Consider the following 161,858-nt stretch of genomic DNA (forward strand, 5'->3'; position numbering starts at 1 on the left):
CGAGGTAAAAATCGACGGACTTTCGGTAAGTCTGGAATACGAGAACGGCGCGTTCGTGCGTGGATCGACCCGTGGTGACGGCGTGGTGGGTGAGGACGTGACTAAGAATCTGGCCACCATCAAGGACATCCCCAAAAAACTGCTGAACGCACCGGAATTTCTGGAGGTGCGTGGTGAAGTCTACATGCCTCATGCTGCCTTTGAACAGCTGGTGGAAGAGCAGGAGCTGAACGACAAACAGCCCTTCAAGAATCCCCGAAATGCAGCGGCCGGTTCCCTGCGCCAGAAGGACAGCAAGATCACCGCAAGCCGGGGACTTTCCATCTTTGTGTTTAACATCCAGCAGATTCGAGGTAAGGAGCTGCACAGTCACCAGGAAAGTCTGGATTACGTGAAACAGCTGGGCTTCGTAGTGTCGCCCCGATATCGCAGCTTTGATAACATCGAAGATGCGATTACCGAGATCGAGGCCATCGGCCAGATGCGGGGCACACTTCCGTTTGACATCGACGGCGCGGTGATCAAGGTGGATGACTTCGCACAGCGGGCCATGCTGGGCAGCACCAACAAATTTCCCCGCTGGGCTATCGCGTTCAAATATCCTCCAGAGGAGAAAGAGACCGAGCTGCAGCAGATCGATATTACTGTGGGCCGCACCGGTGTGCTCACGCCCACCGCGGTGTTCGCGCCGGTCCAGCTGGCCGGTACCACGGTTTCCCGAGCAATTTTGCACAACGAGGATTTCATCCGGCAGCTGGATGTACGCATTGGTGACCGTATCCTGGTGCGTAAGGCAGGCGACATCATCCCGGAAGTGGTGGCGGTCACCCAGCATAAGGAAGGCTCCGAGCCCTATCAGATGCCTCAGGTGTGCCCCTCCTGCGGAGCACCCGCCGTGCATCTGGAAGGGGAGGCGGCTCTGCGCTGTGTGAATCCGGAATGCCCGGCTCAGGCGCTGCGCAACATCATCCACTTCGCCAGCCGGAATGCCATGGATATCGACGGTCTGGGCAAGGTAGTAGCTGCCCAGCTGGTCAGCAAGGGCTATGTACACTCGGCAGCGGATCTTTATGATCTGACCGAGGATCAGCTGATGACGCTGGAGAAATTCAAGGAGAAGAGCGCCCGCAATCTGCTGAACGCCATTGAGGCCTCCAAGGGCAACAACCTGGACAAGCTGCTGTTTGGTCTGGGCATCCGAAACATCGGTGAAAAGGCTGCAGCCCTGATTGCAGAACACTTCCGCTCCATGCAGGCAGTGCGGGAGGCCGGGGAAGAGCAGCTCAGTGAGATTGACGGCTTCGGCGCGGTTATGGCCCAGAGTGTGGTTGCCTTCTTTGCCAAGGAGGGTACTGATGACCTGATCCACCGCCTGGCTGACGCTGGCGTGAATATGGAGTGGCACGGCGAGGAAAAAACCGATAAGCTGGCCGGTAAGACCATCGTGGTCACCGGTACGCTCCCCACCCTTTCCCGGTCAGAGGCAGAAGCTCTGATTACGAAGAACGGCGGAAAAGCAAGTGGCTCGGTCTCGAAAAAAACTGCATATGTACTGGCTGGCGAAGCCGCCGGTTCCAAGCTCACCAAAGCCCAGCAGCTGGGCGTACCGGTGATTGATGAAGAAACCTTCCTTCAGATGATCCAATAACTTCTTATCCCCCTGGCAAAATGCCAGGGGGATTTTTTGTTCTAGCGCGGCCGATGCGCTCATATGCTTGTAGCACAAAGGAGCGTGAAACAAAAATGGACGAGTATTACAGCGCCATCCAAAGGCTGCCTGCCCTGGTACGGGATGCCCTTGCACAGCTGCCTCCGGTTTTTGCTGCCCAGGTACACGAAATTCGGCTGCGCAGTGAGCGCCCCATCGTTTTCTCCACCTCGAACGGGCCGGTGCTTGCACCGAATCTTTTGCCCAAATGTGCCGATGCTCTGCAGCTGAGTGCCCGGGGGCTCCAGGAATGCTTCTATTCATTGTGTGAAAAATCGGTGCACAGCTATGAAAACCAGCTTTCCCAGGGCTTTTTTACCATTCCCGGCGGGCACCGGGTTGGTGTGGCCGGAGTCTGCCATACTGCGGAAAACGGCCGGAACAGCTTTCAAATCATTACCTCTTTGAACCTTCGTGTAGCGCGGATGCTGTTCGTTCCGCTGCCTCCGCTGTTGCAGAACAGCCTTGTGGATTCCTATCGCGGAATCATTCTGGCGGGCGCTCCCGGCAGCGGAAAGACCACACTGCTGCGCAGCATCATCAAAACTGCCAGCGATCAGGGCAAAAAGGTCACCGTAGTGGACGAGCGTCAGGAGCTCTGGCCCTGCGATTCCCGGGGAAACACGCACCAGATCCCACTGAATTGCGACGTTTTGTCCAACTGCTCTAAGGCAATCGGGATCGAAATGGCTGTGCGCTGCCTGGGGCCGCAAATTATTGCCTGTGATGAACTGGGGTCCCACGAAGAATTTCGCCAAGCAGAGCGGGGTATACAGTCCGGTGTCGGTTTTATCTGTTCGGTCCACGCTGTCAGCATGGATGAGCTGGAGGCCCGTCTGGAACGAAGCCGTGCCAAGTTGCGTGCCGTCTTTTCTCTCTGCGCCTTTCTGGAAGGGCCACAAAAGCCTGGCTGCATTCGTGAAGTGGTGCCGCTATGATCTGGATCATCAAGCTCATCGGAGCCGTACTGGTAGGAGCCGCAGGCTTTTTATTCGGCGCGGAGCAGGCCGCTGTCCTGCGCAGACGTACCACCTTCTGGTCGGAGCTTGCCTGCATGCTGACGCAGATTCAGGATGCCGTACACTACCGGGCACCGACGACATCCTGTTTGCTGGAAGAACTGCAGGCAGGGAACTATCCCCATCTGATGCTGAGTGAATGTTCCTCTTTGGAGGCGTACCAGTTCCCGGCATATATTTCTTCGGGGGATGCAACGCCGTTTCGCCCGTTGTTCGAGCAAATCGGTCAGGTAAGCGCACAGGAGTTGTGCGGCCAGATGCCCTATTACATCGAGCTGGCCCGGCAAAACAGCGCCCGCCAGGAAAAGGAATACCGAGCAGCTGCGCGGCTTTATCCACAGGCCGGAGTTTGTGCCGGACTGATGGCCGCGCTGCTGCTCTTATGAAGGAAGGGTAGAAAGATGGACATTGACCTGGTATTCAAAATTGCCGCCATCGGCATTATTGTTGCGGTTCTGAACCAGCTTCTGATCCGTTCCGGCCGGGAGGATCAGGCTATGATGACCACCCTGGCGGGGTTGATCGTCGTGCTGTCCATGCTGGTGCAGCAGATAAGCGATCTGTTCGTGAACATAAAATCACTGTTCAATCTATGATGATGGAATATGGAAATTTTTCGAATTGCTGCCTTTGTGCTGGTAGCTGCTGTACTGATCGGCCTCATACGCGAGCATCTGCCCTCCTATGGCATCCTTTGCCTTTTGGGCTGTTCCGTAGTGCTGTTGCTGTATCTGCTTCAGCTGGCTGCTCCGTTAATCGAGCAGCTGAGCGCCTATGCCGATTATGGGGAGCAGACCGGCTTTTCCACGGTAATAAAAGCCGCCGGAATCGCGCTGGCCTCCCAGACAACACAGGATCTTTGTCGGGATGCCGGGCTCAGCAGCCTTGCGGGCAAGGTGGAGTTTGCAGGCCGTTGCCTGATTCTGACGTGCGCACTGCCTCTGTTTCAAATCGCGGCCGAGTCTCTGGCTGCTTTTTTGCAGTGAAACAGCTGCTGGCCATTTTATTGCTGCTGGCTGTTCTGCCCGGAGCAGTATTGGCTCAGGAGTTGCCGGAATCCGCGCAGGAGATTCTGGACTCCCCGCCAATCACTGCTGAAGAATTCCAAGCGGCCTCCGCACCACAGCTTCTGGGGCAGCTGCTAGATACTGTAAAAGAGCAGTTTGAGCAGCCATTTCGTCTTTTGGCATCCGTGTCTGTCACCGTGCTGATCGCTGCCGCTGCGCTTAGCCTTCTGCCTGGCAGCGACTGGCGTGCGCCACTGGAGACCGTCTGTCTTCTGGGCATCAGCACCGCGGCGCTGCAGCCAATGATGCCGCTGCTGGAACAGCTGACCGGGCGGATACAGGAATGTCAGACTTATCTGCTTAGCTTTGTCCCTGTTTTTTCCGGCGTTATGATCAGCTGCGGACAGCCCACCCAAGCTGCTGTTTACAGCGGGATGTTCTTGACCATGGCCGCTTTTTGCGCTCAGATGATCAGTACGGTAGCACTTCCGCTGGTACGTGCCTTTCTGGCTCTGACCGTCGCGGGCGGGCTGTGTGATCTGGGCGGCCTTTCCGACGGCTGCGCTATCCTGCACCGAATCGTAAAATGGATTCTGGGCTTTTTGTCCATTCTATTTGGTGGTGTTCTGGGACTGCAGAGCGTGCTGGCCCAGAACACCGATACCCTTGCCATGAAAACCGGTCAGTTTTTACTCAGCAGCGGTATTCCCGTGATTGGCAGCCTTGCTTCTGATGCAATGGGCAGTGTTCTCAGCGGGCTTCGGGTTTTGAAAGGCACCTTGGGATTTGCTGCCATCGCAGTTCTGACCGTTACCTTTTTGCCCCTGCTGATCCGCTGCTTTTGTTTTTACCTGGCCTATCTTTTGAGCGCTGCACTGGCAAAGTCATTTGGCCTCAACCGTGCAGGCCGTGTGCTGGAGGGAATGGGGCAGGCAACCGGCTTATGCATCTCGTTTCTGGTGTTCTTTTTCATGCTCACGGTTCTTTCCACTGCGCTGATGATCCTGCTGGGAGGAGGTGGCTGATGTGAATGAATGGGCGTACACTCTTTGCATGGCATGTGTTCTGGCCGGCGGGCTCGAACTCCTGATGCCCCGCAAAGAATACGAAAAGAGCATAAAAGTGGTTGTGGCACTGTATATTTTAGTAACGGTCCTGCAACCCGTACGGGTGGCATTTTCCGGCTGGGATTCGCTTTGGCCGTCGGAGCAGACAGACACCGTGGATTTTTCCGGCTATCGTGCCGGGCTTGAGCAGCAGGCTCTGGAAAAGCAGCTGGAACAAGCACTCGCCGCCCAGGGGATCGATGGTCAGATTCAGGTGGAAACTGGCCCGCCTCTGACCGTAACCGCACGTGGCTGCACCGAACCGGAACGTGCTGAAACGGCTCTGCGGCAGGTATTGGGCGAGGGAGAGGAGATTGAGATCAAGGCGGAGGGACCAAGCAATGGGACGTGATTTTTTCAAGGAACTTTTCAAAACAAAGAACTGGAACCGCAGCAGCCTTCTTGTTTTTGCCGGTGCATTGGGATTGTTTCTTCTGCTGGCCGGGAATGCATTTTCACCCGGAAGGAGCAGTCGCGAAACCGTTGAACCGCAGATCACCGCAAGTGAGACGATGTATGCACAGGAATATGCTTCCAATCTGGAGCAAACACTTACAGGGGTCATTGAGAGTATTCAGGGAGCAGGGCAGGTAAAGGTGGCTGTAACGCTTGAAGCGGGCCCGCAAACCGTCTACGCTCTGGACGAAACGGACCGGGGTGAAAACGGCAGCGAAGTCCAGCACATCCTGCTGGAGGAGGCTTCCGGGCAAAGCGCCCTGGTGGAGATGGTCTGGGAACCGGAAATCCGCGGGATCGCCGTGGTATGTCAGGGCGCGGCCGATGTCCAGGTGCAGGCACAGATCACCGAAGCAGTTTCGGTGCTTACCGGTGTATCGAGCAACCGGATCAGCATTGCAAAAATGAATGAATCGGAGGGAACATAATGCAAGTAAAAAAGATCAACCAGAAAATGACGCTTCTCACCCTGGTGGTGGCACTGGGTGTAGCTGTGTACCTGAACTGGGAATATGCCAAAAGTACCGATCTGGTGATGGGTGATACAGTTCAGGCCAACGCGGCAGCCAGCACTGGCATCATCACCGATGAACTTGCCGTGGAGACTGCCGCCTCCACCCAGGAAACCGCCGACAAAAACTATGGCGAAGCCCAGCTGGTCAGCGTAGGTGACCCCAGCGGGAGCGATTTTTTTGAACAGGCCCGCCTCTCTCGCACCAAAACCCGCGACGAAGCTCTGGATACCCTGCAGAAAAGCCTGAAAAACAGCGCACTTACCCAGGAGGAAAAAGATGCACTCACACAGGAGCTCACCGCCACAATCGAGAGCATTACCAAGGAAAGTGATCTGGAAAGTCGAATCAAAGCCAAAGGTTTTGTGGACTGTGTGGCTTTTATTGATGGGGATAAGGTCAACATTACCGTTATGACCACCAGCGACGGCCTGACTCAGGCCGAGGTGGCACAAATTCGGGACATCGTACTGAGTGAGTGCTCGGTGAGTGCACAGAATATTACCGTGGTAGAAATAAAATGACCTTGTAGATTATGCAAAAAGATGGTATAATATCTTCAATTCAGATGCCATGAAAATAATTACCTTTGGGAGGACCGGGTATGGAAGTTTCAAATTCCAATGTTGTAAACGGCAGCTTGCAGATCTCCACCGATGTGATTGGTAAGATTGCAAAGCTTGCAGCCACCGAAATCGACGGCGTGGTGGATGTTTGTGCCGGTTCCGCTGGGATGCGCAGCTTTTTGGGCAAGGTAAACCTGCAAAAGCCTGTTTCGGTGGAGCTGCTGGAGAATGTGGCCGAGATCACTGTCAGCCTGACGGTGCGCTACGGCAGTCAGATCCCGGCGGTCTGCGAAAAAGTGCAGGAGAACGTGAAGTCCGCTGTGCAGAACATGACCAGCATCACGGTCGCCCGGGTAAACATTGTGGTAGTCGGCGTCCTGCAGGAGCCGGAGCTGCCTGCTGAAGAAGAATAACCAATCGGCCCTCCCGCGGTTCGCAGGGGGGCTTTGGCTGTGAGAGGATACTTTGTTTTATGGAAAAACTGACACGCAGAACCGCACGTGAGAACGCTTTCCTGGCCGCTTTCGCATCCACCTTCGACAACGCTATGCCGGAGGATGTGATCGCCCTGAACAACGAACTGGGTGAGAACCGGGTGGATGAGTTTGGCCGTAAGCTGATCGACGATTACTACGAGCACAGTGCCGAGATCAACGATATGATCCGCGATCATCTGAAGGGCTGGACCATTGACCGCATTCCCCGGGTAAGCCTCACTGTGCTGCGTCTGGCTTTGAGCGAGATCCTGTATGGCGACGAAAAGCTGCCCAGCGTTACCATCAATGAGGCAGTGGAACTGACCAAGAAATTCGGCGGAAACGAGGACTACCAGTTTGTGAATGGCCTGCTTGGCTCTGTGGTGCGCGAACTGGGTCTGGCGGATCAGGACTCCGCTTCGGAATAATGCTCACACTGGGCATCGATACCAGCAACTATGCAACCTCTTTGGCCGTGTATGACTCTTGTGCCAAAGAGGTTGTTTGCGATAAAAAGCAATTTTTGCCCGTCAAACAGGGCCAGCTGGGCCTGCGCCAGAGCGACGCGCTGTTTCACCACACAGCGGCTCTGCCGGAGCTCTTAAACCAGCTCGGTCAGCAGGTGGATTTGCGCCAGATTCAGGCAATTGGTGTTTCCACCCGCCCGCGGCCGGTGGATGGCTCCTACATGCCCTGCTTCCTTGCGGGCAAAAGTGCAGCGGTGGCCTTTGCTGCCGCTCGTGGTCTTCCGCTGATTGAAACGACCCATCAACAGGGGCACATCGCCGCGGCCCTGTTTGCCACCGGCGAGCCGGATTTGTTCGAGCGCCCCAGCCTGGTATTCCATGTTTCCGGAGGAACCACCGATCTGCTGCTCTGCAACGGCTATGGTGCGATTCAATGCATCGGCACCAGCAGTGACCTTTATGCCGGACAGGCAGTGGACCGGGTCGGGGTAAAACTGGGCTTTGACTTTCCGGCCGGCGTCATGGTCAGCGAGCTTGCCGCACGCTGCACCGAGACCGTTCGCCCCAAGGTAAGCGTAAAGGGGACAAGCTGCAGTCTGTCCGGCCTGGAAAACCAGTGCAACCGGCTTTTGGAGCAAGGGAAAAGCCCGGAATACGTTTGCCGCTATTGCTTGAACTGTGTAGCGGAAACCGCACTGCGCATGGTAAAGGCAGCGCTTGAGGAGCATCCTGGGTTGCCGGTGGTTTTTGCCGGTGGTGTGATGAGCAGCCAGATCATTCGGGAATATGTAACCCGGCGGCTGCCTGGCGCGCATTTTGTGCCCGGCAAATTTTCCAGCGACAACGCCATTGGTGTGGCGTGTATCGCTGCACGGGAGGCAGACCATGGCTGAGATGATCACCGTTTCCGGGTTGAACCGTTATGTTCGGTCGCTGCTGGACAGCGACCGTTTTTTGTCTGGAATCGCTATCAAAGGTGAGATTGCCAACTTTGTGCATCACTATAAGAGCGGACATTTTTATTTTTCTCTGCGGGATGATGCCGCCAGCGTGAAGGCGGTTATGTTCCGGCAGGACGCCCGGCGGCTCGCCTTCACACCTCAAGAAGGAATGCGAGTTATTGTGCGCTGCCGAGTCAGCCTTTACGAGACGACCGGTGCGTTCCAAATCTATGTGCAGGATATGTTCCCGGACGGCATCGGCGCTGCCCAAATGGCCTTTGAACAGCTGAAAGCCCGACTGGAGCAGGAAGGCCTGTTTCGCCCGGAAGCAAAGCAGCCCATTCCTGCCTGTCCCCGATGTATCGGCGTGGTAACCAGTGAGACCGGCGCAGCTCTGCAGGACATCCGTAATGTGCTCAGCCGCCGCTGGCCACTGGTGAAGTTGCTGCTTGCTCCCGTCAATGTGCAGGGGGACCAGGCGGCTGCCCAGATTGCCCGCGGCATCCAGGTTCTGGATCATTCCGGAAAGGCGGATGTCATCATTGTGGCTCGGGGCGGCGGCAGCAGGGAGGATCTGTGGGTCTTTAATGACGAGGGCATTGCCCGTGCAGCCTACAGTTGCAAAACCCCGCTGATTTCCGCCGTTGGCCACGAGATCGACTTCACTATCCTGGACTTCGTCGCAGATCTTCGAGCCCCCACTCCTTCAGCAGCGGCAGAGCTTGCCACCCCGGATCGGCGGGAAATTCTGGGAAAGCTCATGAATATTTCGGATAATATTCACAAAAATATTCAGTCAAGGCTCGAAATGTGTTATAATAGGTTTGATCCACTGGTCGAAAAGTGGGAGACTTTGACTCCTGCCTCGCTTTGCGCTGCTCGTGCCGATAGACTGAACGAGCAGACTCAGGCGTTGCAGTCAAGCATCAAACGGATTTACCAGGATCGCCTGCAGGTTATGCATCACGCAATGCAGCTTGCACACTCGCTCAGCCCCTATACGGTTTTGGAGCGCGGTTATGCCATCCCAAAAACTGTAAAGGGAAAAAGCATTACACTCGAGCAAGTGACTCCTGGCGACCGAATTCTGCTGGTTGGCAGCAAAGTATCCGTCGACTGCCTTGTGGAACAAGTGCATGAAATTGAGGTACCGCAGAATGAGAAAACCGAAGAGCTTTGAAGAGGGAAGTGCAGCCCTGCAGCAGGTGCTGGATCAGCTTTCTGACCCGGCAACGCCGCTGGATAAAGCAATTAAGCTTTACAGTGATGCAGCCGGACTGATCGCGTATTGCAATGAAACTCTGGAGCATGCCAGACTGGAAATGGAGCGCATTGACCTTTCGCTCCCGCATTCTTCCAGCACTGAGCCTGCCGGAGAGGAGGATATCCTTGCATGATGACCTATGAGCAACAATACGACGTGTATCTGAATGAAATCCAGGCTGCCCTTCAGGCTGCTTGCGATACATACCTGCCGGAGGAGTCCCGGGTATGTCAGGCCGCACGCTACAGCCTTCTTGCCGGTGGCAAGCGGATTCGTGCAGTGCTGACCATGGCCTGTTGCGATATGCTGGGCGGGGATTGGCGTGCCGCCGCGCATTTCGCCGCGGCGGTTGAGATGCTGCACTGCTTCTCGCTGATCCACGACGATTTGCCCTGTATGGACAACGATGACTTCCGCCGTGGCAAGCCCTCCTGCCATAAGGCCTTTGATGAAGCAACCGCCCTTCTTGCGGGAGACGTACTTCTCACGGAAGCGTTTGAAGTGATTGCTAACGCCCCCTTGCCGGAACATGCCCGCATTGAAGCTGCCCGCCTGCTGGCTGTAGGCGGCGGTAGCCGGGGAATGATCTGGGGCCAGGAGCTGGATGTAACCTTTGAGGGCAAGCCTCTGAACGAGGAGCTTTTGCGCAAAATCCATCGGAATAAAACCGGCGCACTGATCAATGCCGCCGTTCAGATGGGCGTATGTGCCGCAGACGGAACCGCGGAGGATGCAGCAGCGCTGGAACGGTATGCGTTTGACCTGGGGCTTGTTTTTCAGATTGTGGATGATGTGCTGGATGTGATTTCCACGCCGGAAGAGCTGGGCAAGCCCATCGGGAGCGATCAGGAAAACGGTAAGGTTACTTTTGCAACGATTTATGGCCCGCAGGGTGCACTGGAACTGGCGCAGCAGATCAACGACGAAAGCTGCCGCGCGTTGGAGCAGGCATATGGTGCTCGTGCACAGTTTCTGATCCGCCTCGCCGGGCAGCTGGTTACCCGGCGTAAATGATAAAACGGGGAGGATGCAATGGACTGGATCAAGGAAATATATTGTTGGAACTACCTGCTGTCGGTCTCGCTCACAGCCTGGCTGATTGCTCAGGTATTGAAAACCATCATCAATTTCATTTTAATGGGAAAATTCCGAGTCGAGCGCATGTGGGGTTCCGGTGGAATGCCCAGCGCACACTCCGCTACGGTATGTGCGTTGGTAATTGCCGCCGGGCGTTCCCAGGGTACGCATTCCGAGGTCTTCGCTCTTGCGGCAGTTATGGCTGTAATCGTAATGTACGATGCCATGGGCGTACGCCGGGAAACTGGCGAGCAGGCCAAAATTTTAAATCAGTTGCTGTCTGACTGGCTGGATGAGGAAGCCAAACGCACCCCCATCCTTGGCGACAAAAAACTGAAGGAAATGGTCGGCCATACTCCCTTTGAAGTTTTCGGCGGCGCCGCGGTAGGCATCGCCACCGGCTTGCTGATCCCAATGATGTGATTGAACCACTATCTTTTTTAGAAGGATTGTATCATGGCATATTCACTGTTGGAACGAATCAACAGCCCGCAGGACCTGAAGAAGCTTCCTGCCGGGCAGCTGGCGCCCCTGTGTGAAGAGATCCGGGCGTTTCTGATCGAGAGTGTTTCCAAAACCGGAGGCCATCTTTCCTCCAATTTGGGCACAATCGAGCTTACGGTTGCAATGCACCGTGCCTTCACCACCCCCATGGATAAGATTGTATTTGATGTGGGGCATCAATGTTATACCCATAAGCTTTTAACCGGCCGCCGGCAGCAGTTCGATGTACTGCGTAAGCTGAACGGCCTTTCCGGCTTTCCCAGCCCGCGCGAAAGTGTACACGACGCATTTATCGCAGGCCATGGCAATACGGCCATCTCGGTGGCCATTGGCATGGCACGGGCCAAAAAGCTGAAAAACGAGCCCGGCAAGGTGATTGCTCTGGTGGGTGACGGTGCTTTCACCGGCGGTATGGTATACGAGGGCATGAACAATATCGATACCCTCAATAACCTGATTGTAATTTTGAACGACAATAAGATGTCGATTTCCAAAAATGTGGGCTCGCTGTCCCGTTATCTCACTGTATTGCGCACGAACCCGGAATATAACCGGGCCAAAGCCAATACAGAAACCATCCTGTCGGCGATTCCTCTGCTGGGTTCGCCCCTGGTGCGGGCACTGCAGGGCGGTAAGGCGTTGTTGCGCCGCGGCTTGTACCACTCCACCATGTTTGAAGAAATGGGCTTCCAGTATCTGGGCCCTGTGGACGGACATGACGTGATCAAGCTGACTGAGCTTTTCCAGAACCTGCACCATCAGACTGCGCCTGTTTTTGTGCATGCAGTCACTGTAAAGGGAAAGGGCTTTAAGCCTGCTGAGGAGAACCCCGGGGAGTTCCATGGTGTCTCTTCCTTTGATCCCTCCCATGCGCTGGACCCGGATGTGGCCCCTGCCGCTTCCTTCTCCACCTGCTTTGGACAGCATCTGGAGGCCCTGGCCGAAAGCCGTACCAATGTGTGCGCAATCACTGCGGCCATGAAATACGGTACCGGGCTGCAGTATTTCTACCGGCATTTCCCAGACCGCTTTTTCGATGTGGGCATGGCAGAACAGCATGCGGTAACCTTTGCCGCAGGTCTGGCCAGCCAGGGAATGCTGCCTGTGGTAGCCATTTATTCCACCTTCCTGCAGCGGGCCTATGACCAAATGATCCACGACGTGTGTCTGATGGATCTGAATGTGGTGTTCGCAGTGGACCGTGCCGGACTTGTTCCCGGTGATGGTGAGACTCATCAGGGAATTTATGACCCTGCATTCTTCCGTCAGATCGGCATTCCTGTCTACTCTCCCTGCAACTATGCAGAACTGACCTACTGGTTGGAATATCTGCTGGACCAGGGCAAGGGTCCCCGTGCCATCCGTTATGCGCGTGGTGGGGAACCGGAAACGCTTTCTTTGCTGGGGTGCAGCAAACAGCCTTATGATGTGTATAAGGCCGAAGGCCCTGCCAAGACAGCTTTTGTCACCTACGGCACTCTGACTGCCGAGGTGCTGAAGGCGGCACAGCTGCTGAAGCAGCAGGGAACGGACGTGGATGTATACAAGCTTGTGCAGATCAATCCGCTTCCCGATGGACTGTGTGAGGAGCTGACTCGCTACGACCATATTCTGTTCGCAGAAGAATGCATGGAGCAGGGCGGAATCGGCGATTCTCTGGGCGCTGCATTGTCGGAATACCGCTGGCCGGGTCATCTGACTCTGCGTGGCGTTCACAGCGGCCGCGCAATTCCTCACGCTTCTGTAGCGGAGCTTCGAGAAGTTCTTGGGCTGGATGCTTCCAGCCTTGCGAATGCAATAGAAAGGGACTGAGCATTTGAAAATTCGATTGGATCAATACCTGTGCCAGAACGGTCTGGTGCAAAGCCGGGAACGGGCTAAAGCTCTGATCATGTCCGGCATTGTGTTTGTAAATGAGCAGAAGGCCGATAAAGCTGGCGAGATGATTTCCCCGGATGCAAAGGTGGAAGTACGCGGCCATGACATCGGCTATGTAAGCCGCGGCGGTCTCAAACTGGAAAAAGCCATGCGTGCGTTCCCGCTGACTCCGAACGGAAAAGTCTGCATGGACATCGGCGCATCCACCGGCGGTTTTACCGATTGCATGCTTCAGAACGGTGCACGCAAAGTGTATGCGGTGGATGTGGGTTATGGCCAGCTGGCCTGGAAGCTGCGCACCGACGAGCGTGTTGTGAACATGGAACGGACCAATATTCGGAACGTTACCCTGGACATGCTGGAAGAGCCGGTTGAATTTTTCAGCGTGGATGTCTCGTTTATTTCTTTGAAGCACATTTTCCCGGTAGCGCAGGCAGTGACCGCCGATCACGCCACCGGTGTATGCCTGGTCAAGCCTCAGTTTGAGGCAGGCCGGGAAAAGGTGGGCAAAAAAGGCGTTGTACGTGAACCGGAAACCCATCGGGAAGTAATCCTGCAGGCCGCGGGTTATGCAGCCGCTAACGGTTTTTCCGTGCTGGGGCTGGACTATTCTCCCATCAAGGGACCGGAAGGAAACATTGAGTTCTTGCTGTTTGTGGAAAAAGCTGCAGACCAGCCGGTTCTTTTGCAGGAAGAGCTGGCGGATCAGGTAGTTAGCGCCGCGCATGGAGCATTGGATCTGTAATGTCCAGAAAGGTCTGCGAAAGGAACGATCCGCATGACTGTTTTTATTATTCCAAACACAACAAAACCCCGGGCACGCACTGTGACTGCTCAGGCTGTACGGATTCTGCACAGCGCCGGAGCAGATGTAATTCTGGCCATCGGGTCTGATGTAAAAACTTTGCCCGGTGTGCGTTATCTGCCCCAAGAGCAAGCATTCACTGAATGCGATGTGGTCATTACAGTGGGCGGCGATGGCACCATTTTGCACACCGCCAAGGATTGCCTGGAATACGACAAGCCGATTCTGGGCATTAATTTGGGTCGGATGGGCTTTCTGGCCACCTGCGAGGTAAATGAAATGCAGGCCAAGCTCACCCGGCTTGCCAAAGGTCAGTTCCAGTGCGACAAGCGGATGCTGCTGAACGCCATTGTGGACGATGATGTGTCCCATGCACAAACCGCCTTGAATGATGTGGTGATTTATAAAGGGCATCGGCTTCAGACCATCGACTTCAACATTTACTGCGATGCAATCCTGGTAAACCATTGCTCCGGAGACGGTGTAATTATCTCCACCCCCACAGGGTCTACCGCATATTCACTTTCCGCCGGGGGACCGATCCTGGACGCACACATTGAAGGAATTGTGGTCAGCATGATTTGCGCCCACAGCCTGCACCAGCCATCCATGGTTTTTGCGGCTGACCGGTGTATCCGCATCGAAGTAAACGCCAAAGGTCGAAATGAGATCTTTATCAGCACAGACGGGGAAGAGGAGAGCCTTCTGCGGGACGGTGGTCATGTGGAAGTGGAGCTTTCCCGCCAAAGTATTCGTCTGGTCACCTTTAGCCTGGCTGATCAGTTTGACGCTATCGACAGAAAATTACGAGGGAGGTAACGCCGGTGAAAGGTGAACGCCATAACAAAATTCTTGAATTGATCCAGCAGCACGCAATCGACCGGCAGGAAGATCTGCTGCGCTATTTGAAGGACGCCGGCTTCCAGGTCACCCAGGCCACAGTATCCCGGGATATTCGGGAGCTGCATCTGGTCAAGGTGGCCGCAGGGGGCGGGCAGTACCGCTATGTATCCGCAGCCGCAGCCGGCAGCCAGCAGGTACATTCGCCGGGCCGGTTCGAAATGATTTTTCGGGAGTCTGTACTCAAAATTGACTATGCAGGTCACACCGTTCTGGTCAAATGCTTTTCCGGCATGGCCAACGCCGCCTGTGAACTGTTCGACTCCATGAAATGGGAGGAAGAGGTCGTTGGCACTCTTTCCGGCGACGACACCTTCCTGATCCTGATGCGCACCGAGGCAGACGCCCAGCATCTGTGCCAGACCCTGAGCCAGTATGTGGCCAAGCGCTGAGTGGAATGCAATCACAGGAAGGGATTGATCGGGTTCCATGTTAACCTCATTACGAATTGAAAATGTTGCAGTAATTGAAAAAGTTCAGGTACAGTTTACCGCCGGACTGAATGTTCTGACCGGTGAAACCGGCGCAGGTAAGTCGATTCTGATCGACTCCATCAGCGCTATTCTGGGCAACCGGATCAGTCGTGATCTGGTGCGCACCGGTGCACCGAAAGCCTGCATCTGGGCCACCTTTGACCAGCTGCCCAAACAGGTGAAGATGCAGCTGGAACAGGCCGGCTACGACGCAGGTGAAGAACTGCTGATCTATCGTGAGATCACCGCGGAAGGAAAAAGCCATTGCCGCATCAACGGCATGCCCGCCACCGTGTCAGTCCTGCGGGATATCACCGCCGGTCTGATCAATATTCACGGCCAGCACGACAGCCAGGGACTGACTGACCCTTCAAAGCATCTGGGGATTCTGGATGCCTTCGCTCAGAATCAAAACGAATTCAACGCTTACCGCAAGGTGTATAAGGAACTTATTGCGGTGAAACGGCAGGCTGATGCACTTCAGTTAGATGAAGCTGAAAAACAGCGAAAGATGGAACTTTTGCGTTTTCAGTTGAATGAAATTGAAGATGCTGCTTTGCAAATTGGCGAGGAAGAACGGCTGATTGCCCGCCGTCAGATTGTTTCCCACGCACAAACCATTCTGGAGCAAATTGCTTCGGCTCACAGTGCGCTTTCCGGCGGAGATGAGTTTTCCGGCGCTGCCGACCTGCTGGGCGGCGCAAATGGTTCGTTGGAGCAGGCTGCCGTTCTGGATGAGTCTTTGCAGCCTCTGCAGGAACGACTGGCGGATTTGTATTACAATGCCCGGGAGCTTGCTGTGGATCTGGCCTCCCGACTGGATGATTACGGTTTTGATCCGGCCGAACTGGACCAGCTGGAACAGCGGCTGGATACCATCTACCGGCTGAAAAACAAATACGGGGCCGACTCGGTGGAGGAACTTCTGCACATGGCAGAGAAATCCCGCGAGGAACTGGAACATATTGAGCGTGCAGATGAGACGCTGGAGCAGCTGAATCAGCAAAAGCAGGCATTGTACAAGGAAGCAAAACTTCTGGCGGAAAAGCTCACCCAAACCCGTCTGAACGCCTTTGAACGGATGGAACAGCAGCTCGTGGAAGCATGTACCTTCCTGAACATGCCCGGCACCCGGTTTGTGCTGCAGCACAGCCGCGGTCCTCTGGCAGGTTCCGGTCAGGATACCGTGGAATTTTATATTTCCACCAACCTGGGTGAAGCACCGAAGCCTCTGGCGAAGATTGCGTCCGGCGGCGAGCTTTCCCGCATCATGCTGGCACTGAAAAGCGCGCTGGCGGAAAAGGATGCCATTCCCACGGTTATTTATGACGAGATTGACACTGGCGTTTCCGGTCTTGCTGCTGGACGAATCGGTGAGAAGCTTCGCCAGACCTCCAAGGGTCGGCAGGTGCTCTGCATCACCCACACCGCTCAGATCGCCGCTCTGGCCACCAGCCATCTGCTGATTCAGAAAAATGTGGAAGGGCAGCGCACCTTCACGCAGATCCATCCTCTGGACCAGGCAGGCCGCGTGCAGGAGTTGGCACGCATTATTTCCGGCGACCACATCACCGATCTGAGCCTGGCCAATGCCCGGGAGATGCTGTCGCTCTAACTCTTGACAACGCAAATGCTTTGCGCTATACTGCTAAATGTCAAATGCAACGACGGGAACGAGTAATTGCTCCGTTTGCGGCACAGAGAAGCCCTGGTTGGTGAAAAGGGCAGCGCGGCAAGCAATGAATACCTCCCTGAGCAGCAGGCTGAACGCTCTGTGGCAATTAGGCTGTGCCGTGTGCGCCCGTTACCGCGCAGGAGTGTATATTTCGCACTCCGCAAGGCCCGTTTTCGTGAGGAGCGGGCGAACAGAGGTGGTACCGCGATTCTTTTCGCCCTCTGCCAAATTTAAATTTGGCAGAGGGCTTTTTCTATGCCTTTTGCCGCAAAGACACAGGAGGAAACACAATGACTTTGTACGACGAACTGGTTGCCCGCGGCCTGGTTGCCCAGGTAACCGACGAGGAAGAGATCAAAGACCTGATCAACAACGGTAAGGCTACCTTCTACATCGGCTTTGACCCCACTGCCGACTCTCTGCATGTGGGCCATTTCATGGCTTTGAACCTGATGCGCCGGATGCAGCGCGCAGGCAACCGCCCCATCGCCCTGATCGGCGGTGGCACTGCCATGGTGGGTGACCCTTCCGGCCGCACCGATATGCGCAGCATGATGACCACCGAAACCATCCAGCACAACTGCGAATGCTTTAAAAAGCAGATGAGCAAATTCATCGACTTCTCGGACGGAAAGGCTCTGATGCTGAACAACGCCGACTGGCTGATGAAACTGAACTACATTGAACTGCTGCGGGAAGTGGGCCCCTGCTTCTCGGTCAACAACATGCTGCGGGCAGAATGCTACAAGCAGCGCATGGAGAAGGGTCTGTCCTTCCTGGAATTCAACTACATGATCATGCAGTCTTACGACTTCTATCACATGTTCCAGGAGCTGGGCTGCAATCTGCAGTGCGGTGGCGATGACCAGTGGTCCAACATGCTGGGCGGTACCGAGCTGATTCGTCGCAAGCTGGGTAAGGATGCCTACGCCATGACCATCACTCTGCTGCTCACTTCGGAGGGCAAGAAGATGGGTAAGACTCAGAAGGGGGCCGTATGGCTGGACCCCGAAAAGACCAGTCCCTACGAGTTCTACCAGTACTGGCGCAATGTGGATGACGCCGATGTTCTCAAGTGCCTGCGTATGCTCACCGATGTTCCTCTGGAAGAGATCGACGCAATGGCCGATTGGGAAGGCAGCCAGCTGAACAAGGCGAAGGAGCTGCTGGCCTTCGAGCTGACCAAACTGGTTCACAGCGAAGAGGAAGCCACCAAGGCGCAGGAGACCGCTCGCGGTCTGTTCAGCGGTGCAGCTGATATGGCCAATATGCCCAGCACCACTCTGACCGCCGATCAGCTGCAGGACGGCCGCATCGGCATCCTGGACCTGATGATGGCTGCTAAGCTGGTTCCCAGCAAGCGTGAAGCCCGTCAGCTGATCCAGCAGGGCGGCATTCTGCTGGACGGTGAGAAGGTTTCCGATCCCACTCTGCCTGTCACTGCCGAGCAGCTGGCAAACGGTGTTGTAATCAAGAAGGGCAAGAAGACCTACCACAAGGTTCAGCTGTAAGCGACTGTCTCGGGAACATAAATCCTCAGCAAACGCATTAAAGTGGCGCATGGCTCTATGTAAGGCCATGCGCCGCTTTTCTATATGCAAAAAAGGACGGGGCTTTTACCCCGTCCTTTTTTCCGTTTACAAATTTCCGATTCTGGAAAGCTTTGCGTATTCGCCATTTTGTGCAATCAGTTCATCGTGTGTGCCCTGTTCCGAAATTCCTCGATCGGACAAGACATAGATCCGGTCAGCATTGCGGATCGTAGACAACCGATGCGCAATAACAATCGATGTGCGGTTCTGTTTCAACCGCTCAATGGATGCCTGGATAATTTCTTCGCTCTCGTAATCCAGTGTACTGGTGGCTTCGTCCAGAATCAGAATCTTGGGATTTTTCAAAAAGATCCGCGCAATACTGATCCGCTGACGCTGCCCGCCGGAAAGCATAATTCCTCTTGTGCCGACGATGCTGTCATACCCATGCTCCAGCGAAAGGATGAAGTCGTGAATATTCGCCAGTTTGGCAGCCTCCACAATCTCTTCATCCGTAGCATCCTGCCGCCCGTAGCGGATATTCTCCCGGATTGTTCCGTTGAAAATGTAAACCTCCTGCTGGACGATACCAATGTGTTTTCGCAAATCTCTCAACACCAGGTCACGGATATCGACACCATCGATCCGGATCTGTCCCGCACAGACATCATAGAAACGGGCAACTAGGGAAGCGATGGTCGTTTTTCCAATGCCGGATGCCCCGGCGAAGGCCACGGTCTGACCGCTCTGAATTCGGAAGGAGACATTTTCCAGCACATTATCCTGCGAGTCTTCATAATGGAACGAGACCCTATCGAAAACAATATCCACGGTCGGATCAGGCAGGGGGACTGCATCTTCTTTTTGCTGCACTGCCGGACAGATTTCCATCATATCCATAAAACGGATAAAGCTTGCTTTGCCTTCCTCAAACAGCCGCATAAAGTTCAGCATGGTACGGATGGGTTCTGCAAGGCTTCCGGCATACAGCAGGAAGGTTACCAGAACTGCTGCGTTCAGGCTTCCCCGTGCAATGAACAGAGAACCGAAAATCACCACCATCATGGAAAGGAATTGCGGATACGCGTCCACTGTTTCATAAAAACAGGCTTCCAGCTTGTAGAAGATGCACTTACTCTTGGTATAACGTGCGTTCTGCTGCTGGAAACGCTTTGCATGCTCAGCCTCTTTTCCAAAGGCTTTCACCGTGCGTATGCCTGCAAGAGTATCCTCTGCATATTCGTTCAGCTCAGAAAGGTGCTGCTTGTTTTGAAGCAGACAGCGTTCCATTCTTTTATCCGTATAATAAGCAGCGATGGCCAGAAATGGTAATGCCAGAAAAACGATCAGCGTCAGGGGCACATGAATGCTGAGCATGATGATGAATGCCCCAACAAATTTGATCAGCGTCATCAGCAGATCTTCCGGCGCATGATGGAAGAGCTCGGTCATGTTGGTCAGATCGTTGGAAAGAACAGTCATCAGCTTTCCCGTACTGTTTCTTGCATGGAAATCAAACGACAGGGATTCATAGTGGCGGAACAGCTCGGTGCGCATGGTTTCCTCCATCTTCGCACCCATGGAATGACCAAAGTATGCATACGTGATGTTGCTGATCACCTTTACCACAGTCAATACCACCAACAAGCAGGCGGCGCTGATAAGCTTACTTTTGGTGCTACTGTCCCAACGGGTAAGGACCTCACCGGTCAGATAACCGGAAACCAGCGGAAACAGCAGAACGCTGCAAGCGCTGAGTGCTGCAAAAAACATATCCATGAGAAATATGTTCCGGTGCGGCTTGTAAAGGATAAAAACTTTCGGGCACGTTGTTTTGTAAACTGAGACTTCATTATGTCCTCCAAAATGATTCCGGAGGGCTTATTTGAAAATGACCCTCCGTGTGGTAGATTTCATCATTTTCTTGGTTGCTTTCATTTGAATAAACTCCTTTCTATTAAAATTCTTGCTTCATTATAGCACCGGTACACTTCCGTATCAATTCATCCAATAAAAAAACTCCCGTACAGCGGTATTCCACTGTATGGGAGTTCCTGGTTATGCAGGAAGTGCCAGAAATTCCGGGTCCACATTCTCCTGAAGCATCGAGGTGATATAGCTGAGCGAAAAGCCCGGGAAGTTACCGCGTACGCCGTGGGCTGCGGCAAGCTCATCGGTGTAATCCCTGAGCAGATACATTCGGATATTGGCATAATGCGCATCGTAGTGGTTGACCGTTGGATAGAACAAAGGGTCCTGAATCACCGTGCTGACAGTGCCATCCGGCTGAGTAGTTTTTTCCACCGTAAACGTAAGGATCATGCCCACCATCGTGTCAGCTGTGGACTGTGCATTCAAAAAATTCCCCAGGGAATAGGCCACAAAGGCCTGCCGTCCATCCGCTGCAGTGAGCCACTGTGCTGTCTGCACCACATGGGGATGGGTACCGATAATTACATCAGCGCCCCAATCCGCCATTTTCTGCGCCAGATCCTTCTGCGTCTGTGTGACCGAGTGACTGCCCTCAACACCCCAGTGTACGCTTACCACCACCAGATCCGCTTCGCTGCGGGCCTGTTCCAGCAGCTGCTGCATCACATCCAGCTCACTGGTGTAAATCACATGGGCAGGTGCATCAGCGGGTGTATTGATTCCATTGGTGTGTTCCGTAAATCCCAGATAGGCGATCTTCACACCATCCACTGTTTGGATCACCGGCGCAGTGGCATCGTCCGTATACAGCCCGGCGGTTATCACATCCTCCGGCATGGCGGACCAAAAGTCCATTGTTGCCTGCAGGCCCTGCGCGCCTTTGTCATAGGTGTGATTGTTGGACAGATTGAACGCACGAAATCCCAGGTCGTACAGCTGCCGCCCCATATCACCGGGCGTGGAAAAGCAAGGATAGGTACTGGGCTCCAATGTATCCGTCACAAGTGTTTCCTGGTTGATCCAGTTCACATCAAAATCACTGTAAAAGGACTTCACATTTTCATAGCAGTAGGAAAAATCGTAACCGTCCGATCCATTTGCCTGTGCCCGCCGCTTTGCCTGTTCATAGATGCCGTTGTGGATCAGATTATCGCCGGTAGCAGAAAAGCGAAGTGTCTGTACCTGCGGCCCGGGTGTTGGGGTAGGGGAGGAGAGGGGCGCTTCCTGCTCCTGTTCCAGCCCTGATTGAGCAAATGTGTGCTGTGCCTCTGTGCTATTCCTGAAAAACCACACTGCGCAAAGCAGCAGGCAGCATACAGAAACCAGCATCAGAACTGCAGCAATTGTACGTTTCATAATAACCTCACAGCAGAGAACGCATCAAATCCTTCATGTCGTAAAGGCCATTTTTCTGGCTGGTGAGAAAAACTGCCGCGTTGATCGCACCATTGGCGAAAACCGCGCGAGATCCGGCACTGTGTGAGAGGGTGATCACCTCATCCGGACCACAGAACAGAATTTCGTGGTCGCCTACGATGCTGCCGCCACGAATCGCATGCAGACCCAGCTCATGAGGGTCCCGCTTCTGGCGTACGGAATGGCGGTCATAAACATAGTGATACCGGTTGCCCGTGGCTTTGTTGATCTCATCTGCCAGAAGCAGAGCGGTTCCGCTGGGAGCATCCACCTTGTTGTGATGGTGCTTTTCAATGATCTCAATGTCGTAATCCATCCCCAGCGCCTGAGCGGCCTTCTGGGCCAGCTCTGCCAGCAGATTGATACCCATAGACATGTTGGCACTCTTGAAAACCGGGGCTTTTTCTGCTGTCTGCTGAATCAGCTCACTGCATTCTTCATCCAGTCCGGTGGTGCACACCACACAGGCGGTGCCGGTGCCCTGGCAATAGCGCAGCATAGATTTCGTGGCCTCAGGGGTAGAGAAGTCGATGATTACATCCGCCTTTACATTCAGCTCCTCCAGGCTGGCTGCCACCGGAATCGGGCCGCTTTGTGCAGAAACATCCACGCCACCCACAATCCGGCAGTCATCCCGCTGGGCAATCAGGTCGCACAGTACCTTTCCCATCCGTCCATTGATACCTTGAATGATAATATCCGTCATTTTTCGTACTCCCTTTTGTAAAAATGCCCGGCGGAAGCGCAGGTGCGGCAAACAGCTTACGCCGTTGCATCTGCGGCCAGCCGCCGGGCAGAAATTCATCAAATATAATCAGTTTGTTTTGAATTTGAATCAGAGCAAACCGGTATCCCGCAATGCCTTTTCGATTCGTGCCAGATTTGCTTCACTGGGCTCAACCAGAGGCAACCGGCAATCGCCGGCATCCCACCCCAGCATATTCATTGCAGCCTTCACGGGAATCGGATTTACATCGCAGAACAGCGCGCTGCACAATTCGCTGAGCTCCAACTGCATCGCCGCGCTCTCTTTGGTTTTGCCATCGAACCAGAGCTGGCACATCTGGTGCATCTGGGCGGGAGCCACATTGGCCGCCACTGAAATCACACCTTTTCCGCCAACCGAGAGCAGGGGAACCACCTGATCATCGTTGCCGGAATACAGCGGCAGCTCCTCGCCGCACAGCGCCGCAATCCGCACCACCTGAGCAATGTTGCCGCTGGCTTCCTTCAGGCCTCGGATCATGGGATGACGGGAAAGCTCCAATGCAGTTTCCGGTTGAATGTTCACACCGGTACGGGAAGGCACATTATAGATGATGGCAGGCAGATCGGTGGAATCCGCAATGGTGAAAAAGCTCTTCACGAGCCCGGTTTGACTGGTCTTGTTGTAGTAGGGGGTAACCAGAAGCAGTGCGTCCGCGCCCAGTGCAGCAGCTTCTTTGGACATCATCACCGCATGGGCAGTGTTGTTGGACCCGGTTCCGGCAATCACCGGAACACGGCCCTGCACTGCTTCCACCACGCAGCGGATGCACTCCAGATGCTCGTCGTCCTCCAGCGTAGCGGATTCACCTGTAGTCCCACACACGACCAGCGCGTCCGTGCCGCTTTCCACCTGAAACTCGGCCATCTTTTTCAATTCCGCAAAATTCACGGAGCCATCGTCGCACATCGGGGTAATCATGGCAACCGCACTTCCGGTGAAAATAAGCTCTTTCATCGCTGTCATCTCCTTTGGTTCAAATCAATTGGTTTAACTCAATCCAGATAGCCCTTCGCCGCCAGCAGCTCTGCCAACAGTACGCCGCCGCCGGCAGCGCCCCGCAGGGTGTTGTGAGAAAGGCATACAAACTTATAATCGTACTGGGTGTCTTCACGCAGACGGCCGATAGAAACCGCCATACCATTTTCCAGATTCCGGTCCAGCTTGGTTTGCGGGCGGTCATTTTCCTCAAAATAGTGCAGGAACTGCTTGGGTGCACTGGGCAGCTCCAGACGCTGCGCCTCGCCCTGGAAAGAAGCCCACCGCTCCAGAATCTGCTCCTTGGTGGGCTTCTTCTCAAAGCTCATGAACACGGCAGCCATGTGGCCGTCAGAAACGGGGATACGCAGGCACTGGGCAGTGATGGCAGGGGAGGAAGCCTTCACAATGCAGTCCCCCTCCACATGGCCCCACAGCTTCAGAGGCTCCTGCTCGCTCTTTTCCTCCTCACCGCCGATGTAGGGGATGCAGTTATCCACCATTTCCGGCCAAGTCTCAAAGGTCTTGCCTGCGCCGGAAATTGCCTGATAGGTGCATACCAGCACATTCTTCAGGTCGAACTCCTCCCGCAGGGGATGAAGCGCGGGAACATAGCTCTGCAGAGAGCAGTTGGACTTCACGGCAATGAAGCCGCGGGTGGTGCCCAGACGGCGGCGCTGTGCCTCGATGATTTGAGCGTGATCTGCGTTGATCTCCGGTACGATCATGGGCACATCGTCGGTAAACCGGTTGGCGCTGTTGTTGGAAATCACCGGGCACTCTGCCTTGGCGTACGCCTCTTCCAGAGCCTTGATCTCATCCTTTTTCATGTCTACAGCGCAGAATACGAAGTCCACCTTTTGGGCAACTTCCTCCACGTGGGAAGCATCCATTACAACAAGCTTTGCAGCATTCTGCGGCATCGGAGTCGGCATGGCCCAGCGGGCGCCAACGGCTTCCTCATAGGTCTTGCCCGCAGAACGGGGAGACGCAGCCACGACGACCAGCTCGAACCAAGGATGGTTCTCCAACAAGGAAACAAACCGCTGACCAACCATTCCGGTGGCGCCAACTACACCAACTTGATACTTTTTCATCGCTTACATCATCCTTTCCGTTTCCCTCCCGGCATTTTTAATCTTATGCCGGACCCCTTTGGGGTTATATCCGAACAATACCGCCGGATATAAAAAAAACCGGCTTGAAAACCGGCAACGTATGCAATATAATAAATTAGATTGCATAACACATGCACAGCGGTTCTGTGCTTTGTTCTAACTATAGCATTGCCGGCAGGTAATGTCAATGTAAGGAGAGGCAATATTTCTATGCTGAAAAAAGATTTCTGGTTCGACCTGCCGCAGGAATTGATCGCGCAGGAACCCTGCAGTCCCCGTGATGCCGCCCGGCTGATGTGCCTGGACCGTTCCAACGATCAGATCCAGCACCGTATCTTCCGCGATCTTGTGGATCTGCTGGAGCCCGGCGACCTTCTGGTAGTAAACAATTCCAAGGTTTTGCCGGCCCGTCTGATTGGTCAGAAGGAACACACCGGTGCGGTGTGTGAGCTGCTTCTGCTGCGGCAGGAAAGCAACGACGTCTGGGAGTGCCTGGCGCGCCCCGGCAAGCGGCTCAAACCCGGTATGCGCATTCTGTTTGGCGACGGCTCCCTGATTGCCACGATTCAGGAAACCAAGGAGGACGGCAACAAGCTGGTTTCCTTCGAGTACAACACCCAGACCCTTTACGAGAAACTGGACGAGTTCGGCAAGATGCCGCTTCCTCCCTATATCACCAAGCAGTTGGAGGATCAGAGCCAGTACCAGACCGTATACGCCAAGGAACTGGGCAGTGCGGCGGCACCCACCGCAGGCCTTCACTTCACCCCGGAACTGATGCAGAAGCTGAAGGAAAAGGGGATCGGCATCACTGAGGTTACCCTGCACGTGGGTCTTGGTACCTTCCGCCCGGTCAAGGAGGACGAGATCGAGGATCATCTGATGCACTCGGAGTGGTACAGCGTGAGCGAAGAGACCGCCCGGCTCATCAATGAGACCAAGGAAGCCGGTCACCGGGTCATCGCCGTCGGCACCACCAGCTGCCGTACTCTGGAATCGGTGGCTGCCAAGTACGGCAAAATCCAGGCCTGCAGCGGCGACACCAGCATCTTCCTGTATCCCGGCTGCAAGTTCCTGTGCCTGGATGGTCTGATTACCAATTTCCATCTGCCGGAAAGCACCCTGATTATGCTGGTCAGTGCCTTCTACGGCTACGAAAAAACCATGGCAGCCTATAAAACTGCTGTGGAACAGCGTTACCGCTTTTTCAGCTTTGGCGATGCCATGCTGATTCTTTGATTGTATAACTTATTCAGAAAGGAGCTCGGTTTATGCCCTATCGCTTGCTGAAAACCGAACACAACGCCCGGCGGGGCGAATTCGAAACCGTTCACGGCACCGTTCAAACCCCTGCATTCATGAACGTTGCCACGGCAGCTGCCATCAAAGGCGGTTTGAGCGCGTTCGATCTGAAAGACATCCACTGCCAGGTCATGCTGTGCAATACCTACCATCTTCATCTGCGCCCCGGCGATAAACTGGTAGCCGAGATGGGTGGCTTGCACAAGTTCACCCGCTGGGATGGTCCGATCCTCACCGACAGCGGCGGATTCCAGGTATTCAGCCTTTCCAAGCTGCGCAAGATCACCGAAGAGGGCGTTACCTTCAACTCCCATCTGGACGGTCATAAGATCTTTATGGGCCCGGAAGAAAGCATGCAGATTCAGGCCAACCTGGGTTCCACCATTGCAATGGCCTTTGATGAATGCGTGGAAAACCCGGCGGAGTACAAATACTCCAAGGCCAGCTGTGATCGCACTGTCCGCTGGCTCAAGCGCTGCAAGGCCGAAATGGAACGCCTGAAACGGGAGGGCCTGGCAGTCAACCCGGATCAGATGCTGTTCGGCATCAACCAGGGCTGCACCTATGAGGACCTGCGTGTGGAGCATATGAAGCAGATTGCCGAGCTGGATCTGGACGGCTACGCCATTGGTGGCTTGGCCGTGGGTGAGCCCGCTGAGGATATGTACCGCATCATCTCTGCGGTAGAGCCTCATATGCCCAAGGATAAAATCCGCTATCTGATGGGCGTCGGCACTCCCGGCAATATCATCGAAGCCGTTTCCCGCGGTGTTGACCTGTTCGACTGCGTCATGCCCAGCCGCAATGCCCGCCACGGTCACCTGAATACCTGGAGCGGCATCATCAACATCAAGAATCTGAAGTATCAGAAGGACGAAGGTCCCATTGATCCGGAATGCGATTGCCCGGTTTGCCGCAACTTCAGCCGCGCTTATCTGCGCCATCTGTTTAAAGCCGACGAGATGTTGGGTATGCGCCTTGGCGTAATGCACAACCTGTATTTCTACAACCGGCTGATGGAACGCATCCGGCAGGCTCTGGACGAAGGCACCTTCCAGGAATTCCACGACCGCTACGTAACCCTGCTGGACACTCGTATCTGACCAAATCTTCCTGTTCACAGGCTTGCATATCCGCTCGTTATCAGCTATAATAAACTTATTCGATTGAATTCGAGAGGAGTTTACAACACATGGCACTGAATCTTTTGAGCACTTCCACCGACGCAATTTCCTTCTATAGCCCGTTCCTCATGATCCTGGTCATGGTGCTGTTCATGTGGCTGTTCATTTACCGGCCCCAGAAGAAGCAGCAGCAGAAAGAGACCGAGATGCGCAACTCTCTGGAGATCGGCGATGAGGTTACCACCATTGGCGGTATTGTTGGCCGCGTGGTTGCCATCAAAGAGGACACCTTCGTTCTGGAGACCGGCAGCGACCGCACCAAGATCCGTTTCCGCCGTGCTGCGATCCAGTCCATCGAAAAGCTGAACATGGAAGCTACTCAGACTTCCTCCAAGTAAGCACGCATATAAAAACACCCTCTGCATAGAAATAGTGCAGGGGGTGTTTTTTCTATGCAAAAACGAATGTCTGCCGAATATGCAGGGAAGCAACTGCTGTTTTCTATCCTTTTTTCCGCTGGGGCCGGAGCCTCGGTATGCGCTGCCGCACTCTGCCTTTTGGCAAAGCTAATCGTTGCCACACAACCATCTGCCTGGTGGGCAATTCCCATATCCGTCATTGCAGTCATGGCAGGCTGCTTTGTGAGCGGATACATCCTGGCCCGGCGGATGGGGCAGAACGGTCTGTTTTGCGGTCTGTGCTGTGGATTGTTCTTCTTTTTGATCTTCCTGCTTGCTGCAATGCTGAGCGGAAGCCACGAATATACTGCTTTTGCCGCAATCAAATGCGTGTGCTACAGCCTTGCAGGCGCTTTGGGTGGATACATCGGTCTGCTTTCCAGCGAGCGATCGAAGCGGAAAGCACATACATCACGTCAATAAAAAGAACCAGGGCGTTTGCCCTGGTTCTTTTTATTCGATCAACTGAATAGAATTGTAGCAAAAGAAACTGCAAAGAGGGACAGGCTTATGTGGACGTATCGAAATGAACCGGCATCCATCCATTCCGTGGCGCAAGAGTCACGCGTTACTTTCAACAAAAATTCATCTATGCATACTTCCGCGAAAGTTCCTTTCTCGGAAAAAACGTTCCAATCAGCTGCTCACAGTCCGGTAACCACTATCGGAAAAGCTTCGTTTGCTCAACGTGTTATTCGGTCCAAAAAGCAATTTGATATATTTACACTGGGAGGAGCATTGCTTTACCTGACTGGTATGCTTCTGGGGGCGCTCTGGCAGCCTGGGACAGACAGCTGGCTGTGGAAATATGCCCAGCATTATGTGGACCTGCAAATCGACCGGCACATGGAGCATCAGCTCGCTCAGATCTTTTGTGCGCAGTTTCTCGCGCTGCTTACCCAGCTGATACTGGCCGCTTTGGCCGGCTTCTGTGTTTTTGGCGTTGCGTTGCTCCCCGCACTCATTTTGTTAAAGGGAATCGGCACCGGTTTTTTCACCGCTTGCCTGTATCTGGAATATGGCCTTGCACAGGGAGCCGGCATTGAGTTTCTTCTTTTCTTTTTTCCTCAGCTTTTAGGACTGTTTCTTCTGCTCAGCCAAAGTACCGCCGCGTGGCGCCTTTCCCGTGAGCTACTGGCCGTGTGTATACACAACCGAGGTACTCGACCCTTAACAGAAAGCAAACGCGTTTTAAGCAGGCTGCTGCTTTGCTGCTGTACAGCATTGCTGCCGGCCATTCTTTCCTGCGTATGTTCCTTTCTTTTTGCCGGTTTATTCCTGGCCTGATGGATCATCCTCCAGTTCCTCGAATAAATCCGGAACCTCCGGTACTTCTGGCTCTTCCTCCGGCTCTTCCTGTGGCATGGGTACATCCTTCTTCTGGGTAAATTCTACACGAGAAAGGGGAGTCGAGCTGGCAGCCGTACGGAGCTTTTCCGTGTTGATGTGCGTATAAATCTCTGTGGTGGAAACATGCTCATGCCCCAGAATTTCCTTCAGCTCCAACATATCCACATTACCATGCCGGTACATCAGCGTTGCCGCGGTATGCCGCAGCTTATGCGGCGAATAGCCCTTGCCGGAAAGTCCAGCCAACTTCAGGCAGCGCTCCACAATCTGCTCCACACGCCGCGCGCCGATGCGTTTTCCGGTTCTTCGGGATACAAAAAGAGCCTCTTTATCCTGCAGATTCATCAGCTTTGCCCGGGCGGCGCAATACCTCTCCAGTGCGTGGATGCATGCCTGATTCAAATACACCAAGCGTTCCTTGTTGCCTTTGCCAACGATTCGAATGGTGTCTTCCTGGAAATCGCTCATGTTGATGCCCACCAACTCAACCAGACGCATACCACAATTAAGGAAAAGCGTGATGATGCAGTAATCCCGCTCATAAAAGTCGCTTTGTATATTTTTTAACAATTCCATACTTTCTTCCAACGACAGATACTTCGGCAACGCACGCTTCGTCGTGGGTACCGATACATCCTTCGCTGGATCATTGCTGAGCCGGTTGGCCTTGACCGTAAGGAACCGGTAAAGGCTCTTCACAGCGCTAAGCTTGCGTGCACGGGCTGCCGGTTCGTTGAGCCGCTCATTTTTCAGAAAATAGAGGTATTCATAGATATCACTGGTGGTAATAGAGCCGATGAACTCCAAATCCAGGCCGGAGATATCGATTTCATCAAAATCCGTATCCGGAGCCAAACCACGATAACGCATCATAAAACGGAAAAAGGTGCGAAGATCAATGTAGTAGCCATTGACCGTGCGCGGCGAGCGATTCAGAATCGCGCCGAGATAATTCAAGAAGTCCCGAACATCCCGCGGGATATCATCATACGGCGCATGACGATTCGGATGAAGCGGATTGATGTAGGTACTCATAAGATAATCACATCCCAAAATCAACTGACCATATTATTATAACAGAAACATTTGAATTTGTTTTTTGTAAAAACAATGATTTTGCATCAAATCAGTCCAACAGATTGTCCAGGCTGATCAGAGCGCCGTCGGCCCAGAAAAAGCTATATCGGAAGAAGCATGCCCTTTTTCGCTCCCCTATATTTCGCTAAATTTGCATTTAGCGAAATACTATATGGAACAAAATAGAAGGGCCCCTGCCCCATACCTTCTTTTTATTCCTCACTTAATCCCGAGGTTTTGCCCTTTCACATTTCTCATCTGATTTTTTATTGCAGCGGCGCTGGTACCACAACTTCTGCATTCCAGCGCCGCTGAGCTTTTTGTTATTACTTAATGGCCTGAATGGCATCTCGAATATACGAAACACCGATCAGCTCCATATCCGAAAATTCGCTGAGTTCCAGCTGCTTCAAGCTATGCTTCGGCACAATGGCTTTCGTGAAGCCGATTCTCTGCGCTTCCCGCAGCCGGTTTTCCAAAAACGTCACGTTACGGATTTCACCAGCCAGGCCAACCTCACCAATGGCAATGGTCTTGTCCCCAATGGGTTTATCCATCAACGCCGAAGCCATCGCCAGACAAACCGCCAGATCGCAAGCCGTCTCGTTCAAATCCAAGCCGCCCACAATATTAATGTAAACGTCCAGATTTGCAAAGAAGTAGCCTGCCCGCTTTTCCAGCACTGCAAGCAACAGATTGGTCCGATTGAAGTCAAACCCGCTGGCAGCACGACGCGGCGTACCAAAGCCGCTCTTCGTCACAAGGGCCTGTACCTCACTCAGAATGGGTCTGGTACCTTCCATGGTACAGGCAACACAGTTTCCGCTGATTCCAAGCGGACGGCCATCTAGAAGCAACTGAGAGGGGTTCTCGATCTCAGTCAGGCCGGTTCCTGTCATATCGAACATACCGATCTCATTGGTAGAGCCATAGCGGTTTTTTACACCACGCAGGATTCGATACGGAAGGGTCTTATCCCCTTCAAAATACAGCACTGTATCCACGATGTGTTCCATGACCTTGGGGCCCGCAATTGCGCCATCCTTGTTTACGTGACCCACAATGAAGGTCGGGATCTCACAGCTCTTTGCCACAGCCAGCAATCTGGCGGAGCATTCCTTCACCTGTGAAACACTGCCTGCGGACGAAGAAACATCCGAGCAGTGCATCGTTTGGATGGAGTCAATCACCACCAGGTCGGGACGCATCTGTTCGATTAAACCGCAAATCTCATCAATCTCCGTCTCTGCCACCAGACTGATATTTTCCTGGGCAACTCGCAGCCGGTTGGCACGCAGCTTGATCTGCCGGGTAGATTCCTCGCCGGTCACATACAAAACATGATGGCTGCCGGAAATTGCTCCGCACAGCTGCAGAAGCAGTGTGGATTTACCTGCGCCAGGCTCACCGCCCAATAGAACCACACTACCCAGAACAATACCGCCCCCCAGGACACGATCCAATTCGTGAATTCCGGTTACAATACGGCTTTTTTCCTCATCGGTGCTGATATCTGCCAGGCGTTCTGCTCTTAGTGAGGTTTGCCCCTGTACACGGCCAGTTGCCACGCTTGCGCTGCGCTTGGCTGCTGTGGCTTTGCTTTCTACCATGACCACATCCTCGGTCATGGTATTCCACTCGCCGCAGGATGGGCAGCGCCCCATCCAACGGGGACTGGTTTCCCCGCAGTTGGAGCACACATAAATGGATTTTAATTTGCCATCCTTCATTCGCTGCTGTTTCCTCTCTGCTTAATATCCGAATACGCCTTCCAGGGATTCATCCTGATCAATCCAATCCTGCACTTCGATCACCCGATATTCGTCCTTGCTGTCGCGGATATAGACCCGTTCGATACCTGCGTTGATGATCATACGCTTGCACATGGAGCAGCTGTTGGCGTTCTGCACATAATCCTTGGTAGCCATATCGATGCCCACCAGATACAGCTGACTGCCCAGCATCTTATCACGGGGCGCGCTGATGATCGCATTCGCTTCTGCGTGCACACTGCGGCAGATTTCGTACCGCTCTCCGCGAGGAATCTGCAGCTTCTGGCGGATACACACATTCAGATCTGTGCAGTTCTTTCTTCCACGGGGAGCTCCCACATAACCGGTGGAAATCACTTCGTCGTTTTTCACGATCACTGCACCGTAATTCCGGCGCAGGCAGGTCCCTCGCTGCAGAACAATCTCTGCAAGATCCAAGTAGTAATTGATTTTATCGCGGCGCTCCATTAGCAACCCCTCCCCGATCTATATTGTTTCATTGTTTAGTGGTATTATAGCATAGCTGACCACCAGTTTAAAGACAACAAAAAATCCCGGCTGCAACTGCAACCGGGATCTCCTGGAGGTGCTGACCAGATTTGAACTGGTGAATGAAGGTTTTGCAGACCTTTGCCTTACCACTTGGCCACAGCACCAAAAAAATGGAGCGGCTTACGAGGCTCGAACTCGCTACCTCCACCTTGGCAAGGTGGCGCTCTACCAGATGAGCTAAAGCCGCTTATAAATGGTGCCTCCGATCGGAATCGAACCAATGACACGGGGATTTTCAGTCCCCTGCTCTACCAACTGAGCTACAGAGGCAAAATTGGCGACCCGGATGGGGCTCGAACCCACGACCTCTAGCGTGACAGGCTAGCGTTCTAACCAACTGAACTACCGGGCCACATGGTGGAAGTTACAGGGCTCGAACCTGTGACCCTCTGCTTGTAAGGCAGATGCTCTCCCAGCTGAGCTAAACTTCCACGTTGGAGCGGCTTACGAGGCTCGAACTCGCTACCTCCACCTTGGCAAGGTGGCGCTCTACCAGATGAGCTAAAGCCGCTTAACGATGTGGTTTTTGTGCCGCTGTCTCTCAGCGACGTTGTTTATTTTACCGCAGATTCTTCCTTTTGTCAACAGGTTTTTGAAAAAATTTTTCTCTTTTTTATTTTGCCCCGCCGGGCCTGTTTCAAGCAGCCTCGACGGGGCATTCTGCAATGTAAAAAGCTGTTTAATCAGTTATTAATCCAGGCTTTTCAAAAGCTTGTTTACATCCACATGATACTTCTTATCGCAGAACTGACAGTTCACTTCCACCACAGGTTCCTCTGCCGCCAGCTTTTCCAGCTCGGCACGGCCCATACTGATCAGTGCACGCTCCACACGCTGCTCAGTGCAGTCACAGCGGTATTCCACGTCATACTCATCCAAGACCTGCGGATCAAATCCCTGCATGACCATTTCCATGATCTCCTGCATAGTCTTTCCCTGCTGCAGCAAAGTGGTCACGCTGGGAACATTGGCAATATTCTTTTCCAGCATGGTGATCTCTTCCTCAGTGGCACCAGGCAGCAGCTGAAGCAGATAACCACCAGCACAGGAAATGGTCAGATCGGGCGCCACCAGAACGCCCAGCGCGCATACCGTGGGGATCTGCTCACTGGTCGCATAATAGCTGGTGATATCCTCGGCAATTTCGCCGGATACCAGAGGAATCTGACCCACATAGGGCTCTTTCAGCCCCAGGTCACGCACAATGCTCAGGGTACCATCCCGGCCCACAGCGCCGCCCACGTTCAGCTTTCCGTCCGGGCGCAGAGGGATTTCCACCACGGGATGCTCCACATAACCTTTTACGCAGCCCATACCATCCGCCACAGCCAGAACAGTACCCGCCGGGCCACCGCCATTTACTCGCAGAGTAATAGAGTCTTTGCTGTTTTTCAGCATGATGCCCATAATGGATGCTGCAGTCAGTAAACGGCCCAGAGCTGCACTGGTCACCGCGCTGGTTTTGTGAATCTGTTCCATAGTGCGGACAAGATTTGTAGAATCAACCCCGCAGAAAATCACGCCGCCATTTTCCGAAATGCCGCGAATCATATTTCCCATAATTATCGTTTCTCCATCTGTGTATATTCTTTAATTGCCGTGATGATATAGCGCTGGCTTTCCTCTGTAAGGGGAGCAAACGTTTCTCCATCACATACTGTTTCCATACGGAAACCATAGCGCTTGAGAACCTCTTCCACATATTCCAGCGGATAGGTATACTCCTTAAAATGCTCCTCAAAGCGCTCATCGGTATCCAGATAATGAATGCCGATCCGGATATCCACCGTCTGCTCCGCTTCGTCGTAATGGTTTTCCCAGCGGCAGGTGGCATCCGGGCCCTCCAGGTCGAATACATTGTCTGCCAGCACTTCCCTGTGCTTATACGGTGTATTCAGGTCAAACAAAAACACACCGTCCTTTTCCATGAAAAAAGCAGCCTTTTCGATAGCCTTTTCAAAATTCTCTCTGGGGCCAATGTGATTGTAGGTATCAAAGGTGGAAATAGCTGCCCGAATGGTTCCGTATAGATCCAGATTCAGAATATCCTGCCGCAAAAGAAGCAGCCTCTCTGAAATCTCCAGCTCATCGGCTTTTTCCCGTAAGACAGCCAGCATCTCCTCCGACTGGTCCACACCGATCATATCATAACCCGCCTGGGTAAGCATCAGCGTCAGTTCGCCGGTACCGCAGCCCAGATCGACTACAATCCCATCCTGGATGCCATTCTTCTCCAGCTGGCTTTTCACGTACAGGTACAGCGCATCATAATCCGCCGCACCATTCAGCTCGTCATAGAAGTAGGCAAACTCATTATACGCCATCTACTGCTTCCCCCTGCTGAAGGCATTGCTCGAACAGAGCCTGCAGCTCCGGAATGCCAGTTCCCTTCTCACTGCTGGTCAGGATAACAGCACTGCAACCATAACCTTCACAAAGCTCTGCAAAACGCTGCTTTGTGGGCTCGATCTCACTTTTCTTCAGTTTATCCGCCTTGGTCAGCGCTACCACAAAAGGAATCTGCCGGTATTGCAGATATTCGAGCATCTGCAGATCATCCGCCGAAGGCATATGGCGGCTGTCCAGCAGTTGTACCAGCAGCATCCGGTTACGGTCTGCATCGAAATAACTGTTAATCAGTTCATCCCAGCGGCGTCGGTCCGCATTGGATACCTTGGCGTAGCCGTATCCGGGCAGGTCCACAAAATAGGCAGTATCCACCGTATAAAAATTGATGGTAGCTGTTTTGCCTGGTGTAGCACTTACTCTCGCCAGATTCTTCCGGTTGCACAGCTTGTTGATCAGGCTGGACTTGCCCACATTGGACCGGCCGGAAAACACAAACTCCGGTCGGTCGCTGTCCGGAAGCTGGCTGGACAGACCGTAGGACGCCTGAAAGTCCGCCTTATTATAATTCAGCATTTGCACATTCTCTCCTTACTGCTGTACCACATTTTCCAGCAGGCCGCTGTGCTCACCGGCCGCAACGGGAGCAGCAGCCTTCTTGGAACGGCTCTTTTTCTCCGCAGCCTTAGGCCACACCAGAGCAGCCTTCAAAACCTGACCCAGATCGCTCATGGGCAGGAACTCCACTGCTTTCTTTACTTCCTCATCCACTTCGTACAGATCGCTCACATTATCTTTGGGAATCAGAACCGTCTTGATTCCTTCCCGGTACGCGGCCATGCTCTTTTCTTTCAGACCACCGATGGGCAACACATTACCATGAAGAGTGATCTCTCCGGTCATCGCCACATCCGCCCGCACCGGCATTCCGGACAGGCAGGATACCAGCGCAGTGGTAAGAGTGACACCAGCGGAGGGGCCATCCTTGGGAACCGCACCTTCCGGCGCGTGAATATGGATATCCGCATTCTTGAGAACCGCCGAATCGATGTGATATTCCGCACCGTGGACCCGCACATAGCTTACCGCCAGCTTGGCACTTTCCTTCATCACATCGCCCAAAGAACCGGTCAGCTCAATTTTTCCGCTTCCGTCCGGAATGACCAGCACCTCAATGGGAAGAATCTCTCCTCCCACACTGGTCCAGGCCAGACCGTTGGCGATGCCCACTGCATTGGTCCGGTTGTAGAAATCCGGCTTTACACGACGGGGGCCCAAAAGCGCCTCCAAATCGGCAGCACCAATAGAGATCTTTTCCGCGTCGCCGCTGGCAAGCTGCCGGGCGCATTTGCGCAGAACCTCTGCGATCCGGCGTTCCAGCCGGCGCACACCTGCCTCGCGGGTATAGCCATCGATCAGACCGTACAAACCGCTGTTGGTAATGGTGACCATACCCTCCATCCCGTTGCTTTTCAACTGCTTAGGCAGCAGATGGCGCTTGGCAATGTTAAACTTTTCTACCCGGGTATAGCTGGGCAGCTCGATCACATCCATACGGTCCAGAAGCGGTGCCGGGATAGTGTCCAAATTATTGGCCGTGGTAATAAACAACACCTGGCTCAGGTCAAAGGGAATATCCAGATAGTGATCGCGGAAGGTCTTGTTCTGCTCCGGGTCCAGAGCCTCCAGCAGAGCTGCGGCAGGATCACCCCGGAAATCACTTGCCAGCTTGTCGATCTCATCCAGCAGCAAAAGCGGGTTCATGCTCTTGGCTGTGTTGATGGCACTGATGATCTTACCGGGCATAGCACCGATATAGGTTCTTCTGTGGCCACGGATTTCCGCTTCATCCCGCACGCCGCCCAAGCTCATTCGGGCATATTTGCGTCCGATGCAGGTGGCAATAGAGCGGGCAATGGAGGTCTTACCCACACCCGGAGGGCCGACCAGACAGATGATCTGTCCTTTCAGCTCCGGATTCAGCTTCCGCACGGCCAGAATCTCCAGAATACGGTCCTTGACCTTTTTCAGACCGTAGTGCTCCTTGTTCAGGATATTTTCCGCCCGACGGATATCCAGATCATCCACCGTGTACTGCCCCCAAGGCAGACCCAGACAGGTATCCAGATAGGTGCGAATCACGGCCGCTTCCTGGCTGTTGCCAGGCATACGGCTCAACCGGTCGATCTCCTTGCCCAGCTTTTCCACTGCTTCCTGCGGCAGGTTCAACGCCTCCATCTGCTGACGATAACGGTCCGCTTCAAAGCGGGTATCCTCATCTTCGTCCAACTCCTGGGCGATTACCCGCATCTGTTCCCGCAGGTAGTAGTCCCGCTGATTTTTGTCCATCTGGTCATTCACACGCTCATGGATGTCCTGTTCAATGGCCAAAACCTGGTTCTCCCGCTTGAGCAAATCCACCAGCTTCTGCAGACGGCCCATCAGGGTACCCTCATCCAGAATAGCCTGCTTATCCTGATATTTGAACAGCAGATTTGCCGGAACATATTCGCTCAGAAATACCGGATCATTATTAGTAACGATGTTATAGACTACATCTTTGGAAAGGCGGCTGTTCAAGCTGAGATATTCCTCAAACAGGCCTTTCAGACTGCGGACCAGCGCTTCGGCCTCCACGCTTTTTTCCGCCTTTATACCTCGGACCGGTGCAGGCTTGATGGAAGCCACCAGCATCTGGTCATTGCTTTCCACCGCCAGCAGTCGGGCGCGTTCTTTGCCCTCCACCAGTACCTTCACCAGCTCATCGGACACCCGCAGAATCTGCTTAATTTCCGCCACCACACCATGCCGGTACAGGTCGTCCGTGGTAGGATCTTCCGTTTCCATATCGCGCTGGGCGATCAAAAAGATCGGGCTGCTATTGGCCATGGCCCATTCGATGGCCGCAATGCTCTTGGCCCGGCCCACTTCAAAATGTACAACGTTATTGGGAAACAGCACCAATCCGCGCAGCGCAATGGCGGGAAGGCGTTCCACATTGTGCTCCACTTTAATCTTCACACGCTCAGACATATCCAGGAACCTCCTGCTGTCTCCTAAAAAGGAGACGGATCAATATAGTGTATTTGACTTTATATTATACACAAAAAGTAGAGTTAATTCAAGTGATCCTCTGTGAACAGCCTTGGGATGAATGCATCAAAGGGGCCCTCTGCAAACAGAGAGCCCCTTTTCGGCATTTCTGCCAATCACAGGATCGGCATATTATTCTTATAACGCTTGCGCACCGCGCCGTATTCCAGCTCCGGCTTACCGCCGTTCACCGTATCCTCGGTGATGGTCACCCGGATAATGGTGGGATCGCTGGGAATCTCGTACATGATGGGAATCAGCATATTCTCCATCACACTGCGCAGACCGCGCGCACCGCTCTTGCGCTCAATGGTCTTGCGGGCCACCATGCGCAGAGCCTCATCGGTGAAGTCCAGATCCACGTTGTCCATCTTGAACAGCGCCTGGTACTGCTTCACAATGCTGTTCTTGGGCTCCTTCAGCACACGGACCAAAGCGTCTTCATCCAGTGCTTCCAGAACCGTGATCACAGGGATACGGCCGATCAGCTCGGGAATCAAACCGAACTTGACCAGATCATGAGGCTCTACCTTGCGCAGCAGGGCCTCCCGTTCCTTCTCCTCACTGCTCTTCAGCTGACCGCCAAAGCCCAGAACAGAAGTCTCCGTACGGCGCTGGATGTACTTTTCCAGACCATCAAAAGCACCACCGCAGATGAACAGGATGTTCTTGGTATTAATCTGAATAAACTCCTGCTGAGGATGCTTGCGTCCACCCTGGGGAGGAACATTGCTCACGGTGCCTTCCAGGATTTTCAGCAGGGCCTGCTGTACGCCCTCGCCGCCCACATCGCGGGTAATGGAGGGATTTTCGCTTTTGCGGGTGATTTTATCGATTTCGTCGATGTAAATGATGCCGATTTCGGCCTTCTGGATATCAAAATCCGCAGCCTGAATCAGCTTCAGGAGAATATTCTCCACGTCCTCGCCCACATAACCGGCTTCGGTCAGAGTGGTAGCATCCGCGATTGCAAACGGAACGCCCAGCATCTTGGCCAGAGTCTGTGCCAGCAGGGTTTTGCCCACACCGGAAGGACCGAGCAGCAGAACATTGCTCTTCTGCAGCTCCACATCCTTATCGTCACCACTGAGGATCCGTTTGTAATGGTTGTAAACCGAAACTGCCAGCACACGCTTGGCGTCATCCTGGCCAATTACATACTGATCCAGGCCCGCCTTGATCTCGGCAGGAGTCAGAATATTGATGGATTCCGTGGCAGCCGGACGGCTCGCATTGCTCCGGGGCTTCGCGGACGGCTGCTGCTGACGCGGCGGCTCCGGCACCCCCTCCTCATCCAACAGCGAGTGGCACAAGGTGATGCACTCGTTGCAGATGTTTACGCCGGGACCAATGATCATGCGCTCCACTTCGTCCTGGCTTTTGCCACAGAAGCTGCAGTGGAGTGTTTTTTCCTTATCTTTTCCGGAGTTGATATTTGCCATACAATCAGCTTTCCTTTATCGATGAGTGATCACTGCGTCGATCAGGCCGTAATCCGCAGCCTGCTGCGCAGACAGGAAGTTGTCGCGTTCGGTGTCCGCCACGATGGTCTCATAGGGCTGACCGGTGTACTCGCTGAGCATGCGATTCATGCGTTCACGGGTACGCACCAGATGATCCGCATGGATCTTGATGTCAGTGGTCTGACCCTGCAGGCCACTCATCAGCGGCTGGTGGATCATAATCTCGGCGTTGGGCAGAGCCAGACGCTTGCCCTTGGTGCCGCTGGCCAGCAAAAACGCGCCCATGGAGGCAGCCATGCCCATGCAGATGGTGGAAACATCACACTTGATGTATTTCATCGTGTCATGGATGGCCATACCTGCACTGATGGAGCCACCGGGGCTGTTGATGTACAGGCTGATATCTTTGTCCGGATCCTGGCCTTCCAGATACAACAGCTGAGCCACAACCAGACTGGCGGTGGTGTCGTTCACCTCATCGCACAGCATGATGATGCGGTCGTTCAGCAAACGGGAAAAAATGTCGTAAGAACGCTCTCCTCGAGCGGTTTGTTCAATGACGTAAGGAACCAAACTCATGATTCGTCGCCTCCTGTTGATAAAATTAAGCGCCTGCAAAATGACCGATACGAGCAGTCACATTGCGCGTATCGGTCAAATTGATTCCGCTTATGTAAGAGGAAGAGCTCCGAAGGAATTACTCCTTGGTAACCTTCTCCTCGGTGATCTCAGCCTTCTCCTTGATGAAGTCGATGGCCTTGTTCACAGCCAGATCCTTCTTCACTTCGTCGGCGTTGACCAGAGACTTCACCTTGTCGATCTCCATCTTGTACTGATCGGCAATGCGCTGCATCTCGTTCTCGTACTCCTCGTCGCTGGCGGTGATGTTCTCAGCAGCAGCAACAGCCTCCAGAGCCAGGCGGATCTTAACCTGCTTCTCAGCCTGCTCCTTGAAGGAAGCACGGAAGCTGTCCATGGTCTGACCCATGTACTGCAGGTACATATCCAGCTTCAGACCCTGCTGAGCCAAACGGTACTCGAAATCACGAACCATCTCGTCCATGCGGTTCTCGTACATTACCTCGGGGATGTCACCCTCGATGGTGCCGATCACCTGGTCAACCAGATCGTTCTCAACGGCCAGAGCAGCCTGCTTCTCGTTCTGCTCCTCCATGCCCTTACGGATGTTGGCCTTCAGCTCATCCAGGGTATCGAACTCGCTCACGTCCTTGGCGAACTCGTCGTCCAGCAGGGGCAGCTCCTTGGTCTTTACCTCATGCAGCTTGATCTTGAAGACAGCAGCCTTGCCAGCCAGCTCCTTGGCCTGGTACTCCTCGGGGAAGGTCACGTTCACATCGAACTCCTCGCCGGCAGCGTGGCCAACAACCTGCTCCTCGAAACCGGGGATGAAGCTGCCAGAGCCCAGAACCAGGCTGTAGTGCTCGGCCTTGCCGCCCTCAAAGGCGACGCCATCCACAAAGCCCTCGAAGTCGATGTCGGCGGTATCGCCGTTCTCGGCCTTGCCGTCACGGGTAACGATGCGGCCGTTGCGGTCCTGCATGCGAGCCAGCTCGGCATCCACATCAGCGTCCTCAACAGTATTGACCTTCTTGGTGGCCTTTAAACCGGTGTACTGGCCCAGCTTGATCTCGGGCTTCACAGCCACAACCACCTTCAGCACAACGCCGTCCTCCAGGCTCTGGGAAACAACGTCAGCCTCGGGGCGGCCCACAGGCTCGATGCCGGCTTCCTTCACCGCAGCCTCAAAAGCCTCGGGGAACAGATCGTTGATGGCATCGTAGTGGAAGATATCAGCGCCATACATCTTCTCGATCACAGCGCGGGGAGCGTGGCCCTTGCGGAAACCAGGCACATTGTACTTCTTGCCTTCGCGCTTGAACGCCTTGTCAATGGCAGCCTTAAAAGCCTCGGCATCCACCGAAAACTGTAACTCATGCATGCTCTTTTCGAGCTTTTCACTTTTTACGAGATTCATTTTATTTCCTCCATACAAAGAAATTCAATTTATTATACCATGCTGTGCATGGAATTTCCATACTTTCGTTAAATTTTATATGGGCAAAATGCCAGTGCATCCGCTGAAATCAGTCGATATTCGATTCCATCCACCATTCCCTGCACCGCAAAGCGGATTGCATTTCCATGCAGATGGCCGTAAAAACAGCGTTTTACATTGTATTCCTTCAGCAGGTCAATCACCTGCTGAGCATTGGCGTTGGGATATACCGGGGGGTAATGCAGGAAGGCCACCCGTTCGGCACCTTCCGGCGCCGCCTCCAGGCTGGCGCGCAGCCGGCCCAGCTCCCGGTTCATCACCTTTTCGTCATGAGGTTCCCCCACATCGAACATCCAGCTGCGAGTACCGCATACGGCTAGGCCCTCGGTCAGAATGGAATTGTTGTGCAGAATGTGCAGGCTGTCAAAGCCTTTTTCCTGCAAAAAACGCTCCATTTTTTTGACCGTCGTCCACCAGTAATCATGGTTGCCTTTCAAAAGCAGCTTCTGTCCGGGCAGTCGCTGCAAAAAGGAAAAATCTGCAACGGTATCCTCCAGCTTCATGGCCCAGCTGGTATCGCCCGCCAGCACAACGGTGTCCTCCGGCCGCACCAGAGTGTTCCAGTGGTGCTCCAGTTTTTCCATGTAGCCCTGCCAGCCCGGGAAAATATCCATGGGTTTTTCGCATCCCAGCGAAAGATGCAGATCCCCGATCGTGTAAATTGCCATATATTTCTCCTCATATTCCAGTCGATCCGGCAAACAATAACCTCACAAAGGAGGTTTTGAAAATGGAACACAAAGAACCTGTCATTCGGGGAGTCTGCTGTGATGTGCGCAACTGCGTCCACAACGACGGCTCGTGCTGCTGCACCGCCGATTCGATTCATGTGAACCGTTGCTCCGACGACCCGGGCAAAACCAAATGTGATACCTTTGCGGAGATCTAATTAAAAGCAGTTTCTCCGCTCCGGGAAACAGCAGTGCTGCTTCGGCAAATACGCGAAGCGGCACTGCTGCTTTTTTACAGGATTTTTGCGATCTCGCGGATCTGTTCCGGTTCGATCTCCCGATCAAAGCGTTCCGGCTGTCCCTGCAGCGAAGCAAGCGCCTGCGGCGCGGGGACATTTGTATGTGCGGCCAGCTGCCGCATCGCCTCAAACTCATCCTCCGGCACCGGCTGTCCCAAAGCCTTCAGCACATCGCCGGGGAACTTGAAGGGGCTCGCAGTGGATAATACCACCATAGGCGCACCAGAAGAAGTTTCGTTCTTGTATTCCTGCGCCACGCGGAAAGCCACCGCCGTGTGAGGATCGCACAGATACTGATTGCCCTGGAACATGGCGCTGATCTCTTCAGCTGCCTGCTCGTCATCCGTGCAGCCCGCAGAGAAGATCTCCTGAATCTTCTCCAGGCACTGTGCATCCACCTGATAGTGGCCCTGCGTACGCAGCTCTTCCATCCATCCGCTCACCTTTTCGGTGTCCTCACACATATGATACAGCAGGCGCTCCAGGTTGGAGGAGACCAGAATGTCCATGGAGGGCGAGGTGGTCCGATAGAAGGTGCGGCGGGCATCATAATGACCGGTCTTCAGAAACTCAGTAAGCACATTGTTCCGGTTGGACGCGCAGACAAGCCGGCCTACAGGCAGGCCCATCCGCTTGGCATAATAGCCCGCCAGGATATCACCAAAGTTCCCGGTGGGCACGCAGAAATCCACCGCGTCACCCATCTGAATACGGCCCTGCTCCAGCAGCTGCCGGTAAGCAGCAAAGTAGTATACGATCTGAGGAGCCAGACGGCCCCAGTTGATGGAGTTTGCGCTGGACAGGCACACATTCTGCTCGGCCAGCTGACGGCCCAGCTCCTGATCCGCAAAGACCTTTTTCACACCGGTCTGCGCATCGTCGAAGTTGCCTTTCACCGCATACACCGCCACATTATCGCCTTGCTGCGTAGTCATCTGCAGGCGCTGCACCTGGCTGGTGCCGTGAGAGGGATAGAACACCGCAATTTTCACGCCGGGAACATCCTGATACCCGGCCAGGGCAGCCTTGCCCGTATCTCCGGAAGTGGCCACCAGAATATAGGTCAGTTCACTGCGCCCCAAAAGCTCCTTGCCTTTGACCAGAAGCTTCGGCATGATTTGCAGCGCATAATCCTTAAAGGCGCAGGTGGGCCCGTGCCAGAGCTCCAGAGAATACAGATCCTTGTTTACCGGACGCAGATATCCGGCTTTGCCCTGAAAAGCCTCACCATAGGTCTTCTCTGTGGCTTCCGCCACAAATTCCTGAGGATAACCAGGGAGGACAAGCCCAAGTACATAGGCTGCCAGTTCTGCATAACTGGCTTTTTCACAGGCAGTTTTCAGATCCGCCTGAGGGAAGGATTCCGGTACAAAAAGGCCGCCCTCGGAGGAAAGGCCCTGAACGATGGCCTGAGCCGCCGACACCCGGCTGCCTGCGTTCCGTGTACTGAAAAATTGCATGGTAGTTGTCCCCTTTCTTTTCTGTGGATCTGCAGCCCTACGCTTGAAACGCGTCCTGAATGCAGTGTATCGCAAAACCACCCTGGGGCAGAGTCAGTGCCTCCACCACATCAAACCGGATTGTTTTTTCCAGCAATCCGTTGGTTTGCAGGTAAGATTGTGCAGCCAGCAGAATTCGCTGCTGCTTCGCCCGGGTCACCGCGTCCTGCGGCCGGTACCAGGCATTTTCCGCGCGGGTCTTTACTTCCGCGATAACTACAAGCTCACCCTTTTGCAACACCAGGTCCAGTTCGCCCTGGCGGGTTTTGTAGTTGTGCTCCAGCAGCTTATAGCCGCGGTTCATGTAATAGCGGGCGGCAGCGGCTTCTCCACGCCGGCCCGTCTCCTGAGCATTCACCCTTAGTACCCCAGCTTCTTCAGGAAAGACCGGCGGTAAAAGGGCTGGATGCCGTACTGCTGAATCAACTCATAATGCAGCTTGGTGGGGTATCCCTTGTGCTTTGCCAGCTGATACTGAGGATACTGCCGGTCCAGCTCCAGCATGAACCGGTCCCGGCTGACCTTGGCTAGAATAGAAGCTGCGCCAATGCTCGCACTGGTGGCATCACCCTTTACCTGAGCCCCTGCCGGAACCGAAAGTTCCGGCGGTACCCGGTTGCCGTCCACCAAGACATAGTCCGGCCGGATGGAAAGCTGCTCCACCGCCTGACGCATGCCATCCATGGTAGCCCACAGGATGTTTTTCTCATCAATCACCGCAGGGTCCACCATCACGATGCTGTAAGCCAGCGCCTTTTCCCGGATCACATCAAACAGCTGTTCGCGCTTTTTTTCGCTGAGCTTTTTGGAGTCATTAATCCCCTCAATCGGGTTCTCCGGGTCCAGAATGACAGCCGCACAGCAGACCGGACCGCACAGAGGGCCGCGGCCTGCCTCATCCACACCGCAGAACACACCTTTTTCCCGGCGGAGCTGCTCGTCGAATTCATACAACGCGTTCATTCCTGCACCTCTTGCTCCTGGGTCTGCTCCATCTGATAAGGCTTTTCCAGAGTAATGCGGCCCCATTTGCTGGCACGGAACTCATCCACCAGCATAATCGCCGCCCGCTCGGTGTTTACCTCGCCGCCACTGATCAGCATACCGCGCTTGCGGCCGATGGCCTCCAGCAGTTCCCAGGGACCCAGCTGCAGCTGCTCCTCACTGAGTTTGTAGCGCTCTGCCAGCTTCTCCGGATAAATTTTCTGCATCTGGCTGAGCAGGCCCATGGCCAACTCTTCAATGTCCAAAATATCGTCCTTGATGGAGCCGATGAACGCCAGGTTGGTGGCAGTCTCCAGACTGTCAAACTTCTTCCACAGCACACCGGGCATATCCAACAGGTCATAGTTGCCCACGGTAACCCACTGCTTGCCGCGGGTCACACCCGGGCGGTCTGCCGCCTTGGCACGTACCTGGCCCGCAAAGTTATTGATAAAGGTGGACTTGCCCACGTTGGGGATGCCCACTACCATAACCCGGATACGGGCACCGCCCATACCCTTGATGGCCCGGCGGGCAATCAGGTCCTCCAGCTCTTTTTCAATGGCGGTACGCACCTGCGCAGCACTGCCCTTCTGTTTGGCACTAATGGCCACACATCCGGCGCCGGAAGCCCGGAAATACTTCACCCAGGCATTTGTCAGAGCCGGGTCCGCCAGATCCGCCTTGTTCATCACATACAGGCGAGGCTTCTGCTCGGTGATCCGCTGAATTTCCGGGTTCAGGCTGCTCATGGGGATGCGGGCATCCAGCAACTGCAGAACCGCGTCCACATTCTTGATATTCGCTTCCATCAGCCGCAGGGTCTTCATCATGTGGCCAGGGAACCACTGGATGTTGCGGCGATTGATCATATCATTGCTCATTTGATCCTCCCAAATGCGTTCAGCGGGAAGATGCGCCACAGCACCTTGCCCAGGATATCCCGTTCATCGATCAGACCCACGCTCACAAAGCGGCTGTCGGTGGAGTGCTGCCGGTTATCACCCATCAAAAACAGCTGGCCCTCCGGCACCGTCAGCGGGAAGCCAATGTTGCCTTCAGTATAGGTGGGCTCGGCGGTATAGGGCTCGTCCAGGGCTTCGCCGTTCACATACACGATACCCTGCTCCGCGTCGATATCTACCGTATCACCGCCCATGGCGATCACACGCTTGACCAGCGGCTTACCGTAATTGATGTAGCCATCCACCACGACCACATCCCCCCGCTGGGGTTTATAAAAGGTACTCTGCACCAGCAGGCGGTCCTGCTCATGCAGGGTGGGTTCCATGGAATGGCCATCCACCACCACAATCCGGGCGCAGAACGCAAAGATCAGGACCAGGGCAGCCAACGCAAATACCAGCGCGTCGTACCAGTCCAGCAAGTCCACATTTTTGCGGAAACGTTTTTCTTCCATTGGGTACATCCTCTTTCCAGGGATTTACAGAACGTATTTCACATTTTACCATATAACGAAAAAAGGGGCAATATAAATTGCCCCTTTTTTGTCGATTATCAGATCTGCTCCTTAACCTTGGCAGCCTTACCAGTGCGGCTACGCAGGTAGAACAACTTCGCACGGCGAACCTTACCGCAGCGAACAACCTCAACCTTCTCAACGAAGGGAGAGTTCACGGGGAACACGCGCTCCACGCCAACACCGTAGGAAGAACGGCGAACGGTAAAGGTCTCAGCCACGCCGCCATGCTTCTTGGCGATCACAGTGCCCTCGAAGGCCTGGATACGCTCACGCTCGCCTTCCTTGATGCGAACGGACACGCGAACGGTGTCGCCGACTTCGAACTTGGGCTGGTTCTCTTTGATCATGCCCTCGGTGATAATCTTCATTGCGTCCATTGTAAAATCCTCCATTTTTATCGACGTTCGTACCCGTGCAATGGCCGCACAGCAGAGGACCGCCTGTTTTAATGATATACATTAACCCCGCTGGTTGGAGCCAGCGAACACTAACGCCTAAATATCATATCACAGCCTTTTGGGTTTTGCAAGGCTTTTTTATCGAAAATCCGTCTGATCTTCCAGTAAAAGCGCGGTGCGCAGCACCGAAACGTCGGTGGGGTTGAGTCCGCAATGCTCCTGCATGAAATTCAGCCAGAGCGAGGGGTTCAAGTTGTTCCCCTCGCCTGCGGTCAGAAGCAGTTCTGCCTGCAGCTCGTTTTCTTTCTGCTCGGTCTCGATGCGGGGCAGCGCCTGCTTCAGATCGATTTCCTTGTGGCCGCGCTTGGTCTTTTTCTGAATCACCGCGCTCTCCAGCTGGTTGTAGGCATCCACACTGGCCTGAGCATTCAGCGGCATGCGCAGCAGATACCGCGCAAAGCTGATCTTTTCTGCCTTGTACTGAGGCAGTGTGACGCGGGTCACCTTGATGCCCAGAGGCATCACCCGGTCCAGCGCCTGCCGCCAGTCCTCCAGAGAAACCGGCTCCAGCTCGGTTTTCACATCCACGCTTTCCACCAGACTCTCCTGGCCCAGGGGCAGCGGGTTGGCAAAGGTCATATAGATGTGGGGATTAAAGCCCATGGTGTACCACACCGGAATGCCGCTGCGCTTGATGGAGCGCTGCATGACGCGCTGCAGGTCCAACAGCGAAATGTAAGATGCCTCCCCTGTCTTAGTGAACCAGATCCTTACTGTAGTCAAAGCAGGCACCTCCCAACAGTTTATTTGCTCCGCAGGCACTGCATACCCGGTTGCAGGGCTGCGTGGTCTGCGCCATGGTGGCTTTCTTGTATTCCCGCACCAGGAACTCGTGGCTTACACCGTAATCCAGATGACTCCAGGGGGTAAGCTCGTCCAGTTCGATGAACCGGTTGGCATAGAAAGCGGTATCCATATTGAATTCCCGGAAGGTCTCCAACCAGGTATCGTACTGGAAGCACTCATCCCAACCGTCGAAGAAGCAGCCCTTGCGGTAAGCAGCTTCAATCACCGGAGCCAGACGTCGGTCGCCCTTGGCAAACACAGCCTCCAGGAAGCTGGTCTTGCTGTCGTGGTAGTTCACGTGAATCTTTTTGCTGTGAACGCTATGCAGCAAATGCTGCTGCTTTTCCCGCAGCATCTGTTCGGTATCCTGGGGAACAAACTGGAAGGGAGTGTGCGGCTTGGGCACGAAACAGGCGCAGCTGATGGTCACCTGTACACCACGGCCCTTGGGCTTGTTGGGGTTGGCGTAGTACAGCTCCACGATCTGCTGAGCAGTTTTTGCAATGCCCTCAATGTCCTCCAGGGTTTCGGTGGGCAGACCCATCATGAAGTACAGCTTCACCGAGGTGTAGCCTGCATTGAAGGCCAGGGTGCAGGTTTTCTCGATCTCGTCCCAAGTGATGTTCTTGTTGATTACATCCCGCAGACGCTGGGTACCTGCTTCCGGAGCAAAGGTCAGGCCGCTCTTGCGCACCTTGGTGGTTTTTTCAATCAAGCTCTCGGTGAAGTTGTCGATGCGCAGCGAGGGCAGCGAAATGCTCACATGCTCCTTTTCAGTCCAAGGGGCCATATCGTCCAGCAAGGTCTCCAGCTGGCTGTGGTCCGAGGTGGACAGGCTGGTCAGGCTGATTTCCTCATAACCAGTATTGGCACACAGATCCTGCGCGGCGCGATTCAGCAGCTGAGCATCCCGCTGGCGCATGGGCCGGTAGATGAAGCCTGCCTGGCAGAAACGGCAACCACGCACGCAGCCACGCAGCACCTCGATCTGGGCGCGGTCGTGCACTGCACCCACCATGGGCACCACAAAGTTGGTGGGCAGCTTCTGGGTGTTCATGTCCTTGATGATCGCCTTGTGGATCACCGCCGGGGCACATTCTTCATTGGGGGTGATGGCCTGAATGCGGCCATCTTCCTTGTAGGTCACATCGTAGAAGGAAGGTACATAACAGCCTTCAATCTTGGCCAGACGGCGCAGCAGCTCCTTTTTGCTGATGCCTTCCTTCTTGGCCTGCTCCACAGTGGCACACACCTCGGGCAGCTGCAGCTCACCCTCGCCCAGCATCATCATATCGATGAAGTCGGCAATGGGCTCCGCGTTGCATACACAGGGGCCACCGGCCACTATCAGGGGCCAGCTTTCGTTCCGGTCCTTGCTGTACAAGGGAATGCCCGCCAGATCCAGCATGGCCAGAATATTGGTGTAGGACAGCTCATACTGCAGAGTAAAGCCCACAATGTCAAACGCTGTCAGGGGGTCCTTGCTCTCCAGCGCATAGGTGGGAATATGCAGCCGCTCCATCTCCTGCTTCATGTCCAGCCAGGGCATGAAGGCACGCTCGCACCACCAGTTGGGGTGCTCGTTCAGCAGCTCATACAGAATCTTCATGCCCAGAAAGGACATGCCCACCTCGTAGGTGTCCGGGAAGCAGAATGCAAACCGAAGGTCCACATCCTCTTTGTTTTTTATAATGCACCCGGGCTCGCCGCCGGTATAGCGGCCGGGCTTCTGCACCCGTGCCAGGGCCTCCTTCAATTTCGGATCAAACACTTGCTTCATTCCTTTGCAATTTGAATGTTACAGTTCATTTTAACCGATTTGCGCCGGAAATGCAATTTATCCGCCAAAGAAATTGTTCCAGATGCGTTTGCCGTCCAGCGGGCCCACCGGCAGCAGGTTAAAACCGCCCACCAGAAGGTTTGTTCCCAGAAAGAACCATCCCCAGTAGCTGGCGCTTTGCTGCATCCACAGATACGCCGCTCCGGCTGCAATCAGATTGATCGACGGACCGGCAGCAGCCAGGACTCCTTCCTTACAGGGAGAAAGCCGGGCGTTCCCCAGGCACAACCCAATTTCGCCGGGCGAAAGCTCCAACACCGGCAGTGTTCCGGTAAAAACAACCCAGGCTGCAATGTGCCCGCTCTCGTGAAGCAGTGAACACAAAAGGCTGATTCGCAAAATACCCAAAGGATCGTGCATCAGCCCAAACCACAATCCCAGCAGCAGCACCTCCGGCTGCCGCAATCGAATCATGCACCCGCCTCCAATGCCTTTGTGGGATCGTAGCGCACATCATTACAAAAGAGCTCAAAATGCAGATGCGGACCGGTGGCAGCCCCGGTCTGGCCCACAGTACCCAGCACATCGTCCAGAGTCACCCGTTGCCCCTGCCGCACAAAAATATACTGCATATGGCAATATCGGGTAACCAAACCATTTTCATGAAGGACCTGTACATAATTTCCGTAGGAAGAATTCCATGCACTTCTCTGCACAATACCGCTCCAGGCCGGATGGATGGCTGTTCCCTCTGCGACCGCCAGATCAATCCCGGTATGAAAATCCGTTTTCCCGGTAAAAGGATCGCTGCGCCAGCCGTAACCGGAGGTAATCGTATAGCCCCGAATGGGCAACGAGAGTGCGTTTTCCGGCTTCAGCGCTTCCAGAGAACTGCCTTCCGGCGCCGCCCGGCGGCTCCATCCACCTGCACCATATCCCAAAGCCAATGTGCTTTCCCCGGAAAGCTGGTTGATCTTCTCCGCCGCCTGTACGCCCAGATCACGAACCGCCGCGCTTGCAAACTTCACCAGTTTCTCCTCACCGGACAGGGCAATTCCCTGATACCGCAGCTGGCGGTAGCCATCCTGAAAGGATTCATAAAGCTGCGGCGATACCGAGCGGATGCACACAACGCAAAGCAGGATCAGTCCGCAGATTAAAATCTGCAGTGAAAGCACCGGATTTTTCCGTTCCGGATTCTGCTGACGAACCGGCGGTGGGCACAGCAGCTGTTCCATTTCCTGTCGGCTGGCAAACACAGGTGGTGTTATCGTCTCACTTGTTTCCACATTCCACATGGGTATTCCTCCTTTTTACGGCTGTTCACAAACGCGCCACTGCATTTCTATTCCTTTTGCTGGCGGAATAGTCCTTTTCCGCAAAAAAACCCCTGCCCGGAGCACAATTGCCCGGACAGGGGGAATCAAATATCGATTCTTTACTTTTTCTTGAAGCGAAGCAAACCGGTGATTTTATCAAGCAGGCTGGGCTTCGGGGCGGGTGCCGGAGCCGCCGGAGATTCCGGCAGTACAAAGCCATCCCGGAAGGCATCGTACAAAGCCATCTGGCTGTCTACACGGGGCGCACCCGGCTCCGCCTTCACCTTGGAATAGCTACCGTCCGGCTTCATCTCCCGGGCGTTCACATTATCGCTCAGCTGCAGCTCCAGAATCTGGCGCAGCTTATTGGCCAATGCACGATCCGGCACCTTCAGGCCAACCTCCACACGGCGTTCGGTGTTGCGGGTGAGGAAGTCACCGGAGGCGATGTAGATCCGCATATCGTCGCCATCACCGAAGCAGTAGATGCGGGAATGCTCCAAATACCGGCCCACGATGCTCCGAATCCGCAGATTCTCCGTGCGGCCGGGCACCCCGGCGGTTACGCAGCAGATGCCGCGCACGATCATGTCCACCGAGACACCCGCACAGGAAGCTTCCGACAGCTTTTCGATCACGTTTTTATCGCTGACCGAGTTATTCTTCAGGATAATGCGGGCGGGCTTGCCCTCTTTGGCCTTCTGAATCTCCCGATCCATTTCCTCCAGCAGAACGCTCTTGAAGCAAAGAGGCGCTACCAGCAGATACTTGGTGTTGCTGGTCAGCCGCTCCACCGCCAGATTATTAAATACAGCAGCAGCCTCCTCGCCAATCTCCGTGCGGGTAGTCACGTAGGAAAGATCAGTATACTGCTCACTGGTCTTTTCGTTGTAGTTGCCGGTGCCGATCTGGGTGGTGTAGCGGTAACCATCCTTGGTGCGGCGAGTGATCAGGGTCAGCTTGGAGTGAACCTTGTAGTCATCCAAACCATACAACACGGTGCAGCCAGCCTCTTCCAGCTGTTTGGACCAGTCGATGTTATTCTGCTCATCAAAGCGGGCGCGCAGCTCTACGACCGCTACCACCTCTTTGCCGTTTTCCGCAGCTGCAATCAGGGCCTGCACGATCTGAGAATCTCGTGCCATGCGATACAGAGTCATCTTGATGGAGATGACCTCCGGGTCAAACGCCGCCGCCATCAGCATCTTGATGAAGGGACGCATACTCTGGTACGGATATGCAATCAGCACATCGTTCTTCTGTACCGCCTCGCTCAGCTTATAGCCATGGGGGGCCTGCATCGGCTTGGCCGGTGCATAGAACAGCTCGCTGTGGCCCTCATTCTGCAGCCGGGCAGTGAGCTTGAAGCAATAGGAAAGGTCCAGGGGACTGCTCTGGTTGAAGCACTGCTGTGCGGGCAGCACCAGCTTTTCGCACAGGTAGTTCTTCACTTCCTGCGGGGGCTGATTCCAGAACTGGATGCGTACCGCCGCCAGCTTACGCCGTTTTTTCAGCAGCTCACTCATAACCTGACGGTAGTCGATGTCCTGATCGAACATGCCTTCCTTCACATCGATATCCGCGTTGCGGGTTACCCGGAACAGGCACTTCTTCTGCAGAATTGGGAAAACCAGCTCGGCATAGTGGTAAATCAGCTCCTCCACCAAGCCGTAGTACACCGCATCGTCCTTTTTCAGGTACAGAACCCGCTCAAACTGATTGCCGATGGGAATCAAACCGAAGGACAGGTTTGCATCTCCCTTTGCTTTCAGGGTAGCGCACAGGTAAATTTCCTGGTTGCGCAGGAACGGGAACGGATGCCGGTGATCGATGATCTGGGGAGACAGTACCGGGAACAGCTCGCTCTGGAAATATTTCTTCCAGAACTTCTCGTCTTCCTTTTCCAGATTTTCAAAATCAATCTTCCGGTAGCCGATCTGCGCCAGATTATCCCGAAGCTTGGTCACGTACTTATCGCACTGATCCTGCAGCAGAGCAGTTTTGGGCATGATAGCCGCCAGCTGCTGGGCAGCCGTCATATTGGTTTTATTTTCAGTAATTTCGTTTTTCAGCAGGGTCCGGTCATACAGCGAACCAACACGCACCATGAAAAACTCATCCAGATTACTGCCGTAAATCGCCGCAAATTTCATCTGCTCTGCCAGTGGAACCGTTTTATCCTTGCTCAGAGCCAGTACACGCTTGTTGAAGTCAAGCCAGCTGAGCTCACGGTTGATGTAGATGTTGTTCTCTGTCATCACGATCTATCTCTCCTCTTTTTGCATCTCATCCGCTTCGATGTAAAGCCTTGAACGCCAGGCCTCGATGCTCTTTGCAGATATGCCGTCGACCTGATCCAGCTCATCTATACGGGAAAACGGACCATGCTCCTCCCGGTAGTCCAGGATTGCCTGTGCCTTTTTCTCTCCGATACCGGGAAGCGAACACAACTCCTCCAGCCCAGCGGAATTCAGATCCACCAGCATCATCCGCTGTACATCGAATTCTTCCGAAGCAACGGCCCGATAACCCGGCTGCCAAAATGGCACACTGAACCCGACTGCTCCCGCCAGCAAAAACAGGAGCGCCGCCGCACAGCTCAGAAGCACCTTTCCGGTGGCCCGATCCCCTATCATTCCGTGCCGCACCTTCTTCGTTTGGCCGCGTTCCTTAATCGTTTTTTGCCAAACACGGTCTTTTTTCTATTATATCACAAATCCCTGCCATTGTTTGTAAAGATATACAAAAATCTCCCGTTCCGATATTCCATCAGAACGGGAGATAACAAATTGCGAATAGCGATTAGTGCGCCAGACGCTCACGTACCTTCTGGGCAATCGCCTCAGCGGTGAGGCCGTAGTATTCCAGGAGGTCATTGGCAGGGCCGGACTGGCCGAACGCGTCCATAACTGCAACGGGAGAAACCGGGCAGGAAACACCCGCACCCACCATAGCCTCACAAACCGCGCTGTACAGGCCGCCAATTACACTGTGCTCTTCAGCGGTCACAATGCAGCCGGTTTCCTTCGCGGCGCTTACCACAGCCTCCACATCCAGAGGCTTGATGGTGTGCATGTTTACCACGCGTACCTGAATGCCTTCCTGAGCCAGCTGCTCCGCGGCTTCCAGAGCGCGGGCAACCATCAGACCGGTGGCAATGACCGTTGCATCCTTGCCCTCGCGCAGGGTGACTGCACGGCCCAGCTCGAAGTGGTAGCTTTCCGGATCATTGATCACAGGAACTGCCAGGCGGCCCAGACGCAGGTAAGCGGGGCCTTTGTACTCGGCCAAAGCACGAACTGCCTGGCTGGCCTCGGTATCGTCAGCGGGGTTCACCACAACCATGCCGGGAATACCGCGCATCAGGGCGATATCCTCCACACACTGGTGAGTCGCACCATCCTCGCCCACAGAAATGCCTGCATGGCTGGCACAGATCTTCACATTCAGATGAGGATAACCCACCGAGTTGCGGATCTGCTCATATGCACGACCGGTGGCGAACATGGCGAAGCTGGATACGAAGGGGATCATCCCGGCGGCAGCCAGACCAGCAGCAATGGAAACCATGTTGGCCTCGGCAATGCCGCAATCAAAATGACGCTCGGGGAATTTTTCCTGGAACATGCAGGTTTTGGTGGATTCCGCCAGGTCCGCATCCAGGACAACGACCTTGTTGTTTTCTGCGCCCAGCTGTGCCAGGGTGCGGCCATAGCTCTCACGGGTAGCGATCGGTTTTGTCTGCATCATCGTTCTTATACCTCCAGTTCGGCCGCCGCGGCGCGCAGCTCTTCCATAGCCTGTTCATACTGCTGCTGATTGGGGGCCTTGCCGTGCCAGCCAGCCTGGTTCTCCATAAAGGACACGCCCTTGCCCTTTACCGACTTCTGCACGATCACACAGGGCTTACCCTTTACCTGACGCGCCGCGCTGAACGCCGCATCCAGGCTCTCGAAATCGTGGCCGTCTGCAGTAAATACTTCCCAGCCAAAGGCACGGAACTTCTCGTCAATGGGGTACACCGAGCAAACGTCGCTCACATTGCCGTCGATCTGCAGGCCGTTGTTATCCACCACAGCAATCAGGTTATCCAGCTTATGGTGTGCTGCGAACATGGCAGCCTCCCAAACCTGGCCTTCCTGCAGCTCGCCATCGCCCAGAACCGCGAACACACGCCAGTCAGCGCCCTGGGTCTTGGCAGCCAGCGCCATACCCACAGCGGCAGAGATGCCCTGGCCCAGGCTGCCGGTGCTCATATCCACACCGGGGGTACCCTTCATATCCGGATGACCCTGAAGCATCGCGCCCAGGTGGCGGAACTTCTTCAGCTCCTCCCGGTCAAAGAAGCCCTTCTGTGCCAGAACCGCGTAAAGCGCGGGGCAGGTATGTCCCTTGGAGAGCACCAGACGGTCACGTCCCTCCCAGGAAGGATTCTGGGGGTCCACCCGCATCTGTACCTCGTAGAGATAGGTCAGAGTATCGGCCACCGACAGAGATCCGCCCGGATGGCCGGAAGCGGCGCTGTACACCTCGCTCAGAACGTCCTGCCGCACCTGATTCGCCATACGCTTCAGGTGGTTCATCGTTTGTTTGTCCATGCTGTTCCTCCCGTTATTTTCCCTCTTGTTTTTTAACCAATGCATACAGGTACTCACCCACGCCCCCATCCGTGCAGCGGGCAACCACCTCGTCGGCGGCATTCTGCACCTCCGGCGGCGCGTTGCCCACAGCCACCGAATAGCCGGCGGCGGCCATCAGCTCCAGATCATTGAAGTAATCGCCGATCACGATGGTATGTTCCATAGGGATGAGTTCCCTGCGGCAAAGCTCTTTCAGTGCGGACGCTTTCGAGACCTGCTCCGGCATAATCTCAAAATAGATGAAGTTGGTTGACACAAACTGCAACCCGGGATAACTTTTGTCCGCAAAATACTGCTGCACTTTGAACAGGGCTGCAGGGTGCGCCGCAAAAACCACTTTGGCCCAGTTCGCCGGAACCTGGTCCAGCGGACAGAGCACACAGCCCATCTTTTCGTCCTTCATATGTGCGGTGGTGTATTGGTTGGCCCGCACCACATAGGGACGGCCCTCCTCCACCATGATCTCTACGCCCAGATCCGGGAATGCGGCCATCGCTTCCTCAATGGCCTGCACAGCGGATTCCTGGTTCAGAAAATGCTGATCCACAGCCTCATTTGCACGCAGATCATACAGCACCGAACCGCCGCACGCAATGGCTGGGCAGGAAAGCTCCAGCCCCTGCAGCGCCGCCCGGATCGATTCCGGCGGGCGGCCGGTGGCCACAGTAAAGCGCCCACCCATGGCCATAAACAGCCGGATGGCCGCCAGATTACAGGCAGGGATGCCCTCCTTGGCCGTGAGCAGGGTGTTGTCCATATCGCAGACCACAAGGTAATTTTTCAGCTGCTCCATTCCTCCTGCTCCTTTCCCAGCGAGCGCAAAAAGCGGGTGAAATACTCCGGCAGCTCACTGTCGAATTCCAGATATTCGCCGGTGATCGGATGCACAAATCCCAGCGTTTTTGCATGCAGGCATTGCCCCTGCAAGCTCTTGATCACGTTTTTGGGCCCGTAGACCGGGTCGCCGGCCACCGGATGGCCGATACTTGCCATATGGACCCGAATCTGATGGGTCCGGCCGGTCTTCAACCTGCACTCCAGATGGCTGAATCCTTGATAACGCCCCAGCACATGATAGGCGGTGTATGCATATTTGGAGTTCTGCTCGGTGACTGCCATCTTTTTTCGGTCGATTTTATGGCGGCCGATGGGCGCTTCCACAAAACCCTCATCGTTTGCAAAACCGCCATACACCACAGTCTGATACACCCGGTTAATGCTGTGGACGGCCATCTGCTCCGACAGTCCGGTGTGGGTAGCATCGTCTTTTGCCACCACCAGCAGGCCACTGGTATCCTTGTCAATGCGGTGGACGATGCCCGGGCGCACTACGCCCCCGATACTGGAAAGCCGGCCCGCACAATGATACAACAGTGCATTTACCAGTGTACCGTCCGGATTCCCAGGTGCAGGATGCACCACCATCCCCTTAGGCTTATTCACCACCAGAAGGTGCTCGTCCTCATAGACAATATCCACCGGAATATCCTGGGGCACCGCGTCCAATGGCTGAGCCTCAGGCACTTCCACGCAGATAGCAATTCCCGGCTGAATCTTCTGATTTTTCGCGGCAGGCTTACCAGCGTAAAGCACGCCTCCCTGCTCCATCAGCTGCTGCAGCGCACTGCGGGAAAGCCCGGTCTGTGCAGCCAGAAACCGGTCAAGCCGATCGCCTGCCTGCTCAGGCTGCACCACAAATTCAAATCGTTCCATCCGTTTTTTCTCCAGAAGCCTTCTTTTTGGCTGCCAGCTCTTCCAGAATCAGATTCAGGACAAGCAGGCCGATTCCCGTGCAAACCAATATGTCCGCCAGGTTAAAGATCGCAAAGCGGATAAACAGGAAGTTGATGTAATCCACAACCTGATGATTAAACACCCGGTCGATCCAGTTTCCGATTCCGCCTGCCAGAACCAGCACCCAGGCCCAATATTCCAGCTTACGGGCCGGGCGTTTGATCAGCAGATAGGCTGCAATGGCTACCATCGCCACACTTGTAAAAACGATCAGGAACAGCTGCTGACCGCTGAAGCTGCTGAAGGCTGCGCCGTCATTCAGGTAATAGCGCAGCTCCACTACGCCGGGGATAAGCGGCATTGCCCCCACCGGGGCGAGCACTGCCGTCGCCCAGAGTTTGATGGCCTGGTCCAAAATCACAAGCAACGCCACCACAGCGGCGGTAATCAATACAGTTGCCAAAACAAATGTTCTCCTTTAGTCTTCCGTTTCGCAGCAAAGGCGGCGCCTTTTTCAAAACGCCGCCTTCCCTAGTGTTTTATTCCGATCAATCGGTGAACTGGATTCCCTTGAATCCCTGGAACGCAGGGGCCTGCTCAGGCTGCTCCGCCTGCTTGGGCTCTTCTGTGGGCTGCTGGCTGAAGCTCTGCGCGGAAAAATCTTCCTCAAAGAACTCTTCCACGGTATCCAGCATATTGCCGGACGGCTCACTGGACTGCTCTCCGTAGAGCTCAGACAGATCGGGGAACTGCATCGTCTCCGCCTTCGGCTCCTCCGCAGCGGGAGCCTGCTCGGGCTGTGCCTCTTCCTCCGGCTGTGCCTGAGGTACTTCCTCCTGCACAGGCTCAACAGTCTCCACCACAGGCTCGGCTTCCTCTGCCTCTTCATCGCCAGGCAGACCACTGATCAGCTCGATGTGCTGCTTATACATGGCCAGCAGGGTATTCTTGAAATGAGCCACCTCGGCCTTGACGCGCTCCAGCTCCTGCTGCTGCTCTTCGCTCTGCTCCTGAGCCACCCGGGTGAGGGTATCGGCCCGGATGCCGGCCTCGCGCAGCAAAGACTCCGCCTTCTGTTTGGCTTCACGGATCACGCTTTCGCCCATCCGCTGCGCATTCAGCAGCGCAGTCTTCAGGTTGTCTTCGTCCCGCCGGTACTCTTCGATCTTCTCCGCAAGGATGTACAATTTCTTCTCCTTGTCGGCGTTGTCCGCGGCCAGCTGCTCCATATCCTGAGCCACCTGCTGCAAAAAGGCGTCCACGTCCTCCGGCCGATATCCACGCATGACCTTGTCGAACGTGACGCTGCGGATTTCCTGCGGTGAGATCATAATTTAATTCCTCCAGTGCTTCTGGTATCAGTATTGAAAAAATGTAATAAATTGGCGATCTTTTTTGCTTTTTCCGCCAATCTCCTCCAGGCGAAACCGGCCGCTCCCCCGCACCGTGAACAGGTCGCCCTGATACACCGGTGCATGCGGATTGCTCACAGCCACATGATTGATCTCCAGCCGGCCGCCGCGCACAAGATCAGCGGCCTGACCACGGCTGCATCGAAGCATCGCCGCCAGGACTGCGTCCGCCCGAAGGGACGAAACCGTAGCGCTCTGCCGGGTTCGCTCCGGCTCCTGCACCGGAATCTCTCCGTAAAAGCGCTGCGTGTGAACGGAATACCGGCCCACACTGGCAAGTTCATTGCAAAGCAGCTCCGCTGCCGGTTCCAGCGCAAATACATAGGCCGTGCCCGGCATCTGGGGGTCAAGTACAATATCGCCGATGCTGGATCGGTCCAGCCCAAGGCCCAGAACCGCGCCCAGATAATCCTTGTGGGCGGGCACATCCTGCGCACGGAAGCACTCCACCTGAACACAAGCAATGGGCAGGGTCCCGCAAGACCCCACCGGTTCGATGCACAGGATTTTTCGCTCTGCAAAAGGATAGCCGCCATCGAAGGAATACTCCTCACACCCCTCCCGGTTCAGCGCAGCTTGTGCCAACGTCTGTTCCCGGTCACTCAGAAAGGTGCTGTAGCGTGCAATTCCCTTGCGCATGGCGATTTCGCACAGGTCCTGAATCCGGCGCATCACCAGCCGTTCCTGATCGTTCTGCGGCGGAACAAAGCCCCGCTGGGCAATCGGATCAGAAGAATACGCCATTGCTCTCCAGCTCGTCCAGCAGATCACCCATAATATCCACGTTATAGGGAGTGATGATGAAAGTGCTGTTGGCCACACGCTTCATCTGGCCGTTGTTCGCGTAGGCCACGCCGGACAAAAAGTCCACCAGACGGCGGGAAACCTCTTTGTTCGTGGACTCCAGATTCAGCACAACGGTGCGCTTGGCATTCAGATGATCCGCCACAGTGCTGGCGTCATCAAACCGTTCGGGTTTGACCAGAACCACCTGCAGCTGAGTGGTGGCATTGATGTTTACCACCTTATTGCGTTTACCGGTATTTTCCGGCGGATAATCCTCTTCGGGGGCAGCGCCACCGCGGGAGGGATTGATGAACATATCGTCGGTATCGTAGTAGTCGTCCTCGGCTTCGTCACCCACGCCCAGCATGCTTTTCACTTTATCAAACATCTTTCATTGCTCCTTCCAATGTGCATTGATAAGATTGACCTTTTTCATGCAAGAAAAATATAGAATAAGTTAGTATATATTATCGCCGTTTTTCGGCAACCTGTCAACAAACAAAATCATTTTTTTGGCTGCTTCCATAAATTTTCACGCGGCTCTAATCAGCTCAGGATCTTTCCGTCCCGCAGGTCCGTACCTTCCACAATTACCTCGTCAAACATGCGCAGCTCATTGTCGGTACCAACCTTGCCGTCCTCTGCTACCAGCATATATTCATCGTTCTGATAGACGATCTGAATCTTACGCCAGCGCGCCAGATTGCCATACTTCACATAGACGCCCTTTTCGCCATCCACAATATGCAGCGCGTCTGCATCCACACGCAGGCCCTCGTAGGACTCGAAGTCGATCTTCGCCTCCTCCAGTGAAAGGCCCAGCACATCGGCGCCGATGTATTCACAGTGCAGCACAAATTTGGCAAGCCCCTGTTCCTCATTCAGCTCGATGGACTCCACCGTGGCCGGAAGTGTCTTTTCTGCCGCACCCGGGAAGCTGATCTGAACGCTGGACACATTCTCGAACTTTTTGCCCTCTTCCAGGCTGCAGGTACCGTAGAAATACCAGGTATAACTGGTTACGATCTTACCCGCGCCCTCCAGGGGTTGCACGCCCTCGCCGTCCTCAATGGACTGCGCCAGCGTAGCCGCATCCATTTCATCCAGCTGCTCCCTCGTCAGCGAGAGCAGATCCGCCGAATCAGAGGCCACAAAGTAGCCGCCCACCGGCGCAGAGATGGTTTCCGGCTGACCCAGCTGAGCCTCCGCCTGATCCTTCTGTGCCTGCAGTTCCTGCTTGGCCTGATCAAAATTGCTTACTGCGCCGGTCATGATCTGGATCTTGTTTGCCGCCAGAAGATACTGGTTGCCTGCCTCTTTCACCTGATCGTAGGCTTGCATGTCGATGCAGTCCAGCAGATCGTACAATGCGTTCTGCTGCTGCTTATAGAGCATGTCCACATCGGTACCACTGGTGTTTTCGGATTTTTCCAGCAGACTGAGCTGAGTCTCCAGCTCCTCCAACTGGCGGCGGCTCTGTGCCTGTTCAGTGCTGGCATAAACCTCCGCCACTGCGGTGCCGGCCGCCACACGCTCGCCGTTTTCCACCAGGTACCCCAAATCGCCGCTGCCTTCCACCGCGGTCTGATCGAACACCACATAGCCGTTGGCAAAAACGCTGTCAGACATGGTGTATTCCACCGCCGTTTCCGTGCGGTAGGGACGGTTCAGAATAGCAAACAGCTGAACCCCCAGATATATTGCCGGCAGCACGAGCACCGCCAGCACCACTGCTGTGATAATTTTTTGTTTGGAGCTTCGCATGCTTCGCTCCTCCTATTGCAATGAATTTGAACCGCAGCTGTTCGGCGGATGGCCCTGCATCTCCCGTTGTAATTGAACTGGGTTACAGTCTCACAGACCGAGATTCAACTGCGGCCAGCGCTCTTGAATGTATGCCCAGGCCTGCTCTTCCAGATTGCCTCGCATGCCATCCAGCCAGATGGTCTGGGGCATCCGCCGGAACCAGGTAAGCTGCCGCTTTGCATAGTTGCGGGATGCCTGCTTGAGCTTTTCCACACAGGGTTCCAGCGGGCTTTCCCCGCAAAGATACGGAAAGAATTCCTTGTATCCGATGGCTTGCGCTGCAGTCCGGTAGGTATCCCGGTGGTCATAGACCAGCTGGGCCTCCTCGAGAATCCCCTGTTCCAGCATCAAATCCACCCGGCGGTCGATTCGCTGATACAGAGCACTCCGGTCCTCAAACCCGATGCAGAACAGCAGACTGTCGTAGGGAGGCTCACTCGGCTTTGATTCCGCACGCTGCCGGGTCATGGTAACGCCGGTTACCTGGAACAGCTCCAGAGCCCGCAGCACCCGCCCCACATTGTTGGGATGGACCGTGGCCGCGTATTCCGGGTCGATCTTCGCCAGCTTTTCGTGCATGGCATCGGCTCCCAGCAGTTCTGCCTGTTCTTCCAGCTGCCTGCGCACAGCCGGGTCTGTCTTCTGCTCGGCAAAACGAAGCCCGCACAGCAGACTTTCCATGTACAGGCCGGTTCCGCCCACCAGCACCGGCAGCTTGCCCCGGGCACTGATATCCCGGATGCACCGGTCTGCCAGCGCGACAAAGTCCGCCACGCTGAAGGCTTCCTCCGGTGCCAGAAAGCCCACCAGATGGTGAGGCACTCCCTGTATCTCCTCTTCAGTCACCTTTGCGGTGCCCACATCCAGCCCCCGGTAGATCTGCATGGAGTCCACACAGATCACCTCGCCGTTCAAACGCTTGGCCAACTCCACCGACAAAGAGGTCTTGCCGGAAGCTGTGGGTCCGCCGATGGCGAGAACTCTCGGTTTATCCAATCCGCCCAAACTGTTTTTCCAGCTCCTTCTTTGTCAATTTCAACACCACCGGTCTGCCATGGGGGCAGAAGGGCGGCACCTTGCCGTCCAGAATATCCTGCGCCAGATGCATCAGCTCGGCGCTGGCGGTGCGATCGCCCGCCTTGATGGCCGCCCGACAGGCGATGGAATGCAGCACCCACTCGGTCTTCTCGCTCAAAGCATCCCGGCTGCCTCGGGCCAGCTTTGCAGCCAGCTCACAGATCAGACCTTCCACGTCCGGAGTTTCCACATCGGCCGGAACCGAACGGACCAGCACCGTGCTGCCGCCGAAATCCTCGGTTTCCACGCCTGCATCCCGCAACAGGGCCTCATGCTCCAGAATGGCGTTTTTCTCTTCCGCAGAAAGGTTCACCGTGACGGGGGCAAGCAGCAGCTGGCTGCTCACCTTGCCGTAATCTGCGGCCAGCCGTTCATACAGAATGCGCTCGTGGGCTGCGTGCTTGTCGATCAGGCACATCTCCTGTCCGCGTTGGGTGATGATGTAGGTTTTGAACACCTCGCCCACGTATTGCAATGGCTGACTGGTCTGCTCCGGCTCCATTGTCTGCTGCCGGGGCTCCAGCGACTCTGCCTCCGGCGGGGAGAATACCGTCTGCTCCGCAGGCACTTCCGGTTTCGCCGGCTCCGGCTGAGGCACGGGCTTCACCGTATCCCATTGAGCGACAGGCTCTTCCCTGGTTTGCTCCGGCTCGGCGTATTTTGCCAGCGGCACCGGCTCCGAATGGAAGCTTTCTCCCACCGGCTTCGCAAAGCCACTTTGACTGCTTTGCCAAACGCGGGAGATGCGCGGGGCGTCCTCTTCATCCGGTATCGTAACGATGGGCTCCAGCGGCTCCTCCTTTTTGGGCAGAACCGGCCAGATTCCGCTGATTTCCGCCTTTTTCGGCTCCGTTTTTGCTGTAAAGTCATCTCGCTTCACAGCAAAATCAAATACTTTTTTCGCTGCTTCCGGCTGCGCTGCGGGCTGCTTGACCGGCTCCTTTTCGGGCGATTGCCCGGCAGCGAACTGGAACTGCTGCTCCCCACTGCCGGGCTGACCCAGCGCGTTTTTCACCGCGCCGTAAACTGCATCAAACACATCGTTTTCCCGGGCAAAGCGCACCTCGGTTTTAGCGGGGTGCACATTCACATCCACCAGCTGTGCGGGCATATCCAGCATCAGTACACAGCCGGGAAACTTGCCCTGCATCAGGGTTCCCCGGTATGCGTTCTCCATTGCGGCCATCATGGTGCGGTTCTTTACGAACCGCCCGTTGATGAAGAAGAACTGCATGCCCCGGCTGGCCCGGCAGGCTCGAGGCGGAGTGATCAGGCCGGACACGGAATAGTTACCCATACTGCTTTTTACCGGCAGAAGGTCCCGAGCGAACTCCTTGCCCAGCACCGCATAAACCGCACTGCGCAGATCTCCGTCGCCGGGAGTCTTGTAAAGCAATTTGCCTTCACGGATAAAAGATACGCTCACCTCGGGGTGAGACAGGGCAATTCGGCTGACCGTCTCGCCCACGAAGGTACCTTCGCTGGAATCCTTCTTCAAAAACTTCATCCGGGCGGGGGTATTGTAGAAAAGGTCCCGTACCGAGATAGTGGTGCCGATGGGCCGTGCCCCCGGCTCCATACCAAGCTCCTCACCGCCCTCGATGCGGTAGCAGCATGCAAACTCGTCCGGCTCGGTGCGGGTGAGCACCTCCACCCGGGCCACGCTGGCAATGGAGGCAAGCGCCTCGCCGCGGAAACCCAGGGTGTGGATGCTCTCCAGATCCTCCTGGGTTTGAATTTTGCTGGTGGCGTGGCGGATAAACGCGGTGGAAATGTATTCCGCCTCGATGCCGCTGCCGTTGTCCGCCACCTGGATCAGCGAAACGCCGCCCCGTTCAATGGTGACCGCAACCTTCGTGGCTCCGGCATCAATGGAATTCTCCAGCAGTTCCTTTACTACGGAAGCAGGCCGCTCCACCACCTCACCGGCGGCGATCAGCTCTGCCGTATGCTTATCCAGAATATGTATGACCGCCAAATCCGGTCACCTCCCTGAAAACGCCGCCTTATTGCAGCGCGTTTTTGATTTCACACAGGAATTGCAGCCCTTCGATACCGGTCAGGGTGTTCAGATCGGTATCGCGCAGCTTGTCCAGAATCTCGCTGGGCAGCGCCGGGCTGCTCATCTCCTCCACCACGCCGAAGTCCAGCTGCTCCACCTGCTGCTTTTTGGGTGCGGACGCCTCCAGTGCGCGCAGCACCTCTTTGGCCCGTTTGGTCACACTGTCCGGCAAGCCGGCGAGCTTTGCCACCTGAATGCCGTAGCTGTCATCGGCCGGGCCGCGCACAATTCGCCGCAGGAAGGTGATGTCATCGCCCCGCTTCTTCACTGCGATGTTGTAGTTTTTCACGCAGTCCATGGCGCTTTCCAGCTCGGTCAGCTCATGGTAATGGGTGGCAAACAAGGTCTTGCAGCCAATCTGCCCGGCGATATGCTCCACCACTGCCCGTGCAATGCTCATGCCGTCGAAGGTGGAGGTACCGCGGCCGATCTCGTCCAGAATGACCAGGCTGCGCTTTGTGGCGTATTGCAGAATCTCGGCCACCTCGGTCATCTCCACCATGAAGGTGGACTGACCGGCAGCCAGATCATCCGACGCACCCACGCGGGTGAAGATGGCGTCCACCACGCCCACCCGGCATTCCTGGGCCGGAACAAAGCTGCCGATCTGCGCCATCAGAGTGATTAGTGCATTCTGGCGCATGTAGGTGGATTTACCGGCCATGTTGGGGCCGGTGATGATGAGCATATTGTTTTCCCCACAGTCCAGCAGGGTGTTGTTGGGCACGAACAGGCTGCCCTTGAGCATCTGCTCGATGACCGGATGGCGGCCTTCGGTGATAATCAGCTCGTCACCGTCGTCCACCACCGGGCGCACATAGTTGTTGTTTACAGCCACCTGGGCAAGTGCCGTGAATACGTCCAGCTGAGCCAGGGCGGAGGCGGTGTTCTGTACCCGCAGAATCTGGGCGGAGAGGTCCTGCAGCAGGTCCTCGAACAGCTGCCGCTCCAGCGCCAGCAGTCGCTCGCTTGCCCCCAGGATTTTCCCCTCAAGCTGCTTGAGCTCCTCGGTGATGTAACGCTCCGCGTTGGCCAGGGTCTGCTTGCGGATAAAATTCTCGGGCACCTGGTCGGTGAAGGACTTGCTGACCTCCAGATAGTAACCAAACACCCGGTTGTAGCCCACCTTCAGGGTGCGGATGCCGGTCTCCTCTTTCATGCGGGCTTCCAGCTGGGACAGATAGCCCTTGCCGCCGTGTACGATGTCGCGCAGCTCGTCCACTTCGGCGTTGTAGCCCTGCTTGATCACGCCGCCATCCTTCAGGGTGGCGGGGGTCTCCTCTTCCAGCGCGGCAAAAATACGGTCCCGGATATCCTCCAGCGGATCAATGCGCTGGGCCAGTTCCTCCAGTTCCGGGCAGCTGCACCCGGAGGCCAGCTCCCGAATCAGAGGCAGCTGGGTGCAGGTACTGGCCAGTGCGTAGATCTCCTTGGGGGTGGCGGAGCCGTAAACCGTGCGGGTCATCAGCCGCTCCATGTCGAACACGTGGGACAGCGCCTCGCTTAGCTCGGCCCGCTGGATGTTTTCGCTGTAAAGGGCCTGCACACAGTTGAGGCGGCGGTTGATGGCCACCGAGCTTACCAGAGGCTGCTCCAGCCAGCTGCGCAAAAGGCGCTTGCCCATGGCAGTCTGGGTCTTGTCCAGCACCCAGAGCAGGGTGCCCCGCTTTTCCCGGCCGCGCATGGTCTCGGTCAACTCCAGATTGGCACGGGTCACCGGGGAAAGCTGCATATACTGGGCTTCGGCATAGCTATGTACCAACTTAAGCCGCTCTACGCCTTTTTTCTGGGTGCGGTGCAGATAACCCAGCAGCGCACTCAGTGCCGCGTGGGCATTGCCATCCCGGGAAAGGCCGGTGGCCTTGGACCAGTCCGCGCCGAATTGCTCGGTCAGCAGACGCTCCACCTCGTCCGGAGCATAGCACTCGTCCTCCATCAGCTCCACCGAGCAGGTCATATGCTGCTTGATGTAAGCAGTCACGTCCTTGAAATCCAAAAGGGCTGTATTGAACAGCAGCTCACTGGGATTGTAGCGGCACAGCTCCGCAATCAGCTGGGTGGAAAGCTTCTCCCCCACCAGTTCGGTGGTATGGGCGCTGCCGGTGGAAACGTCAGCAAAGCAGACGCCGATGCATCCGTTCTTTAAGTATACACTGCCGATGTAGTTGTTTTTGTCGTCCTGCAGCATGCTGCTCTCGATCACGGTACCCGGTGTGATTACTCGGATAATATCCCGCTTGACGAGGCCCTTGGCAGTGGCGGGGTCCTCCATCTGCTCACAGATAGCAACCTTGTAGCCCTTTGCGATCAGCTTCGCCACATAGCTTTCATAGCTGTGGAAGGGCACGCCGCACATGGGTGCCCGCTCCTCCTGCCCGCAGTCGCGGCCGGTGAGGGTAAGCTCCAGTTCCTTGGACGCCAGGATCGCGTCGTCGTAGAACATCTCGTAAAAATCGCCCAACCGGAAGAAGACGATCTCGTCCTTATGCTTCTTTTTGATCTCGAAGTATTGCGCCATCATGGGCGAAAGCTGTGCCAACGGTTATCACCTCTGCATTTTTTAGACGGGAAAGAGTGCGGCCCAAAGAGCACTGGAACTCAGCACCCTCCGGGCCGCACGAACGCTTTTATGGCAAATGCCTTTTAGTGGCAGCCGGAGCAGGAAGAGCAGCTGCCGCTGCAGCCGGCCTGGGGCTCCTGTACGGTCATGGGGTCGCCGCCGTTCATCGCGGTGTTGATGATGGCGTCGATGTAACCGATCAGGGCTTCAGCCTCAGCCTTGGCCTCATTGTAAGCAACCATGCTCTCGCTGTTCATGATGTCGGTGTACAGCTGGTTGACCTTGGCGTTCAGCTCGGCCACCTTCGCCTCGTCGCGCTCGTCCTTGGCAATCTCGTTGTTCAGATCCAGACGGGCCAGATTGAACTCGCCGATCATGTTCTGCAGGGTCTCGTCCGCATCGTTGGCTTTGCGGGCAGCGTCCAGCGCCAGGTAGCGGGCGTCGGTCTGCAGGGCTGCGGCGGCTTTCTTAAACAGGTCGATAACGTCCATGATAATTCTCCTTTGATTGGAACAATTTATATAATAAAAATATTATACCACAAAATTACAAAAAACAGCGGCTCGCGCAGTTTTTTCACACAAGTTCGCCTTTGAGCACCGTTCCGCGGGAACCGGTCAGGTGTACCATGGCATAGCTGCCCACCAGAGAGGGCTCGGCGGTAAACTCCACTACCAGATTGTTGGTCAGGCGGCCGGAAAGAGTGCCTTCATCCCGCCCGGGGCCCTCTACCAGCACACGCTGAGTCTGGCCGGTCATGTCTGCCACCAGCTTGCGGGCGATCTCGTCCTGCACGCTGAGTAGCCGGGCCATGCGGTCGGTCTTCTCCTTGCGGGTAATGGGGTCCGGCATGGTGGCGGCCTTGGTACCGCTGCGCTTGGAATAGATGAAGGTGAACAGCTGCATGTAGCCCACCTTGCGGATCAGCTCCAGCGTGCCCTCAAAATCCTCCTCGGTCTCGCCGGGGAAGCCCACGATGATGTCGCTGGAGAAGGTGATGCCGGGGATCTTCTCCTTGGCATAATCCATCAGCTCCAGATACTGGGCTACGGTGTAATGACGGTTCATCTGGGCCAGAATCCGGTCGCTGCCGCTCTGCACCGGCAGATGCAGATGGTTGCAGATCTTGTCCTGCGCGGCGATGGTGTCGATCAGCTTGCGGCTGGCATCCTTGGGATGGCTGGTCATGAAGCGAATGTGATAATCGCCGGGCACAGTGCACAGCAGGTTCAAAAGATCGGAGAAGTCAATCTGCTCCTCCAGGCCCTTACCGTAGGAGTTCACGTTCTGCCCCAGCAGAGTGATCTCCTTGTAGCCCGCAGCCACCAGCTCCTTGAACTCGGCCAGAATGTCCGCGCTGCGGCGGCTGCGCTCCCGCCCGCGTACGTAAGGTACGATGCAGTAGGTGCAGAAGTTATCGCAGCCGTACATGATGGGCAGCCAGGCCCGGAAATTGGAATCCCGGCGAATGGGGGTCTCCTCCACCACCTCGGCCCGCTCGGTGGGTGTGAGCAGGATGCGCTTTTTGTTGCCGGCGATCTTCTCGCACAGCAGCTGGGGCAGGGTGTCGATGCCGTTCACACCAAACACGATGTCCACAAAGGGATAGCTTTCGCGGATTTTGTCCACAATACTCTGCTGCTGGGCCATGCAGCCGCACAGACCGATGATCAGGCCGGGCTTGTCCTTTTTCAGCCGCTTGAGCGCGCCCACGTTGCCGAAGACCCGCTGCTCCGCGTGCTCCCGCACCGCGCAGGTGTTGAAGAGGATCAGGTCCGCCTCCTCCACCGAGTCGCACATGCCGTAGCCGATGTCCGCCAGAACGCCCTTGATCTTCTCGCCGTCGTTCACGTTCTGCTGGCAGCCGAAGGAATGCACATAGGCCAGCGGGGGGCTGTCGTACCATTTGGCCACCAGCTCCGCCGCCTGTTTGTTATGTTCAAAATGAATGATCTCCAAAATTTGAGCTCCTTCTGAAAATAGCTTGGTTTCAATACACCGTTTTAGTATACAATACTTTTCCCTGTTTCACAAGCCCTTTGCGCCGGATATCCACGCCTCCCACAGTAAAATTGCAGACAGGCAAAAGCCCCGGCCGCCGAAAAGCATTTTTCAGCGGCCGGGGCTTGTTTTCTATCCTATTTTTCCGGTTATTCCGTCTGCCTCATCCGTTCCACCACCGGCTGCCCGGCACCGAAGTGCAGAGCCAGCCGCGGAACCAGCAGCCCCAGCACAACCAGCACCGGAACCGCCGCCAGAAGCGGCCAAATCACAAACCGGTAGCTGGTAAAGAACAGGCCATCCACCAGCGGCTTCACGCACAGCAGTGAAACGCCGACCCCAACGGCCAGACTGCACAGGACGGTGAACAACGCATAGCAGCTGCCCTCCAGCATGACCATCGTTTGAAGCTGCCGCCTGGTCATGCCGATGGCCTCCAGCATGGCAAATTCCCGGCGGCGGGTCACAATGCCCGTCAGGATGGAGTTGATGAAGTTCAGTACACCGATCAACCCGATCACCAGCGAGAGCGAGCCGCCCACCGCCACGAACAGGAACCGAATTCCAGAATACTCCTGGATATAGCCATCCCGGGAACGGTAATCCATCAGCGGGTCGATCTGCGTGGTGTAGAGGTTCAGGTATTGCTCCATGGCGTCCACCGACTCCGGCTCCACCTCAAAGGCATAGTTCATCTTGTTGGCGGTGTTGCACATTCCCGCATACACATCCGCTGTGGTGTAATAGACAAATTCGGAAAAGCTGGCCTGCGCTGTCTCGCAGTAATAGGCGGGGTTGATCACCGAGAGGATGGTGAAGGTATGCCGGGCGCCATCTGCATCGTACAGGGTAACCACATCGCCCGCTTTGTGGCGCTGGTTTGGCTCCAGCTTACCTTCGTCGTTCACCTGACCTGCAAACAGAATGTATTCACCGGTGGAAAGCTTCTGCAGGATCGTTTCCGGGTCGCGCTCCCCTTCCATCACCTGCAGATTGTTCAGAATGAAATCATCCGCTCCATAGATTACGGTGAGAGGATTCTTTCCCTCGTCCACCGCCTGGGGCCGGTTTTTTCCGTCATTCCGGCAGGGGTTCCCCGCTTCGTCCCAGATGGTATCCTCCGGCCACTGATACTCCTCCACCCAGGAATAGATGTCGCACCAGATCGCTCCGCCCTGCACAAAGCCCTCCTGCGCCTGCACATTGGCAATCAATGTATCGCTCACCGCATCCTCACCGTCCAGCGCCCGGAAGGAGTCAATTCCCCAATAGCGGGCATTTGCCACCACAAAATCCGTTTTGATAAAACGGGCCAGATATTTGTCCATGTCAAAGCTGCCCGTCAGCGTGAACACACTGTTCATGAGCACCAGCGAAAGACTCATGGAAAGAACCACCAGCACGGCGCGGCGCTTGTTGCGCCCCACATTGGACAGAGCCATCCGCCAGAGCTTCCCGCCGCCGGTGGAACGCTTTGCCTTTTTGGCAGCCTTGCCGTTTCCTTCGGTATACCGGACAGCCTCCACCGGAGAAACCTTTGCGGCAAGCCGGGCGGGCTTACGCATGCTTAGCAGCACGGTGATCACCGAAAAGGCCGCAGCCCCCAGAAAAACCGCCGGGTTCAGCGCCAGTTTGACCTCGTCCACCGTATTGAGCATCTGCAAAATGAGCGGTGTAAACGCGGTGCCCAGCAAAAAGCCCAGCACCAGCCCCACAGGGATTCCAAAGCCGCACAGCACCAGCGCCTGGCGGCGCAGAATCTGCCGGATCTGTTTTGCGGTGGTCCCGATGGTTTTCAGCAGCCCATAATAGCGGATGTCCTGCATGACGGAAATCTGAAAGATGTTATAGATAATCAGATATCCGGTGAGCATGATGAGCAGAAGAAGTCCTGCCACTGCGCCGATGCTGGTCCAGTCGGTAATGCCAGCCCCCACATAGGCCCAGTTTTCGTTCCACTCCACCTCTTCCGCAAGGCCCGCCTTTTCGGCCATGGCCCGCAGCTTACCGCTGATATTCATGCCATTGGAAAAGGTTACGTCACACTGAATCAATCCCACCTGGCTGCCGGTCTGCTCGCTTGCCTCGGCCAGTTCATCGGCATGCTCCGTGAGATAGGCTTCGCTCACGATACCAAAGCCCGTGTTCATGATATCACTGTAGCCGAACCAGCCCACCAGCGTGAACTGACGCTCAATCACCGGCTGGTCATAGCCCATCTTCAGCTGCAGCGTAATGGTCTGCCCTTCCTCGGGAGTGATACCCAGCAGCTCCAGGCTGCGCTCGTCCATGGCAATCTCGTTCGCTGCCTGGGGTGCACGGCCGCCGGTCAGCTGGCAGAACCGGCGCTCGTAGGCATCCGGCTGCTGATACCACAGCTCCAGATGACGCTTTAAGAACTCCGGATTTTCCACCTCATAGGCACAAATGATATTCCGGTCCAGAATGGCACCCGCCGGGGCCACCTGCTTGAGCTGTTCAAACTGCTCCTGGGTAAGGTCCTTGAAGGTGCCGTGGGCACTGCCTCCGGACTGGAGCATGGTGCTGTATTGAAAGGAAGCAATCAAATTGCCGCCAATGGAAAACACACTGGTGAACAGGATGGTGGTGAGTACAATTGCCAATATAGCAATCAGATTACGGCCCCGGTTTGCCCGGAAGCTTTTGTCCGCCAGGCGATACAAAGCCTTGCGGTTGTCGATCTTTAACACAGCCCATCACCGCCCTTCCCGGATGCGGCCATCCTCAATGCGCACAATCCGGTCCGCCAGCTGGGCAATCTCCTCGTTGTGGGTGATCATTACAATGGTCTGCCCGAATCGCTCGCTGGTCACCCGAAGCAGACTGAGCACATCCTGGCTGGTCTTGGAATCCAGATTGCCGGTGGGCTCATCCGCCAGCAGAATGGCGGGCTTCGTGGCCAGCGCCCGGGCAATGGCCACCCGCTGCTGCTGGCCGCCGGAAAGCTGGCTGGGCAGGCTTTGCAGCTTGTTTTCCAGCCCCAGTGTGGCGATGATCCGGCTCACGAAGGCCCGGTCCACCCGGTTGCCATCCAGTTCAATGGGCAGCACGATGTTCTCGTATACGTTCAGCACCGGCACAAGATTATAGCTTTGAAACACAAAGCCGATCTTGCGGCGGCGGAAGATGGTGAGCGCGTCCTTTTTCAGCTGGAAGATGTCCTTGCCTTCCACCAGTACCTTACCGCTGGTGGGTTCATCCAGCCCGCCCAGCATGTGCAGCAGGGTGGATTTTCCGCTGCCGCTGGTGCCCACGATGGCCACGAATTCCCCTTCCTCCACGGTCAGGTCCACCCCGTCCAGGGCGCGCACCTGGGTCTCGCCCTCGCCGTAGTATTTTTTCAGCGCTCTTGTTTCCAGAACGTTCATTCCCCCAAAACCTCCCAATAAAAATAGTCTGTGCAGCAAAGAATGCGCGAAGCACTTTTCTTTACAGCACAGACTATACCAAACAAAGCTTACCGCAGCCTTACGGGCAGCGGGACAAATCGAACAGTTCTGTCACATTTGCGCTTCCAGGGGCAGATACAGCGAAAACTCACTGCCCTTGCCCGGCTCCGATGCCAGCTTGATGTAACCGCCCTGCAGCGTGGCAATCTGCCTTGCCAGGGCCAGTCCTACTCCGACACCCGGGCTTTTTGGCGCGGCGCTGCCCCGGTAGAACCGCCGGAATACCGCCGCCTGCTCCGATTCCGGAATGCCGGGACCGTCGTCCCTCACAGTAACACGGCAGAACATGGCATACTGCTCACAGGCAACAGATACATGCCCGCCCGCCGGGGTGTACTTGATGGCGTTGTCCACCAGGTTGCCCACCGCCTCCTGAGTCCACTTACAGTCAAAGCAGGCCCGGGCACCAGTAGATGCAACCCTCAGTGAAACGCCCTTCTGTTCGGCCACGGGTCGGAAGGAATATTCCAGCGCCTGCAGCAGTGGTTCCAGCGATTGAACCTGGGCCACGGGCTGAACAACTCCACTTTCCAGGCGGGACAGCTTGACCAGCGCCTCGATTAAAAACCGGAGCTTTTCCGCCTCGGTGTTGATCTGAGCCAGCATAGGGCGGGCAGCTTCGGGCAGTGGCTGCTCATCCAGCAGCTGCCCATAGAGCAGAATGTTCGCCAACGGAGTCTTGGTCTGATGGGAGATATCGCCGATCAGGGACTTGATGCGTCCCCGGTCCTCCTCGATGGCCCTGCGGGAAAGCTGGCTGGAGTGCAGAAAGCGGCTCAGCTTTTCCTCCAGGCGGGAAAGCCGGGCTTCGCTGTAGTCGCCCTGTTCAAAGCTGCCTGCAATGGTCTGCTCCAGCATCTGTTCCAGGCGGCGCATGGTGCGCCGGGTGTACCAGCCATATACAGCAACACCAACACCTGCCGCCGTGACCACCAGCGCGCCCAATCCCAGCAACAGAGCCAGCTGCCCGGGAGTGATGCCGAAAAACCAGTCATTCATCGGCGTTCCCCTTCCAGGTATAGCCCACGCCGTAGACCGTTTGGATATAACGCGGGCGGCGCGGGTCTTCTTCCAGCTTGGCGCGCAGGCGGCGTACCGCTACCGACAGGGTGTTTTCGTCCACGAATTCACCGCCATCCCACACCTGATCCAGCAAGGTATCCCGGGGAACGATCTGCCCCCGGTTCTTCACCAACAGCTGCAGCAGGCGCTGTTCGGTGCGGCTGAGTGCCAGCTCAACACCCTGCCTTTCAAACCGGAGCCGGGCGAAGTCGAACCGGAAAGGGCCGACTTCCACCAGCTCCAGCCCGGCGGGTGTGCGGCGGCGCAGCGCCGCAGTGACCCTTGCCCGCAGCACCGCAAGACTGAAGGGCTTGGTGATATAATCGTCGCCACCTGCTTCCAGCGCCGCCACCTCGCTGTACTCGGTATCGTTGGCGGTGAGAAAAAGCACCGGCACCGGGTCCCGCCGGTCGCGCAGCTGGCGGCAAAGCTCCAGCCCGCTGCCGTCCGGCAGGCCCAGATCCAGAAGGATCAGGGAAAACGCCTGCACCTGCAATGCCTGCCGGGCCTCAGCCAACGAGGCACAGCGAACAAATTCATAGGGCTGCTGACTGAATGCCAGAGCAATTCCCTCGCTCAGCGCCGCATCGTCCTCCACCAACAGAATGGTTTCCATGGAATCCCTCTTTGCTTTCTTATTCAGTCACCCGGTCCCGTTCCAGGATGGGGCTCAGGTATTTGCCGGTGTAAGAGGCAGGTACCTTGGCTACCTCTTCCGGGGTGCCGGTGGCCACGATGGTGCCGCCCTCGTCACCGCCCTCGGGGCCCAGATCAATGATATAATCTGCCCGCTTGATAATATCCAGATTATGCTCGATGATGACCACGGTGTTGCCCGCGTCCACCAGACGATCCAGTACGGTGATGAGCTTGTGCACGTCCGCCACATGCAGGCCGGTGCTGGGCTCATCCAGCACGTATACGGTCTGGCCGGTCTCCCGCTTGGCCAGCTCCAGCGCCAGTTTTACGCGCTGAGCCTCGCCGCCGGAGAGAGTGGTCGCGCTCTGGCCCAGCTTGATATAGCCCAGGCCCACGTCCAGCAGGGTCTGCAGCTTGCGGTGAATGCGGGGAATGTTGGCAAAGAAGGTGCAGGCCTCCTCCACCGTCATGTCCAGCACATCGGCAATGCTCTTGTCCTTGTATTTTACCTCAAGGGTTTCCCGGTTGTAGCGGGCGCCCTTACACACCTCACAGGGCACGAAGATATCCGGCAAAAAGTGCATCTCGATCTGCACAATGCCGTCGCCCTCACAGGCTTCGCAGCGGCCGCCCTTCACGTTGAAGCTGAACCGGCCGGGGCCGTAGCCGCGCATCTTGGCATCCTGCGTCTGGGCAAACACGTTGCGGATGTCGGTGAACACGCCGGTGTAGGTGGCCGGGTTGGAACGGGGCGTGCGGCCGATGGGTGCCTGGTCGATGCCGATGACCTTATCCACGTTTTCCAGGCCCTTGATCTCCTTGTATTTGCCGGGGCGGCGCTTGGCGCCGTTCAGCTCCATGGCCAGGGCCTTATAGAAGATCTCGTTGATCAGGCTGGACTTACCGCTGCCGGATACACCGGTCACGCAGATCATCTTACCCAACGGGATATCCACGTTCACATTCTTCAGATTGTTCTCGGCCGCGCCCACGATACGCAACTTTTTGCCGTTACCCTTGCGGCGGGTAGCAGGCACTTCGATTCGTTTGCGGCCGGACAGATACGCGCCGGTGATGCTGCGGGGGGCTTTGCAGATATCCTCCACCGAACCCTCGGCCACAACCTCGCCGCCGTGTACGCCCGCGCCGGGACCAATGTCCACGATGTAGTCTGCCTGGCGCATGGTGTCTTCGTCGTGCTCCACCACCACCAGTGTGTTGCCCAGATCCCGCAGCCGTTTCAGGGTGGCGATCAGCTTGTCGTTGTCCCGCTGGTGTAGGCCGATGCTGGGCTCGTCCAGCACATAGAGTACACCGGTAAGGGCGCTGCCGATCTGGGTGGCCAGACGGATGCGCTGGCTCTCGCCGCCGGACAGGCCGGATGCACCCCGGGCAAGGGTCAGGTAATCCAGACCCACGCTCTGCAAGAAGCCCAGCCGCTCACGCACCTCTTTCAGGATGCCGTCGCCGATGCGGTGCTCCTGATCGGTCAGTTGGATGTCGTTGATGAAGTTCAGCTCCTGGCGCACGCTCATTTCGCACAGGTCGCTGATGTTCACCCCACCCACGGTGACCGCCAAGCTGGTGGGCTTGAGTCGCTTGCCATGGCAGTCCGGGCATTCCACCCCGTTCATCACGGTGGCGATCTCTTCCTTCATCCACTCGCTGCTGGTTTCCCGGAAACGGCGCTCCAGATTGTTCACGATGCCCTCAAATTCGTTCAGGTAACGGCCGGAACCGAACTCGTTTTCCCGGTGCATCTCGATGCGTTCGCCGCCGGTGCCGTAGAGAATGGCGTTCACCGCCTCGGCGCTCATCTCCCTGATGGGGGTATCCAACGTGAAACCGTATTTTTTGCCCAGGCCCTTGTAGTACATCTCGCTGATCGAGCCTTCGGCGTAGTACCAGCCGCTAGCCTTGATGGCTCCCTCCCGGATGGACAGGTCCTTGTTGGGGATAATCAGCTCCGGGTCCACTCGCATAAAGGTACCCAGACCGGTGCAGCGTTCGCAGGCGCCAAAGGGGTTGTTGAAGCTGAACATGCGGGGCTCCAACTCGTCGATGGAGATGCCGTGGTCCGGGCAGGCATAGCTCTGGCTGAACTGCATCTCCTCCCCGCCGCTCACGTCGATGGTCACCAGACCGCCGGTGAGGGCGATGGCCGTCTCCAGCGAGTCTGCCAGACGGCTCTGCACGGTGTCGTTAATGACCAGACGGTCCACCACGATCTCCACCGTGTGCTTTTTGTTCTTTTCCAGACTGATCTCTTCATCCAGGTCATAGAGGTTGCCGTCGATGCGCACGCGGGCATAGCCGCCCCGCCGGGCTGCCTCCAGCTCCTTCTGCTGGGTACCCTTGCGGCCCCGCACCACCGGAGCCAACACCTGGAACTTGGTACCCTTGGGCAGCGCCAGAATGGCGTCCACCATCTGATCCACCGTCTGCTGGCTGATCACCCGGCCGCAGATGGGGCAATGAGGCACGCCGATGCGGGCGTACAAAAGGCGCAGATAGTCGTAAATTTCCGTCACGGTACCCACGGTGGACCGGGGGTTCCGGTTGGTGGTTTTCTGGTCGATGGAGATGGCGGGCGAAAGGCCCTGAATGTCATCCACATCCGGCTTTTCCATCTGGCCCAGGAACTGGCGGGCGTAACTGGAAAGACTCTCCATATATCGGCGCTGGCCATCCGCATAAATGGTGTCGAAGGCCAGGCTGGACTTGCCGCTGCCGGACAGGCCGGTCATCACGATCAGCTTGTCCCGCGGGATGGTCAGATTTACATTTTTCAGGTTGTGCTCGCGGGCACCCTTGATGACGATCTTATCGTTATTCAATGCTCAGAACTTTCCTTTCCTCTTTTTCGGCTTTGCTTCGGAGGCGTCGTCGTTCGGATTCTCGCCCCGGCGCAGCTTTTCAATGCGGTCACGCAGGAAGGCCGCGTGCTCGAATTCCAGCAGCTTGGCCGCCTCCTTCATCTCGCGGGTCAGGCGGGTGATCAGCTGCTCCCGCTCCGCCTTGCTCATGCGGCGGGTACCAAGCTTCGCGTTCTCCTTGTGGTCGCTGATTTCAATGCTGTCACGGATGTTCTTCACGATGGTTTTCGGAGTGATACCGTGGGCCTCGTTGTAGGCCATCTGGATAGAGCGGCGGCGCTCGGTCTCGGTGATGGCCTTCTCCATGCTGGGAGTGACCTCATCCGCATACATGATTACGATGCCTTCTGCATTTCGGGCGGCACGGCCGATGGTCTGCACCAGACTGGTCTCGCTGCGCAAAAAGCCTTCCTTGTCCGCGTCCAGAATCGCCACCAGCGATACCTCCGGCAGGTCCAGGCCCTCGCGCAGCAGGTTGATGCCCACGATCACGTCGATGGTGCCAGTACGCAGGTCCTTGATCAGCTCCATCCGCTCGAAGGTATCCACCTCGTGGTGCATATATTTGACCTTGACCCCGTGCTCGGTGAGGAAGTCGGTCAGGTCCTCAGCCATCTTCTTGGTCAGGGTAGTCACCAGCACCCGCTCGTTCCGGGCGGTGCGCTGGTTGATCTCGCCCAGCAGATCCTCGATCTGGCCCTCCACCGGCTTCACAATAATCTGGGGGTCCAACAGGCCGGTGGGGCGGATCACCTGCTCGGCCACCCGCACGCTGTGCTCCCGCTCGTATTCGCCGGGCGTTGCGCTCACGAATACGATCTGGTTCAGCTTGCTTTCCACCTCCTCGAATTTGAGGGGGCGGTTATCGAAAGCGGAGGGCAGGCGGAAACCGAAGTCCACAAGGGTTTTCTTGCGGGCGTAGTCGCCGCCGTACATGGCCCTCAGCTGGGGCAGCATCACATGGCTCTCGTCCACAAACAGCAAAAAGTCCTTGGGAAAGTAATCCAGCAGCGTGGTGGGGGTGGAACCGGGCGCACGGCCGGAAAGCACCGCGGAATAGTTCTCGATGCCCTTGCACATGCCCACTTCCTGGAGCATCTCCATATCGTAGTTGGTGCGCTGGGCAATGCGCTGGGCCTCCAGCAGCTTGCCCTCCTCGGTGAACTTCTTCACCTGCCGGTCCATCTCTTCCCGGATGCTCACAAGGCCCGCCTGCATCTTTTCCGGGGAAACGATGTAGTGGCTGGCCGGGAAAATGGCCACGTGTTTGACCACGTTTTTCCGCTCGCCGGTGAGGGGGTTCATCTCGCTGATGCGGTCGATCTCGTCCCCGAAGAATTCCACCCGGATGGCCACGTCGTTCATGTAGGCCAGGTTGATCTCCACGGTGTCGCCCCGAACACGGAACTTGTTGCGCACGAAGTTGATGTCGTTGCGCTCGTATTGCAGCTTCACCAGCCGTTTGCACAGCTCGTCCCGGTCCATCTGCATGCCGGGGCGCAGGCTGATCACCATGCTCCGGTAGTCGATGGGGTCGCCCAGGCTGTAGATGCAGGACACACTGGCTACGATAATCACATCCCGCCGCTCGGACAAAGCCGCTGTGGCGGAATGGCGCAGCCGGTCGATTTCGTCATTGATGGCGCTGTCCTTTTCGATGTAGGTATCGGTGGACGGAATATAGGCCTCCGGCTGGTAGTAGTCGTAGTAGGAAACGAAATATTCCACCGCGTTCTCCGGGAAGAACTCCCGGAACTCGGTGCAAAGCTGGGCCGCCAGGGTCTTGTTATGGGCCAGCACCAGTGTGGGCCGGTTGACCTTGGCAATCACGTTGGCCATGGTAAAAGTCTTGCCGCTGCCGGTCACACCCAGCAGGGTCTGGGCCTTATCGCCGTTCAGGATGCCCTGGGCCAGTGTTTCAATGGCCTGGGGCTGGTCGCCCGTTGGCTGATAGGGTGCTACAAGTTTAAACTGATCCATTCGATCATCCTTTCTGTTCGCGGGTAGAACCGCGGGTTTTCTGCCGGCCGCCTCAGGTAAACAGGCTCTGGAACCGGTCGCTCTGCCGCAGGGAAATATACCCATCCGGCGCAACGATCACATGGTCCACCAGCTTCAGACCCAGTGTCCCCAGCTTCTGGCGGATCTGGCTGGTCAGATTCATATCTTCCCGGGAGGGCAGTGCAAAGCCTCTGGGGTGGTTATGGGCCAGCACCAGCTGGGTGGCCCCCAGGGTGATCATCCGGCTGCTGAGTACGTTCACAAACACCGACGAGGCGTTCACCGTGCCCTCAAAGCACTTTTCCACCTTGAGGATATGATTGCGGTCGTCCAGATACATGGCGTAGACCTGCTCCACCCGGGCACCGTAAAACAGCGACTCCATGTGTTCGCCGATTTCTTCCAGGCTTTTCACGGTGCGCACCGGACGGGTTTTGTGCTGGTGGTAGCGCCGGTCCACCGCCAGAAACAGGCGGATCAGCCGGGCGGTGGCAGGGCCCACACCCTCCACCTGAGTGAGCTCCTGCTCACTGGCCTCCAACACCCGGTCCAGCCCACCGAAATGATCCATCAGCGCGTGGGCAATCGGGTTCACATCCTTGCGCGGAATGGCATGAAACAGGATGTATTCCAGCACCTCATGATCGGAAAAGCCATCGAAGCCGGTCTCTTCAAACCGCTTACGCATCCGCTGGCGGTGGTTTGCGTGAATCTGCTGCTGCGCCATTCCGTGTTCCCCGTTCCCTTCAAAGTTACGCTTTACGCGCTATCCTTTATATTATATACTATTTACAGGTTATTGGAAAGAGAGGAACCTTTTGAATGAAACGCTTTACCGCGGGCACCAATGAGGAAGGCGTACGCCTTTCCCGTTTTGTGCAAAACGTTACTGTTAATCTGCCCAACAGCTTGCTGTACAAGAGCTTTCGGAACAAACGCATCAAGGTAAACGGCAAAAAAGCCGACGCGGATTACCGCATTCATGCCGGGGATGTGATGGAGCTTTATATCAACGACGAGTTCTTTTCCGCTGCTCCTGCGCCCAAGGCACCGGCCCGCCGTCAGCCGCCGGTTCAGGTGGTCTACGAGGACGAGAATCTGGCGGTGCTGTACAAGCCCGCTCACCTGCTCTGCCACTCGGACCGCACCGGCGACGCCAATCTGGTGGATGCCTTCACCGCTTATCTTACCCAGAAAGGCGAATATATTGCCGGGCAGGAGCATACCTTTGCCCCCGCGCTGTGCAACCGGCTGGACCGGGGCACCGAGGGTCTGGTGGTGGCCGCGAAGAATTATGCCGCGCTGCGGGACATGAACGAGATCATCCGCACCGATCTGGTGCGCAAGGAGTACCTTACCATCACTTTCGGCAAGCCGCCCAAGGGCCGACACACCGCCTGGCTGCGCCACAATGAATCCAACAACAAGGTGCAGGTGCGTGCCGACGCCGCCGAGGGCTTCAAAGAGATCATCACCGAGGTGACTCCGGAAAAGGTAATCGGTCCCTTCACCCTCTGTCGCATCGGGCTGGTGACCGGCCGCACCCATCAGATTCGCGCACATCTGGCGTTTCTGGGTGCACCGGTGCTGGGCGACATCAAATACGGCAACCGGAAGTGGAACGAGAAGGCCGGCCTAAAGACCCAGGCCCTGTGTGCAGTACAACTGACTTTCGGCCAGATCCCGGAGGAAAGCTCGCTGCATTACCTGAGCGGCAAGCAGATCCGTTTGGAGAAGCCTCAGATTCTGACCACCTTCAACGACCTGGCCAAGCTGGGGCCCCGGTGAATTCTTTCGGCAACCAGGCTGCATATTCTTGCATTTTGCCTGTTCCGGCCACTGTTTTCCCCTGTTTTGCAGAGAATAAGGCTGCTTGATATTTGCTTTTTGAAAAAGATTTTCACGCCCGTCACATTTAGTGTCGGGCTTTTTGTTGTTTCTCTTACCTTTAAGACATAAGAAAAAGAGCGAAACACGTTCGTAAAACGTGTTTCGCTCTTTTGTTTGAACCATCTTCCCCGGCATGCACGCATCAAAAGAGGCGCAGATCGCGGAAAGTAAATGATCAGAAGAAGCTCACCTGGCTGGTGTCCGGCAGACCGCCCAGAGCACCCACATTTTTCAGGTTCTCCATCACAGCGCTGGAAACACCGGTGGCCTGCTGAAGCTCCTCGATGGACAGGTATTCCTGCCCGTTAATGGTGGCCCGCTCCAGCGCAACCGCGGCGGACTCACCCACACCCTTCAGAGAGGCGAAGGGCAGACGGACCTTGTCATCTTCCACCACGTACTGGGTGGCCCGGCTCTTGCCCAGCTGAATGGGCAGGAACTCATAGCCGCGAGCCAGCATCTCGTTCACCAGCTGCAGCGAAACCTGGATATCTTCGTCCTTGGCTTTCCGCTCCTCCCGCAGGCGGGCGTTTACCTCTTTCAGATGCTGCTGTGCCACTTTCACGCCGCCCACCGCTGCTTCATAGTCGATGTCGTCGCCGCGGACGGTGAAGTAGGTGGCGTAAAATGCCTGGGGATGGTACACCTTGAACCACATCAGCCGGATGGCCGCAATCAGATAGGCCACGGCGTGAGCCTTGGGGAACATGTACTTGATCTTGCGGCAGGAATCCATGTACCAGTCCGGCACACCGCACTCCTTCATGGTCTCCTCCGCTCCCGGCGGGAAACCGCCCTTTGCCACCTTGCCCTTTCGGGTCAGCTCCATGATGTTAAAGGCCAGCTTGGGCTCCAGGCCCTTGTGCAACAGGTAGGTCATGATGCTGTCACGACAGCCGATCACGTCGGAAATGGTGCACACGCCGTCCTTGATCAGGTCCTGGGCGTTGCCGTTCCAAACGTCAGTGCCGTGGGAAAGGCCGGAAATCTGAATCAGGTCGCTGAAGTTCTTCGGCTGAGCTTCAATGAGCATCTGCCGCACGAAGGGAGTGCCCAGCTCCGGAATGCCGAAGGTGCCGGTCTGGCTGTCGATCTGCTCCGGGGTAACACCCAGCGCCTCTGTGGATACCAGCAGACTGATCACCTTGGTATCGTTCATGGGCACCTTTTCCATGGGGATGCCGGTCATGTTCTCCAGATACTTGTACATGGTGGGCACATCATGGCCCAGCTCGTCCAGCTTCAGCAAAGTATCGTGGAGGTATTTGAATTCGAAGTGGGTGGTAAGCACACCCTTTTCCTTATCGTCGGCGGGATGCTGGATGGGACAGAAGTCCTGAATCTCGTGCACATCCGGCACGACCACCATGCCGCCCGGGTGCTGGCCGGTGGTACGCTTCACGCCGGTGCAGCCCTGGGTGAGCCGGTTCTCCTCCGCACGGTTCACAATGCGGCCCCGCTCCTCCAGATATTTTTTCACATAGCCGTAGGCAGTCTTATCCTGCAGACCGGACACAGTGCCCGCCTTGAACACGAACTCCTTGCCGAACAGCTCCTCTGTGTACCGGTGCACGTAGCTCTGGTACTCACCGGAGAAGTTCAGGTCGATATCCGGCTCCTTGTCGCCGTCGAAGCCCAGGAAGGTCTCGAAGGGAATGTCGTGGCCGTCCACGATCAGAGGCGCGCCGCAGCAGGGGCAGTTTTTGTCCGGCAGGTCGAAGCCGTCGGCCACGCTGCCATCGGTGATAAACTCGCTGTACTGGCAGTTGGGGCACAGGTAATGGGGCGGCAAGCTGTTCACCTCGGAAATTCCCGAGAAATGGGCCACCGCAGAGGAGCCAACTGAACCACGGCTGCCCACCTGGTACCCATTTTGGTTTGAAAAGGCAACCAGCTTTACAGCAATTACATACAGAACCGCAAAGCCGTGGCCGCAAATGGAATCCAGTTCCCGCTGCAAACGAGCCCGCACCAGCTCCGGCAAGGGGTCGCCGTAATGCTTTTTGGCGGTGTTCCAGGTGGCATCGCGCAGCTGCTGCTCGGCGCCCTCGATGGAAGGCGGGAAGGTCCCCTTGGGAATGGCCCGCACTCCCCCGTCCACCATGTCGGCAATCTTGTTGGGGTTGGTCACCACGATTTCAAAGGCCTTTTCCTTGGGCAGATAGTTGAACTGATTGAGCATATCCTCAGTGGTGCGGTAGTACAGCGGCGCCTGATTGTCTGCGTCCTTGAAACCGTTGCCGGCCTGCAGCACCGCCCGGTAGACCGAGTCCTCCGGGTCCTGGAAATGAACGTCGCCGGTGGCCACCACCGGCTTGTTCAGCACCTCGCCCAGCTTGATAATCGTCCGGTTGAAGTCCTGGATCTTGTCCATGGAATCCACCAGATGCTCGCGCACCATGTATTCGTTATTCCCCAGAGGCTGGACCTCCAGAAAATCGTAATATTCCGCGATCTGACACAGCTTTTCAAAGCTCTGACCCTCCACAACAGCTCTGTAAAGCTCACCTGCTTCACAGGCCGAACCAATCAAAAGTCCGTCCCGATACTTGTTCAGAATGCTGCGCGGCACCCGAGGTTTCTTAAAGAAGTAGTTGGTATGGGCCTCGCTGACGATCTTGTACAGATTTTTCAGGCCCACCTGATTGCGCACCAGAATGATCAGGTGATAATACTTCTTTTTGATGACCTCTTTGTTGCCACCGCCCAGACCAATGTTGATATCCTCCAGACGCTCGATCTTCTTTTCCGCCAGATCCTCCAGCATCTTGCAGAAGATCTTGGCCAGGGCCATAGCGTCATCCACCGCCCGGTGATGGTTGAAGGGTTCAATCTCCAGATGGTCGTTGATGGTATCCAGCTTATAGTTACGCAGGCCCGGATACAGATTCTGGGCCATGGGCAGGGTATCGATGTAGGCGTTGTCCAGCTCGATACCCGCCCGCTTTGCGGCAATGTGCATAAAGCGCATGTCGAACTTGTGGGCGTTGTGGGCAATGAGCACCCGGCCCTTCGCAAATTCCGCAAACATGCGCACCGCCTCGTCCGGCGTGGGGGCGTCCGCCACCATACTGTCGTTGATGCCGGTGAGCTCCACGATCTTGGGTGGAATCGGTTTGCCTGGGTTCACGAAGGTACCGAAAGTCTCGGTGATCTGGCCGTTCTCCACCACCACCGCGCCAATCTCGGTAAGGAACTCGGTGTTGGGGTCCAGACCGGTGGTCTCGGTATCGTACACCACAAAGCTGCCGCTCATGGGACCGGTGGCCTCGCCGTACAGCACCGGGATCATATCATCCACAAAGTAGGCCTCAACGCCGTAAATAACCTTGAAGTCCGGATCGCTCTTGCGGATGGCATCCGCTGCCAGCATCGCTTCCGGGAATCCTTGTACCACGCCGTGGTCGGTGATGGCGATAGCCCGATGGCCCATGCGATGAGCAGTACGCACAATCTCGCCCGGGTCACAGAAGCCATCCATGCTGCTAAGCTTGGTATGCAGGTGCAGCTCTACCCGCTTCTGGGGAGCGTTATCCTCCCGCTTGCGGCGCTCCACCTGCAGCACATCATAGGGATAGACCACATAATCGTGCTCATATTTATCGTAGGTGCATTCGCCCTTCAGCACCAGGGTAGTGCCCTTTTTCAGCTCCTCCCACTTGCTGAAGTCCTCCCCTTCCCGGCTGCGGAGCTTCAGATTGATGGAGCCGGTGTAGTCGGTGATGGAAACGATGTAGCTCTTCTGGAAGTTGCCCTTGACCTCCACCGCGAACACGTCGCCCCAGATCATCACGCGGCCACCATCGCCGCCCAGATCTTTCAGCGGGGTCAGCTCGCCGGGCTTGAAGTTCTTGCCATGGAACAGCTTGACCGGCTTGTCGGTCAGGTCCAGGCCAGGGATCTTGATGGGCGGCAGGCCCTTCTTCTCCTCGAACTTCACGGTGGGCACCTTCTGCAGTACCTTCTTCTCCCATTCCTCCACTGTGGCAGTCTTACCGGTCTGGGCAAGCTCCACCTGAGGCAGGGTTCCGGTGCGCTGCTCGATGCGCTGAGCCAGCGCCTGGGGGAATTGAATTTCCTCCAGAATCTTTTTGCCCACCTTGATGTGCAGCCGGATGGTCTGGCCCTCAATATCAATAGCGGCATGGTCCAGAAAGCCGTTGACCGGATAATCCTCGTCCCGCAGTTCACCGATCAGCTTCTGGATACTCTCCGGCGTGATAGTCTCGTAGGGGAAACTGTTCTGGATCTCTACCTGAAAGCCATCGAACAAAGGGCTGAGCGAGGTGCACAGGCGGTCACACAGGCTCACCGGCAACGGCGCACCGCTGCGCAGGTGGATTCGGATCTTCCGGCTCAGGCGCAGCATCTCCACATGTTCCACCAGCACCCCCGCAAAGCAACGGGCAAAGGTTTCGTCCACCGTGAACTGGGGCCACAGTTGTGTTACCAAAGGTTTCAATGAGGTTGTCTCCTTTTTCTTACAAAGCAATGGCCTGCGGGCAGGAAAATCCCGCCCGCAGGCTCAACATGCATCACAGCTTATAGATCTCATCCACCAGCTGGCCCACAATGTCGCCCCGCAGCATCCGGATCTTTTCGCCCCGGATGAACAGCAGCGCCTCGTCCTTGCCGCCGGCAATGCCGATATCCGCCTCCCGGGCCTCACCGGGGCCGTTTACCACACAGCCCATCACGGCCACCTTGATGGGCTTTTTGTAGCCCTTCAAGCGCTTCTCCACCTCGTCGGCAATCTTGGCCACCTGAATGTTGGTGCGGCCGCAGGTGGGGCAGCTGATGATTTCCGGGCCGCCCACCGCATGACCGGCAGCACGCAGAATGTCGTAACCAGCCTGCACTTCCTTCTCCGGGTCATCGGTCAGGGAAACACGCAGGGTATCACCAATGCCCTCCAGCAGCAGGCCGCCAATACCCATACCGGATTTGATCAGCCCCATGCGGTAGGTACCGGCCTCGGTAACACCCACATGCAGCGGATAATCGCACTTCTCACTGAGCAGACGGTAGGCCTGCATCATGGTGGGCACATTGCTGGATTTAATGGAGATTACAATGTTGTTGAAATCGTGCTTTTCCAGCAGGGCCACATGATACATAGCGCTTTCCACCAGAGCCTCCGGCACCGGCGCACCATACTTGGCCAGAATCTCCTTTTCCAGGCTGCCCGCATTCACGCCGATGCGGATGGGGATATTCTTAGCATTGCAGGCCCGGGCCACCGCGCGCACATTTTCGTCCGCGCCGATGTTGCCGGGATTAATGCGAATCTTGTCCACGCCCGCGTCCACGCAAGCCAGCGCAATCTTGTAGTTGAAATGGATATCTGCCACAAAGGGCACATCCACTGCGTTTTTCACCGCTTCCACGATGCGTACGTCCTCCAGGCTGGGAACGCTGGCACGAAGGATCTGGCAACCGGCTTCTACCACCCGCTTTGCCTGGGCCACGTTGCCCGGGATATCCGCCACGGGCACGTTCAGCATAGTCTGAACCGCCACCGGATTGTGACCGCCGATCACCAGGTTGCCGATTTTCACTTCACGTTTGACCTTACGCATGATTGATTATCCTCCTGCTTTTAAAACAGACGAACGATATCGTTGAATGTGGCAAAAATCATAATCCCGAACAAGAAGCACATGCCTGCCGCATTCACCAGAATTTCGAATTTCTTGGGCACCGGCCGCCGGAAAATCCCCTCCAGCGCCAGGAAAACCAGCTTGCCGCCGTCCAGAGCGGGCACCGGCAGCAGGTTGAATACACCCAGGTTTACGGTGAGCAATGCCAGCATGGACAACACCTCGGCCACGCCCATGCTCGCTGCCTGCCCGATGGCGGATGCAATGCCCACCGGGCCGGAAAGCTCATTCACACTCACCCGGCCTACCACCAGGTCGATCAGTGAACGGAAGACCAGCCGAGCATAGAACAGGGTGTAATTGAAGGCCTGCGACACCACGGTTTTCACATTCTTTTCCAGGGCGTAGACCTTGAAGCCGATGTTCATGATAACGGAATCGCCGTTTTCCACCAGCTCAAAGCCCACGTTATCCAGCTGAATGATCTCACCATTCCGCTTCACAGTCAGGCCTGCGCTTTGATCCGGGGTACGCTGCAGTTCATACAGCACATCGTTCATTACAAAGCAGTGATGACCGTTCACCGCCAGGATCTCGTCGCCCACCTGCAGGCCCGCAGCCTGCACCGGAGAGCCTTCTTCCACAAAACCTACCGTTTTGCTGGCACCGGGATCGCCGAACGCCAGCATAAGCAGAAGCACCAGAAAGCCCAGGATCAGGTTCATTACCGCACCGGCCGCCACCACAATGATCCGCTTCCAGACCTTTACCTGGGGGAAGGGCAGGCCTTTGGGCTGCTCCTCCACCGGGTCAAGCTCCTTCAGCGCATCGCCGGTCTCCGGCTCCTCCAGCTCCTCATCCTCCCCTTCCATGCTCACATAGCCGCCGATGGGCAATGCACGCACGCTGTAACGGGTGCCGCCCCGCACCGTGGTGAACAGAGCAGGCCCCATGCCGATGGAAAATTCATTCACCTGAATCCCGGCCTTTTTGGCGCAGACAAAGTGCCCCAGCTCGTGGATCATAACCACCAGGCCAAAGATCAGCACCGATATAATGAGGGTAAGGATTGTTGCCATGTGTGAATAATCTCTCTTTCTTTTTAAATGTGGCTCAGCACAAACTGCCGGGCCATGCGGTCGCATTCATACACATCGGCCAGCGTATAGCTTCCGCCGAAGGAATCACTGTCCACCACAGCCTCCACCAGACGGCCAATGTCCAAAAAGCCGATTTTATCCTCCAGGAACAGCCGGACGGCCTCCTCGTTGGCCCCGTTGGCCGCGCAAGGACCAAGACCGCCCTTGGCAATGGCCTTTTTGCAGGCTGCCAGGCAGCGGAAGGTCTCCTCGTCCGCCACATCGAAGGTGATGGACTTGAGTTGGGTGAAATCCAGCTCGGGTGCACAACCCGGGAACCGGTCCGGCCAGGTGAGCGCATACTGAATGGGAATACGCATATCCGGCACGCCCAGCTGAGCCAGGATGGAGTTATCGCTGAACTGCACCATGGAGTGAATGATACTCTGACGCTGTACCACAACCTGAATCTTCTCCGGCGGCAGACCGAACAGCCAGACTGCCTCGATCAGCTCCAGACCCTTGTTCATCAGGGTGGCGGAGTCGATGGTAATCTTTGCGCCCATATTCCAGTTGGGGTGTTTGAGGGCGTCCGCCCGGGTTTTGCCTGCCAGCTCTTCCTTCTTCATCCCGAAGAAGGGGCCACCGGAGGCAGTGAGTAAAATCTTGGTGAGTGTCTTGGCAGAATGGGCATCCTGCAGGCACTGGAAGATGGCGGAGTGCTCGCTGTCCACCGGGAGCAGCCTGGTGCCATGCTTGGCAGCAGCTTCGGTGACCAGATGACCGCCGGTGACCAGGCTTTCCTTGTTGGCCAGGGCCACATCATGCCCGTTTTCCAGCGCAGCCAGGGTTGCCCCCAGGCCTGCAATGCCCACCACTGCGTTGAGCACAACATCCGGACCTTCCATTTTAGCCAGCTCCACAATGCCCTCCGCGCCGCGCAAAAGCTTGGGTGCGCCGGCTACACCGCCCAGGCGGGCCGCCAGCTGGTCGCAGGCATCCGGATTTGCAACCGCCACATAGGCCGGGTGGAACTCTTCGATCTGCTTGAGCAGCAGGTCCACATTGGAATTCGCCGCCAGAGCATACACCTCATAGCCCTGGGCACGAGCCACATCCAGGCTCTGGGTACCGATGGAACCGGTGGAGCCCAGCAAAGTAAGTTTTTTAGCCATTTTCTGTTCCTCGTTACTTCAAAAACGTTGTGGTAAGCCAGACCAGCAGAGCAGCGGCCGGCGCAATAAAGGTGACGCTGTCAAACCGGTCCATGATGCCGCCATGGCCCGGGAAGATGGTGCCGTAGTCCTTAATGGCACACTGGCGCTTCACCGCACTGGCGAACAGATCGCCCAGAATGCCCAGCAGCGAGCAGGCCATACCAAGGATAAACACCACCATATAGCTGACCGCGCTGGCAGACATGCGCTCCAACAGCAGGCAAGCCTTGCCCCCTGCCAGATGGACCGAAAGTGCCTGAGCAGCCAGGGTACACAGCACACCCAGCGCGCCGGAACCCAGCACACCGCCGATGGCACCCTCAATGGTCTTGTGGGGGCTGACCACCGGGGCCAGCTTGTGCTTGCCAAAGTAGCGGCCGGCAAAATAGGCTGCGCTGTCACCGCCCCAGGCAAAGCACAAAATCATCATGATCAGGTAAATGGACTCGAACTGGTTGTTCAGGTGGTTCTTGATGAACACAATGGAGTAAAAGCAGGCAATCATCAGCCCGCTGAACACCACCATACCCCCCAGCTTTGCGGCACTCAGGGTCTGGTTGTGCCACAGCAGGCACACCGCCAGATACACCGCCAGCAGATAGCTGCCGGGAACCAGCAACGCCTTTACCGCTGGTACGTGGGAGAACATTACCAGAAAAGTATACGGGACAAATGCGATAAAAATGTGTGATTCTTTTTCGCCCAATGCGAACGCTTTGTAAATTTCGTGAACGGCAATGATGGCGATCAGAGCGACCACGGTTTCAAACACCAGGGTGTTGAACATCAGCATGACCACGGCCAGCACGCAAAGGCCCACCGCGGCAGTTATGATCCTTGTTTTCACAACAGGCTTTTCCTTTCTTTCCGCAATGCTCAAATCCCGCCAAAGCGACGGCTGCGCCGGTTGAACTCCTCGATTGCCAGATCAAGATCGGCGCGGGTAAAGTCCGGCCAAAGGACGTCCATCTCCACCAGCTCCGAGTAGGCGGCCTGCCACAACATGAAATTGGACAGGCGCTTCTCTCCGCTGGGCCGCAGGATGAAATCCGGGTCCTTCTGACCACAGGTATACATATGGGCGCTCATCAGGTCTTCGGTGATCTCCTCGGGCCGAAGCTCACCGTTCTTCACCTTTTCCGCCAGGATGCGTGTCGCACGCACAATTTCCTGCCGGCCACCATAGTTCACCGCAATATTCAGCGTCATACCGGTATTGTTCGCAGTTTTGGTCTCGATTTCGTTCATCAGCTTCTGGTGCTTGGGCTCCAGCGCGCTGCGATCACCCAGAAAAACGACCCGATTGTTTTCCTTTTCGTAATCGAAGGCCTTGATAAGGTATTCCCCGAACAGCTTCATGATCGCCCCCACCTCTTCATAGGGGCGCTTCCAGTTTTCGGTGGAAAAGGCGTAAAAGGTGACCGACTCCACCCCAATGGAATTGCAGTAACGGGTAATATCCTGAAAAACCTCTGCCCCTTTTTTATGGCCGGCAGTCCGGGGAAGGCCCCGCTTTTTGGCCCAACGGCCATTCCCATCCATAATGATACCGATGCTGAGCCCTTTTGCAAAATTTTCCGGTTGTGGCATAAGCGCAAATCTCTCCTGTTACAAAGTGGTGCCGCGCGCAAAGCTCGCACGCGGCACATAATATTTGTTGCCCGGGGATCAGATCTCCATGATCTCCTTGTTCTTGGCCTCGCAGTCCTTGTCGATCTGCTTGACGAACTTATCGGTGATCTTCTGCATCTCTTCTTCCAGATTCTTCTGGTCGTCCTCGGTAATTTCGCTGTTCTTTTTCAGGGTCTTGAACTTATCCATGGCCTCACGACGCACATTGCGCACTGCAACCTTGGTCTCCTCGCCCAGCTTCTGCACGTCCTTGGTGAGCTGACGGCGGCGCTCCTCAGTGGGAGCGGGGAACACCAGACGGATCACACGGCCGTCGTTGGTGGGATTGATGCCGATATCGCTGACCAGCAGCGCATGCTCAATGGGGTGAATCAGAGAGGTATCCCAGGGAGTGATGGTCAGAATGCGCGCTTCCGCCACAGCCACCGCGGCTACCTGATTGATGGGGGTGGGAGTGCCGTAATAGTCCACTGCCACACGGTCCAGAATCGCGGGATTGGCGCGGCCGGCACGGATGGCAGCCAGCTCTTTGCCCAGGTGGTGAATGGCGCCGTTCATCTTGTCTTCATAGGGCTTGGTGTAAGTGCTCATGTGTTATACTCCTTTTCTTCGGCCCGGGGCCGAATCCTTTGCTCTTTGATTTTCCGGCGGCAATATGCGGCCGGTTTTCAGCGCAGCTTCTCTCAAGAACTACGCTGTTACTCCTCCACAACCAGGGTGCCGATGGTTTCGCCGCGCACCGCTCTTGCGATATTGTCCGGGTCCTTCAGGTCGAACACCAGAATCGGGAGCTTGTTCTCCCGGCAGAGGGTGGCCGCAGTACCGTCCATTACGGCCAGGTTCTTTTCCAGCACCTCAGTGAAGGTAAGCTGGTCGTACTTCACGGCATCCGCATATTTTTTCGGGTCCTTGTCGTACACGCCGTCCACCATGGTGGCCTTGAACATTACGTCGCAGCCCGTTTCAATGGCACGCAGCGCACTGGCAGTATCCGTGGAGAAGAGCGGGTTGCCGGTGCCGCCGCCGAACAGAACCACGTTGCCGGCCTCCATGCTCTCCACTGCGCTGTCACGGGTGAACACAGAAGCCACCTGAGGCATGACGATCGAGGTCTGGACCTGCGCGGGAACACCCAGCTGCCGGAGCTGATCCGCCACTGCAAGGCAATTCATCACGGTTGCGAGCATGCCGATCTTATCGGCGCAGGTGCGCTCCATGCTGCCGCTGGAACGGCCGCGCCAGAAGTTACCACCGCCCACAACCAGGCCGATCTGTACGCCCAGATCATATGCCTGCTTGATGCCGCGGCAGATGGCCTCCATGGTGGGTTCATCGAACCCGGTGCCCTTGCTGCCCGCCAGTGCCTCCCCGCTGACCTTCAATAAAATACGCTTGTATTTTGTATCCAAAACCAATACACCGCCTGATCCATATTATATTTGTTCCTATTTTACAATAAAACATATTTCTTGTAAACAATAAACAAAAAATAATGCCGGGGAAAACCTTCCCCGGCGTAACACTTTTATCTGCTTTCCTGTTCCTCATCCGTGATCTTGCGGGCCTGCCATACACCCAGCTCCGCCAGAACGCGGCTTCGCTGCACAGACTCCTGCCAGCCGCGCCCGTCGCTTCGCAGCACCGGTTCAGCAGCTGCGCCGGTCAGCGTCTCTGCCTGGGCAAGCGGGATCAAAACACAGGCTTTTGTTCCCTGCTGCGAGCTGTTCAGCTCCAGCGTCCAGCCCATTGCTTCTGCATACATATGCGCCAGATAAAGGCCCAGCCCCGCACCGGCAGCCACGCCTTCCCCCATGGGATCATACTGCCCCACAAAGGCCTCGAACAGATGCTCCTTCACCCAGTCGGGCAGGCCCGGGCCCTGATCTTCCACCGTGAGGACCAGCGATGTTTCCCCCGGCTGAAGCGACACCTTCACCACCTGACCCCGTTCGCTGCACAGCACCGCATTGGTCACCAGATGCAACAGGATCTTATCGGCCCAGTCGCTGTCTGCCGGAAGAAAGAGCGGCTTTTCCAGGCCGCATTCCCATTCCAGAGAGACACCATAAAGCTTAGCGCCATTGGCCAGCAGCGCCATCGCTTCCCCGTACTGACTTTTCAGGTCCAGAGACTCCATGCGCGGCACCAGCGTACCCCGCTCCGCCTGCAAAAGGTCCTGCAGGTTTTCCGCCACACGGCTGAGCCGCAGGGTACTTTGATCAATGTTTTCAAACACCCAGCCCAGCTGACCGCAGACCTGGGGCGACTCCTTGTCCATGGCCTGCCGCAAAAGCCCGCTGGAAGCCCGGATTGCAGACAATGCCTGATAAATTTCGTGAGAGAGGCCGGAGCACAGCGCTCCCCTCTGCTTTTCTTCATACAGTTGTTGTTCCAGGCTCTTGTTCATAACCGTCGTTCAAACCTTCCTGCAAGGATTCCGCCCAGACACGATCTGCCAGCCATCCAAGAAACGGCTTCATTTTTTGATAGGGAGCAGGGATCTTCCCCTCTTTTTTCAGCTGCAGGATCACCCGATGAATCCCGCTTTCCACCGCTTTTACCGCCACACCATGATAGCGTGCCACATCCGGCAGTACGCTTTTCATCTGGGGCACCTGCCCGCAGCCGATCAGTCGCAGCCACTCCTGCAGGCAGCCACCCAGGTACCAATATCCTTCCATCGTATCGGAAACACCCAGCGCGCGCAGCTGCCGGTGAATGATTTTATCCATCGGTGTGACCTGAGGCAAACGGCGCGCCGGTGAAAACATCGCCAGCGCAGACAGCAGATCGTCCGGATCGTATGGCTCTATCATATAATAATCCACACAGTTTGACAAGTGACCCTGTTCCACCAGCTCGATGTAGCGGGCCGGGCCGGTCAGGATCACGCGCAGGCGCTGGTCGGTACATTCCTGCTCCATCTGCCGCAGAAAGCGCACGGTGTCCATATCCTGCAGATAGCAACCCAGCAGAACAAGGTCCACCTGCGGGCCGCTTTTCAAAAAGCGCAGGGCACTGCGCCCGGTCTGAAAGGAATTCACGACCTGATAACCGTTCATATTCAGCAGGCAGTTCAGGGTTTGCAGCATAATGGGGTCGGCATAAACCAACACGATGTTTTTCACTGCCTCCCGCACCTGTTCTCGATTGCCTTTTTCCACGTAAAACTTCCCACCATTTATCTTTTTCCTGCCCAATGCAGCACTGTGCAGTGCCTTCGGCCGCTTGGGCGTATCATTGCCTAATATAATAGTAGCGAAATATGTCATACCGTGCAACAGGTTTTATTCTTCGTTTTACTTCGCCTGGCGCTGCAGCTGCCGGCATGATATAATAGAACCATTCTGAGCAAGAAAAGTGACCGAAACCGGCATGCTTTTCTGCATCATCCACCCCGCAATACAAGTGAGTATTATAATATGAATAAAATCATCGAAATTACCGATTTGAATTTTCCTGAACTGGATGTGTACGCCCGGCTGACCGAAGCCCAGCTGAGAACCCGGATGGAGACCGAACGCGGCGTTTTCATCGCCGAAAGCCCGAAGGTGATTGATCTGGCCTTAAATGCAGGCTGTGCTCCCCTTTCCTTTTTGATGGAAAGGCGACATCTGCAGGGCCAGGGTGCCCCGCTGATGGAGCGCTGCCCCGGGATACCGGTTTACACCGCTGACCGGGATGTACTGGCCAGCCTTACCGGCTATGCTCTCACCCGGGGAATTCTGTGCGCCATGCAGCGCCCCGAACCCCAGAAGGCCGAAGCGCTTCTCGGTGGTTCGCGGCGGATTGCTGTACTGGAAGGCATTGTGGACTCCACCAATATGGGCGCGATTTTCCGCTCGGCTGCCGCCCTTGGCATGGATGCAGTCCTGCTCACCCCCACCTGCTGCGACCCGCTGTGCCGCCGGGCGGTACGGGTCAGCATGGGCACCATCTTTCAAGTACCCTGGGCGCGTATTGGAGACTGCCCTGCCGATTGGCCCGAGGCGGGCATGGAACTGCTGCACCGGCATGGTTTTGCCACAGCAGCGATGGCGCTGGATGAGCGGGCGATCTCCATCGATGACCCACGGCTGCAGCAGGAAGAAAAGCTGGCTGTTTTGCTGGGCACCGAAGGTGACGGGCTGAGTCATCAGACCATTGCCCGTTGTGATTACACTGTAATGATTCCCATGGAACACGGAGTGGACTCGCTGAATGTTGCCGCCGCCAGTGCTGTAGCATTCTGGCAGCTGCGTCTTCGCCGAAGTTGATTTCTTCGGCCAGAGCATTTTCAAACAGCTTCTTTGCGTTTGAACTGCTCTGGCCGGAAAATCAAAAACGTGCTCGATTTTTTACTTTTGGGTATTGACTTTTCAAAAAAATGGAGTAAAATATGAAAAGTAATCTTCATACGGGCCTGTAGCTCAGTTGGGAGAGCGCTGCGTTCGCATCGCAGAGGTCAAGGGTTCGAATCCCTCCAGGTCCACCAGAAAAGGTCGTGAAATCGTTGATTTCACGACCTTTTTTCAACTAATAAGCGATATCTTCGGGTCTGTGTTCGTTACCTATTTATCATCCACTATGATTTTTTTGCATTTCTCACAGCGGTATGCGGTGACCCTGTAGCCACTCAATTTTGCCACGAGACCGCCCTCATCATTCAGACGGTGGCGATGCGATTCGCTCTGCCACCATAATGCCCCACGACTGCACACTTTGCCCTGTATCATTTCTGCTCCGCAAAATGGACAATTCATTACAATACCGCTCCCTTCCAAATTCGTATGAATCAGTTTCAGTATAGCATACTGCTACATGATTTGCCACAGAAGGCAAGGGCATCACACCCACTGCTGCTCAATCTCCGAAATGCTTTGGCCTCTATAGTGTTTCGATGTTCCAACAGTAAACACCGCAGTTTCGGCTGCGGTGTTTTTTATTTCGTTTAAGGCCCGCTCTTTGCCGAAGAGCGGGCCTTTTTCAGAAACATAAGGAACATTAACTTTTTCGCCCTTACAGCGGTTCTGTACGGAAGCGTTTTTCCTTAAGGCGAGTGATGAGCTCACGGAATTTTTCCTGTTCCTGCACCATACACACAAAATAATACGTGGTTTGAAAATCCCGATCCTCAATGGGAATCACCACCTTATTCACAGCCTGCGTCCGGTGAGAAAAGGCATCTGTAACAAAGCACGGAAACGCCCCCAGCCCTGCAAGGTCCCCAAAGGCATCCCATTCGTTCATGAAAAGGAAATGCGCCTCGGGCAGCTTTTCCCGGCAAACCTGCGCCCAAAAGCCGATCTCAGAATAGAGCAGAAGGTTCTGGTTAGCCAGGTCGCTCGCATGAATAACCGGCAGCATTGCCAGAGAGTGCCCCGCGGGCACCAGCAGACTGAGATGCTCCTTCCGGTAAGGGAAGCAAAACAGCGCATCGTCCTCGGGCGGCTTCTGGTGGGTAACCACAATCTGATATTCCCCTTTGTGAAGTCCCTCCAGCAGCGCCTCATCCGTATCCCTCAACTCCGCAGAAACGGTGATTTCACCATATAGTTCCCGCAGCAGTGGCCTCAGATCCTGAATGGGAACCGGCGCACAGGCCCCTAGGCTGATGCTTTGCCGGGAGCGTTCGGCCAGCCTTACCCGCTCGGCCAGCTCCTCTGCTGCAGAAAGAACCTTTCGGGCCTGCTCCACAGCAATCCATCCTGTTTCATTCAGCACAATGCGGTTTTTCTGCCGGACAAAAAGCTTCCCCTGCAATTCTTCTTCCAGTGTCTGCATGGTCCGGCTCAGAGAAGGCTGCGAAAGGTGTAACGCCTCCGCCGCCTTAGAGAGCGTACCGTATTCCGCAAAGGCCACCAGCTGCCGCAGTTGCTCCAATTCCATCCATAACACTCCCCTTTTTCTCCATTATAACAAAGTGTGCCATCCGCAGCAATCCAGTATTCGTTTAGCGAATACTGCTATGTGAAACCAATTCTGTACTTTGATATCCTCTGCCGGTACAATAGGTTTCAGAACCATCAACTATGTTAAATCCAAATGGAGTGTGTGAAAATGGATTATGTAACCTTGAACAACGGTGTAAAAATGCCTTTAGAGGGATTTGGCGTTTTCCAGGTACCAGACCCGATTCAGTGCGAGCAGGCAGTGCTGGATGCCATTGCCACCGGCTACCGCCTCATTGACACGGCGGCGGCCTATATGAACGAGAAAGCCGTGGGTGCCGCCATCGCCAAGTGCGGCGTTCCCCGTGAGGAGCTGTTCATTACCACCAAACTGTGGGTTCAGGATGCAAGTTATGAGGCGGCAAAAAAAGCCATTCAGACTTCTCTAGACAATCTGGGTCTGGATTATCTGGATCTGTATCTGATCCACCAGCCGGTGGGCGATTACATCGGTGCTTGGCGTGCAATGGAGGAGGCCTACCGGGAAGGCCGCCTGCGGGCCATCGGCGTAAGCAATTTCAACGCTGCCCGATTGCTGGACTTCTGCGAATCCGTAACCGTAAAGCCTGCTGTGGACCAGGTTGAGATTCATCCCTTCTTCCATCAGAAAGAAGCCATGAAGGTCATGACGGACTATGGGGTGATTCCCGAAGCATGGGGCCCCTTTGCAGAAGGACAATTCGGGCTTTTCACGAATCCTGTATTGACCGAAATCGGCCGTTCCCACGGCAAAACTGCTGCTCAGGTAGCGCTGCGCTGGAACATTCAGCGAGGTGTTGTGGTCATCCCGAAAACCGTACACAAAAATCGCATGGAGCAAAATTTTGATATCTGGGATTTTGCCTTAACCCCCGAAGAGATGGAACGAATTGACGCTTTGGACACCGGACGCAGTAGCATTGTGGACCATAACAGTCCAGCGTTCATCCGGATGCTTCACAATCTGAAAATTCACGAATGAGCCAAACGGCAGACACAGCATCTCATTTTTATCCTGGATACCCTGCAGATCACAAAAAGGAGCCGAAGCAAACGCTTCGGCTCCTTTTTGTACTTCTTATGGAACGATCCGCTTTTCCATTTCGAATTGTCTTGCCACCTCTTTGAAGCCGAGCCGGCCGAACAATTCCAGAATCGCCCGTTCCCCTGCATCAATATTTTTCGCTGTGACTGAACCATAGCGCATAAGCAGGTTTCGTAGAATCGCTTCCAGATCCTCAATGCTTTGGCACCCCATCTGGATGATCCTCCCATCTGCCTTTGCATAAACACAATATGCGGGCGCCACTTCTCTTTTTACAAGTGCTACTCCATATAGTTCCGGATTATGCCGGATAACATCATCCGAATGTTCATAGGAAGGAAGCGGATAGTAGCCGCCGGTTTCTCTCTGAAAAGGGAATGGTTCATAATTTGTGAATTCCACAGGCCGCGAAGCCGAAGAGGTCGGACAGGAATCATCCGCTCGCAGAACAACAAACTCCCTGCAAATCGAAAAGCCGACCTTCTGATACAGCGCAATTGCCTTTTCATTTTGCTGCAGCACCTCCAAACAGCAGGCCTCCACGCCCTGGCGTCTGGCCTCCTGCTCTGCAAATGAGAAAAGGTTTGTAAAGACCTTTTTTCCTCGATGCTCCGGAATAACACCTGCAGCCACATCAAACAGCACGGTTTTTCCCCGGTAAATGCCCCGGGAATGAAGGAGCGCCCCCACCATCTGCTCTCCCTGGAACGCAGCGAAGGACAACTTCTCATCCACTCTGCTTGCTTTGCAAATTCCGGCAAGTGCAGACTCATTCAGCCGGACTGGAAGATAGTAATCCGAAAAAGCCAGATTCAGGCATTCCGCCAGTTCGGCAAGCGGCAGCCCTTCAATCGGTTCGTATCGGTACATTTCTTTTCCTCCCGTTTGTATCACAGGCAGCTTTTCGGCTGCAGCTGCATGGAAAACCAGCGCTCATCCTTGATTACATTTTTGCTGCAGGTGCCCCGGCAATCCTCTTTTCGACTGTAGGAAATACCGGCATCGGTCAGCGACTGCAGAATCCCCACCGAAGCGCTGTTGTCCGAAGAGCCGGAGCCGGTGCCACCGAAAATGGGATTGGTGGATGCCCAGCCGAACACATTCAGATTGGTGGTATCCGTCAGCGGCAGAACGCCGTTGTTCTCCAGAAGGACCATGCCCTCCTCACCGACCTCTTTGATTACCGCCTTGCTGTTTGCAATCGACTCGTCGCTCACCTGAGCTCGGGTGTTCATGATGGGCGAAAGATTGTTATAAAGCGGACCAAAGCACATAATGTTGGCGATAATGGCCACGGCCAGAACCCAGGCAAGTCCCGCGCTCCAGCGCACCACGTGACGTGTTCCCCTTTTTTACCAGAAAATGGACAGCCACCATAACAATGATGGCCACTGCCAACAGGCCGATGATGGTGTAGATATAGCCGCTGAGCATGTTTACGTAGGTCTGCACATCGGTTGTGCTGACGCCCATTGATGTGAAGATTGGTGTCAGCAGATCAATCAGCAGTTGAATCATTCAAATTGCCTCCGTTTTTGTTTTTTCGCTGTTGCTTCTGCAGCGTGCTGCCGCTGTTTACAGGAATGCACCGTTGCAGACCTGGATCACCTGGCCCTTGACGTGACGTCCCATTTTGCTGGCCAGGAACAGGCAGGCATAGGCCTGGTCTATGGGGTCACACTCCGGGCCGGGGAAATACACAAAATGCCCGCTGTGCTCCAGCATCTTTGCACCGCCGGGCTGCTCCCCGGCCTTGTTGGCGATGTGGGCCGGTGTCACTGTGGCGCCGGGAGCCACCGCATTGCAGCGGATGTTGGTGTCGATGAGCCGCATAGCCACATTCTTGGTCAGTGTGTTCAGCGCGCCCTTGGTGGAGGTATAGGTAGCTCCACAGAAGGGCCGCTCGCCGTTCACGGAGGAGATATTGATGATGACACCATCGTTTTTAGGCATAAAGATTTTCAGAGCCTCGCGGATATAGCGCATGGGACCGCCCAGGTTCGTGTTCATCACCAGCAGCATCCAGTCATCATCGGTCTCGTCAATCATCTTCTGTTCACCGATTCCCGCGTTGTTGATGAGGATATCCACATCCCCAAACTCGCGCAGAGCGGTCTCAAACACCCGCTGTGTATCCTCGGTGGAGCAGACATCCGCCACTACACCCACTGCGCGGCCGCCTTTGGCGCGAATGCCCTGCACCACCTCATCCAGCTTTTCCTGCCCTCTGGCCGTAAGCACTACGGCAGCGCCTTCCTCGGCAAACAACTCTGCCATGGTCTGACCCATGCCATAACTGGCGCCGGTAATGATGGCTACCTTTCCTTTCAACATTTCCTTTTCCAATACAACAACCTCCTTTGTTGGTCCTGATCTCTGGCTTCATTATAAAGCGGCAGAAATGCTATATCAAATACTTATATTTGATGCATTTTCATAATTGAAAATTATAGAATTTTCAATTATACTGGAACCAGGAGGTGGTGAACATGGAGCTTCGCGTGCTGCAATATTTTTTGGCGGTAGCCCGGGAACAGAATATTTCCTCGGCTGCAGAATCGCTGCATCTTTCTCAGCCTACCCTTTCCACCCAATTAAAGGCGCTGGAAAACGAGCTGGGCAAGCAGCTGCTGATTCGGGGAACCAAGGGCTCCCGCAAGGTGCTGCTGACTGAGGAGGGCATGCTTTTGCGCAAACGGGCGGAGGAAATTCTGGAGCTGGTTCGAATGACGGAAAGCGAGATTTCCCTGTCCAACGAGGTGGTTGCCGGGGACGTATACATCGGCACCGGTGAATCAGACCTGATCCGCATCTTCGCAAGAGCCGCCAAACACATTCAAGAAAAACATCCGGATATCCACTACCACATTCTCAGCGGAAATGCCTCTTTCGTACAGGAACATCTGGACCGGGGGCTGATCGATTTCGGCGTTGTTTACAGCCCTGTGGATACCAGTATCTACAACACCATCAAGATCCCCGTTCACGATACCTGGGGCGTTTTGATGCGCCGGGATTCCCCACTGGCACAAAAGAATGCTGTGCAACCTCAGGACCTGCTGGATAAGCCGCTGATTCTTTCCGCCCAGAAAGCCGACGCCTGGCCCATGTCCAACTGGTTCGGGCATGATATCACAAAGCTGAACGTAGTGGCTACCTACAATCTGGTATTTAATGCCTCTCTGCTGGTGGAGGAAGGGCTTGGCTATGCGGTTTGCTTCGACAAGCTGATCAATGTGAGCGGAGACAGCAATCTATGTTTCCGCCCCCTTTCTCCCATGATTGAAGCAAAAGCCTCCATCATCTGGAAACGCTATCAGGTTCTGTCCAAGGCTGCCGAATGCTTTTTGAATGAACTGAAGCAGGAGATGGGCCTGTCCACCGAAATATAAGAAAAACGCCTGTGTCCGGCAGAAAGCTGCCGCAACACAGGCATTTTTGTTTGTTCTGTAAGTGCTCAACCGAAATAGGAGGCAATCTCCTGCATGCGGGCCATCTGATCCACCTGGAAGGGGCACCGGCTGTTGCAATGCCCGCACTGAACACAGTCCCCCGCACCCCGTTCCAGGCCGTGGTAATGCTCCACGGCCATGGAATCTCCATTTCGGGCCAGATCGTAATACTTGTTTACCAGCCCCACATCAATTCCCACCGGGCAGGGCTTGCAGTGGTTGCAGTAAACGCATTTGCCCACCGCATCCGCCGGGCTGAAAGAGCCGATCACAGAGTAGTCCCGCTCCGGCTCCGAGGCGCAGAAAAAGCCCAGCAGATGCTCGGCCTGCTCCACGCTGCTCATACCCGGCAGCACCGTAATGACCCCGGGCCGGTCCAGTGCGTACTGCATGCACTGGTACTGGGTCAGCGCCTGACCAAAGGGCGAGAGCGAAGCGTCCAGCAGCTGACCGCCGGAGAAGGGCTTCATCACTGCGATGCCGATGCCTTCCGCCTCACAGCGCCGGTAGATAGCCGTGCGCTCCTCCACCGAGCCTTTGGCATACTCGCCCTTCTGGTAATCATAGCCCGGATTGACCGAGAACATCAGCATATCCACCAGCGCCTCGTCCAGCACCCGCTGAATGGTAGACGGGGTATGGGAGGAAAGGCCAATGTGCCGTACCACACCCTGCTGTTTCAATTGCAGCAGGTAGGCATAGGCCCCATTGTCCTGGTATTCCTGCCAGTCGGACAGCTCGTCGATACAATGGATGAAGCCATAGTCGATGTAGTCCGTATGCAGTCGGGTCAGCTGCCAGTCGATGCTGCGCTTGATGGCTTCCTCATCGGTGGTCCATCCATAGGTGCCGGTGTGATAATCGGCACCAAAATGCACCTGATACATCACGTTTTTGCGCACGTCGGCAAGGGCCGCGCCAAAGTATGGGAAGGTTTTCCCCTCCGCCGTTGCCAGATCGAAATAATTCACGCCACCCTCATAGGCCCGGCGGATTGTGGCGACTGCATCCGCCTCATTCGCCTGGGCAATATAGGAGGTACCGAACCCCAGCGTGCTGATTCGATCACCCGTTCGTTTGTTGATTCTGTATTCCATTCGCTGCCCTCTCCTTCGTCGCTGCAGGCGGCCACACTTCGGCCACCCCGTCCGGCTCTGCCTGATGGCTCAGGCGAGGCTGTTGTACTGGTCGTCGTTCACCGGCTCCAGCCATTCGTTAGAAGCTCCCGGTGCGGGGATCTCAATGGCAATGTGGGTGAACCATTCATCCGCCGCGGCGCCGTGCCAGTGCTTGACCTCCGGTGCAATATAGACCACATCGCCCGGATGCAGCTTGCGGGCAGGCTGCTCCCATTCCTGATACCAGCCCTCGCCATCGGTACAGAGCAGGATCTGCCCTCCCTTGTGATGAATGTGCCAGTTGTTGCGGCAGCGAGGCTCGAAGGTCACGTTGCACACGTTCACGCCCTCGGCATTCAGCGGATTCAGATAGCTGTTGCCGATGAAATACTGCGCATAGGCAGTGTTGGGCTGGCCGAGGCCGAACAGAGAATCCGAGGGATCAGCCTTCTCCTCAGCATAGATTTCCCGCACCATGGGGAAAACCGCCCAGGCGTTGGGCCAACCCACGTAAAAGGCGATGTGGGTAATGATCTCCACCATTTCGGTTTTGGTCACGCCATGATTTTTTGCATTCTGGATATGATATTTCAGGGAATTGTCGGTGATGCCCTTGGATACCAGTGCCACCACGGTGATCATAGAACGATCCCGCAGCGACAGCTTATCCTCCCGGGACCATACCTCGCCGAACAGCACATCGTCGTTGAGCTGGGCAAATTTGGGCGCAAGGTCGCCCAGTCCGTTTCTTCCTGCCGTTTGTTTGATCATTGATCACTTGCCTCCTGTTCCTGCTTGTGTTTTTCGAATCTCGTGGCGCAGATAATCCAGACGCTGGAGCTGCCGCTCCTTGAAGTGGATCTCGTCCAGGGCCGCGGCCCGCTTTTTTTCCAGCATACGAAGGCGCTCGGCTCCGGTGGCCTCGCCCTCCAGCAGCAGCCGCATGTAAGTCTCCACTTCCTCTGTGCAAAAGCCGATATCGTGCAGGGTCATGATAACACTCAGACGTTCCAGATCGGAATCGTCGTACTGCCAGGCACCCATCACCTTTTTGACCGCTCCGCACAATCCCCAACTCTCGTATTCCCGCAGAATATTCATGGGAATCTGATATCGCTCGCTTGCCTCCTGAATGGTCATACGCCGCCCTCCAAAAAACAAAATGTAGATGCCCTGGCCGGACATCTACATTGTAAATCGCTTTCAGATCACTGTCTAATACTTATTTTGAAGTTTCAGAAATAGCAAAAAGGCATTTTTTAATATGGTCCAGCAGTGCAGCCACCGCAGGCGGAAAGGTCTCGGTCTTTTTCCAGGCCAGAACCGTACTGGATTCCAGCGCCGGTGACAGGGGCAGAAAGCGCAGTCCCTCATAGCTGCAGCGGAGCCGGATGGTCAGAAACGCTCCCATCCCCTCTCGGGCCAGAAGGGTCATGTTGTAGGGCAGGTTGCCGGTGGCCGCCACCTGCATCTGCTGGGCATAGGGGCCCATCCAATGCTCCAGCTCTTTTTGAATCATCTCACGGCGGGTAAAGATCAGGGGCACCTGCGCAAGATCCCCTGCAGTGACACACTCCTTTTGCGCCAATGGAGAATCCTCCGGCACATGTACGCCCCATTGCTCCTTCACCGGCAGGCGAATGAAGTCGTATTTGCTGATGTCCACCGGTTCCAGCAGCAGGGCCAGATCCAGCATGCCGTCTTCGATCCGCTCCTTGGTGTTGTCGGCGTTGCCACTGTACAGCTGATAAGTCACCTGAGGATGAAGCGCCTGGAAAGAGGCCAGCCACCCGGCCAGAAGATGCATGCCCTCCAGATCGCCGCTGCCGATGGAGATTACGCCTCGCAGCTCCGGCTCCCGGCGGAATTCCTGCACAGTTTTGTCCGCCAGATCCACCAGCTCCTGTGCCCGGCGGCGCAGCAGCATGCCATCGTTGGTCAGAATAATCCGGTGGCGGCTGCGCTGGAACAGCTTAACCCCCAGCTCCTCCTCCAGCTGCATCAGCTGACGGGAAAGGGTGGGCTGCGTCAAATGAAGCAGCGCCGCCGCTTTTGTAATGTTTTCCTCCCGAGCCACGGCCAGGAAGTATTTGAGCACTCGAAGATCCATGATTTTGCCCCCTCCTCTTTTCAACATCCTATCACGGAACCGCCGGGCAGACAAGGGCAGCTTCCTTTGCCGCAGGGTTTTACATTTTGTGCAAAGCAGGTTACAATAGGTCCATAAAACAGCGAAAACGCAAAATTTCCCCGGAAAGGATTATTGTGCTATGACCAGAATACTTTTTGTGTGCTTAGGCAACATCTGCCGCAGCCCCATGGCCGAATATGTGATGCGGGACCTGGTGCGCCAGGCCGGGCTGGAGGACCAAATTCAAGTGGCCTCCGCCGCCACCAGCCGGGAGGAACTGGGCAACCCGGTGTATCCCCCCGCCCGCCGCAAGCTGGCGGAGCACGGCATTGCCTGCGAGGGCCATGCCGCCCGTCAGATGACTGCCGCAGACTATGACCGGTTCGACCTGCTGATCGGTATGGATCAGAACAACCTGCGGAATATGAACCGCATCTGCGGCGGTGATCCGCAGCATAAGCTGCGCATGCTGATGGATTACACCGACCGCCCGGGCGAGGTGGCAGACCCTTGGTACACCGGCGATTTTGAGCGCACCTGGCAGGATGTGCTGGCCGGCTGCCAGGGCTTGCTGGCGCAGCTGGAGAGCAGGGACTGAATTGCCCCGCTTGACAGCACTTTCCTCCGGTGTTATAGTAAATAGCGAAATTTGAATAGTTTTGGAATTCTGGGGGGACTCTTCGGAGTTGAGAAGGTAAAACCTGACCCCACGAACCTGATCTGGTTCATACCAGCGTAGGGAAGCAATTCTGAAGCCCCGGTTCTGCCCGCCTGTTTCAGTGCGAGCACCGAGACCTTGCAGTAAAAGGGATGCTTTTCCAGGTGAAAGGCATCCCTTTTTCTTTTATATTTCTTGCAAAGGAAGGAATCATTGCTATGGAAAACAACACCTGCTGCGGATGCAGCCGGCCGGACCTGCCCTGGGCGGGCCGCGGCACCAATCTGGATATCTCCGGCTGCCGTTTCTCGCTCTACCCCATGGACTCGAACTTTGTGCCCATCATTTTGGGTGCACTGGAAAAGACCGACACCTCGGCGGTGTGGAGCCAGTCGGACGCACTTTCTACCGTTTACCGTGGACGCCTGCCCTACGTGGTGGACGCGGTGGAGGGCCTGTTCGTAAACGCATGGCAGCCCACCGTTCATATGGCACTGGAGGGCCAGTTCTCCAAGGGCTGCCCCGGTGACACCGACGGCGACAGCCTGCTCACCCGGGAAGGCCCCGGCCCCAATGCCCAGACCATCGCCGGCGCCCACTTCCCGGTGCTGTGCAAACTGGCACTGTATCCCATGGGCGTGAGCGACTACATCGACCGCATTGCCGAGGTCTGGCACATGGCAGAAGATGCCGGTCTGAATCCCACCAGCGTTCATTATGCCACCCGCATCAACGGCGATGTACAGGCAGTGTTTGACTATCTGCATGCGGTCTGCCGCCACATGGAGCAAACGGTTCCCCATTACATTCTGCATTTCACCCTCTCGGTGAACAGCCCCACGGCGGAATGATTCCTCACTATTCAAAAACAGCAATTAAGGAGTTAGAACAACCAATGAAACAGAAAGAATCAAGCTATTCCTGGAAACTGCAGGACATTATTTTTGTGGCCATGCTGTGCGTGGTGTTCGGCGTGGTATATCTGGCAGGCGTTTACCTGATCTCGCCTCTGACCGCCATCTTTGCTCCTCTGGGCGTTTCGCTGCTGGGCACCGAGATGATTTTCGGTATCTGGTTTATGGCTGCCACCCTGGCCGCCTACATTCTGCAGAAGCCCGGCGCAGCCATCATCGCCGAGGTGCTTGCTTCCCTGATCGAGGTGCTGCTGGGCAACATGTACGGCCCCATGGTAATCGTGGCAGGCATTGTGCAGGGCGCGGGCGCTGAGCTGGTGTTTGCCGCCTGGCGCTACAAGCGGTTCGACCGCACCACCATGTATCTTGCCTCTGTGGGCTGCACCATCACCGGCTTTTTGTGGAGTTTCGTGCGCTCCAACTACCTGGCCATTGCACCCCAGCTGCTGGTGGTATATTTTGTGGTACGCCTGATCAGCTCCTTTATCTTCTCCGGCGTGCTGTGCAAGCTGATGGGCGACAGTCTGGCCCGCACCGGTCTGCTGAAGAGCTATGCCCTGGGCCGGGCCATGCGGGATGAGTAAGCCGGTGCTCAGCTGCCGGGACCTGACCTTCCGCTATCAGAAGGAGGATGTGTTCCGGCAGCTCTCCTTTGCCATTCAGCCCGGGGAGGCTGTGCTTCTGATGGGGCCTTCCGGCTGCGGCAAAAGCAGTCTGGCCTACTGCCTGGCCGGGCTTTACCCTGCCTACGCGGGAACTCTGAGCGGCGAAATTCTTCTTGAGGGTAAGCCTCTGGAGGATTACCCGCTGGCCCAGCGAGCCCGGGGTGTGTCCATCCTGTTCCAGAACCCCGACGATCAGTTCTGCATGGACCGGGTGGATCACGAAATCCTGTTTGCGCTGGAAAACATCAACTATCCGGGCGATCTGCGTGCCCGCACCCGGGAGCTGCTGGCACTGGTGGGTCTGGAGGATGTGGAGCATCATCTGATTCACACCCTGTCCGGCGGAATGAAACAGAAGCTGGCGCTAGCCACCGCCCTTGCCACCGAGGCAAAGCTGCTCATTCTGGACGAGCCCTTTGCCAATCTGGACCCCGGCTCCTGCGCTGATCTCTCGATGAAGCTGGCCCAGCTGAACCGGCAAGGGCTCTCCCTCTTTGTTGTGGACCACCGGCCGGATTACTGGCTGCCGTTTTTAAGCCGCATTCTGCTGATGGACAAAACCGGCAACCTTTTGCCGGAAAGCGTTTTTCCAGAGGAGCTGCAGGCCCACCGGGAGCTGTTCCGGGAACGCGGCCTGTTTGTGGACGACAGCTGGCTGGAGGGTCAGTCTCCCGCACCTCTGCCCCAGCCGGAGGAATCCATGGTGCAGGCAAAAGACCTGCGGCTGCTGCAGGGCAAAACCACGGTGGCCGAGCATCTGAGTTTTGACTTTCCCCGAGGCGGAATCACCGCGCTGGTGGGGCGAAACGGCAGCGGCAAAACCACCCTGCTCACCTGCCTTGCCGGGGCCGGACGCTGCAAGGGCAGCCTGAAAGTAAACGGCGCTGCGGGGCTGGTGTTCCAGAATCCCCGGTTCCAGTTTTTGAGCCTGACCGTGGAGGATGAGGTTTTGACCACCCTGCGGGCACTGGAGCCCAAAGCAGAGGAGCAAGCCCTGCGCCAGAAGGCCCGGGCACTGCTGGAGGAATTTGACCTGCTGGCCTGGCGCAAGCACTCCCCCTATGAACTGAGTCAGGGGCAGCAGCGGCGGCTGGCTTTGCTGGCCATGCTGGCGGGCAACCGGCCGCTTCTTTTGCTGGACGAGCCCACCTATGCACAGGACGAGCGAGCCACTCAATTCATCATGGAGCTGCTGCGCCGCCGCATTGATCAGGGTCTCACCGCCGTGATTGCCACCCACGATCTGGCGCTGGCCCGCTGCTTTGCCAACCGGATCTATTTGCTGGAGGACGGCCGCATGCAGCTGCTCAGCCCGGAACAGCTGGACCAATATGCCGAGGAAAGGAGCCATGCCTCATGCGCGCTTTGAATCCCGCCTACAAGCTGCTCACCCTGATCATTGCTTCGCTGATGCTCTCGGTCACCTACAACACCCGACTGGATCTGGTGGTGGCAGGCTGCTGCCTGGTGGTAACTCTGTGCACCCCGCGGGTGGACCGGAAATTTCTGTTCATCTCGCTCACACCGTTCCTCATCGCTGCCTTCGGCATGTTCATGACCGGCCTGCTGTTCCCCAGTCAGGCGGCTGCACAGGGGGTGGAGACCGCTGTATTCGGCCAGCGGGTCATTTACGCCAGCTCGCTGAAAAGTGCCTGCCAGCTGGCCGCCCGGGTGCTGGCCTTCGGCGGCCTGGGCATGCTGTTCGCGTTTACCACCGAACCAATGGAGCTGATCATGAGCCTGATGCAGCAGTTCCATCTGCCCCCGAAATTTGCCTATGGCATTCTGGCTGCCTATCATTTCTTCCCGGTGGTGCGCAGCGAGTTCGGCACCGTGGGCGTGGCACTGCGGGTTCGCGGTGTAAAGGCAACGCCCTTTTCGCCAAAACGAATCCTCCCCATGCTGGTTCACGCACTGGAACGTTCCCAAAGTCTTGCCATGGCTATGGAGTCCCGAGGGTTCCAGAACGATGCGCCCCGGGCTGTGGCCTTTCGGGTACGGTTCGGCTGGGCGGATATCGCCTTTCTGATCGGTTTGCCCGCTGCACTTCTGGTCGGGCTCTGGCTTTTATAACCACAGGAGCAATGCAATGAATCATACAAAACAAGAGGAGCTGGCCCAGCTGCAGGCCCGCTACCCAAACTTTTCCCCTTTTGTGCTGCTGAAGCTGAGCATGATCCGCTACGGGGCAGTGCTCACCCCCGCCGCGCTGGAGAAAATTCAAGGTTCCATCTACGCCTTTTCCAGCGACAATGCCTTTGATATCCGTTTTTCCGGCCGCAAGGCCTGCACTGCCGTGCCCGGACCGATTCTGCTGCGGGACGGCACCTTCGTTTACATCAACTACGGCGACCCTTATGAGGACCCCTATCAGATTGACTGGGAGGGCGGGCTGTTTTTGCTGAAGGAGGGCAACACGCTGATCGATGTGATCGACTTTGTGCCCCGGCCCGAATTTTACGGCAAAATCACCAGCCTCGGCACTCCCATGGCTGCAGTGGCAGACGTACGCGGCCAGAAGCTGATTCTGAACGCCTTCCAGCGCTGCCGCTTCTGGGAGGGCGGCCACCAATGTGGCTTCTGTGCCTTTTTCACCGGCGGACAGAGCCGGGGTGAGGTAAACTGCCAGGATGTACGGGAAACCATTCAGGAGGCGCTCAAGGAGCCGGGTCGTTTTTCCGAGATCAGCCTGTCTGGTGGATCGGATTTTTCCGGCGAACCGCCCTTTTCCTGTGAGGTGGACCGGTACATCCGGGTTCTGCAGGCCATCGGGGAAAACTTCACCGGCCGCTTCCCCTGCCAGCTGATGGCACCCGCCTACCCCAAACAGCAGTTGGAACGCATCTGGCGCGAGACCGGCATCACCTCCTATGCGCCCAACATCGAGGTCTGGGGCAAGGCTCTGTTTCAGGAGCTCTGCCCCGGCAAAGAGCAATGGGTCGGCTATGAGGAATGGATTCGCCGCACGCTGGATGCGGTGGAGGTATTTGGCCGCGGCAAGGTGTGCACTCAGGTGGTGGCCGGTGTGGAGCTGGCCGCAAAGAACGGCTTTTCCGATGTGGAGGCCGCACTGGAATCCAATTTTGAAGCCTGTGAGTTTTTCGCCAGCCACGGAGTGAACTTTTTGTGCACCATCTGGCGTCCGCACCGGGCCACCCGGCTGGGCTACCGGCCCATGCCGCCGCTGGAATACTACGTGCGGCTGGCCGAAGGGCTGCACAGCATCCGTAAAGCGCATGGGCTTTACAACACAAACGACGACTATAAGCACTGTGGGAACCACCCGGACAGTGAACTGGAAAGGGGTGACTGAGGATGGAACTGCCTATTTTTGTCCCGATGCCGCCTGAAACAGCTGCTCTTCTGCCCGTTTGGAATAAAGCCGTGGTGCAGGCGCAGGATCTGGAGGGTTCGCTGCCATTTTCCTGTCCTGTGGTGACCAGCCTGAATGGCTCCACACTCTTACTGGGCCTTACCCAGGAGCGGACCGCCGCCGGACGCGCACTGGTACGGGCACTCTGGTTCGATCAGCCGGTGAGTTTGTGGCTGCCCGATGAATCAGACTGGGTTCAGCTGACTGCCCGGGCCTGGAAGTGCCACATCACCGGTCCGGTATTCCGGGAGCTTCTGGAGCAGGCACGCCACCGGGACCCAGCCGCTGACCTTGCCGTCGTATGGGAGCTGCTGCCCACAGCGCAAAGGCCCTGTTCCCAGCCGCCTCAGCCGGTGGACTGCCCCCTTTTGCGAGAGGGAGAAATTCATCTGGAACTGCTGCAGCCTGCGGGAGTTGATGAACAGTAATACAAAAAGACAGGCGCTCTGCCCGGTGCATCTGCCCGGGTGGAGCGCCTGTTTTTTGACTGAGGCAGCCGTTTGCCTCCGGCTTTTTGCAGGGGACAGAAATCGGCTACTTTTTGTTTCGTTTCCGACTGCGGAAAAAGGCGCAAATCCCTGCGCCGCTCACGCCGCTTCCATGCGATATCGCAGCGGTGTTTTCCGTCTCTTTTTTTACCGCCTTAATGGTGATGCTGCAAAGAGCAATTTCCTGCCCGCCTTCCGCAGCAACGGTGACCGTAGTGCTTCCCTCTTTCAAGGGTTTCACGATTGCTTTCGTTCCATCCACCGGGTCCTGGGTGATCTGTACAACACCATCGGGAGTGCTGCTCCATGTTATCTTTTTGTTTGCAGCAGGTGAGTCCAGAGAAGCTTGAATCTCGGCAGCACCGCTTTGTTCCAGACGCAGGCTGTTCTGCTTGACTACACACGCAAACAGGGACTTGGGTGGAGGCAGGTTTTTCTGCCAGCCACCGCTCCCGCAGAGTGGCAGGATCGGGAAACCCTGTGGAACGCTGTGGAGGAAACCGAAACCGCAAAGGACAGTCGCCTCGCCCGTGAATTTGTGGCGGCACTGCCCATAGAGTTGAGCCGGGAGGAACAAATCCAGCTCCTGCAAGATTTTATCAAGGAACAGTTTGTTGCAGACGGAATGTGCGCCGATGCTGCCATCCATGACCCGTATCCTCCCGGACACAATCCCCATGCTCATATCCTGCTGACGGTGCGCCCGCTGGATGAAAAGGGAAAATGGCAGTACAAGCCCGAGAAAGAATATCTCTGTGTCAAAGACGGCGAGGAACGGGGCTTTACTGCCGCTGAGTTCAAGCAGGCACAGGCCGATGGATGGGAGAAACAGTACCAGTATAAGGTAGACAAAAAGAAGGTGTATATGCCCCCTTCCGCAGCGCAGGCGCAGGGCTATGAACGGGTGTCCAAGTACCCCAAAAGCACCAAATATGGCAGGCAGAATCCCATCACGGAACGATGGAATAGTGCTGAACAGCTTGTCCTGTGGCGGGCTGCATGGGCAAATGTGGCAAACCGCCATCTGGAGCGCACCGGACATGAGGAACGCATCGACCACCGCAGCCATGCCTAGCGTGGGCTGCTGGAGCAGCCTACGCTCCATGAGGGTGTGGTTGCCAGAGCCATGGAGAAAAAAGGTATTATCTCTGACCGATGTGAACTGAACCGGCAGATCAAGGCGGACAATGCCCTGCTTCGGGAGCTGAGAGGACAGGTTAAAAAGCTGGCGCAAACAGTCAAAAATACCCTCCCGGCGCTTGCCGAGGCCATGGAAAATCTGCGAAAAAATTTGCTTCTGTTCTGCTATCAGCTGGGGTATCTCCGCAAGGGCAAGGAACGCCTGAACACTTCGCTGAATACGCTGCGCCCTGCCCTCACACAGTACAATCAGCTGGCAAAGGACATCCGAGATAAGACGAAGGAGCGCCGCAGCCTGCTTACCGAGAAAAAGGCGCTCTCTGCTGTCCATGTATTCCGACACCGGGAGCTGGCCGCAAAAATTGCGGCACTGACAGAGGATTTGGAAGAATTGCGTTCTGAGAAAAATCTGCTTCTGGCGTCGCTGGCATATACCGAGGAAGATGCCGCCGATAAGTTTCCTAAAGACATTGCAGCCATGGAGCAGAGTCTGAAACGGTTGGAAGAACAGGAGCAGAAATATTCTGCCGAGCTGGACGCTGCCCTGAACGAGTATGCCGGGCTTCGGGAGCAGGCCCAGGGCTTCGACCCGGTGCAGCTCTACAAAACAAAACAGGCCATCCGCCCCGGCAAGGAGCAGGAAGCGGAGAACCGGGCACAGCAGGTTTACGGCGAAAAGTACAGCCCGCTTTTGATGTTTGACAGCAAAAAGGCGGTTTCCCGTATGCTGCATGAGGATATGGAGCGGCAGGCAGTACGGAGAATGATGCGACAGGCGCATAAGGAGCAGCAGACTTTTCAAAAGAAAAAGAGTGAACAGGAACGGTAACCCACCGTTCCTGTTCACTACAAACCTTAACGGGATTTCCCCATAACATTTGATTTGTCTTGATAATTATTTACATCCCATCATTCAATAAAACCAAAGTATATCGCAGCAGCTGCGGCAAGAGCGATTCGATACCAGCCAAAAATTCTGAAATTATGTTTTTTGATGAACGACATAAGGAAACGAATAGATATTATCGATACCAAAAACGCAACCAACATTCCGGTAAGTAGTACAGCACACTCAATAGCTGTAAAATATCAACGAAAAGGCCGCAAGAATATTGCCGCTATGGAGCAAATCTTGAAGCGGATAAAAAGAATGAAGTGACTGCGATCACTCACACTTGACATTATATAGATATTGTGATAATATTATAAATTGGAATAAGTGGTGGAGTCTGTCATAGAGAGCTTTTTGCATCTCTATTTATTCCAAAATGTTTTTAATCAAAAATTAGTTGCTGATATTTGATTAAGCACAGAAGGCAGAACTTCTCACAGAAGGGTCTGCCTTCTTTTTTTGCCAATGATTTGAGGAGGGAAATTGTGGATTTTTCTTTTAGTGCATTTCTTGAAGGGGTCTCATCAAGTCCGATCTTATGCATCACAGTATTATTTACATTGGGCGTGATTTTTGTAAACGGTTGGACCGATGCGCCCAACGCTATCGCAACATGCATCACGACTCGATGTATGCGTGTGCGCAGCGCCATTTTGATGAGTGCGGTATTTAATTTTCTTGGCGTCTTAATTATGACTCAGATCAACAGCTCGGTAGCCTCCACCATAAGCAACATGGTTGACTTTGGCGGTGATACGCACAGCGCTCTCGTTGCCTTGTGTGCCGCCCTGCTTTCCATTGTGGTGTATAGCGTAGGTGCTTCCCGTTTAGGAATTCCCACCAGCGAGAGTCACAGTCTGATTGCCGGCTTGACCGGAGCGGCTCTGGCCATTCAAAACGGAACTGACGGGATCAATATGGATGAGTGGTCCAAGGTGCTCTACGGTTTGGTACTGAGCCTTGTGCTGGGTTTTGCTATCGGCTGGATCATGTGCAAACTGGTTACGCTGATATGCAGTTCTAAGGATCGCCGAACGACCAATCGTTTTTTTGGAGCAGCGCAAATTTTCGGTGCTGCAGCTATGAGTTTTATGCACGGTGCACAGGATGGTCAAAAGTTTATCGGCGTTTTGTTTTTAGGGATCGCTTTTTCAAATGGCCAGAGTAGTGTTACTGGAATGACCATCCCGGTCTGGCTAATGCTGCTGTGCAGTATCATCATGGCTCTTGGGACAAGCGTAGGCGGAGAGAAAATCATCAAATCTGTGGGTATGGACATGGTAAAACTGGAAAAATATCAGGGATTCTCTGCCGATCTTGCCGCAGCGTTCTGCCTGTTGCTCTCCAGTCTGTTTGGCATTCCGGTTTCAACCACCCATACAAAAACCAGCGCGATCATGGGCGTTGGTGCTGTAAAAAGGCTTTCCGCCATCAATCTTGGTGTTGTGAAGGATATGGTGCTTACGTGGATTTTCACTTTTCCGGGGTGTGGATTGATCAGTTTCGTGGTAGCGAAAATCTTTATTGACGTTTTTTAAGCATAAATGCATTTGCGTTAATATAATAACCAGTATGAGGTGGAAACAATGTCGAAAAAACAAGATTCTTTTTATTTTCAGAATTTTATGGACTGTGCAGATTGCTCACGACGAGCCGCGTATTTTTTAAGAGACACCCTGGAGCACTTTGATGCGACAGCTTTAAAAGAAAAGCTGGACGAAATGCATAAGATTGAGCATGCTGGCGACAGCAAAAGACATGAATTGATAAACACCTTGGTGAAAGCGTTTATTACGCCCATTGATCGGGAGGACTTGGTGCAGATTAGCCAGAACATGGATGATCTTACCGACAAAATTGAAGATGTTCTGATTCGAATCTATTACAATCATATTTCTGACATACGTGAAGACGCTTTCCAAATGGTAGATGTACTTATCCGCTGCTGTGAGGAAATCTGCTTATTGATGGAAGAATTTCCACATTTCAAACATTCCAAGAAACTCCACGAATGTATTGTTCGAATTAACAGTCTGGAGGAAGAATCGGACGAACTGTTCATCTCCTGTATGTACCGTCTGCACGGAACAAACATCGATCCGTTGTATATTCTCGTATGGCGGGAAATTTATCTCTATCTGGAAAAATGTGCAGATACCTGTGAACATATTGCAGATATTGTGGAAAGCGTTGTTATGAAAAACAGATGAGGAGAAAAATATGCTTGCGAAGATAAAAAAACAACCTCCAGGGCGATTAATTGCCATAGGGTTTGCCCTGGTGATATTGATTGGGGCACTTTTACTTATGCTGCCAGTATCGGTGCGAAATGATGCGAAGGTACATTTCGTCGACGCCCTTTTTACCTCGACCAGTGCAGTTTGCGTGACAGGTTTGATTTCCATTGACGTTGCGGATCACTTCACCTTCTTTGGTCAGGTAGTCGTTGCTGCCCTGATCCAGATCGGCGGATTGGGCGTTACATCCATTGGTGTAGGACTGATTTTGGCTGCGAGAAAAAATATCGGAATCAAAGGACGGATCCTGGTCAAAGAGGCCCTGAATATAGATGGGATCAAGGGCATTGTCCGGCTTGTTAAAGCGGTTTTACTCATGACCTTCTGCTTTGAACTGGCAGGTGTTATTTTGAGCTTCATCGTATTTGTGCAGGATTACCCCGTCCTGAAAGCGCTTTGGATCAGCATTTTCCACTCCATCGCCGCCTTCAACAACTCCGGCTTTGACATTCTGGGCGGCTTGAGAAATTTAATCCCATATCAAAGCAATGTTCTGCTGAACTTGACTACATGTGGCCTGATCATTTTCGGCGGACTGGGTTTTCTTGTAATTTTAGACATATTGAAAAAACGGTCCTTCCGGAAATTGACTCTTCATTCCAAAGTGGTCTTGTCAACAACGCTTGCTCTGCTTTTGGGCGGTACGCTGCTTTTAAAGGCAACCGAGAATGTGACATGGATGGGTGCGTTTTTTCAGAGCGTATCTGCACGTACGGCAGGATTTTCTACCTATCCCATTGGCGAGTTTACCAATGCAGGCTTATTCACCTTGATCGTACTGATGTTTATTGGCGCCTCGCCTGGCTCTACGGGCGGTGGTATCAAGACAAGTACATTTTTTGTTTTGGTGCAGCATGTACGGAGCTTGTTTACCAAACGTCATATCGGCGCATTTCGTCGCAGTATCCCATTTGAAGTGTTCTCTAAGGCGTGCACCGTTACGCTGCTTTCCATGCTGTTGGTATGCGGCGGAACGTTTTTGCTCTGTGTGCTGGAGCCGGAATACAGTTTTGTGCAGCTTATGTTCGAAGAAGTATCCGCGTTTGGTACAGTGGGTCTTTCTACTGGAATCACGCCGGATCTCGGTGTGGCAAGCAAACTGGTGTTAATTTTCACGATGTTTGCCGGACGCGTCGGTGCGTTTACCTTGCTGACGCTCTGGATAGATCGTCCTTTGCCCAATATCCGTTATACGGAAGAATCTATCACAATTGGATAACACAAGGAGAAGTGTAAAATGAAAAAGAAAAATAATGCAAATTCCTACGGAATTATAGGGTTGGGGCGTTTTGGTATGGCGCTGGTGGAGTGCCTTGCATCAGCGGGAAAAGAAGTCATCGCTATCGATAAGGACGAGACGCGGGTACGAGAGGCCAGGCGCTTTACGGAAATGGCTTTGGTTGTTGATAATCTGGAACAAATGACCCTTGAAGAGGCCGGGATTCAGAACTGTGAAGTTGTTGCGATATGTATTGGAGAACAAATTGATGTCAGCATTCTTGCAACCATGACAGTATTGAAAATGGGCGTCGGACATGTCATAGCAAAGGCAACAAGCTTTATTCATGGCGAAGCGCTCAAACAACTGGGAGCATCGGTCGTATACCCTGAGAGAGATATGGCGATACGGCTTGGCAAAGGACTGCTGTATAATAGTTTTCTGGATTCTATCGCATTGAGCGGCAATGCTGAGGTGCGCCGTATCCAGGTGTCTCAAAAACTGATTGGCACGACCATTCAGGATATGAACATCCGCCGCCGTTATGGAGTAAACATTATCGCCGTTGAACATGACGGCCATACAGATGTGAATTTTGCGGCGGAATATTGCTTCCGTGAAGGTGATGTGATCAATGTCGTTGGACAGATTAAAAATTTGGAACATTTTGAGGAGGATATCCAATGAACCACGGCGAATAACGCGGCATTGGAAAAACTACTTTTCCATCGCTGTGAAAGGGTGTATTGTCGGCGGAACGATGTTGGTTCCGGGTGTCAGCGGCGGTTCAATGGCCATGATTCTTGGCATCTATAGTTCTCTTATTTCCGCCGTCAGCTCATTTCGTCAGAAAAAAAGCAGGAACTTTTGCTTCCTGCTTGTGTTTTGTATTGGGGCAATGGTCGGAATGGCGTTGCTTTCAAATCCGATCTCTTATTTAATAACTACATATCCGAAACCGACGATGTATTTCTTTATAGGAGCAGTGATTGGGGGAATTCCCATGATAATCCGCGAATCAAAAATTCATGCGTTCTCATGGAGAGTCCCTGCGTATATTTCTCTTGGCGTACTGATTGTTGTCGGCATATCAGTATTTCCGTTCCGTTCGGAAAATATTGGACAATTAACTGGATTATCAGGATTTTTGAGTTTGTTCGCCGCAGGAGCAATTGCCGCAATCGCACTGCTTCTTCCCGGTGTCAGCGCATCTTATTTTCTGCTGTTGTTAGGGTTGTATGACGAAACAATAACGGCCATTCAAACATTTCAACTGTCTTTTCTGATTCCCATGTTGTTAGGAGGTATCGTTGGTATTATTTTAACAGCCAAGTTATTAGAAAAAGCAATGATGCGCTACCCGCGATTTACATATTTGGTCATCCTTGGCTTCATCCTTGGATCCGTCGCCAGTATTTTCCCTGGAATCCCCGCTTGGAGGGAGTTAATAGTATGTATCGCAGCCGGCTTAGGCGGCTTTTTCATAATCTATTTGCTTTCACATAATGGTGTTATCACAAAAGAGGAAAAATAAAAAGAACTTGACAAATCTCTTTTCAGCAGCAGAAATTAATAGATGCTCTATCGTTATGTCCCATGAGCCATCTACACCGTAAGGATTCGCATCGCATTTTCCGGGGATGTATGGAAAAAGGACAATCCCCATGTCGACCGAACCGGTATAAATGCTATTTTCCCGCACAAAGCATACAAATAAAGGCTCTACTCCCGTTTTAGTGGATAGGAGTATTTAGAAAGGGTTAGGGACAGCGAGTTGGAGTTTACCAGCAACGAGGTAAATCATCGAGGCAAAGCCCTCATAGGTATTAAAGCCACGGGCTTTCCGTTTGGCTGCCTGTATCATGGAGTTAATACCCTCACAGACAGCGTTGGTAATGCGGTGGTAGAAGTAGGCCAGTATCTTCTCCTTGTGGTTGCGTAGTGTGGTGGCAGCGTCTTTCATTGGCTGCAACCGGCAACGGCGCATCCAGGAATAGAGAGAGTCAAAGGCGTTCCTTGCTTCCTCCACCGTATAGCAAGCGTAGAAGTCATCCAGGGCAGCAACAATGCTGTATGCCTTCCAGTAATATATACAGATAATTATCTCTTTCAAAAAAGGCGGAGGGTGCCCCCTCCGCCTTTTTGCTTATTTATGAATATGCTTTTTAATGGTCTTTACAATTTCTACTTGTAGAATTGACATAAGGGACATCCCAATGACGATTAGCCACTGTGTGCCATCCAACAAGGTCAACCGGAACGCATTTTGCAGCGCAGGAACAAGCAGAATGCACGCCATCAGAAGAGCAGATACCACGAAGGAAACGATCAACCAAGGATTGATCCCTTCTGCCCGCACCCAGATAGGCTCCGTATTGGAGCGCTGATTAAAAGCGCGAAGCATCTGCGAGAAGGCCAGTACACAGAACGCCATTGTCTGACCGGTCACATGCCCGCCCATGCTTGCGCCGATCCAGTAAGCGCAGGTGGTCATGGCCGCCACAAAGATGCCTTGTATAATAACACGGCGTACCAGATCTTTTTCAAACAGAGTGCCCGATTTTACTGGCTTATGCTTCATAATGTTCTTGCTGGCCGGATCAACACCCAGTGCAAGGGCAGGCAAGGTAGCCGTGGCAAGGTTTACCATATTTAGCCTCGGATGTTCCTATCCGTTTTAGCACCTTGAAAAAGCGTTTCCCTTCTGCTCATATTGAGCGCACTATTGGCACATCCCAAGAGAATCGTGATTACATTAAAAAAGAAGGAAAGTGGGAAAATGATCCAAAGAAAGACACTTCTATTCCTGATACCTTTTTTGAGTGGGGTGAGATGCCAAAAGAAAGGCAGGGGGAACGAAGTGACTTGGCGCTGCTTTACGACTATGTGAAAGACGGTCTTTCCAACTATGAGATTCTGGAACGCTGTCCCATGTTTATGACCCGGCTAACCGATATAGACCGTGCTCGTGCAACTATTCACAGAGAACAATATAAGAATACCTTCCGTCATCTCCAAATTACTTATATATCAGGAGCCACTGGCACAGGAAAAACACGAACCGTCATGGAGGAAAACGGATATGAAGCTGTATACCGGGTGACAGACTATGAACACCCATTTGATTCCTATGCAGGTCAAGAAGTTCTTGTACTAGATGAGTTCCGAAGCCAGCTAAAAATCTCTGAGCTGCTAAATCTCTTAGATGGCTATCCATTTGATCTACGGTGCCGCTATGCAAACAAGGTGGCCTGTTTCACTACTGTTTATATTATAAGCAATATTCCTCTGTACGAGCAATACCCTAATGTTCAAGCAAGCGACAAAGAAACCTGGAACGCATTATTACGCAGAATCCACACAATTAAGGACTATCATAAAGATGGTAGCATACATGAGTATACGATGGAAGAATACCTGAATAGCTTTGTAGCCCTTGATCCTGTTCGTTATCCCCATCCGTTCGCGACCCTTCATAATAGAGAACCTCGTCTCAGTTCATCTGAACGAACTGATTTAGTCCAGGCATTTTAAGGAGTGTATTATATATGTTTGAAAGCTATCCGGAGATTTTGACCACCAAAGATTTGCAGCAGATTTTCCCGAAGAACAAGGGGGCTATTTATGACCTGCTTAAAACCGGGCAGATTCCAAGCTTCAAAATCGGGCGAGAATACATGATCCCAAAAGCCGATTTATTGGACTTCATTAACCGTCAGATGAAAAAGTAATAGCATGTTCATTATTGGGGTGTTATACTTTATTTGTACCTGTTTCTTTTGCAAGCAGACTTGCCGCAGTGATTGGAAAGGATGCTGTATATGACAGGCAGATTGCAGAAGAAAAATGATTATTATTATGTGGTACTTCAACTGAGAGACACAGACGGAAACCGCAAACAAAAATGGATTGCCACGGGATTGCCGGTAAAAGGAAACAAGGCAAGGGCCACCGAAGAGATGCGAAAGATTCTAAACGAGTATGAGAGGGCCAATCTTTTATTTAGCCCAAACGAACCGTTTGTAGATGTTTTGGAGCGGTGGCTGGAGCACGCCAAACTTCATTTGGAGATTAACACCTATTCCAACTATGAAATTATTTTCCGTGCCCACCTTCAACCCTATTTCCTGGAACACCCCGTAGAGCTGAGAAAGATTCAGACCGCCCATATTCAGGCATATTGTAATTATAAGCTGCAAACCCTCAGCCCTGTTACCGTCAAAAAGCATCTGAGCAATATCTCATGCGCTTTAGAAGAGGCCCGAAAGAATCACATTATACCCTATAACCCCGCCCATGATGTGATCCTTCGGGGGAGCAAGAAGTTTATCCCGAACTTCTACGATGAACAGCAGATTGCCCAGCTCTTTCAGGCAGCACGGAAAAGCAAAATTGAAACTGAGATTATTTTAGCCTGTACCTATGGACTGAGAAGAAGCGAGGTTGCCGGGCTTACATGGTCACAGGTCGATTTTGAAAAGGAAACCATACTCATTTCCAAAACTGCCGTTATCAGCAAAGGCGGCACCGTCTACAAAGAGCGCACCAAAACAAAGAAAAGCTGCCGTGTGCTTCCTATGAGTTCAGAGATTAAGCAATACTTGCAGAACCTCTATAATAGGCAGCAACAGCAGCAGCAAAGTTTAGGCGCTCATTATCACCCATCCGACTTTGTATGCCGACAGGCAGATGGAAGAGTTTTCTCCGTTGAAGCAATCAGCAGCAATTTCAAAAAACTTTTGGCAGACAACGATCTTCCCCCGATTCGGTTTCACGATCTCAGGCACTCAGCAGCCACCAAACTTCTGGCAGATGGTTATAATATGAAGTGCGTCTCTGAGTTTCTGGGGCACTGTGATATTCACACAACCATGAACATCTACGCACATGTGAGCAATCAAACCAAAAAAGAAATGGCTGGCAGCATGGGGGGATTATTAAACAGTCTGAATGATCCACCGCCTCAAACACCGGTAGAAGCTCCGGTAGAAAAGATTATCTACTTCCCAGCTTCCCGCGCAATATAAGGAATCAGGGTAGAAGATGGTAGAAAAGCGGTAGAAAAAACCTTCACATCAGGGGAATTCCATAATAGGAATATATAGCAAAACCCCTGTAAACCGTTGAGTTTACAGGGGTTTCAACTGGTGCGGATGAAGGGACTTGAACCCCCACGGTATCGCTACCACTAGAACCTGAATCTAGCGCGTCTGCCAATTCCGCCACATCCGCATATTTTTTTCGCTTTGGCTGTTCACCTCAGCGACATGTTTTATTATAGCACGGATTCAGAGAATGTCAACACCTGTTTTCGAATTTTTTGAAAATATTTTTCCAAATGGTTTTGCAGCCTTTGGAATTGACATTCCCTTTTCGTATGCGTATAATATATAAAATGTTAGGACAAAGGCGTCCATCCCAAGGCGGTAGTATCCGCTTTCACGGGATGGGCGCTTTTTCTTTTTTGTTATAACAGACACAATCTTCAAGGGGGATATTGGGAGTATGGCAAGCAAGCATATTTTTGTGACCGGCGGTGTGGTTTCCGGCCTGGGCAAGGGCATCAGCGCGGCCAGTCTGGGCCGGCTGCTCAAGCAGCGTGGTTTGAAGGTGGCAGCCCAGAAGCTGGACCCTTATGTAAATGTGGACCCGGGTACCATGAGCCCTTACCAGCACGGTGAGGTATTCGTGACCGAGGACGGTGTGGAAACCGACCTGGACCTGGGCCACTACGAGCGCTTCATCGACGAGGATCTGAACAAGCTCTCCAACCTGACCAGCGGCCGGGTCTACTGGAATGTACTGCACAAGGAGCGGGCTGGTGAATATCTGGGCCACACGGTGCAGATCATTCCTCACGTAACCAACGAGATCAAGGAATTTGTTTACGGCCTGGGCGAATACACCAAGGCAGATGTGGTCATCACCGAGATCGGCGGTACCATCGGCGACATCGAGAGCCAGCCGTTTCTGGAAGCCATCCGGCAGATCAGCCGGGAGGTCGGCCGGGAAAACTGCCTGTTTTTGCATGTGGTGCTGGTTCCCTACCTGAAATGCTCCGGCGAGCATAAGACCAAACCCGCCCAGCATTCGGTACATGAGCTGCAGAGTATGGGCATTATGCCGGACGTGATCATCGCCCGCTGTGACGAACCCCTGGAGGACGGTATCCTGCAGAAGATCGCTGCATTCTGCAACGTGGAGCAGGACTGTGTAATCGAAAACCGTACCCTTCCCAGCCTGTACGATGTGCCCCTGATGCTGCACGGTGCACGGCTGGATGAGCTGGTCTGCCGTCGCTTCGGCTTTACCGCGCCGGAGCCGGATCTGACCGAGTGGCGGCAGATGTGCACCCGCATCAACGAGCTGAACCGCTCGGTGACCATTGCCATGGTGGGCAAGTATGTGGAGCTGCATGATGCTTACCTCTCGGTTGTGGAGGCGCTACGCCACGGCGGTTACGAGAACAGCGCGGCTGTGAGCATTCGCTGGGTGGATGCGGAGCAGCTGAGTGAAGCCAATCTGAACGAGCAGCTGGCCGGTGTGGACGGCATTCTGGTGCCCGGCGGCTTTGGTCAGCGCGGCATTGAGGGCATGATTCTGGCTGCTCGCTATGCACGGGAGCATTCTCTGCCCTACCTGGGCATCTGCCTGGGCATGCAGATCGCGGTGATCGAAGCGGCCCGGAATATGGCTGGTCTGCCCCGGGCCAACAGCCGGGAATTCACCCCGGAAAATGACCAGTGCGTAATCGACCTGATGCCGGATCAGACCGGCGAGCTGCCCAAGGGCGGCACCATGCGTCTGGGCGCATACCCCTGCGCTTTGGCAGAGGGTAGCCGGATGCGTGACATTTACAGCGGGGCTGAGCTGATTCACGAGCGCCATCGCCATCGTTACGAGGTGAGCAACGCCTTCCGTTCGATGCTGGAGGAAGCAGGCGTGCGCTTCACCGGCACCTCTCCGGATGGCCGCCTGGTGGAGGCCATGGAGCTTCCGGAGCATCCCTTCTTTGTTGCGGTGCAGTATCATCCCGAATTCAAGAGCCGCCCCAACCATGCACACCCGCTGTTCCGTGAGCTGATTCGTGCCTGCCTGAAGGGCTGAGCACTTTCTCACCATTTCAACAAAAGCGTGCCTTCCGTCCGCATTGTGCAGATGGAAGGCACGTTTTCCTTTTTATAGCTACCGGGTACATCTCCGCGTTACCGCAGGATCATCGCCAAAACGGCGATTCCCATGATTACAGCGATAAATGCGCTGAAGCCACAGCAGATACGCACACCATACTTTATCGTTTTTTCGCAAAAATCTTTTGCTTTCTCCACATCCGAAAACATGGATGCGATCTTTTCCTCCGTGCCATTTCTGTCTCTCACATCCTGAACATCGATATTCCGGACCAGTTCGTCCAGCGACATTCCAAAATAATCACTCAGCAGAACCAGCCGCTGAAAATCCGGGTAGGATTGGCCTGCTTCCCATTTTGAAACCGTCTGCCGGGATACCTGCAGCTCCATTCCCAGCTGCTCCTGAGACAATCCCTGCCGTTTACGCAGTTCCACAAGTTTTTCATTAAATTTCATGGATGAACCTCCTGTTTTGGGCATAGTCCAAGTATAGGCCGGAAGCCGAAACACCGCAAGCAACCGTTGTTGGCAATCTGTCAACCACACATAACCTACCGATGTTTGACGAAAAACACCCCGTTTGCTGAATCGTATTTTCTGCGATTCCCGCAAACAGGGTGTTTTTGTTTCATTCCATGGCTACATGGGCGCGTACAGGGCTTTGTACTGATTTTCCGGGTTGGGCTCCAGCACCCAAAAGGGGCTGGCCAGCAAAGGTTCCAACTCTTCTCCAAAAGCGGTGCAGAACTGCTCCAGCAAAGGACGGATGGCCTCTTTATCCGCCTGCTGTGCCCGGCGGCAGAGGATTTTTTCAGTCAGATCCCGGGGCGGTATCGTGCTTCTCAGATAAATCCGGCCGCCGTACATGCCCCGGCCGCAGAAGCCGCCCACCACCGGCTGGCCCTCCAGTGCGCCCAGGCCCAGCACCACGATCACGCCGCCTGCCTGGTACTCGCCCAGAAAGCTGCCCGCCGTGCCGCCGATCACGATGCTGGCGCAGGAGTCACCGAACGCCTTCATATGAACGCCTGCCCGGTAACCCACATCGCCCCGGATCATCAGTGTGCCACCACGCATGGCATAGCCCGCGGCGTCGCCTGCGCGGCCCTCCACCCAGATGGTGCCCGCATTCATGGTATCACCCACCGCGTCCTGCGCGTTGCCGTGAACCCGGATGCTGCCGCCATCCAGATAGGCTCCCAGCGCATTGCCCGGTGTCCCCCAGATTTCCAGATCGCGGCCCTGCATGCCGCTGGCGATGTATCGCTGGCCGCAGCAATTGTGAATTTGAACATGGGGATCGGTACAGGAGCGCAGGCAGCGGCCCAGCTCCTCATACTCCATTCCCGTGGCATCTATTTTCATCTATGGTTCTCCCCTCTCTCATTCCCCGGCGTGCTTCACGCCCAGGATATCCAGCTCCTTCTGGGTGAGTCCAATGCCCCGCAGCGCCAGCCGGTTGCCGCACAGCGCCTCGATGGAATTGATTCCCATACCGCCCATCATCTCGCGAATCTCACGAGTCCAGGCGTTCACCAGGTTCACCAGACGCTGCGCTCCCTCATCTGGGTCCAGACGAGCAGCCAGGTCCGGGCGCTGGGTGGCAATGCCCCAATTGCACAGGCCGGTATGACAGGAGGCACACAGATGACAGCCCAGCGCACACAGCGCCGCTGTGCCGATGGACACCGCGTCCGCGCCAAGAGCAATGGCCTTGACCACATCTGCCGAGTTACGGATGGAGCCGGAGGCAATCACCGAGATGCGGCGGCGGATCTGCTCCTGGCGCAGCCGCTCATCCACAGCGGCCAGGGCCAGTTCGATGGGAATGCCCACATTATCCCGGATACGGGCGGGGGCTGCGCCGGTGCCGCCCCGAAAACCGTCGATGGCGATGGCATCCGCGCCGCTGCGGGCAATGCCCGAGGCGATAGCTGCGATATTATGCACCGCCGCCACCTTCACGATCACCGGCTTGGTGTAGCCGGTGGCTTCCTTCAGCGAGGCCACCAGCTGGCGCAGGTCCTCAATGGAATAGATATCGTGATGGGGTGCGGGGCTGATGGCATCCATGCCCTCCGGCACCATGCGGGTGCGGGCCACATCGCCCACAATTTTGGCGCCGGTCAGATGTCCGCCGATGCCGGGCTTTGCGCCCTGGCCGATCTTGATCTCAATGGCTGCGCCTGCCATCAGGTATTCCCGGTGCACGCCGAACCGGCCGGAGGCAACCTGCACGATGGTATTGGCTCCATATGGATACAGATCCCGATGCAGGCCGCCCTCACCGGTATTGTAATAGGTGCTCAGCGCTTGGGCCGCCCGGCTGAGGGCCGCATGCACATTGTAGCTGATTGCTCCGTAACTCATGGCCGCAAACAGGATGGGGGTCTTCAATTCCAGATGCGGCGGCAGGGCGGTATCCAACTTGCCGTCCGGCCCACGGCGGACCTTATCTGGGCGACGGCCCAGATAGACCTCGGTTTCCATGGGTTCCCGCAGGGGGTCGATGGGCGGGTTGGTCACCTGCGAAGCGTTCAGCAGCAGCTTGTCCCAATAGCAGGGCACCTCTTTCTGCGAACTGCCCATACTGGACAGAAGCACACCGCCGGTGGCTGCCTGCCGGTAGATCTCCTGCCGGGCATCCTGGGTCCAGCCCGCATGGGGCCGGAAGGTATTTTCCGCCGGGCGGATCTGCAGCGCCCCGGTGGGGCAGCAGGCCACGCAGCGCTGGCAATCCACGCACAGGGCAGCGTTTGCCCGCATCTTCCCGGTTTTTTCATCCTTTTTATGCACACCAAAGGCGCATTGCTGCTCACAGATGCGGCAGTTCACGCACAGCTCCCGATCCCGAAGGACCGCAAAGTGGGGTGTATCCCATTGTATCTTCATTATTTCCGTTCCTCCTCCTTCAGCCGCACGATCACCGGTTCGCCGCCATTTGGCGCCCAGATGCGGTCCAGCTCCGGTTCAACCGCCCGGATGGCGGCCTCTTCACTGGCAAAGTATACCCGGTCGCCCCGCTCGGCCACCACCAGACTGCGCAGCTTGAGCCGGTCATTCAGGGCCATCATGCCGCCCTCGAAGCCCACCAGAATAGAGAACGGGCCGGTGATCAGCAGATCACTGTACATCTGGCGCAGGAAACGGCGCTGCTTCTGCTCCGGCTGGGGCATGGCGGCCAGCTCACTCCAGAAGGGGGCAGCCACCACCTGTGCAACCTCCTCCAATGTGAGGCCCTGATGGCGCAGCAGATAATCTAATGTATAGGTAATGACCTCGGTGTCGGTGAGCAAATTGCAGCGATAGCCGTACATCTCCACCGCACGACGGTTTGCATCGTAGGAAGAAATCTCACCATTGTGGACCACCGACAAATCCAGCAGTGCAAAGGGGTGCGCACCGCCCCACCAGCCCGGTGTATTGGTGGGATACCGGCCATGAGCGGTCCAGGAATAGCCCTCGTATTCCTCCAGACGGTAAAAATCCGCCACATCCTCCGGGTAGCCCACCGCCTTGAACACACCCATATTCTTGCCGCAGGAAAACACATAGCAGCCCTTGAGCTGGTCGTTGATGCGAATCACACAGCGGGCGACGTACTCCTTTTCGTCCAGATGGCTGTCCGCCAGCTTGTGGGGCAGCGGCTGCACAAAATATCGCCAGATCAGCGGCGCATCCTTGATCTTGGGGGTGGGCCGGGTGGGAATTTTAGAAAGGTTGATCACATCGAAATGGCGATCCAGAAACCGTTCGCACTCCTCCCGGGCGGTCATATCATCATAAAACACATGCAGCGCATAATGATTTTTGTATTGCGGGTAGATGCCGTAACCGGCAAAACCGCCGCCCAACCCGTTGCTGCGCTCGTGCATCACCGCGATGGACCGGCGGATCACCTCACCGCTGATGGGCTGACCGTCCCTGGCAAATACTCCGCTGATGGCACATCCGGACGGGATGCGCACCTGGCCTTCCTTTAACATGGTCCTCCTCCTTTTTCACCGCGCACCGCGCGGAAAACAAAAAGGCGCCCGCACCGATGCCTTTGCATCAATGCGAACGCCTTTGTTCGTATGCGTTATCATAGCACCGCATTAAAGCAAAAGTCAAGTGTTTTTTTACTCTTTTAACACTTTCCCGCAGTTCCGACAAAGCACTCTGGGCAAATGCGTGCAACTTTTGTGCAAAGACAAAAAATTGCTTTTTGCAGTCGCTTGCCCCCTTGACGCGGCGCCGTTTGGGGGCTATAATGCAGCTATTGGCACAGCAAAGGCGCTGCGATCCCCCACGGATTTGCGGCGCCTTTGTCCTTTTTTATTCCCGGCATTCAAGGAGGAATTGTCCATGAGCCACACCCTTTCGCAGCTTATGCAGTTCATAGAAGAAAACGACATCAAGTTCATTCGCCTGGCCTTCTGCGATATGTTCGGCGTACAGAAGAACATTGCAATCATGGCCAGCCAGCTGCCTCACGCGGTGGAAAGCGGCATTTCCTTTGACGCTTCCGCCATTGCAGGCTTTGCCAACATTGCGGAATCGGACCTGTTCCTTGCACCGGATCTGGACACCTTCGCCATTCTTCCCTGGCGGCCCAGCGAGGGCTGCGTGGGCCGGTTCTTCTGCAACATCAAATATCCGGACGGCCGCCCCTTCGAGGGCGACGGGCGGCATTTGCTGCAGACCATGGAGCAAAAGGCGGCACAGGCCGGATACCGGTTTTTGCTGGGTCCGGAATGTGAGTTTTATCTGTTTGAAACCGATGAAAAGGGCCGCCCCACCCTGGAGCCTTTCGACCGGGCGGGCTACTTCGACATCGCTCCCATGGACCGGGGCGAAAACGTTCGGCGGGAAATCTGCCTGACGCTGGAGGAGATGGGCATTCAGCCCGAGCGAAGCCATCACGAGCAGGGTCCCGGCCAGAACGAGATCGATTTCCGGTGCGCTTCTCCCCTGCACGCGGCGGATGATCTGATGACCATGCGGGCCGCAGTAAAAGCCATTGCCGCCCAGAACGGGTTGTTCGCCTCCTTCCTGCCAAAACCGTTGCAGGACGAGAGCGGCAGCGGGCTGCACATCAATCTTTCCATCTTCCAGAACGGCGTGAATCTGTTTGAGAATTTCCGCACCGACCCGCACCCCACTGCTGCTGCTTTCCTGGCAGGTATTCTGCGGCGCATTCCTGAAATCACCGTTTTTGCAGACCCGCTGCCCGGCTCCTATGAACGGCTGGGCCGCTGCGAAGCGCCGGGTGTGGTAAGCTGGTCCTGCCAGAACCGTTCTTCTCTGGTGCGTGTACCTGCTGCCAGCGGACCCGACTGCCGCATGGAACTGCGCAGTCCGGACCCCTCCTGCAATCCCTATTATGTAACCGCACTGCTGCTGGCTGCCGGGTTTGAGGGTGTACAGGAAGGACTGAACCTGCCCGCCGCTGCGGACTATGACGCGTTTGCCCGGCCTGCCGGACTTACCCCACTGCCCGCCAGCCTGGACGAAGCGCTGGCTCTGGCCCGGGAAAGCGAGTTCTTAAAGCAGGTTCTGCCGGAAAAACTGCTGGTGGATTATCTGGGCCACAAGCAGCGGGAGGCGGATGCCTACGCCGCAGAAAGCAAACCCTATGAATATGAGATCCGCCAGTACTTTGAACGGATCTGACCATTGGTTTCGAAAAGTGAGGTGAACGGGGATGCCGGGTGTTCTGATCGCAAGCGACAAGCAATACCACGAAACGCTGCGGGCATTTTTTGCCGCCGGTCAGCCTGCGCAATGCTGCGCCAATGCCGGAGAAGCCCGTCGAGCCATGTGCGGCGGCTCCTTCGAAACCCTGGTGATCAACGCGCCGCTCCCCGATGAATTCGGCCGGGAGCTGGCCGTACAGGCGGCGGATGCCGGCATGGATGCCATTCTCCTCTGCCCCGGACCCCAGGCCGACAAGCTGGCCGCCGGGCTGGAAAAATACGGAGTCTTCGTGCTTGCCAAACCCCTTTCCCGCCAGCAAACCGCTTTTGCGCTGCGGCTGATCCGAACCGGCCGCCAGCGGCTGCAGAAGCTCACCGCGCAAAACCGCCGCCTGACCAAGCGGCTGGACGAAGCCCGGATCATCAGCCAGGCCAAATGTGCGCTGGCGCTTTGCCGGGGGCTGAGTGAAGAACAGGCCCACCGTTTAATCGAAAAAGAGGCCATGGACGGCCGCATCTCCAGCCGGGAGGCCGCACTGGAGATCATGCGAAGACTGGAGGACGAAGGCCTTTTATAACTGCTTTTTCCATTTCACAATTGATAATAAATACGCCAAACAGGCAAAGGCGCCTGCATGAATGCTTGAGGAGATTTCTCCCCGGGCTTTGTGCAGGCGCCTTTGCTTTTAAACCATAAAAAGAGAGGGACATTTTATGCAGAAACTTCCCCGGCATCTGCCGATTCATTACGAGGACTACGCACCCGACCTTGCACCGCAGGAGCGCAAAGCCTTTTATGGCCTGCCCAAGAACGTGCAGTTCTGCCGTGAGTGTGTAATGAGCAACCAGAAACCCAACAGCTGCTATGAGTTTGAGCACACCATTCATTCCGCAAAGAAGACCATGGTTATTCAGGAGGACGGCGTGTGCGACGCCTGCCATGCCTGCCACAACAAGGAAGGTAAAATTGACTGGGCCGACCGGGAACGCCAGCTGCGGGAGCTGTGCGACCAGTACCGCAAGACCGACGGCAGCTACGACTGCCTGGTACCGGGCAGCGGCGGCAAGGACAGCTTCTACGCTGCCCACCTTCTGAAGTACAAATACGGCATGCATCCGCTCACCGTAACCTGGGCGCCCCACATCTACACCGACTGGGGCTGGAAAAACTTCGAAGCATGGATTCACGCCGGGTTCGATAACTACCTGTGCACTCCCAACGGTCTGACCCACCGACTGCTCACCCGACTGGCCACCGAAAACCTGTTCCACCCCTTCCAGCCCTTCATTCTGGGCCAGAAACAGCTGGCACCCAAAATGGCTGCAAAGTTCGGCATCCCGCTGGTGTTCTACGGTGAGAACGAAGCTGAATTCGGCAACCCCATTGCAGACAACGACAGCGCGCTGCGGGACGAGCACTTCTTTGCCACCAACGATTTCGATCACATCTATCTGGGCGGCGTATCGCTGCGCCAGCTGGAGGAGGACTTCGGCGTGGACAAGGCGGATCTGGCCATCTACCTGCCCTGTGAGACCAGCGATCTGGAGAAAAATCACATTCAGGTGCACTACATGGGCTACTACGAAAAATGGCATCCGCAGGGCGCATACTACTACAGCGTGGAGCACGGCGGGTTCATGCCCAGCCCGGAGCGCACCGCCGGCACCTACTCCAAATACAATTCCATCGACGACAAGGTGGATGACTTCTTCTACTACACCACCTACATCAAATACGGCATCGGCCGCTGCACCTATGATGCAGCCCAGGAAATCCGCAACGGCGAGATCGACCGGGACGAGGCGGTGCTGCTGTGCAAGAAGTACGATGGTGAATTCCCCAGCCGGTTCGCTGACGAGTTCTTCCGTTATATCTCCATCGACAAGGAGCACTTCGGCAAAGCAGCCGACTGCTTCGAGCAGCCCACAATGGATCTGGATTACTTCATGCATCTGGCAGACCGGTTCCGTTCGCCCCATCTGTGGCAGTACGAGAACGGCGTCTGGAGCCTGCGGCACACTCCCTTTGAGGGGCCGAGCCTGTGCGGCTTCGGCGCACCGGAAAAAGGCGGTGCCAAATGAGCGCGGCACTTCGGCTCATTGCCCGGCTGGACGTAAAAGACCGGTATCTGGTGAAGGGCATTCAGTATGAAGGCCTGCGCAAGCTGGGCGACCCCCACGACTTTGCGCTGGACTATTACCGGCAGGGCATTGACGAGCTGCTCTATCTGGACACGGTGGCCAGCCTGTACGGCCGCAACAATCTGAGCGGTATTCTGGAGCAGGTCACCCGGGATGTATTCATCCCCATCACCGCCGGGGGCGGCCTGCGCAGCGTGGAGGATGTGGGCACCGTGCTGAAGGCCGGGGCGGACAAGGCAGCCATCAACACCGCCGCCCTGCTCCGGCCCCAGCTGATCAGCGAGGTGGCCCGGGCTTTCGGCAGCCAGTGCATGGTGCTGAGCATCCAGGCCAAACGCCGAGACCCGCTGAACCCTGCCGCCGGGTGGGAGGCCTACTACGACAACGGCCGGGAGCACTCCGGACGAGACGTTCTGGAATGGGCCCGCGAGGCCCAGCAGCTGGGCGCAGGTGAAATTCTTCTCACCGGTGTGGACCGGGAAGGCGTACGCCGCGGCCTGGACCAGGAACTGATCCAGGCGGTGTGCAGTGAGGTAACCATCCCGGTGATCGCGGCAGGCGGCGCAAGCAATTCCGGTGATCTGATGCAGGCCGCCCGCCTGGGCGCAGGAGCCGTGGCAATGGGCAGCCTGCTGCATTACAAACAAGCCACAATCCCCCAGCTGAAAAAGGAACTGGCGGAAAACGGTGTGGAGGTGAGACCATGCATCCAACAGTAACCATTGTAGATTACGGGCGCAGCAATCTTTTGAGCGTGCAGCGCGCCCTGGAATACTGCGGCGCGACAGTGGAATACGCCTCCACTCCTGAGCAGGTGGCCGCGGGCGGTGCGCTGGTTTTGCCCGGTGTGGGTGCCTTCGCCGATGGCATGAACCTGCTGCGGGAAAGCGGCCTGGCCCGGGCGGTCTGCACCAGGGCAAGGCAGGGTGTTCCTCTGCTGGGCATCTGCCTGGGAATGCAGTTTCTGTTCGACTCCAGCAGCGAAGGCGGAATTACTCCCGGCCTCGGCCTTTTGCCGGGCACCGTGGAGGCCATTCCCGGCCATACCACCCAGGGCCAGCCGCTGCGGGTACCGCACATTGGCTGGGCACCATTGTATCCTGCCCAGCAGCGGGAAGGCTTTTTGGGCAGCACACTGGAAGCCATTCCGGTGAAAAGTCAGGTGTACTTTGTACACGGCTACCAGGCAATGCCTGCGCGCCAGGCCGACCGGCTGGCGGACACGCTGTATGGCGGGCACCGCATCTGCGCCGCCGTTCAGCGCGGCAATATTACCGGGGTACAGTTTCACCCGGAAAAAAGCGGCGAGGTGGGACTCGCCATTCTGCGCACGTTCCTGGGCAGCTGCCCGGCGTGAAGATAGAGGGTAATTTTTAAGGAGGGAATTTTTATGAAACAGACCTACCGACCTGCACTGAGCCTTTACGAGACCCAAAGTGCCATTGGCATGATCAAGCAGTGCTTCCCCGCACACCTGACCCGTCAGCTGCGGCTGACCCGAGCCACCGCTCCCCTGTTCGTGGACCCCACCACCGGACTGAACGACGATCTGAACGGCGTGGAACGTCCGGTCTCCTTTGACATTCCCGCCATTCCCGAACTGGAAAAAGGCGCACAGGTGGTACACAGCCTGGCCAAGTGGAAGCGCCAGGCACTGGGCCGCTTCGGTTTCGCACCGGACACCGGCCTGTATGCGGACATGAACGCCATCCGCAGGGACGAGGAGCTGGACGAGCTGCACTCGGTGTATGTGGATCAGTGGGACTGGGAAAAGGTCATCACCCGCGAAACCCGCACCGAGGAATACCTGAAGGACACCGTGCGGTCCATCGTGAGCGCCATCTGCGCCACTCTGGAGGAGGTCAAGAAGGCATATCCCCAGCTGTGTGTAAATCTTTCCGAGCATGTGAGCTTCGTGACCACCCAGCAGCTGGAGGATCTGTGGCCGGACCTGACGCCCCGCCAGCGGGAGAACGCCTATCTGGAGCAGCACCCCACCGCCTTTATCATGCAGATCGGCGCACCTTTGGCCAGTGGAAAGCCCCACGACGGCCGCGCCCCCGACTACGACGACTGGAGCCTGAACGGTGATCTGCTGTTCTGGGACGACGTTCTGGGCTGCGCGCTGGAGGTTTCCAGCATGGGCATCCGGGTGGACGCCGAAGCCATGGAACGCCAGTGCAAGGCGGCTGGCTGCCCCCACCGGCTGGAGCTGCCCTTCCACAAGGCTGTGCTGGACGGCACCCTGCCCCTGACCATGGGCGGCGGTATCGGCCAGAGCCGCCTGTGCATGCTGCTGCTGGGCAAAGCTCACATCGGTGAAGTACAGGCAAGCCTGTGGCCCAAGGCCATCCGGGAGCAGTGCGAGGCCGCTGGTATCCCCCTGCTGTGAGCGCATCCGCACATTTTTGCTTTGAAGTATGAAAAGGAGCTGTGACATATGAATCATGTACCGGAATTGTTTGGCAGTATGGTATTCAATGACAAGGTCATGAAGGCCCGCCTGCCCAAGGAAGTTTATCGTTCTTTGAAAAATACCATCCAGCGGGGCGCTCCCCTGGACCCCAGTGTGGCCGATGTGGTGGCCGCCTGCATGAAGGACTGGGCCGTAAGCAAGGGCGCGACTCATTTCACCCACTGGTTCCAGCCCATGACCGGCATCACCGCCGAAAAGCACGACAGCTTCATCAATCCCTGCGGTGACGGCAGCGTCATCATGGATTTCTCTGGCAAAGAGCTGGTCAAGGGCGAGCCGGATGCTTCCAGCTTCCCCTCCGGCGGCCTGCGCGCCACCTTTGAGGCCCGTGGTTACACTGCCTGGGACCCCACCAGCTACGCCTTTATCAAGGATGACACCCTGTGCATCCCCACTGCTTTCTGCAGCTACAACGGCCAGGTGCTGGACAAGAAGACTCCCCTGCTGCGCAGCATGGATGCCATCAGCAAGCAGGCGGTTCGTGTGCTGGCTCTGTTCGGCAAGGACGTGCAGCGGGTAAACGCCACCATCGGACCTGAGCAGGAGTATTTCCTGATCAATAAAGAGGACTACGCCCGACGCCCCGATCTGATTCTGACCGGCCGCACCCTGGTTGGCGCTCCCGCCCCCAAGGGCCAGGAGCTGGAGGATCACTACTTCGGTTCCCTGCGGCCCCGGGTCAAGGCCTTCATGGCTGACCTGGACGAGGAGCTGTGGAAGCTGGGTATCCTGGCCAAGACCGAACACAACGAAGTGGCTCCCTGCCAGCACGAGATGGCTCCCATCTTCGCCACCGCCAACATCTCCACCGACGCCAACCAGCTGACCATGGAGGTGATGAAGAAGGTTGCCGACCGTCACGGCTTTGCCTGTCTGCTGCACGAAAAGCCCTTTGAGGGTGTGAACGGCAGCGGCAAGCACAACAACTGGTCGCTTTCCACCGACGGGGGCGAAAATCTGCTGGACCCCGGCACCACACCCGCCGAGAACACCCAGTTCCTGCTGTTCCTGACCGCTGTGATCAAAGCGGTGGACGATTATCAGGACCTGCTGCGCATCAGCGTAGCCAGCGCGGGCAACGACCATCGCCTGGGCGCCAACGAAGCACCTCCGGCCATCGTTTCCATGTATGTGGGCGACGAGCTGCAGGCCGTGATCGACTGCCTGGTGGCCGGCAAACCCTGCCAGCCCAACGCCCCCACCGTGCTGGACACCGGCGCTGTGGTGCTGCCCAACCTGCCCAAGGATACCTCGGACCGCAACCGCACCAGCCCCTTCGCCTTCACCGGCAACAAGTTCGAGTTCCGTATGCCCGGCTCCTCCTTCAACATCGCCTGCACCAACGTGATGCTGAACACCGCTGTGGCAGAATCGCTGCGGCAGTTTGCCGATGTGCTGGAGCAGGCCGACGACCTGCCCCGTGCCCTGCTGAAGCTGATCCGCGGTGAGCTTACCGCTCACCAGCGCATCCTGTTCAACGGCAATGGCTACAGTCACGACTGGGAGGTCGAGGCCGCGCGCCGTGGCCTTTCCAACTTCCGCACCACCCCTGAGGCGCTGGTTCACTACACCGACCCGAAGAACGTGGAGCTGTTTGCCCGGCATGGTGTTTACACCCAGGATGAGATCCAGTCCCGTCAGGACATCCTGCTGGACGAATATGCCAAGGCCATCCGCATTGAGGCGCTGACCCTGCTGGATCTGGTGCGCTGCCGCATCTCGCCCGCCTGTGTCAACTATGCTACCGGCCTGGCCCAGGGCGTAAGCACCAAAAAGCAACTGGGCATTGAGGTTCCCCAGGAGGAGACACTGGCTCGCCACATTTCCTCCCTCACCGGTCAGCTCATCCAGGCTGCCGACCAGCTGGAAGGCCGTCTGGCCGACCCGGTGGCCGAGGATGCCTCGGTTGCCGCAAGCTGGTGCGCCCAGACGTTGATCCCGGCCATGGACGCAGTACGTACCCCGGCCGACCGTCTGGAGCAGCTGGTGGACCGTTCCGTCTGGCCGCTGCCCACCTACAGCGACATGCTGTTCTACGTTTGATTACTCCCATGGCAACACCACACAATTCACGTCTAAAGACTCAGACGGCGTATCATGCCGAAATTTTTCGCGATATTTTCCAAAAATGCTCGCCAAGCCACCAAGGCTTGCCTGCGCTTTTTGCTTCATCTCACAAAAAATTTTCCGGTATGCTCCACCATCTGGAATTGTGCGGTGCCGCCATACTTTTTCGTTTTCTCCCCTATAAAACGCACAGAGCGCGCGGCTTGCCGGTTTTGGCAATGCCGCGCGCTCTGTGTGTTTTGCGTTATTTTTTTTGATTGGGATTTGCAAGCCCCATAGCACGGTAAACTGCGTCCAGATCCAAGCTGGCGCGCACCGCATCCGCCAACAGATCATACTGGCTTTGCTGGTAATCCCAATGGCTCTGGGGCCGGAAGTTTTCCCGGGCAATGCCCTTACGGGCCAGCAGCCAGGCAGCCAGAGCCTCGGTGAGCGAGCCCTCGTCGAACAGGCCATGCAGATAGGTGCCAAACACATTGCCCTGTGCTGCACCTTCCTCCTGACCGTTTTCCAACAGGCATAGAGGCTGACCCGCCATCCGCTTCGTACGGCCCATGTGGATCTCATAGCCCTGAATCGACGCCCCGGCAAAGGGACCGGCCATCACCTTTGCCGTCGTGCGGGTGCGTGCCTTGCTGGGGGTGAATTCCGTCTCGCAGGGCAACAGGCCCATGCCGCGCATCTCGCCCGCCTGCTCTACGCCCTCCGGGTCCCGCAGGGTCTGGCCCAGCATCTGATAGCCGCCGCAGACCCCCAGCACCGGGGTTCCGACTGCCGCCAGCTTTCGCACCGCTGCCTCCAGGCCGTTCTGCCGCATCCAGGCAAGGTCCGCCATGGTGCTTTTGGTACCGGGCAGCACAATCAGATCCGGCGCACCCAGACCGGCGGCCTGCTCCACATAGCGCACACCCAGCGCGGGATGGCTTTCCAGCGGGGAAAAGTCGGTGAAATTGGAGATGTGCGGCAGCCGGATCACCGCCACATCCACCGGCCGGTGAGCCTCGTGGGCGTTCAGCCGTGGGGCGAGACTGTCCTCATCATCGATGTCCACCCGGGTATAGGGAATCACGCCCACCACCGGCAGGCCGGTAAGCTCCTCCAATTGGGTAAGGCCGGGACGCAGAATGCCCACATCGCCCCGGAATTTGTTGATGATCAGGCCCTTGACCCGCTCGCGCTCCTCTTCGTTCAGCAGCGCCACCGTGCCATACAGCTGGGCAAACACGCCGCCCCGGTCGATATCGCCTGCCAGCAGCACCGGCGCATCCACCAGCTCGGCCAGACCCATGTTCACGATGTCGTTTTCCCGCAGATTGATTTCCGCCGGGCTGCCCGCACCCTCGATGACCAGAATGTCGTTTTTCTCTGCCAGACTGTTGTAGGCCTCCAGCACATGGGGAATCAGCCGGGTTTTGTTTTTGAAGTAATCCGCCGCCGAGTAATCGCCCCAGACCTCACCGTTCACAATCACCTGACTGCCGGTGTCACTGCTGGGCTTGAGCAGGATGGGATTCATCCGCACGTCCGGCTCGCACCCGGCCGCCTGGGCCTGCACCGCCTGGGCGCGGCCCATTTCCAGGCCGTCGGCGGTGATGCAGCTGTTCAGTGCCATGTTCTGGCTTTTGAAAGGGGCTACCCGCCAGCCGTCCTGCGCAAAAATACGGCACAGCGCAGTGCAGAGCAGGCTCTTGCCCGCCCCGCTCATGGTCCCCTGGATCATGATACATTTTGCCTTAGCCATTCTCGCAGCCACACACCTTTCTGAGGGTAGCGATCAGCTGCCGGTTTTCCTGCCGGGTACGCACTGCCACCCGATACCAGCCCTTATTTAGGCCGGGATAATTGGAGCAGTCCCGAATCAGCACGCCCAGCTTTCGCAGCGGGGCCGCCAGCTCCTTTTCGCTGTACAAAAGCAGATAATTGGCACTGCCCTGCAGCACCTTTAGGCCCAGCCCGGCCAGTTGACTCGTCAGCCAGGGGCGCTCTGCTTGAATGACCGCCCGTAACCGGGCCACATACCTGTGCTCGCCCAGGGCCGCAAGCCCCGCCTCCTGCGCCGGGCCGGACACCGCCCAGGGCTGGCCGCAGCGAGCCATTGCCTTCAGCAGGGCTTCGTCCCCGCACAGACAGTACCCCAAGCGCAGGCCCGCCATGGCATACAGCTTGGTGAAAGCCTTTAAAATCAGCAAATTGGAAAAGCGGCCCAGCTCCCCCTTCAGGGTGTGGGCTGCGGGGTCATCCAGCCAGTCGTTGAAGCACTCGTCCACCACCAGCAGAGTACCGCAGGCCGCACACCGCTCCAGAATCTTTCGAAGCAGGTCCGGCTCGGTGAGCGCTCCGGTTGGGTTGTTTGGCTCACACAAAAAGAGCATGTCCAGCTCCGGAGTGATTTCCTCCAGAATGGCAGGGGTGACGGCAAAGCCGTTTTCTTCGGTGAGCATGTGCTGCTTCACCCGGCAGTCCACCGTTTCCAGCGCCTGCTCGTATTCCGCAAAGGTGGGCGCAGTGACAAGGGCTGTACGGGGCTTCTTCGCCAGCACCACCCGGAAGATCAGATCTGCCGCTCCGTTGCCGCACAGGATCTGCTCCTGTTTCACACTCTCGTGCCGGGCCAGCGCCTCGGTGAGACGGCGGCAGAGGGGGTCCGGGTAACGGGCCGCCTGCCGGGCCGCCTTTGCCACCGCCCGGCGTACCGCCCAGGGCACGCCCAGCGGGCTCACATTGGCGGAAAAATCCAGCGGCGGGCGGCCATACTCGGCCTCAAAGCCCGCCCAGTCGCCGCCATGGGTCAGTTTTTGCTGCATTGCAGTTGATTCTCCTTTTTCTTATAAAGCCAGCAGCACCGCCCAGCGCACCGCCGCCAGCACCACCAGCCCCAACAGGCTGGCGGTCAGCATCATCCGGTTGGTGCGGGGGATGTCCTCCACCTCCACCGGGCGCAGCGCATCGCCCAGGGTGGGCTTTTCATGCAGCTTGCCGAAATACCAGGCCGGACCTGCCAGCTGGACCCCCAGCGCACCCGCGCAGGCGGATTCCGGCTGGGCAGCGTTGGGGCTGGCATGCTTGCGCCGGTCCCGCCGCCAGATACGCCAGGCGTTCGCCGCATTGTTTCCGGTGAAGAAGGCCGCGGCAATCCAGAACAAAGCAGACAGCCGGGCGGGGATGTATCCGGCCGCGTCGTCCAGTTTTGCGGCGGCCCGGCCGAAGTACAGGTATTTGTCGTTTTTGTAGCCCACCATGCTGTCCATGGTATTGATGGCCTTGTAAGCCAAACCCAAAGGCGCGCCGCCGATGATCAGGTAGAGCATGGGGGCGATGACGCCGTCCGAGAAGTTTTCCGCGATGGTTTCCACCGCGGCCTTGGTCACACCTTCGCTGGTGAGGGACTGGGTGTCCCGTCCCACCACACGGCTCACCGCTTTTCGGGCAGCAAGCAGATCACCTTTACAGAGCGGTTCGTACACATGCATGGTCTCCACCCGCAGGTCCTTCACCGCCAGCGCCTGCCAGCACCACAGCACCTGCACCGCAAAGCCCAGTGCGGGATGAATCCGGCCTGCCAGCCAGATGACACCTGCGCTGAAAGCAAGCGTTCCCAGCGGCAGAACCGCCGCCAGCACCACGCCGCCCCAGAACAGAGCGCGAGGCGTATCCGGCAGAAGACGGCGCAGCAGCCGCTCCAGCCGGGTGATGGCCTTACCCATGTATACCACCGGGTGGGGCATCCAACGGGGGTCGCCCAGAATCAGGTCGACGCAAAAGCCCAGCAAAACAGCCAGCAAAATCGTCATACCTGCCCGCCCCTTTCATAACACACCGTGCGCTGGTATTCCAGCGTGTGCTCCTTGTTCCAGCGGTTGGCGTCGGTGGTCACCAGATAGCCGCCGCCGTTGGGGCCGCACCAGCTGTAATAATCCTTTTTGGGCAAGCCGTACTGCTCCATCAGAGCCATCTGAGTGCCTCCGTGGGCCAGAATCACCAGCTCCTCCTCGCCAGCTGCCAGAGCATCCTCCAGCAGGCGGCAGAAGGCCTCACAGGTGCGCTGAGTGAACTCCGCCTTGGTCTCGCCGCCGGGGCAACGGCCGGTGCAGTCCTCCCCCACCCAGGCAATGTAGTCCGGGTCCTTTTCCATCTCGATGTAGTTGCGGCCCTGAAACACGCCGAAGCACATCTCTTTCAGATCCTCTACCTCCACCAGCCGGGCTTCCGGGAAGAGGATCTCGGCGGTGCGGCGGGCGCGGACCAGAGGGGAAATATAGACCACTTTGGGTGAGATCGGCGCCTTTTGCAGTCGGGCAAGGCCCTCGGCACTCAGGGGGATATCCAGCGTGCCCTGGTAGCGTTTTTGCTTATTGTATTCCGTTTCGCCGTGGCGAAGCAGATAGATATTCATTCCGGCAATTCTCCTTTTAATAAGATGGGCAGACCGCAGAAGACCCGCACCACAGTGTCCGCCTTCTGGGCCAACAGGCAGGCCAGACGGCCCGCCGCTTCCCGGTCGGCCCGCTGCTTTGCATCCACCGGCACCACACCGCCGCCCACCTCGGTGGCGATGACCACCGGCCAGGTTTCCAGCTGCTCCGCCAGCTCTTCCGGGGATTTCTGCCCCACCAGATTCTGCACATCCCACACCGCATATCTGACAAGCTCTTCCGCTTTACAGCCCAGAATGTGGCAGGCAAAGTCCCGTTTGCCCGCAAACAGCGGGCCTGTGATAAAAATCATAACGCTGCCTCCAACAGCTGCACCGCCACAAGGGCGGCCAGCATCCAAAGTTCCGCAGTCTGCAAAAACCAGCCTGCCAAATCGCCGGACAGACCACCGAACTGTTTGTCACTCATGCGGCGGTAGTAGAGCAGCACCAAAAACGCTGCCGCTACCATGGCTGCACCTTCTATCCGGCCCACTGCACACATGCAGACCGCCAGCAAAATTGCCAGCACCAGCAGCACCCGGCGCACCGCCATCCGATCCGCCGAGGTGGCGAAGGTATGGGCAAGGCCGGTGTTTTTTGCCAGCGGGAAGGTGGCCACCGCCCAGCCGGACAACGCCCGGCTGAGCACAAAGCTCATCCCAAAGCAGGCAAGAGCCGGGTCATCCAGCCGCACCGCAGTGCACAGCGCAAAGCTGGCCACAAACCAGACGCCCAACCGGATCACCGCGAAGGCGCCGCAGCGGGGGTCCTTTAAAATCTCCTGTTTTTTCTCCGGCGGCGCACAGCTGGCCAGCGCGTCGCTGGTGTCGGCGTAGCCGTCCAGATGGATGCCCCCGGTGAGCAGAATGGGAATCAGACACAGCCCTGCACCTCGCAGCATTTCCGGCGTGCACAGCCAATTGGCGGCAAGCAGCCACAGTGCCTGGGCCAGCCCGATCACCACCCCGATCAGGGGCAGTGCGCACAACGCATACCGCATGTTGCGCGGCCCCCACACCGGCTGAGGTACCGGGATGGCGGAAAACATGGCAAAGGCCACCGCGATGGTCTCAAGCACGATCATGCAGATAGGGCTCCTTTCCTTTATAATACCGGGCAATGCCGCATTGTACTTCGCACACATTGTCCGCCCGGGCAGCCAGCTCCCGGTTAAGCCGGGCCAGCAGCCGCAGGTATTCCAGCGTATCGCCCTCGTATTCGATGCCGCCGCTGAACACCTCGTTGCTCACCAGAATCAAATCGCTGCACTGGCTGAGGAGCTTGTCCACCCCGTCCAAAATGGAGCAGAAGGCATCCTCACCCGCACCCGCGGGATCATATCGTTCGTTGGCCGCCAGATTGCTCAGGCATTCCAGCAGCACTGCGCCCTGTTCCGGCAGCTGCAGGCCCGCCAGATTCAGCGGACACTCCACCGTCTCAAAGCCTTTGCCCGCCCGCATGGCCCGGTGCCGGGCAATGCGCTGGCGGGTCTCCTCACCCCAGGGCTGCATGGTGGCAATGTAAAACCGGCGCGCCGCCGGGGCCGCCACCGCCAAGCGCTCGGCGTATTCGCTTTTGCCGCTGGCCGCGCCGCCCACGATCAGAGTGAACATGACTCGCCTCCCTGGGGCTGGTAGGCCTCCATGCCGTAATTTTCGAAGGTGTTGGATTCCTCATACACCGCCTGGGCCATATCCAGCAGCGGCATGGCTGCCAGCGCGCCGGTGCCCTCGCCCAGGCGAAGTCCGGCGGTGATCAGGGGGTGCTTGTCCAGCGCATTCAGCAGCAGCGCACCCGCAGGCTCTGCCGATACATGACTGGCCAGAATCGCTTTGCCCGCATCCGGGCAAAGGCGCACCGCCAGCAGAGCCGCCGCCGCGCTGATGACGCCATCCATGAGCACTGGAACCCCGAAGGCCGCACCGCCCAGGAATGAACCACACATACCAGCAATATCAAAACCACCCAGCTTGGCCAGCACATCCAGCGGGTCCGTCGGGTCCGGCTGGTTGGTCTGGATGGCCTTGCGGATGGCCGCTTTTTTGCGGGCAAGTCCTTCATCGGAAAGGCCCGCGCCCCGGCCGGTGATGGCCTCCGGCTCACAGCCCAGCAGCACGCTGGCCACTGCGCTGGCGGTGGTGGTATTGCCGATGCCCATTTCGCCGGTGGCCAGAAGGCCCACGCCCTGCTGCTTGCAGTCCTGTACCAAAAGCGCGCCGGCCAGAATGGCCTGCTCGGCTTGCTCGCGAGTCATGGCCGGGCCCTGGGAAATATCGCCGGTGCCGTTGGCCACCCGCCGATCCAGCACACCGGGCTGCGGGGTAAAATCCTTGATGCCCATATCCACCGGAATCAGCTTACAGCCTGCCCGCCGGGCCATCCGGCAGGCGGGGGTGGTGCCCTGCGCAAACCCGCGGGCCACCATTGCCGTCACCTCGCTGCCGGTCTGGGTTACCCCCTGGGCCACCACGCCGTTGTCCGCACAGAAAACGAGTAAGGCTTTCTGTTCCAGATCAATGTCCGCCGAGCCGGTGACCGATGCGATCTGGCACAATGCGTCCTCCAGAAGGCCCAGGCTGCCCAGCGGCTTTGCACAGGCGTTCCAGCGGCGGCGGGTTTCCTGCTCTGCCCTTTCGTTTTTCGGCTTGATCTGTTTTAAAAGCTGTGCCAGTGTCACGCTTGCTTCTCCTCTCGCTTTGCATATTCCTTTGCCGCTGCCGCAAAGCGCTCGGCCAGCGGCAGGTCTCCGGCAAGATACAGGTGCGGAAAGCCCGCGTACAAGCTCTGAGTGGCAAAGCAGCAGCTCCACTGCCTGCCGCCGGAGGTTTTTTCCGCCTGCAGGGCCGCGCCATTCTCGGTGCTGTCCCAGCAATGGAACTCGTGGGCATTGGTGATCTCGCCGGTGCGCAGCAGCATACTGTCGCTGCGGGCGGTCAGTCGGTTGTAGCCGAACCGCACCAGTCCGCCGGTTTTGTGGCCCGCGCCGGGCAGTACCCCGGCCATGGGCCAGGCGTCGCCGTTTGCGTCCTCCAGACTCTGGCCCAGATACAAAAAGCCGCCGCATTCCGCCACGGTAGGCACCCCTCGCTCAACTGCCGCCCGAATAGCATGCCGCATGGGACGGTTCTCGCTGAGAGCCTTGGCGTGCAGTTCAGGATAGCCGCCGCCCAGATACAGGCCCGCCGCACCGGCTGGAAGGCTCTCATCATGCAGCGGGCTGAAAAAGTGCAGCCGCGCTCCGGCCCGGCGCAACGCGTCCAGGCTCTCTTCATAATAAAACTGGAAGGCCTCGTCCCGGGCCACGGCAATCACGGGGCCGTTTTCGCAGGGCTGCTCCGCAATTGCGGGCTCCGACTGCCGCCCGGTCTGGTAGACTGCCAGAAAGCGGGGCCAGTCCATTGTGGTTTCCAGGCAGGCTGCAATTGCCCGCACCCGCTGGGCCAGATCCTCCACCTCGCCGGTGGTGACCAAACCCAGATGACGGCTGGAGAGAGACGCCTGCTCCAGCTCGGGCAGACAGCCCAGCACCGGCACACCGGTCTCCTCTTCCAGCATGGGCTTGAGCGCGGCATACAAACCGGCACTGCACCGGTTCAGAAACAGTCCCTTGATGCGGCTGTCCTTGCGGAAGGAGAGCATTCCCTTCACCTGGGCCGCCAGTGTCAGACTGGAGCCGTAGGGGTGCAGCACCAGCAGCACCGGGAGCTCCAGCAGGCGGGCCACATCCCAGGCGCTGGCCTTGTCGCCGCCGAAGGTCATACCGTCGTAAAAGCCCATCACGCCCTCGCACACCGCAGCATCGCAGCCCGCTGTGTGGCGGCGGTAAAGCCTGCGCACCCGCTCTTCCCCGGCGAGAAATACATCCAGGTTACGGCTGGGCACCTGCAGCACCGAGCGGTGGAACATAGGGTCGATATAATCCGGCCCGCACTTGAAGGCCGCAGGGGCCAGGCCCCGGTCTTTCAGCGCCTGCAGCAGGCCGCAGGTGACAGAAGTTTTGCCGCTGCCGGAAGCCGGGGCGGCGATCATCACTTCGAGCATTGGTCCTCCTCAACAAAACGGCGGTCTTTTGCCGCCTCGCAAAGAAAAAGGCCTCTCCCGCCTTGCCGGACGGCAAAGCAGAGAAAGGCCCGGAAACGTACAACACACACCGGCCCAGCAGCCGGTGCTTTGCCCTGCGCACGTTTGGTCCGTCCGGCGCGAGGGTTCCTGCCTTTGGCAGTGATTCATCCGTCGGGCAGGTCTTCCGGCTCAGGCCTTGCGCGCACCGGCAGCGCCTTCCCGGGAAAACTCCCCAGTGGCTTTTCCTGCCAATGCTCAGCCTTTACGGCGGCGGTCCCGCATGGGCATTGCACCCATTTCCCTATTCTCCCGGCCAGCCTTTTGCGGCTCCGGGCACCCGGCGGCGATTTAACCTATATACTATACCACAAAACCGGATGTTTGTATAGGCAAAGCGGTCATAAATTCAGGCGGCGCTGCCTGCGGGCTTTCGCCTGGTCAGAATGGCCTGCACTGCGTCCCACAGGCCGAAGCGGAGCATCAGAAGGCAATAGAGTCCCCCGGTGACCACGCAGCCCAGCAGCAGCTGCGGCCAATCACCACTCACTCCCACCAGGCGCAGGGCCCCCTGCCCCAGAACCGCCGAAATCAGGAAAATCAACGCGGGCTGCACAAACCACCGATACCAGCGGGTGCGGATGCGGGCCACCTTTTCAATGCGGAAGATGTTCAGCAGCGCGGACAGCACATTGGAGCAAATCATCACAAACAGAAAGCCCTTCATGCCCATGCGCGGCATGAGCAAAATCACCAGACCGATGCGGATGAGGGAATCCCAGATGCTGTAGCGGAAGGTGGCCACCTCCTCGCCCAGGCCCTTCAGAATGGAATCGCCCATGGCATCCAGATACATGCCCGGCAGCACCGGAGCCAGAACTGCCAGATAAAAGCCGATGGTCTCGTCGTGGTAGAGAATCCGGCCCAGCGGATAAGCGTACAGGGCAATCAATCCCCCGGCCAGCACCGAAAAGGTGGTGGTGAACAGCATGATGCGCCCCACCAGCGTTTCTAATGTTTTCTGCCGCCCCAGAATGTGCGCCTCAGTAACCTCCGGCATCAGCAGGGTGGCCAGCGGGGTGAGGAAGGAAAACGGAAACAGCAGTATCGGCATGGCCATCCCCTTAAGCGCGCCGAACTGAGCCAGCGACTTCTCCCGGCTGCCCAGAAAGGCCAGCAGGCAGGCGGGAACCAGCGTGTTTTCCACCGTGTGGAGGGCACTATCCAGGCAGCGACCTCCTTCCACCGGGGCCAGAATGCGCCAGATTCGCCCTGAGGTGCCCCTGGGCACCTGAGCCGGGGCATCGCCGAAGGTCCGGTTCATATCCCGCCGGTAGTACCACATCACCAGCAGGGTAGATACAACCTCGCTGACCATGCTGCCCACCAGCACCGCAGCGCAGGCGTACTGCACACCCCGCTGCACCGCACCGGGAAGAATCAGCAGCACCAGGACAATACGGATGATCTGTTCAAAAATCTGACTGACCACATTGGGACCTACCTTGCGTCGGGCGAAGAAATAACCCCGGGCCGCCGAGCCCACTGCCATGAAGGGCAGACTGGGCGCCAGCAGTGCCAGCGAGGGCGCTGCCCGTATATCCCCCAACCAATAGCGGGCGGCAGGCCAGGCCAGTACCAGCTGCACCACCCCTGCAGCGAAACCAAAGGCTAAGGCAAGCGCCATCACCCGGCCCAGAACTCCTTTTGCCCGGCCGGGCTGCGGGCGGGCCAATTCCTCTGCTGCCAATCGGGTGGCAGCTACCGAAACACCCGCGGTGGCCACCGTGATGCACAGGCTGTAAAGCGTGAAGATCAGCTGATACAGGCCCATACCCTCGGCCCCGATGCGCGCGGCGATGTACACCCGGAAAAACATACCCGCCGTCCGCAGCCCCAGGCCAGTGACCGTGAGGATCGCCACATTCTTCAAATAGGTTTTCAGTCTGCCCATGGGCCCACCCTTTCTTTCGGCTTGAACTGCCTGTTTCATGGATATGCCGGGCGGGATATGCGTATGACGTTTGCTTTTTGTTTGTTGGCTACTTCTTTTCTTTTGTTGACAGGTGTGGTAAAATCATAACCGGATATTTTCACTTTGCCCGCGCACTTTCGGCGACGGGCCGCAGGAGGATTTACAATGATGATGGAAACCATTCAGCAGGCGGCCGACCTGCTGCGCAGCCGTCTGCCCGAAACGCCCACCGTGGGCATCGTTCTGGGCAGTGGTCTGGGCGGCCTTGCCGACCGCATCGAAGCACCGGTGTATGTGCCCTACAGCGAAATTCCGGGCTTTGCGGTCTCCACCGCGCCGGGTCATGCGGGCCGCTTTGTGGCCGGGCAGCTGGCAGGCAAGCAGGTGCTGTGCATGCAGGGTCGGCTGCATTACTACGAAGGCCACTCCATGCAGGACATCGTGTTCCCCATCCGGGTGATGAAGGCTCTGGGCGTGGAAACCCTGATCCTGACCAACGCCGCGGGCGGTGTGAACACCAGCTTTTCGGTGGGCGATCTGATGCTGCTGGAGGATCACATCAACTTTATGGGCGCCAACCCTCTGACCGGCCCCAACGATGAGGCTGTCGGCCCCCGTTTCTGCGATATGACCTTCGCCTACACCCCGGCGCTGCGTGAGCTGGCGCTGCAGGTGGCCGAGAAGCAGGGCGTTGCATTGCAGAAGGGTGTGTATCTGGGCTACATGGGCCCCAGCTACGAGACCCCCGCTGAAATCCGGGCCTTCCGTACCCTGGGAGCGGATGCAGTGGGCATGAGCACCGTACCCGAGGTGATCGCCGCCAGCCACTGCGGACTGAAGGTTCTGGCCATGAGCCTGATTACCAACATGGCCGCGGGCATTGAAAAGAAGAAGCTTTCCGGTGATGAGGTCATTGAAATTGCCAACCAGCGCGCACAGGTGCTGCAGAATCTGGTGAGCGGCATCATTGCCGAGCTGTAATAGAAAAAAGGAGAGAAACAAATCATGAGCGAATGTTCGCATGATTGCAGCAGCTGCAGTCAAAACTGCTCCAGCCGTCAGAACCCTCAGGATTTCCATGAGGCCCCCCACAAGCTGAGCAGCATTAAGAAGGTTATCGGTGTGGTAAGCGGCAAGGGTGGCGTCGGCAAGAGCATGACCAGCGCCCTGATGGCTGTGGAGATGCGCCGCCGTGGTTACGGCGTGGGCATCCTGGACGCCGACATCACCGGCCCCTCCATCCCCAAGCTGTTCGGCATCCATGGCCGTGCCATGGGCGACGAGAACGGCATCTGGCCCATCGAGAGCCGCATGGGCATTGATGTGATGAGCATCAACCTGCTGCTGGAGCACGAGGAGGACCCCGTTGTATGGCGTGGCCCCGTGATCGCCGGCGCGGTGAAGCAGTTCTGGCAGGACGTGATCTGGAAGGACGTGGACTTCCTGTTTGTGGACATGCCTCCGGGCACCGGTGACGTTCCCCTGACCGTGTTCCAGACCCTGCCCGTGGACGGCATCATCGTGGTTGCCAGCCCGCAGGAGCTGGTGAGCATGATCGTGGGCAAGGCCGTGAAGATGGCTCAGATGATGAACATTCCCATTCTGGGCGTGGTGGAGAACATGAGCTACGTGGAATGCCCGGACTGCGGCAAGCAGATCAAGGTATTCGGCGAAAGCCACGTGGACGAGGTTGCTGCCAAGTACAACATTCCCGTTCTGGCCAAGTGCCCCATCGACCCCAAGCTGGCAGAGTGTGCCGACCAGGGCCTGATCGAGGTGTATGGCGGCCAGTACCTGAATGCCGCAGCTGACGCGGTGCAGGCACTGCTGAAGTAAGCCATCCGAACTTATGGGAGGCGCCAAACCACCGAAGGAGTGGACCCGGATGTTCCGCGAGCATCTGACCGCTGGTTATCTGCTCGGCTTTCTTGTGATCGTTGCGGTGATCTTCATCGCCGGAGCCGTTTTCTGGTCCACCGCCTTATTCTGAACCGAATGCCCCGTGGCAAGCCGGGTGATTTTCCCGCCTGCCCGGGGCATTTCTCATATCCCCAAGGAGGTATTTCCCCATGCACATTCCCGCCTGCGAAACGCGGCAGCTTGAGATTCTTACCTTTCAGCAAGCCATGGAGCACCGGGACCAGAGTGCCGAATACGACCGGAGCCGGTGGCTGTATATTCCGGACTTTTACTCGGAATACCGGTACATTTTAGGCACGGTTGGCAAGCGCCCGCTGATCACCATTGGCATCAACCCTTCCACCGCCGCTCCCGACGCGCTGGACAACACCCTGAAATCCGTGCAGCGCATCGCTCTGGGTAACGGTTTTGACTCCTTCATCATGTTCAATGTGTACGCCCAGCGAGCCACCAACCCGGACCAGATGGACAAGGAGTTCAACGAGCCTTTACACCGGGAGAACATGAACGCCTTCCGCTGGGTGCTGGGGCGCAGCGGCGAACACCCGGCTCTGTGGGCGGCCTGGGGCACCATCATCGAAAAGCGTCCCTACCTGAAGCAGTGCCTGGCGGACATGATGGAGCTGGGCCAGCAGTTTGGTGCGGTGTGGTATCAAGCGGGCAAGCCCTCGGTAAAGGGGCATCCCCATCATCCGCTGTATCTGAAAAAGGACTCCGCTCTGGACCCCTTTGACGTGGCTGCCTACCAGGCAAGTCTGTAAGAAAAAACACCCTGAACCCGTTTTCACGGGATCAGGGTGTTTTTTTCATTGAATCAACCGGAAGTGCTCCGCCAGTGCGGCGTGGCCCAGTGGAGCATCGCCGGTTTGCAGCGCCTTCAGAATCCGGCGGTGGGTATCCAGCAGAGGGGTGCGGGTGGCCTCGTCCAGCTGGGCAAGCGTCTCCCGCCGGTAAAGATCCCCCTGGCTGGAAAGTGCCTCCATGATCGCGGCGATGAGCTGATTCTCCCCCGCCTCGATCAAGCTCCGGTGAAACCGGCTCTCGGCCTCTTCCAGCTGGCCCGGCTCCTGTGCCTGCTCCATCGCCTGCACCGCCTGTTCCATCGCCTGTATTGGCTGTGGAGGAGCAAGGCGCACCGCCCGTTCGTAAGCGGCACCTTCCAGACTTTCACGCAAGGTAAGGAATTCTCCCCGGTCACTCTGGCGAAGCAGCAGCATCATGGAAAGGATGGAGGAAAACCCCTGCCCGGCCTCGTTCACCAGAAAACTGCCCTGCCCGTGCACACTGCGCACAAAGCCCATGTTTTCCAGCTGGCGCAGCGCCTCCCGCACCGAGTTGCGGCTAAGTCCCAGCTCCGCCATCAGGCTACGCTCAGAGGGCAGCTTCGCTCCCAGGGTCAGCTTGCCCTCCAGAATCTGGCCTTTCAGGTATTCCAGTACCAGATCATAGGTGCGGACAGTGGATTTTTCCTCACTTGCCGGCGGTTTCGTTTTCATCCAGCAAACCCCTCCAGCGCAGATAGTTGAGAATCATCTCCACGCAGCCGTCCACGCCCAGGATACCGCTGTCCAGGCAGAGCTCATAGCCTTCGGCCTGGCCCCACTGCTCACCGGTGAAATACTTGTGGAACTCAGTTCGCTCCTCGTCTACCTCCTGCATGCGTACCGCTGCCTTTTTCGGCGAGATGTTCTCCAGCTCAGCAATACGCTGGCAGCGGATCTCGGGAGCAGCATGGATAAACACACTTACGGCATTTGCATCCGGGCGGAAAATCACATTGCCGCACCGGCCGATCAGCACACCGCTGTGATCCTGCATCAAGGCGCGAATCCGGCGGAACACCGTTTCGCTTGTTACGGCAGGTTCCTCATTCATGGCAATGGCATAGAGCAGGCTGTTCACCGGCCGCTCCTCATAAAAGGCCTTGACCTCGCTGTAATCCGGTGTGCTGCGGGCAATGGACATCAGCTTTTCCTTGTCGTAAAAATCCACACCCAGGCGCTCGGCCAGCTTTGCGCCCACCAGACGGCCACTGCTGCCGTATTGACGGCCCACCGCCACGATCAATGGTTGTTTCATGGTTATCCCCTCCGCAGATTACATAAATTGGGCAAACACAGAAGCGCCCACCACGGTGCACAGGCCCGCCACCGCAATGGCCAGGCTGCTCATGGCACCTTCCACCGCGCCCAGCTCCATGGCCTTGGCGGTACCGATGGCATGGGCGGAGTTGCCCAGCGCCAGGCCCTTCGCTACCGGCTCATGGATGCGGAACAGCTTGAACACGCCATCCGCGATCACATTGCCCAGAATACCGGTAATGATGATGGAGGCCACGGTAATGGTAACAATACCGCCCAGCTCCTGGGACACACCCATACCAATGGCCGTGGTGATGGACTTGGGCAGCAGCGTCACATATAGCTCGTGGTCCAGCCCGAACAGCTTGGCACAGGCCAGCACGCCCACAAGGCTTGCCAGAATGCCGGACAGAATGCCGCAGACCACCGCCTTCAGGTTTTCCTTCAACAGGCTCAACTGTTCATACAAAGGCACCGCCAGGCAGACCGTGGCCGGAGTGAGCAGGTAGGACAGATACTGCCCGCTGGCGTTATAGCTTTCGTAGTCCACGCCCAGCACCAGGTTCACACCGATCACACAGATCACCGCGATCAGCAGCGGGTTGAGCACTGCCAGACGAAATTTCTTTTTCAGCGCAAGGCCCAGCTCGTAGGCCAGCAGGCTGACCGCCGCCCCATAAAACAGCGACGAGGCAAAAAACTCACGCATCCTTCTTCCCCTTTCCCCTTTGGATCACAAACTGAGTGGCCCGGCCGGTGACGGCCATCACCAGCACAGTTGTGAACACCACGGTGATGACCACCGGCCAGAACACCGGGGCCAGGCTGGGCCAGGCATCGGTCAGGCCCACTGCCGCCGGAATAAACATAACCGGCATAATCTCGATGAGAAACAGTGCCGCCTCCCGCACCTGGCTTACCCGGAGCAGGCCGGTGCACAGCAGCACCAACAAAATGACCAGCCCGTATACGCTGGCCGGGATCGACAGAGGGATGACCGCCTTAAGCACCTCGCCCACAAAGGAGATGGCAAGAATGCGAGCCGCTTGCTTTAAAAACTTCATTCTACTTCCCCACTTTATCCAAGCATTGTATAACTGGTAGGACCAGTTGCGTTTTTGATTATACGGCGCGGGTCCCATCTTGTCAAGGCTGCGGATAACAGAAAACCGCCCGCGAAGGAGTGTTCTCCCCCGCGGGCGGTTTTCATAAAAGACTGGTCAGAAATTGCTTCCGTTCCAGCCCCAGAATTCCGTTTCTGCGTATTTTACATAAATACGGTCCGGTTGCAGATCCAGTGTGCTTTCCAGAATTTCGGTAATGCGGCTGGTCAGATCATCGTAGGCATCGTAGCGGGCACCGCCGTACAGGCTCACCTCGGCCAGAGCCGCCGGGGCATCGCTGCCCGCAAACCACAGATGTGCATCACCGGTGAAATTCAGCATCAGCCAGTTTTCGTTTTTGCCGGGCAGAATCTCGATGGCGCGGCCCAGCTGCGTTTTCAGCATCTCCTCGGTATTGTCCGGGATAGACGCATTGGTTACGATATGAATATAAGGCATGGGAGTGATTCCTTTCTCATTATGAAACAAGAGGGCTTACAAAATGGGACGGCGAACTTACTCGGTACGCCAGAAGGCCACACTGTAGGGCGGCATCTGACTGCCGCCGCCGAAGTCATGGTCCGCACCGGTAATCAGGTCCACCGCGCGGCCGGCCTGAGCATCAAAATGGGCAGTATAGGTCTCGCCAGAAGCGTTTACCGCCACCAGCACCCGCTCATCCTCAAATTTACGCTCGAAGATAATCTGGTGATTGGTGAGCATCACATTGCGGTAGCTGCCATAGCACAGAGCCTTGCTTGCCTTGTGAGCTGCCGCCAGCTTGGCGATCCACTCGGTAAGCTCATTTTCCTGGGGCAGCTCGATAGCCGGACGCAGGGCGGCGTCGCCATCGCTCTTTTTGCCCTCGATGCCCCACTCGCTGCCGTAGTACACCGCCGGAGTGCCGGGCATACCGAACAGAAGGCCATAGGCCGGGCGCAGGTGTTCCTTGTTCTGCAGAATGCTGGCAATGCGTTCCACATCGTGGTTATCCAAAAAGGCCAACAGATGCTTGCCCTTGTAGAGGGTCCACTGCTCGGGGCCGAACTGGCGGGCCAGACTATGGCCGATCTCGAACATATTCATGCAGTTGAAGCTGGAATACAGACCCTTGTAGCATTCGTAGTTGGTGACGGAGTGGCACATCTCGTCGTTCATCCAGCGGTTGTAGTCCCCGTGCAGGGTCTCGCCCATCAGTGCGAAATCCTCCTTCAGACCGGAGGTGAAGCTGCGCAGCTGCTTTAAGAACTCCGGCGCCAGGCTGTAGGCCACATCCAGACGCAACCCGTCGATGTCGAACTGCTCCACCCAACCGCGGATGGAACGGAACAGATAATCCACCACCGCCGGGTTGTGGAGATTCAGCTTGACCAGCTCGTTATGGCCTTCCCAGCCTTCATACCAGAATCCGTCGTTGTATTCGGTGTTGCCGTCGAAGCTGACGTGGAACCAGTCTTTGTAGGGGCTGTCCCACTTTTTCTCCCGCACGTTCTGGAAGGCCCAGAAGCCCCGGCCCACGTGGTTGAACACGCCGTCCAGCATGACGCGCAGACCAGCCTCATGCAGCGCCGCGCAAACCTTTGCAAAGTCCTCATTGGTACCCAGGCGGCAGTCCACTCGGGTCATATCCCGAGTATCGTAGCCATGACGGTCGCTCTCAAACAATGGGTTGAACAGCACGGTATCTGCCCCAAGAGCTTTGATGTGCTCCACCCAGTCCAGCACCCGGAGAATCCGGTGTTCCTGCACCCCGTCGTTCTCCGCGGGCGCACCGCACAGGCCCAACGGATAGATCTGGTAAATCACTGCTTCGTCAAACCACATATCGCGTTCTCTCCTTTATGCCCAAAAGGCATCCGTTTCTGCTTTCCAGTATACCATAGATTTGCCTAAAATTACACAAAAAAACGCGCACAGAGCGAAAACTCTGTGCGCATTTTGTTTATTGGTTTTCCGGGAGTGTTTCCTCGCCGGGAGCAGCCGCTTCCGGCTCCAGGGGTTCACCGTTTGCGGTAATGCCCTTGGCCTTCAGCCGGTCAGCCAAAAAGTCGCTGGTGAGCGAATAGAGCACCGCAAAGGTGGGCACGCCCACCACCATACCGGCAAAGCCAAACAGGCCGCCGCCCACGATGATGGCCACCAGCACCCAGATGGCGGAAAGGCCGGTGGAATCGCCCAGGATCTTGGGACCCAGAATGTTGCCGTCGAACTGCTGGAGTGCCAGCACGAAGATGGCGAACTTGATGGCATCGATGGGACTTGCCATCAGCAGAATCATAACACTGGGAATCGCACCAATGAAGGGGCCAAAGAAAGGAATCACATTGGTCACACCCACGATCACGCTGATCAGCAGAGTGAAGGGCATTCCCAGCACACTCATTCCCACAAAACAGATCACGCCAATGATGGCGCTGTCGATAATTTTTCCGGTGATAAAGCCGCTGAACACCTGGTTGGCATGGCTGCAGACCGTAAGCACCCGCCGGGCCTTGGGCAGCGGCAGAAAGGCATAGGTAATCTTGTGCAGCTGGCCCAGCAGCTTGTGCTTGTCCATCAGCATGTAGACCGAAGCGATGAGGGCCGTGAGGGCGCTTACCACACCGTTGCCCACCGCCATGCCGTAGTTGAGAATCTCCGGCATAAATCTTGTAGCCAGCTGGGTTGCCTGATTCATCAGATCCGCATAAGAGACCAGCATGCCGGAAGTGACCTCCGGATCAATGTTCAGCCGGTTTCCCCAGTTGTTCACCACTCCATTCAGATTATCCAGATAGCCGGAAGCATTGTTGATGAGCATGGTTACGCTTTGTACCAGCTGCGGGATCACGAAGCTCAGCAGCAGCACCAGAACCGCCACCGCCAACAGGTAGCTGATGAGGATGCTCAGTATCCGCCGTCCGCCCAGCTTCTGTTCAAACCAGCGCACCGGCGCATCCAGCAGGTAAGCAATCACAAAGCCCCAAATAAATGGTGCCAGCACATCCATTACGGTTTTCAAGGCACCGTGGACCAGGTCCAGATTGGACATGGCCAAATAAAAGGTAATTCCGATCAGAACCACCGCCAGGTTGGAAAAGAAGCGGTGATTCGGCCGCCATTTATTCACACTGTTTCCTCCGTTAAAATCGATTCCTTATTGTTTCACTTCTGCCGGGATTCACAGCATCCGCCGCAAACGGGGCTGCATTTTGAGCACGTACACGTGCAGCAGATTGTTCAGCGCCGCGTCGTAGATCCAGAAACAGGCATTGCCCATGACCAGAAGCGCCGCCAGCATCCACCGTGCCGTCTGAGCGAATTCGTCCACCAGGCTCGGCATCGGAAAAACGAACAGCAGAACGCTATACATTGCCAGCACCGCACCGTTGAAAAATGCCACCTTCACCAGCGCCTGCAGCGCCTTACCGGGAATTCTTTGGATGTACGCTTTTAGAAGCGGATAACACCCGAAGAAGAAGACGAAGATCGCCGCCATCTCCTTATCCGGCACAAAAAGCACCGAAAGCACACTGATGGCCCCGTAGCTCACCCAAGCCAGCCGCATTCCGCATTCCACGGCTACCGGCATCAGCAGAAGTCCGCTCATTGCCGGAGCGCAGAAGGTTGCAAAGGGTATGATGCTGCCGCTGAGCATCAGCACAATGGAAAGTCCGCACATCACACCGCACAAAGCGACCCGACCGCTTTGCCGCCTGCGCATCTCAGCAGCACCCCTGCCCGCCGCAGCTGCAGCAAAGATCCATGCAATACATGGCCATGCACATATCGCAGCAGCTGCAGCCCACCGCATTGGCCTGCGCGCCGCCATAAGGCCCGTAAGGATTGCCCGGCATCTGGCCCTGTGCGCTGCTCTGCAGATTGTGCAGGGCAGCCGCATACTCCCGGTTGGCCGGGTCCAGCCGGCATGCCTGCTGGAAGTAACGCAGCGCCTCGTTCATCCAGCCCTTGTAATAATAAGCGCTGCCCATCAAAAAGTTCCACTCGGCGTTGGCCGGACCATTGGGAATGCTCTGCAGCTGGGCCAGAGCCTCGTCTGCCCGGCCCGCACGGATCAGGGCACGGATCTCCGGATAGCTGCCGGTCGCCCCCTGAGGACCGCCGTTCTGCTGCTGGCCGGGATTCTGACCACCATAAGGATTCTGCGCGTTATTACCGGAAGCACCGGTGCGCAGCTCGCTCATCACCGTATCAAACGCCTCGTTGATCTGCTCCATCTTGCGCTCGGCGTCTTCACGCAGGGGACCTGCCTCGTAATTTTCCGGATTGTACTTCTGCGCCAGCGCCCGATAGGCCGCCTTTACCTCTTCCTCGCTTGCGCCCCGCGCAAGGCCCAAAACCTGATATGCGTCCATTTCTCTTCTCCCTTTTCATTCAAATTCAGTTCAACCCGCCGCGCCGTGCACCGCGGGCCGGCATTCCCGCCCGCTGAATGCTGCCGGGAATGCCCAGAAAAATAATGTTATCCAAAATCGGGCGGTTCAGCCGCAGTTCCAGCAGGTTGTAGCAACGGGCCGCCTCGCCCGCCGCCAGCCTGCACTGCAGCCTGGCCTGCTCCACAGCCTGTTCCTTGTTCAGGCCGTTTTGCACAAACACGTTGTACCGGTGCTTTTCCCGGTCCTCTTCGTAGTCCTCCGCCGCGTCCAGCCAATAAAGAATCTTGCCCAGAAACAGCCCCAGACGGCGCAGCACCCGTTCCTGATTCGGCGTTTGCGCACAGGCCGCCAGGATTTGAGCCGTCATATTGCCGGTGGGCTCAGCCGCTTCGTCGTAAAAAGCAGTCTGCTTTTGCTCCACCTGCTGCTGCAGCTCAGTCTGACGGGCCAGCTCTGCGTCGATTTCAGGATAAAAGACCGCCGCCCGTTTGTAGGCCCGCCGCAGCAGTAAGCGCAGTGTACGGGCCGCCAGCCGTTTAAAAAAGGTCTCGTCCGCCTCATCGTCCACCAGCTTGTACCAGCTGAGCAGCACAAGACCCGCAGCTGCCAGCCGCAGACCCTGAGTGCCCTTCTGCATACAGCGCTTCTGCAGAGGATTGGCGATGCACCGCTCCCGGCAGGGACTGCCGGTCTCACCGGAAAGGCCGTCGGCCAGGAGCGCCACCGTAACCAGATCGTAGTTCAGCAGCATCCGGGGCAAAAAGCCGTAATCTGCCTTGAGCTGCTTGCACAGGCCACAATACATGGCCCGATAGCTCTCGAACTCCTTCACTTTCATCTCCGGTTTTTCCGGGGTGACATATCCGAACATTCTGCCGTTTCCTTTCCGCGTTCAATGTGGAACCTTGGGCAAACACCTGGGCAGTACCGCATAAGCAATTCTCTCTGGAATTATGCGGTATTGCACTAGGTTATCATACAATATTTTATCGCGCTTTACAACGAGAATACGCCGTTTCCCGACAAAGTTCCAAAAAAATTTACAAAGAAAAACCCCGGACCTGGCCGGGGTTAAAAACAGGAGTCGGAACACCGACTGCTCCGTCCCCTCCGCTTTTAAATCTGCTGATCCAGTTCACTGATGCCGCAAAACCGATAGCCATTTTCCGAAAACCAGTCAATGATATCCGGCAGGGCCTCCACGGTGTTTTTCGTGGCCTTGGTATCGTGCATCAACACCACACAGGTGGTTTTGCCCTCAGCCTCCTTCACCACGTTTTCGTAGATCGTCCCGGCACTGGGGTGACCTCCCGCCGCATCTTCCGCGCAGACGTTCCAGTCCACATACCGGTAGCCCTTTTCCTCCGCCTGTTCCTTCAGAGCTTTCATGATCCCGCTGCCACCATATTTGTGGCTCACCGTGTTGGTGCTGCCGCCGGGAAACCGCAGCCAATGGATGGTATCCAGATCCACATAGGGTTCAATGGTCTGGCGCAGCTGCTTGATGTCTGCCCAAAAGGCGGTGGTACTTTCGTAAATGGTCTTGTAGCTGTGGCTATAGCTGTGAAGGCCGATCTGGTGCCCCTCCTCGGTCATGCGCTGCAGCAGCGGAAGATATTTCTGGTTGTTCTCGGCCCCCACCACAAAAAATGTGGCGCACACGCCCTTTTCCTTTAAGATATCCAGCACCGATTCTGTGGTAGCGCTGGGGCCGTCGTCAAAGGTCAGAAATACCCGCTTTTCCTGTTCTGGTGTTTCGCTTTGCCCCGCTGCTGCCGGAACCACCGGCACGTTGGTCAGGTCCGCATTGCTGCATACCGCACTCTGCCCGGCAGCCCAGAGCATTGCCCCAGCCACTGCCGCGCAGCATACCCCCCATGCTGTCAGCCAGAAAATGCGCTTTCGTTTCATGGATTCTTTCATATCCGATCCCCTCGTTTTCCGTTGTTGATTTGCCCCGGCAAACCTTTTATACTTATAGCTATGAAGTTCGGGGATGGGTTATCCCCTTTTTTGAAGGAGAAAAATATGGAAATCGCAACCCTTATATTGGCCGCCCTGGCCTGTATCTTCAGTCTGCTGACCCTGCTGCGCCGCCCGCCGCAGAGTGATCTGTCCGGTGAGGACCTGGAAAAGGTGCGTCAGGATCTGCTGGCGGAGATTCGTCAGACTCGTCAGGAACTGAGCGGCCGCGTGATGGCCGGTATGCAGGCGGGTGCCAACCAGACCGAACAGAAGCTGGAAAGCATTCGCACCACTATGGAGGTCCGGCTGAACTCCATGCAGGCAAGCAACGATCGCCGTCTGAACGAGATGCGCCAGACCGTGGACGAGAAGCTGCAGAAAACCCTGGAGGACAAGCTGCAGAAGAGCTTTGGTCTGGTGAGCCAGCAGCTGGAGATGGTCTATAAGGGCCTTGGCGAAATGCGCACCCTGGCTGCCGGTGTGGGCGACCTGAAAAAAGTTCTGAGCAACGTGAAAACCCGCGGCATTCTGGGCGAAATTCAGCTGGGGGCCATTTTGAATGAGATCCTGGCCCCGGAGCAGTTTGCGGAGAATGTGGCCACAGTGCCCGGCAGTTCCGATCGGGTGGAATTCGCTCTTCGACTGCCCGGCGACGGGGATGGCCAGGTATGGCTGCCCATCGACGCAAAATTTCCCTCGGACGCTTACTCCGCTCTGCTGGCCGCTTACGATCTGGGCGACCGGGCCGCAGTGGAGACTGCCGCCAAGGAGCTGGACAAACGCATCCGCAGCTTCGGCAAGGACATTCACGACAAATACATTGCTCCGCCTCACACCACCGACTTCGGCGTGATGTTCCTGCCGGTGGAAGGCCTTTATGCCGAGGTGGTGCGCCGCGGCATTGCCGAGCGGCTGCAGCGGGAATACAAAATCGTAGTGGCCGGCCCCACCACCATGGCCGCGCTGCTGAACAGCCTGCAGATGGGCTTCCGCACCCTGGCGATTCAGAAGCGATCCAGCGAGGTCTGGAAGGTGCTTGCCAGCGTGAAAGCGGAGTTTGACACCTTTGGCCAGGCGCTGGCTCAGGCACAGAACCGGCTGAATCAGGCCAGCCATGAGCTGGAAAATCTGGTAGGCGTGCGCACCCGTCAGATTCAGCGCAAGCTGCGTCAGGTGACCGAACTTCCGGCGGATAGTGATGTCGCTGCCATGCTCGGCCAAGACAGCCTGGAAGAAAATGAAAGTTAAGTATTGACTTTTTGCTGTAAACCTGATAAACTATTTCTTGCGGTCGCAATCGGCCGCAGGATTATGCGAGGGTGGCGGAATCGGCATACGCGCATGTTTGAGGTGCATGTGGTTTTTACCTTGAGGGTTCAAGTCCCTTTCCTCGCACCAAAGTTGCTTATCAAATCAGTTGGCAAACAGTTAGTGATTGCTTTTGATTGTAAGCGTTGAAAAGAGCTCCGGATGACCGGAGCTCTTTTTTGTTCGCAAAGGCAGAGCCTGCTCCCCCTATATTGAGGCAGCAGGCTCTGCTCTTTTTATGCATTATGCACCCGGCTCGAATTCAAAAATAAGTCTTATCTCTCCGGCTTCAGCGAACCGTAAAAATAAGAGGCCGTCGCTCCACCATCAATGAGAAAGTCCGCCCCTGTAATGAAGGCCCCTTTGCTGCCCATCAGCAGCTCTGCCACATTGGCCACCTCGTCCGCCGTACCGGGACGTCCCGCCGGACACCTGGCAAACATATTTTTGTAGAAATCCCCGCGCGGGCCGTTAAACTCATCGATCGCCAGTGGCGTAACAATAATTCACGGAGAGATGGAATTGATTCTAGCGCCCTTTTCACCCCATTTTACAGACTCGGCCATAACACGCTTTTCATTGCACCGTTTGGCCAGCTGATACGCGTGGAGCGTATCCCGGATATTCTTCGGCTGAAGCAGTGGTAATTTTAAAAGTTCCTCGGTGGGAGTACAGGCCAGCTGCTCGTCTTCCTCCGGGGTGAGCTGCTTCATCCGATGGCCGGACTGACTGGAAATAGTTACTCCCACACCGCCGGGGGCGATCACCGTCCCAATCTCCTCCAGCAGGACAGCTGTTCCATACAGGTCCACCTTCAAAATCTCCTCCACGGAAGCCTGACTGGGCGAGACGCCTGCGGCATTGACTAGCATGTTGATCTCGCCGTATTTTTGCGCCTCAGTGATGATGTTTCGGATTGATGTCCGACTGGAAAGATCCATCTCCATCGGAACCGCATCAAACCCGGCATCGTTCATAGTCCTGGCGATTGTCTGCGCATTCTCCGGTTTTTTGTCGCCAATTACACTCTTCATTCCGTATCCCATCCGGCGAGCAATGGCCATGCCGATCTGCCCTGCGCCGGTCAATATCATTACCTGTTTCATCGCAATTCCCTTTCTTTATTGGTTAAGCCAGCGCAGCACAAGGTCTTTGCTGCAATCCACGTCGGAACCGCAGATTGCCAGACCTGCCTTAACATCAGCACCCTTGCAGGTGCGGGCGATATTCCGTTCCGTCCCACCCAAGCCACTCCCCTCATGGGTACAAAACGGATGAATGTTTTTTCCGGCCCAGTCAAAGGCTTCCAGGAATGTATAAACCGCCATGGGCAGATCGCCCCAGTAGTTCGGGTACCCCAAATAGATTTCATCATACCCGTTCAGATTCTCCGGAAGCTCCACCAGCTCCGGACGTGCATTGGACCGTTTGTCCGCCATCGCCTGATCAATGCAGCTCTTATAGTCGGGCGAGTAGGGTTTCTTCTGCTCGATTTTGAACAGTTCTGCCCCCGTCACATCTTTGATTATGTGTGCCAGCTTTTCTGTATTGCCGACTTCAACAAAACGGTACTGCCCACCGAAGTAGTTTTCATCGGCCCGCGAATAAAATATGACAAGTTTTGCCATTTTGAATTCTCCTCCCTTTGTTCTGCTTTTATTATAAAAAGCGCTCCATGACCTATCAATTTTAATTTCAGCCGTATTAGATAAGTTTATCTTATACAAAAAGGCTGCCCTCGCAGAACGAGAGCAGCCCCAAACAGACCGGAGCGCTATTCAAATTTACGTTTTAAAATATATGCAAACTCTTCCACATAATAACCGGAGTTGTCCTTTTTCCAGAACAGGCAGTGGTTGCGGGAAATTCGCTCCTCTCCGCGATAAAGAGGAATGCGGCGGATGGACGCACCGAAGGTCATAACAGAACCATTGCCTTCCTCCGGTAAAAAGCCCTGTCCGCTAATGACCATCATCCGCGCTTCCTCCAGATTTTCCGCATAGAGAATCTCGCTCTGTATACCAATGATGGTCCGGTAAAACTCTTTTTCCGCAGCTTGCTGTTCTTTGGACGCCACAAGAATGCAAGGAATATTTTTCAATTCCTGCACCGTAACGGAAGGAAGTTCCGCCACGGGGTTGCGGGCCGTCAGCTCAACATACATTTTGTTGGTTGCCAAAACTAAATTGACATATTCATCAGAAAAAGCACGGCGCTGATCGTTGAGTACCAGATCCGCGCCACCGGTGCGCAGCAGGTCAAACAAATCTTCATGGTTTCCGTACAGCAGTTGAAGGTCAATGCGAGGATATTTTTCTGCGAATTCCTCCAGCGCCTGATGAACCTCCGGGCTATTATGGCTGCGCAGGTAGCCGATTTTCAGAACCGCTTCATCTCCCCGGGCAATCTGAGCGGCTTCGCTGCACATCTGCTCATAATCCGCAACCAGGATCAGGCTCTTTTTATAGAAGTGCTCCCCTGCAGCGGTCAATACAAATTTTCGATGATTCCGTTCCAGCAGGGAAAAGCCCAGTTCCTGCTCCAGCGCCTTGATCTGCTGCGAAACAGCAGACTGTGGAATATGGCATTCCTCTGCTGCTTCTGAAAAACTGTTGTTGCGCACAACCGATTGAAAATCGGAATTTGACGAAGCATACTCCCCTCCTCCTGCCTCAATCACATTTTGATGATTCAGTTTTAAATATTATATCACGAGAAAAAAGGCAGAAGCAAAACTTATCCTTTCGAACTGCTCTGTGACAGGTTTTGTTGTTTTTACGCTCAAAAAGGAATATAATGGCAGTATATCCACATCCGGGAAATCCTCTTTTCTCTTGCGGCTTATGAAAAGAGGGGCGAACGTCTCACCGCTTTACATCCGGATGTGGCCATCACAGGAGGAATTGCAAGATGAAACGAATGCTTATTATTTTGTCTGCACTCACGGTATTGCTGGCCGGGTGCGCATCCGCACCTGCACAGCAAGGCTCCGCCATCGAGATGCGCGTTTCCGACGGCTGGATTGAGTATACCAACGATGGGCAAACCTGGACCCAGCTTGTGGCTCTTGACGAATTGAAAGGTGAGGACGGTCAGGATGGTGCTGATGGGGAAAATTCTCCGTCGGCAGCAGGAAGTTCCTCTTCTGACGTGCAGGTCGTACAGGGAGAAAAAGGCGACAAGGGTGACAAGGGCGATCCTGGTGCTGCAGGTCCGACCGGAGCGCAGGGAGAAAAGGGCGATACCGGTGCGCAGGGTCCGGCCGGGGAAACTATCGTCATCGCACCGCAGCCCACCAACACTCCCAGTGATCTTCAACTGGAAAGTCTGAGCATTGGTGGTCAGCCATTTGTGGGCACCAGCGGAGATTATGTGGTTCTTGTGGCCTGCTTCTCCCCTTCCGACTCCACTCCGGCGTTTGAATGGAGCTGCAGCGGCGGCGAGATTCTGGGCAACACCGAGACCGTACTTTTTGTGGCCCCGGCGAACGACAGCTTCACGGACAAGACATACACTGTTACGGTAACTGCCGGCGGCAAAACCGCCTCCAAGGATATCGTAGTGAAGGGACGGCCTCTGCCCACTGCGGCACCAACTCCTGCGCCAACCGCCGCACCTACTCCAGCTCCCACCGCTGCTCCCACACCTAAACCCACCGCTGCTCCAACCGCTGTACCGACTCCGGCACCAACGGTTGCGCCCACACCCGAACCTGCCCCAACAGAAGTCCCGGCTCCTACCGAGGCACCTGTATTTCCGTGGTGAGTCAATTTTGTTGTGTAAACAGGCACTTTAAAGCATCCTCCAAGGCCTACAGCAAACAAAAAGCTTTTCCAAACATGTCCGCCTT

163 protein-coding genes, 9 tRNA genes, 1 pseudogene, 2 riboswitches and 1 other annotated feature (1 of these 176 only partly in view) are annotated in these 161,858 nt (G+C 56.1%); of the genes and pseudogenes, 65 read left to right on the plus strand and 108 right to left on the minus strand.

Annotation, left to right across the window (positions count from 1 at the left end; translation table 11 throughout):
• The 22 genes from ligA to tyrS all read left to right on the plus strand — a co-directional run.
• A protein-coding gene (ligA, locus tag PH256_RS04260) for an NAD-dependent DNA ligase LigA (RefSeq protein WP_270913126.1) crosses the window boundary here: on the plus strand, positions 1-1,648 show its 3' portion. It extends 332 nt beyond the left edge of the window; 1,648 of the gene's 1,980 nt are visible here — the last part of the coding sequence; its start codon lies beyond the left edge, outside the window; its stop codon occupies positions 1,646-1,648.
• A 95-nt stretch (positions 1,649-1,743) separates the two neighbouring features.
• Positions 1,744-2,646, plus strand: a complete 903-nt coding sequence (locus tag PH256_RS04265; protein ID WP_270913127.1) for a GTP-binding protein — start codon at positions 1,744-1,746, stop codon at positions 2,644-2,646.
• The gene (locus PH256_RS04270; RefSeq protein ID WP_087184032.1) at positions 2,643-3,113 is read left to right on the plus strand and encodes a hypothetical protein; all 471 of its coding nucleotides are present in this window, start codon (positions 2,643-2,645) and stop codon (positions 3,111-3,113) included. Before PH256_RS04265 ends, PH256_RS04270 begins: the two co-directional genes overlap by 4 nt.
• Before the next feature lie 15 nt (positions 3,114-3,128).
• Positions 3,129-3,323 carry a stage III sporulation protein AC gene (gene spoIIIAC / locus PH256_RS04275; RefSeq protein WP_058962995.1) on the plus strand — a complete coding sequence of 65 codons (195 nt, stop codon included), beginning with the start codon at positions 3,129-3,131 and terminating at the stop codon, positions 3,321-3,323.
• Positions 3,324-3,332: 9 nt separating this feature from the next.
• Positions 3,333-3,713 carry a SpoIIIAC/SpoIIIAD family protein gene (locus PH256_RS04280; RefSeq protein WP_270913129.1) on the plus strand — a complete coding sequence of 127 codons (381 nt, stop codon included), beginning with the start codon at positions 3,333-3,335 and terminating at the stop codon, positions 3,711-3,713.
• A complete protein-coding gene (locus PH256_RS04285; RefSeq protein WP_270913130.1) occupies positions 3,710-4,759 on the plus strand; it encodes a stage III sporulation protein AE in 1,050 nt (349 codons plus the stop codon). The genes PH256_RS04280 and PH256_RS04285 overlap by 4 nt, the downstream gene beginning before the upstream one ends.
• Position 4,760: 1 nt before the next feature.
• On the plus strand, positions 4,761-5,192 hold the full coding sequence (locus PH256_RS04290) for a stage III sporulation protein AF (protein ID WP_087184029.1): 432 nt from the start codon (positions 4,761-4,763) through the stop codon (positions 5,190-5,192).
• Positions 5,182-5,724 (plus strand): hypothetical protein, encoded by a 543-nt coding sequence (locus PH256_RS04295; protein ID WP_270913131.1) that lies wholly within the window; start codon positions 5,182-5,184, stop codon positions 5,722-5,724. Before PH256_RS04290 ends, PH256_RS04295 begins: the two co-directional genes overlap by 11 nt.
• A 26-nt stretch (positions 5,725-5,750) precedes the next feature.
• Positions 5,751-6,332 carry a SpoIIIAH-like family protein gene (locus tag PH256_RS04300; RefSeq protein ID WP_270913132.1) on the plus strand — a complete coding sequence of 194 codons (582 nt, stop codon included), beginning with the start codon at positions 5,751-5,753 and terminating at the stop codon, positions 6,330-6,332.
• An 80-nt stretch (positions 6,333-6,412) separates the two neighbouring features.
• Positions 6,413-6,787: an Asp23/Gls24 family envelope stress response protein gene (locus PH256_RS04305; RefSeq protein ID WP_058962989.1), complete on the plus strand. Its 375-nt coding sequence runs from the start codon at positions 6,413-6,415 to the stop codon at positions 6,785-6,787.
• A gap of 59 nt (positions 6,788-6,846) precedes the next feature.
• Positions 6,847-7,278: a transcription antitermination factor NusB gene (gene nusB, locus PH256_RS04310; RefSeq protein ID WP_270913133.1), complete on the plus strand. Its 432-nt coding sequence runs from the start codon at positions 6,847-6,849 to the stop codon at positions 7,276-7,278.
• A 95-nt stretch (positions 7,279-7,373) separates the two neighbouring features.
• A complete protein-coding gene (locus tag PH256_RS04315; RefSeq protein WP_333766268.1) occupies positions 7,374-8,210 on the plus strand; it encodes a glycoprotease in 837 nt (278 codons plus the stop codon).
• Complete coding sequence (xseA, locus tag PH256_RS04320; protein WP_270913135.1) at positions 8,203-9,438, plus strand: exodeoxyribonuclease VII large subunit; 1,236 nt, start codon at positions 8,203-8,205, stop codon at positions 9,436-9,438. The genes PH256_RS04315 and xseA overlap by 8 nt, the downstream gene beginning before the upstream one ends.
• On the plus strand, positions 9,416-9,655 hold the full coding sequence (gene xseB, locus PH256_RS04325) for an exodeoxyribonuclease VII small subunit (protein ID WP_087184023.1): 240 nt from the start codon (positions 9,416-9,418) through the stop codon (positions 9,653-9,655). The genes xseA and xseB overlap by 23 nt, the downstream gene beginning before the upstream one ends.
• Positions 9,652-10,536: a polyprenyl synthetase family protein gene (locus tag PH256_RS04330; RefSeq protein WP_270913137.1), complete on the plus strand. Its 885-nt coding sequence runs from the start codon at positions 9,652-9,654 to the stop codon at positions 10,534-10,536. Before xseB ends, PH256_RS04330 begins: the two co-directional genes overlap by 4 nt.
• Before the next feature lie 18 nt (positions 10,537-10,554).
• Positions 10,555-11,022 (plus strand): divergent PAP2 family protein, encoded by a 468-nt coding sequence (locus PH256_RS04335; protein ID WP_087184022.1) that lies wholly within the window; start codon positions 10,555-10,557, stop codon positions 11,020-11,022.
• A 33-nt stretch (positions 11,023-11,055) separates the two neighbouring features.
• The gene (gene dxs / locus PH256_RS04340) at positions 11,056-12,915 is read left to right on the plus strand and encodes a 1-deoxy-D-xylulose-5-phosphate synthase (protein WP_270913138.1); all 1,860 of its coding nucleotides are present in this window, start codon (positions 11,056-11,058) and stop codon (positions 12,913-12,915) included.
• Positions 12,916-12,919: 4 nt separating this feature from the next.
• The gene (locus PH256_RS04345; protein ID WP_087184020.1) at positions 12,920-13,726 is read left to right on the plus strand and encodes a TlyA family RNA methyltransferase; all 807 of its coding nucleotides are present in this window, start codon (positions 12,920-12,922) and stop codon (positions 13,724-13,726) included.
• An 81-nt stretch (positions 13,727-13,807) separates the two neighbouring features.
• The gene (locus PH256_RS04350) at positions 13,808-14,605 is read left to right on the plus strand and encodes an NAD(+)/NADH kinase (RefSeq protein WP_270913139.1); all 798 of its coding nucleotides are present in this window, start codon (positions 13,808-13,810) and stop codon (positions 14,603-14,605) included.
• A 5-nt stretch (positions 14,606-14,610) separates the two neighbouring features.
• Positions 14,611-15,078, plus strand: coding sequence for an arginine repressor (locus PH256_RS04355; protein ID WP_270913140.1), 468 nt, complete (start codon positions 14,611-14,613; stop codon positions 15,076-15,078).
• A 37-nt stretch (positions 15,079-15,115) separates the two neighbouring features.
• Positions 15,116-16,774, plus strand: a complete 1,659-nt coding sequence (recN, locus tag PH256_RS04360; RefSeq protein ID WP_270913141.1) for a DNA repair protein RecN — start codon at positions 15,116-15,118, stop codon at positions 16,772-16,774.
• Between the two features lie 40 nt (positions 16,775-16,814).
• Positions 16,815-17,059: a binding site (T-box leader), on the plus strand.
• Positions 17,060-17,124: 65 nt separating this feature from the next.
• Positions 17,125-18,345, plus strand: a complete 1,221-nt coding sequence (tyrS, locus tag PH256_RS04365; protein WP_087184016.1) for a tyrosine--tRNA ligase — start codon at positions 17,125-17,127, stop codon at positions 18,343-18,345.
• Between the two features lie 126 nt (positions 18,346-18,471).
• Here the strand turns inward: tyrS and PH256_RS04370 are convergent, their stop codons facing one another.
• The 5 genes from PH256_RS04370 to asd all read right to left on the minus strand — a co-directional run bounded on the left by PH256_RS04370 (position 18,472) and on the right by asd (position 24,555).
• A complete protein-coding gene (locus tag PH256_RS04370) occupies positions 18,472-20,145 on the minus strand; it encodes an ABC transporter ATP-binding protein (protein ID WP_270913142.1) in 1,674 nt (557 codons plus the stop codon).
• Positions 20,146-20,424: 279 nt separating this feature from the next.
• Complete coding sequence (locus PH256_RS04375; protein ID WP_270913143.1) at positions 20,425-21,654, minus strand: CapA family protein; 1,230 nt, start codon at positions 21,652-21,654, stop codon at positions 20,425-20,427.
• A 7-nt stretch (positions 21,655-21,661) separates the two neighbouring features.
• Complete coding sequence (dapB, locus tag PH256_RS04380) at positions 21,662-22,420, minus strand: 4-hydroxy-tetrahydrodipicolinate reductase (RefSeq protein WP_270913144.1); 759 nt, start codon at positions 22,418-22,420, stop codon at positions 21,662-21,664.
• A gap of 129 nt (positions 22,421-22,549) precedes the next feature.
• Positions 22,550-23,437, minus strand: coding sequence for a 4-hydroxy-tetrahydrodipicolinate synthase (gene dapA, locus PH256_RS04385; RefSeq protein ID WP_270913145.1), 888 nt, complete (start codon positions 23,435-23,437; stop codon positions 22,550-22,552).
• A gap of 38 nt (positions 23,438-23,475) precedes the next feature.
• The gene (asd, locus tag PH256_RS04390) at positions 23,476-24,555 is read right to left on the minus strand and encodes an aspartate-semialdehyde dehydrogenase (protein WP_270913146.1); all 1,080 of its coding nucleotides are present in this window, start codon (positions 24,553-24,555) and stop codon (positions 23,476-23,478) included.
• Between the two features lie 231 nt (positions 24,556-24,786).
• Here asd and queA point away from each other — a divergent pair, with 231 nt between their 5' ends.
• The 5 genes from queA (at position 24,787) to PH256_RS04415 (ending at position 28,747) form a co-directional block, all read left to right on the plus strand.
• Positions 24,787-25,815, plus strand: a complete 1,029-nt coding sequence (gene queA / locus PH256_RS04395) for a tRNA preQ1(34) S-adenosylmethionine ribosyltransferase-isomerase QueA (protein WP_087184010.1) — start codon at positions 24,787-24,789, stop codon at positions 25,813-25,815.
• A gap of 32 nt (positions 25,816-25,847) precedes the next feature.
• Positions 25,848-26,981: a tRNA guanosine(34) transglycosylase Tgt gene (gene tgt / locus PH256_RS04400; protein ID WP_087184009.1), complete on the plus strand. Its 1,134-nt coding sequence runs from the start codon at positions 25,848-25,850 to the stop codon at positions 26,979-26,981.
• 89 nt (positions 26,982-27,070) lie between these two features.
• The gene (yajC, locus tag PH256_RS04405; RefSeq protein WP_270913148.1) at positions 27,071-27,400 is read left to right on the plus strand and encodes a preprotein translocase subunit YajC; all 330 of its coding nucleotides are present in this window, start codon (positions 27,071-27,073) and stop codon (positions 27,398-27,400) included.
• A gap of 54 nt (positions 27,401-27,454) precedes the next feature.
• Positions 27,455-27,883, plus strand: coding sequence for a TIGR04086 family membrane protein (locus tag PH256_RS04410; RefSeq protein ID WP_270913149.1), 429 nt, complete (start codon positions 27,455-27,457; stop codon positions 27,881-27,883).
• Between the two features lie 87 nt (positions 27,884-27,970).
• Positions 27,971-28,747 carry a hypothetical protein gene (locus PH256_RS04415; protein WP_087184007.1) on the plus strand — a complete coding sequence of 259 codons (777 nt, stop codon included), beginning with the start codon at positions 27,971-27,973 and terminating at the stop codon, positions 28,745-28,747.
• On the opposite strand, the gene PH256_RS04420 is transcribed toward PH256_RS04415, so the two are convergent.
• The 17 genes from PH256_RS04420 to PH256_RS04500 form a co-directional block, all read right to left on the minus strand.
• Positions 28,733-29,845, minus strand: a complete 1,113-nt coding sequence (locus PH256_RS04420) for a tyrosine recombinase XerC (RefSeq protein WP_270913150.1) — start codon at positions 29,843-29,845, stop codon at positions 28,733-28,735. The genes PH256_RS04415 and PH256_RS04420 overlap by 15 nt on opposite strands.
• A 368-nt stretch (positions 29,846-30,213) precedes the next feature.
• Positions 30,214-31,617, minus strand: a complete 1,404-nt coding sequence (gene radA, locus PH256_RS04425; RefSeq protein ID WP_087184005.1) for a DNA repair protein RadA — start codon at positions 31,615-31,617, stop codon at positions 30,214-30,216.
• A gap of 21 nt (positions 31,618-31,638) precedes the next feature.
• Positions 31,639-32,127, minus strand: a complete 489-nt coding sequence (locus tag PH256_RS04430; RefSeq protein ID WP_087184004.1) for a deoxycytidylate deaminase — start codon at positions 32,125-32,127, stop codon at positions 31,639-31,641.
• 113 nt (positions 32,128-32,240) lie between these two features.
• Positions 32,241-32,315: transfer RNA gene (locus PH256_RS04435), tRNA-Cys, on the minus strand.
• A gap of 7 nt (positions 32,316-32,322) precedes the next feature.
• Positions 32,323-32,398, minus strand: a tRNA-Gly gene (locus PH256_RS04440).
• Between the two features lie 7 nt (positions 32,399-32,405).
• Positions 32,406-32,481: transfer RNA gene (locus PH256_RS04445), tRNA-Phe, on the minus strand.
• A 5-nt stretch (positions 32,482-32,486) separates the two neighbouring features.
• Positions 32,487-32,563: transfer RNA gene (locus PH256_RS04450), tRNA-Asp, on the minus strand.
• 3 nt (positions 32,564-32,566) lie between these two features.
• Positions 32,567-32,642, minus strand: a tRNA-Val gene (locus tag PH256_RS04455).
• Between the two features lie 4 nt (positions 32,643-32,646).
• A tRNA-Gly gene (locus tag PH256_RS04460) sits at positions 32,647-32,722 on the minus strand.
• A 179-nt stretch (positions 32,723-32,901) separates the two neighbouring features.
• On the minus strand, positions 32,902-33,771 hold the full coding sequence (gene hslO / locus PH256_RS04465) for an Hsp33 family molecular chaperone HslO (RefSeq protein ID WP_270913152.1): 870 nt from the start codon (positions 33,769-33,771) through the stop codon (positions 32,902-32,904).
• A gap of 2 nt (positions 33,772-33,773) precedes the next feature.
• Positions 33,774-34,535 carry a class I SAM-dependent DNA methyltransferase gene (locus PH256_RS04470; RefSeq protein WP_270913153.1) on the minus strand — a complete coding sequence of 254 codons (762 nt, stop codon included), beginning with the start codon at positions 34,533-34,535 and terminating at the stop codon, positions 33,774-33,776.
• Positions 34,525-35,130: a ribosome biogenesis GTP-binding protein YihA/YsxC gene (yihA, locus tag PH256_RS04475; protein WP_087184036.1), complete on the minus strand. Its 606-nt coding sequence runs from the start codon at positions 35,128-35,130 to the stop codon at positions 34,525-34,527. The genes PH256_RS04470 and yihA overlap by 11 nt, the downstream gene beginning before the upstream one ends.
• A gap of 18 nt (positions 35,131-35,148) precedes the next feature.
• Positions 35,149-37,590 (minus strand): endopeptidase La, encoded by a 2,442-nt coding sequence (gene lon / locus PH256_RS04480; RefSeq protein ID WP_270913154.1) that lies wholly within the window; start codon positions 37,588-37,590, stop codon positions 35,149-35,151.
• 176 nt (positions 37,591-37,766) lie between these two features.
• Positions 37,767-39,092 carry an ATP-dependent Clp protease ATP-binding subunit ClpX gene (clpX, locus tag PH256_RS04485; protein ID WP_087184000.1) on the minus strand — a complete coding sequence of 442 codons (1,326 nt, stop codon included), beginning with the start codon at positions 39,090-39,092 and terminating at the stop codon, positions 37,767-37,769.
• Positions 39,093-39,107: 15 nt separating this feature from the next.
• On the minus strand, positions 39,108-39,692 hold the full coding sequence (locus PH256_RS04490) for an ATP-dependent Clp protease proteolytic subunit (RefSeq protein WP_058962962.1): 585 nt from the start codon (positions 39,690-39,692) through the stop codon (positions 39,108-39,110).
• 118 nt (positions 39,693-39,810) lie between these two features.
• Positions 39,811-41,109, minus strand: a complete 1,299-nt coding sequence (tig, locus tag PH256_RS04495) for a trigger factor (protein WP_270913155.1) — start codon at positions 41,107-41,109, stop codon at positions 39,811-39,813.
• A gap of 68 nt (positions 41,110-41,177) precedes the next feature.
• Positions 41,178-41,858 (minus strand): metallophosphoesterase, encoded by a 681-nt coding sequence (locus tag PH256_RS04500; RefSeq protein WP_087183998.1) that lies wholly within the window; start codon positions 41,856-41,858, stop codon positions 41,178-41,180.
• 62 nt (positions 41,859-41,920) lie between these two features.
• Between PH256_RS04500 and PH256_RS04505 the strand changes: the two genes are divergently transcribed.
• Entirely contained in the window at positions 41,921-42,079 is a 159-nt protein-coding gene (locus tag PH256_RS04505; RefSeq protein ID WP_087181463.1) for a DUF1540 domain-containing protein, read from the plus strand.
• 74 nt (positions 42,080-42,153) lie between these two features.
• Here the strand turns inward: PH256_RS04505 and thrC are convergent, their stop codons facing one another.
• The 33 genes from thrC to PH256_RS04670 all read right to left on the minus strand — a co-directional run bounded on the left by thrC (position 42,154) and on the right by PH256_RS04670 (position 79,322).
• Entirely contained in the window at positions 42,154-43,620 is a 1,467-nt protein-coding gene (gene thrC, locus PH256_RS04510; RefSeq protein WP_270913157.1) for a threonine synthase, read from the minus strand.
• Positions 43,621-43,657: 37 nt separating this feature from the next.
• Entirely contained in the window at positions 43,658-43,963 is a 306-nt protein-coding gene (locus tag PH256_RS04515; protein WP_442866647.1) for a YraN family protein, read from the minus strand.
• 56 nt (positions 43,964-44,019) lie between these two features.
• On the minus strand, positions 44,020-44,622 hold the full coding sequence (gene rnhB, locus PH256_RS04520) for a ribonuclease HII (RefSeq protein WP_087183995.1): 603 nt from the start codon (positions 44,620-44,622) through the stop codon (positions 44,020-44,022).
• Entirely contained in the window at positions 44,619-45,527 is a 909-nt protein-coding gene (gene ylqF / locus PH256_RS04525) for a ribosome biogenesis GTPase YlqF (protein ID WP_087183994.1), read from the minus strand. The genes rnhB and ylqF overlap by 4 nt, the downstream gene beginning before the upstream one ends.
• Complete coding sequence (lepB, locus tag PH256_RS04530; RefSeq protein ID WP_270913159.1) at positions 45,524-46,063, minus strand: signal peptidase I; 540 nt, start codon at positions 46,061-46,063, stop codon at positions 45,524-45,526. The genes ylqF and lepB overlap by 4 nt, the downstream gene beginning before the upstream one ends.
• A 98-nt stretch (positions 46,064-46,161) precedes the next feature.
• Positions 46,162-46,503, minus strand: a complete 342-nt coding sequence (gene rplS, locus PH256_RS04535; protein ID WP_058962954.1) for a 50S ribosomal protein L19 — start codon at positions 46,501-46,503, stop codon at positions 46,162-46,164.
• Positions 46,504-46,662: 159 nt separating this feature from the next.
• On the minus strand, positions 46,663-47,307 hold the full coding sequence (locus PH256_RS04540; RefSeq protein ID WP_270913160.1) for a TIGR03936 family radical SAM-associated protein: 645 nt from the start codon (positions 47,305-47,307) through the stop codon (positions 46,663-46,665).
• Positions 47,279-49,150: a TIGR03960 family B12-binding radical SAM protein gene (locus tag PH256_RS04545; protein WP_270913162.1), complete on the minus strand. Its 1,872-nt coding sequence runs from the start codon at positions 49,148-49,150 to the stop codon at positions 47,279-47,281. The genes PH256_RS04540 and PH256_RS04545 overlap by 29 nt, the downstream gene beginning before the upstream one ends.
• A 57-nt stretch (positions 49,151-49,207) precedes the next feature.
• The gene (locus tag PH256_RS04550; protein WP_270913163.1) at positions 49,208-49,624 is read right to left on the minus strand and encodes a peptidase; all 417 of its coding nucleotides are present in this window, start codon (positions 49,622-49,624) and stop codon (positions 49,208-49,210) included.
• The gene (locus tag PH256_RS04555; protein WP_270913164.1) at positions 49,621-50,448 is read right to left on the minus strand and encodes a M23 family metallopeptidase; all 828 of its coding nucleotides are present in this window, start codon (positions 50,446-50,448) and stop codon (positions 49,621-49,623) included. The genes PH256_RS04550 and PH256_RS04555 overlap by 4 nt, the downstream gene beginning before the upstream one ends.
• 140 nt (positions 50,449-50,588) lie before the next feature.
• On the minus strand, positions 50,589-52,727 hold the full coding sequence (ppk1, locus tag PH256_RS04560; protein WP_270913241.1) for a polyphosphate kinase 1: 2,139 nt from the start codon (positions 52,725-52,727) through the stop codon (positions 50,589-50,591).
• A gap of 6 nt (positions 52,728-52,733) precedes the next feature.
• Entirely contained in the window at positions 52,734-53,105 is a 372-nt protein-coding gene (locus PH256_RS04565; RefSeq protein ID WP_087183988.1) for a ComEA family DNA-binding protein, read from the minus strand.
• 166 nt (positions 53,106-53,271) lie between these two features.
• On the minus strand, positions 53,272-54,219 hold the full coding sequence (locus tag PH256_RS04570) for a transketolase family protein (protein WP_087183987.1): 948 nt from the start codon (positions 54,217-54,219) through the stop codon (positions 53,272-53,274).
• A 5-nt stretch (positions 54,220-54,224) separates the two neighbouring features.
• Entirely contained in the window at positions 54,225-55,067 is an 843-nt protein-coding gene (locus tag PH256_RS04575) for a transketolase (protein ID WP_270913165.1), read from the minus strand.
• A 13-nt stretch (positions 55,068-55,080) separates the two neighbouring features.
• Entirely contained in the window at positions 55,081-55,902 is an 822-nt protein-coding gene (locus tag PH256_RS04580) for an HAD family hydrolase (protein ID WP_087183985.1), read from the minus strand.
• Positions 55,890-56,822: an RluA family pseudouridine synthase gene (locus PH256_RS04585; RefSeq protein WP_087183984.1), complete on the minus strand. Its 933-nt coding sequence runs from the start codon at positions 56,820-56,822 to the stop codon at positions 55,890-55,892. Before PH256_RS04585 ends, PH256_RS04580 begins: the two co-directional genes overlap by 13 nt.
• On the minus strand, positions 56,809-57,306 hold the full coding sequence (gene lspA / locus PH256_RS04590) for a signal peptidase II (protein WP_270913166.1): 498 nt from the start codon (positions 57,304-57,306) through the stop codon (positions 56,809-56,811). The genes PH256_RS04585 and lspA overlap by 14 nt, the downstream gene beginning before the upstream one ends.
• A gap of 85 nt (positions 57,307-57,391) precedes the next feature.
• Entirely contained in the window at positions 57,392-58,174 is a 783-nt protein-coding gene (locus PH256_RS04595; protein ID WP_270913167.1) for a DivIVA domain-containing protein, read from the minus strand.
• A gap of 27 nt (positions 58,175-58,201) precedes the next feature.
• Entirely contained in the window at positions 58,202-58,999 is a 798-nt protein-coding gene (locus PH256_RS04600) for a YlmH family RNA-binding protein (RefSeq protein WP_270913168.1), read from the minus strand.
• The gene (locus PH256_RS04605; RefSeq protein WP_087181445.1) at positions 58,983-59,429 is read right to left on the minus strand and encodes a cell division protein SepF; all 447 of its coding nucleotides are present in this window, start codon (positions 59,427-59,429) and stop codon (positions 58,983-58,985) included. The genes PH256_RS04600 and PH256_RS04605 overlap by 17 nt, the downstream gene beginning before the upstream one ends.
• Positions 59,430-59,587: 158 nt before the next feature.
• On the minus strand, positions 59,588-60,805 hold the full coding sequence (locus PH256_RS04610) for an HlyD family efflux transporter periplasmic adaptor subunit (protein WP_270913169.1): 1,218 nt from the start codon (positions 60,803-60,805) through the stop codon (positions 59,588-59,590).
• Positions 60,806-60,895: 90 nt separating this feature from the next.
• Positions 60,896-61,843, minus strand: coding sequence for a tRNA (adenosine(37)-N6)-dimethylallyltransferase MiaA (gene miaA, locus PH256_RS04615; RefSeq protein ID WP_270913170.1), 948 nt, complete (start codon positions 61,841-61,843; stop codon positions 60,896-60,898).
• Positions 61,836-63,902 (minus strand): DNA mismatch repair endonuclease MutL, encoded by a 2,067-nt coding sequence (gene mutL / locus PH256_RS04620; protein WP_270913171.1) that lies wholly within the window; start codon positions 63,900-63,902, stop codon positions 61,836-61,838. Before mutL ends, miaA begins: the two co-directional genes overlap by 8 nt.
• 28 nt (positions 63,903-63,930) lie before the next feature.
• Positions 63,931-66,525, minus strand: a complete 2,595-nt coding sequence (gene mutS, locus PH256_RS04625; protein ID WP_270913173.1) for a DNA mismatch repair protein MutS — start codon at positions 66,523-66,525, stop codon at positions 63,931-63,933.
• Positions 66,526-66,629: 104 nt separating this feature from the next.
• Positions 66,630-67,037 carry a YlbF family regulator gene (locus tag PH256_RS04630; RefSeq protein ID WP_058962935.1) on the minus strand — a complete coding sequence of 136 codons (408 nt, stop codon included), beginning with the start codon at positions 67,035-67,037 and terminating at the stop codon, positions 66,630-66,632.
• Positions 67,038-67,122: 85 nt separating this feature from the next.
• Positions 67,123-68,505 carry a tRNA (N6-isopentenyl adenosine(37)-C2)-methylthiotransferase MiaB gene (gene miaB, locus PH256_RS04635; protein WP_270913175.1) on the minus strand — a complete coding sequence of 461 codons (1,383 nt, stop codon included), beginning with the start codon at positions 68,503-68,505 and terminating at the stop codon, positions 67,123-67,125.
• A 191-nt stretch (positions 68,506-68,696) separates the two neighbouring features.
• Positions 68,697-71,258, minus strand: coding sequence for an ABC transporter permease (locus PH256_RS04640; RefSeq protein WP_270913176.1), 2,562 nt, complete (start codon positions 71,256-71,258; stop codon positions 68,697-68,699).
• A 6-nt stretch (positions 71,259-71,264) separates the two neighbouring features.
• Positions 71,265-71,936 carry an ABC transporter ATP-binding protein gene (locus tag PH256_RS04645; RefSeq protein WP_087183974.1) on the minus strand — a complete coding sequence of 224 codons (672 nt, stop codon included), beginning with the start codon at positions 71,934-71,936 and terminating at the stop codon, positions 71,265-71,267.
• Between the two features lie 132 nt (positions 71,937-72,068).
• The gene (locus PH256_RS04650) at positions 72,069-73,016 is read right to left on the minus strand and encodes a sensor histidine kinase (protein ID WP_270913177.1); all 948 of its coding nucleotides are present in this window, start codon (positions 73,014-73,016) and stop codon (positions 72,069-72,071) included.
• The gene (locus PH256_RS04655) at positions 73,009-73,695 is read right to left on the minus strand and encodes a response regulator transcription factor (protein WP_270913178.1); all 687 of its coding nucleotides are present in this window, start codon (positions 73,693-73,695) and stop codon (positions 73,009-73,011) included. The genes PH256_RS04650 and PH256_RS04655 overlap by 8 nt, the downstream gene beginning before the upstream one ends.
• 19 nt (positions 73,696-73,714) lie before the next feature.
• Positions 73,715-76,555 carry an excinuclease ABC subunit UvrA gene (gene uvrA / locus PH256_RS04660; protein WP_270913179.1) on the minus strand — a complete coding sequence of 947 codons (2,841 nt, stop codon included), beginning with the start codon at positions 76,553-76,555 and terminating at the stop codon, positions 73,715-73,717.
• 3 nt (positions 76,556-76,558) lie between these two features.
• Complete coding sequence (gene uvrB / locus PH256_RS04665; protein ID WP_270913180.1) at positions 76,559-78,574, minus strand: excinuclease ABC subunit UvrB; 2,016 nt, start codon at positions 78,572-78,574, stop codon at positions 76,559-76,561.
• A gap of 52 nt (positions 78,575-78,626) precedes the next feature.
• Positions 78,627-79,322, minus strand: coding sequence for a JAB domain-containing protein (locus PH256_RS04670; protein WP_270913181.1), 696 nt, complete (start codon positions 79,320-79,322; stop codon positions 78,627-78,629).
• 95 nt (positions 79,323-79,417) lie between these two features.
• On the opposite strand from PH256_RS04670, the gene PH256_RS04675 reads away from it, so the two are divergent.
• Positions 79,418-80,383 carry an RluA family pseudouridine synthase gene (locus tag PH256_RS04675; protein WP_270913182.1) on the plus strand — a complete coding sequence of 322 codons (966 nt, stop codon included), beginning with the start codon at positions 79,418-79,420 and terminating at the stop codon, positions 80,381-80,383.
• A 277-nt stretch (positions 80,384-80,660) separates the two neighbouring features.
• Here the strand turns inward: PH256_RS04675 and PH256_RS04680 are convergent, their stop codons facing one another.
• The 10 genes from PH256_RS04680 to PH256_RS04725 form a co-directional block, all read right to left on the minus strand.
• Complete coding sequence (locus PH256_RS04680) at positions 80,661-84,947, minus strand: PolC-type DNA polymerase III (protein ID WP_270913183.1); 4,287 nt, start codon at positions 84,945-84,947, stop codon at positions 80,661-80,663.
• Between the two features lie 73 nt (positions 84,948-85,020).
• The gene (ispG, locus tag PH256_RS04685) at positions 85,021-86,064 is read right to left on the minus strand and encodes a flavodoxin-dependent (E)-4-hydroxy-3-methylbut-2-enyl-diphosphate synthase (RefSeq protein ID WP_270913184.1); all 1,044 of its coding nucleotides are present in this window, start codon (positions 86,062-86,064) and stop codon (positions 85,021-85,023) included.
• Between the two features lie 20 nt (positions 86,065-86,084).
• Entirely contained in the window at positions 86,085-87,164 is a 1,080-nt protein-coding gene (gene rseP, locus PH256_RS04690) for an RIP metalloprotease RseP (RefSeq protein WP_270913185.1), read from the minus strand.
• 23 nt (positions 87,165-87,187) lie between these two features.
• Positions 87,188-88,339 carry a 1-deoxy-D-xylulose-5-phosphate reductoisomerase gene (gene dxr, locus PH256_RS04695; protein WP_270913186.1) on the minus strand — a complete coding sequence of 384 codons (1,152 nt, stop codon included), beginning with the start codon at positions 88,337-88,339 and terminating at the stop codon, positions 87,188-87,190.
• A gap of 13 nt (positions 88,340-88,352) precedes the next feature.
• On the minus strand, positions 88,353-89,228 hold the full coding sequence (locus tag PH256_RS04700; RefSeq protein WP_270913187.1) for a phosphatidate cytidylyltransferase: 876 nt from the start codon (positions 89,226-89,228) through the stop codon (positions 88,353-88,355).
• Positions 89,229-89,257: 29 nt separating this feature from the next.
• On the minus strand, positions 89,258-89,971 hold the full coding sequence (gene uppS / locus PH256_RS04705; RefSeq protein ID WP_087183963.1) for a polyprenyl diphosphate synthase: 714 nt from the start codon (positions 89,969-89,971) through the stop codon (positions 89,258-89,260).
• Positions 89,972-90,049: 78 nt separating this feature from the next.
• A complete protein-coding gene (frr, locus tag PH256_RS04710) occupies positions 90,050-90,604 on the minus strand; it encodes a ribosome recycling factor (RefSeq protein ID WP_058962921.1) in 555 nt (184 codons plus the stop codon).
• Between the two features lie 107 nt (positions 90,605-90,711).
• Positions 90,712-91,422 carry a UMP kinase gene (gene pyrH, locus PH256_RS04715; protein ID WP_270913188.1) on the minus strand — a complete coding sequence of 237 codons (711 nt, stop codon included), beginning with the start codon at positions 91,420-91,422 and terminating at the stop codon, positions 90,712-90,714.
• Between the two features lie 116 nt (positions 91,423-91,538).
• Entirely contained in the window at positions 91,539-92,420 is an 882-nt protein-coding gene (locus PH256_RS04720) for a sensor histidine kinase (RefSeq protein ID WP_270913189.1), read from the minus strand.
• Positions 92,389-93,285 (minus strand): response regulator, encoded by an 897-nt coding sequence (locus PH256_RS04725; protein WP_270913190.1) that lies wholly within the window; start codon positions 93,283-93,285, stop codon positions 92,389-92,391. Before PH256_RS04725 ends, PH256_RS04720 begins: the two co-directional genes overlap by 32 nt.
• Before the next feature lie 150 nt (positions 93,286-93,435).
• On the opposite strand from PH256_RS04725, the gene PH256_RS04730 reads away from it, so the two are divergent.
• Positions 93,436-94,269, plus strand: coding sequence for a TrmH family RNA methyltransferase (locus PH256_RS04730; RefSeq protein ID WP_270913191.1), 834 nt, complete (start codon positions 93,436-93,438; stop codon positions 94,267-94,269).
• A gap of 142 nt (positions 94,270-94,411) precedes the next feature.
• Positions 94,412-94,487 (plus strand) — tRNA-Ala (locus PH256_RS04735).
• A gap of 76 nt (positions 94,488-94,563) precedes the next feature.
• On the opposite strand, the gene PH256_RS15285 is transcribed toward PH256_RS04735, so the two are convergent.
• A complete protein-coding gene (locus PH256_RS15285) occupies positions 94,564-94,755 on the minus strand; it encodes a PF20097 family protein (RefSeq protein WP_354004323.1) in 192 nt (63 codons plus the stop codon).
• Between the two features lie 256 nt (positions 94,756-95,011).
• Positions 95,012-95,881: a LysR family transcriptional regulator gene (locus PH256_RS04740; protein ID WP_270913192.1), complete on the minus strand. Its 870-nt coding sequence runs from the start codon at positions 95,879-95,881 to the stop codon at positions 95,012-95,014.
• Positions 95,882-96,052: 171 nt separating this feature from the next.
• On the opposite strand from PH256_RS04740, the gene PH256_RS04745 reads away from it, so the two are divergent.
• Entirely contained in the window at positions 96,053-96,904 is an 852-nt protein-coding gene (locus tag PH256_RS04745; RefSeq protein WP_270913193.1) for an aldo/keto reductase, read from the plus strand.
• Between the two features lie 96 nt (positions 96,905-97,000).
• Here the strand turns inward: PH256_RS04745 and PH256_RS04750 are convergent, their stop codons facing one another.
• Genes PH256_RS04750 through PH256_RS04765 form a run of 4 tightly spaced genes read right to left on the minus strand, consistent with a single transcriptional unit; the run spans position 97,001 to position 99,313 of the window.
• Positions 97,001-97,837, minus strand: a complete 837-nt coding sequence (locus PH256_RS04750) for a GNAT family N-acetyltransferase (RefSeq protein ID WP_270913194.1) — start codon at positions 97,835-97,837, stop codon at positions 97,001-97,003.
• Between the two features lie 20 nt (positions 97,838-97,857).
• Complete coding sequence (locus PH256_RS04755) at positions 97,858-98,202, minus strand: hypothetical protein (protein WP_270913195.1); 345 nt, start codon at positions 98,200-98,202, stop codon at positions 97,858-97,860.
• Positions 98,203-98,218: 16 nt separating this feature from the next.
• Complete coding sequence (locus PH256_RS04760; protein ID WP_270913196.1) at positions 98,219-98,485, minus strand: hypothetical protein; 267 nt, start codon at positions 98,483-98,485, stop codon at positions 98,219-98,221.
• 57 nt (positions 98,486-98,542) lie between these two features.
• On the minus strand, positions 98,543-99,313 hold the full coding sequence (locus PH256_RS04765) for an SDR family NAD(P)-dependent oxidoreductase (RefSeq protein ID WP_087183955.1): 771 nt from the start codon (positions 99,311-99,313) through the stop codon (positions 98,543-98,545).
• 143 nt (positions 99,314-99,456) lie between these two features.
• Here PH256_RS04765 and PH256_RS04770 point away from each other — a divergent pair, with 143 nt between their 5' ends.
• Positions 99,457-100,359, plus strand: a complete 903-nt coding sequence (locus PH256_RS04770; protein ID WP_058962911.1) for a LysR family transcriptional regulator — start codon at positions 99,457-99,459, stop codon at positions 100,357-100,359.
• Positions 100,360-100,424: 65 nt separating this feature from the next.
• On the opposite strand, the gene PH256_RS04775 is transcribed toward PH256_RS04770, so the two are convergent.
• The 4 genes from PH256_RS04775 to PH256_RS04790 all read right to left on the minus strand — a co-directional run bounded on the left by PH256_RS04775 (position 100,425) and on the right by PH256_RS04790 (position 103,647).
• The gene (locus tag PH256_RS04775) at positions 100,425-101,516 is read right to left on the minus strand and encodes an aldo/keto reductase (RefSeq protein ID WP_270913197.1); all 1,092 of its coding nucleotides are present in this window, start codon (positions 101,514-101,516) and stop codon (positions 100,425-100,427) included.
• Positions 101,517-101,585: 69 nt separating this feature from the next.
• Positions 101,586-102,308, minus strand: a complete 723-nt coding sequence (locus PH256_RS04780) for a carboxymuconolactone decarboxylase family protein (RefSeq protein WP_058962909.1) — start codon at positions 102,306-102,308, stop codon at positions 101,586-101,588.
• 3 nt (positions 102,309-102,311) lie between these two features.
• Entirely contained in the window at positions 102,312-102,677 is a 366-nt protein-coding gene (locus PH256_RS04785; RefSeq protein WP_058963080.1) for a MerR family transcriptional regulator, read from the minus strand.
• Between the two features lie 82 nt (positions 102,678-102,759).
• Positions 102,760-103,647: a LysR family transcriptional regulator gene (locus tag PH256_RS04790; protein ID WP_270913198.1), complete on the minus strand. Its 888-nt coding sequence runs from the start codon at positions 103,645-103,647 to the stop codon at positions 102,760-102,762.
• Between the two features lie 160 nt (positions 103,648-103,807).
• Here PH256_RS04790 and PH256_RS04795 point away from each other — a divergent pair, with 160 nt between their 5' ends.
• From PH256_RS04795 to PH256_RS15295, 10 genes are all read left to right on the plus strand, one after another.
• Positions 103,808-104,266 (plus strand): low molecular weight protein-tyrosine-phosphatase, encoded by a 459-nt coding sequence (locus PH256_RS04795; protein ID WP_087183952.1) that lies wholly within the window; start codon positions 103,808-103,810, stop codon positions 104,264-104,266.
• 61 nt (positions 104,267-104,327) lie between these two features.
• A riboswitch (TPP riboswitch) is annotated at positions 104,328-104,427 on the plus strand.
• Positions 104,428-104,544: 117 nt separating this feature from the next.
• Complete coding sequence (locus PH256_RS04800; RefSeq protein WP_058962906.1) at positions 104,545-105,177, plus strand: YkoF family thiamine/hydroxymethylpyrimidine-binding protein; 633 nt, start codon at positions 104,545-104,547, stop codon at positions 105,175-105,177.
• A 44-nt stretch (positions 105,178-105,221) separates the two neighbouring features.
• Positions 105,222-105,824: an ECF transporter S component gene (locus tag PH256_RS04805; RefSeq protein WP_058962905.1), complete on the plus strand. Its 603-nt coding sequence runs from the start codon at positions 105,222-105,224 to the stop codon at positions 105,822-105,824.
• Positions 105,817-107,274 (plus strand): ABC transporter ATP-binding protein, encoded by a 1,458-nt coding sequence (locus tag PH256_RS04810; RefSeq protein ID WP_270913199.1) that lies wholly within the window; start codon positions 105,817-105,819, stop codon positions 107,272-107,274. The genes PH256_RS04805 and PH256_RS04810 overlap by 8 nt, the downstream gene beginning before the upstream one ends.
• Complete coding sequence (locus tag PH256_RS04815; protein ID WP_058962903.1) at positions 107,262-107,978, plus strand: energy-coupling factor transporter transmembrane component T family protein; 717 nt, start codon at positions 107,262-107,264, stop codon at positions 107,976-107,978. Before PH256_RS04810 ends, PH256_RS04815 begins: the two co-directional genes overlap by 13 nt.
• Before the next feature lie 16 nt (positions 107,979-107,994).
• Positions 107,995-109,218: a radical SAM protein gene (locus PH256_RS04820; RefSeq protein ID WP_270913200.1), complete on the plus strand. Its 1,224-nt coding sequence runs from the start codon at positions 107,995-107,997 to the stop codon at positions 109,216-109,218.
• Between the two features lie 26 nt (positions 109,219-109,244).
• A complete protein-coding gene (locus PH256_RS04825; RefSeq protein ID WP_270913201.1) occupies positions 109,245-109,706 on the plus strand; it encodes a hypothetical protein in 462 nt (153 codons plus the stop codon).
• An 86-nt stretch (positions 109,707-109,792) separates the two neighbouring features.
• Complete coding sequence (locus PH256_RS04830; RefSeq protein ID WP_270913202.1) at positions 109,793-110,116, plus strand: hypothetical protein; 324 nt, start codon at positions 109,793-109,795, stop codon at positions 110,114-110,116.
• A 17-nt stretch (positions 110,117-110,133) separates the two neighbouring features.
• Entirely contained in the window at positions 110,134-110,841 is a 708-nt protein-coding gene (locus PH256_RS15290) for a MobA/MobL family protein (protein WP_442866649.1), read from the plus strand.
• A gap of 51 nt (positions 110,842-110,892) precedes the next feature.
• Positions 110,893-111,735: a hypothetical protein gene (locus tag PH256_RS15295; RefSeq protein WP_442866648.1), complete on the plus strand. Its 843-nt coding sequence runs from the start codon at positions 110,893-110,895 to the stop codon at positions 111,733-111,735.
• Between the two features lie 80 nt (positions 111,736-111,815).
• Here the strand turns inward: PH256_RS15295 and PH256_RS04840 are convergent, their stop codons facing one another.
• Positions 111,816-111,983, minus strand: coding sequence for an undecaprenyl-diphosphate phosphatase (locus PH256_RS04840; RefSeq protein ID WP_255396706.1), 168 nt, complete (start codon positions 111,981-111,983; stop codon positions 111,816-111,818).
• Between the two features lie 300 nt (positions 111,984-112,283).
• Here PH256_RS04840 and PH256_RS04845 point away from each other — a divergent pair, with 300 nt between their 5' ends.
• Genes PH256_RS04845 through PH256_RS04865 form a run of 5 tightly spaced genes read left to right on the plus strand, consistent with a single transcriptional unit; the run spans position 112,284 to position 116,848 of the window.
• Entirely contained in the window at positions 112,284-113,336 is a 1,053-nt protein-coding gene (locus PH256_RS04845; RefSeq protein ID WP_270913203.1) for an inorganic phosphate transporter, read from the plus strand.
• A 48-nt stretch (positions 113,337-113,384) separates the two neighbouring features.
• Positions 113,385-114,008, plus strand: a complete 624-nt coding sequence (locus PH256_RS04850; protein ID WP_058962898.1) for a DUF47 domain-containing protein — start codon at positions 113,385-113,387, stop codon at positions 114,006-114,008.
• A 10-nt stretch (positions 114,009-114,018) separates the two neighbouring features.
• A complete protein-coding gene (locus PH256_RS04855) occupies positions 114,019-115,314 on the plus strand; it encodes a TrkH family potassium uptake protein (RefSeq protein WP_058962897.1) in 1,296 nt (431 codons plus the stop codon).
• Positions 115,315-115,332: 18 nt separating this feature from the next.
• Positions 115,333-116,001, plus strand: a complete 669-nt coding sequence (locus PH256_RS04860; protein ID WP_058962896.1) for a potassium channel family protein — start codon at positions 115,333-115,335, stop codon at positions 115,999-116,001.
• On the plus strand, positions 115,949-116,848 hold the full coding sequence (locus PH256_RS04865) for a DUF368 domain-containing protein (RefSeq protein ID WP_082669480.1): 900 nt from the start codon (positions 115,949-115,951) through the stop codon (positions 116,846-116,848). Before PH256_RS04860 ends, PH256_RS04865 begins: the two co-directional genes overlap by 53 nt.
• Positions 116,849-117,064: 216 nt before the next feature.
• Here the strand turns inward: PH256_RS04865 and PH256_RS04870 are convergent, their stop codons facing one another.
• Both PH256_RS04870 and PH256_RS04875 read right to left on the minus strand, forming a co-directional pair.
• A complete protein-coding gene (locus PH256_RS04870; protein WP_058962894.1) occupies positions 117,065-117,427 on the minus strand; it encodes a transposase in 363 nt (120 codons plus the stop codon).
• Positions 117,428-117,460: 33 nt separating this feature from the next.
• Positions 117,461-117,964 carry a cation-translocating P-type ATPase C-terminal domain-containing protein gene (locus tag PH256_RS04875; protein ID WP_333766278.1) on the minus strand — a complete coding sequence of 168 codons (504 nt, stop codon included), beginning with the start codon at positions 117,962-117,964 and terminating at the stop codon, positions 117,461-117,463.
• A 35-nt stretch (positions 117,965-117,999) separates the two neighbouring features.
• Here PH256_RS04875 and PH256_RS04880 point away from each other — a divergent pair, with 35 nt between their 5' ends.
• From PH256_RS04880 to PH256_RS04890, 3 genes are all read left to right on the plus strand, one after another.
• The gene (locus PH256_RS04880) at positions 118,000-118,848 is read left to right on the plus strand and encodes a replication protein (protein ID WP_270913205.1); all 849 of its coding nucleotides are present in this window, start codon (positions 118,000-118,002) and stop codon (positions 118,846-118,848) included.
• A 14-nt stretch (positions 118,849-118,862) separates the two neighbouring features.
• Positions 118,863-119,045, plus strand: coding sequence for a helix-turn-helix domain-containing protein (locus PH256_RS04885; RefSeq protein WP_058962892.1), 183 nt, complete (start codon positions 118,863-118,865; stop codon positions 119,043-119,045).
• Between the two features lie 90 nt (positions 119,046-119,135).
• Positions 119,136-120,341 carry a tyrosine-type recombinase/integrase gene (locus PH256_RS04890; RefSeq protein WP_058962891.1) on the plus strand — a complete coding sequence of 402 codons (1,206 nt, stop codon included), beginning with the start codon at positions 119,136-119,138 and terminating at the stop codon, positions 120,339-120,341.
• A 118-nt stretch (positions 120,342-120,459) separates the two neighbouring features.
• Here the strand turns inward: PH256_RS04890 and PH256_RS04895 are convergent.
• Positions 120,460-120,546, minus strand: a tRNA-Leu gene (locus PH256_RS04895).
• Positions 120,547-120,819: 273 nt separating this feature from the next.
• On the opposite strand from PH256_RS04895, the gene PH256_RS04900 reads away from it, so the two are divergent.
• Positions 120,820-122,421 (plus strand): CTP synthase, encoded by a 1,602-nt coding sequence (locus PH256_RS04900; protein WP_270913206.1) that lies wholly within the window; start codon positions 120,820-120,822, stop codon positions 122,419-122,421.
• A 98-nt stretch (positions 122,422-122,519) separates the two neighbouring features.
• On the opposite strand, the gene PH256_RS04905 is transcribed toward PH256_RS04900, so the two are convergent.
• The 4 genes from PH256_RS04905 to PH256_RS04920 form a co-directional block, all read right to left on the minus strand.
• Positions 122,520-122,900, minus strand: a complete 381-nt coding sequence (locus PH256_RS04905; protein WP_270913207.1) for a helix-turn-helix domain-containing protein — start codon at positions 122,898-122,900, stop codon at positions 122,520-122,522.
• A 183-nt stretch (positions 122,901-123,083) separates the two neighbouring features.
• On the minus strand, positions 123,084-123,809 hold the full coding sequence (locus PH256_RS04910) for a glutamate synthase (RefSeq protein ID WP_058966000.1): 726 nt from the start codon (positions 123,807-123,809) through the stop codon (positions 123,084-123,086).
• 18 nt (positions 123,810-123,827) lie between these two features.
• Positions 123,828-125,336: a glutamate synthase-related protein gene (locus PH256_RS04915; protein WP_270913208.1), complete on the minus strand. Its 1,509-nt coding sequence runs from the start codon at positions 125,334-125,336 to the stop codon at positions 123,828-123,830.
• Positions 125,336-126,430: a class II glutamine amidotransferase gene (locus PH256_RS04920; RefSeq protein WP_058966004.1), complete on the minus strand. Its 1,095-nt coding sequence runs from the start codon at positions 126,428-126,430 to the stop codon at positions 125,336-125,338. Before PH256_RS04920 ends, PH256_RS04915 begins: the two co-directional genes overlap by 1 nt.
• A 361-nt stretch (positions 126,431-126,791) precedes the next feature.
• Here PH256_RS04920 and PH256_RS04925 point away from each other — a divergent pair, with 361 nt between their 5' ends.
• The 7 genes from PH256_RS04925 to PH256_RS04955 all read left to right on the plus strand — a co-directional run bounded on the left by PH256_RS04925 (position 126,792) and on the right by PH256_RS04955 (position 134,783).
• On the plus strand, positions 126,792-128,099 hold the full coding sequence (locus PH256_RS04925; protein ID WP_187120509.1) for a glutamine synthetase family protein: 1,308 nt from the start codon (positions 126,792-126,794) through the stop codon (positions 128,097-128,099).
• A 31-nt stretch (positions 128,100-128,130) separates the two neighbouring features.
• On the plus strand, positions 128,131-128,700 hold the full coding sequence (locus PH256_RS04930) for an ANTAR domain-containing response regulator (protein ID WP_087183732.1): 570 nt from the start codon (positions 128,131-128,133) through the stop codon (positions 128,698-128,700).
• Between the two features lie 136 nt (positions 128,701-128,836).
• Positions 128,837-130,204, plus strand: coding sequence for an N-acetyl sugar amidotransferase (locus PH256_RS04935; RefSeq protein WP_058966009.1), 1,368 nt, complete (start codon positions 128,837-128,839; stop codon positions 130,202-130,204).
• On the plus strand, positions 130,201-130,983 hold the full coding sequence (gene hisF, locus PH256_RS04940) for an imidazole glycerol phosphate synthase subunit HisF (protein ID WP_270913210.1): 783 nt from the start codon (positions 130,201-130,203) through the stop codon (positions 130,981-130,983). Before PH256_RS04935 ends, hisF begins: the two co-directional genes overlap by 4 nt.
• Complete coding sequence (hisH, locus tag PH256_RS04945; protein WP_270913211.1) at positions 130,968-131,621, plus strand: imidazole glycerol phosphate synthase subunit HisH; 654 nt, start codon at positions 130,968-130,970, stop codon at positions 131,619-131,621. Before hisF ends, hisH begins: the two co-directional genes overlap by 16 nt.
• 33 nt (positions 131,622-131,654) lie before the next feature.
• Positions 131,655-132,656 carry an aspartate--ammonia ligase gene (asnA, locus tag PH256_RS04950; protein ID WP_058966015.1) on the plus strand — a complete coding sequence of 334 codons (1,002 nt, stop codon included), beginning with the start codon at positions 131,655-131,657 and terminating at the stop codon, positions 132,654-132,656.
• Between the two features lie 48 nt (positions 132,657-132,704).
• On the plus strand, positions 132,705-134,783 hold the full coding sequence (locus PH256_RS04955; protein ID WP_270913213.1) for a glutamine synthetase III family protein: 2,079 nt from the start codon (positions 132,705-132,707) through the stop codon (positions 134,781-134,783).
• On the opposite strand, the gene PH256_RS04960 is transcribed toward PH256_RS04955, so the two are convergent.
• The 11 genes from PH256_RS04960 to PH256_RS05010 form a co-directional block, all read right to left on the minus strand.
• Positions 134,784-135,026 (minus strand): hypothetical protein, encoded by a 243-nt coding sequence (locus tag PH256_RS04960; RefSeq protein WP_270913214.1) that lies wholly within the window; start codon positions 135,024-135,026, stop codon positions 134,784-134,786.
• A 25-nt stretch (positions 135,027-135,051) separates the two neighbouring features.
• The gene (locus PH256_RS04965; protein WP_270913215.1) at positions 135,052-136,548 is read right to left on the minus strand and encodes a cobyric acid synthase; all 1,497 of its coding nucleotides are present in this window, start codon (positions 136,546-136,548) and stop codon (positions 135,052-135,054) included.
• On the minus strand, positions 136,541-137,611 hold the full coding sequence (locus PH256_RS04970; protein ID WP_270913216.1) for a pyridoxal phosphate-dependent aminotransferase: 1,071 nt from the start codon (positions 137,609-137,611) through the stop codon (positions 136,541-136,543). Before PH256_RS04970 ends, PH256_RS04965 begins: the two co-directional genes overlap by 8 nt.
• A gap of 21 nt (positions 137,612-137,632) precedes the next feature.
• Positions 137,633-138,598 carry an adenosylcobinamide-phosphate synthase CbiB gene (gene cbiB, locus PH256_RS04975; protein ID WP_270913217.1) on the minus strand — a complete coding sequence of 322 codons (966 nt, stop codon included), beginning with the start codon at positions 138,596-138,598 and terminating at the stop codon, positions 137,633-137,635.
• Positions 138,595-139,200 (minus strand): histidine phosphatase family protein, encoded by a 606-nt coding sequence (locus PH256_RS04980; protein WP_270913218.1) that lies wholly within the window; start codon positions 139,198-139,200, stop codon positions 138,595-138,597. Before PH256_RS04980 ends, cbiB begins: the two co-directional genes overlap by 4 nt.
• Entirely contained in the window at positions 139,197-139,532 is a 336-nt protein-coding gene (locus tag PH256_RS04985) for a bifunctional adenosylcobinamide kinase/adenosylcobinamide-phosphate guanylyltransferase (protein ID WP_058966027.1), read from the minus strand. The genes PH256_RS04980 and PH256_RS04985 overlap by 4 nt, the downstream gene beginning before the upstream one ends.
• Positions 139,529-140,305, minus strand: coding sequence for an adenosylcobinamide-GDP ribazoletransferase (locus PH256_RS04990; protein ID WP_270913219.1), 777 nt, complete (start codon positions 140,303-140,305; stop codon positions 139,529-139,531). Before PH256_RS04990 ends, PH256_RS04985 begins: the two co-directional genes overlap by 4 nt.
• Positions 140,292-140,834, minus strand: coding sequence for a bifunctional adenosylcobinamide kinase/adenosylcobinamide-phosphate guanylyltransferase (locus PH256_RS04995; RefSeq protein WP_270913220.1), 543 nt, complete (start codon positions 140,832-140,834; stop codon positions 140,292-140,294). Before PH256_RS04995 ends, PH256_RS04990 begins: the two co-directional genes overlap by 14 nt.
• Positions 140,822-141,898 (minus strand): nicotinate-nucleotide--dimethylbenzimidazole phosphoribosyltransferase, encoded by a 1,077-nt coding sequence (gene cobT / locus PH256_RS05000; protein ID WP_270913221.1) that lies wholly within the window; start codon positions 141,896-141,898, stop codon positions 140,822-140,824. Before cobT ends, PH256_RS04995 begins: the two co-directional genes overlap by 13 nt.
• Positions 141,895-143,262, minus strand: coding sequence for a cobyrinate a,c-diamide synthase (locus tag PH256_RS05005; RefSeq protein WP_270913222.1), 1,368 nt, complete (start codon positions 143,260-143,262; stop codon positions 141,895-141,897). Before PH256_RS05005 ends, cobT begins: the two co-directional genes overlap by 4 nt.
• Positions 143,263-143,440: 178 nt before the next feature.
• A riboswitch (cobalamin riboswitch) is annotated at positions 143,441-143,639 on the minus strand.
• A gap of 50 nt (positions 143,640-143,689) precedes the next feature.
• Positions 143,690-145,234, minus strand: a complete 1,545-nt coding sequence (locus PH256_RS05010) for an oligosaccharide flippase family protein (RefSeq protein ID WP_270913223.1) — start codon at positions 145,232-145,234, stop codon at positions 143,690-143,692.
• 186 nt (positions 145,235-145,420) lie between these two features.
• Here PH256_RS05010 and PH256_RS05015 point away from each other — a divergent pair, with 186 nt between their 5' ends.
• The 3 genes from PH256_RS05015 to PH256_RS05025 all read left to right on the plus strand — a co-directional run bounded on the left by PH256_RS05015 (position 145,421) and on the right by PH256_RS05025 (position 147,936).
• Positions 145,421-146,236: a purine-nucleoside phosphorylase gene (locus tag PH256_RS05015; RefSeq protein ID WP_087183719.1), complete on the plus strand. Its 816-nt coding sequence runs from the start codon at positions 145,421-145,423 to the stop codon at positions 146,234-146,236.
• Positions 146,237-146,260: 24 nt separating this feature from the next.
• Positions 146,261-147,091 carry an Mrp/NBP35 family ATP-binding protein gene (locus PH256_RS05020; RefSeq protein WP_164496674.1) on the plus strand — a complete coding sequence of 277 codons (831 nt, stop codon included), beginning with the start codon at positions 146,261-146,263 and terminating at the stop codon, positions 147,089-147,091.
• Between the two features lie 233 nt (positions 147,092-147,324).
• Positions 147,325-147,936, plus strand: a complete 612-nt coding sequence (locus PH256_RS05025; protein ID WP_270913224.1) for a DUF1643 domain-containing protein — start codon at positions 147,325-147,327, stop codon at positions 147,934-147,936.
• A 45-nt stretch (positions 147,937-147,981) separates the two neighbouring features.
• On the opposite strand, the gene PH256_RS05030 is transcribed toward PH256_RS05025, so the two are convergent.
• The 11 genes from PH256_RS05030 to PH256_RS05080 form a co-directional block, all read right to left on the minus strand.
• On the minus strand, positions 147,982-148,671 hold the full coding sequence (locus PH256_RS05030; protein WP_270913226.1) for a FadR/GntR family transcriptional regulator: 690 nt from the start codon (positions 148,669-148,671) through the stop codon (positions 147,982-147,984).
• Positions 148,646-149,254 (minus strand): cytidylate kinase-like family protein, encoded by a 609-nt coding sequence (locus tag PH256_RS05035; protein WP_270913227.1) that lies wholly within the window; start codon positions 149,252-149,254, stop codon positions 148,646-148,648. Before PH256_RS05035 ends, PH256_RS05030 begins: the two co-directional genes overlap by 26 nt.
• 18 nt (positions 149,255-149,272) lie before the next feature.
• Positions 149,273-149,965, minus strand: coding sequence for an LrgB family protein (locus tag PH256_RS05040; RefSeq protein WP_087184635.1), 693 nt, complete (start codon positions 149,963-149,965; stop codon positions 149,273-149,275).
• The gene (locus tag PH256_RS05045) at positions 149,958-150,320 is read right to left on the minus strand and encodes a CidA/LrgA family protein (RefSeq protein WP_087184634.1); all 363 of its coding nucleotides are present in this window, start codon (positions 150,318-150,320) and stop codon (positions 149,958-149,960) included. Before PH256_RS05045 ends, PH256_RS05040 begins: the two co-directional genes overlap by 8 nt.
• 156 nt (positions 150,321-150,476) lie before the next feature.
• On the minus strand, positions 150,477-150,818 hold the full coding sequence (locus tag PH256_RS05050) for a phenylpyruvate tautomerase MIF-related protein (RefSeq protein ID WP_270913228.1): 342 nt from the start codon (positions 150,816-150,818) through the stop codon (positions 150,477-150,479).
• A 57-nt stretch (positions 150,819-150,875) separates the two neighbouring features.
• Positions 150,876-152,183, minus strand: coding sequence for an alpha-amylase family glycosyl hydrolase (locus PH256_RS05055; RefSeq protein WP_270913230.1), 1,308 nt, complete (start codon positions 152,181-152,183; stop codon positions 150,876-150,878).
• Positions 152,184-152,301: 118 nt separating this feature from the next.
• Positions 152,302-153,468: an AI-2E family transporter gene (locus PH256_RS05060; protein WP_270913231.1), complete on the minus strand. Its 1,167-nt coding sequence runs from the start codon at positions 153,466-153,468 to the stop codon at positions 152,302-152,304.
• A gap of 51 nt (positions 153,469-153,519) precedes the next feature.
• Positions 153,520-154,062 carry a hypothetical protein gene (locus tag PH256_RS05065; protein ID WP_058966056.1) on the minus strand — a complete coding sequence of 181 codons (543 nt, stop codon included), beginning with the start codon at positions 154,060-154,062 and terminating at the stop codon, positions 153,520-153,522.
• A gap of 1 nt (position 154,063) precedes the next feature.
• Positions 154,064-154,714, minus strand: a complete 651-nt coding sequence (locus tag PH256_RS05070) for a J domain-containing protein (protein ID WP_270913233.1) — start codon at positions 154,712-154,714, stop codon at positions 154,064-154,066.
• Between the two features lie 25 nt (positions 154,715-154,739).
• Positions 154,740-155,606 (minus strand): DUF5685 family protein, encoded by an 867-nt coding sequence (locus PH256_RS05075; protein ID WP_270913234.1) that lies wholly within the window; start codon positions 155,604-155,606, stop codon positions 154,740-154,742.
• Positions 155,607-155,851: 245 nt separating this feature from the next.
• Positions 155,852-156,646, minus strand: a complete 795-nt coding sequence (locus tag PH256_RS05080; RefSeq protein WP_270913236.1) for a polysaccharide deacetylase family protein — start codon at positions 156,644-156,646, stop codon at positions 155,852-155,854.
• Between the two features lie 117 nt (positions 156,647-156,763).
• On the opposite strand from PH256_RS05080, the gene PH256_RS05085 reads away from it, so the two are divergent.
• Positions 156,764-157,948, plus strand: a complete 1,185-nt coding sequence (locus PH256_RS05085) for a DNA recombination protein RmuC (protein WP_270913237.1) — start codon at positions 156,764-156,766, stop codon at positions 157,946-157,948.
• A gap of 65 nt (positions 157,949-158,013) precedes the next feature.
• Positions 158,014-158,098, plus strand: a tRNA-Leu gene (locus PH256_RS05090).
• Positions 158,099-158,283: 185 nt separating this feature from the next.
• Here PH256_RS05090 and PH256_RS05095 read toward each other — a convergent pair.
• The 3 genes and pseudogenes from PH256_RS05095 to PH256_RS05105 form a co-directional block, all read right to left on the minus strand.
• Positions 158,284-159,114 (minus strand): annotated as a pseudogene (locus tag PH256_RS05095) (SDR family oxidoreductase).
• A gap of 15 nt (positions 159,115-159,129) precedes the next feature.
• Positions 159,130-159,636, minus strand: coding sequence for a flavodoxin (locus tag PH256_RS05100; RefSeq protein WP_087184627.1), 507 nt, complete (start codon positions 159,634-159,636; stop codon positions 159,130-159,132).
• A gap of 146 nt (positions 159,637-159,782) precedes the next feature.
• Positions 159,783-160,688, minus strand: coding sequence for a LysR family transcriptional regulator (locus PH256_RS05105; protein WP_270913238.1), 906 nt, complete (start codon positions 160,686-160,688; stop codon positions 159,783-159,785).
• Positions 160,689-160,939: 251 nt separating this feature from the next.
• Between PH256_RS05105 and PH256_RS05110 the strand changes: the two genes are divergently transcribed.
• A complete protein-coding gene (locus tag PH256_RS05110; protein WP_270913239.1) occupies positions 160,940-161,773 on the plus strand; it encodes a hypothetical protein in 834 nt (277 codons plus the stop codon).
• Positions 161,774-161,858 lie beyond the last annotated feature (85 nt).

Origin of the sequence: Allofournierella sp. CML151 (assembly GCF_027853465.1) — a bacterium.
Lineage (GTDB): Bacteria > Bacillota > Clostridia > Oscillospirales > Ruminococcaceae > Allofournierella.

What these genes read in the sequence shown, in the direction of transcription:
- rseP (WP_270913185.1), bottom strand. Translation starts at nt 87,164, where the DNA reads ATGGCAACAATCCTTACCCTCATTATATCGGTGCTGATCTTTGGCCTG.
- tyrS (WP_087184016.1), top strand. Translation starts at nt 17,125, where the DNA reads ATGACTTTGTACGACGAACTGGTTGCCCGCGGCCTGGTTGCCCAGGTA.
- PH256_RS04420 (WP_270913150.1), bottom strand. Translation starts at nt 29,845, where the DNA reads ATGAGTACCTACATCAATCCGCTTCATCCGAATCGTCATGCGCCGTAT.
- PH256_RS15295 (WP_442866648.1), top strand. Translation starts at nt 110,893, where the DNA reads ATGGAGAAAAAAGGTATTATCTCTGACCGATGTGAACTGAACCGGCAG.
- PH256_RS04775 (WP_270913197.1), bottom strand. Translation starts at nt 101,516, where the DNA reads ATGGAATACAGAATCAACAAACGAACGGGTGATCGAATCAGCACGCTG.
- PH256_RS04955 (WP_270913213.1), top strand. Translation starts at nt 132,705, where the DNA reads ATGAATCATGTACCGGAATTGTTTGGCAGTATGGTATTCAATGACAAG.
- PH256_RS04800 (WP_058962906.1), top strand. Translation starts at nt 104,545, where the DNA reads ATGGAAAACAACACCTGCTGCGGATGCAGCCGGCCGGACCTGCCCTGG.
- PH256_RS04300 (WP_270913132.1), top strand. Translation starts at nt 5,751, where the DNA reads ATGACGCTTCTCACCCTGGTGGTGGCACTGGGTGTAGCTGTGTACCTG.
- clpX (WP_087184000.1), bottom strand. Translation starts at nt 39,092, where the DNA reads ATGGCAAATATCAACTCCGGAAAAGATAAGGAAAAAACACTCCACTGC.
- uppS (WP_087183963.1), bottom strand. Translation starts at nt 89,971, where the DNA reads ATGCCACAACCGGAAAATTTTGCAAAAGGGCTCAGCATCGGTATCATT.
- PH256_RS15285 (WP_354004323.1), bottom strand. Translation starts at nt 94,755, where the DNA reads ATGAATTGTCCATTTTGCGGAGCAGAAATGATACAGGGCAAAGTGTGC.
- PH256_RS04555 (WP_270913164.1), bottom strand. Translation starts at nt 50,448, where the DNA reads ATGTGGAATGTGGAAACAAGTGAGACGATAACACCACCTGTGTTTGCC.
- thrC (WP_270913157.1), bottom strand. Translation starts at nt 43,620, where the DNA reads ATGCAATTTTTCAGTACACGGAACGCAGGCAGCCGGGTGTCGGCGGCT.
- yajC (WP_270913148.1), top strand. Translation starts at nt 27,071, where the DNA reads ATGGCACTGAATCTTTTGAGCACTTCCACCGACGCAATTTCCTTCTAT.
- PH256_RS04925 (WP_187120509.1), top strand. Translation starts at nt 126,792, where the DNA reads ATGAGCCACACCCTTTCGCAGCTTATGCAGTTCATAGAAGAAAACGAC.
- PH256_RS04630 (WP_058962935.1), bottom strand. Translation starts at nt 67,037, where the DNA reads ATGGACGTTATCGACCTGTTTAAGAAAGCCGCCGCAGCCCTGCAGACC.
- PH256_RS04965 (WP_270913215.1), bottom strand. Translation starts at nt 136,548, where the DNA reads ATGGCTAAGGCAAAATGTATCATGATCCAGGGGACCATGAGCGGGGCG.
- PH256_RS04860 (WP_058962896.1), top strand. Translation starts at nt 115,333, where the DNA reads ATGAAAAAGAAAAATAATGCAAATTCCTACGGAATTATAGGGTTGGGG.
- PH256_RS04305 (WP_058962989.1), top strand. Translation starts at nt 6,413, where the DNA reads ATGGAAGTTTCAAATTCCAATGTTGTAAACGGCAGCTTGCAGATCTCC.
- PH256_RS04905 (WP_270913207.1), bottom strand. Translation starts at nt 122,900, where the DNA reads ATGAAATTTAATGAAAAACTTGTGGAACTGCGTAAACGGCAGGGATTG.
- PH256_RS04410 (WP_270913149.1), top strand. Translation starts at nt 27,455, where the DNA reads ATGCAAAAACGAATGTCTGCCGAATATGCAGGGAAGCAACTGCTGTTT.
- PH256_RS04550 (WP_270913163.1), bottom strand. Translation starts at nt 49,624, where the DNA reads ATGATTCGATTGCGGCAGCCGGAGGTGCTGCTGCTGGGATTGTGGTTT.
- PH256_RS04820 (WP_270913200.1), top strand. Translation starts at nt 107,995, where the DNA reads ATGAATCATACAAAACAAGAGGAGCTGGCCCAGCTGCAGGCCCGCTAC.
- PH256_RS04980 (WP_270913218.1), bottom strand. Translation starts at nt 139,200, where the DNA reads ATGAATATCTATCTGCTTCGCCACGGCGAAACGGAATACAATAAGCAA.
- PH256_RS04645 (WP_087183974.1), bottom strand. Translation starts at nt 71,936, where the DNA reads ATGAACGTTCTGGAAACAAGAGCGCTGAAAAAATACTACGGCGAGGGC.
- PH256_RS05065 (WP_058966056.1), bottom strand. Translation starts at nt 154,062, where the DNA reads ATGCGCAGGCGGCAAAGCGGTCGGGTCGCTTTGTGCGGTGTGATGTGC.
- xseB (WP_087184023.1), top strand. Translation starts at nt 9,416, where the DNA reads ATGAGAAAACCGAAGAGCTTTGAAGAGGGAAGTGCAGCCCTGCAGCAG.
- PH256_RS04545 (WP_270913162.1), bottom strand. Translation starts at nt 49,150, where the DNA reads ATGAAGCAAGTGTTTGATCCGAAATTGAAGGAGGCCCTGGCACGGGTG.
- hisH (WP_270913211.1), top strand. Translation starts at nt 130,968, where the DNA reads ATGCATCCAACAGTAACCATTGTAGATTACGGGCGCAGCAATCTTTTG.
- PH256_RS04270 (WP_087184032.1), top strand. Translation starts at nt 2,643, where the DNA reads ATGATCTGGATCATCAAGCTCATCGGAGCCGTACTGGTAGGAGCCGCA.
- tig (WP_270913155.1), bottom strand. Translation starts at nt 41,109, where the DNA reads ATGAATCTCGTAAAAAGTGAAAAGCTCGAAAAGAGCATGCATGAGTTA.
- PH256_RS04375 (WP_270913143.1), bottom strand. Translation starts at nt 21,654, where the DNA reads ATGAAACGTACAATTGCTGCAGTTCTGATGCTGGTTTCTGTATGCTGC.
- PH256_RS04415 (WP_087184007.1), top strand. Translation starts at nt 27,971, where the DNA reads ATGTGGACGTATCGAAATGAACCGGCATCCATCCATTCCGTGGCGCAA.
- spoIIIAC (WP_058962995.1), top strand. Translation starts at nt 3,129, where the DNA reads ATGGACATTGACCTGGTATTCAAAATTGCCGCCATCGGCATTATTGTT.
- PH256_RS04810 (WP_270913199.1), top strand. Translation starts at nt 105,817, where the DNA reads ATGAGTAAGCCGGTGCTCAGCTGCCGGGACCTGACCTTCCGCTATCAG.
- lepB (WP_270913159.1), bottom strand. Translation starts at nt 46,063, where the DNA reads ATGGAAGAAAAACGTTTCCGCAAAAATGTGGACTTGCTGGACTGGTAC.
- PH256_RS04935 (WP_058966009.1), top strand. Translation starts at nt 128,837, where the DNA reads ATGCAGAAACTTCCCCGGCATCTGCCGATTCATTACGAGGACTACGCA.
- PH256_RS04670 (WP_270913181.1), bottom strand. Translation starts at nt 79,322, where the DNA reads ATGGCGCAGCAGCAGATTCACGCAAACCACCGCCAGCGGATGCGTAAG.
- PH256_RS05080 (WP_270913236.1), bottom strand. Translation starts at nt 156,646, where the DNA reads ATGAAACGAAAGCGCATTTTCTGGCTGACAGCATGGGGGGTATGCTGC.
- PH256_RS04865 (WP_082669480.1), top strand. Translation starts at nt 115,949, where the DNA reads ATGTCGTTGGACAGATTAAAAATTTGGAACATTTTGAGGAGGATATCC.
- PH256_RS04280 (WP_270913129.1), top strand. Translation starts at nt 3,333, where the DNA reads ATGGAAATTTTTCGAATTGCTGCCTTTGTGCTGGTAGCTGCTGTACTG.
- radA (WP_087184005.1), bottom strand. Translation starts at nt 31,617, where the DNA reads ATGAAGGATGGCAAATTAAAATCCATTTATGTGTGCTCCAACTGCGGG.
- PH256_RS04825 (WP_270913201.1), top strand. Translation starts at nt 109,245, where the DNA reads ATGCCGCCTGAAACAGCTGCTCTTCTGCCCGTTTGGAATAAAGCCGTG.
- PH256_RS04850 (WP_058962898.1), top strand. Translation starts at nt 113,385, where the DNA reads ATGTCGAAAAAACAAGATTCTTTTTATTTTCAGAATTTTATGGACTGT.
- PH256_RS04515 (WP_442866647.1), bottom strand. Translation starts at nt 43,963, where the DNA reads ATGAACCGCGGCTATAAGCTGCTGGAGCACAACTACAAAACCCGCCAG.
- PH256_RS05035 (WP_270913227.1), bottom strand. Translation starts at nt 149,254, where the DNA reads ATGAAACAACCATTGATCGTGGCGGTGGGCCGTCAATACGGCAGCAGT.
- PH256_RS04595 (WP_270913167.1), bottom strand. Translation starts at nt 58,174, where the DNA reads ATGATCTCACCGCAGGAAATCCGCAGCGTCACGTTCGACAAGGTCATG.
- PH256_RS04470 (WP_270913153.1), bottom strand. Translation starts at nt 34,535, where the DNA reads ATGGCGTATAATGAGTTTGCCTACTTCTATGACGAGCTGAATGGTGCG.
- PH256_RS04610 (WP_270913169.1), bottom strand. Translation starts at nt 60,805, where the DNA reads ATGCGAAGCTCCAAACAAAAAATTATCACAGCAGTGGTGCTGGCGGTG.
- PH256_RS05100 (WP_087184627.1), bottom strand. Translation starts at nt 159,636, where the DNA reads ATGGCAAAACTTGTCATATTTTATTCGCGGGCCGATGAAAACTACTTC.
- asd (WP_270913146.1), bottom strand. Translation starts at nt 24,555, where the DNA reads ATGAAAAAGTATCAAGTTGGTGTAGTTGGCGCCACCGGAATGGTTGGT.
- tgt (WP_087184009.1), top strand. Translation starts at nt 25,848, where the DNA reads ATGCCCTATCGCTTGCTGAAAACCGAACACAACGCCCGGCGGGGCGAA.
- PH256_RS04725 (WP_270913190.1), bottom strand. Translation starts at nt 93,285, where the DNA reads ATGACATATTTCGCTACTATTATATTAGGCAATGATACGCCCAAGCGG.
- ylqF (WP_087183994.1), bottom strand. Translation starts at nt 45,527, where the DNA reads ATGAGCAATGATATGATCAATCGCCGCAACATCCAGTGGTTCCCTGGC.
- PH256_RS04675 (WP_270913182.1), top strand. Translation starts at nt 79,418, where the DNA reads ATGAAACGCTTTACCGCGGGCACCAATGAGGAAGGCGTACGCCTTTCC.
- asnA (WP_058966015.1), top strand. Translation starts at nt 131,655, where the DNA reads ATGAAACAGACCTACCGACCTGCACTGAGCCTTTACGAGACCCAAAGT.
- cbiB (WP_270913217.1), bottom strand. Translation starts at nt 138,598, where the DNA reads ATGACGATTTTGCTGGCTGTTTTGCTGGGCTTTTGCGTCGACCTGATT.
- PH256_RS04985 (WP_058966027.1), bottom strand. Translation starts at nt 139,532, where the DNA reads ATGATTTTTATCACAGGCCCGCTGTTTGCGGGCAAACGGGACTTTGCC.
- PH256_RS04585 (WP_087183984.1), bottom strand. Translation starts at nt 56,822, where the DNA reads ATGGAACGATTTGAATTTGTGGTGCAGCCTGAGCAGGCAGGCGATCGG.
- PH256_RS04805 (WP_058962905.1), top strand. Translation starts at nt 105,222, where the DNA reads ATGAAACAGAAAGAATCAAGCTATTCCTGGAAACTGCAGGACATTATT.
- PH256_RS04770 (WP_058962911.1), top strand. Translation starts at nt 99,457, where the DNA reads ATGGAGCTTCGCGTGCTGCAATATTTTTTGGCGGTAGCCCGGGAACAG.
- PH256_RS04265 (WP_270913127.1), top strand. Translation starts at nt 1,744, where the DNA reads ATGGACGAGTATTACAGCGCCATCCAAAGGCTGCCTGCCCTGGTACGG.
- PH256_RS05030 (WP_270913226.1), bottom strand. Translation starts at nt 148,671, where the DNA reads ATGAAAACGAAACCGCCGGCAAGTGAGGAAAAATCCACTGTCCGCACC.
- PH256_RS04815 (WP_058962903.1), top strand. Translation starts at nt 107,262, where the DNA reads ATGCGCGCTTTGAATCCCGCCTACAAGCTGCTCACCCTGATCATTGCT.
- PH256_RS04575 (WP_270913165.1), bottom strand. Translation starts at nt 55,067, where the DNA reads ATGGACAAACAAACGATGAACCACCTGAAGCGTATGGCGAATCAGGTG.
- hisF (WP_270913210.1), top strand. Translation starts at nt 130,201, where the DNA reads ATGAGCGCGGCACTTCGGCTCATTGCCCGGCTGGACGTAAAAGACCGG.
- PH256_RS04910 (WP_058966000.1), bottom strand. Translation starts at nt 123,809, where the DNA reads ATGAAAATAGATGCCACGGGAATGGAGTATGAGGAGCTGGGCCGCTGC.
- PH256_RS04885 (WP_058962892.1), top strand. Translation starts at nt 118,863, where the DNA reads ATGTTTGAAAGCTATCCGGAGATTTTGACCACCAAAGATTTGCAGCAG.
- hslO (WP_270913152.1), bottom strand. Translation starts at nt 33,771, where the DNA reads ATGGGAAATATGATTCGCGGCATTTCGGAAAATGGCGGCGTGATTTTC.
- lon (WP_270913154.1), bottom strand. Translation starts at nt 37,590, where the DNA reads ATGTCTGAGCGTGTGAAGATTAAAGTGGAGCACAATGTGGAACGCCTT.
- dxr (WP_270913186.1), bottom strand. Translation starts at nt 88,339, where the DNA reads ATGGCTAAAAAACTTACTTTGCTGGGCTCCACCGGTTCCATCGGTACC.
- PH256_RS04745 (WP_270913193.1), top strand. Translation starts at nt 96,053, where the DNA reads ATGGATTATGTAACCTTGAACAACGGTGTAAAAATGCCTTTAGAGGGA.
- PH256_RS04580 (WP_087183985.1), bottom strand. Translation starts at nt 55,902, where the DNA reads ATGGAGCAGCTGAAAAATTACCTTGTGGTCTGCGATATGGACAACACC.
- PH256_RS04760 (WP_270913196.1), bottom strand. Translation starts at nt 98,485, where the DNA reads ATGATTCAACTGCTGATTGATCTGCTGACACCAATCTTCACATCAATG.
- dapA (WP_270913145.1), bottom strand. Translation starts at nt 23,437, where the DNA reads ATGAAAGAGCTTATTTTCACCGGAAGTGCGGTTGCCATGATTACCCCG.
- PH256_RS04750 (WP_270913194.1), bottom strand. Translation starts at nt 97,837, where the DNA reads ATGTACCGATACGAACCGATTGAAGGGCTGCCGCTTGCCGAACTGGCG.
- queA (WP_087184010.1), top strand. Translation starts at nt 24,787, where the DNA reads ATGCTGAAAAAAGATTTCTGGTTCGACCTGCCGCAGGAATTGATCGCG.
- ispG (WP_270913184.1), bottom strand. Translation starts at nt 86,064, where the DNA reads ATGCGTAAGGTCAAACGTGAAGTGAAAATCGGCAACCTGGTGATCGGC.
- PH256_RS04565 (WP_087183988.1), bottom strand. Translation starts at nt 53,105, where the DNA reads ATGATAGGGGATCGGGCCACCGGAAAGGTGCTTCTGAGCTGTGCGGCG.
- PH256_RS05025 (WP_270913224.1), top strand. Translation starts at nt 147,325, where the DNA reads ATGCACATTCCCGCCTGCGAAACGCGGCAGCTTGAGATTCTTACCTTT.
- PH256_RS04875 (WP_333766278.1), bottom strand. Translation starts at nt 117,964, where the DNA reads ATGGTAAACCTTGCCACGGCTACCTTGCCTGCCCTTGCACTGGGTGTT.
- PH256_RS04370 (WP_270913142.1), bottom strand. Translation starts at nt 20,145, where the DNA reads ATGGATATGTTTTTTGCAGCACTCAGCGCTTGCAGCGTTCTGCTGTTT.
- PH256_RS04890 (WP_058962891.1), top strand. Translation starts at nt 119,136, where the DNA reads ATGACAGGCAGATTGCAGAAGAAAAATGATTATTATTATGTGGTACTT.
- PH256_RS04785 (WP_058963080.1), bottom strand. Translation starts at nt 102,677, where the DNA reads ATGACCATTCAGGAGGCAAGCGAGCGATATCAGATTCCCATGAATATT.
- PH256_RS04605 (WP_087181445.1), bottom strand. Translation starts at nt 59,429, where the DNA reads ATGTTTGATAAAGTGAAAAGCATGCTGGGCGTGGGTGACGAAGCCGAG.
- xseA (WP_270913135.1), top strand. Translation starts at nt 8,203, where the DNA reads ATGGCTGAGATGATCACCGTTTCCGGGTTGAACCGTTATGTTCGGTCG.
- PH256_RS04795 (WP_087183952.1), top strand. Translation starts at nt 103,808, where the DNA reads ATGACCAGAATACTTTTTGTGTGCTTAGGCAACATCTGCCGCAGCCCC.
- PH256_RS04900 (WP_270913206.1), top strand. Translation starts at nt 120,820, where the DNA reads ATGGCAAGCAAGCATATTTTTGTGACCGGCGGTGTGGTTTCCGGCCTG.
- PH256_RS04995 (WP_270913220.1), bottom strand. Translation starts at nt 140,834, where the DNA reads ATGTTCACTCTGATCGTGGGCGGCGCGGCCAGCGGCAAAAGCGAATAC.
- ppk1 (WP_270913241.1), bottom strand. Translation starts at nt 52,727, where the DNA reads ATGACAGAGAACAACATCTACATCAACCGTGAGCTCAGCTGGCTTGAC.
- PH256_RS05005 (WP_270913222.1), bottom strand. Translation starts at nt 143,262, where the DNA reads ATGCTCGAAGTGATGATCGCCGCCCCGGCTTCCGGCAGCGGCAAAACT.
- PH256_RS04570 (WP_087183987.1), bottom strand. Translation starts at nt 54,219, where the DNA reads ATGATGCAGACAAAACCGATCGCTACCCGTGAGAGCTATGGCCGCACC.
- PH256_RS04780 (WP_058962909.1), bottom strand. Translation starts at nt 102,308, where the DNA reads ATGATCAAACAAACGGCAGGAAGAAACGGACTGGGCGACCTTGCGCCC.
- PH256_RS04430 (WP_087184004.1), bottom strand. Translation starts at nt 32,127, where the DNA reads ATGGAGCGCCGCGATAAAATCAATTACTACTTGGATCTTGCAGAGATT.
- PH256_RS04330 (WP_270913137.1), top strand. Translation starts at nt 9,652, where the DNA reads ATGATGACCTATGAGCAACAATACGACGTGTATCTGAATGAAATCCAG.
- nusB (WP_270913133.1), top strand. Translation starts at nt 6,847, where the DNA reads ATGGAAAAACTGACACGCAGAACCGCACGTGAGAACGCTTTCCTGGCC.
- dxs (WP_270913138.1), top strand. Translation starts at nt 11,056, where the DNA reads ATGGCATATTCACTGTTGGAACGAATCAACAGCCCGCAGGACCTGAAG.
- PH256_RS04755 (WP_270913195.1), bottom strand. Translation starts at nt 98,202, where the DNA reads ATGAACACCCGAGCTCAGGTGAGCGACGAGTCGATTGCAAACAGCAAG.
- PH256_RS04790 (WP_270913198.1), bottom strand. Translation starts at nt 103,647, where the DNA reads ATGGATCTTCGAGTGCTCAAATACTTCCTGGCCGTGGCTCGGGAGGAA.
- PH256_RS04990 (WP_270913219.1), bottom strand. Translation starts at nt 140,305, where the DNA reads ATGATCGTGCTTGAGACCATCGCGGTGGCCTTTGCCATGTTTTCCGCC.
- PH256_RS05015 (WP_087183719.1), top strand. Translation starts at nt 145,421, where the DNA reads ATGATGATGGAAACCATTCAGCAGGCGGCCGACCTGCTGCGCAGCCGT.
- recN (WP_270913141.1), top strand. Translation starts at nt 15,116, where the DNA reads ATGTTAACCTCATTACGAATTGAAAATGTTGCAGTAATTGAAAAAGTT.
- PH256_RS04970 (WP_270913216.1), bottom strand. Translation starts at nt 137,611, where the DNA reads ATGCAGCAAAAACTGACCCATGGCGGCGACTGGGCGGGCTTTGAGGCC.
- PH256_RS05050 (WP_270913228.1), bottom strand. Translation starts at nt 150,818, where the DNA reads ATGCCTTATATTCATATCGTAACCAATGCGTCTATCCCGGACAATACC.
- PH256_RS05040 (WP_087184635.1), bottom strand. Translation starts at nt 149,965, where the DNA reads ATGCGTGAGTTTTTTGCCTCGTCGCTGTTTTATGGGGCGGCGGTCAGC.
- PH256_RS04655 (WP_270913178.1), bottom strand. Translation starts at nt 73,695, where the DNA reads ATGGAAACCATTCTGTTGGTGGAGGACGATGCGGCGCTGAGCGAGGGA.
- rplS (WP_058962954.1), bottom strand. Translation starts at nt 46,503, where the DNA reads ATGGACGCAATGAAGATTATCACCGAGGGCATGATCAAAGAGAACCAG.
- PH256_RS04730 (WP_270913191.1), top strand. Translation starts at nt 93,436, where the DNA reads ATGAATAAAATCATCGAAATTACCGATTTGAATTTTCCTGAACTGGAT.
- PH256_RS04490 (WP_058962962.1), bottom strand. Translation starts at nt 39,692, where the DNA reads ATGAGTTTGGTTCCTTACGTCATTGAACAAACCGCTCGAGGAGAGCGT.
- PH256_RS04930 (WP_087183732.1), top strand. Translation starts at nt 128,131, where the DNA reads ATGCCGGGTGTTCTGATCGCAAGCGACAAGCAATACCACGAAACGCTG.
- PH256_RS04650 (WP_270913177.1), bottom strand. Translation starts at nt 73,016, where the DNA reads ATGAATGACTGGTTTTTCGGCATCACTCCCGGGCAGCTGGCTCTGTTG.
- PH256_RS04855 (WP_058962897.1), top strand. Translation starts at nt 114,019, where the DNA reads ATGCTTGCGAAGATAAAAAAACAACCTCCAGGGCGATTAATTGCCATA.
- rnhB (WP_087183995.1), bottom strand. Translation starts at nt 44,622, where the DNA reads ATGAACGCGTTGTATGAATTCGACGAGCAGCTCCGCCGGGAAAAAGGT.
- frr (WP_058962921.1), bottom strand. Translation starts at nt 90,604, where the DNA reads ATGAGCACTTACACCAAGCCCTATGAAGACAAGATGAACGGCGCCATT.
- PH256_RS05085 (WP_270913237.1), top strand. Translation starts at nt 156,764, where the DNA reads ATGGAAATCGCAACCCTTATATTGGCCGCCCTGGCCTGTATCTTCAGT.
- PH256_RS05010 (WP_270913223.1), bottom strand. Translation starts at nt 145,234, where the DNA reads ATGGGCAGACTGAAAACCTATTTGAAGAATGTGGCGATCCTCACGGTC.
- PH256_RS05075 (WP_270913234.1), bottom strand. Translation starts at nt 155,606, where the DNA reads ATGTTCGGATATGTCACCCCGGAAAAACCGGAGATGAAAGTGAAGGAG.
- PH256_RS04295 (WP_270913131.1), top strand. Translation starts at nt 5,182, where the DNA reads ATGGGACGTGATTTTTTCAAGGAACTTTTCAAAACAAAGAACTGGAAC.
- PH256_RS04740 (WP_270913192.1), bottom strand. Translation starts at nt 95,881, where the DNA reads ATGGAATTGGAGCAACTGCGGCAGCTGGTGGCCTTTGCGGAATACGGT.
- PH256_RS04920 (WP_058966004.1), bottom strand. Translation starts at nt 126,430, where the DNA reads ATGTTAAAGGAAGGCCAGGTGCGCATCCCGTCCGGATGTGCCATCAGC.
- PH256_RS05055 (WP_270913230.1), bottom strand. Translation starts at nt 152,183, where the DNA reads ATGTGGTTTGACGAAGCAGTGATTTACCAGATCTATCCGTTGGGCCTG.
- PH256_RS04915 (WP_270913208.1), bottom strand. Translation starts at nt 125,336, where the DNA reads ATGAAGATACAATGGGATACACCCCACTTTGCGGTCCTTCGGGATCGG.
- PH256_RS04505 (WP_087181463.1), top strand. Translation starts at nt 41,921, where the DNA reads ATGGAACACAAAGAACCTGTCATTCGGGGAGTCTGCTGTGATGTGCGC.
- PH256_RS04720 (WP_270913189.1), bottom strand. Translation starts at nt 92,420, where the DNA reads ATGAACAAGAGCCTGGAACAACAACTGTATGAAGAAAAGCAGAGGGGA.
- PH256_RS04335 (WP_087184022.1), top strand. Translation starts at nt 10,555, where the DNA reads ATGGACTGGATCAAGGAAATATATTGTTGGAACTACCTGCTGTCGGTC.
- PH256_RS05045 (WP_087184634.1), bottom strand. Translation starts at nt 150,320, where the DNA reads ATGAAGTTTTTAAAGCAAGCGGCTCGCATTCTTGCCATCTCCTTTGTG.
- PH256_RS05070 (WP_270913233.1), bottom strand. Translation starts at nt 154,714, where the DNA reads ATGGACGCATATCAGGTTTTGGGCCTTGCGCGGGGCGCAAGCGAGGAA.
- uvrB (WP_270913180.1), bottom strand. Translation starts at nt 78,574, where the DNA reads ATGGATCAGTTTAAACTTGTAGCACCCTATCAGCCAACGGGCGACCAG.
- PH256_RS04600 (WP_270913168.1), bottom strand. Translation starts at nt 58,999, where the DNA reads ATGGCGTATTCTTCTGATCCGATTGCCCAGCGGGGCTTTGTTCCGCCG.
- PH256_RS04500 (WP_087183998.1), bottom strand. Translation starts at nt 41,858, where the DNA reads ATGGCAATTTACACGATCGGGGATCTGCATCTTTCGCTGGGATGCGAA.
- PH256_RS05020 (WP_164496674.1), top strand. Translation starts at nt 146,261, where the DNA reads ATGAGCGAATGTTCGCATGATTGCAGCAGCTGCAGTCAAAACTGCTCC.
- dapB (WP_270913144.1), bottom strand. Translation starts at nt 22,420, where the DNA reads ATGACGGATATTATCATTCAAGGTATCAATGGACGGATGGGAAAGGTA.